Below are 230,686 nucleotides of genomic sequence, written 5' to 3'. Positions count from 1 at the left end.
AAGTCGGACGAATTCCGAGCCGAATATCTCAATGATATCTGTGCATCGTTTCAGGAGCGAGTTATCGATATGCTGGTTACGCCGTCGCTAAATTCGGCGCAAGATCACGGAATCGAACTGGTTGCCGTTGGAGGCGGGGTGGCCGCTAACTCGCGATTGAGGGAGGCGTTTGTCGAGCGAGCTGCTGAAAAGGGCATCAGAGTATTGTTTCCCGCGTTCAAGTACTGTACCGACAATGCCGCGATGATTGCTTCAGCAGGCTACTACAGGCTGGCCCGCGGCGAGCAGTCTGATCACTCGTTGGTTGCAGTGCCGTATCTACCGCTGGCGTAGAACCTCAAATCAAACGTTATAGGGGCAATAGCGGTAGTCGGCAACGCCTTTGGTGCAGTACATCAGTCGGCGCGGTTGAGACCGGCCATCCCCATTTACAGAATCAATCAACAGCCCGTGCTGACAGCGCAGGCATTTTGCCGGTTGGCCGTCGATTAGTGATCCGGTGAATTTTGCTTGGCGAAATTGACCGGTATCGATTTGTTCGTTGCCTGCGTCATGCAGCTTCTCAATAGAGCCTACCCTTTCAAAAACAAACCTGCCCCGGTCGATCTCCAACTGGCCCTTCATATCGATCTCGTCACCGATTGCGATCTCTGATCGTTCGTAGACATCAAAAGAGAGCCGGGCATAGAAGGGATCGAGGAACTTGTCGTAGCCGAAGATACCTTCGCGGAAATACAGAAGCACGCCGCGTCCGGAGATTCGCAGATTTCCATTTTCACCGTGATTGACTAAGAGTGGGTTGATTGTCTTGACCGTGCCGCGAATTTCAATGCGTTTTCCCTTGATGTCGTTTACCCAATCTTCGAACTCTGCGAATTGGCGGATAAATTTATCGTATTCGCTCTGTTCGATCCGTAGCTCGGGCTGATGAGCTTCCTTCAAGTCGTAGAAGAAAGGACATGAGAAGCAGTCCTTGCCAACGTGCTTCTTGTCGCGGTGACATTTCTGGCCGTTCTCGAATTTCTGGCAGCGCCAGCGAAACGACATACATCCTTGGGGAAAGCAGCCCTTGTTCTTGAGAATGTGCCATGCGGAAGTGCCGCTTTCGCGGTGCTTGTGAAGCCGATGCGGACAGAAGAAGATGTCGGACCGCTTGTAAAAGTTGCGCCACTCGGTCTGCATAACAAGAGTATATACGCGATATGTGAAAGTGACATAAGGACTTTCTCCCCACGATATGGGGATCTCCCCACAAAAACACCCATGCAAAATCTCCGCGCGACCGCTGTTTCCTTTTGAACAGGCACTCAAGCTCAATCCCACCAACAGCATAACACTCGTCAAAAACTTCAGAACGGCTCGGCAATGTATCTGCAAAGAGAGTAGGCAGACAAAGTGCCGAAGGAGGAAGCTCGATGCGCGTGAAGTTCACACTGACGATGGATGACCTGACGGTTGACGACCTGCATTACGATTCTGTCGTGATTGACTGGATCACTGAGGTCGAGCAGCAAGAGGTTCTGGATTTATCACAGAAGTGGATAACATCGCAGAATTTTCTCACTCGGCGCATGATCGGGCTGCAGCGCGTAGGGGAATCTTCCCTGACGATTGAGCCGATGGACGAGACAATCTCATCTGACTACGAGTAGGGGGAGTCGAAGTGTTAGCAGGGTTGAAAGCGCAGCTATCGCAAATAGCTGGAGATGTTCCGGGGAGAGTAACGGAAACGGCGGTGACGTTTCACGGCTACCTAACTGCCCAGTACGGGCCGGTGACGGCTTGGGCAGTGTACTTGGCGGCATCAGCTCTGATCGTTCTCGTTCTCTGGCGACTTGTAAAGCTCTCGTTCGATGTCGTTCGCTGTGTGGCAATACCATCGATGGCAGTGGCTCTGGTAGGAGCATGGTTATCGCCTCTCAGCTTCATGCACATCCTTCCGGTTGCAGCAGCGCTGTTTGCCGGCGTGATGTTGCTGCGCGGCTAAGCACGTTCTGGCAGATCTCTTGAGTAACATTTTTTGAGACGGGCACCATGCCTGATGGGGAGAAACTATGAGGCCATTCAAGCGCCGTAAAAGAACGAACTGTCCGCTTTGCAGCGGCAAGTTGGTTAAGGCAGACGGAACGCTGCGTTGTCCGGCCTGTCGGATTGAGGTTGTCGGCGACTCCTGTCGATTTCTCAACCTACCATCGTCCGTCCATGGCGTCGCTGACGGCGGCAAGGGATAGGGTTGTATGGACGAGAAGTCCCAGCATTGCCACATTTGCGGTAAAATGATGCGCGAGTACAAGGGCGTGTTTCTTTGCTTGCCCTGTAACGAGCGATATGGCGACTATTACGGGTTCTTTAATGCAGCCTCGCGAGATTATCACGAGGAAAAAGAGTATGTCATCATCGACTGCCCCGGAGTTACCATATACGACGAAAGCAACCAGCGCGTTGTCCAGGGGGTAAAATGGAATGATGATCGCGATCACACCAAGGGATATGAGGTCGTCGGTAAGCAGATCTTTGCTCCAAATCATACGAAGACTCGGCGGGTTCCGAAGGATAAGGCGAACAATATCAGCCGTTGCCAGTCATGCCAGGACTTTACTGTACGTATGAGAATCTATAATTCGCAGGTGGGCAAATCAGACTACCAACAAAGCTCCCCGTTGATGCCCAAAGACGGTGACAAGTACTCAAAGCCAGATATCCACGGCAAGCGTTAGTCCCCAATAGTGAGCGGGATGACCTCACATTCGCATTTCTCCTGCAATCTATCAACTTCGCTTTCGCGGTAAGTAATAACACGAAGCGATTCAACCGGTATCTCTCCCAAATCGAAGTCCCCGACGCAGCGCCACTCAGCCTCCGGTTGCCAATCTGCCGATTCTGATCCAATGTTCTGGAAAAATGGCCGGTCGGATTCCTGCAGAGCTTTGAAATCTTCAATCGTACGATAAAGCACCGGTCGGCAACCGAGATTCGCGGCTATCGAACTTTCGACTGCGATTCCATACGGTTCAAAGCTGTAATAGCCATAGCGCTTCCGCCAGCGCATCAATTTGACGGCATCGGACGGATTCAGTGCAGTGAATGAGACTACCTGGTACCCTCCACGAATGAATCGGCTTGATGCTCGAACCAGCTGTTCGGTGAGAATTCTTTCTAGAATGTGCCGTGCGGAAAAGGGATAGTCGCCTGACCTTTGTACCGAATCATAGAAGTCGAAATGATCCATCGACGCTGGCGGGCCGAAAACAGATCTTGTCCAGTGAGTCAGGAAGGTACCAAGCTCATCGAGGTGCGGGTTCAGTCGTATCTGATTCCAGTCGTAGCGGACGCGGTCGACTGGCTTGAGATATTGAACTCGAAATGAATTGTCGATTTCACGCTTGGCCGAAGGACAATAGCGATTCCAGTCTTCCGAGTGGTCGTACCGAAACAGGAACCAGCAGTTGCGCATTCTTCGTAAGAAACTCGTCGCGGAGTCGCGACCATGGGACCGTTTTTGAACAATCGGGCTCAGTCAGTACATGTAGATACGTTCGCTCAGGCGCCAGGCGGAACTCGCGTAGCAGATCGCCCGACGAATCAAACCCATACTCGTTCATGTCCGGGGGAATCGTTATAATCTGCCGACCGCCATGGATGTTTACGAAGTGAAGAGTCAATTCCCAGCTGTTCATTCCAATTGACGTAAGAAAGAGGTAGTCAAGGGACGAGTAGTGCCGGATAGCTGCATCGGTCACGGTAATCCACTCATCTGTTTGGCAAGGTCGTTTCGACTGGCGGGAGTTCAGGATAAGGCAAGACCGATCCGACCGGATCATTAACTCGAATTGCTCGCGATTTACTAGACTGCCCATTTTCGAATACCTATTCACCGAATCGGTTGGATCAATTTGGCGAATAGGGTATAAAAAATCAACCCGTGTCTTTGCAGACACGGGTTGCAAGAATTCTACCCCGCTACCAGGCTGTTCGCCCGCGCGAAGTATAAGGGTGGCAAGATTACTTCTTGCCGGCTTTCTTGGTACCCTTCTTGGCAGTCGTCTTCTTTGCAGGCGACTTCTTGGCCGTGCTCTTCTTAGCTGCTGCTTTTTTCTTCACGGGACCCTTCTTTAGGTTTAAGGTTGCGGCTTTAGCACGAACGGCGTCGATCGATCTGCCCAATCGCTTGGCGATCTCGCGTGCGGTTTTCGATTTGTAGTTCGCCTTTAGAAAAGCGACACTGACAGCCGACCACTCGTTCGCACCCTTCTTAGTTGACTTCTTATTAGTTGCTTTCTTAGTTACCTTCTTAGTAGCCTTCTTCTTCGTTGTAGCTTTCTTTGCTGCCACTACGATCTCCTCTCGCAAAAATTCGATGGTTGATCATTTGGATTTATCTTCAAACCGGGATGATCAAATGATCTACCCATTATTGATTGCAAGGAGTCAACATTAGCCGCGGGGGTCCGTGCCAATGCTGAAGAGACGATCTCGGTGCGAGCCTCATTTGTCATATTGACCTGGAAATTTTCTCTGTCGCTCATCTTTCGAACTCGTGTCTTCAGCATCTCTGCCGGTTTTAAAATCAATTGCATGTAAGAGTGAATGTCGGAGCAAACTAAATCAACAAAAACTTTTTGTTCTTCCGTGAAAAACATCACTTCCGAAATCGATTTGCTCTCTCCAAGAATCATCTTCTACATTTCTTAATCGGAATATCTGAAATCATCTTAATCACTTTGAGTGATTTTGTGCTGTAAATTTGCGGAGAGAACGTAAACATGGATAGCGAGAGCCATGTATGCGGGGGGAGCTTTGCGCCGAATTCGGAACCGAATGACGATTCTTCCGGGAGCAAAAAATATTTTATGTTTTTTGAATGTGAGCACTTGACAACAATTTGATTTCTCCCAAAAAGTAGATTCTCGCAGCGCCGCCGACAGAGATTTCTTCATCGCGAAGTCGACAGGATCATTCATTTTGAATCGAATTTTTCGGATACGACCGCAATTTCGGGCAGCTGCGTCGGAATGCTGGCAGTTACTGAAACATCTCCATACGAATTTCACGGTCGTCTGAAGGAGTCTTCAACAAAGTGATTCCGGGATGAAATGGTGAGGGTGATCCGTCAAGAATTCGCTTGACAATCAGGGGCCGGACGAATTTCTTAGGGCTGCTAATGCGCCCATAGCTCAACTGGATAGAGCGTCTGACTACGGATCAGAAGGTTGGGGGTTCAAATCCTCCTGGGCGTATTTTTTCTTTGGTATATGCGAACCTTCCCGATAACTCTGCACAGAAATTGTTCGTTAATCGTCTTCAAAGCGTCCGAATGTATTCTTGGAGGATAAATTTCATGAATAGAATAGGCATTTGTTGCTGGATAGCTCTCGTAATCGGTTTGTTCGCCGGTTGCGGAACTGATAAGTCGACGGAACCGGAGAATCCGACCTTACAGCATCTGGCTGGCGGCGGTCGCGAGAGCGATAACGATCCATTTATCGGCGGCCCCGGCATCTCTGGACCAAACGACACTCTGCCGGGTCTTCCGGGATATGATACCAGCATCGAGTACTTCCCTGTGTACTTTTCTGACAGCAGCTGCCCACAACAGCAACAATTCGAAGTCTTCATCGATCAGGCCAATTGGGAAGAGTGGTGGACTGAGGCTTACGATTGCGCCGGCGGTAATTTCAAGCGCAACTTCGTTCCTATTCCCGACTCGACGGTGTCTGATTCCGGGGTAATTGGTCCAGATAGTTTATGGCCGGGAGAAGCACCAATTGTTGATTTTAATACTCATATCATCCTGGTAATCAAGCTGGAGCAGGGAATATCCGGCAGATATATCTGGATCAGAAGTTTACAGGAATCCGAAAATGAGACCTTTGTCAATTACGAAGTCTCGTCGCCTGCAGATGACTGTTTGGGTCCGCTTGTTGATCCGAACATATTCACGAACCCGGTCGCCGCGTTTATTGTCTCGCGCCCCGAGCGATTGACATTTGCCTGGCAACGCAGCGATGTGACTTACAGCTGCTCATGGGTTCCGGATCCTACACTGCCGCTCACTCTTTACTATACCGACGCGATTTGTCCAGCATTGGGAGGTACAGAGCAGTTGATTCGGACATCCGAAGAGTTTACCGCTTGGGTTGAGGCTGCGTGGGAATGCGACATCAACCGGTGGGGAATTGCAGTCGATACGTTGTGGGGCAGCGACACGACAGTTATTGGTGATCGCCCGCTACCGACGTTTGAAGGTATGGTCGATTTCTCCACACACGCCGTGTTAATACTGCGTGCTGACGTTCAGACGTCATGGGGAGGAGGAATGTGGCTTGACAAGTTCGAGCCGGGGAGCGCAGGGACTGTCATTGAATATACAGTCATGAATCCCGGAGCGGCGTGTCCCGAAGTCGGAAATGGTGCTTCGCTGCAGCCCACGGTGGCAATTCGCCTTCCGTTACCGATTGTCGAGCCGCTTTTTATTACAAGAACAAGTGACACAATATCGTGTGGCTGGGTAAGCGACAGTACTGAGGTCGGGCCGTAAGGGAAAAGTAGTCCGATTACCCAAATACTTGCTACAGGAACTTGTTTCTCTCACTTTTCGCGATTTCGGTCGAGAGTGGGTAGATTTGTATCTCCGGAATCTGCGCATAGGCTGGTGCGTCTGCAACATCGCCAATCAGCCGAGCTACATCTGCCGTTTCCAGAAGTTGAATTCGCTTAGGATCGCCGGAAGAGATTACCTCGCCGACAGAGTTCATGTTGTTTGGAAAGATGCTCGTGACGCGAATCCTAAATGGTCTCAGTTCGATTCTGATTGAATCCGCGAGACCCTGCAGTCCGAATTTGGAAGCGCAATAGGCTGAGTTGTTAGCCTGGCCCTGTTTCCCTCCCACGGAATTTATGAAGATAATCTGACCTTGTGATTCCTTGAGCAAGGGCATCGCTGCCTTGGTCATCAAGAAGTGCGATTTTAAATTAACGCCAATAATCTGGTCCCATGATGCCTCGGGGAATTCCTCGATACTGCCACCCAGATACATTCCGGCGTTGTTAACGAGCACGTCGAGCCGGCCAAACGATTCTTGGCACGCGCGAGCGGCTTCGAAGCAGGTCGCTGCCTTGGTTATGTCGCCGGACAGGTACTTAACTTCCGGGAAATCGGTAAGAATGCGCACGGCGTTCTGTGCCAACTGTTTCTCTAAACCGACGAGGAGCAATCTAAATCCGCGTGCTTGCAGTTCCTTGGCAGTGGCCAATCCCAGCCCGCGCGAACCACCAGTAATTAGCGCTACTCTTTCCAAATCAGTTCCTCCGGTATAGTCGTTACCATTGTATCGTAGTGGATTTTGTCATCGAGAGACTTCAAATCGGTTGTTTTCCGATTCCCATAATACTACCCGTGCCAGTAAATCGTTACCAAGTGCCTTGTCGAGTATGTCGAATATCTTCCCGGCAAAGACTTCGGTTGTGGGAATCTGCCCCCTCATGAATTCAACATCGATATTCAGATTCTTATGGTCGACCTTGGAAACAACTTCTCGTTCTATAATCTGCTTGAGGGTCTTGAGATTGATGATCATTCCGTTCGCCGGGTCGATTTCGCCGGAAACGCTGACTTCAAGTACATAGTTGTGCCCGTGACCGTTTGGGTTCGAGCATTCGCCAAAGATCTTGAGGTTATCTTCATCGGACAATCCCGGCTTAAAAAGCCGATGGCCGGCGCAAAAGGTCATTCTTCTGGTAATAGTCGTCTTCATAGTTTATCTCGCTGGCGCCATTCCGGTAAGGATGATATTCTCTCCCGTCAGCGGTGCGGATTCAGCCGAAGCGAGATAAAGAACGTGTTTTCCGACATCTTCGGCAAGGAGCGAGGCATTGAGGCCGGGAGGCGCCGCTGCCCGGAACATCGCAGTATCGACAGCCGAGAGAGAAATCTGGTTTACGCGAATATTGTGCTTCATGTTCTCGATAGCCAACATTTCAGTTATTCCCCAAAGAGCATATTTGGTTGTGTCATAGGCTCCCATTCCGGCAAATTTCTGAACGCCAAAGCAACCGGAAAGAGACGATATGTTGACGATTGACCCACCGCCTCGCGCTTTCATCATGGGAATTGCCTTCTGACTGAGAACGAGCGGGGCGATGACATTAACAGCAAGCATTTTTCGGAAGTTCGCAATGGAGTACTCTTCCAGAATTCCCTTGATGAGAATCGCCGCGTTGTTGATGAGGATATCGAGCTTGATGCCACGGGTGGCAAGAGTGTCAAAAGTGACTCGATCTGAGGGATCTCAGCGAGGTCAACGGTCTCGGCGACAACCTTGACACCATTTGCAGCGCATTCTATCGCCGTCGAGCTCAATTCATCTTTTGAACGCGCGATTAATACCAGATCTGCGCCCGCCTCGGCGAATTTTAAGGCGATTGCGCGACCCACTCCGCGACCGGCGCCGGTGATAAGTGCAGTCTTGCCAATTAGAGATTTGTTCATAATCGTCTGGGACAAGTAACGAAAATCGTCCTCATTTTGCAATGGCTCTTATCCACTTTGATAGGAACCGCAGGGGCCGTATCAAGGTTGCAATGTGGAACGGTTTTGTTTATGTTTCGAGTCGTCTTACGGCTTCAGTTCAAGACAATCTTTCTCGATTACATATTTGGAATACGAAATATTATCAATATTAGAGGATATCAATGCCCAAGCTCAACAACATTCTCGAAGCAATCGGCAACACGCCAATGGTGCAGCTTAAGCGGATGATGCCGGAAGGCGCTGGAGAAGTCTATGCTAAGCTGGAATTCATGAATCCCGGCGGTTCGATAAAGGACCGAATGGCGCGGTACATCATAGAGGACGCCGAGCGCCGCGGTGAACTTAAGTCAGGCATGATCGTGGAAAATACTTCGGGAAATACCGGTGTTGGCGTTGCGATCGTAGCGGCGGTCAAGGGATATAAGGCGATTTTCACCATTCCTGACAAAATGTCTGATGAGAAGATCAACTTACTCAAGGCATTTGGCGCCAAGGTTGTCGTGACCAAGACAAACGTGCCGGCAGACAGTCCTGAATCGTACTATGAGACTGCGAAACGGATTCATCGGGAGAATCCCGGTTCGTTTTATCTGAACCAGTATCACAACCCTAAGAATATAGAAGCTCACTACAATCTAACCGGTCCGGAAATCTGGAAAGATATGGACGGGAAAATTGACTATTTCGTGGCCGGTATCGGAACCGGAGGAACGCTTTCAGGAGCAGGCAAGTTCCTGAAAGAGCAGGACAAGAATATCAAGATTGTTGCAGTCGATCCATACGGGTCGGTGTTTTATGATTTCTTCAAGACGGGAAAGCCGGGGAAACCGGAAGTCTACAAAGTTGAAGGCATCGGCGAGGACATGATAACGCAGGCGATGGATTTCTCGGTCGTGGATGACATGCTACAGGTGAATGATCGCGATTGTTTCCTCACGGGACGTGATCTGACGACCAAGGAAGGCATTTTTGCGGGAGGTTCTTCAGGCGCCGCGGTGTGGGGAGCGATTCAGGTCGCGAAGCGGGTAGGTCCGGGAAAGCGTATTGTCGTAGTGTTGCCTGATTCTGGTACACGATATCTTTCAAAGATGTTCAATGAGACATGGATGCGCGACTATGGATTCTTGGAAGAGAAACCGGAACTTGGGTCCGTACAGCGTCTTTTGGAGAGAAAGAACGGGAGCGAGATTATCTCGGTCGGGACGAGCGAAACGGTTCACAATGTCATCTCCAAGATGAAGAAGTATGACATTTCGCAGTTGCCCGTTCTTGAAAATGGCGAATTGGTCGGTTTGATCCGTGAGTCCGATCTCTTGGGTATGATGGTTTCAGGTAGATACACCCCTGCCCAGACAATTGAAGGCGCCATCGTTCGCGACTATCACATTGCAGCCCGTGAGATGCCGATTTCGCGACTGGCTGAATTGTTCTCAAAATCGAACGCGGATGTAGTTTTTGCTGTTGATAACCGCAAGTTGGTCGGTATCTTGACCAAAATAGATTTAATCGACTTTCTTGCAGGAGCTTGATTTTGAAAGACTACGATCCGACTAAACACCAGTTCGAGACCAACGCTATACACGCCGGTCAGCCGCCTGATCCTGCGACCGGAGCGATTGCGTTTCCCATCTACCAGACTTCGACCTATGTGCAAGAGGGAATCGGCGGACACAAGGGATTTGAGTACTCCCGAACTGCTAATCCGACTCGTTGTGCCTTGGAGCAGTGCCTGGCTTCGCTGGAAGGAGCCAAGTATGGTCTGTGTTTCGCATCGGGGATGGCAGCGACCTCGAACATTATGACCCTGCTAAAAGCAGGAGACCATGTCGTCTGTTCGGACGATCTTTATGGCGGCACACCAAGAGTGTTTAACCGCGTCTATGCGGACTACGGTATCGAGTTCACGTACGTCGATACCTCGTTTACCGACCGAATTGAGGCTGCGATCAAACCAAACACCAAGATGGTGTTTATTGAGACACCCACCAATCCAATGCTGAAGATTACCGAGATCCGGGCAGTTGCAACACTTACCAAGCGAAAAGACCTGATTTTGGTCGTGGATAATACATTTGCTTCGCCGTTCTTGCAGCGTCCGCTTGATCTGGGAGCTGATATCGTTGTTCACTCGACTACCAAGTACATTAATGGACATGCCGATTCAGTGGGCGGAGCAGTTCTGACCTCGCACGAAAAGGCATTCGAGAGAATGAAATATTGCCAAAACGCCGCCGGTGGAATCATGGGACCGTTCGACGCCTTCCTTACAATGCGCGGGGTGAAGACCCTGGCGCTTCGTATGGAACGTCAATGTGAGAACGCGATGAACTTGGCGGTGTACTTGGAGAGCCATCCCAAAGTCGAACGAGTTATTTATCCCGGGTTGGAGTCGTTTCCGCAGCACAAGATTGCGGAACGTCAGATGCGCCTTTTTGGAGGGATGATTTCATTCGTGATCAAGGGTGGGCTTGAATCTGCAAAGAAGATGCTCGCCAATACACCGGTATTTGGATTAGCCGAATCGCTGGGCGGTGTTGAATCGCTAATCCAGCATCCAGCGCTCATGACTCATGCTTCGGTGCCGAAAGAAGTTCGCGACGCCAACGGCATCTCTGATGGTCTAATTAGAGTCTCGGCAGGTATCGAAGCCTACGAAGATCTAAAGCGGGCGCTAGATACCGGATTCAGCCACGTCTAAATTGGTACGGCAGCTCTGGTAGCAGGGCTGCCTTGCTTACTTCACAATACGAGGTATTCCCAATGTACACGACCAGTTACGCGTTTGGCGTTGAGACCACAATGTCATTTGAAGAGGCTCGACAGCGAGTCGAGGCACTTCTCAAAGACGTAGGGTTCGGCATATTGACAGAAATCGATGTCAAAGCAACGATGAAGAAGAAACTAGGTGCTGAATTCCGCCCTTACGTAATTCTCGGCGCATGCAATCCGCAGATTGCGCACGAGGCATTCAAGCGTGAGCTTGAGATCGGGTCGCTGTTGCCATGCAATGTTATCGTTTATGAGAACGACAAAGGCGGTACCAACGTGTCATTTATGGATCCCATAGCGGCGCTTGGATTGACAGGTAACAAGGAACTGACACAACAAGCTAATCAAGTGCGTGAACTTCTCCAGCAAGTAGCGGCAAAGCTGTAGCGCTCGATTTTCTGTCGCAAAAAATCGCTCAACATGACATCATGTTCGTGTGACAGCTAAAGCCAAAATACCCGAGATCATTCAAGTCGGCGCCGTACCGCCGCCATTTGGCGGTGTTTCGATTCATACCAAGAGGCTGATGGGTCGACTTTGTGAAGCGAAACTTGCCAATAGTCTTATCGATGTTAGCGGTGTTCCCAAGACTGGTTTAGGGATTCGAAACCTGAGTTGGAAGCGGGCATTCCTGCATTTGCTCCGCTGCGAACCCGCAATTGTCCATTTCCACAACTTTGCACCACGAAACCTGTACTTGTATTCACTTCTGAGTATCCGGCATTTGACCGTCGTTTCTCTGCACAACGAGCGATTCGATGATGACATCAGGAAGTATTCACCAATCGAGCAGTGGTTGCTGGCGAGACTATTTGGCTCGATTACAGCTGTGGTTATTCATAGCGAGACATCCCGTGAACGTGCTTTGAAATTGGGTATTCCCGAGGCGAAGTTGCACGTCATTCCGCCCTTTATCCCACCAGCTCAAGGTGACATTGCGGACTTCGCACTGCTTCCCACTATTGCAGAGATTCGAAGGAAGCATCGATACTTGCTCGCTACTAATGCCTATCGATTGACATTTCACAAAGGTGAAGACCTTTATGGAATAGATCTGGTTATTGAAGCGACCGGCGACTTGGTAAACGACGCCAAACTTGATGTGGCTGCAGTAATCCTGTTGCCTGATGCGGGAGATACTGAATACTTGCAGAAGTTGAAGAATCGCGTGAGCGAGCTTGGATTGGAAGAACGCTGTCTCTTTCACGGTGAATCTTTGGAAGAAACGACGGCGCTTTGGAAGTCAGCGGACATCGTCATACGAGCGACCAACACCGATGCCGGTGATTCACTAACGGTACTTGAAGCGCTGGCCTGCGGTACGCCGGCAATTGCCAGTGACTGCGTTCTTCGAAACGAAGCTGCGCACTTATTCGTCAATCGAGACGCGAAAAGTCTCGCAGCGGTCTGCAAGCAGGTTCTTGAGGATCTACCCGCGAGCCGCGCCAAGCTGAAGTCGATTCGGCTAAGCGACAATGCTGGAAGCTTGATAGAGCTGTATCTGAAGATCGCCGGGGCTGGTACAACAATGTCACAACGCCAGGGAGTCTAGTCCAATGTCCGTGATACAGGCGGCAAAGACGGCATTGCTGAATGCTTCGGCCAAGGGCTTCTTCCATTTGCTGAGTGCTAACCTGGCAATCAGCCTTTTGTCTTTCGGCGCTCAGCTGTTGGTGATCAAATTCCTCTCGCCTGCGGAGATGGCCGATATCAAGACAATGCAGTCTTTCATAGGGATCGCAGTCGTGATCGCGAGTGTCGGGCTAAATACGGCTGTCCTTAAGCTCTGTTCCGAACAACGATCAGATGCTGAACGCGCGTTGATACTTCGTAAGAGCCTTAGGTACACTGTAATTCCAAACGCCTTGGTTCTGGCAGCAATCGCGGCTGCGGCACTCCTGGGATTGTTCTCGCCCTCGAGTCGCGTCAACGACTGGATGATGGTACTGATGTTCTCAGTCCCGGCAACGGCACTGGGCTCCGTCCTCATGATGTACTTGCAGGCGCGAAAACGAATCAAGCTGATGGCGACCGCGCAGACGATGATTCGCGTTGTCGGCCTCACGGTTATCGTGCTTGCTGCATTTTTCTACGGCTTTGGCGGTTTTGTGATAGCGAGCGCGATCGTCGCAATAGCTGCATTGGCGCCGTTGGTGAGTCTTGTCAAGGATGACTTGGTCGTGTCGAAGTCAGATGCAGAAGAGAGCTTTCCGCTGATCTGGTATTATGCTCGTTGGAGCCTGGCGGGCAACTTGGTGGCTACCACAATCGGCTTTCTTGATATCCTGATGCTCAATTATCTGATTGATGACCGTGTTGGCCTCGGATATTATAGCATTGCCACGATCTTTGTCTTGGGACTTAGTCAGGTAACATCAACCGTACAGACAATTGCGACGCCGTTCTTCTCCGAATACAGCAGTGATAGATCCCAGTTCATGAGGGTATTGAAGAAGTACCAGAAGATGCTGATGTTAACGGCATTGGCGTTGACCGTGGCGTCAATGGTCATAGTACCATGGTTGATTGTGTTGTTCTATGGTGAAAGTTACGCACCGGCGGGAGAATACTTCCAGATTCTTGCCGTGAAGTATTTCCTCTGGAGCTGCTATGCGCTGCTTGGAATTGCCATATGGGGCGTCGGCAAAATGAAACTCAGTTTCTACAATGCTCTGGCAACACTGGTAGTCTCGACGGTTATCAGTTACGTACTTATAATAAGAAATGGATTGCAGGGAGCGGCAATCGCCCAAGTGGTGTCGTACCTTTTTAGCTTGATTATTGTCGCTTTTGTTGCGAAAGTGGCACTTGAAAGTCACTTCCATTCATTAACGGTTACGTCCGGCGATACAAAGCGAAAGAGACCAGAATGAAGCTTTCGAGCCTAATCAATCCTGTTAGCTACTACCTTTACGTTCGAAAGCGATCGATACTCGGGCGGCTGAAGCGCGTCGGCAAGAATTTCGTTTTTGATCCACTCAGCACGATACTGAATCCCCAACATATCGAGATCGGCGACAATGTTTTCATCGGAGAGCGGGCGCATATTTCTGCTGAAGTGAGCATCGGTGACAATGTGATGTTTGGCCCGCGACCAATGATTATTGGCGGTGATCACTACTTTGGCGTGAGCGGCAAGAGCGTTCGATTTTTACACCCACGAGATCGTGAAAACGCCGAGCCGATTACGATCGAGGCTGAAGCCTGGTTCGGGGCGGGTGTCATAGTCCTTGGAAACGTAACGGTAGGAATGGGAAGCGTGGTCGGCGCGGGAAGTGTCGTTAGCAAGTCGATACCGCCCTACACAGTGGCGGCTGGAAATCCTTGCCGTCCGCTCAAGCGGGTCTTTTCCGACGAGGCGCTTATCAATCATGTAGCGGAGTTAACGAAAGACAACTCTCTTGCCCAGAAGGTACTGGCTAGGCGCCAACATGATCTTCGGGCTATGAATCTCTCCGAGTTACCGGTCATTGACAAGACTGACCTCTACTGGGAAACGCGGCCACACCAATAGAAAAGCAGAGATCGCCAGGCAATCTCTGCTTCATTCGCAACAGATCGAAAAATAGGACTACGGACATGCCGCACAGGGAGCGGGACCGCCTCCGAAAATGTAGGCAATAACATATACCGCGTCGGAGATGGAGAGCCCTCCGGAACAATTAGCATCACCGGCTTCAGCTGGCACGGGGGCAGGACCGCCACCAAAGATGTGAGCAATCAAGAACACAGCGTCGGAAACCGAAATCGTACCGCCGCCGTCGGCATCACCACAGATAAAGGATGGCGGATCGCAGCTGTCGGGAACGCCATTGAAGTTCGCATCTTGCACCACACCGAAGAATATCTCGCAACTATCGTCGAGATCGTTGCCATTGCAGTCAGTAATTGCGACATCGGGAACGATCTTTCGGATTTCGCCGTCTTGATACAACAAATAGAGTTCACCATAATTGTCTTCAGCGAATGATGTCAATCCAGCGGTAAAGGTGAGGTCAAGTTCAACCGTTCTGTTCTGGAAATCAGTCTTGTTGATTCCGTCGTAGCGGAACGACCAAACAGTACCTTCGCAATAGTCCCCAAAGAAGTAAGTTCCATTCAGATCCGGGATCGCACAACCGGTGTAGTTGTAGCCACCGGTTATTGAACAACCAAGACTGTGTGTATACTCATGAATTGGGTCGGTCGTAATGCCCGAAGGGTCGCAATTGACGGATGGGATGTAGCAATGAGCTCCTTCACGAAGGGGCCAACCGAAGTTGATATTGCCGGTATCGGCAGCCGGTCGGAAATTGATTTCTTCATACTGTCCCTGACCAACGTCGCCAATGTATAGATCACCGGAAAGACGATCAAAGCTATTCCGCCAGGCATTGCGCAATCCCCAATAGTAGATCTCTTCCCGTTGAGGACCACCGAAGAATGGATTGGAAGGAGGTATACCATATGGAGTACCAGAGTCGACATCTATTCGCAACATAGAACCTAAGAGAGTATTGAGGTTCTGACCATTATTATGTTCATCATTGCTTCCTCCGCCATCACCAGCAGAGATGTAAAGAAAACCATCGGGTCCAAATGCCATCCAGCCACCATTGTGATTGCTTTCCAAGGGGTGAGGTATGGTCATTAGAATGCTTGCGCTGGCAGGATTTGCGCTATCGGGGTTCGTGCCGGAGACTTGCCAACGAGTCACAACGTTATCACCGCTGGTGTTAGTATGGTATGTAAAGAAGTAGCCATTGCCAGCGTAATTGGGATGGAAGGCCAGTCCGAGTAAACCTTCTTCGCTGGATGTTCTCACCGGACTGATTGATAGAAACGGTTTGGTGTACATAGTCCGGGTGTTGATATCCATAATGCGAATATCTGCGCGATTGCTCGTGCTGGCAGAGCCTCGTTGTTCAACAACGAATAGGCGATTGAAGTCACCGACTGGCGATGTTGCAAATACGGGTCGCGTTAGGCCGCTGACCACTATTTCTGTTCGTAATGGAGTTTGCGCATTGAGCGGTACAACTGAGAGTACGAGCACCAAGGCGAAGAGGCAGCAAGAGGTGGTCAGATTTCGAAACGGCATCAGTATCCTCCAAGACAGAAATGTGAAGTAGAAGTACTTGGACCCTATTAGTTCTTCGTCGGTCTTCAACCGTGAATGCTTAGGTCACTACAGAAAGTATGTGCAAAAAATGTACGCAATATGGAGCAATTTTGATGATCTTTGATTGACAAGAAATTCAAACTGACCAAAAAAAGGCCGCCCGTTTGCCGGGCAGCCTTTTCTGTAAGTTATTATGAATAAGATTGTTATGCTATTATTTCCCAGTTCCTTCGGCAGGAGTATTCCCGGTCTCGGCTGGTGTCGGGGCTTTGGGCATTGGCGCGGCGTTCTTGGGCATAACAAAGAGCGAATCAGCAATCGGAACGTTTACACCGATTGAGTCGATGGTGATCATCTGCTGTACTGACTGCCCACCTGCTTGCATTTGAGAATTGATCTTGAACGGGTAAACAATGCCTCCCGCTGACTTGTGGTCGGAGAAACTGGTATTGCTCGAAGCCGTCTTTTCGCGAACAATGTAGTAAGTGGCGGCGTCGAAGAAATAGGTGGTTGTGTCATTCTTAGCCGAAACGTATTCGACTTTGTACGCCTTTGCACCTTTAACCAGGTCCTCTCCGAGGAATTTAGCCGTTCCGCCCTTCTTTTTGTAATCCAAGAGGGTGAACTGCTCGGCCTGAGACTCCAAGTCCGCTTTATCCTTGCCTTCGAGTATGAAAGTCTGTCCCATTTGCGTCGCCCACGCATCTTTGCCATTCGTGCCAGCGGCATACATGACCATTCCGTTGGCAGATACTTGCATAAAGCTCTTGCCCGGCAATACGATATAGGCTGTGAGGTCAAGAGGCATTCCTTGAGCGAACATGCTGCCTTTCATCGTCATGGTCTTGACATCGCCCATGGCTTTGGCGCCGCCGTAGGCTTCAATGTGTTTGGTGATGATTTCATCGGCGGTCATTTCGGCCACAGCCGGGATTGCGGATGCGATCATCAGGGCGAGGGCCAGTGCGAGAATTCTCTTCATCTTATCTTCTCCTTGAATCTACCAAAGTGTTCTAGCTAGTTAAGGGTGATTTTAAAGAATCACGGTTCTGTGTGCAACAAGTTTCCGAGACACTCCCAGCGATTTTTGTTGCCAAGGACGAAATCAGTCTCTATTTTCTTCCAACAGTTTACAAGTCTAAGAGTCGAAGGTTTCAAACCAAATGGAGGTACAATGAACCTAAAGGCTAAAGTGTTGGTAGCAATAATGTGTGTGTTGATGTTGAGCACATCCAGTTATGCATTCCGATTCTCTGTAGGCGGCTTTGGCGGCCTGAATATTCCTATCGCCCAAGAAGACACAGAATCCGGAACTGCCTTTGGAGCAAAGGCACGCATTCCGTTGATGGGCTCAATAGCCATTGAGCCAAACATCGTTTTTGCCGAAAATGGCGATGCTTCCTATGATGTCGAAGGCGGCTGGAATAAGACCATGACACATGAGGGCGGCAAGTATACGAGTTTCGGCGTTGATCTCGTAATCGGCAGTATCATGGGTTATAAAGGATTCGGAGCTTACGGAATTCTCGGGCTTTCGTCTTCTAAATTCGAGAAGAAGGGTATTCCTGATTTAACCAAGGGTACTTACTGGTTCGGATTGGGATTTGAATATGGGTTTACTGATCAAATCTCGCTTGATGTTCGGGGCAAAGCCTTCATTTTCCCCTACAAAGATGATGCCAATCCGAACGGCGACGACAAAGGGTCGCGCAAGAACGGTTTGGTTACTGTCGGCCTCAATTACTACTTTGGATTCACGGAGTAAGCGACGATGAAGAAACTTATACTTATTGGAAGCAGAACGTTAGCCGTCGCATTAATCGCATTTTTTGCAATGGGTGCAAGCTGTATCACGACCGGCAATGTGATGGTTGTTGAGTATCTTGACGACTTGAGTGCCGCCACCGGACAAACGATCACCTCCGGTGATGTGGATCTGTCTGAGAATGATGATTGGCAGGAGCACAAGGAAGACATCAACGGTATTGACGATATCGGATTCGCCTGTCGGATCACGAACAATTCAAATGCCGCCGCGTCGGGCCAACTTTATGTATCGCCTAACGACAAGGACTACACTACCGAAGCGGCCATTCGGGCAAACGGTATTTTGGTACTTGACGGCATAGTTGTACCGGCTGGTGAGACACGTGACATCGAATGGCAAGAGTCATACGATTACTTGATGAATTTCGAACTGGTCAAAGAAATCGTTTTCGGTGAGCAATTCCACTATTACTTCATTGCTGCCGAAACACCATTCGATATCGATGTAACGGATATCGTCTTGTTCATGTCGGTCAACGGCAAGCCGTAATCAATAATTAGATCGAATATTCAACTTAGTGTAATAGGGTCCCGAGAAATCGGGACCCTATTCTTTATGGGAGAAATGCTTACTTTAGCCCAGTCCGGGGAATAGCTGGAGAAGCCCAGTAGCGATAAACTCAATTGCAATTGCCGAGAGGACCATGCCCATTGCACGTGTAAAGGTATTGATCCCGATTCGTCCGAGTTTATGGCTAAGCGGTATTGAGAGCCTTAGGAGAATCCAGGTCAATAGTGCAACGAGTATCACCGAGAATATCACGAATCCCTTGGCGGACCAATCCTCGCTTCGGTGTGCAAACACGATGACAGTGCTGATTGCGGCCGGTCCTGCAAGAAGCGGTACAGCAAGAGGCACAACTGCAACATTTTCTTTGGCGACGGCTTCGATTTCTTCTTCCGGGGTTTGTTTCGTAGGGCTGACCTTGGCGTTAATCATCGAAAGCGACAGTAGCAAGATCAGGATTCCACCACCGACTTGAAACGAGGCAAGGCGAATTCCGAGGAGTTTCAAAAGAGGCTCACCTGCAAAGGCTGCACCAATCAAAACGACTGCCAGAGTGATTGATGCGATTCGAGCGGTGTTCGCTCTTTGTCTGGGGCTTTCGTCGGAGGTAATACTAATAAATATCGGGATGGCCCCAAAGGGGTCAACAATGACGAGGATAGCCGTCAAGATTTCGAGATATTGGTGCCATTCAAGCATGATGTTACAATAGTAATATGAACTGCTTTTTAGGAGGTCACAAACACAATTTCATTGGTCTCGAAGTGACTGAAGATGTACCTTTGGTGTCGATGAATTGATGCCACTCTGTTTAGGCAGCGGGATCCAAGGAGAGAATTTATGAATGTCAATATAGTCAGAGAGTTCCTGACACATATCGAGCTGTTCAAAGACCTCGATAGCGAAGAAAGGAACCTTCTTCTTGCTGAGGTAACTGAGATGACGCTTGAAGCGGGGACGCTCTTATTTGAAGAAAATACGACCCGCCAACAAATGTACATCATTTATGACGGAGAAATTGAGCTGTTCAAGCGGAGTCCCTATGATGAAGAGACTCGCTTGACAGTATTCTCCAAGTTCGATTTTCTTGGCGAAGGCGCGCTGATGGAGGACTATCCGCATAACACTTCAGCGCGGACTCTCGTCAAGTCGACACTGCTGACTATTAGCCGGGATCAATTCTACAAGTTGTCTAACGAGCGGCCGACTATTGGATTCAAACTGATCTCCCGGATCGCCCGGGTGATTTCGCGAAGGATGCGTCAGGCGAGCACGCGGGTCGTAAATGTTGCAGCACAATATGTTTCTGGACGAACTCGCACAGAACACGACTTGCTCGGCGACAGAGAAGTTCCGTCGGAATATCTATATGGTATCCAGACGATGCGTGCATTGGAGAATTTCAATATCAGCGGTATCTCTCTGGCATATTATCCAGACTTCATCCGGGCTTTAGCGGTTGTCAAGATGGGAGCGGCACGGGCAAATATGCAGTTGGGGGCACTGCCGGAGCCAATTGGAAACGCAGTTGTGCAGGCTTGCCTGGAGATCACCAATGGTCGCTGGCACACCCAATTTGTGGTGGACATGATTCAGGGCGGTGCGGGTACATCGACGAACATGAATGCAAACGAAGTCATCGCCAATCGCGCTCTAGAAATTCTCGGCTATGAGCGAGGCGAGTATAAGTACTGCCACCCCAACAACCACGTGAATCTATCACAATCTACTAACGACGCCTATCCGACGGCGCTGAAGATTGCTCTGATCAACGCCAACGGCAAGCTAATCGAAGTGCTTAAGCAGTTGATTTCGTCGTTCTATGCCAAAGCTGAAGAGTTCAAGAGCGTGATCAAAATGGGTCGAACACAGCTTCAGGACGCCGTTCCCATGACACTGGGGCAGGAGTTTGAAGCTTATGCGGTTATGCTTGAAGAAGAAATTGATCGACTGGAACAGAATGTGGCACTGTTTCTTGAGGTAAACATGGGCGGCACAGCAATCGGAACCGGGATCAACGCCGACCCTCGTTACTCAAAGCTGGTAATTAAGGAGTTGAGGGAGATCACCGGGCTCGACATAAAGCTGGCAAAGAATCTAGTCGAAGCGACACAAGATACCGGGGCATTCGTTATGTACTCCTCGGCTATTAAAAGGCTCGCAATTAAGCTATCAAAAATCGCGAATGACCTTCGGCTCTTATCATCCGGTCCACGCGCGGGATTGAACGAGATTAATCTACCGCCAATGCAGCCGGGGTCGACGATCATGCCGGGGAAAGTGAATCCCGTGATACCGGAGGTTGTAAATCAGATTGCATTTCTGGTGATCGGCAATGATCTGACTGTCACACTCGCCGCCGAGGCAGGGCAATTGCAGCTCAATGTGATGGAGCCGATTATTGCTCATAGTATATTCGAGTCAATAGAGGTTCTCAAGAATGGAATGTTCACGCTGAGGCACAGGTGTATTGATGGAATCACCGCGAATGTGGAGCACTGCCGAAAGATGGTCCAAAACTCTATCGGTTTGGTAACAGCGCTCAATCCGGTCCTTGGATACGAAGTCTCGACCGATCTGGCCAAGGAAGCGCTGCGTACTAACCGAAGTGTTTATGACTTGGTTTTGGAGAAGAAGTTGCTGTCGGTAGAACAACTTGACAAGCTCTTGACACCGGAGAACATGATCGGTCCGCGAGAGAGATAATGCTTGATTGGCTTGATATTAAGCTGTATAATTATCTCGATGTTGATTCATTTACTCCCTTTTATGACAAGCAGATAAGAAGGACAGGTTTAAATGGCGAACAACCTGCGTTATGATGTAGCTGTTCAGAGACTTAAGTATACAGGTCCGATGGTCGAATTTGGTTTCGAGCGAGATCGAGTTATCGAGTTTAACCATCGCCACCGCGCCGTGTTGGCAAACTACGAACTTGAGCTTGAGGCCTGCGCTATTCTCAACTTGTCCAATCGAGTAAATCCCAAATCCAATCTTGGGGCGCTGCGAAATCGCCAAGTGCGCCAGTCGGTCATCGTCTCCGCTGCGCTGTCGGCGATCTCAGTGGGACTTCACGGACGGGGTAGTCTAAACGCCGTACCAAAGCATCTTGTGACGAACGAAGTAAAAGACAACCTCAAACGAGCAAATGATCGCACTGCTGCTCAGGTAATGGCGGAAGTTCTGCAAACCACCGCCGAAACATTACCAGTTGGCGAAGAGATTATTATTGAGTCGGCGATCACTGAGGGTGTCCGTGTGAAACCTGGGGTCGAAGCAGGCGGCAATCCGACAATCGCGGTCGGAGCAGTTTTTGGAAAGCCGGAACACCGCGCCAAGTATGGTCTGAAGCTGCCGCAGAATGTGTCACTTTTGTCGCTGGGAAATGACGTAATCGACGGAACAACCAAGTCCGTAGAAGGCTCGCATTCCAGTTTCACGGCAATGGTAGTTACAGAGTCCGGCGTGAAAAGACACTTACCGGACACTTATGTCCAGCGGTGGATGGCTGGTGTACATTTCGAAGAATTCAATCCGCGCGAGACCAAGTTAGTCGAAATCGCCGAGATCATGGCACAGGCACACGGATATTCTTCCGTAGACAAATTGAGCACGTTCTTCCTTGATCGTCCACGCCATTCTTTTGCAATGGATACATTGAACAAAGCTGGAGTTGCAACGCCGTTCGATAAGGACGGGGATTTGATGCCTGGAATCGTTCTTGGACTGGAAGGCCTGAACTTCCCGGATAGCCGAACTTTGTCAAGTATGATTGGAGAGATTGGCGGCTCCGCCGAGTGGGCCGTCGGAGTATTGCCGCTGGTATGGCGCGGAGGACAGGCGATTGGTATGTTGACCAGTCAGTCATCTCTGACCCGGAAGGATCTGGCGCCTGAAGAACTGTGGAAAGAACGGTTTCACTTCACTGAAGAAGAGTTCATGCTGATTCAGGATGCGCGATTCCAACGTAAGCCATACTTCACTATCAAGGACATCCTTGATGATCCAATGGCGGGCGGCATAAGCGCGTTTGGTGCGATAACTGACAATTTCTTTATTCCATACTTGCAAGGTGTGCGAGCTGAACCAGAAGGCGGGCGGATAAGCGTTAATATCCTGGTAGTCAATTCGATCGGTATGGTTGATGTGTGGCAAATGGTGTTCCGCTGCCAGAATAATCTCGCTTCGACCGGCGCTCTTATGAGATCACCAAAGACAGAACTCGAGAACCTGACTGGTGCCGAGCTCGAGCAGGCGATCGGAAAAATGCTAAATGATCAACGTACTCGCGAACGCTATTTGATTTTCTTCAACAACGAGTACTATCCGGCTCTAATCCCAATTCACGACAAGATGGTGCTTCTGCAGAAGGCAGTACAGGGATTGATTGAACGCAATGCACTGACCGAGCACGATCGTGAGATAATCCAATGTACGCAGAGAGCTGCGCCGGATCTCTTCGTGAATTCGGAACTGTAATCCTCAAGTAATCAACGACTTAGGAGAGACTCCCTCCGTCGTTGAATTAATAGTAATCTAATCAAGAACTTACCAGAACCTTAGTGTTCTTCCGTTATCAGTTGAACGAATGCTTTTGACTGATGAAGGGAGAACCACATGAATTTCGAAATCGAGGAATTGACAGATTCCCCGGAGCCGATCCACACGCTAATTGTCTCCGATGTTCACCTTGGTTCGCGCGTTAGCCGCGCCAAGGAGTGCCTTGAATTGATCGAGTCTTACCGCATCGACAAGAGGCGATGGAGATTTCGTAAGTTGATCCTGCTTGGCGACATATTTGATGACCTTAATTTCAGCCGTCTCGACAAGTACGCTTGGAAGCTAGTGAGCCTGTTTCGTGAAATCACAGACGAAGAGAGCAATGCGGAGGTTGTCTGGGTTCTAGGCAATCACGACGAATTGCTGGTTCCGTTGATGGCACATCTGGTAGGAATCAGGGTGCATGAAGAATATGAATGGGAAATCGCCGGAAGACGTTACTTCGCGATGCACGGTCAACAATTCGACAAGTGGATCATCAATTATCCGAATATCTCCAAGGTTCCGTCTTGGATTTACGACCTGATTCAACAGCTCGACGGGCCAAAGCAGAGGATTAGCCGATTCGTCAAAGAGAAGAGCAAGACCTGGCTGCGCATTAACGACTCCGTGGCAAATGGAATTGTGAACTACGCATCTAGCAAAGGAAAAGGTATCGTTGCGGCATTCTGCGGTCACACTCACATCGCCGAGGAAATCGACTTCCCCGAGAATGGAATTCGATACTTCAATACGGGTTGCTGGACAGGCAAGCACGCGCCGACGTACGTAACCATTTCAATCCGTGGTAAGGTGCAACTTCGCGAACTTGAACAAAACGCTGCTCCCATCGTAGCCGCCGGCAAGCTCATCGCTGCCCACGTCTAAACCAGGGGGCGATTGTGAAGCAGTAGCTCCATCTCGATTTCATCGCGAATTTCGATGCCATTGAATCCGAGCATTGGGATGGAAGGTTTGAGTTTTCGGGATTCCAGAAGAGCGTTTTCGTGTATGGCCGCAATTCGAAATCCCAGTTTTTCATAGAGTTTCACGGCATAGGAATTGTCATTAGTGGTAATCAGCCAGACTCGATGACATCGTTTTGATGCGGCCCAGTTACAGACCGTTGTCATCAACATGGTTCCAATCCCCAGCCGTTCCCTCATGCTGTTTAGAGAGATGATTTCACACTCGTCGCGGTAGAATCGATAAGTTAACAATCCGACCGCAACATTGTTGATCAACGCCTTGAAGCCGGGGAGTTGATCGCCTTGATGTACAGCACCCCGCGTGACAATCTCTGGTCCGCCCCAATGTCCGCTAAGAATCAGCCGAACCCAATCGCGATCGTGATCGTCGAGCGCGGCAACTGAAACGGCGCTCATTTCGATTTCTGCCTTTGTTGAGCAATGTAAACACCGATCAGAACCAATGCTCCACCGATGGCAGTAAACACGCCGAACTGCTCACTAAGCATCGGCACTGCCAAAGTCGTAGTAGCGATTGGTTCAAGATAGAGAAAGATACCGGCTCTCGCCGCTCCGACTCCTCGAACGCCTTCCTGCCAGAACCAATGTGCAAGTGCCGTGGCAAATATAGCTAACACGCCAAGTGCTATGTAGACCTTCACTGACAGGAGCAAGAAACTGCCCCAATTCGAAGTCAGAAGCATATAAACGAGCATCAATACGGCAGTAGGAATAAGAACGCCGATCGTAACAATCAGAGGCGACTGAGAACGGGTCAAGTCGCGCGTAGCCACGGTATAGATTGCCCAAGTGTGGGCGGATATCAAGATAAGCCAATCACCGGTGCTTTTGAGCCACTCAAAATTCAACAAGTTACCATGCGAGACAAGCAACAAGATTCCGGTTGTTGCGACGACTATGCCAATTATGGTGAAGCGACTTATCTGCTCTTTGAGAAACACATAAGACAGAGCGACGGTCACAAGCGGCGTTATCGAGATGATCCATCCGGTGTTCGTTGCAGAGGTATACTGAAGCCCTGTAATCTGGATCAGGAAATGAGCGGTGATAATCGCCGACCCAATGGCGAGTTGTTTGTAGACGTTGGGGTTTCGAACAAGCTTTGCGCCTTTGAACCGAGCCATGGCGAAGAGAATCGGCAGAGCAATGAAGACGCGTAGGCCAAGAAGTTCGATTGGGCTCAATTCGCCGAGACAGATTTTTGTCGCGACGAAGGACCAACCCCAGACGACGACTGCAAACAATAGGAAGAATGACGACATATCAGCGGGACAAAGGATTCTCGATTAAGAATGGTGCCGTCACAACCATTTCCGCCGTTTGAAGAACCACAAGAGCCCACCAACTATCAGTAAAGAGAGGAGCCAGAATCCGATGTAGCCAAGCGGGAGTCCAAGCTCGGGCATGCTCAGAGGACCGGCATTAGTGTCAAAATTCATTCCATAGACTCCAGCGAGAAATGTCAGCGGAATGAAGATTGTCGAAATCACTGTCAGCAATCGCATGATTTCGTTGGTGCGATTGCTCAGGCTCGTTAGATAAATCTCCAGCAATCCGGAAACCATTTCACGATTGGTTTCAACGGTATCAGCTACCTGCACAACATGTTCATACAAATCACGCATATACAGCCGTGTGTAGTCGTGAATCAGCGGCGATTCGCAACGCTCAAATGCTCCGAGAACTTCTCGCAACGGCCAGATACAGCGGCGCAAGTCGATGAGTTTACGTTTCAGAGAGTATATTGTGTTCAGATTGTCTGGCTTCGGGTTCTTGATCAAGTGATCTTGAGCTGCTTCGACTTTGTCGCCGATGCTCTCCATGACAATAAAGTAGTGATCAACGACGGCATCAATCAAGGCATGCGCCAAATAGTCGGCACCGAGGAATTTCTGTCGAGGGATGGTCCTGCGAATGCGATCACGAATTGGCTCGAAGACGTCGCCTTCGACTTCCTGAAACGAGATTACATAATTCTTCCCTATAACCAAACTCACCTGTTCGGCGAGAATTTCGTCCGTGCCCGGTTTGATGTAGAGCATCTTGAGCATGGTTACCATGTATTCACCCATGTCCTCGAACTTAGGGCGTTTATTTGTATTGACGATATCCTCGAGCATCAATGGGTGGATGCCGAATTTCTGTCCAATGCCCTCGATGATACTGATGTCGTGCACGCCTTCAATGTTAATCCACGCCATGTGGGACTGATCGGCCGGTACGACAATGTCATCGATCGATGCCGCGCGGTATTCCTGGTGTTGGTCGTTGGAATATTGGAGGACATCGATTGTCACTGGATCCCGGCGTTCGACGCCAACATAGATGAGGGAGCCTGGCATCTTGCCAAGCTTGTTCGAAATGCGTGAGGAAGGTTTCTTTGTACTCATAGTTGAACGACTATATTCTTGATCGCTGCCAATGAATGGATGTTGTAGAGGGGCGGCAACAAAAATTCCGAAACAATCACAAGTGTAACGCGTATTCAGTGGAGAATTGATATCCACAATGGGAAACAAGATCGCTTACGCCCTTCGGAGTCGAAGTCGAGGCGAGTACTTTTTGAGTTAAGGAAGCGAACTTATGCATTCGGTAAGGAAATGCATATTGCCGTTCCTGCTTTTCGGGATTCTGGTCTCGGGCAGCAGTGACGCTGTAATAGCGCAGACAAATCCAAATTCTATCAGAAAAAACATTCGAGCAGTAAAAGCCAATCCGCATGCTCCCAAGATAGACGGAAAGTTGGATGATGCGATCTGGCAGCAAGCTGAGTTTCATTCGGACTTTCTGCAACGACTTCCTGACGAAGGCGCACAGCCGCTTGAGAAGACTGAAGTTGCAGTTGTGTATGACGAGCATACGCTCTATGTAGGTGCCAGATTCTATTGCGACAATCCGGAACAGTTGCGGATGCATTTGGAGCGACGGGACAATCAAGGCCCGGCTGAGCAGTTCATCGTATCGATCGACTCATACTATGACCGCCGCACCGGGTTTGGATTTGGAGTGAACACATCAGGCGTGAGATTTGATCGGTACTATCCTGAGGACTCTGAAGGGGGGGCTGACTACTCATTCAATCCGGTCTGGCATGCCCACACCAGCGTTGATGATAAGGGCTGGATTGCCGAGATCGCAGTCCCATTCTCGCAATTGCGGTTTACTGCCAAGCAGGAACAAGTTTGGGGAATCAATTTCAACCGCTGGATTCCAGAGCGCAATGAAGACAGTTATTGGGTGTATACACCCCGTGAAGAAGCCGGCTTTGTGTCTCGGTTCGGCGATTTGACTGGCATAGTGGGCATTAAGCCCTCAAAACGCATCGAAATCCTGCCTTACTTTGCGTCTGATGCGAGCTTCGTTGACGGTGATTTTACCGGCAATCCATTCGAAGATGGCAAGGACCTGGATCCGCGAATTGGCGGCGATCTCAAGATGGGGATTGGTCCGAATTTGACTCTTGACGCGACTTTCAATCCGGACTTCGGTCAGGTTGAAGCGGATCCGGCGGTAATCAATCTGAGTGCATTCGAAACAGTTTACAGCGAAAAGCGACCATTTTTCACCGAAGGCGGTTTGTTGCTCGAAGGCAATGGTCCGAGCTATTTCTATTCGCGTCGAGTTGGCGGTCCGCCTCGCGATAACGGGATAGGGGACATTGTCCACCAGCCTTCGAATTCGACCATTCTTGGAGCGTCCAAGATTACCGGGAAGTTGAAATCAGGTACCTCAATCGGCTTTCTGACAGCATTGACTCAGCGTGAATACGCGCAGAATTATGATCGTGAGACTGACTCAACCTATAAGACGCAAATAGAGCCAATGACATTGTACTCTGTTGCGCGCGTTGAGCAGCAATTTGGCAAGGAGCGTTCGACTGTTGGAATTTCGTTGACCAGTGTCGGCAGAGATCTCAACGGCGTTGGCCGATTGGAAGATAGGCTTCGCAAGAGCGCAATAACCGGCGGCGCCGACTGGCGACTCAAGTTCAAACAGGGCCTTTACGAATTGTATGGCCACAGCGGATTCAGCCACATACGCGGCTCGAAATCGGCTATCCGTCGGGCGCAGCAGTCAAGCGCGAGGTATTTCCAGCGACCGGACGCCGATTACATAGAATTTGATTCAACGCGCACATCCTTGACTGGCTATGCGTCGCAGATTGGATTGAAAAAATCTGGCGGAAAGCACTGGGTCTGGGATCTGTCGTTTAATGCCGAGTCGCCCAACTTCGAACTGAACGACGCAGGCGTACTCGGGCAGGCAGACGATCTCGATGCCAGTATGTATGTTGGTTATCAAGAGAACAAGCCCGGAAAGGTCTTTCGGAGCTACTATGTGGAAGCATTCGGCTATGCCAACTGGAACTATGGCGGGAATCGACAATTCAGCGAGGGTGGGCTTTTCTCAGAATTCACTTTACCCAACTACGTGAGCTTTGATTGGACCGTCAAGCGCCAATTTCCGGGTCAGGACGATGCTCGGACCCGCGGTGGACCATCAATGCAAAACGAAGCTGGATATTCAACCAATCTCGGGATAAACACCAATTTTACCGGGACTACTGTGTTCAGCGCGTCCTTTAACTATGGTGTTGACGAACTCGACGGTTGGCTTTGGAGTTGGGGAACCTCGATGTCAACCCGGATCGGTAATCGGATGGAGTTCGCAGTGAATCCGAGTTACACTCGCGAGGATCAACCTCGACAGTACGTAACCTCCGTGGCCGGGCACGGCGGTGGTGAAGGGACTTATGGCGTTCGCTATGTCTTGTCCCGCATCGCGCGAACGACGATTTCAGCGACCATTAGAATGAACTACTACTTCACCTCCAACTTCAGTCTTGAGGTATATGCGGAACCCTATGCCGCGAATGGCAAGTTCCATCAGCACGGCGAACTAGTCAAGGCAAGAAGTCACGATTTGAGGTATTACGAATCCTCTGAAGGCAGTTCAATCGAGCTGATTGAGGATGACGATACAGGTGATAAGTACTATCAAGTTACTGATGGCGCTGAGAGCTTTACGTTGCCGTTTCTGGATTTTGGCGCGCGCTCTTTCAGAAGTAATGTTGTGATGCGCTGGGAATTTCACCCGGGCAGTACCATATATCTGGTGTGGCAACGCAATCTCGGTGAGGACAAGGATATTGGAAAGACGGTCAGCCCCAGTGCGCTTTTCGATTCATTTGGAGCTCAGGGCGAAGATTTTGTCGCGTTCAAAATCGCGTACTGGATTCCGATTTCATAGCAAATGGAGTGTCGGACAATATTTCTTCATGCTCGTTCCCTCAGCAAGATTCGAAGGAACGAGCAAGACATCTCTATAAGAGCTTCATTCTGGTTTTGACTGCCAATCATTACCTTACGTCGTAGCGCAGGAATGCAGCAAACGCACCGCCAAATGCGACTATCGAGAATATCAAGAGTAATCCAAAATCGAGTAGAAATGTCTTCGCCGCATCGGAAAATCCATAAGATGGGGAGACGAAAGTCGGCAACTGAGAAGCATCGATTGCTGCTTGGTCTCGTGGTGTTCCGATCGATACGCCTTTTTCTGTGTCTATTTGAATCGTAAACGCTCCCGCACCGGGACCGGACTCCGCCTGTTTTGCCTGGATGAACTGCGTATACTCGGTTCGGAAGATGTCCATAGATTCTTCATTGCGTGTTTTGAGAGCTATGTCTGATCCTGCAAGATCCATGGCAGCAAGCTGGAATGCCGATGCCGGTGAAACGCGCGAAAGGGAGAATGCCAGCCGTTCTTGTGCGGCGCGACGATGACGAAGATCGTCGTTAAGCTTCCGGTCAAACTCGTCAATCTCCAGTTGGACCGCCTTTCGTGCGGCATCATCTTCTTCGAGGTATTGCCAGAGCTTTTCATCTTCGACTGGAGCATTTTCTCCGTCAGGGTTGTCTGTATGAACGCTCCTTTCTCGCCAGCGCTCTTCTTGAGCAGTGTAAAATGTTGCCCAACGATCCTTTGAGAAGCTCTGTACCTGCCCTTCGACTTCTGCCGTGCTTGGAACGGGAAGAATCTGTCCTGCGGCTATGATTCCCGCACGAGGGACAATCAGCACAAAGACAATCCATGCCACCAATGCCAATAGGAACGAGACACTGGAACGCTTGGTCAGAGACGATATCAGAACTCCGAGTATTATGAAAAAGGTGAAAAACGCAATTGCCGCGACTATCAAGGTGAAGAGTCTCAGCCAGTGATCGGCGGCGAACGGTATTCCGAATAGCTGTACCAGGAGAACGCTCAACAGAATTGGCAGGCAGATTGGAATCACTAATCCCAGCCAGCCGCCGATGCACTTGGCAAGTATGAATCGGGCGCGTGGCACCGGATTGGCAAACACCAATTTCAGCGTACCGTCCTCGCGTTCGCCATTGACAGCGTCATAGGTGAACATGATCGCAAACAACGAAAGCACGACCAGTACGATGAACGAAAAATCGACGAATCTGAAAACGGCAAAGATCGGATCATCAGAGTATGAGCTATTGCGGAGCTTGACCATACTTTGCTGATTTATTGCCGACCACCTGCCGATGTCGTAATTGAGCCCCGAGACGAAAATCTGCATCGGGTCAGGAGCACGATAAGCACGATAACGCACCGAATTCCACGAGGTGGCTTCGCGAGTACCCTCATCGATCAACTGCTTGCCGGCTTCATATTGCTTGACTGAATTCTGATACTCCTGAATCCCGATGTAGACGCTCAACAACATCAGCACCGAGCAGATAACAAATGTGGCTGTAAACTTCGGACTCAGGATAATCGCCTTGAGTTCCTTCTGTATCAACACTGAGAGCATATTTCGATTCTCCTTGCCGGTCAATCAGCGAACATCATAGCGCAGGAACGACACAAACGCTCCGGCGAAGAACAACAGGTTAAAGAAGGCCAAGAGCCCCATATCAAGCGCTGCTGAAGAAATAGACTGCGCCAAATCGGGCTGGTGATACTCAAATTGGGGAAGTTCCTGCGGATTGATAGGCTCAGGTTTCACTTCTTCACCGTCTTCAATTTTGGTGCGGAACATGAACATTCGCCCGCCGGGGTTCGTGCCGGTTTTCTCCTTCATGAAGTTCGCATAAGATGATTGGTACGCCTTTGCTTCGTCTCCATAATGATCCTTGAGCGAGATCGAAGTTCCCGCCAGGCTGGTAACGCCAAGTGAAAGCGTAGCCGCCGGAGAAATGCGGGCGAAGTTGAAGGCGAGGTCCTGCTGTTCCATCTGCTTGTTAAGGCGCTGTTCATTGAGGCGCGAAGTCAGCTCCTGCATCTTCTTGTCGCGAATATCAGCCTGCTCTTCCATGTATCGATTCAGTTCATCCATCATCGCAGCGGGATCTTCCTTGTTGGACGGTTTGAAATTTGCCCAGCTAGCGCGGTCTTCCTGCCACTGCTGTTGCTGGAACTTTGCTTTCTGTGCGGCAAGTTCGTCAACCGAAGGTACATCAACAGCGCGTCCAGCCAGCAAGACGGAGGCGCGTGGCACGATCAAGACGCAAAGAATCCAGACGACCAATAAGACAAGAAATGAGCTTGAGGATCGCACCGTACGCGCAGACACGAAGATTGACAGTGTCAGGAAGGCGGCGAAGTAGAGTATTCCAGTAAGGATAATCAAAGCGAGCCGGGTCCAATCATCACCCGAAAGCGGAACGCCTAGTATTGGGAGCAGCAAACAGCCGATGCCCAGAGCGGCAATCAATGGTATGGTCAGAGCCGCCAAGCTGCCGATGATTTTGCCGAGAATGTACTTGTCGCGAGGGACAGCGTTGGCGAATGAGAGCTTGAGTGTTCCGCGCTCTTTCTCTCCGCTAATGGCATCGTAGCCCAAAAGTACTGCGAACAACGAAAGCACCACCTGGAACATAAACTCCAAGTCGAGAAACCTAAAGACGGCATAAATCGGTTCATCACCGAACTTGCTATCTTGTGCCGACAATTCACCGCGCCCCCAAACCTCCGTGGTGCGGCCGATATCGTTGGATATTCCATTAACGAGCGAAGCCAGCGGCTGTGGCGGCAGGAAAATGCGATGCTGCTGGACATTGAACCAGTCGGTCATACCCTCGAATTGACGCAAGTTCTCGGCCTTGGCCGCTTCATATTGGGAACGGTTGGCTTGATAGGTACGTGCGCCGACATAGAAGGACGTCAATATCAAGATCGCGCAAGCGCCAAAGATAACAGCGAATTTGGCTGAGCCGACGATGTCGCGGATCTCTTTTTCTATCAGGGTCTTTAGCATGCAGTCCTCCGCCTAACCTACAAGTTCCGATGTTCGACCGGCCATATACTGCATGTATAGCTGTTCGAGGTCGAGATCGACCAAAGCTGCGGCAGGACGTTGCATGATGATTTTGCCGTCGTTCATGATCGCCACAGTGTCCGCAATTTCCTTGGCGCGGAAGATATCATGTGTCGACATTAAGATTGCCTTGCCTTCGGCGCGCAGCGATCCCAGCAGTTCTATGAAATCGTGTCCGGCTTTAGGGTCAAGTCCCGATGTTGGTTCGTCCAAAAGAATCGCCGGTGCATTTTTCAGGATGGCGATGGCAATACCGCACTTCTGTCTCATACCCTTGGAGTAACCGCGCAGGCGTTTGTTGTGAGCTTCCTTTGCCAAGCCGACCCGCAACAACACATTGTGGTAATCTTCGCGAGTGTAATGTGTTTGACCGCCAAGCCGAGCAAAGAAATCAAGATTCTGAAGTGCGGTAAAATTGGCGTACAGCATCACATTCTCAGATACGAAAGCGATGTGTTCTTTTGCCTTCAACGGGTCAAGATGCGATACGATACCATTGATGCGTGCTTCGCCTTCAGTGGGTTCGATGAAATTGAGAAACAGGTTGATGGTCGTAGTCTTGCCAGCACCGTTACCTCCGAGCATCGCAAAGATTTCGCCGGACCGGACTTGGAATGAGACATGATCAAGCGCGAGGACGCCATCCTCGTAGCGTTTTGTTAAATTGACGGCTTCAAGCATCGGTTTTGCTGATTGGAGCGGATTGTCATTCACTTGGCACCTCGCATATTTCTGCAATTTTGATTTTATCGACGTGAGAGTTTGATCCCGAATATGACAATTCCAGCTACAAGCCCGATAATTAGAACGAGAATCAGGAGTGTACCAAGGATGTTGGAATCGGGAAGTATCTCGACGGTGACGCTTTTGTCTTCACTGACGATCGGTTGCGAATTGGACATGGCAGTCGTCCGGAGACGGACCTCGTACTTGCCGGTGGACACGTCTTCGGCCGGAGTGAAGGTCAGGTTGATTCGTGTTTCGCCGCCGATCTCAAGTTTAGAGACTATCGCGGGGTCAATTTGCTTTGTCCAGTTGAGCGGCATGTCAGCCTTAACTTCGATATTGTCGATTCGGTGGCTACCTTCATTTACCAAATCTATGCTCATCGTAACCGAGCCGTCGGACTTGATGGCGTGATAGAGTTGAGTAGCACGAACAAGAAGCTTGCCTTTGCCGCGCGGCAGTATTTCCATGCGGGCGAAGCCCACGCCAAGCGCTTCGATTTCGCTTTGTGTCCATTCTTTCGAGCGCAAGTCAGGCAGATCTGCAATACGATCTCGCGGGATCACGAGCACATAGAACGCAATCGGCTTGTCCATTTCGACTGCAACAGTCGGTCGGTCAGGAAGTGTGACTTCCAGCGAAGCCTTCTTGGTGTGGGTGCTTTCCGTAAACTTGAGTTGACTCAGGCGTGCGGATCCGGACGGTTCCTTGAAGAAGCGACTGATTTGTTCAGGCAGGTTGACGACTTCAAGGCTGAATGTATTCTCGGTTCCGCTGTATAGCTCAAGGGTCAAGTCGAACGATGCAGATTTACCTAACTCGACTTCTTGCGAGAATTGCTCGGACTGAACTGCGACTTTGTTGACGGTAGCGTCCTTTTGCAGGAATATCTTCATGTTGCGCTGAGTACCGCTGCCATAGATGAGGTAGACCGTAACGGCATCAAGGTCCTGCAGTAGTGCAAAGTCAATAACTGCCGGCGAGCCAAATTTGAGCTGGTCGATTTTGGCTTCGTAAGGCTGGCTAATCGTCGCGCCATTTTCATTCAGAAGCGACACATATATGTTGTTGATTACGTCCGGTTGAAGTGAACGGAAGAGATCGTCCTCCATTTCTATTAACTTGTAGAACTCGGCGCTCCCACCGGAGGCGTTGACTAAAGTGAGCCTTACATGCTTGCGTCCGTTCTTGTCCTGGTACTTTACGGCGCCTTCCACCGTGACGTACTGCTCTTCAAACAAGACTGCCAAAAGCGACTGCTGGTAGTTGACCTCGGCATCAGAGAATATGTTCCGCGCCCGCTCGAGTTCTGATTTCGTGATAAGCTGGCGGGTGAACATCTCTTCCTGGCGTTGGTACTCCGCTCGTGCGACTTCGTACGCTTCCTTTGCGCGTTTCAATCCGAGCAGGCGGTACTTGTCGTCGCGCTGATTGAAGTTGTTGCTTTGGCTCAACGCCGTTAAGCCGCTCAAGCCAATGCAAATGCACAGCGCCAGGATGTACTTGGCAATTCGAAGGTTCATTTCGTCGTCTTAATCGTCTTGAACATAGTCGGACCATCTTGTTTGGCGGCTTTGACAGCCTTGATCGTTACAGCTTTGCCGTTTCGATCAAGCGTAACCGAGAATTCTTTGCCGACCTCGACTTTATCGTAGGCTTCCGTGAGCTCTTTGATACTCGTTACCTTTTGCGCCATTATTGACGTAATGACATCGCCCTCGAGCGCTCCGCCTGCCTCGCTTTCGTCACCTTGATTGTTTATCAGGCCGGCGACTTTGACCTTGGAGCCGGACTCGCCAACGATAAGGCCAAGTTCCATTACAATAGCAACTTCGCCATCACTGGCATGAATAGAGGCAATCTCTTCGCTGACGCCGGCCGATGCCTCTCCCGAGCCGTCGGTCGTGAAGCTCATGACTCGCTGGTTTTTCATGCTTGACTGATCCATTTTGGGAAACGAAACGATCATCATATCCTTGCCGCGCTTGATTCCGAGCTTTACATCGGAACCCACAGCGACAGAATCGTAGGCGGCCTTAAGGTCGGTCAAGATCGTGACTTTTTTGCCGTTGATCATGATGACTTCATCGTTTTGTTTGAGATCGACTGACTTGTATACTTCTGCGCGTTGTTCTGCCGGGTTCACTACATCTATCACCAAGCTCTTGTCTTTGAGCAGTATCACTGCTCCCAGTTCAGACATAAAAACGACGTCGCCGGAGGTGAACATGCGCATCTGTGGTTTGCCTTCGGTAGCTGCAAAGGCTTGTTGACCCAGAAGGGAGCTGGCGCTGCTGATCAGGATTGTCAGTGCGATTTCGAACAAAAGTTTTAGCATAACAGACCTCTTCTCAAGATTGTTTAATGTCGTTAGTCATCGTACGGCAACGATAACTTGCAGGTTGCCAATGGCATAGTTAAGGCTTGTTATGAGCTGTTAAGATATGTTAAGGACTATGGTGTCGAGCATTCAGATACGTATATTGTAGCAATGAATTTATCGCGTCGTTCAGTAAGCATAGTGATTGCGCTAATGGTAATCTCGCTCGGTGGGTTGGTTGCTTTGCAAGTATACCTGCTTCAATTGGCGCTTGAACAAAAGGAGCAGGTTTTCCGGCGCAATGTCCTAATGGCGCTAAACACAGTTTCGCAGCAGCTGGAAAACAGCGAGACTTTCACAATTGCGCTCGGAACGACTCCTCCCCAGCGTGGGACGTGGCAGTTTAATGTGGCGCGATCAACGGTTGTGGGCAACGATTCAGTTCACGTCAAGGGTCTGTTCCTTGAGACTAACGACATACTTGATGCGGCTCTGGAGAACTGCCCGTTGACGATTACCGATGGCGTGCTTCAATACGAAGTGTCCTCACCGCAGCATGTCATGATCAAGATATATGATCAATCTCAAGGTACCGATTTAGTAGTTGTGGATACGTTTCGCGCCGCCGGAAAATACAAAATTGATGTAAGCGGTATACGAGAGCCGGGCAGCAGCATGATGTACATGTTTCGCACTGACTCTACCTCGGCGATCTTCCAGACACAAGATGGCTCGCAACTGATGCCGCTGGGTCCAATGATCGGGTCAACGCGCAAAGAAGACTATCTTAAGCGAATCGTAACAGACATGACCGTTGCAGAGCTGGAACCAATAGAGCAGCGTATCACGAGGGAAGAGCTGGACTCTCTGCTCCGGTCTGCATTGGATGAGACAGGAATTCACCTCGAATATGAGTATGCAGTATTTGCCGGGAACAACGATTCGATGCGTGTTTCTTCAGCGTCATTTTCACGAGACAGATTGATGCGGACGGATTTCCGTACCCGCCTGTTTCCCAGCGACAGGTTGTCGGCACGCAGCGAACTGGCGGTATTCTTTCCGGAGCGCAGCGTCTACCTGTGGAAACAGATGAGTATGCTGGTGCTGACCAACTTGCTCTTCATCGCCGTCATTGTCGCAGTGTTCACATACACTGTTCGTGTGATGTTATCGCAGAAACGTTTCGCGGTACGGATTGTCGATTTCATCAACAATATGACACACGAATTCAAGACGCCAATTTCAACCGTTGCGCTGGCTTGCGAAGCGATAATGCGACCCGATGTCATTCAACAGCCGGAACGTATTGGCAAGTACGGTCGAATGATTCTGGATGAAAACCAGCGTATGCGCAATCAGGTAGAAAAGATTCTGCAAATGGCAGTGATCGAAGAAGGCGACTACGAGCTTAAGCTGTCCGAGGTTGACTTACATCAAATCATTCGGAAAGCAATTGACGGGATAAGTCTTCAGATTGAGAATCGCAAAGGCAAATTGGTTGGCAATTTGAATGCGTCCAACGCAATGATCTCAGGTGACAATCTGCATCTCACGAATATCATCAATAACCTTCTCGACAACGCCATCAAGTACTCTCCGGATGCCCCGGATATTGAAGTAACGACTACAAACGAAACTTCAGAGCTTGTGATAACTATCTCAGACAAGGGTATGGGCATATCAGAGGCGGATCAAGAGTTGATCTTTGAGAAATACTATCGTGTCCACTCAGGGAACGTGCACAATGTTAAGGGCTTCGGATTAGGATTGAGTTACGTTAAAATGATGGTAGGGGCGCAACACGGGACAATACGCCTTGAGAGCAGTCCAGGCGCCGGGACGAAGATCGAACTTCGATTCCCAACCTGTGAGGCAAGCGAGCAAGTATCGTGACAAAGCAACGAGTGTTATTGTTAGAGGATGATCCGAATCTTGGGTTCATTTTGCAGGAGCATCTGCAAATGCAGGGTTTTGACGTGGTCCTTTGCGTCAACGGTGAGGAAGGTCTAGACGCCTATCGCAGCGGACAGTTTGAACTCTGTTTGGTTGATGTCATGATGCCGAAGCTCGACGGGTTTGCGTTTGCCCGCCGAGTGCGCGAACGCGATGAGAACATTCCATTGATATTCCTAACGGCGAAATCTCTCAAGGAAGACAAGATCGAAGGATTCAAGATTGGCTGTGATGATTACCTGACGAAGCCTTTCAGCATGGAAGAACTAATGCTGAGAATTACGGCGGTGTTGCGGCGATCCAAAGCCACAAACAAGGCTGCAGAAATCCCAGAAATGTTTGAAATCGGCAAATTCACATTTGATCATAATCGTCAGATTCTTTCCAAGGACGGGGTTCAATTCAAGCTTACGCCCAAAGAGGCAGACTTATTGAGATTGTTGTGCATCCACAAGAATCAGACTCTGGAAAGGGAGGTCGCCTTACGAGAGATTTGGGGCGACGAAAGTTATTTTTCCGGGCGCAGTATGGATGTATTTGTTTCCAAGTTGCGGAAGTACCTGCGTGAAGATGAAAGCATCGAAATCATGGGGATTCACGGCAAGGGTTTTCGACTGATCGTGAATTGAACCGAAGAGCGAACCAATAGCGGTCTTACGCACGTAGTAAATACTGGAATTTGAAAAAGAACTGGCGGCTGTTTTGAATCATGTCGCGCGTCTCGCGCAGATTCTGATAGGAATGCGTTGAACCAAGATAGAAGATTGTAAACGGATTCAATTTGTAGCTCAAGAGCGGCTCGATTCCCATGACCCTGTCGAAGTTGTCGTACTGGACAATCAATCGCAAGAACCACTCACGCGTAAACTGGTAATTGAGCTGAGTTCGTAGAATGTACCCGGCATAGATCTTCTCATCGGTTGCCGGGTTCTTCAGTTCTTCATAATTATACTCTGGCCTCACGATGAGGCGTTGAAACAACTTCAATGTACAAAATGCATTGAGTTCCCAGCCGTGGCCCAGTACCGGTGTCTCCAACCGACGGGCAATGTACTTAATTCGCATAATCTGTCCGCCAAGACTCAGCGGCTCAGAGAAGCGACTCTCAACATACATGCGGTAGTGCCTAATTCCCGGGAAGAAATGACCTTGGAACGTCTCCCGGCTGTATAGCCAGCCGAGTTGGACTGAGGTTTGGGCAGGCAGTAGCAGACTCAGTTCCGGCGATACCCACTCGTCTTTGCGTGGACCTGAATAATTCCAGATGCGTCCGACAGAGATAGTCGGAGTAACCTCGATGAAGGTCTTAGATTTCGGTCGGAAAAACAAACCAGTCCAGAAGCTGCCTTCGCGCTGATTATTCCAGAAGATGAAGCCGTTGTCGGCGCGGAACGTCGGACTGACCTGACGATACTCAAGTTCAAAATTCCATAGTCGTGCTTCTCGAGTCAATCCAGCATAGGCAGTGTTTCCCCAGTATTTCTCGCCATCGAAGGCGGCGGTATGTCGTCCTCTGTCAAACAACGATCCATCTCCGAACAGCGAAATGTCGTTTGGCTCTTCGGTATGGCTTGCCAATAACTGTGCGCCTATGCGGTAGTTCTTGTTAAGTCGAAGATTGAAGTCTCCGCCAAAAACCGAACCCGAACCGCCATCATCAATTCTGCGATCGGTAGCGATTGCACCGATGTAGGAATCTTCGCCTACGCTTTGTTTAAGTCGAACGATATTGCTGACGCTTCTGCCGACTTCGGCGAGAGCAGTGTGCTCTTCAAATGGCAGCAATTGAGGCGAATGTTCATCGCGTGCAACGATGTAGCCTAAGGCCGTTCTACTGGCGAGGCGGCCAGTGAGTTTTCCTGCAAAGAGCGGATCGTTTATCGAACGGGTATAGACGACATTCGAATACGAGTTGAAGAGGTCCGATCCTTCCTGAAAGAAGGGTCGCTTCTCCGGGTAGAATAGGGCGAAATTGTTGTTCACATCCACCTGTGCGGCATCGGACTCTACTTGGCTGAAATCGGGATTGTAGGTGACATCCGCCGTCAGGTCCGAGCTGAGCAAATAGCGTAGATTGAGTGACACTTCGGCTTCGGGGTCACTGTTTTCGAGCGCCGAGCGCGGGTTGTTGGGATTGCGCAGCGAAGCTGATTGAAATCCGATAACCGATGGCAAGACTTCAAGTCGACTACCCGGTTTGGCATTTTCGAATCCGATGAGAGTGCCGAATTGGCATGGAAAGCAAGGTTCGTCACGATTAATCGCTGCCCAAGTCGAGCGTTCCCGATCAGATCGCGGCCGATTTCGCCAGAAGGTAGCTCGCCACTCTTGAACAGATTTTACCGGGAAACGCAGACTGCTGAAAGGTATGGCGACTTCAACTTGCCATCCTTGCTCGGTGATTTTTCCACGCGAGTGGAAGACGATATCAAATCGCATATCCTCATCGCTATTAGGTATCCAACGCAAATCGCCTTGGAGTCCAAGTGGATTGACAAATATCTCATAAGCCCAGGCGGCATCGCCATAAGTGTCGAGGAGGATACCAACATAGTCATCGCTAAAAATCTCATCGCGGTCCCGCATCGATGCGCGTACTGTACTCGGATCATCGTAGCAGATGAACGCCAAATAGAAGTTGTCATCGTCATAAGTAACGAGTACCTCGGTCTCAACTGACGGTTTTACTCGTTCGCGCGGGGTGTTCTCTGCGAAATTTTCTGCTTTGACGGCGTTGCTCCATCCGGCATCGCCAAGTTCGCCGTCAATAGTGATTTCGCCTGAGCTTCGTTGGACATTCAGAACCGGCCTGCTGTTCGGCACAAAATCGCTCTGGGCGTAAGTTGAGCTGCCAATCAGCAAAAGTACAATGGCATATAGCCATTTTGGAGCCGAAATTCTCATAATGAAAGGGGTTACGTAATTATCGTGCCAGAAGTTTCGGGAATTTTACCGAGTTGGTTGTCCATGTTGATGGTCTGAATGAAAAAAGCCCTGAGCGATTTACTCAGGGCTTTCGACCTTACATTAGCGACCAAGTCCGAGGACTACAGTCGTTCGATCTTCTTGCGATTGCGTTTTACCTTCTTGGTGGCGTTGCGCGTGTCGAATACAGCCGCGGCGTTGTCAACGATCCATTGGTAGTCATAGCTGGAATGGTCTGTGACTACTACGATGAGGTCTGCAGACTTGATTAGCGGAGCCGTTAACTTCGTTGACTTCATGTCGATCTTATGGTGTTCGTCGAAACGAATCTCCGGCACAAATGGGTCATTGTAGTAAACCTTTGCGCCTGCGCGCTGCAGCAGATTAATACAGTCAAGTGCAGGCGATTCGCGAACGTCAGCGATGTCGCGTTTATAGGCAACGCCAAGCACCACAACTTTCGAACCGTTGATTGATTTCTTACGTTGGTTGAGATTGCGAGCGATACGGTCCAACACGTATTCCGGCATGTGAGAATTGACATCGCCGGCAAGTTCAATGAAGCGTGAGTAATAGTTCAAGCTCTTGAGCTTCCACGACAAGTAATGCGGATCAATCGGAATGCAATGGCCGCCGAGTCCCGGTCCCGGGAAGAAGGGCATGAAACCAAAGGGCTTCGATGAAGCAGCATCAATGATCTCCCAGACATTCAACTTGAGCCGGTCGCACATTAGGGCGACTTCATTAACAAGGCCGATATTAACCGACCGGAAGGTATTTTCGAGCAATTTCACCATTTCGGCTGCCTGAGTCGAGCTAACCATGTGCACATGGTTGATGGCGGCTTCATAGAAGATCTTAGCCATTTGCTGACAACGCGGAGTGTGTCCACCGACAACACGCGGCGTATTCTTGGTCTGATAGATTGCATTGCCCGGGTCTACACGTTCGGGGCTGAAAGCAAGGTAGAAATCCTTGCCGCATTTCAGTCCGGTTTCTTCCAACTCGGGAAGGATCAACTCTTCAGTAGTTCCCGGGTAGGTAGTGGATTCAAGAATGACGAGCATTTCCTTGCGGAGAGACTTCTTCAATTCCATTACAGCAGTTAAGATGTAGGAGACATCCGGGTCCTTGGTTTTCGAAAGCGGCGTCGGCACGCAGATGGCGCAGACATCGCAATCTTTCATTTGTGAGAAATCACGAGTAGCCCGGAGCTTTTTAGCCGTAACCGCCTTCTTGACTTCCTTGGCAGGTACATCGCCAATGTCGGAGCCGCCAGAGTTAATCAGCTTGATTTTGCGATCGGAAATTTCAAAGCCGACGACGCGATATCCGGCATGCACATACTCGATAGCCAGTGGCAGACCAACATATCCCAGACCAATGATGCCGATAACGGCGGTACGGTCCTTCAGTTTTTGCGCCAATTGATTCTTCAATTCTTCCTCCAGAAATCCAACGTGTCGAGCAAGGTTTGCTCGATCTTATACTTGGGATTGTAACCTAATTCCTTCTTTGACTTCGCGATGCTGCCGACGAGTAGCGGCACTTCAACAGGGCGAAGCAGTTCCTTTGCTATCTTGATATCTATTTCGGCAGTTGACATATTAGTCAATAGCTTCAAATAGTGGCGAATACTGTCAGCCTTTCCGCTTGCCAAGATGTAAGCCTCGCCGGGCTTACCTTTTGCCGCCGCTTGGCGATAGCCGTTGACGATATCGCGTACATCGCTAATATCGCGTCTTGCTGATGTATCTCCAACCTTTATAGTGCCGCGCCTCCCCGAACTCTCAATTCGAGTGATCTGTGAGCAGAAATCCGGAATAACATAGCCAGTCCCTTGCCTCGGTCCGGTGTGGTTAAACGCGCGGATTCGAACAATTGGGAGCCCGTAAGCCCGAAAATATTGGTACGAAAGGATGTCAGCAGCCGCCTTAGAGGCGCCGTATGGCGATACCGGGTGCAGCGGATAGTCTGGTTTGATCGGCATTTTGGCCGGCGGCAGGGGACCGAAAATATCGGCTGAGGAGACGAAGACGATTTTCTGTACCGACTTTGAATCTCTCAATATTTCGTATAGGTTTTGAGTGCCCATTAGATTGATCGTCATGGTATCGACAGGAACCGTAAATGATCGTCCCACCGCGGCAAGTGCTGCAAGATGAAACACCACTTGCGGCTTCGCGGATGTTACTGCTTTCTTGAGGGCGCGAGCATCATTGATGTCAGCGGTGGCGATGGAAATGGCGTTTTTGATTCCGGCGACATAGTCCCGGCGTTCACCCATTAACGACGTACCGAAAACCTCGTAATTGTGATTGAGCAAGTTTTCGGCTAAGTGCGAACCGGCAAAACCCGTGATGCCGGTAATGAATGCTCTCATAGATTATGTTTTTTCTTTAATGTCGCCAAGTCTGAGTCTACCATCATTTCGACCAATTGGCGGAATGAGACCTTCGGTACCCATCCCAACTTTTTCCGAGCCTGAGTCGAATCGCCAAGGAGAATGTCAACTTCCGCCGGACGCACGAAGCGCTGGTCTATTTTGACATATTGTTTATAGTCGAGATCGAGACGCGAGAAGGCGATTTCAGCGAAATCGCGAACCGTGTGATTCTCATTGGAAGAAATCACGAAGTTCTCCGGCTTCTCTTGCTGAAGCATAAGCCACATGGCAACAACATAGTCCCCGGCGAATCCCCAATCTCGTTTGGCATCAAGATTGCCGAGATAGAGCGCGTCCGCCAATCCAAGCTTAATTCGCACAGCGCCGTCGGATATTTTGCGCGTAACAAATTCCAGCCCGCGACGCGGTGATTCGTGGTTGAACAAAATGCCTGAAGACGCATGAATATTGTAAGACTCGCGATAGTTTACCGTAATGAAGTGCCCGTACACCTTGGCGACGCCGTAAGGAGATCGCGGGTAAAACGGTGTACTTTCGGTCTGCGGCACTTGCTGGACTTTGCCAAACATCTCTGAAGATGACGCCTGATAGAATCTGATCTTCGTGTCGACCTTGCGAATGGCTTCGAGCAGTTTTGTAACGCCAATAGCGTCGAACTCGCCGGTCAATACCGGTTGTGTCCACGAGGTAGGCACAAATGACTGGGCGGCCAAGTTATAGACCTCGTTCGGTCGGACGTCTTCAATCATGTCCAGAAGTGAACCTTGATCGTAGAGATCCGCCTGAATCAGGTGCAGTTTTTCTTTGATATGATTTATTCGCTCAAAATTTTCGGTGGACGAACGCCGTACCATGCCATAAACTTCGTAGCCCTTTTCCAAGAGCAATTCGGCGAGGTACGATCCGTCTTGACCGGTAATACCGGTTATTAATGCGCGCATCATCATCTCCGCATTAGGGTTGGCTGGAATATATGATTGGCGGGTCTGAAGTCAAGCCTTGAGGCAGAAGTCACTGGATCCGCAAGAATGCGGCTTGTCGCCGCCCCATTCTATGACTATATATACACCCCTATGACCCGAACAAGTAGAAATTTGCTATTCTATAAATTGCCGCCGATTCTCTTCGCCGGTATGATCCTGCTTCTGTCTTCGTTGCCTAACGCGCATGCTCCCTCGTTTGACATTCGAAATATTGACAAGTTCTATCATGGATTGGAGTATTTTGTCTTCGGATTACTGATGTTTCGGGCATTTCCGGAGACACATTTATCGAATCGAAAGGGAGTCTATTATCTGCTCCTCTTCTTGTTCGGATTGGTTTACGCAGGGCTCGACGAGACAGTACAGTATTTCGTTCCAAACCGGGATTCATCCATTGGAGACTGGGTCGCCGATATAGTCGGCTACATGGTAGCTGGACTATCGATACTAATCTACAGGTTTCAGAAGTAGGTCCTGCAATGCTGGAGTGACCAAGGGAGCATCCTGTCAATTGAGAGTTAGATTGAATTGACATTACCTGGCTGATTTCTATCTTGAATGCACTATGAAATATCAACGAATTAAAGGCACATTTGACATCCTTCCCGAGGAATCGGCGAAATGGGTGTACCTCGAGTCGATAGTGCGCGACGCCATGCGACGATTCAACTACAAGGAAATCCGTCCGCCGATCTTCGAAATGACCGAGCTATTTGCCCGTGGCATCGGTGAAGGAACAGATATTGTTTCGAAAGAAATGTTCTCATTCACTGACATGGGAGGGCGAAATCTCACCCTGCGCCCGGAAGCTACTGCATCCGTAGTGCGGGCATTTGTGGAAGAATCGCTCGGCAAGAAGTCTCCCTTGAACAAGGTTTTCTATATCGGCCCGATGTTCAGGCAAGAGAAACCACAGAAGGGGCGTCAGCGTCAGTTTCATCAGTTTGGAGCCGAAGCAATCGGCTCAAGCGATCCCAAGATCGACGCGGAGATAATTGCCATTAGTGTTCAGATACTGAAAGACTGCGGCATCAGCCAGTTCGAGGTGGCAATCAATTCGGTGGCGACTCCTGAGATCAGAGCCAAGCACCGGTCGGAGTTGTTGAAGTTTGTTGAGCCAATTGCGGACAAATTTCCGTCGGTGGATCGCGAGAAGATTGAAAGGAATCCGCTTCGACTATTCGATAGTAAAGAACAACTTACGAAGTCCCTGTTAACAGATGCGCCGTTGTTATCCCAGTTTTATGATGAGGCAGTCAAACGCGACTTTGAACTTGTCATGGCGACATTGGAAAAACTGAACGTCCCTTATTCGGTCGATCCGCGACTTGTCCGGGGACTGGACTATTATACTCGTACAGCTTTTGAAGTCCGGTCGAGCCTCCTTGGGGCACAGGATGCCTTATCCGGCGGCGGGCGGTATGACCTGTTAATTCAGGAATTAGGCGGTGACGCTACTCCGGCAGTCGGATTTGCTGCGGGAATGGAACGGACGCTTCTCGCGATGGAAGCAACTGGAAACAAAGGATTCGCGGAGAAGCCGCTTGATATTTTCATTGTCGCTGTGAATCCCGATGAGCGTACGGAGGCCGCAAACCTTGCCGGGGCATTGCGCGAAGCTGGGCTTTCTGTGGATCTGGATTATCTTGAGCGTTCACAGAAATCGCAAATGAAGGAAGCTGCTCGACAAAACGCCCGTTTTGCGATTTTTGTGTTTTCTGACGACCTCAAAGATCGCGTCTACACGATCAAGAACATGACGACGACCGAACAGCAAAAACTGCCATACGAAGGCTTATTGAGGGCGACTCTCTCAATTTAGTCAATCGCAAGACGCCAAAAAAGAAAACTCGACCCTGCTCACGAGATGGAGCGGGGTCGAGTAATTCTGTCAATTAGGAACGCCAAATGCCATCCAGTTTCTAATACTTGACTGGCCCCAACTTTAATTCAAAGCGCGGCGTAACTGTCGTGCTATTCCAGTTAGCAGTCGTCGCGGTTCGTTCGTATACACAATTTTCCTGCATATCGTGTTCCAGATAGTAATCCAAAAACGAACTCACATGTGATTGGACAGCTTGGCCGCTCGCTTGATAGCCAACTACTCTAATTGTCTCAGTCCAAGAGTAGAAGTTGAATGGAACATTTCTAACATCGATCCGGTGCTCCCACTGGCGGTAACTCAGATCTCGTCCGTACCGATAGTTGATCATCTGAAGGCTGCGCAACGAGTCTCCGAGCGGGTTGAATTGCGCCCTCACGTATAGGGTGTCATGATATGGCCATTGGCCGTACTCCCAGGATCCCTTTATGGTCATGATATCACCACTCCAAACTGGTTTGGGTGATGTTTCCTCCCCACTCCAATTATGAACAACGAAGACGGTTGTTGGATCGTAAGTGATATCCGAGCAAGAGATGGAATACAACATCGCAGCATCGAGTCGAACCCAAAAGAAGACGGAACTCTTGAGCCTGTGCATGACTGAATAGGCAACTGTCACAGTATCGCGAGCTGTAGTGTCGGCTCGGGCGACACATTCGACACGGCACAAACCTGCAAACCAATAGCCGCCTATCACGCGGACGTAGTTGTTAGTGATTTGTGAAACCTGTCCGGGTGCAGGCGTATTGCCGTAAGGGAGGACTCGCCAATAGACAGTCGTATCGAGCGTACCGGTAACTTGCGCATGGACAAGCACGGTGTCGTTTATAGAGCGAAATAAGCTATCCTGATCCAGCACAAGACGTACAACCGCGGTTCTAAAAGGGAAGTTATTGGTCGACTTCCCGCCAACTGTTACAGTTACATTGCCCGATACGAACAATTCCGGGACAATGACCGAAATCTCAGTGTCACTCCAAGAGACTACCGTCACCGTTATGTTGCCGAACTTGACCACGCTATTGCCTTGCGATTCCCCAAATCCCATGCCTTTGACTTTGACAGTGCTTCCCGATTGTGCTTCCGGTGGGTCAATTGCGGTAATTCGCAACGCGTTCCACATTACGAGGTCGGAGTTTCCTTGATCCCAAATTGACACCCAGCGGTTGTCTTGTGCGTCCCAATAAGTATTATCGATGCGGGGTGCGTGGTCTCGCCAATCGGAGAGTTCCATCGGGCTCATTTCCGATGTGTCGCACATATCGTGATAGAGATGTTGCGCCCACATCGCGTTCCATGATGTAAAGACAGACCAATCAAAACCAACACAGGCGCCTGCGCCTGCAACTTCGACCAGTGTGTCTTGCCAGTTGCCTAACCAGCTATAGCAGAATCCGAGATAGACAAAGGTGGTGTCATCGTGAAATGAGTTGTTGTGTGCGACAAACGATGGGCTGACAAAGTACCTGTTTTCTGCATTATAAACTACGATCGGAATCCTCCCTGCTTTGATGTTACTGAAGTACTTTGTCGTCGTAGCTGCGTTGGCAATTTCTCCGGTCATCAGGAACACTTCCTTGATATTGGCCGAATTGGGCCACGCCATTCCATGCGAGTAGAAATGGACGACTCCGTATCCCGAGAGTGAGGCAAACTTCTCGACCGTACATTGGTTATTGGTTACGACTTCGAAGTTTGAATAGCCGGTCTTGGCAAAACCTGCGTTTGCCTGCGCAATCAAAGGGTTGGCATGGGCTTGGCGTTCAAAGTAGTGCGGATTAAGAAAAATGGTCTTGTTAGACACCGGGCGATGATTTTCGATTGAGGTTGCAGTAGGCGAAGCTGTATTTCTCTTTGGAGCTTGGCGCGACCGGATCAGTTCCTCCCAGATCCAGCGGGTCAAGCAGCACGCCGCCGCGCATTCCGTTTTTATACTCAACAACGACGCCTTGAGTGTTTGCGGAAGCGGAGAGCACATTTGCCGTATCTGACTCGAAGAGCTTGACCAAGGAGTCCTTGGTTGCAGTCGTATCCAATGTTGCCAGCATATCCACCAAACTCTCGCCAATATCCTGCTGAACAGAAATGATGTTCTCGATGCGCTGAAGTTCCTTTTGTTGGTCGTTGTCGTTGTTGTCAGAACCTTTATCACCGCCGGAGCAGCCTAAGGCGAGCAGAAGCATGAGTGCCAGGAGAGAAATCGGTCGAATCAGAATCATAAGGTACCTCCGAAGTTGTGTAACCTAAAATTATATATCGGAGGATTAATTCTGAATAGAGATATTTTTGGCGATTTTATGCGGAGGACAAGAGAACGGGGTCTATGTTGTCTTTTGTCAGTTAAGCATGATAGCTATGTGCAGCTAATAGTTAGGCGAGTAATGCTGACGGTCGGTTGCTTGTTTACTAATTTCCAAGTTCCTGGGATGACTTTCGAATGTTTTCTATGACTTCCCCATAGTAGGGCTTTTCCTTGAGACTGGCGTATGCGCCCGGGAAGAGCACGATGGTGATTTCGGCACCCATTTCGGAGAAATTGTTCATAATCACCGAAAAACGCTGCCCATTGGGGAGGCGGGTATTGTCGATCATAGGGAAATCATAGAAACCAGTGCTGAACGAGACGTTTTTGGACACCGGGTCGCCGTGTCCATTCTGGCTCCGGATTGTGACATCAAGCCGCAGTTCCTTAGCCTCACGATCAATGTCGGTAACATCAACAATAAGTGTCGTAAAGACGCTGTCTAGTTCGAGATCAGCTGGATCAAGAGTGGCTCCCTCAAACTCGCCTTCAAGATTTACCCCCAAATCTTTCTTAACACCGACGCCTTCAAGGACCACCATTTGCTTCTTTGTTATCTCGCGAGCAACGCGCTCGAGGCGGCGCTGAAATGCCTGATATCGTTCAAGTGAGTCGGGTCGGGACTCATTCTTGAGTCGCTCGGAGATACTCTGTCTGAGATCGGTAAAGAGCGGTTTGAGATTCAACGACTCGTGGAAGTTGTATGCGAGCAATTCGAGGTTAAGAACGGCTGCCCCAATGGTTGATTCTTGCGGACGCAAGAATGTACCTATAATTGAAACGAACATGTCTTTGCGTAGCGCACTCTCAGACTGCTCGCGGTTACTCATAAGTTCCGAGTAGAGCCGCGTGTTGGCGTCAAGTGACTGCTGGCGTTCCAGGTACTGCGAGGTAAAGAAACCAAGAAGCGTAATTGCAATTGCAGTGAACAGACCGCCGAGCGGCTGTAAGACAATCGTTAGTTTATCCCAGAAATCGCGCTTCTTTTCATCCACCGATTATTTCCTCTTAAGGGCGTACTTGCCGTCCTTGTCCTTTTCTAAGACAATGTCGTAACGCGTTGCATTGGCATAGGAAAATACTTCCAACGTCGGAGTCTGCTTCTCGATATGGACGGTCAGAACACACTTGCCTTCTTCTTTGACGTTCAACCGATATGCTCCGAATTTGTCGACAATAGCAGAATCAACAACGACTGGTGATACCGCAGGCTTTCCTGCCTCGGTGGCCTTTACCGGCGCAGATATCGTGACTTTGACGCCTTCGGCAACAGGTTTGTCACCAATTTTGAGGTCGCCGAATATCCTCCCGGCAAACAGCTGGGAAAGCGGCAGGGCGACAACAACGAGGGTAATGATGAAACGATGCATTTTGATCTCCTTCACTTTTCCCCTATTAAACAATCGAAAAATACAATTGTATCCAAGCAATTTTTTCGCGTCACGGTTTAGTTGCTGTTTGGCTCCCCAGTTCGACATTACTTTCCAATGGATAGAAAATACTGCTGAAAACGAGTGGAAGATGTCATTTCCGGGTGGAACGAGGTCGCAACAACATTACCTTGTCGGACAATAACTGTTTCGTTGCGACAACTGCCAAGGCTCAGGACGTCCGGACCTATGTTTGATAGCCGTGGTGCGCGGATGAACACCATCTCCAGCGACTCAGGTTTTGGTCCCAGCATAACTTCGCCGAAGTCGATAAATGATTCGAATTGACGACCGTAGCCGTTGCGTTCGACGGTAATGTCAAGAAGATCAAGGGGGGTGATCACTTTGTCATTGACGACGTTTTTAGCGAGCAGGATCATTCCGGCACAAGTGCCCCAGACTGGTCGTTTGGCCGCGAAGTTCTTTATTGCCTCTGCAAGATTAGTCGATTTGATAAATCGATCAATTACGGAGGACTCACCGCCGGGAATCACGAGGTAGTCGCAAGCCTCAAGCTGGCCGATCGACTTCACAAGGCGTACATCGCACTTCAGTCTGCCGAATGCCTGATGGTGTTTGGCAAAATCCCCTTGAAATGCGAGTATCCCGACTTTCGGATTGGCGATCATCTGTATTGAAGCAGTTCTTCCTTGGGAAGTTTGCTGATCTCAAGTCCGGGCATCGCCTCACCTAAGGCGCGGGAGGCTTCGAGAACAATAGCCGGATCATCAAAATGCGTTGTCGCCGTGACGACAGCCTTCGCCAAACGGGATGGATCGGATGACTTAAATATCCCCGAGCCGACGAAAACGGCTTGAGCGCCAAGCTTCATGCAAAGCACAGCATCTGCGGGTGTAGCGATACCGCCGGCGGCAAAGTTCGGAACAGTGAGATTTTGCAGGTCGGCAGTTCTCTTGACCAGATCAAGCGGCACGCGATATTCCTTGGCCATCTTTTTGAGCTTTTCTTTATCCATCTTCTTAAGAGCATGAATCTCGCCATAAATCTGGCGAAGGTGACGAACTGCCTCGACAATATTGCCGGAACCGGCTTCACCCTTGGTGCGGATCATAGCTGCGCCTTCATTAATTCGACGAAGCGCTTCGCCAAGATTTCGGCAGCCGCACACGAACGGAATCTTGAACGGATGTTTGTCTATATGGTGTTCTTCGTCAGCGGGTGTGAGCACTTCAGATTCATCGATGTAGTCGACCTTCAATTCCTGAAGTAGTTCCGCTTCCGCGAAATGGCCGATACGGCACTTGGCCATAACCGGGATTTGAACTGTAGCTTGTATCTCTTCGATCTTTTCGACTGGTGACATACGGGCAACACCGCCTGCCTTGCGGATATCAGCGGGAACGCGTTCCAGAGCCATCACAGCGACGGCACCGGCATCTTCGGCGATCTTGGCTTGTTCAGCATTAGTGACGTCCATGATGACGCCGCCTTTCAGCATTTCCGCCAGACCGACTTTCAGCACATATTCTTTGCTATCCATAACTCTCACCTCGTGTCAAAAATGCAATCCGCGTAACTCAAGATACGCTCAACCCACACCGGCCAATAATAACCGGATATAGTCACCTTATATACGAGGAGAAGGCGAAAAAGGCAAGCCGACTTAGTGATTTAGTGAATGGTAGTTGATAACTGAAATGCGACCATTTCATCGTCAAGTGGTGCATAATCACTCGACCGGACTATTTGGGTGACCAGCTTAAGTGTCACCGCTTCGTCGATATGGTAGCCGACGCCTAACTCAAAGCGGTTCAAGGGATAATCCCAGTCTTGTTTGCCGACACTGCCACCGAAATCGTACTCGGAGAAGCGGATGGTCTCCATACGACCGGCAAGATACCACTGAGGAGCGAGCTTGTAACGGGCGTCAATGTAGGCACTGTATGCATCGAGATTGTCATATACCGGATGTTCCCACCGAGCCAAGAACGCTTCACCGAACATTTCCAACATTCCATAATCGTAGTGCGCGCCAAGCCCACCGCCGAAGTTAAGATAGTCTTCGGCTTCCTTGGCACCATACGCGGCAGAGATTTTGGGGTAATACTCTTCGGCGATTTCAAAATCAGAAATGTCTGAGAGATAGGGACCGGCGAAACCGGAAAATTGGAGGCTAAAAACTGGCGAAAAATATACTCCCAGTTTAGCTGTCATTTGCGGTAGGTCTTTCTCGCGCTGAATTGTCGGTGCAGAGATCGTCCCGCTCAAAGCGCCGATGGACCAATCAATCATTCCTGCTACGCCGAATACTTCGACTCCAGTATTCCAACAAGGATCATACATCATTGGCAGGCCATACTTCAGGAACCCATTTCCGCGCGATTCCAAGAGCTGGTCATTGTTGGTTTGGTACTTTCCCGGTGCGAGGGCCGTGTGGTAGAGATACATTAAAGGTACGCCGACCAACGGATTCTTATTCGAATAGGTTCGCGGTCCCCACATTCCAACCGGGTTGGGGATGATTCCAGCGTGAACGTTGATGTCCTTACCCCCGAGTCTTGAAAGGCGGACATAAGCTCCGTATAGTTGAAACTCAGAGTTATCAACCAGCACTTGGGTGAAGACGCTGACTTTCTCAGTCGGTTGAGCATCAAAGAAGATTCGAGCACGGACAAAGTCGAAGTTCGAGAATCCTTTGAATGTTTTGTTGCTGCCATCGATTGCGGAATTGTTACGGACGACCAAATCGAGTTGACCGCTGACCTGATATTGCGCGATTGCTTTGCCATTTGGAGCAATGGCTAAAATGGCGACGAATAGAGCGATCAATCGTTTCGTCATGTCGAAACTCCTTGAAGAATGCTTCCTGCCGGGGCTTGTTCATTGATCAGCGACACTGGCAGTCGAATCAGGAAATGAGCGCCGTTTCCAGATGTCGAGGTGACTGACAATTCACCCCCGTGATCTGATATAACCTTGTGACTTATAGCCAATCCGAGTCCGGTTCCGGTGGATTTACCGTGGGTAACAAAAGGTTTGAAGATGTCTTTGATAATCTCTTCCGGTATGCCGGGACCATCATCGTTGACACCAATGTGAATGCCTGCCGAGTTTCTTTCGATAGTAACCGATACATTGTTGCCCGGCGAAAGTGCTTCAAATGCGTTATTAAGTAGATTGTCAACTACACGGCGAAATTTGTGAGGATCGATCGATGCAACAAATTCAGGGTGATCATTGACAACCAGACCAATTCGCTGTTTGTCGAAGCGCTCGCGGTGAAATTCTACTTGCTGAGTAATTGTCTGGACGAAAAGAAGAGCTTCGAGATTCAGGGACTTGTTGCCGTGTGCGTAATCGAGCAGATCTTGTGTCATGTTTGCCATACGCTGGACTTGACTCTTGATGCCCCGGCAATAGCTCTCTCGCTTGGCTTCGCCGCCAAGTCCGTGAATAATGGCTTCAACAGAGAGTGCAATCGCGGTCATCGGGCTCTTGAAGTCGTGAATAATGCCTGCAGCGAGTTGGCCGATTGTCGCAAGACGCTCAGCGTTGATTCGCTCTTCCTGCACTCGGGCAATCGTCTCACGATTGGTCAAAAGGGTCTGACGCATATTGTCGAAGCACGATGCGAGATAGCCGAGTTCATCATTATTGAGGGGCTGGATAGGATTGTCAAGTTGCCCGGATGAGATCTTTCCGGCTGCTTCGACCAAGCGGTTTACAGCTCCGGTTAACTTGGTTGATGTGAACCGGTAGATTAGAACAAGTGATACAATCGAAGCACCGATCGTCAAGAGAATAAGATACAACGAAATGTTTGCGATTGCAGGGTCGAGCTGGTCGTCGAGGGAGCGCACTTGTATCATTGACAATCCTGATACTCCGCCGAGCCGGTAGTTGCTCAAGAGGTGATCTTCGCCCCCAATGCTGATAGTCTGGACCGTGCTTGCCCGCTTGTCTGAGTTTGAGACAACAAAATCCAGGACCTCGCGCTGCTGCATGAGCGCGGGGTCAGTTGCCGAGATGATTTCGTCTTTTGCCAACAGCAGAATATCGCTGCCGGTAAGCGACTTTAGACGTCGGAGTAGCTCGAGATTGATCTGATAACCGACAAGCAGCTTGCCCATTTGATATTGCTGACCAAAACTAAGCGGAGTGGTCAGGGTCTGGTAGATGTTTCCGCCCAGAAAGCGGTACTGTTCCTTATGAGCGTGTTCATACTTGTTGACGTTTAGCTCAAGCTGATCGTGGTCGCTGATTGTGACAGAGTTATCTTCCGCAAAGACTTTTCCGGCGGTGTCGGCGATAACAAAGATGTCTGCCTGAACCAGACTGCGGAAATTAGCCACTTCGTGTTGCGCTGTCGTCGGGTCGCCCTCGGCGATTGCAGCCATGAAGCGCGGATCGGAGAGCATGATGTCAATTCCGGATTTTAGAAGTGCAAACCGACTCTGCAGATAGTTGTCGAGCACCAACTGTGCCGTTTCTATTTCCTGGGTGAAGTGGTAGGTATACTGCTGTTTGATTACGTTGCGAACGACAATGAATACCAGAATTGCGCCGACGATGATGATGCCGGTCACATAGAGCTGGAATTTTCTGCCGATTGAAATTCTCATTGTTTAGTCTACCCGCACAGATACAGAATCCGAAGCCGGAACAGTGATGTTCACTTGCTTTTCCGGGACATTTTCCTGCCAAACATTCAGCGTATAATTTCCTGCCGGTACATTAGGAATGCGAAAACTGCCGTCTTCAGAGGCGAGGGCAAAGAAGGGTTGCTCCAACACCAGAATATGGGCGCGCATGGAGGAGTGGATTTCACAAAACACCTTGACCAGCCCGGGTGTGTCGAAGGTAACAGACTTGGAATGTCCCTTGGGGTAGCGTCCCAAATCGAACTTCTTGGCCTTGGAATAGGAGAAAACGTTGTGAAAAACGGGGTCAAGATTGGGAAAGTCAACTGTTGTACCGACGAGGATCGGCAGTATCTCCGGCACAAAGGACTGGTCTTTTTGCACCATCTGTGGATGCTCGTTTGGTGGTACCGCACTCGATATCGGTCCGCCAGTCAAATAGACAACCGCAGTCGCAACTGCATCGTCGGTGTCGATATTCTTGTTAGCCACAGCATCACGTCCCGTATAGCGATTGATGGCAGTATTTGCGGGGCGAGCGGGAGTCAAGGCAACTTCGCCGACAATGGTCCCGGCAGTAATGTGAGCTGTCTGCAAGAGCAGCAATAGAATCGTGATGAAACAGTTTCGCATCATTTGTCCTCTACAAATGTTGTCGGACAGAAGTAATATTTATTGACCAATTCAGTCCAACTTAGTGGTCTGGTTGTTGTTCGTTGCTGACAAGCTCTTTGTTCGCCTGCCAGGCTGGTGTTTCGATTTGGACCAGTGGGAAACTTCAATTGAATATGCGATAGGTAGTGTTTGCAGTTACCCCGTTAACCGATTAATCTACAATATGGACAGAGGTAAGTAGCAACATGTGCGGAATCTGCGGGATTTACCATTTTAAGAACAACCGGATTGTTGAATCAGACCAAATTCAGCGAATGAACGAGCGATTGGCTCACCGCGGCCCGGATGATTCAGGGACTTATTTTTCGCCGGACAGAAAACTTGGGCTTGGCCATAGACGTCTATCGATTATCGATTTGAGTCCAGCAGGTCATCAACCGATGGAGCATTCCGCCGGAAATCTTCAGATCGTATATAATGGCGAGATCTACAATCATCAGCACCTTCGCCAGACGCTCGAGAAGCAGGGCCACAGCTATATGTCCCACAGCGATACCGAGACGATTCTCAATCTCTATCAAGAGTATGGCATAGAGGCGCTGAAGCATCTCCGGGGGATGTTCGCGCTGGCAATCTGGGATCACGAGCGTAATGAGTTGACACTTGCGCGTGACCGGGTCGGAATCAAACCGCTATACTACACAATTCAAGACGGCACGCTGATATTTGCCTCTGAAATCAAAGCAATTCTGTCGCACCCGCTTGTATCAGCCGAGATTGACCCGCAGGCACTTTACCATTACCTAACGCTTGCCGCCGCGCCGGCGCCTCTTACTATGTTTGCCGGCATCAAAAAGCTGCCAGCCGGATACTGGATGCGAGTCGATGGCAGTGGGAGAATCACTTACACTCGTTGGTGGGATGCGATTCGCAATCAACCGATGCTTGATGATGACGAAGCAACCATCTCGCGAGGTATACTCGACCATCTTCGCGACTCGGTCAAGTCTCATATGATCTCTGATGTGCCGTTTGGAGTATTCTTGTCAGGGGGGATCGATTCGACGACTAACGTGGCTCTAATGGCTGAATTGATGGATCGCCCGGTGCAGACATTTTCAGTGAGCATCACCGGTCAGGATCAGTTCAACGAGTTCGAATATGCCCGGCGAATGGCCAAGCATTTCCATTGCGATCACCATGAAGTCGAAATTGGTGACGAGCACTTCATCTCATTGTTTGAGCAGCTGGCTTATCTGCAGGATGAACCACTCGCAGATCCGGTTTGTGTCCCGCTCTACTATGTTTCACAATTAGCGCGGCAGAATGGAGTTCCCGTAATTCAAGTCGGTGAAGGCGCTGATGAGCTATTCTGTGGATACCCAAAGTTTCTGCTGGCGCTTCAACTTATCAGCAAATGGGATAAATTGCAGTTCGTACCGAAGTCGATTTGGCATGCCGGCTATCGAATGGCAGGACGAATTATGGAATCGAAGGGGCGCTACCTTGAGCGTGAGCACTTACGGAGGTTGAGTAAGAGGGAAGAGTTGTTTTGGGGCGGAGCAATTGCGTTTCTTGAGTATGAGAAGGACCTGCTACTCTCGTCGGAGATGCGCAATATCTGCCGGGATTATAACACTGCCGGACAAATAGCTGCGCTCTACGAGCCGCTCAACGGCAGCGAAGAATACTTCACTCGGATGACCTACTTGGAGTTAAAACAGCGATTGCCGGAGCTGCTACTTATGCGAGTTGATAAGATGGCAATGGCGCATTCCATCGAGACAAGAGTGCCATTTCTGGATCATTTGCTGATAGAATATGTACTGCGCATACCGTCCAAAATGCACTACAGAAACGATAGCCTGAAATACTTGTTAAAAAAAGCAGTGACGGGCATCGTTCCGGATGAGATATTGAATCGTCCAAAGGTCGGATTCTGTGGTTCTGCGAAGAACATGGTCTCACCAGGAGTCGACAAGTTCGCGTACGAGTTGCTGACGTCGAAGTCGAATATCTTGGGCGAAATCGTCAATCGCGAGTATGTTGACAGAGTCTTTGCTCGCCACCAGGGCGGAAACAATCAGGGTATGCGCATCTGGAACCTGCTCAATCTGGCGTTGTGGTATCGGCAGTGGATCAACAAGCCGGCGCTTTCAGAAGTATGAAGGTTCTTTGGTCGCACGAGATTTAGACGAATCAATCTAGGAGACTTCAGTTGGATCATATCTATCTTGACTACAACGCAACGACTCCGATACATCCCGAAGTCGCAGAGGCAATGATTCCGTACTTGCGCAGTCATTTCGGAAACCCCTCGAGTTCGCACTGGTTTGGTGTGCAAACACGCAAGGCAGTCGAAACGGCGCGCGCCCAAGTGGCCGCGTTGCTCGGATGCCAAGCCGACGAGATAATCTTTACGTCTGGCGGCAGTGAATCGGACAACTTCGCAGTAGCGGGATTCGCGCTGAAGAATCGGCAACGTGGAAATCACATTATCACTTCGCAAATTGAACACCCAGCCGTCTTGGAGATTTGCCGCTATCTCGAAGAGCAAGGCTTCGAAGTTAGCTACCTGCCGGTCGATTCGACTGGGTTGGTGAATGTCGATGATGTTCGGCGCGCTATGCGTCCTACGACAATTCTGTTGTCAATCATGCAGGCAAACAATGAAGTAGGCACAATTCAGCCCATCAAAGAGATCTCTGCACTTTGTCACGAACACAAGATAGTGGTTCACACTGATGCGGCACAAGCGGTGGGTAAGATACCTGTTACGGCCGAAGCCACTGGCGCTGACATGATCACGATTGCCGGGCACAAACTCTATGCACCAAAAGGAATAGGAGCACTGTATGTCCGGCGCGGCATCGAACTGCAGAAGATGATTCATGGGGCTGCACACGAGCAAAATTTACGCGCAGGCACAGAAAACGTACTCGAAATCGTCGGACTCGGCAAAGCCTGTGAAGTTGTCGGCCGTGAACTTCAGCGGCAAGCACCGTTGATGCAGAAATTCCGCGATCACCTCGAATCACAACTAACGGCACGCTTGCCGCAATGTCGAATCAATGGCAATCTCGATTTACGCCTGCCAAACACGGTATCGATTTCGTTTCCGGGAATAGAAGCCAACACGATCATCTCTGAGTTGGAACAGGTTGCCTGTTCGCCGGGCGCGGCTTGTCATTCCGACAAGGTGATGATGTCGCATGTGCTCGAAGCTATGCATGTTCCGGTGGAGTATGCGATGGGGACGATACGGTTTTCTACCGGATACATGACGACTGAGGCAGAAATTGACGCCGCTGTCGAAGCGATCGAATCTACGATAAACCGACTAGCTCCATCCGGTGCAGGGGAGGTTACCCTACCTTCGTCCGGCGAAGAGGTTCGGCTGACACGTTACACTCACGGTCTGGGATGTGCTTGTAAACTGCGACCTCAGGCATTGGAGAAAATACTGGCTCAACTGCCCCGGTCTACGGATATCAACGTGCTGGTCGGTGCAGAATCATCCGATGACGCCGCAGTTTATCGACTTAGCGACGAGATCGCAGTTGTGCAGACTGTCGATTTCTTCACTCCTATAGTTGACGATCCATATCACTTCGGCGCGATTGCAGCGACAAATTCGCTTAGCGACATTTATGCAATGGGTGCCAAGCCGTTGTTCGGTTTGAGTATCGTAGGTTTTCCGTCGAACAGGTTGCCGATGTCGGTGCTTCAAAGAATTCTACAGGGCGCAGCCGACAAGGCTCGCGAAGCAGGAATCAGTATCATCGGCGGTCACACAATTGATGATACAGAGCCAAAGTACGGCCTTGCCGTAACCGGTGTTGTGCATCCTTCCAAGATTCGAGCCAACAATACCGCTCGTGTTGGCGACAAGTTGATTCTGACCAAACCGATCGGGACAGGCATCATATCGACAGCAATTAAGCGCCAGTTGGCAGACGACAAGCTACGAGATCGAGTGATTGCTATCATGAGCACCCTCAATGCCACTTCCGCCGATGTTATGTCTCGTTACGATGTATCTGCCTGTACTGATGTGACCGGATTTGGACTACTTGGACATCTCAAAGAGATGACGGTTGGTAGCGGCGTAACTGCTCAAATCTACGCCGATAGTGTCCCAATCATCGATGAGGCAATTGCGCTTGCTTCGGCGGGAGTGGTACCTGGTGGAAGCGAAAACAATCTTGACTATGTGGCACCATTCGTAAGTTGGGGAGAGTCAGTTTCCAAAGTCATGAAGATCGTTCTTGCCGACGCGCAAACTTCGGGCGGACTACTCATGGCAGTAAAGCCAAGCCAAGCTGACGCAATGTTAAAGGAGTTGGGTCAAAAGGGAGTGGGAGCGTCCCAAATCGTAGGCGAGATCACCGGACAGGGTGAAGGGAGAATATTCGTCAGGTAATGGCGCTTAGCTCGCTTTACGACGATGTTTGAGGAAGTCCCAGAATACATACTCGCCGAGATTCTGCGCGGACGCAAAATAGGCACGACCGTGATTTAACTCGGTCAATTTCTGCACGAATTGCTGTAAATATGGATCTTCGGCGATCATAAATGTCGTAATCGGTATCTTCTTCTTGCGACAGATGATCGCTTCATCAAGCGTCCTATTCACCACGATCGGGTCAAGGCCAAAGGGATTCTTGTAGATACTCCCATCACTGCGATTGATCATCGATGGTTTTCCATCAGTTATCATGAATATCTGCTTATTAGTGCTTTTCCTGCGGAGCAAAATCTGCCGAGCCATTTGAAGGCCGGCCTTGGTGTTGGTGTGATAGGGACCAACTCCGACATATGGCAAGTCCTTGATTTTGATCTCCTGGGCAAAATCCCCAAATAAGACGACGCTGAGTGTATCCTTTGGAAAGCGAGTCAAGATCATCTCGGTAAATGCCATCGCTACCTGTTTGGCTGGTGTGATGCGATCCTCTCCATAGAGAATCATCGAATGTGAGATGTCGATTAACAGGACTGTCGAACAATTCGTGGCTTGCTCCGTCTCATATACTTCAAGGTCGTCCTCCTCCATATTGAGGCCAAGATCTGCCGTGCGCGAAATGTTGTTCAGCAGTGAGCTACGAAAATCAATGTTTCGCAGGTTATCGCCGTAAGAGTATTTCTTCCGCTCCGGAAGAATCTCCTCGGAGCTTCCGCCTTCTCTAGGAATTGGATGACGCCCGCCGGCAGATGACTTGAGTTGGTCAAAAATCTTGTCGAAAGAGTCCTTTCGCAGACTGCGTTCGCCTTTTCGAGTCAGAGACGTGCCGGTCGGATTAACGGAGATGATTTGGTTTTCTTCCAAGTTGCGCTTGAATTCTTCCAAGTCCGAGTCTTTTGGCAGATAGCCCATGCGTTTGAGCTGTTCCATGATTTGGAGCGCCATTTTAACATTGCCGTTGACTTGTAAGAGGAGGTAATTGAAGATCGACATCAAATCGCGCATTTGGCGCAACTGCTCGATTATCGACTCATCCCATTTGGAATAAATGAACCGCACTGCTAATCCCTCAGCATGTTTTCGAGCATGTCCACATATATGTACTTGTTGTCCGGCGATTCTTTGGCAATTAAGTTGTGCTTATGTAGTCCCTCAAGAATCAGTTCCATTGCCAGAATGACACCGCGCTCGTCATCGGTGGCATAGTGCTTCTCGGCAATTTCTTTCAGCCCCGCGATTTGCAGAAGTGATTCCCTGTATTCCTTGTAAGAGATTTCGTCGGAAAGCTCTAATCGCTTGCCGGTCGAGAAGAAATCCGTTACGGCTTCATAGACATTTTCTTGCGGTCGCTGATCGGCGCCAGCCTTTACTTTCCGCGGTTGTGGAAAATGCTGATTGAATACATTCTTCGTAGCTTCGCCGATCAAATTGATTGCAATTATGTTCGGTCCTTCCAACTCGCCTTCGTAGACCAGTTCGACTTTGCCGACAATGGACGAGACTACTGAGTAGAGGTCACAAACTCGCGGAAAGAAGTCCTTCTCGTTGTTAAGAGCGGCTCGACGCTCGACATTGGATATCAAGTTTTCGTAAGCTGAAATCGTGAGCCGAGCCGAGACACCAGATGTTTGATCCACGTGTTCACTCTTGCGAGCTTCGAACGAAATTTGCTCAATAATATCGTGAATCAGTTCTGGTACTTCGACCTTGTTCGATCGATTGCGCCATGCCTCCTGCAGTGTGATTTTTTTGGAAGTCTCAGCATCATTCGGATAGTGAGTGTTGATCTGAGAAGCAATACGATCCTTCAAGGGAGTAATGATGTTGCCGCGATTTGTATAGTCCTCGGGATTGGCTGTAAATGCCAGCATCATGTCGAGCGGAAGACGAATTGGAAATCCGCGAATCTGAAAATCGTTTTCTTCAAGGATGTTCAATAGCGCAACTTGAATTCGCGGCTGCAAATCGGGTAGCTCATTGATAGCGAATATTCCTCTATTAGTTCGCGGGATGATTCCCCAATTGATGACGTTTTCGTCGGAGAGATCGAGACGCTCCTTAACGGCCTTAATCGGATCCAGATCGCCAATCAGGTCGGCTACGGAAACATCCGGCGTGGCGAGCTTCTCATGATATCTCTCAGCCCGGGGGAGCCAGGATATTTCGAGATCATCACCGAATTGCGCCACCAGTGCCTTCGAAGCCTTTGTGATTGGCTGCAAAGGATCCTCATTGAGAGCACTGCCTTTGATGATGGGAACGAAGTCATCGAGGAAGTTGACAAGTTGGCGGAGGATGCGTGTCTTTGCTTGTCCTCTCAATCCCAAGAGAAGAACGTCGTGCTTAGACAAAATCGCATTCTCGAGTTGCGGGAGTACCGTTCGATCATATCCAATTATTCCCGGCCAGCGTTTGCGGCCGCTCTTGATTTGGTCGAGCAAATTCTCGCGCAGTTCATCCTTGGTGCTATGCGACTTGTATCCAGTGGACTTTAGCGCCCCCAAAGTCTGTGGTAATTGCATAATTCCTTTCCCATTCAATAAGACATCATTAGAGGTAATACGCAAATTGGGAACCAACACGTTAAGTATAGACCGATTATGGCGACTTAATTTTTCTTTACACAACTGATTCGGTCGATTTTGAAGCGTATGAATCTAAGTAACAACTTGGCATAGGTGTAAGCTTACATTATCTTTCAGTCAACCAAGTTTGTTCGTACCTTGATGGTAATGATTATGGCGCTGCGGTCGATAAAGACAGGGAATGCAGATGGTTAAAGCTCTTAGGTATATTCAGGTAGAGCCCGTTCTTCCGACCGGTCTCAAGCCTCTTCGCGAAATTGCCAACAATCTCTATTGGTGCTGGAATCACCCGGCAATACAGCTATTTCGCCGAATTGATAGCAAATTGTGGGAAGACTGCGGGCACAATCCTGTCCGCCTTCTTTCGATGATTCCACAGGCAAAATTGGATAAACTCGAAAAGGACGCGTCCTTCCGGGCTCATCTTGAAACAGTTTATCGTGACCTTCACGTCTATATGGACGGTGAAACCTGGTTCGGCGAGCAACACTTCAAGACAGCAAACCGTGAGATTGCCTATTTCTCCGCGGAGTATGGTTTTACCGAATCTCTCCCGATCTATTCAGGTGGTCTGGGGGTTCTGGCGGGTGATCATCTCAAATCCGCTAGTGATCTTGGTGTGCCGCTTGTCGGTGTGGGCTTGCTCTATCAGCGCGGTTATTTCCAACAATACTTAAATGCCGACGGTTGGCAGGGCGAATATTATCCCGAACTCGATTTTTCGATGTTACCTCTGACCGAAGCATTGGATCCTAAGGGTGACCCCCTGTTGGTTTCAATTGACCTTGCTGGACGTCATGTCCTAATCAAGGTTTGGAAGCTCCAGGTGGGCCGAGTGCCTCTTTATCTACTCGACACCAACAATCCCCACAATGCGGTGGAGGATAGAGATATTACCAGCGAACTCTATGGCGGCGACATTGACATGCGCATCCGTCAGGAATTGGTGCTGGGAATTGGCGGCGTCCGTGCTTTGGACGAACTCGGGTATACTCCTTCAGTCTACCATATGAACGAAGGACACAGCGCGTTTCTGGCAATAGACCGTGTTCGCCGGCGCATGCAGAATGAAGGTTTGTCGTTTAGCGAAGCTTCGATGCTAGTCAAGCAGACCACAGTATTTACCACGCACACTCCGGTACCGGCCGGTATTGACCGCTTCCCGCGTGAATTGGTTGAACGCTACTTGAGACCATACTATTCGATGCTTGGAATCGGTGCCAATGACTTCTTTGCCTTGGGCAGCCAAAATGGCGCATACGGCGCCACAGAGTTCAACATGGCTTACCTGGCGATGAACTTCTCATCATATATCAATGGAGTAAGTAAGCTCCACGCTGAAGTCTCTCGCAAAATGTGGCAGGGTTCGTGGGTAGGGGTGCCTTTGAACGAAGTCCCGATAGACTCGATCACCAATGGCATTCATGCCCGCTCTTGGATTTCTCAGGAAATGTCAGAGTTGTACAGCCGCTATCTTGGCCTTGATTGGATGGAGCAACCTGCAAATCACAGCTGTTGGTCAAATGTCGATGATATTCTTGATAGCGAGCTTTGGCGCACGCATGAATTGCGTCGCGAGAAGATGATCTCTCTTATTCGTCAGCGCCTTAAGGATCAGTATCAACGTCGTGGCGCTACCCCGCGTGAACTTAAACTTGTCAGTGAAGTCTTACATTCAGAATATCTGACCATCGGTTTTGCCCGTCGGTTCGCATCATATAAACGCGGCGCGCTTCTTTTCAGAGATGTCGAGCGGTTGAAGCGGATAGTAAACAATTCGCAGTTTCCGGTTCAGATCGTCTTTGCCGGCAAAGCCCATCCGCGCGACAATGTTGGCAAGGAACTAATTAAATCGATTATCCATAGCATTCGTGACCCCGAGTTGCGAGATCGTATCGTATTCCTCGAGAATTACGATCTGTCGATGGCACGGTATCTGGTGCAGGGTGTTGATATTTGGCTGAATACGCCGCGTCGACCTATGGAAGCTTCTGGAACCAGCGGCATGAAAGTCATCTTCAACGGCGGTCTGAATCTCAGTGTTCTTGACGGCTGGTGGGTCGAAGGCTATCGACCAGATGTTGGTTGGGCGATCGGCTCCGGTGAAGAATATGACAATCACGATTATCAAGATGAAGTAGAAGCCAATGCAATTTACGACCTTCTGGAGAAGGAAATAGCGCCGACTTTCTATGATCGCGGTCGCGACGGCATTCCACGCGAATGGGTAGCCAAGATGAAGCGTTCGATCAAACTCTTAAGCCCGGCGTTTAACTCGAATCGCATGGTGCAAGAGTATGTCGACCGCTCATACACGAGCGCATATCGCCAGTACAAGATACTTCAAAATAACAACTACGAGGAATTGCGTTCATTGGCAGGATGGTATCGCCATCTACGCGACAAATGGGCTGATATTCGGATTTTTGAAATTGAATTGGTCAACCCGCCGAAAGTGGAAGTTATCCAGGAGATCAAGGTTAATGTTAAAGTCTTCGTTGGCGAGTTCAAGGCTGAAGATCTACAGGTTGAACTTTACCTTGGTCGAATATCGCAACGCGGTGAAATTGCCGATGCACGGAGCATTGAAATGCTGCCGGTTGGCAATCCTCAGGCTGGAATCTACACTTATTCGTGCAGCGCTCCGCTTTCAGCAAGTGGTAGATTCGGCTACTCGGTCCGAGTGCTGCCAGGTCATCGCAGTTCCGTGCATCCGCATGAATTCGGCCTGATTACTTGGGCAAATGGCGATCTATAGAATTGACAATTGCCTGTACTGCAAATGAAAAAGGTCGATGCCACATGGTATCGACCTTTTCTTATGTCTATGCAATTGCGGCTCAGTTAGGGACAATGTGGGGTTGGTCCGCCTCCGAAGATGTAACTAATCAGGAATACCGCGTCTGAAATCGTGATCGCTCCTGAACCATCAGCATCGCCGTTACACGTGGGATTGGGAGCTGCACCACCCCCAAAAATGTAGCTAATAAGAAACACTGCATCGGAAATGGTAATGCTTCCCGAACCATCTGCATCGCCACAGAGACAGGAAGAAGCCGCTGTGAAATTCTGTTGGAATCCCTGATTCAGTTTATAACTAGCGGAGCTTCCTGGTCCTGCCGCAGTTTGGCCAACGGTACTTGAGAGCTTGAATCCGGCAGAAGTGCCGTTTGTAGTGCCGCCGCCGGAAACGACCTGCCATTTCATCGTCTCGCCTGCGGACGGTGACTGATTTTCTGCGAAGGCATTTGATGACATTGAAGTCAGGACAAACGAAGCTGCTAAAGGCAGTATCATTTTTCGAAAGAGATTCATCATCACTCAACCTCTCAAGTTCTAAAAGATTTGTTGTATCTCGGTACAATTCAACGAATTCGAACCGAAGTGGAAAATTCTCGATTTACTATGTAATGGCTTTGTCGAGTTGATAGGTCTAGTATATAGACTTACCTCAATTTTGTCAAGCTGGAATACTCTAAAGATGGGGTTCGATTGCCATACTAAACCGATTCCGGGTGTCGGATCTGGTGAATCTAAGGGAGTTCTTTGTGGGTCCCGTCGCAAAAAGGCGAGGTTTTGGTGTGTTTGCACTGGCAATAGGAGCGCAGTTTCTTCTCGGTTATGGTGAACTCAATTGGTTCGAAGTCACTGCCGATATGCGATCCGTCACAAAATGGCTGATCTGCAGATCGCCCGCACCGGCACCAAAGGTAGGTTCCCGGTTCAAGCTCGAGCTTGATTGACTTCTTGTCAGCGATGATAGGATCGGACATTGGTTCTCCTGAACGAGTTACGAATCATAATACGAGCAACATTGAACTTCCATAATCTTGTGAACAGGCGCAGTAATCGCAAGCGGTTTTCGATTACTAGCCCATTTAAGACAACTCCCGGCATCAAATCAAAAGGGGCATCCGTTTCCGGATGCCCCTCTTATGGTGCGTGTGTGATATTGTGTGTCTACTTACAAGCTGCGCAAGGCGATGGTCCGCCTGAGAAGACGTAAGCGATCAGGTACACTGCGTCGGAGATGCTCACCCCGCCGCTGCAGTCGGCATCGGCTGACATCAGCGGATTGGGAGCCGGACCTCCGGAGAAGACGAATGCGATCAGATAGACAGCGTCCGAGATGTTGACCACTGTGCTGTTGTCGCAATCACCGCAAGTGTACGGAGGAGGAGGAGGCGTCACGGTCAACTTCGCCGGTACTACCAGCGGGTTGTTGCCCGGCACCGGATCGTTGTTGTAGATGTTGATCTTCGACTTGTAAATGCCGGTGTCAAGATCAGCCGACGAGAAGAGCAAGTCAATCGTATCCGCTGTGCCCGGAGCGACACTGCCGCCCAGCGATGACAGATACAGCCACTGCGCCGGCTTGGTGAACTCAACGGCGAGTCCAGCATGGATGTAGGCGGCATTAAGAGCTACCTGCAAACCGTCAAGCCCGTTCTTGTTCTCCATACCGATTGTGCAGCCAAGCAGGTCCATATTGGCGCCTGCCGATTCATACTGAATCTTGATATTGCCGCTCGGCGACAAAATGATCTGCGCCGTGATGATGTTGCCGACGACGGCATTGGAGTTGTACTCCGGATACTTCTCGAACTGGATCACAAGATCGCTGCCGACAACCTGATACAGCACCTTGCCGCCCGGATTGTCAGTATCAAGAATGTTCAAGTCATCCCAGCACCAGTAAATGGCGTTGTTCGGCGTGGCGTTCGACGGCAAGCCGCCGTTGGTCAAACCGTCGTAATCGGTGGTCGGACCGAAACCGATGTAGCCGTTGCTGGCAATGTAGAACTGCGTGTAAACTGAATCATAGTATGCGAAACTGAATCCGATCGGGAACGGACCGACAAAGTTGTCATCTGCCAAACCGGTCACCTGAGTACCGGTCCCTTCGATATCGACCCAGTTGTACACCGGACCACCCGGCTGATCGGAATCAACCCAGTAATAACCGAAGTTGTCGGGACCGCCGGCGTCATAAACGACCTCAGGTCCGCGCTGATTGGAAGTCTCCTGTGCTTTCGATTCCGGAAGCAGCGGCTGTTCCATCACAACGCTGGCCGGATTGACCTGGCCGGACGCCGCAAGGTCTGAGAACAACTGCATCCGCTTGGAGAAGTCAGGCAGAAGCACCAACGAGTAGTTCAATCCGCCAAGACCTGAGTTGGAGATAATCAACTGCTCATTCGTCGAATCGCCGATAGCGACGGTCTCGTCGAAGCTGGCATGGTTGACAGCGATCTCAGGACCGAAGTCCAGACCGATGTCGTCAACAAACCAGTCGTCATCGGAGGCGCCGACACTGCGTAAACGCAGGCGGAATGCCGAATGATAGGCATCCAGCGGAGCGCCGATAGTGACTGTCGCATAGGCGGTCATGTCGGCACCGGAACCAAACTGGCGGCTCAACTCCACCCAATTGCCCTGGTCGTTGAAATACTCAATAATCAAATCGTCACCGGTCTCAGGCGAACTGCCGCCGCCGGTGCGTTCATAAGCATAGCTGAAATTGACGCCTTCAGAAACTTCCATGTCGATCGCCTGCGACATCACCGTGTCGGCAGAGCCATTGAAGCGAAGGCTGTAGAGTGCTGACGGTTCGCTGGTACCGACACCATCAATCGTAGCGCCGGTGTTGTAAACCCACTTGGCGACTTCGAGTGTCGTGGTCGGGAAGGTATCAACGAACGGCAGCGTCAAAGGCTGACCAGCCGAGGTTGTACGCACGGACGAAGTCTTGGTCACCAGTGGTTCGGCGACGGATACCGCCGTCACAAACGAAGTGTCCTGCTGGCCATAGGATGACAGCGGCACAATCACCCGCACCTTGAAGTTGAATATCGCATTCGGCGCCAGTGTGCCGGTGGAAGAGATTACTGACGTGCCGGCGTTGTCGTAGATACCAGTCGCCCAATTGACGCCGGTCAAACTCAAGTTATAGCTGTCATTGAACAAGCCGTCATTGGTCAATGTGAAGTTGTGGAACACCGTGTCATCGACCGCACCGGATGTCGACGAAGCACTCGGCGTGAGCAGCATTGCGTAATCGATCACGCGGAACGAATAGGTCGCGGTGGTGTCGGCTTTGCCGTTAATGGCATGTGCTTCAAGATAGTAGTTGATCTCGGTTCCGGGCGACTGCGCCGGAATGTAACCAACGTACTCATTCGGATTGCCCGTCGTTACCAGTGTGTCCAAGTACGGTACAAAGTTGATCGTGTACTTTAGTAATAGAGCGTTTGCAATAAGGGCCGCATCTGCAGTAATCGTTGACACGACAGGATAAGCATTAACCGAATCCTTTGTGTCATTGAGCGGAGTGTGGACAATTTGTACACCAGCGTAAGGATCCCAGGTATTCATGGATGTCGCGCCGGTGTTGTCTGGGTCGAGCCAGTCCTTCACACGAGTCGATGGCGTACCCCCGCCATTCCACGACAGCGAAAACTTGCCGTAATAGTCAGCACGCAGATCATTACAGGCTGCCCAACCCCCGTGAAGCTGGCCAACAACCTGATGCTGCTTGTTGTAGAGTGGCGATCCTGAGGAGCCGCCCTCGGTTGTACCATCTTCCCAAACGCCGATTCTCCAGTGGCTCAAGCTCGAGTTGACTGTTGACCCGAGATAGTCGGTTGATTCATAGGAATCATAATCAAACGAGATCTTCTTGATGTCACCAGCAGGGTGGTGAATCGCCACGGCAGAGTCGCCATTGGTGTTGAGGTTATTCCAACCGCCGAAGGTTACTTTATAAGAATCGGGAGGAGCTTCATTCAAAAGCAACAGACCAACATCTGACGTTGAATATGCCGCCTTCTGCGTCGTTCCTTGGACTGTCATGAAGGTCGGCCCATTGATATTGGAGCAGTTTGGGCTCTCGTAGTTGAACATGATGATCCAAGTATTTGAGCTACCGAGGCAATGATTCGCAGTGAGAAAATACGGAGTTTTGTCCTGACGAACGTTATTGATCATTGAGCCCGAGCACCACCGAGTTCCGCCAGAAAGGAGCACCATCGCAACCGAGCGCTTTTCTTTCTGCCAATTGGCGCCTTCGGGACAATTGACGTTATTATTGCAAGAACCAGAGCCGCCAAAGTCGAGTGCGTCCTTCGCCGTCTTAAAGATGTCCTTGTAAGCATGGACCACGCGCGAAATGGTGAGTTCACCTTCATAGACAACAGCAGCAGGTTCATAATACTCAACAGTCACTTCGTCGCCGAAGACTGGCTGAGTAGCCATTTCACCGTGCGGCTTGTTGTTCTTTGCGGTAAACGCACCAATGACGTGACTACGGTCGGAGTTGTAGACAAACAACTGAGCGCCTTCGGGAAGACGGTATCTACTATAAATCAGGTTAATCGAATAAGCGCCAGGCGAAGAGAAAGTAATTCTCCAGATGCGGCCACCATCGGCCAAATCTTCCCACGTGCCGGAATTCTCAAGTGAATAGTTGACATCAAAGGGAGCGCCAAATCGAAACGGCAGTGCCTTGGATTCATCGGCAGCGTCCTCGGCAAGCAAAGCTTGCACGTCCACTGGCGGCATAACGAGTCGCTCAGAGTTTGAACGCAACTGTCTGTCAAAGCTCGGCGGAGTTCCGCCGTTCGAAATCTGCGCAGCAGCGGGTATTGATGCGAACACCACCAGGGCGAGAGCCGCGAGTAGTGCTGCGACGAATCCTCGTCTGGCAGAATGTGATTTACCAGCGCTTGTAGTGCTTTCCAAGCCAAGCGCGGACATGCGTTGAACATTTTGCATTAGACCTTCTCCACAGTGAATATTAGTAACCGGTTGCTCGGTAAGAATAGTCTTAATATACCGTTGAAATCCAATTTCGCAAGCAAAACTAGCCGCGCACAGTGGATAATATTGGGCCATTTAGCCTACGCTTGATGATAAAGAGAACCGTAGTTTCTTCAAGTCTTGAATCTGGAGTTTCAACCGAAGGTGGGGTCGGGTGGGCAAAAGAAGACGGGAGCCCCGATTTCTCGGAACTCCCGTCATTGTTGACTAATCTTCGATCAGATTAGAAACAATCAGAATGGTTCGACAATTAGTTGCCGACCGCGCATGGAGCGGGTCCGCCACCAAAGATGTAGCGAATCATATGGACTGCGTCAGAGATCGAGATCGCGCCGGTACAGTCGGCATCACCAATCAACACGTTGGCCGGGCCTGAGCCGCCGCCAAAGATGTAACTGATCAAGCTGACCGCGTCGGAGATGCTCAAAGCACCGTCAACGTTGAAGTCACCCGGATAAACGACTTCGCCGCCTTCCGGAATGATGAACGTGGACGGAACCGGCGAGCTCTTACCAATGATGACGACATCATCAGTAATCGACTCGGAGGTCGCATCGTTGTAATCCCAGGCAACCGTGAAGGTCAAGTTGTTCACATCGAACAGCAAGCCGTACGGGTTGAGGAAGGTGATCAACGGAAGCGTTGCTTCAACAACGGCGCCGCCGAAACCAGGATAGCTGGGAACGACGACAGCGCTGGCCGCCGGGATACCGTTGATGGTAACCGTTGAAAGGTTAACGTCAGCAGCGGTATAACCACCATCAAACATTCCAAAGTGGAACTGGTTGGTGATCGGCGTAATCGCGAACTTGTAATAGAGATACTGCGGATTCGGAGCAATGGTAGCCGCCGGAGCATACTCGATCACATTGATCGTGTAGTCTTCAACTTCACCATATTCGGTCGAGCCGCAAGCCGGAAGAGCGCCGGTGTAGGCGATTCTGACTCTCATGCGAGTCGGACCAGCCGGAGCAGACAACGGAGCAGTGACAGTACCGGTAAATGAGGCCGGTCCGCCGCTCATCAGAACTTGTTCTGACGGTGAGAAGCAGAAGTCACCATCCCAGTCAACCCAAACGCCGCACTGGTCGCCAGTGTACGCAAGACCGTTTGTCACGGTAATTGTGTACGGAACCGTCTGAACCAGACCGGTCGAGATCGAGGTATAATCCTCGTAGCTGGCGCCGCAAGAGGTAGCGTTGTCAATTGTGCTCAACTGAACTCTGCTGATGTATTCATCGCAGAATCCGTCAGCTGCGCAGTAGGCAGTAACTGCCTGACTTACGACATTAATTGTATACGGTCCGACCGCGCCGTTAGCAGCGTCGTTCATGACCGGATAGTAATATGTACCGGCCGGGAGAGCCAACCAGGTCATCGTGACGTTTCCATCACCGCAAGTGCTGACATCAAATGAAGCACCGGTGGTGAAGCTGGCACAAGGACAACCTACGGCAAGGTTCAACCAGGCATTACCGAACGCCGGGCTGGTGCCGCAATAGTCAAGAGTAACGTCAGCACACTCGGTGATTGTGAACGCTTCCCAAGCATTCGGACCCGGGAATGAGGCACAATCCGGAGCAGCATTGGTGTTGTCACCATTGAACGTTACCGGGACGCCAGTGGTCAACGCGACAGGGGTCACGTCTTCGCAATTGTCGTTTGCCGGCGGAACGGTAGTTTCAATCGTCAAGAATCCAGCACCGTAGCTGGTGGCGCTGTAACCGGTCACCTCGATCTTGTACTGCTGTCCAGCAACTACTGCAACGACAGCCTCGGACTGGAGGCTGCATTCGTCGTCAGCGCAGGCAAGTTCGGCGCCCAGCGGCGTACAAGCACAACCGTCATAGACGGCGAGCTTGGTGTCATAGCTGGAGCCGCAAAGGCTTACGCGGGCATTACCTGTAATCGGAGCGGTAAAGCAGTACCAGATATTCTTGCCGGCAGTCGAACAGAGTCCTGTGCCGTCATGTGTAGCTGCAGAATTGTCGAATGGAAGATTCGTGACATCACCGACTGGAATAGCGCTAGCGCAATTGTCGTTCGGCGGAGGCGGAGCCGCGCCGGCGAAGGTCAGGCTAAAGTTCGGGATGCAGTTCGGGGTCGGCCAGGTGTCGACCATGATGTAATAGGTACCTGCCGCGAGATTAAGTCCAAGCAATGACTTGGAGGTTCCCGACGAAGTACCGATGAATCCAATGCACGATCCGGTTGCAGCATCAAGCGGGCAAACGTTGTCGATTGCCATGGCGCTCCAGGTCGAACCGTTCGGATTCAGGGTAATGTCAAGGAGAAGCGGCTCGGTAAGGACGAGCTTGGTGATGTGGTCTTCGCCACCATCATAGCTGCCCATACAAGTCGTGCTGTAATCGTTTGCCAAACCGCAGTTGGTCAAACCCGACGCGGTGTACGGAAGGCTACCGGCGCCAAGCGTAATTTCCAACGGGTCAGCGCAGTTAGCGCCATCCGGTGTCGGAGCGGCTTCTTCGATAATAAGATCGAAGTCGGCAATACAATCCGGGGCCGGCCAAGTGTCGACCATCAGATAGTAATCGCCGGGGGCAAGTGCCAAACCAAGAATCTTGTGGGCGGTGCCACCTGAGTTGGTTGATTTGGCGATACAATCAGCAACGCCAGCATCAAGCGGACAGGCCGCTGGAAGATCGATGGCAAAACCAGTGTAGGTCGTGCCCTTAGGATCAAGAGTAATATCAACGGTGACAGCTGCGGTTACCTTGATGAAGTAGACCATGTCTTCTCCACCATCATAGAAATCGAGGCAGGTTGCGCTGTAGTCGTTGACACGGCCGCAAGTATACTGATTGGCATCGGTATACGGCATGTCGGCCGGGAGATTGACTACATACGGGTCGCTGCAATTGTCACCCGGGGTTGCAACCGGACACGGAGTGGTACAATCGAGACCGCCATCCCAATCGCCACCAAGAGTACCGCAAGCGGCTTCGGTGACGTCGGCACAGGTGCCGCTATAGCAGCAACGGCCGACTGGGGCAGCGTTGTCATTGACTGACACGAAATCGACACCAGCCTGGGCGCCGTCAACACCATTGTAGCGCCAAGCAAGCTTGACGTTGGTTTGACCAGCGTAACCGCTGAGATCGATGGTCTCTTTCGTCCAAACAAAATTGCTGAACACGCCTTCGCCTGATTCATCCCAAAGAAGGGTCGGGAAAGTGGCTCCGCCGTCCGTCGAGATATAAAGACCAAGGTCGTAGTTATCAAACGGGCTAACGCCCCAATAGTAGCTCATCATCCAATAGAACTCGACCTTGAGGTCGCCGGTGGCGCCGGTGAAGTTCATAGCGGAAGAGACAAGCCATTCGTCCTGCGGAACCAAAGCCGGGTCGTATTCGACGTCAGCAGAGGCAGCGCCGGAGAAGAACGAAACAGTCTGCTGTTTCCAATTGAAGGAAGCATTGCTGATGGTCTCTGACCAACCAGCCGGCGGAACAGCAGTTTCAAAGTCTTCGGCAAGGAATGAAGTGGCCGGAGCGTTTCTCAGCGGCTGAGCGCTAAGGCGTTCCGGAGCTGTCTTGGCAGATTCGTTTTGATATCTGACGACAACTTCTTCATCACCAATTTGGATAACCGGTCCACCGTTTTCGGCTTGCTTCAACACGAGGTTTGGCTGGCCGGGGGTGTTACCGCTAAGAGTCTTAGGAGCGTTTACGGATGCTTGTTTTGCTTCTGCAACAGAGGTAAGTAACGCGATTGCTGCGAAAAGTGTGATTAGAATCCGCAAAGTCATTCTACATCGATTCATGGATTCACCTTTCCTGATAAAAAAGTTGAAGAACTTCTGAATTAATCCAACAGTGATCCGCCCGAGAGGACTTCAGACGGATAAGTTCATAGGCACACCCTCCAACAGATAGTAGGTTTAAATTTATGGTCTCATTCTGTCTGTCAAAGAAATCAAGAAGTAACTTGAGCATCTGACAAAAATTGTCAATGCCTTTGACGGATCGGAATCGACTCGACGTTATCTATCGAATTTATTTAGTTCGAGTGTCTAACTCGGACACGCTGTCGTAACTATTAGTTGCTCTTTACGTCGGGAACGGGATGATCATTTCATCCGCTCCTGTACCTGTTCTAAATATATTCCCCATTTTGAATTGCGCAAGCTTAACTAAGCGATTTTGCGGAATTTTTTTCAAATTGGCAAGCTATCGGGCTGTTGCCGATTTTGCCTGTTGACCCCGTTTTGTACGTCTTTGATGACGTTAAGTTACTTCTCTTATTCTCACAAACGACGGCGGGAGTTGGACTTGACTCCAAACTCCCGCCGTTTCAGGAAAGGTCTCTTTCAGACCTCTTTAGGATTTACCTGATTCAGCCCTTAGTTGCCGACCGCGCATGGAGCGGGTCCGCCACCAAAGATGTAGCGAATCATATGGACTGCGTCAGAGATCGAGATCGCGCCGGTACAGTCGGCATCACCAATCAACACGTTGGCCGGGCCTGAGCCGCCGCCAAAGATGTAGCTGATCAAGCTGACCGCGTCGGAGATGCTCAAAGCACCGTCAACGTTGAAGTCACCCGGATAAACGACTTCGCCGCCTTCCGGAATGATGAACGTGGACGGAACCGGCGAGCTCTTACCAATGATGACGACATCATCAGTAATCGACTCGGAGGTCGCATCGTTGTAATCCCAGGCAACCGTGAAGGTCAAGTTGTTCACATCGAACAGCAAGCCGTACGGGTTGAGGAAGGTGATCAACGGAAGCGTTGCTTCAACAACGGCGCCGCCGAAACCAGGATAGCTGGGAACGACGACAGCGCTGGCCGCCGGGATACCGTTGATAGTAACCGTTGAAAGGTTAACGTCAGCAGCGGTATAACCACCATCAAACATTCCAAAGTGGAACTGGTTGGTGATCGGCGTAATCGCGAACTTGTAATAGAGATACTGCGGATTCGGAGCAATGGTAGCCGCCGGAGCATACTCGATCACATTGATCGTGTAGTCTTCGACTTCACCATATTCAGCTGTGCCGCAAGCCGGAAGAGCGCCAGTGTAGGCGATTCTGACTCTCATGCGAGTCGGACCAACGGCAGCTGTCAACGGAGCAATGACTGTTCCGGTGAAGGAGGCCGGGCCACCGGTCAACGTAACTTGTTCTGACGGCGAGAAGCAGAAGTCACCATCCCAGTCAACCCAAACGCCGCACTGGTCGCCAGTGTACGCGGAGCCATTGGTGATCGTGATCGTATACGGAACCGTCTGAACGAGACCGGCAGAAATCGAGGTGTAGTCCTCGTAGCTGGCGCCGCAAGAGGTAGCGTTGTCAATTGTGCTCAACTGAACTCTGCTGATGTACTCATCGCAGAAACCGTCAGCAGCACAATAATCGGTAACACTGACACAAGACAGATGAATTGTGTACGGACCTACTGCACCTGTTTCCGTGAGGATCGGGTAGTAGTAGGTTCCGGCCGGAAGAGCCGCCCAGGTCATCGATACGTTTCCATCACCGCAAGTGGTGACATCAAATGCCGCACCGGTGGTGAAATCGGCGCACGGGCAACCGATGGCAAGGTTCAACCAGGCATTACCAAACGCCGGGCTGGTGCCGCAATAGTCAAGGGTAACGTCGGAACACTCGGTGATCGTGAAGGCTTCCCATGCATTGTTGCCCGGGAATGATTCGCAATCTGGAGATGCACCGGTGTTGTCGCCGGTAAGGGTGACTGGAGTTCCTTCAGTCAGAACGACTGGAGTTACATCTTCGCAGTCATCATTAATCGGTGCAACAGTAGTTTCGATAGTCAGGAATCCGGGACCGTAGCTCGTGGCACTGTAACCGGTCACTTCGACCAGGTACTGGTTGCCGGCAACGACAGATACGACAGCTTCAGACTGAAGGCTGCATTCGTCATCCGCACAAGCAAGCTGAGCGCCAACCGGTCCACAAGCGCAACCGTCATAGACGGCAAGCTTGGTGTCGAAGCTGGAACCGCAGAGGCTCACGCGAGCATTACCAGTGAGAGGAGCCGTGAAGCAATACCAGAGGTTCTTGCCGGCGGTCGAGCAGGTGCCCGTTCCGTCGTGCGTAGCCGCCTGGTTGTTAAACGGCAGATTCAGAACGTCACCAACCGGAATAGCGCTGGCGCAATTGTCGTTCGGCGGAGGCGGAGCCGCGCCGGCGAAGGTCAGGCTAAAGTTCGGGATGCAGTTCGGGGTCGGCCAGGTATCGACCATGATGTAATAGGTACCAGCTGCAAGGTTTAGTCCAAGGAGGGACTTGGCAGCTCCTGATGACGTACCAATGTATCCAATGCACGATCCGGTAGCGACATCAAGCGGGCAAACGTTGTCGATTGCCATGGCGCTATAGGTGGTGCCGTTCGGATTCAGGGTAATGTCAAGGACAAGCGGCTCGGTAAGGACGAGCTTGGTGATGTGGTCTTCGCCACCATCATAGCTGCCCATACAAGTATTGCTGTAGTCGTTGATCAGGCCGCAGTTGGTCAAGCCGGATGCGGTGTATGGAAGGCTACCGGCACCGATGGTAACCACAAACGGGTCAGCGCAGTTGGCGCCGACCGGTGTCGGAGCGGCTTCGGTGATCTTCAGATCGAAATCTGGGATGCAATCCGGAGCCGGCCAAGTGTCAACCATCAGGTAGTAGTCGCCGGGAGCAAGAGCCAAACCAAGGATCTTGTGCGCGGTGCTTCCAGAGTTGGTCGACTTGGCAATGCAATCAGACACGCCGGCATCAAGCGGGCAGGCTGACGGAAGATCGATGGCAAAACCAGTGTAGGTCGTGCCCTTAGGATTCAATTCGATATCAACGGTGACCGCTGCGGTTACCTTGATGAAGTAGACCATGTCTTCTCCACCATCATAGAAATCGAGGCAGGTTGCGCTGTAGTCGTTGACACGGCCGCAAGTATACTGATTGGCATCGGTATACGGCATGTCGGCCGGGAGATTGACTACATACGGATCGCTGCAATTGTCACCCGGGGTTGCAACCGGACACGGAGTCGTACAATCGAGACCGCCATCCCAATCGCCACCAAGAGTACCGCAAGCGGCTTCGGTGACATCGGCGCAGGTGCCGCTATAGCAGCAACGGCCGACTGGGGCAGCGTTGTCATTGACTGACACGAGATCGATACCGCCTTGCGCGCCGTCGACACCAGTGTAGCGCCAAGCAAGCTTGACGTTAGTCTGGCCGACATAACCGCTAAGATCGACGGTCTTCTTGTTCCATGCGAAGTTCGTGAACACGGCTTCACCGGATTCATCCCAAAGAAGGGTCGGGAAAGTAGCTCCGCCGTCCGTCGAGATATAAAGACCAAGGTCATAGTTATCAAACGGGCTGACGCCCCAGTAGTAGCTCATCATCCAATAGAACTCGACCTTGAGGTCGGCGGTAGCGCCGGTGAAGTTCATAGCGGAAGAGACAAGCCATTCGTCCTGCGGAACCAGAGCCGGGTCGTATTCGACGTCAGCAGAGGCAGCGCCGGAGAAAAATGAAACAGTCTGCTGTTTCCAATTGAAGGAAGCATTGCTGATGGTCTCTGACCAACCAGCCGGCGGAACAGCAGTTTCGAAATCTTCGGCTAAGAATGAAGTGGCCGGAGCGTTTCTCAGCGGCTGAGCGCCAATACGTGCCGGAGCTGTTTTGGCAGATTCGTCTTGATATCTGACGACAACTTCTTCATCGCCAATTTGGATAACCGGTCCACCGTTTTCGGCTTGCTTCAACACGAGGTTTGGCTGGCCGGGGGTGTTACCGCTAAGGGTCTTGGTAGCGTTTACGGATGCTTGTTTCGCTTCCACGGTAGTCGAAATTAACGCAACGACCGCGAATAGTGTGACGAGAATCCGGAAAGTCAATCTACATCGATTCATGGAGTAACCTTTCTTCCAAAAAAGTTAAAGAACTTCTGAATTAATCCAACAGTGATCCGCCCGAGAGGACTTCAGACGGATAAGTTCATAGGTCGGCCCTCCGTCGATTGTGCGTTAGTGGTGAATATTTCTTAATTCTACTGTAGAAGGAATTCGAATACGTGCGGGAGCACACAAAGCCAATTCTGTGTGTTGATGAAATTCGTGATGCAGTATGCGCATGTCGCAGACCGTGTACCGTTGACATGCCGAGAACGATTCGCATGATGTCTTCCCTACGGCAGAAAAATGGAGTATTTCATCGTCTCAAACGATGCGCTTTTAATATAGTCCGAAAATTCGTTTTGGCAAGCTAAACAAGGATAAAACGGTTAATATTTTTGCTGATTTTTGACTCCAAAATCTACAATACGGCACCAATTGAGTCCTCTCTTCCAGATGCGAAATCAAATTCAAAGTTGGACCGTTAACTTAGTAAACTCAGAATGTCAGTTCATCTAGTCTTGAATGACCTCAGTTGCGACGAAATTGAATGTTCCACTGTAAAGATAGAGTTTGAAGAGAGAGAATTCAGGGTAGACTTCAAGTCACTCAAAAAACGGGCACATTTTCCACAAAACACGCCCTCGCTGACAGGAGAGGATAACATTGACATCGAACAAGGGGAATGTTATACTTGAAATTCTCTAGAAGCCGGGTTGCGCCGGCGTGTATGATTGGGAAATTTGTCTGGGAATCTTAGAGGATATACCTTCATGAACAATCAGAAGCCTGAAGACATAGAAATCATTCTGGCAACCGACTGCGGATCAACCACCACAAAGGCAATCTTGATCGAAAAAAACGACGGTCAATATCGTCTGATGGTGCGTGGTGAGGCGCCAACAACGGTGGAAGCTCCTTTTGAAGATGTAACGATGGGTGTGCTCAACGCTGTCCAGGAAGTGGAAGAACTCTCCGGACGTAAACTGTTGGACGACAAGGGAAACATCATGCGCCCCCGCACCAAGAATGGTGAAAAGGTCGGCACAGATATTTACATCTCTACATCGTCAGCAGGCGGCGGCTTGCAAATGATGGTTGCCGGTGTTGTTCGTTCGATGACGGCAGAATCGGCAGAACGCGCGGCACTCGGTGCCGGTGCTATTGTGATGGACGTGATTGCTTCAAATGACAAACGTCAGCCATATCAACAGATTGAGCGAATTCGCCACTTGCGCCCCGACATGATTCTGCTTTCCGGCGGAATCGACGGCGGAACAACAACACACGTCGTCGAAATCGCGGAATTGATCGGTGCCGCTGACCCACGGCCAAGACTTGGTTCAAGCTATCAGCTTCCCGTAATCTACGCCGGCAACAAAGATGCAGCCGGTGCGGTCAACGAGACGTTGGGCAAGAAAGTTGACCTCAAGATTGTTGACAATCTTAGACCGGTTCTCGAAAGAGAGAATCTGCTTCCTGCGCGCGAAGCAATTCATGACTTGTTCCTTGAACACGTTATGGCGCAGGCTCCCGGTTATAAAAAGCTGATGGATATGACTGATGCTCCAATCATGCCCACCCCGGGCGCGGTTGGATTGATTATCAAGACGATTTCTGAGATTGAGAATATTGAAGTCGTTGGTGTTGATATCGGCGGTGCGACGACCGACGTTTTTTCCGTTTTCCAAGGCGTCTTCAACCGTACCGTATCGGCTAACCTGGGTATGAGCTACTCGGTGTCGAATGTATTTGCAGAAGCCGGTCTCGAAAATGTCATGCGCTGGGTGCCGTTCCACATGGACGAGCGCGATTTGCGCAACCGCGTCAAGAATAAGATGATCCGGCCAACTACCATTCCGCAGTCAATCGAAGAGTTGGTATTCGAGCAGGCCATTGCCAAAGAGGCATTGCGTCTTGCCTTCATTCAACACAAGAACTTCGCGACAGTATTGAAGGGCGTTCAACAGCAGCGTACAATCGCAGACGCTTTCGAACAGAAGGGTTCCGGACAGACGCTGGTAAACATGATGACCTTAAACATGCTGATCGGATCCGGCGGTGTTCTTTCGCACGCACCGCGTCGCCAACAGTCAGCGCTGATGATGATCGACGCATTCCTGCCCGAAGGCATTACCCGCCTATCGGTCGACTCGATTTTCATGATGCCGCAGTTGGGTGTGCTCTCTACTGTTCATCCGCAAGCAGCCACGGAAGTGTTCAACAAGGATTGTCTCATTCACCTTGGCTCTTGTATCGCTCCATCGGGCGAGTCCAAAGAAGGCAAGGAAATGATGAAATACTCGTTCACCTTCCCGGATGGTCGCAAAGAAGAAGGCAAGTTAATGTTCGGCGAAATGAAGGCATTCCCGCTTGGTTTTGACACCAGGACGAATCTGCCGCTCAAAGCCAAAGCAGTGCTCGAACCGGATGGCAAGCTTGATCTTGGCGATGGACCCGGAAAGAAGATCGAAAGGGAAGTCTCCGGTGGTGTCGTTGGAATTATCCTCGATGGCCGCGGCCGTCCATTTGTGGTTCCAACTGATGATGCCACTCGCGTCAAGAAACTTAGAGAGTGGATGGCGGTGTTGGACATTTATCCGCAGGCAGCTTTACAAAGGAATTAAAGCGCAAGGTCGCTTGACCTTGCCTTGTTATAGAGGCGGTAAGAAAACTATGGCACATACTTACACACCGGGACTTAAGGTCTCGCAAAAAGAACTGATTACCAAGAAACGCATATTGCCTTTGAAAGGCGATGTGACGGTCAAGGTCGGCGACAAGCTGACGCCCGACACCGTTGTCGCGAGGACGCACCTTCCTGGCCCAGTCGAAACTATGAACGTCGCGAACATACTTGGCGTTCCTCCGGAAGACATTTCGCAGTGCATGCTCAAAAAGGTCGGTGATCCGGTAAAGAGCGGAGAACTGATCGGTCTGAATAAGTCGTTCTTTGGAATGTTCAAGTCAGAAGCCAAAGCCAAGATCGAAGGCACAATCGAGACCATTTCGCATGTTACCGGTCAGGTGTTGCTGCGTGGACATCCGATTCCGGTCGAAGTCAAAGCGTATATCGAAGGCGAAGTAGTCGAAGTATTCCCGAAAGAAGGTGTCGCTGTTCGTTGCTGGGGATCGTTCGTTCAGGGAATTTTTGGTATAGGCGGCGAAACTCACGGCGAACTGAAGATGGTTGTGACTAAATCCGACACCAAACTCACTGAGGATCTGATCAATGAATCATGCAAAGACAAGATCATCGTTGGTGGCTCGATTGTCACTGCCGAGGCCGTCAAAAAGGCCATCAAGGTTGGGGCTCGCGGAATTGTTGCCGGCGGATTTTCTGATCGCGACTTGCGCGACTTCCTCGGGTACGATATCGGCGTAGCAATTACCGGTTCGGAGGACCTCGGTGTCACTCTCGTTGTCACTGAGGGATTCGGAGAAATCCAAATGGCGAATCGCACGTTCGATTTACTGAAGTCTCTTGAAGGGAAGCGCGCCTGCATCAACGGAGCTACTCAGATTCGTGCCGGCGTAATTCGGCCGGAAGTGATCATTCCGATAGCCGACGATATCAAGACTGGAAAGGCCGTGGAAGGATTTCAAGGCAAGGGACTTGAGATTGGTTCGCCGATTCGCGTCATCCGCTCGCCATATTTCGGCAAGCTGGGCAAAGTGACAGCGCTGCCGTCACCATTGCAGAAGCTGGAATCCGAATCGATGGCTCGCGTTCTCGAAGTTGAATTCGATGGCGAAAGCAAGCAGGTCGTCATTCCGCGCGCCAATGTTGAGATGATTGAAGATTAGGTATTATTTATCGCAAGATTAAAGCCCTGTCGATTGGCAGGGCTTTTTTTATGCTTGCGACTTAAGCGCAGCCAAACGCTTGCGCCCGTCGATCAGTTCTTTGATCTCCGGGTCGGCCTTCTTCCAGATGTCCAGGAAAGATTCGTAGTTCTTGATTGCCTCTTTATTGTTGCCAATCCCTTCGTTGGTGCGGCCAAGATAATAAGAAAGGAGATTGTTATATATCGCGGCCTCTTTGAAACGAATGTCGTCGTAGTATAGGCTGGTTTTTCGTAGCAGTTCGGCCGCTTCAGCGAAATACCCGCCGTCAACGTAAGCACGTGCCAACTCAAACTTGGAGACGAATGTTGCTTGCTTGGCATCGACCGATTTGTACAGGTCGACCGCCTTCTTATAGTCACCCTTTACCCAAGAATAGACCGCTTGCATTCGATCTGCAACAACGTCAGCGTCTGATTTAGTTTTCGTCTCCGTGCGCACCGAGTCAATTAGCTTCAAAGCTTCCTCATCACGCCCCAAGGTTGCAAGGTACCAGACGTGCGTAATCGGTGCCCGGTCATACAGACTCATTTTGTAGGTATCATTCTTGTCGTCGTAGGTGCGAATAGGCTCAAGTACTTCCCAAGCCTTCTTGACATCTCCCAAATGGAAGTGGATCCGAGACTCGGTGATAACTCGCGCCAAGGACTCGGCCCCCAGCCCTTCCAGACGATCGGCGTCAAGTGCGTTTCTGTTCGCTGCTAATGCCTCTTTCAAACGACCTTGATAAATCAACAGGTTTACCCATTGGGTGCGGGCCAGTTGTCGTTCAATGCTATTCGAAGAGCCCATCGCTTTTCGAAACAACCTGCCGGCCTCGTCGTAGTTTTGCTGCAGCATATTCGCGATGCCCAACTTCGTGACGGTTTGCATCGTAAACTCCGGCCGGATTTCCAAAGCGCGATTGTAATAGACTATCGCAGAATCGAGTTGGCCAAGATATGCGAGAATATCTCCCTTGGAATCGTATGGATTCGGCTCGTCCGGGGCGAGTTCAATGTACTTATTGACCGCCCGCAGTGCGCTGTCCGGCAATTCGTGTCGCATAAATACGTAGGCCAATTGATTCCAGCCCGTCTTGAAACCCGGATCCAATTCCAGCGCGCGATGAAGTGTTGTAATAGCCAATTGACGTTCATCGATGTTCGAGTAAGAAACGGCGAGACTATAGAGGATTTCTTTGTCGTCCGGATAGCGTGCTGCCGCTTCGCGCATCAAGTCGCCAGAGGTTTTGTTATCGCCGTTGGCCTGTGCCAGATACGCCTGGATCATTACCCGATCTCGCGGCGAGGCGAAATTCATGAAGCGCTCGGCTTTGTCTCTGGCAGCCTGCCACTCTTGCCCGCTAAGTTGTTGCGCCAGCCGCATCCAGGCAACAGCAAAAGTCGAATCGATTTGGACCGCATGTTTGAAGGCTCCGCGCGCCTCTGTATTGAAAAAACGATTCTGATATTCGATTCCTTCAAGGTAATATCGGTAAGCCTCAGGCGATGTTGTGGACGATGAAGCGAAGTCGGCATGACTCGCATCGGCACCTTCACGCGGGAAAGACCTGTCGGCGCGAATCTGCTCAGCGAGTTTCTCGGTCAATGGAAATATCTTTTCACCCGGTTCGCCATTGATTCGTTGGCTCGCAAGCACGCCACCACTGGCGACATCAATTAACTGCGATGTCATAATGATTTCGGGCTCAACTTGAAGAATCGAACCCGTGATCATCCAGCGCGCACTAGCTTTCTTTGCCACTTGAGAAGACATGTCGCGATCGATGCGGCGTTCGCCTTCCTTTCCCAGCTGTTTCAGCAAGTCGTAGAGGCGTTGGCTCGAGACAACTTTGATCGATTTAACTTCGGAGAGATCGGAAATTAGCAGATTGGTTACAATCTCGCCGAGCCGTTGCTGATCGCTCGGGTCAGTGAGATTCTCAAAGTACATGACTGCCAACCATTCGTCAGCGGCATGCGCTTGCTGATCAGCGACGATGCTTAGATTCCAAGGTTTTAGAATCAGCAGCAGCAGTACTACTGCGACTGCGCCAGTCGTCGACAGAATCAACGGTAGTTTCGATTTCTTCATTGGCTTAATGGCGCGAGTGCTTTGTGTAGAGTGCGCCCCGGAGATTCCATCGAGCGCCTTCTTTTCGCGCTTCAAATCCGCCATTAGGCCGGAAGCGGACTGGTAGCGGGTCTCTAAATCCTTGTCGAGCGCATGTTCGATCAGATTTTGGAGTCCAGTCGAAATGTCTGACCGGAAATTGCTGATTGGATCGGGCGTGTCGTAGATAATCGCTCCCAAAGTTGCCGCATCAGTTTCCCGTCCGAACGGCTGTCGTTTTGTTATCATCTCGTAAAGCATGATTCCGAGAGAGAAAATATCAGAGCGGTGATCTACAGCCTTACCTTGCGCCTGCTCCGGCGACATGTAGGCAATCGTGCCAAGTGTTGACCCGGCGCGGGTTATTGAGTCGCTTCCCTTGACTGTCGCTAGTCCAAAATCGAGCAGTTTGGGGCGACCATCATTATCGACGACTATGTTTGCCGGTTTAACATCCCTATGCACCACTCCTGCCTGGTGTGCTTTCTGCAATCCGTCGCAAAGCTGGATGGCAATTTCTATTACGCGATTCAGCGGAAGGTCTTCTTTGAGAATCTCTTTTAGTGTGCGCCCTTCAACATGCTCCATCGCTATATATGGACGTCCGCTATATTCGGTGACTTCGTAGATGGTTACAATATTGGGGTGATTGAGGGCGGCTGCCGCCTGCGCTTCGCGGACGAAGCGATTCTTGGCTTCGGAGTCGTCGCACAATTGCTGAGATAGAAACTTGATGGCGACTTTTCTATTGAGAGTGGAATCTTCGGCGAGGAATACATCACCCATTCCGCCTGAACCGAGACGAGTGATGAGCTTGTAGTGACCGATTGACAAACCGACCGCTGGAACAAAGAAAGATCGGGTATTGTCTCTTCCGTCGGCGCTTTCCATGGTCGAGCACTCCTCCAATTTCAGTTAGGGAATTTCAATCGCTTCGCTTCGGTTATTCCATTAGGTTACGAGACAATAACGACTCTCAATCAAATTCGCAATATCAAGAGACGTGGAAGTCGTAGGTTAAGATACGATTGGCTGAGTGGATTGTTTCCGATTGAGCGGTTTGGGTACTAGTCTCGTTGCATGGCGAGCAATGTAATATCGTCTGACCGAGGAGCTTCGCCGACAAACTTGCTGACATCTTGAATCAGTGTTAAAGTCGCATCAGGCAAGGATGCATTTCTAGACTCAATCAAGAATTGCTCCAGGCGCTCGTCGCTATACTGATTGGCGGAAATGTCGTGTGCCTCGGGGATTCCATCCGTGAATACCCAGATCCGATCTCCCGGAACCAGTTCGAGGGTCGTCTGAGTCCACTGAAATCCGGCAAAAATTCCAATCGGTATTCCTGTCGAATCAAGGTATTGCGAACTGCCATCGGGTTTTACCAACAATGGAGGATTATGGCCTGCATTGACGAATTGAAGCGTGTGAGTCGTGGGATCGAGAATTGCCAAGAACACTGTTGCAAAGTCCCCGCCTCTGCTGGTCCCAGCGAGTTGCTCAGAAACACGCGCTGTGGCATCGGCACAATCGAAGTTTGCCATTCCGCGCAACATGCGAAATGCCGAGAGGATGTTTGATGCCAGCAATGCTGCGCCCATACCCTTGCCGGATACGTCCGCCAGCAAGAACAGGATGCGCCCATCGGCGAGTTTCGCGACGTCATAGAGGTCGCCGCCTACCATCTTACATTGCATCTGAAATGCGTGAAACTGATAGCCGGAAACTTCGGGTAAGATTTTCGGCATCAAACCTTCTTGAATCTGAGACGCGATATTCAGTTCTGACTCCAACGCCTGTTTTTCCTGGCGCTCTTTGAGCAGATTGTGGTTGGTGATTTTTGCGGCAAGAATGTTGCCGAAAGTCGCAACGAGTTTGAGGGTGTCCTCATTGTAACGATGTGCCGGGTCCGTGGTGTCGAGATAGAGAATACCCATAACCTTGTCTTCGTCGACCATTGGAATCGCCATAACTGAGCGTATCCCGGAGACCACTATCGATTCCTGTCGTGCGAAGCGTTCATCCGAAATGAGATCAGAGAAGAACACCGCATTTTTGTTGTTCAGTACTTCTTTCACGATGGTGCGCGAAATTATGAACTGCTCAGAACTGGTCTTATTCGAAATCCGGTAATTCAACAGGGTGACGTCGCCGGTTGTTTCATCGGCTGCGAAGATTGCCGAACGGTCGGCATCAATGATATTCCCAAGCAGATCAAGCGCCTGATCGAACATCTCGCCGACGCTCTGCGGCAAGATGAGCATTTTCGCCATGTCGGCAATAGCTTTGAAAACGGCTGGGTTCGCTGTGTCCTTGGCAGGCAAGGGCGCAAGCGCTTGTTCGAGCGGTATTGACGAGATTGAGGTGTGGCTGCCTTTGTCGTCGATAATTGATACTTGCGAAATCACCGACTGTGGTCGGGTTTCCGGAATGCCTTCGTGCAACAATAAGAAGCCGACATTGCCAAAGGAGATCGTGTCGCCGACTTTCAAGTCAATCGTATCGGTGAGTTTTTTGTCATTAACCTGCGTCCCGTTTGTACTGCCGAGATCGGTGAGACGGATCGTTTGATCTTCCATAACAACGAGGCGCGCGTGCTTGCGCGAGACCGTCGAATCGTTAATTACCAGATCGGCTTGGGGGTCTCGTCCGGCAACGTATGTGCCGGGCGGAAGGCGCCAAGTGAATCGATTACCATGCTGAGGGCTAGTTAATTTGAACATTCCAGAGTCGGCGTTTCCATTATTACGGGACAGAGATACTCTACGATTGTCGGATCCCAATTAATGATTAAAAGCCGTTGCGGTCAAGTAGAAGTATGATGCAATTCAGATTCGGAATCTCGAATCTCGGAAGGACTGCTCTCCGCGGGCGTAGTCGGCGCAGGTTTTCGGCGACGTATTCGAATCATTGGAGCGATTCCAGCCCATGCCAGTACGTAGCCGATCAAGGTGCCATAAGCCCCGATCTGCAAGCGAAGATTGACGTCATCGGGACCGACGCGGATTAAGAAGATTCGTTTGCCTCCGGCAACGGTCAGGATACCATAGACAATGACTGCGGTACTGACAAAGCTAATGACGGAGACGACAGTCGGCATGAAGTTGAATCGCTTGATCCGGCGAAGGTAATAGAAGGCTCCTACGAGCAACAAACCGGCAGTAAAGAGCGTCCAATATATCCCACCAATTTGAGCACCGGAGTAAGTCGCAGTTCCCATGCACGACATCTTGATCCAAGGCAGGAAGAAGCAGATTGCTATGAGGAGTCCACCTGCAGGTGTGAGGAAAAGGCGCTTATTCATGGCGTGGAGTTACAATAATGAAAGGGAATTGTCAAACGAAAATTAGACAACGAAGTCGAATTTCAATCTTCCCGGCTAGCGTTACTCCTTATTACGCGGATGGTTCTTTGCTTTTCGCTCATTGCCCCGCTTGTAGTTGCCGGTTAGCCGTGCCATTAGCTGCTGTAGAGCGTCCTCGTCGGACGTCTCAATTCCAGAAATAAAGCTCTGCGCTTTGGTGCCGCGCAGAGTTGTTGCAAGCATCCCGTGGTGAAATATGAGAACTTCACCACGTTTTGTAACTTTGAAGGAAAAGAGGAAGTTATTCGTCATACTACCGCCGTTGCCAACATCGCGAGAAGCTCCAAGGCGACTACCCCGAGCTTCTGCGTTGTTTTCGACTACTCCTCATCTTGGCGAAGTTTTTCGAGGATTGAAAAGTCTTCCAGTGTCGTCGTATCACCAGTCACTACGTTTCCATGAGCAATTTCACGGAGCAGACGCCGCATTATTTTGCCTGAACGGGTTTTGGGAAGCGCATCGGTAAATCGAATCTCATCGAGCTTGGCGATGTGCCCAATTTCCTTTATGACGTGAGCCCGCAGTACTTCGCGATGCTGTTCAAGGAAAGTAGGCTCACTGTCAACACCGCTCTTGAGAGTAACAAACGCGACCAAGGCGCTGCCTTTTAGATCGTCAGGGCGAGCAACGACGGCGGCCTCGGCAACGGTCTTGTGTGAAACCAGAGCGCTTTCAACCTCAGCAGTTCCAAGCCGATGTCCGGAAACGTTGACGACATCATCAATTCGTCCCATAACCCAGAAGTAGCCATCTTTGTCTTTTCGAGCACCATCACCGGCTAAGTAGTATCCCGGTCGTGTCTTGGTCGGCGCAAAATCGCTCCAATAGACATCTTTATATCGCTGGGGATCGCCATAGATTGTTCGAAGCATGCCGGGCCAGGGATGCTTGACCACCAGTAGTCCACCCTCGTTGGGACCGCATGAAACTCCATCCTTGCGGACAACATCTGCAACTATCCCGGGTAACGGCATTGTACAAGAACCGGGCTTGAGTGTTGTAGCGCCGGGGACCGGCGAAATCATGATGCCGCCAGTCTCAGTCTGCCACCAGGTGTCGACGATCGGGCAGCGCTTATTACCGATAAGAGTGTGATACCAGATCCATGCTTCCGGATTGATCGGCTCTCCGACAGACCCAAGTAGCCGCAACGATGACATGTTGTGGCTGATTGGGTACTGCTCGCCAGCTCGCATGAAACTGCGGATTGCGGTTGGCGCCGTGTAAAAGACTGTAATTTTATGTCTTGAAATCATGTCCCAAATGCGGTCAGGTGCTGGGTAGTTCGGCGCGCCCTCGTACAAAAATACCGATGCGCCGTTCGCGAGCGGTCCATAGACGATGTAGCTATGACCGGTAACCCAGCCAATATCCGCCATGCAGAAATAAAGGTCTTCCTCGCGCAGGTCAAAGACCAGCTTGGTCGTATAAGCAACCTGAGTAATATATCCGCCGGTTGTATGGAGAATTCCCTTTGGCTTAGCAGTCGAGCCGGAGGTGTAGAGAATAAACAACGGATGTTCAGAATCGAGCGGTTCCGGTGTGCACGGAGCCATCGGTACCATCATGCGCTCATGCCACCAATGGTCGCGGCCGATTGTCATGTTTACGTCGTTGCCGACACGCTTGTACACGATGACGTTTTGTATGGTTGGTGTATCCGTCAGTGCAGCATCAACATTGTCCTTGAGGGGGACTATTGAACCGCGACGGTAAGAACCGTCTTGAGTAATCACGGCAACAGCTTTGGAGTCATTGATTCGTTCGCGCAATGCTTCCGCAGAAAAACCGCCAAATACGACGTTGTGAGTTGCGCCGATTCGAGCGCAGGCAAGCATCGCAATTATGGCTTCGGGCACCATCCCCATATAGATCGCAACTACATCGCCCTTCGTCACACCGAGCGATTTGAGAACGGTAGAGAACTTGCAGACCTCTGAAAGCAATGCCTGATAGGTTAGAGTGCGCTGTTCGCCGCCTTCAGCTTCCCATACAATCGCCGCCTTGTTTCGGCGCCAGGTTGCGACATGGCGGTCCAGACAATTGTATGAGATGTTAATTTTGCCGCCGACAAACCATTCTGCAAAAGGGTGCTTCCACTTGAGTGCCGTTTTCCAGGGTTTGAACCATGTGAGCGCTTTCGCTTGTTCTTCCCAGAACTTCACCGGATTCTTGGCAGCCTTCTCACGAAGGCTCTTGAGTTGTGCTTGTGAAGAGACATGTGCATTCAAGCTAAATTCCTTGGAAGGCGGAAAGAGCCGATGTTCCTGCATTAACGAGGAGATACTATCAGCCGAACTTGAAACAACAGTCGCTGACTTCGTGTTTTTCGATTTTGCAGGTGCGTTCTTTTTGACAGGTTTAGAAGCTGCTGTCTTCTTGATCGGTGCTTTCGCTTTCTTCTTAGCGGGCATCTTTATCTCCATGCGTTATCACAGCGTTTTTGCGGTTGGAATAGTTTGTATTCGAAGTAAGCGAATATAGAGTAAAGCGGCAAGTAAAAACCACTATCGAGTGTCAAAAGTGGCTCTTTATCGAACGGCGCATTTGTGCTGATTCGCGGAATCAAAAGAAAGGGCACGAGAAGTCGTGCCCTTGTGAATTGCGTTCTGTCAATAGAACTATGGTTGACCTTGCTGGTTACGGATGATCTTTGCTACCAACTCATCAGCGCGGAATATCTTCATCCAGCGGCGTTCCGACATCAACGACATCAGTAACACAAGGGGTACCGCGATGTAGATGAAGGCGAATATCAGAGCCACCATCAACTTCGTTTCTGGAGCCCATGAAGTAAACACGCAGAGGGCAACCGGGATCATTGCAAGTCCGACAGCAATCAGGGTCAACAAGAAGATCCAGACCGACAATAGCATAAACACCTTGCGGGTGCCGCCGATTGCTTTGACGATGGCAATTGCGATCTCGACCTTGACGACATCGATTGCCGTCTTGACGTATTTTCCTGCAAGGGCAAACAAAATGCCCTTAATGAAACCCATCAAAATTTACCGAACCCTTTCTGGCCGATGCCGGATTTACTTCTGCGAGCGGCCCAAAAGGTAACCAAGGATTAGTGCGCCTAACGCCGCCCCGCCAATATATGGCCAAGGGTTTTTATGCACGTTTTCGTCAACGTCGTGGGCGACTTGCTTGACCTTTTCCTTGCTAACACCGTAAATGTCGGCAGCATCGTTTTGGATTCGTGCTCCCATGCTTCCAACAACCGATTTGAGATTGCTGTACTTGTTGCCAAGCAGGTCCTGAAGTTCGCCGCGCTTGTCTTTGGCGTAGCTATTGAGCAATTCGAGAGCGTCCTTGACTCTGGTATCTTCTGCATGTTCTGCCATAATTTCCTCCTGGGTTTCTCACTTTGTTTGGTGATAGAGCACTCAAAACTCTTGTTCTATTATAACGCAAGACAAGAGCAATCGCCTAACTATTATTGCAGTAACGACTTCAGCTAATTAGTGGAAAAGTCGCAATTGTCTAAAAAATAAAGAACAATATTCGTCGCACAAGCGTATATAGAGAATGATAGGCTACTAAACTGGAGAAACATGACATGATAGACGAATTGGACCGCAAGATACTTGAAATCCTTCAATCGGATGCAAGAATCCCGAATTCCGAGATCGCCAAGCAGATAGGCATTGTCCCTTCTGCAACGGCTGAACGCATCAAGAAGCTCGTTCAACGGGGCATTATCGCAGGTTACGATTTGCGTCTAAACGCCAAGTCAGTTGAACTTGGACTCGTTGCCTTCATATTTGTCAAGGCCGACGAGCCAGTCAATGACTGCTCGACTGCGCTGGAGTTGGCAAAGATTCCTGAAGTTCTGGAGATTCACAACATTGCCGGCGAAGATTGCTACTTGCTCAAGGCGCGAGTACGCGATGCCGAAAGTCTCGGCAGATTTCTTCGCGAGAAGGTAGGCACAATTCCTACCGTCAAGAATACTCGAACAGTAATTGCGTTGGAAACTTTCAAGGAGAATGGACCATTGCCGCTCGATGAGGCGATGAAAGGGAAGTTGTATGATTGATGCTCTTTCCAAACACGATGCCGTCCCTCGTTACCGACTGATCATTGGATTCCTTGCAGTCTATTTGATATGGGGCTCGACGTATCTCGCGATACGGTTCACAATCGAGACGATTCCGCCGCTCTTCAGCGCGGGCGTACGATTCCTTATCGGCGGGACACTGCTCTATACTTATGCACGATTCTCCGGTGCAGTTGCTGCGACAAAGCTGCAGTGGCGTAACTCGGCAATCATCGGATTACTGCTGGTGGTCGGCGGCACTGGAACTGTCACATGGGCGGAGCAGTACGTTCCTTCCGGCTTAGCTGCTCTAATGGTTGCCGCAATGCCATTTTGGATGGTGTTGATTGAGTGGATGCGTCCCGCAGGTCGACGACCCGTGACAAGCGTGGTTCTGGGGCTGATACTTGGTTTTGCAGGCATCATAATACTCATCGGCCCGATTCAAGTTGCCGCTGAAGGGATCACAGGTTTACTTGGAACAGCAGCACTCTTGCTGGCGACGTTGTCGTGGGCGAGCGGTTCGATTTATTCTCGTCACATTGATCTGCCGGAATCAAAATTACTCTCAGTTGGCATTCAAATGCTTGCCGGTGGAGTTGTCTTGAGTTTGCTCGCCGGAGCGACTGGGGAATTTCCGCGAGTCGACTTTGCTGCGATGACACTCAAGTCAATCGGCGGCCTCTTCTACTTGGCGATTATTGGTTCATTGGCGTTCGTCGCGTATGTTTGGCTCCTTAAGGTCACGACGCCCGCTAAGGCGTCTACTTATGCATTCGTGAATCCGGTTGTCGCAGTGTTTCTGGGTTGGCTGCTTGGGGGCGAGGAAATCACTTCTCGTACAATTATTGCCGCGGCAGTAATCATCTCTGCTGTTGCAGTTATCACGATTTACAAAGACAAGCAGCCGATGAAGCAAGTCCCGGACTCTCCCAAGGAACCAGTGCCTGCCGTCTCGGCCTGCCAACCAGAGTAGTTGATCGTTATGAGCGATACCGAAAATACAACGATCAGAACAGTTGCTTTGAGGCGACAGGACCGAGCGGTTGTCGATGAAGCGTGGATTGAGCAAATGCTCGAAACTGCGCCGTATGCCACTATCGGGATGAACGGTGAAGATTTTCCACATCTCAACATGAATGTCTTTTACTATGACCGCGTGGAAAGAGCCATCTATTTTCATACCGCAAAAGAAGGCGCGACGCGGATGCGTGTTGGGCATGGCACAAAGGTAACTTTCACCGTCAGCTCTATGGGCCGGCTGCTTCCCGCAAAGACGGCGACGCAAATGAGTGTCGAGTACCGAAGTGTAATGGTGCAGGGCGAAATCAGTATTGTCGATGACGCTAATTTGTCGCAGGTAAAAATGTCGCGATTCGTCGGGAAGTACTTTCCGCATCTGAAGGCCGGCAGCGACTACGAGGTGATTTCAATGGAAGAAATCTCGAACATAACCGTTTATCGCATAGCAATAGCTGCCTGGGTAGGCAAACGCAAGAAAGAACGCGACGATTTCCCTGGCGCGTTCTTGTTCTCCCAGCGAAACTTGCTTAAGGAGTGACAATGTCTAAGAAAGCGTTAATCATCATGACGGACGGTTTTGAAGATATCGAAGCGGTTGCGCCGATCGACGTTCTGAATCGCGTTGGTGTCGAAGTAACGATTGCTGGACTGCAAAATCGGCCGATCAAGGCGGCATACGGAATTACTATCGTTCCACAAATGGGCATCGATGGAGTCGAAGGTCTTTTTGATTGCGTCATACTTCCTGGCGGGCGCAAAAACGCTGAAAGTCTTGCTGCTTCACCGACAGTCATTGAGAAAATCCGTCGGCATCACGATTCAGGGAAGTTAGTCGCAGCAATATGTGCCGCTCCAAGTCACGTGCTTGGCGAGGCGGCTGGAATTCTCAAGGGGAAACGAGCAACAGGTGATCCGGGATTTGATGATCGATTAGCGACTGCGGGCGCAATAGTCACAAAGGAACAAGTTACAGTCGATGGTAACATAGTCACTGGAAATGGGCCGGGCGCAGCGATGCTGTTTGCATTGATGTTGGCAGAAAGATTGGCGGGCAAGGAGATCGCGGATCAGTTTGCCGCAAAGTGGACGATTTCGCGCTAAGTTCCCGTTGATTCGGCGTGTCTAAGTTGTTAGAAGAAAAAGGGTTCACTATTTTATCGGAATATTCAAATTGGTTTGTGGTATAACAAGTAATTAGATTGAGCCAAGGTAACAATCACGAACAGGATATTTGACAGGAGTTGGTCACGCTGTGACAGGAGGATTACTATGAAATCGAAACTACTTGTATTACTCGCGATGCTCGCAATGACCTTAATGGTCGTATCGTGCAGCAAACAGAGTGCAGAGAACAAAGAAACCACGACCGATGGTCAAATGACCGAGCAGGTGGACACCACACGGAACACCGGCGGCGCGGTTGCTGATAATCAGCAATCAGCTGACGACAGGTCTGACGTTGGTTCCGAAACTACTAAGCCCAAAGCCGAAGAACCTAAGAAGAAAGACGAAACAACTACCAAGCCGGTCGTAAAGGAAGATCCGAAGATTCCCGAACCGAAGGTTGTCAGTCTTCCTGAAAGCACGATCATCGCGATTGAGCTGATTGATTCCATCGATACCGATGTGCATGTCACGGGCACCGAGTATCGCGCGCAGATTCTCGAACCGGTCGTGTATGATGGCGAGACGGTTTTTGCCAAAGGTGCTACTGCGGTTGGTGTACTCAACAAGGTAGTTGAGTCAGGTCGGATGAAGACGCCAGCCGAGTTAGTGTTTAGCCTGGTTAGTATTGAAGATCGTAGTGGAACTCAAGTACAGGTTGACACATATCCGATCGAGGAGAAGAAGGACTCGCACACCAAGAAACAAGTTGGCCTCATCGGCGGCGGAGCCTTGGTTGGTGGTATCATTGGTAAGGTAACCGGTAAGAAGGGTGGCACCGAAATAGGCGCTGCCGCCGGAGCTGCTGCAGGCGCTGCCGCGGCCGCCGCAACCGGTAAGCAGGATATAACCCTTCACTCGGGAACTCAGGTTAATTTCGTTCTGCGTTCACCGGTCAAGGTTACTGTTGCCAAAGAAGGTCCGGCTAGCTAAGAATCGAGTCGGCTTGGCGGCTCTTGAAACTGGAAGGGTAGTTCCGAATGGAACTGCCCTTTATTGTTTGTCAAAGAGATTCTCTTCAAGCAGTAAGCGCACTGCAGCCACGATCTCGCTCTTCTCAGCGGCGCCACGCCATTGCTGGACTATCATACCCTTGCGATCAACAAGGTACAGCGATGGGAGGGATTTCATCTGATAGGCAAGCCAGGTCTGACTGGTGCGGTTCTCAAACAGAATCGGATAGGTGATTTGGTGCTTTTGTAGATGAGTAGTTGTCTGCGGAGTCCCGATACTGTCGAGCGTAATTCCGATGATAGCCAGACTGTCGGCTCGAAACTCAGTGTAGATGGACTGGAGGTCCTTCATCGTTTTAACGCACGGTGCACACCACGAAGCCCAAAAGTCAACCAACACAATCTTGCCACGGTAATTTGCTAACGAGTCTCTGTGTCCATTTAAGGTCGTCAACGCGAAGTCGAGTGCTGGTCGGGGAAGAGGTGGTTCGATGTAATATTCAGGATTGATATCAAACTGCGTTTTGCAGGTGTCGGAGCAGAATCTGTATTCACGGTCTTTATACTTCGAATGGGAAATCAGCGGTTTTTCTCGCTTATCCATTCTCTGGAATCTGCACACTGGGCACTGGCCGTTTGTGTTAATCCGCGATTCATTTTGAGCGCTTGCGATCAAGCACAGAATCAGTGCAAATAGTCCAGCGAGGAGGAGGGTCGATTTTGTCATTTCACTCACAGATCAACTGATCAACATCATGGAACCAAATGCCATTGGTTCGGTTAACCTAACATACACTATTGAGACATCAAAGAGCCGAGTAGAAAAACAAAGGAGTCCGCCAATGCAGAAGTTCTTCAAGTCGATTTTTGAAACTGATACTTCCGGCATTAGAACGGATATTGGCCTTCTTGTTTTACGTATTGGGGTCGGTAGTTTCATGCTGTTTGGACACGGTTGGGGTAAGCTCTCCAGTTTTGCGGACAAGGCTGATACTTGGGCAGATCCTATTGGACTCGGCCCATCCGTGAGCCTATCGCTCGCCATATTCGCCGAATTCTTCTGCTCACTTGCGATTATACTAGGGCTCGGAACTCGCGCCGCAGCCATTCCACTTCTGATTACCATGCTTGTAGCGGCCGGAATCGTTCATGCCAACGATCCGTGGGGTAAGCAGGAGTTTGCTCTGCTGTACGGATGGGCTTTCTTGGCGTTGATATTCGCCGGTGCCGGCAAGTTCTCACTCGATGCCATGATTTCAAAGAAGCTTCTCCAGAAGTCATAGTCATTACTCGGCGACGTGTTTCTTTCGGAAAATGTTGATTAGTCCCCCGGCAAGAAGTACTTCAAGCTGTCGCTCCGACAAACTGTGCTCGACTTCGTAGTTCTGCATTTTGGTAGTGTTGTGAATCTTGAATCGCGTTTGCATTGCTACAATATTGCGTGCATCGGGCAGTGATAAGACGTCATCTTCTGATATTTGGTCCCAATCAGCATGATTTACAAAGGTCAATGGTAGAATCCCGAAATTGACCAGATTCTGCCAATGTATTCGGGCGAATGACTTCGCTAGGACAAGGAGTACACCGAGATAACGAGGCGCCAAGGCTGCATGCTCGCGGCTTGAACCCTGCCCATAGTTGAGACCACCGACAATTATTGAGCCACTTGATTGATGATTCAGTGCGCGACTCGCGTAGTTTTCATCAACTTGTATAAATGAAAAATTCGCGATAGCCGGTATGTTGCTTCGATAGGGAAGAACCTTAGCGCCTGCCGGCGAAATCGTGTCGGTCGAGATGTTGTCGTCGAGTTTTATGAGTACCGGACCTTCAATAATATTCTTCATCTCCGGGAAGATTGGCAGGCTCTTGATATTCGGACCTTTTTCGAGCTCGACAGTTTTTCCTTCAGTACTAGGGGGCACGAGCATTTGTGTATTCACGATGATTTCTTTCGGCTCCTCAAACTTGGGAAATGGCATTCCCAACGTCCGCGGGTCTGTGATTACTCCTGTCAGCGCTGATGCTGTCGCGGTCTCAGGACTGCAGAGATACACAGCGTCTTCAAGTGTGCCCGAGCGACCCGGGAAGTTGCGGGGAACCGTTCGTAAACTGATTCGTCCCGTCGCGGGTGCTTGTCCCATACCAATACAGCCGTTGCAGCCCGCCTGGTGAATCCGTCCTCCGGCTCTCAACAAGTGCTGCATTAGGCCAAGCGACATGAGATTTTCTTGAATCTGTCGTGAAGAAGGGTTGATGTCGAATGAAACGCGATCGTGTACGACGCGATCCTTCACCATCAGCGCTGCCACTGCGAAATCGCGCAAGCCCGGATTCGCTGAAGAACCAATGTAAGCCTGATAGATTTCACGACCGGCGACTTCGCGCACCGGTACAACATTGTCGGGGCTGCTGGGCAGCGCGATCAGTGGTTCCAGTTTGGACAAATCAATCTCGTCGTGCTCGTCGTAGGTTGCATCGCGGTCGGGAGACAGCGGAACGAACTGAGATTCACGACCTTGCGAGCGCATGAACTCTCTGGTTACCTCATCCGAAGGAAATACCGAAGTCGTTGCTCCCAGTTCCGCTCCCATATTTGCGATTACGTGTCTGTCCATGGCCGTCAGATTCGCCAAAGCAGGACCATAGTATTCGATGATCTTGCCGACTCCGCCAGTAACCTTATGACGTCTAAGCATCTCGAGTATGATGTCTTTTGCACTTACCCAATCAGGTAATCTGCCCGACAACTTCACTCCGAATACCTTCGGCAATTTGATATGGATCGGTTCGCCCGCCATTGCCATTGCGACTTCAAGTCCGCCAGCCCCGATTGCTAACATCCCAAGTGATCCCGCTGCGCAAGTGTGGCTGTCCGACCCGAGGAGCGTTTTTCCCGGAACTCCAAATCGCTCCATGTGGACCGGATGACTAACGCCATTGCCGGGACGTGAATACCAGATTCCAAAACGCCGGCAGGCGGATCGAAGGAAGAGGTGGTCGTCGGCATTCTTGAAATCTTCTTGAATGAGGTTATGGTCGACGTATTGCGCCGACAACTCGGTTTTCACACGAGGCAATGCCATCGCCTCGAGTTCGAGCATGACCATTGTTCCGGTTGCATCCTGAGTAAGGGTCTGGTCTATTCGCAGAGCTATTTCTTCGCCGACTTGCATGTCACCGGCGATCAGATGAGATTTTATTAGTTTCTGAGCAAGATTGAGAGCCATCGTTTTCAGTTCCTCCTTGATAGCAACAATCGTTATACGAGACAAGTTTGCTTCCCCAGAGTAATTCCAATGTCGACAAAGTGGAGCCCATAAATTGACATTTTGTCGGGAGATTCGTATGTTGAGAGGAAACCTTGAGGGGCACATTTCGTAATGTAAGCAATAACTTAATATTCACTTTTTAGGAGTACGCGACAGTATGAAACTGAACAAACGAATGCAGACCGTAACAATTCTGGCGATAGTCGCTTCTTTCCTGTTGGCCGCTGTGGCGATGGGCGCTATGCCTACCAGCAAGAAGCGCGATGAGATTGACGCCAAGTATCGCTGGAATTTCTCCGATATCTATCCCAATTGGGAAGCTTGGGATCAGGGAAAAGCTGCTATGGAGCAGAAGATGAATGAGTATGCAGCGCTAAAAGGTACTCTTGCCGGCGGTGCACAGAACATTCTCAAGGCCTATCAGCTTAATGACGAGATGAATATCATCGCTTATAAAGTATACCGCTACCCGCAACTTCAACGCGATGTTAATACTCGCGACAACGAAATTGCGGCAAAACTTCAGCAAGTCCAGATGATGTTTGCTAAGTTCGGTACCGCAACTGCCTGGTTCAGCCCTGAGTTGCTGACAATCAAGTGGGAGACGATGAAGAAATGGCTGGATGAGACTCCGGCATTGGCACCATATCGGTTCACGATTACAAATCTCTATCGACAGCAAGAGCATGTTCTTGACGAACGCGGCGAAAAGCTGCTATCGTATTTTTCTACTTTCAACGATGCACCGCAGTCTGCCTACACGGAATTGTCGACCTCCGACATAAAGTTCCGCAAGGCGACATTCTCTGATGGTCAGGAGAAGCTGTTGACGCCTGGCGAGTACAGTCAGCTCCTCACGAGCAGCCGCAACCAGCAGGATCGCAAGTTGGCATTCGAGACGATGTATGGAGTCTACGCTGACAATCAGAACACTTACGCTGCGATATATTCTGGTATCTGTCAGCGCGACTGGGCATTAGCGCAGGCGCGTAACTACAAATCGACCCTAAGTGCAGCACTAGATGCCGATAATGTTCCGATGCAGGTTTACGATAATTTGGTAAATGGTGTTAAGGCAGGATGTGCCCCAATGCAGCGTTACTACAAGCTTCGTAAGGAAGCATTGGGACTTAGTGAATACCATCTCTATGACGGTTCCGTTTCGGTCGTCGAGGGCGAGAAAGTTTACGATTACGACGAGGTTCTTCCGATGGTGGTCGAATCCGTTGCGCCGCTTGGCACCGACTATCAAGCGAAACTTAAGAAAGCGACCTCATCCGGCTGGATTGACGTGTTCGAGAATGAGGGGAAGCGTTCAGGAGCATATTCAGCGGGCGTCTATGGTGTTCATCCTTATATGTTGATGAACTATAACGGGACTTTGGATGGCGTGTTCACGTTAGCCCATGAATTGGGCCACACAATTCACACACAGCTCTCGCACGAGAACCAGCCGTTTGCAACTTCGGGATACACGATCTTCGTTGCTGAAGTAGCGTCCACGCTGAATGAAGCGCTGTTCCTTGACTACATGCTCAAGAAGATCACCGATCCGAAAGAACGCATCAAGCTTCTTGAACAACAGATCGACAACATTCTCGGTACTTTCTATACGCAGGTTATGTTCGCAGACTTCGAACACCAGGCGCACATGATGGTCGAACAAGGGCAGCCGATCACTGCCGAAGTTCTCAAAGGTATTTACAGCAAGATCATGACTGACTACTTCGGCGACGCTGTAGTTCGTGATGAGCTCTATGACGTTCTTTGGTCGCGTATCTCGCACTTCTACAACAGCCCATACTATGTTTACCAGTATGCGACCTGTTTTGCATCCTCTGCCAAGTTGGTGCAGGGAATCCAGAGCAAGGACGCCAAGGTACGCAAAGAAGCCACAGAGAAGTATCTGACCCTGCTTAAGTCGGGCGGAAATGACTATCCGATGGAACAACTGAAGAAAGCGGGAGTTGATCTGACACAACCGGAGACAATCAAAGCGGTTGTGGATCAGCTTGACGCATTGGTCGATCAGTACGAACTGGAGTTGAAGAAGCTCAAGACTTGATGAACTTGTCGTGACCAACAGGCTTCGGCCTGCGACAATTTCCGTAGTGGGTGGTCAATCAGTGGAGCCGGAGTGGGCCGCAAGGCAGACTCCGGCTACTTTTTTGTTTTGCTTGCGAACTAACTTGTTTCGCCAGGGCGTTTACGATTAACGGTGAGACTAAAGACATCTGGTCGGGAGTAATGACCCGTCGTATCAAGCGTCATTTGTTCGCGCCTGATTTGACTTAGGTCGAGCTCGGCAAGGAGGATCGTTTCTTGGTCGAAGATTGGCCCTGCCAGGTAGCTTGCGTCAGGGGCAATGATCGCGCTTCCTCCTCGCAGAATCAACCTGTTCGGCTCAGCAGCAAGCTCGATCGGCAACTCAAACTGCTTTGGCAAATCTGAGACCTTCATTACAATGCCGGCAGCCAAAACGAAACACCGCCCCTCAAATGCATACTGTCGACTTGCAAGTTGGTGAAGATCGTGGACTGTTGGCCAAACCGCAGCATGTATCTGTTCCGCGCTTTCGTGCATGACCTGTCGCGCAAGTGGCATCCAGTGTTCCCAACAGATCAATCCGCCGACACGACCAATACCGGTTTCGACTGCGCCAATATCTTTACCGTCGCCGTGACCCCAGATCATGCGCTCCGTGTAAGTCGGCACAAGTTTGCGTCGATGATTCACGAGAGTGCCATCACTATCGAATGTCAGTAATGAATTGTAGATCGTACCGTTTCCGGGACCGACTTCGACTCGCTCATTTACGCCAATGACTATTACAAATTTGAGTTCGCGTGCCAGTTTACTCAGCAGAGTACACTCTTCGCCGGGAACTGTGATGCTGTTACGGTACAATTCTGCGAAGACATCTTTGGATGGTCCATGCCCCCACAGCGCAACGTTGGGCAAATAGTCCAACCACGCTGGATATCCGGGCAACCAGGTCTCACCGCAAACTACGACTTGGGCGCCGGAAGCTGCCGCTTCGCGGATTAGCGAGATGATTTTTTCAAGGCTCTTTGGAGTGTCGAGGGTCACCGCGCTTGCCTGAATGATAGCAGCAACGACTTTGTCTAATCTGAGTTTGGACATTTATAACCTCGTGGTTTACGAGACAGTCGAACTCTGCAAAATGCTGTTCAGTTTCTTCCAAGACCTGCTGCGTTCATCAACCTTACAACTGCGTCGCAACTCGGCGAGCATATCTTCTACGTACGATTTCTGCCGCATACCGACTAGAACGGACGTAACTCCTTGAGAACTGCGCAAACATCGAACCGCCATCTGACTGAGAGTGTCGGCGATTCCCCATTCAGCATCAACCGATAGAACTATCTCTTTCAACGGACCACTCTGAGGATTCTCTTCAGACAAGCGGACCAGCCCATTCTTGTATATAGCATTCAATGGGCGATTCGCTAACAGGGCGATGTTGTGCCGCCGCGCAAGTTCGAGTACTGTCAATTCCCCGGTCTGCGAGCCAATAACGGCACAGCCATTCTCAATCAAGTTGAACGGCATTTGGATGACTTTGAAGTGGTGCAGGGGCGAGATTTCACCGGCAATACCAATAACACGCTCGAACGATGTGAACTCGTATTCGTCTGCCGAAACTGGAAACGTATTCGAGCTAATGCCATAGCAACGAATTCGTCCGCGACTGCGCTCCTTCTCCAAATGTTCAAAAGCGAGTCTGATGCGGCGATAGTATTCTTCGCGAGCTTTCTCTACATCGATGTCATTGCGTTTCGCCCAACTGAGGTAGTACTCCGGATTGTGTAACAAATAGACATCGATCGAACCGCAATTGAGCCGACTCAACGAAGCAGTCAATTGGTCTTCTATGAATGTTGGGTGAATGCAGTGTTCGAGACCGACGGAGTAATTCACAAGGTCGGGGTAGCCGCGATCATCATTCTTGAGATTTTGGCTGAGTCGATAGACCCTTCCCTGAAGATACCCTACTTTTGAGACGATCACGAATTCGTCCCGACCAATCGTACCTGAATTCTCGATATCCTCAATCACGCTGCCGATCAGCAGCTCAGAACCGCCATCAGTGTAGTTGGTGCTTGTGTCGATGAGATTGACGCCTGATCGCAAAGCAAAGTGTAGAGCTTCGCGGTGTTCGGGGAAACTCGTATCAATGCGGTATGAGCCAAACGCAATGGGGCTGACTCTCAGACCGGTATCAGATAGCAAGTTGAAAGCAACTTCCGGAAATCGGCGAGAATATGATTCGGTTGCTGCTACTGTGGCGTGGGTGGTATTCACTCTTGCCCTTTGGGAGTCTCGGTGGAAGTCGATGGTGTGTCGATTGCGTCAAGCTTGGCTTTCCATTCAGCCTCAAGGTGCTTTGGCACTCGAAAGCCCAACATTGATGACTTGAGTCGGTAACCCCATGATTGCTTCTTCAGGTACTCCTTCTGGAGCTTTTTGAAGAGCTTCTCCTTGCGCGAAGCAATTGCGTCGAAGTGTTCGATTCGTAGAAGCAATGCTTCCACACTTTCGCGCCGCTCAAGCATACCGCGGAAAGTATCGTAGTCCTTCAGATTGAGCAGAGTCTGGACAATCGGCTCGAAGAAGATCATCGCCTGAGCGCCAATGAAATTCAACGGCTTCACCGACTCAAGTGTCATGATCGCCGGAATAGCCATTTTCCACTCAACAACCTTTTTGGCGACTTTGTCGAGCAGTGCTCGTTCATCTTCGGTGTATTCGATCTTTGCTGCGTTATCACTGCCGGAGTTTAGGGGAAACATCAGATTGGATCCTCCGGCATGACTATCTTTGATTTCACGATTTTCATAACGTCTTCCCGGTTGCCTGCGAAACGAATGTAGATGCCACGAAAATTCTCCAGCCGCGAGGAACGCACAAAGGGCGAAAGCAGGACACCATTCTTATCCTCATAGAAAGTCCGATACTGCGACCAGTCCTTTTCGACTTTGTTGATAAGGTACTTCACCCGGATCATCTTCTCTGTGAATTCAAACGTGGTCTTCAGATAGAACTGCGATAGCGAGCCCCACAAGATCAACGCTGCAGCAACGGTAAAGAGCGGGGAATAAGTCAAGAGGTAAACAATTACCACGAGCATCACCAAGAACGCGGCGACGATTACAGCTGTCCGCTGACGTGTTTTGGCGGGCTGGCTTTCCCAACGCAAAAGCAATTTGTCCGGTTCAGCGGCCGGGAGCGTGTTATCAGTCGGAGGATTCTTGTCCATTGATTCGTTCATTATTCGAGACTACGGCTTCTGTTCCGGTTCAGTCTTGTATCGATCCTGTCGGATGCGCGAAATCTCGTCGAGCAGCTCTTGGCCTTCGATGATCTTTTTCCGGATTAGCAAGCTTACCAGTGCTTCCTGTGCCAGGTTGTTGCTTAAGGTCAATTCATCGAACGTGATGAAGTGTTCTTTGCCATCGACTACCATGCGCATCGCGATGTTCGGTTTCACCGATTCGCTGTCACTCATTTGTATCGCCTTTCAACATTATGTTCATGCTTCCCGATTTGAAACCGCCCAGATCTATCGTCGTGAACAGAAATCCCAATTCCCGGAACTTCGCCGCGATAGTGTCGCGCGTACCATTGCCAATTATGCGAATCATCTCCTCAACAGGCAATTCAATTCGTGCCAATTGGTCATGGTGTCGAACACGCAATTGACGAAAACCGAGCGACTTCAAGTAGGCTTCAGCATCCTCAATCTGTCGGAGTTTCTCAACGGTCACCGGCGAACCGTAGGGAATTCGTGAGGACAGGCACGCCGACTGTGGTTTATCCCAAAATCTCAGCCCAAACTCTTTCGCAAGTTCACGAATTTCATCTTTGTTGAGTCCGACCTCAAGCAACGGCGAACGCACTTTGTTTTCAGCCGCTGCTTTCATGCCGGGACGATGGTCGCCGATATCTGAAGCATTGGCGCCGTCACAAATGACTTCGTGATTCCGTTCGGTGGCCAAGGCGTTAAGTTTATGATATAGCTCAGACTTGCAGAAGAAACATCGATTTGGAGGATTCGAACTGTAGTTGACGTCTCCGATTTCCTCAGTGGAAATGAGCATGATCTGCTCACTGCGGAGTCCGCAATCCAACGCAACTGATTTTGCATCTTCCAACTCAGTACTTGCTAAGGAGGGAGAGACGCCGATAGCTGCCAGAGTGTTTTCGGCGCCGATGCCTTTCACTACGGAGCAAAGAAGAAAGGAAGAATCAAGTCCGCCTGAAAGCGCAACGATGACGCGCTTAAAACTCGCCACAAGAGCAAGAAGCTGATGGTACTTATCGAGTATCAATGCGGAGGTCAAGCGTTACGAATCCTCTCAAACAAGAACGGGCTCCGCGTTGCTGCCGTCTCAAACGGATCAGACAAGGAACCCGAGCAAATTGTTCTCGCCGCAGCGTTTTTGATCAAAGAGAATACTTGCCAAAATCCTCAGGGCTGATATTCCGCAGCCGCTCTTTGAGAGACTGCGGATCATTGATCTTTTCCGGGAGCCCTTCTTCTTTCTTAATATTGAAAAGCTCGGCATTAACAAAGATCGGCGCCTCAGTTTTCAACGCCAATGCGATCGAATCTGAAGGCCGCGCGTCGATCTCTTTGATGCCATCGGCGGTTTCAATCGAGATACGGGCATAGAAAGTCTGCTCACGCAATTCGGTAATCTCGACTTTGGTGATTGTACCGGAAAGCTCTCCGATAATAATAGCCATCAAGTCGTGACTAAGAGGGCGTTTTGATTTGAGCTGCGAAAGCTCCATGGCAATTGCCCACGCCTCGAAATGGCCGATCCAGATCGGCAATACGCGATCCGAATCCTCGGCCTCCAGAATCACAACAGGTGACTTGGAGGCGATATCGAGTGCCAGTCCGTGGATCTTTGCCCGGATCATTTCAGTGGTCATTCAGCCTTTTTGACGACCCAAACTTTCAAATTTGCGACAACATCGGCTGCGATTTTGATCGGCACTGTGTAGACGCCAAGAGCCTTCAAAGGTTCATCAAGCTGGATCTTCTTGCGATCCACTTCGATACCTTGAGCTGCCAGCAGCTCAGCAATGTTCAAGGACGTAACCGAACCAAAGACTTTGTCTTCTTCACCGACCAAGACTTCCGCTGTGCAGGAAGCTTTTTCGATTCGCGACTTAATGGTCTCGGCAACGCGACGGACCTTTGCCATACGCATTTCTTGCTGCTGCTTCAGTTCGTTGATAGCGCGCAGATTTCCCTTTGTGGCCGGGATGGCAAGATTGCGCGGAAACAGGAAATTGCGGCCATATCCGGCCTTGACATCGATAACGTCACCACACTTGCCGAGGGTGTCGATATCATCTCTGAGAATGATTTTCATCTCATTTACTCCTATACTACTAATAATATGTACGTACTAACCAAGCTGTTTCGCCCGAATTTTGCGAAAATCAAACTTCGCATCGAAAAGGGCGATCAGCGGCAGAATCACCGCCGCAATTATCTGCGTCAAGAATAGAACCAGGTAAATGACAATCTTAACCGGTATGGGAAACTTTCGTATGCGCATATGATACTCGATAAACGACAAACCGAACACGGAAAATATCATAAACAGCACAACCAACGCATTCCAACCAATTACCTCGAACATCTGCTCTGTCGTCAGAACCATGACTACTGCAACTCCAACAACCAGTACCATCCACTCATCAAGCTTCCACAAGATGAACGACGGTACTCGGTAGCTGAATATGCCCGTGCGCGACAAAGTTACTTCGCCTAACAATGCTCCAAACGCATAGAAGAACACAAGTGTTGAAACAAGCACACCGGGCAAATAATATGGTGCATTCTTCGCCCAAGTATTTACGATCTCTACAGCTTCCTGATATCTTTCAGGCGGGTAGAGAGCGGCAAACTGCGGCGATGCAATGGTATTCTGCAGTTGAACTCCAAATGCGGTAATAAACTGCGCGAGCACCTCATGATACAGCGCAACTACTGCCGCAGGAACAAGGCAGGCCGCGACTAATGCAGCCGCGAGGCCCCATCCGTGACGTCTTGTCATTGCTAAAACCATGCCTGGAACCAGCCATCCTACGCAGAAGTAAGCCAGATGTCCGGTATCGCCTATGAACCAGAAGATCGCTCCTGCCGCAATGATTGACACAATCAACCAAATTGGCGAACGAGCGAACCAGAGGTAGTAAAGCGCCGCCAGACCGACCGCTACAAGTGGTACAAATAGCGGTATCAGAATCGAGAGTGGGAATGCGAATGCAACCGCACCTGCACAAGCAAACGTAAGTCGCTGCCTGTTCGACTCTGTCATCGGCTCGATTCCGTCTTACCGATACGTTTCCGCCGTAAACGGCAACAGTGCGATGTGACGGGCGCGCTTGATTGCGGTTGTCAGCAGTCGCTGATGTTTGGCGCAGTTGCCGGTCACGCGACGCGGGACGATTTTGCCACGCTCGAGAATGAATCGACGCAGCAACTTCTCGTCCTTGTAGTCGATGATCATGATCTTATTCTCGCACAGACGGCAAGGTTTGCGTCTCTTTCTGTCAAATCCTTCAGCCATTGTTAGTTGTCCTCCTGTTCAGATCTGCGATCGCGTCTTCCATGTCCACCGAAGCGTGGCTCATCAGGAAGTACCGCACGGTACGGGGCGATTCCTTCGGCAATTTGACGGGCGCGTTCTTCGAGGTTTATCTCGGAAACCACGGTCAAGTGACGCATGATCTTCTCGTTAACCTTGAATGAAGCATCCAGCAAAGCAGGAACTGCCGGCAATGCCTGATACAGGAAATGGGCGTAATAACCCTGGCGGCGTTTTTCGATCTCATACGCCAGACGACGTAGACCCCAACGCTGGGTTTCGACGATCTCACCGCCGTTTGACTTAATCAAGTCCTCGACGCGTTTGATCTCTGCCTCAATTTCAATCTCGGGCAGTTGTGAATCAGTAATAAAGGTGGTTTCGTAGAGTCTCAAGATTGGACCTCCCTCCGGACTACGTTTGTGAAACCAAAACCATAGGTCCTCAGACCGAGCCTGAGGACAGGGTAGAGTAGATTATTTATTATATTTACTCATTGCCAGAGTCAGACCATCATAGAAGACTGACTCCAAACAATCGGTGCCCAATTTAAGGAAATTGTCGAGCTGGTCAAGCTCTTCTTTGGAAAACTGTTCCAATACGAAGTCTTCTGCGGGTTTAAACTCAGGAATCGGGCCGATTCCCAGTCTCAAACGAGGAAAGTCCTCTGTACCAAGATGTTCGACGACGGAAGAGAGCCCATTGTGGCCACCGTCAGATCCGGCGAGCCGTAAGCGCATCTTTCCAAACGGCAACGCAAAGTCGTCGCTGATGATGAGAATTTCTGATGGCAGTACGTCATAAGCGGTCATTACGGCTTTCACCGCCTTGCCGGATAAATTCATGAATGTCATCGGCTTAATGACTCGAACGTGAGCGCTGGCAATACGAAGTGTTGCCAAATGGTAGTCCGCCTTCTGTTCAGTGAATTTGCCCTTTCGTTTCTCAGCGAACCGATCTAACAACAGAAATCCGAGGTTATGTCGGGTCAAAACATAACCTTTGCCCGGGTTGCCGAGTCCGGCGACTAATTTGATCATGGGGCGAATAAATCTAAGTTCATGTTAACGGTCAACACAAAATCCAACTAATCACAACAATCCTAAAGCAGCTCAACAAGGCGAGTTGGCTGCCAGTTTTGGAGATCAAATCGCATCCAGCGTGTAACTCCCTTGTAGTCGAGCAGGAGTTCGGCGTAGTTGGCTCGTGGTGGAATCAAGAGACTAATGATGTTGTCGCCATGCTCGGAGGGATTGACTCGCCCAGTTTCTCTAAATGTATCAGGGTTAATCATCACGACGTCGGTCTTGCCTTCAACATATACTACCGTGTTGGTCAATACCTCAATCTGAACAAGTCTCGGCGCATTCAGTTTGTACTTCTCCGCCATTACCTTTCCGGTTCCAAATTCAACCCGGAACATTGCACCCTGTTGAGTGTCACAGCTAAAGGATGAATTGCCATCAAACGAAAACACCGCATTGTCAATCTTGCGGGCGTTATGAATTACCACAGTCTGGTGCATGAAGTTATGTTCAGTGAACACTTGTGTGACTGAAGGATGCGCAGAATTGGTCGTAATCAGTTTTCCTAGCGGTCCGGGACTAATTGATGTCGGGCCGATTGGCGCACGCTCCTGCAAGTGAAGCGGGATCGTCAGAGTGAATTTCATCGAGTCGGGATCAAATCGCCGGAAATTCGTGGAGTCTTGCGAGACGACATAGAGCTTGCGTTGAATCGGGTGATAAAGAAGCCCTGATGGGGCTCCGGGGAACCGATACTTTTGTACGTAGCTTTCATTGGCAGCGTCGTAAACGTCTATTCCCGAATTGGGCTCACCGATGGCCTCGAAGACCCAATCTCGCTCTGCGTCGTATTGAATTGCGACTACTTCGTTCGTTCGCAATAGTCGTCTGAAGACTTTGTTGCTGTTGAGGTCGATTCCGAAAATAGTATTGGTACGGGAGTCCAGAACATAGTAGCTGTCCGACCTTGGCGGCATTACATCTACCCGCGTCGAATTTGTGTCGCCCGAGATAACGCTTGTTGTTGTCTTTCCTGAACTCGGTGGAACTTGTTGTACTGGTTGAGGAGTCTCCTCCTTCTTCCCGCAGGAAATCATCAGAGTGCAAGCTATCATCAGTGCGGCAAAGAGCGATTTCTGAAACTGTCTCGTTGGCAAGAGCATCATAGTCCAATTCCTAAGGTCAATCCGGCGAAAATGCCGAAAGCTTGAATGTCGATCTCGACTTCTTGTTGTTTGTCCGTCATTTTACAATTGGGGAAAGTCAGCCAAGTGGCGCCGGCTTCAAGCCCCACCTTTGGTGCAAGGGTGAATTTTAGCCCAGCATTTACCTGATAGCCAATTTTCGTGCGTGACTTCAGTTCAGATCCGCCGAGTCCACTCTCATAGTCTTGCTCGATCGAAGCCAGCCTGACCAAAGCTTCGCCAAACGGCCGGATAGCCATTGAAGGCGGTTCAAACCGCAGACCAACGCCTCCGCCGGTTATGGCTGTCTTCGATTCTTGAGTTACGGTAACATCCTCGGGTTGCCACGAGGATTCCTTCTTGCCAAAATCAGCAACGTTAAAAGCGATGACTGTAGAAAGGAAAGGCATACTGAACATATTTACATCTGCCGTGATCTCGGCGCGCCAACCTGACTTGGCAAAATCCTTATAATCCCCACGCGGATACATGACACCGCCACGGATGCCGATATCAGCGAGTGCCGCCTGCGTCAGGCACAAACAAAGTAGGCACAAGGCAACGAATGGAAATCTCTTTGAATACATCCCAATTCTCCTTCTGTCAGAGTGGAATTTGCGACCCAATAAAATAGTCGCTTCGAGATTTTACAATCTGAATCTCAAAGCTGCGCCAATGATTTCTTACGTGACAAATTTTGTCCATAATGACCACATTGCAAATATTATTGCTTGAATTCGCAGAGGGCTTCGTATAGTATGAAGTTTCGTCAGACGTAAACTATATTTAACCTTCGGAGTGGAGCAACTAAGATTTGTCTGAATCGTCAATCGCAAAGAGCAGAGTAAATCAACCCATATTGACGGTCGCCGATAATCGCGGTAGCTTGACTTTGGTTGTCCGCGCATACATTCAGTTAACCAAGCCGACTATTATGTTGTTGGTGCTAATTACCGGTGCAACGGCTCTGGTGATAGAGGGTAGTTTTCTTTCGCAGCCATTCGACTTTCTACTGGTGATGCTGGGACTTTACCTAACCGGTGGCTGCGCAAATGCACTCAACCAGTATTTTGAGCGGGAAGTTGATGCTCGGATGAAGCGGACGGCCAAGCGTCGCCCGTTACCTCAAGGAATAATCAGCCCTGTCAGTGCTTTGATTTTCTCTGTGAGTATTGGCTTAGTCGGAGTAGCTACATTTTGGTACTTCTTCAATGCTTTGACGGCATTGCTTTCCCTTGGAACGATTCTCTTTTACAGCTTGTTTTATACCCTTTATCTTAAGCCGAATACCTATCAAAACATTGTCATTGGTGGGGCAGCGGGTGCAATGGCGCCCGTGGGCGCATGGACCGCAGCGACAGGGGACATGGCTTTGATGCCATGGTCAATTTTCTTAATCGTCTTTCTCTGGACACCGCCACATTTCTGGGCTTTGGCGCTTTTCTGCAAAGATGATTATCGAGAGGTCGGATATCCGATGCTTCCTGTCCTGAAGGGTGATCGCGCAACACACAATCAGATTCTCGCCTATTCAGTAGCCTTAGTCGCTGTGAGTTTCCTGCCAATTGCGGCAGGTGCGGGCTGGCTCTACGCTGTCGCGGCAGGCTTGCTTGGTGGCGTCTTTATACTTCGCGCATGGCGTGCGCGGAAGTCTTGTGAGATTAGTGACGTCAAGAGGCTGTTCGGTTTCTCGATCATCTACTTATTTGCAATTTGTGCGGCTTTGATGATAGATAATTTTGTTGCTTGAGTAATGAACTCGAGTAAGTTCCTTGTGAGCGAACTGCTTTTTGTCAGTTCGAACTTTGAAATTGTGGAGTGACGATTCGGGGACGCGAAAGAGAAGAGTCTCTTGGTTTTCAATGTTTAGGGTTTGTGCCTAAAACTTCTTGACACCATTGGGTGATTTTTTTATCATCCCCGCCAACACGCCATGGAACGTAGAGAAAGTCACGTAACAATACCGATGTTAGGCGTGGCTAGGGCTACAGTGAGCTTTGTGAAAAAAGTAACTAATTAAGGATTCTTTTTGTCGCAGATATTTCCACAGTGGACAAACAAGTTACCGGCAGCACTCTTGGCGGCTACGATCTTGTTAGTAGTAGGTGGAGTCGGATTTCTCTGGTACTATGGTTCACCCAAGTACACCGATGTTGGTTATCGTCCGACACAACCAGTGCCATTTAGCCACAAACTTCATGCCGGCGATTTGGGCATGGACTGTCGCTACTGCCACAGCAACATCGAGAGGTCGGCAGTTGCTAATGTGCCTGCTACTCAGACTTGTATGAATTGTCATACACTTGTTCTGCCGCAAAGCGAAAAGTTGCTCGCAGTTCGTGAAAGCTGGGCGACGGGCAAGCCGATTGAATGGGTGAATGTCCACTTGTTACCGCAGTATGCTTATTTCAATCACTCGCTCCACTTAAATGCGGGAATTGGTTGTATTAGTTGTCACGGCAATATTGCCGAAATGGAGAAGGTTCAGCAGATGCAACCTTTGAGTATGTCTTGGTGTCTCGACTGCCACCGAAATCCCGATCCGCATTTACGGCCCGTGGACCAAATTACCAATATGAACTACGCGCCGCCGGCGGACCAAGAAGCGTTTGCTGAGCGGGTCAAGGAAGAGAAGAAACTGAATCCTACACAGGATTGCTCGGGTTGTCATAGATGAGCGACAATAAATTGAACGGCAAGCTTACCGGCAAAGACTACTGGCGCAGCCTGGATCAACTGGCTGATACGCCTGAATTCAAGGAATTCCTGCACCGAGAATTCCCTGAAGGCGCCTCCGAAATGCGCGATTCTGTTAATCGACGGACGTTTTTGAGTCTGATGGGCGCTTCGATTGCTCTGGCAGGAGTAGCTGGATGCCGCAAGCCGGTTGAAAAGATCCTGCCCTATGTTACCGCGCCGGAAAATGTCATTCCCGGTATTCCACAGCACTATGCTACGACAATGCCGCTTGGCACGACTGCATATGGAATTCTCGTCGAAAATCACGAGGGACGCCCCACCAAAATAGAAGGCAATGAACTTCACCCGTCAACTCGCGGCGCCTCAAATACATTTATGCAAGCTTCGCTTCTCGGTCTGTACGATCCTGATCGTTCACAGCGGATAATGGAGAAGAACGCCGAGCGCACTTGGGCTGACTTTGTATCATTCTGGCGCACACAATTTGATCAGTATTCTGCTAGTCAAGGTGCGGGTCTTGCGATACTGAGTGAATCATTCAATTCGCCAACTATGGCGCGATTGATGAGAGAATTCAAGGCGAAGTTCCCGCTTGCGGTTTGGGCGACTTATGACGCTGTCAGTAATGAAAATGTCACTTCTGGAATGAGAATCGCATACGGTGCCTCGCTTCAACCTGTTTACTCATTTGAAAATGCCGAAGTCGTCCTTTCATTGGATTGCGACTTCCTCAAAACTGAACTTGATAACGTCTCTGCTTCGCGCGGATTCGGCAGCGGTCGACGACTTACGACCGAAAATGACTCAATGAATCGCCTCTATGTAGTAGAGAGCACATTTAGTCTGACCGGCTCCTCTGCCGATCACCGACTGCGCATTCCTTCCTCGCAGATTCCAGCGTTTGCAATGGCCTTGGCCAACGAACTCCGGAATCAAGGTCTCTCTCTGGCCATTAGTACTTCGAGTGGCGGCGGATTTGACGCCAAGTGGCTGAAAGTGGTTGCATCGGACCTTCTCAAGGCACGTGGCAAGTCACTTGTCTGTGCCGGCTACCGGCAGGCGCCGGCAGTTCACGCCTTGGTGGCGGCCATCAACGAATCGCTTGGCAATGTTGGCACTAGCGTATCTTATGTAGAACCTGCCGATGTTGCGCAACCTAGTCGCAGTGAGCTAATTGCGTTGCTTTCAAAAGCATCAGCAGGGCAGTTGAAGACATTAGTAGTACTCGGCGGCAATCCGCTTATGAATGCCCCAGCCGATCTCAGTTTTGACGCAGCTATTTCGAAGATAGAAAATACGATTCATCTTTCTGCATATCGCGATGAGACCTCCCATGCAGTGAAGTGGCATGTGCCGATGACCCACTATCTCGAGGCATGGGGTGATGCACGCTCCTCTGATGGTACCGCATCAATCATTCAGCCGATGATTGAGCCGCTCTTTGGCGGACATAGTGGTATCGAGATGTTAAGTTTGGTCGTGTCAGGAGAGGACCTCCGTGGTTACGATATCGTTCGCAAGACGTGGGAATCGATTTTGCCTGGTGCTTTTGAGAAGTCGTGGCGCAAAGTCCTGCACGACGGATTACTCGAGAATTCGGCGTTGACCCCAGTAACGGCATCAGTCGATGTGGGTCGTATCTCTGCGGCAATGAGCGAATTGTCTGCCGCAGATTCCGGGCTTGAAGTTGTATTTGCTGTCTCTCCTCAAGTTCATGATGGCCGATTTGCCAACAATGGCTGGTTGATGGAGATGCCGCACCCGATTACTAAGATCACTTGGGATAATGTTGCGATGATAAGCATCGCCACTGCAAAGCAGCTTGGCCTCAAGAGCGGCGACTTAGTGCAGTTAACAGTCGGTGGCCGTTCGATTGAGCTGCCCGTATGGCATGTTCCAGGTCACGCCGACAACTCAGTGACTGTTGAATTGGGATATGGTCGGACAAGCTCCGGTCGCGTCGGCGACAAGGTCGGCTTTGACCTTTATCCGATTCGTCCATCCGATACGCCGGACATCGCTCCGGGGCGCTTCAATCACCAAGTTAAATCGCGAGTATTTTATTTCCTGTGCACAGGATCACTGGTCGATGGAAGGCCGTCCGTTGGTGCGTGAAGCGACTCTTGAAGAATATCGCAAAGAACCGAAGTTTGCTCAGGAAATGGTCGAGCATCCGCCGTTGGAATCGCTTTGGGAAGAGCATAGTTACAAGGAAGGCTACCAGTGGGGAATGGCAGTAGACCTCAATAGTTGCACCGGTTGTGGCGCTTGTACCTTGGCATGCCAAAGTGAGAATAACATTCCGATCGTTGGTAAACAGCAGGTTTCCAAAGGTCGCGAAATGCATTGGATTCGCGTTGATCGGTATTTCTCGGGCTCAGTTGAAGACGCCGAAATGGTGCATCAGCCCGTCATGTGTCAGCATTGCGAAAATGCCCCGTGCGAGCAGGTTTGCCCAGTTGCTGCGACAGTTCATGATAAAGAAGGTCTCAATGTTATGGTTTACAACCGTTGCATCGGGACGAGATACTGTTCAAACAACTGTCCCTATAAGGTTCGCCGTTTCAACTACTTCAACTTTACGAAAGATACTCCGGAAATCGTCAAGATGGCGATGAATCCGGATGTAACGGTTCGCTTCCGAGGCGTGATGGAAAAATGTACGTTCTGCGTCCAGCGCATCAGCGAAGCACGAATCAAGTCGAAGCTCGAGAATCGCGACATTCGCGATGGCGATATTACCACGGCGTGTCAGCAGGCATGCCCCACCTCAGCTTTGACTTTTGGAAATATCAATGACGCAAATAGTAGGGTAAATAAGATGAAATCCCAGAATCGCAACTACGCGATGCTGGCGGAGTTAAACGTGAAGCCTCGCTTAACCTATTTGGCTCGAATTCGCAATCCGCATCCGGATCTTGTGACAAGCGCCCCGGTTGAGCATCACGGATAATAGGATCGATAAGGAAATTCTGATTTGAGTACCAAGGTCGAACATCATCCCGAAATCCTGATTCAGGGCAATCCGAATTTTTCTTCGGTGACCCAGCATATCAGTCAGATCGTCGAGGACAAGACCAAAATGGGCTGGATACTGCTTTTTGGCTTATCTGCTTCCATTTTGATGATGTTGCTCGGAGCTGTCGGGTATTTGCTATTCGAAGGTATTGGTATTTGGGGTAACAATCAGCCTGTTTCGTGGGCATTTGATATTGTCAATTTCGTGTTTTGGGTTGGTATCGGCCACGCAGGTACTCTTATCTCGGCAATTCTTTTCCTTTTCCGGCAGAAATGGCGGACGTCGATCAACCGCTTTGCGGAAGCGATGACTATTTTTGCGGTAATATGTGCGCTCTTATTTCCATCGATTCACGTTGGTCGCGCCTGGCTGCTTTACTGGGTAATGCCGCTTCCGAATCAGATGTCAATGTGGCCCAACTTCCGCAGCCCATTGTTGTGGGACATGTTTGCAGTAGGTACTTATTTCACATGTTCGCTCTTATTTTGGTACGTGGGATTGATTCCCGACTTGGCAACGCTCCGTGATCGAGCGACAACAAAGATTCGCAAGATCGCTTACGGTATATTTGCATTAGGCTGGCACGGCGGTAATACTCAATGGAAGCACTATGAGCTTGCCTATTTGATTCTTGCTGGCATTTCGACTCCGTTGGTATTGTCAGTACACTCGATCGTATCGACAGACTTTGCGACTTCAGTCCTTCCAGGCTGGCACACGACGATCTTCCCGCCATACTTTGTTGCAGGCGCAATTTTCTCCGGTTTTGCAATGGTAATGACGCTCGCGCTGATTGCCCGCAAGATTTATAAGCTGGAAAACTACATTACCATGAATCATCTCGAGAAGATGAATAAGATCATGTTGGTAACCGGCATGATGGTCGGGTACTCATACGGTTGCGAGTTCTTCGTTGCATGGTATTCCGGCAATCCATATGAACAATTCGCATTTATCAATCGCGCCTTCGGACCGTACTGGTGGGCATACTGGACGATGATCACGTGCAACGTAGTTGTGCCGCAATTGTTCTGGTCTAAGAAGTTGCGCACTAATCTTGCAGTCATGTTTGTAGTTTCGATCCTCATCAACGTTGGTATGTGGTTTGAACGATTTGTGATTTTGTTGACGTTGACACGAGACTTTCTGCCGTCGTCGTGGGGTTGGTATTGGCCGACGATTTGGGATGGCATGACGATGGTTGGTTCATTCGGTCTGTTCTTCACTCTGTTCCTTCTGTTCTTGCGATTCCTGCCAATGATCTCGATGGCAGAAGTTAAGGGTGTACTGCCGCAGGCAGACCCACACTACCATCCTACGGGTGACCACGGAGCCGCAAAATCAGGGAAACACCATCCCAATCCTGGAATCGAGCCGGGACCGACAATGGGAGGAGCCGGGTTATGACAGTAGCAGCTGACCATGTCAAAGCAGTAATTGCCGAATTCGATTCGCCTGCCGATCTGATGCACGCTGCGGAGCGAGTCCGTGACGGTGGCTTCCAGAAGTTCGACTGTCACTCGCCATTCCCGATTCATGGAATGGACAAAGCGATGGGACTCAAACGTTCGCCAATCGGTTTTATCGTAGGCGGGGCAGCACTATGCGGTTTCCTCGGCATTTCCGGTTTCATCTACTGGGTTTCGGCTGTCGACTATCCGATGGTGATATCAGGTAAGCCGTTTTTCAGCTTCCAGGCTTTCGTGCCGGTAGCATTTGCCGTGACGGTCTTGACCTCGGCAATCACGGCTACATTCGGAATGATGGTCATCAACCGTCTTCCACAATTGTTTCACCCGCTGTTTGAGTCAAAGAACTTCCGGCGCTTCTCCGATGACGGCTTCTTCGTCAGTATCGATTCAGCCGACCCGAAGTTTGATGCTGGTCGCACCGGTGATTTTCTCAAGAGCATCGGCGGTAAGAACATCGAGGTTATTGAGGTGAAAGAATGAAGCTGTCAGCAAGATATATCCTAAATCTTGCAGGAACAGCCGTCCTTGCGATTGCTATTTCTCTTGGCTGTACTCGCGGACGTCCTTCTGAGAATACTCCGATTCATCTCAATCCTAATATGGACAGACAGCAGAAGTATCTGCCTCAGTCCGAAGGGCACTTCTTCGAGGATGGCATGACGATGCGAACGCCGGTGGCCGGGACAGTAGCGCGTGGCGAGTTGCGAGAAGACGACGCTTATTGGCGCGGTCGAGATGAGATTGATAGTGTTATTGCCAAGATCCCGGTGCCTATAACCACACAGCTCATTGAGCGCGGACACGAAAGATTCAACATTTATTGTGCGCCATGTCACGGACGAACCGGTGATGGGCGCGGAATCGTTGTGCAGCGTGGAATGCTGCCACCGCCCTCTTTCCACGATGATCGCCTTCGAAAAGTAGGAGACGGTCACATTTTTGATGTCATTTCAAATGGTATTCGCAATATGCCTTCCTACAAAGCCCAGATTCCGGTTGAAGATCGCTGGGCAATCGTGTCTTTCTTCCGTGCACTGCAGCGAAGCCAGAATGCGACGCTTGAAGACGTACCAGTCGAGATGCGTGGCTCCATTAAATAGGGATAGTGAATTCGAAAATGAGATTTGACGCACAAACATATAGACTCAGCGAAGCCGGTAAGCTCGGGACAATTGCACTCGGTATCGGAATTGTAGGTATCGCGGGCTGTGTCGGCGCTTACTTTGTCGATCCGAAGCAGTTTTTCTATTCTTACTTGACTGCCTTCGTGTTTTGGACGAGCATCGGATTGGGCGGACTCTTTTTCTCGATGATACATCACTTGGTTGATGCGACATGGAGCGTCGTCGTGCGCCGCATTATTGAAACAATCGCATATTCCTTGCCCATCTTGCTGATCTTCTTCATTCCTGTCGCATTGGGAATGAGCAATCTCTTCCAGTGGAGCGATTCGACACAAGTAGCATCGGATCATTTGTTAAAGAGCAAGAGCGGCTATCTCAATACCGGTTTCTTCTTGATCAGAACACTCGTTTACTTTGCGATTTGGACTTTCCTTGCGGTTCGCCTTTATCGTTTGTCACGCAAGCAGGATGGCGGCCACGACTTGAGCATCACAACCACTTGGCGCAAGATTAGCGCCCCGGGAATGATTCTGTTTGCATTGACCACGACTTTCGCTGCGATCGACTGGATCATGTCACTTGATGCGCACTGGTACTCGACAATTTTCGGGGCATACTATTTCGCTGGCGCGGCGATGTCGCTGATGGCAGTCACTCTGATACTTGTGATCTACCTGCACAAGAACAACATCTTGCGCGGAACTGTAACAGAGGAGCACTATCATGACCTCTCCAAGCTCATGTTTGCGTTCATCGTTTTCTGGGCATATATGGCTTTCTCACAGTACTTCTTGATATGGTACGCCAATATTCCAGAAGAGACGATATGGTTCAAGCACCGCTGGGAAGGCTCATGGAAGACAATCACTTTGATAATCGTAATCGGACATTTCTGTCTGCCGTTCCTGATGTTGATTACTCGTGCGGCCAAACGCTCAGCTAATTTCCTGCTTTTTGTCACATTCTTTATGTTAACAATTCACTACATCGATATGTACTGGCTGATCTTCCCGAATCTGCATCATCATGGTCCGCACTTCTCGTGGGTGGATCTGACTTCGATTCTGGCGATTGGCGGACCGTTCATATGGTATTTTTGGTCAAAATTCACTTCAGGTCCGATAGTTCCGGTTGGTGATCCGAAACTTCCGGCTTCGATCAAATTCGTGAATCAATAGGAACCGATCATGAGTCATTCGCACGATAAGAATCATCAGCCGGATACCTCAGCTGGGTACGAAAAGAAAGACATCAATGTCAAAAAGATCCTGATCGCGACCGTCATAATCGTGATATTTTTGGTCGTTAGTGTCCTGTTTGTCGACGAGATTTTTGTCCACGAGAAGGAACAGCTCATCACAGATGTTGTTCTGAAACCTGTATCAATTACTCTGCGTGAACTACGTGCCAAGGAAGACGTAGTACTTAGCACTTACAAACTGCTCGATTCGCAGAAGGGAATCTATCAGATTCCGCTGGAGCGCGCGATGAAAGTCTACGCCGAGGAAGCATTTGTGAACAGACCGACGGGAACGAATTAGGAAATGAAGCAGACAATAAGCCGTTTCTTTGGCATCGCTTTCATCCTTATATTCATGTCGATTCTTCAGTCGCATCTTTTCGCGCAAGTGGTTCGCGATAGTGTGCCTGAGCTTCAGAAGATTGATATCGTCGAGCATCTTGGTCAGACAATTCCACTCGATCTAACTTTCATAAACGATGTCGGCGACACTGTTCAACTCTCCAAGTATTTTCATCAGGGCAAACCGGTGATCGTTACATTAGCATATTATAATTGCCCGATGTTGTGTACGATGGTCCTCAACGGGCTGAGCGATGGAATTCGTGGCATGAGCCTCACCCCGGAGAAAGACTTCACGGTTTTGACGATTAGCATCAATCCTACTGAAACCGCGAATCTTGCCGGAGCCAAACGCTCGCGTTATATGGAAAATCTTGGTGACAAGGGAAAGAACGACGGTTGGCGATTTTTTGTTGGCGAAGAGAGTCAATCGCGAGCGCTCGCCAACGCCATTGGCTTCCAATACTATTATGACGAAGAACGCAAAGAATACGCGCACGCTGCCGGAGCTTTCGTGATTACTGAAGAAGGCGTTATTTCGCGATATCTTTATGGACTTGAATTCAAAGAGCGCGATCTCAAGCTGGCGCTCTTGGAAGCTTCAGAGGGTAAGATTGGCTCCACACTTGACCGCTTGATCCTTTATTGTTTTCACTACGATCCGTCAGCCAAAGGCTATGTCATGATGGCCGGTAACATCATGAAGCTTGGCGGACTTCTGACACTGATAATCGTAACAATTTTCTTAAGCATATTCTGGGCTCGCGAACGTGCTCAGCGGACCGTCGGCTCGACGGCCTAATTTCAACAAATTCTGATGACGGATTCGTACTAGAGGATTATGGACAATACGGGCAGCTTATTTCTACCTTCTCCACATTCGACGATGGCCGGCGACGTTGATGCGCTGTTCAATTTCATTTACATCTCCTCGGCCATTTTGTTGGCGCTTGTCACTGCCGCCATCATTTTCTTCATTGTGCGCTACCGTCGCCGTGGGGCTGCAACTACGACCTCGGGAGTTGATCATAACCTCACCGTTGAAATCGTCTGGACTGTCATCCCGACCATTGTGGTGTTTATCATCTTTGCGTGGGGATTCAAAGACTTCATCAGACTTCATGTCGCACCGGGGCAGTCGATGCAAGTCAAGGTCACAGGCCAGAAGTGGTTCTGGTCCTTTGATTATCTTGAAGGTGTGAGCAGTGTCAATGAACTTGTTGTCCCAGTTGACAAGCCGGTAAAGCTTTTGATGTCATCGCGTGATGTGATTCATAGCTTCTATGTACCGAACTTCCGCATCAAGAACGATGTGCTTCCGAACCGCTACTCGTCAGTGTGGTTTGAGGCGACTGATACCGGCAGTTACAATCTCTTCTGTACTGAGTATTGCGGCACCAAGCACTCCGAGATGATCGGAAAGGTACGAGTCGTTACGACGGCTCAATATACAGAGTGGATTGAGAAGGCGTCCGGTCCAGCTCCGGGCGAGTCGATTGCCGACTACGGCGCCAAGCTGTACCAACAAAAAGCGTGTATCACTTGTCATTCAGTCGATGGCAAGGCAGGTACGGGTCCCAGCTTTAAGGGAATATTCGGACACAACGCCGAGCTTGAGGCTGGCGGTTCAGTTCTTGTGGATGAGAACTACATTCGTGAATCAATCTTGGAGCCGAAAGCTAAGGTCGTCAAGGGATATCAACCTGTGATGCCAACCTATCAGGGGCTTCTGAAAGACAAACAAATCGACGCGCTCGTCGAGTATATCAAGTCGTTGGAGTAAGAAAGCAAACCATGACAAGTAACGCCATTCCTGCCGTAAACTATCTCAATACGCCCAAGGGACTGAAGTCTTGGCTGCTGACGCGCGATCACAAGCGCATCGGGCTGATGTACCTGTTTGCGATAATGTTCTTCTTCCTTGTTGGAGGAATCTTCGCTCTCTTGATTCGCTGGGAACTGCTGACGCCTGCACAGGACTTGATGGCTCATGATACGTATAACAAGATGTTCACGCTGCACGGCGCGATAATGATCTTCTTGTTTATCATTCCTTCGATCCCGGCAGCATTGGGCAATTTTGTGTTACCGCTAATGCTCGGCACAAAGGACGTGGCTTTCCCTCGTCTTAACCTGGCAAGCTGGTATGTCTATGTCTTCGGTGCGCTATTCGTTTTGTATTCGACAATTACCAACGCTGTAGATACCGGGTGGACTTTCTATACACCGTATTCGACGACCACAAACACGGCAGTAATATCGATGGTACTTGGAGTGTTCATTCTTGGCTTCTCGTCTATTTTTACCGGAATGAACTTCATTGTTACAATTCACAAGATGCGTGCACCCGGCATGACCTGGTTCAGTATGCCATTGTTCTGTTGGGGTATCTACGCTACTGCCATCTTGCAGATTCTGGCAACGCCAGTCCTTGCAATTACGCTGGTGCTTCTGATTCTCGAGCGTCTCCTCGGTATCGGTATATTCGATCCGGCGCTAGGTGGCGACCCCGTTCTCTTCCAGCACTTCTTCTGGTTCTATTCGCATCCCGCGGTATACATCATGATTCTTCCGGGAATGGCGATTATCTCCGAAACGATTGCGACTTTTTCACATAAGAAGATCTTCGGGTACAAGGCTATCGCGTTTTCGAGCCTTGGCATCGCGCTTGTCAGCTTCCTGGTATGGGGACACCACATGTTCACATCCGGCCAGTCGGAACTCGCAGCCGTGATCTTCTCGTTCTTAACCTTCCTTGTTGGAATACCTTCCGGTATCAAGGTTTTCAATTGGCTCGCTACGATGTACAAAGGTCAGATCTCGCTCGACTCGCCGATGCTTTACACGTTAAGCTTCCTGTTTCTGTTCACCATAGGTGGCGTAACAGGTATCATGCTTGGAGCGCTATCGGTGGATATCCATCTTCACGACACGTATTTCGTCGTCGCGCACTTTCACTATGTGATGATGGGCGGCACAGTTATGGCGTTCTTGGCGGGACTGCATTACTGGTGGCCGAAAATCTGGGGGCGCATGTACAGCGAGTTTTGGGCTCGTATTGCCTGCGCGCTGATTTTCATCGGATTCAATATGACATTCTTCACCCAGTTCATAATGGGCTCGCAAGGTATGCCGCGTCGCTACTTCACTTATGTCGAGCAGTATCAGGGACTGCATGGTTTCTCCTCAATTGGAGCTTTTGTCATCGGAGCCGGTTTTGTCGTGATGGCGTTCTATTTGATACAGGCGATTTTCAAGGGCAAACCTGCCGGTGATAACCCCTGGGGTTCGTTGACAATGGAATGGGCTACCAGTTCACCGCCTCCGACTGAGAACTTCCACCACGATCCGGTTGCATCTCACGGCCCGTATGATTACGACAAGATTGTCGTCAAGGAAACAAGGTAGGTAGCGCGATGTCGACTCATCAGTCAACCCACGGCCACCCGGCACATCTTCAGCACCATTTTCACGATTCCGCGCAGCAGGCGGACGCCGCAAAGCTCGGGACATGGCTGTTTCTATTGACAGAAATCTTGCTCTTCGGCGGCTTGTTCTGCGCTTATGCAATATTCAGAGCGTGGTATCCCGATATGTTCTGGGAAGCACACAAGCAGCTCGATGTAGTGCTTGGATCGATCAACACAGTTGTTCTGATTACCAGTTCTGTCACGATGGCGCTGGCAATTCGCTCAATGCAGTTGAACAATCGCACGCATACTCTGTGGTTCTTGGCTGCGACCTTGATGTTTGCGGCAACCTTCTTGGTGATTAAGTACTTCGAATATGAACACAAAATTCACCTCGGCCAGCTTCCCGGCAAATACTACACCTATACCGGCCTCGAGGGCAACAACCCGCACGTGTTTTTCAGCATTTACTTTGCGATGACGGGACTTCACGGATTCCACGTTCTCGGCGGAATGGGGCTGATTGTTTGGATGATGATTCGAACGGTACGGGGAACTATCTCGGCCGAGTATTATACACCAATTGAGATGACGGGCCTCTACTGGCACTTGGTCGACTTAATCTGGATTTTCCTGTTCCCATTATTGTATTTGATAGGGTAGAAGCATGAGTTCAAGCGCAGCCAGTCATACACAAAATCACGTTTTGCCGCTCAAGATTTATCTTGGAATCGGTGCGGCACTCCTGTTTTTGACATTTGTCACTGTAGAGGTTTCTTTTTACGACTTTGGCGGTCTCAATATTGTCATAGCGCTTGCAATTGCTTCCATCAAAGCGCTGCTTGTGGCATTCTTCTTCATGCACCTCTGGTATGACAATAAGTTGTTCTTTATTGCATTCACAGTTTGTCTCCTGTGCTTGACTGTTTTCATCGTCCTGACGATGTTTGACACTACTCGACGTGGTGATATTGATGAGCTTCGCGTGAAGCCGATCAATACGCGCGCCGAGATGTACAACTCAGCCGCTTTCAATAAGGGCGCAGCCGGCCATGACAGCTCGGGAGCAAAGATTGATTCCACGATCGTCGATACCACCAAGGTCATTTCCGATTCCATGTCTGCCACACCTGCTACGGTACCGGCCGCGACCAACTCTGGCCATTAATGGTTGCTTTGTTTATAAGCAACTTCTATAATTGTCCTTAGAGTGGACAAATCATGCGATATTGCGGTAAGATAAGATGACTCTGTTCCGACGTTTTGCGCTCCTTTCCACAATCGGCACTTACATCGTTATCTTCGCTGGCGGCCTTGTCCGAGTATCAGGGGCTGGACTCGGATGCCCCGACTGGCCAAAATGCTTCGGCGGGTGGATTCCCCCGCTAAGCGCAGCCGACTTGCCCGCTTCGATAAACCCAGCCACATTCAATTTCACGCTTGCCTGGATCGAGTACTTGAATCGGCTTTCAGGGATGATTCTGGGGCTATTCATCGCAGCGACTGCAGTACTTGCGATTGTGCATTATCGGCGTACGCTTCGGATCTTGTTTCCTTCTATTGGTGCAGCTTTGTTGGTCGCATTCCAAGGATGGCAAGGTGGGCAGGTCGTCTTATCGGAATTACACTCACTGACTGTTTCGATTCATCTGGTGATTGCGCTCATGATAGTCAGTCTGTTGATTTACGTTGCCCAACAGGCGTACTACCTGGAAGAGACAAGTTCAATAACAGAGGTGGCGTATCCAAAGTCAGTACCCATATCCATTGGTCTTCTGTGGCTAATCACTGTCATACAAATTGTCATCGGTGCTAATGTCCGTGCGGATATCGAAGCCTTGATTGTGACAAGCCCGCTTGCGACTGATCACGAGCTAATGGCGCTTGTCGGTGGAATCAAGTACGTTCACGTGTTTCTGGGAGTTATTGTCGCGGCAATGGCATTCACGATCGGCATCATGGTGTATCGAACAACACCCCGACCTGACCCTATAGTTAAGCTTGGCGTGTGGACAATGATACTGTTCGTAGCTGTGCAGATGTCGCTTGGGACAGGCTTGATTGCGGTGGCATTGCCGCCACTGCTTCAGCTGTTTCATGTTTGGGTAGCGTCGCTCTTCATTGGCGTTTTGTTGGTGCTCTACACAGCGACCAAGAGGCTAGGGAATAGATGACTAAGCAAAGCAAACCGTCACTGCTGATATGGGGTGTGCCTCTGGTCGTAATTCTTGCTGTGGTGGCCGCATTTGTGGTCAATTCGGCCGAACAATCGCGTAGTCAACTGCCAATCCTCGGCGAGGTGCCGAGCTTCAGACTAACGGCCAGTAACGGCGAAGAGTTTACGCGGACGGACTTGAATGGACGATTGCACGTCGTGAATTTCATGTTTACTCGCTGTCAGGGCGTTTGTCCGACGATGTCTGCGAATATCAAGAAGATGTACGACCTGTATCGCGGGTCTGACAAAGGTTCGATTCTTATCTATTACCGTTGATCCGGACTACGACACGCTTGAAGTGCTTCGCACTTATGCCGATGGCTTTGGAGTCAATGATGGTCGTTGGATTTTTGCTCGCGGCCCGCTGGTCGATGTAGCAGTACTTTTGGAACATGGCTTCATGCTTGATGCAAGCGATTTACCGTCGAATCATCCTTCGTATCTAATACTCGTCGACGATAAGGGACAGATACGCGGATTTTATTCATACAACGACGATGACGAATTGACTGCGCTACGAGACAATGTCCGCAATCTGGCGAGGTCAATGTGATTGACTACTCTATTCTCCCGTCAGTTAATGCCACCTTTAACGCAATTAGTGCGATCCTTCTGGCGCTCGGGTACATCAACATCAAGCGCGGACGCCGCGAAACACACCGCAAGATCATGATAGCCGCACTGATTTCGTCGGCTCTGTTTTTGACGACGTACCTGATTTACCACTACGGTGTCGGCTCCGTACCGTATCCACATCATGATTGGACGCGACCGGTATACTTTGCGATTCTGATACCGCATGTCATACTTGCAGCTCTGATGACCCCTTTCATAATTGTCGCTGTAACTCACGCACTGAAGGGGCGATTCGAAAAGCATCAACGCATAGTACGCTGGCTCTGGCCGGTGTGGATGTTTGTCTCGATTAGCGGCATCGCAGTCTATGCGATGCTTTACCATCTGTAGCGATTAGTGATTCTCACTCTCTCATGCTTACCAAGAGAGAGTGAGAACAATCTTACCCTTCAACAGCTTCCTGCAATTCACTACGAGAGTACAATTCGCGATAAGAATCCGAACGCACAAGCAGTTCATCGTGCGTGCCGCGGTCAATGATCTTGCCTTCTTCAAAGAGCAGGATCTTGTTAGCCTTGCGCAGAGTCTTGGCGCGATGCGTCACAACGAAGCAAGTCATGTCCGGCATAACTTCGTGCAACGCCGACCACAGGCGCTCCTCTGTTCGGGCATCGAGCGCAGAAGTGCAATCATCGAGAATCAGTATCTTCGGATTGCGCGCCAATGCTCGCGCGATCGCGACGCGCTGTTTCTCGCCGCCCGAGATCGTCAACCCGCGTGTGCCGATTCGCGTTTGCAGACCGCTCGGGAAACGCTCCAGCTGTGAATCGAGTTGCGCGAGTTTGATTACCTCGGTGACCTTCTCGGCAGTGATCGAATTGTCGCCGAATCGGACATTGCCTTCGATCGTGTCCGAAAACAGCACCGGTTCCTGCGGAACATAGCCGATGATATCGCGATAGTCATCTAAAGAGAGCGATTTCAAAGGACGACTATCTAACATGATCATCCCTTCGTTCGGATCGACCAGGCGCGTCAGCAGGTTGATCACCGTGCTCTTGCCGGATCCGACGCGACCCACCAAGGCAACCGTTTCGCCCTTGTTGACTTCGAATTCGACGTCTCTCAGCGAGTAGTGCTCGCTGTTGGCAAATCGGAATGACACATTCGCGAAACGAATCTTCTCGAAATCAATCGCGCTGTGGTCACCGTTGTGATTGGACACCATAGCCGGGAAATTCTGAATCTCCATCAGGCGCCCAATGCTGACCGCCGACTGACGACCTTTCACGATGAATTGGCCGATGTCAAACATCGGGAAGACCAGCAGGAAGATATAGCTCGTGAAAGCCACGAAGTCACCGATCGTTATCGAACCTTTCGCCGCCATGATACCGCCAATCAATACTACCAAGGCGATTCCGAACTGCCAGATGTACATGTACAGCGAATCAATAGCTGCCCAGGCGCGAACGGTTGAAATTTCCGCCTTGCGACGCGCTCCGATTGTGGCGGCGAATTTCTCCTTCCATGCTTCTTCGCGATTGTACGCTTTGACCACACGCGTGCCTGAAAAGCACGACTCCATCGCATTGTTGAGGTCGGAGATACGCGCTTGGAGATTGTCGAAGCGCTTGTCCAGCGAACTCGATGTAAACATGAAAATGATGATCAGTATCGGTAACGGTGTAACCGTGTAAACGGTCAATCGTACATCCAAAGTCAACATCATTGCTACACCGATCACGACTATCAGCACAGCTTCGTAGAACCGGAAGATTCCCGAGCAGGCAAACCACGCCAACTTCTCCGCGACGTCGTCGGTCATACGAGTCACCAAATCGCCTGTGCGAAAGGCGTTATAAAAGTCAGGACCTTTTTCAGTCGTCGAAGCGAACGCCCGCTGACGGAACTCCCACTCCAGTCGCTGATTCATGTAGGCGCGTGTGCCTTGAAGCGCGTTGTAAACGACCAATACGACTACAGCAAGAATCAGCTGGATTGTCAGAGCTTCCGCGAGGGGTGACAGCTCGTATCTCTGCAACATTGCACCAATCGGCTGGAGCAAAGTCGGGAGTTCACCCTTGCCGTACTTGACGACATCAAAAAGATACTTCAGCACCATTGGCTGCAGCATCGCTATGGCGGCGATGGCCGGTGTTCCCACCACAAGCCAGGTCAATGCCAGCTTGTGATTGGAATATCCGCTCATCAACCACTTAAACTTTTTCCACATTTGCTACCTTCACTGTTTCTGGTCCCTGGAACTGCAGGCGATAGAGCTTCTCATAGTAACCGCCTTGAGCCAGTAGCTCCCGATGTGTTCCGCGCTCGATAATCTGACCCTCGCGGATGACCAGTATTTTGTCGGCATCCAGAATCGTCGAAAGTCGATGCGCGATTATCAACGACGTCCTGCCGGCCAAGAGCCGGTCAAGTGCCAGTTGTATCTGCTTCTCGGTATCGGGATCCACCGAGCTGGTGGCCTCGTCGAGAAGCAAGATCTGCGGATCGAAAACCATCGCCCGTGCAAAAGACAGCAATTGTCTTTCACCGCGGCTGAGATTGGCGCCGCGTTCGGAAATCTCAGTTTCGTATTTCTTCGGCATCCGCTCGATAAACCGGTCAGCTGTTACCAACTGCGATGCCGATTCCAGTGCTTCCGCACTGATGCGACTCTGTTCAAGCGTGATATTGTCGCGGACATTTCCCGGGAAGAGGAAGATATCCTGCAATACCAAACCAAACTTTGACCGCAAATCGGTTGTATGCAAGTCGCGGATGTCGATTCCGTCGACTGTGATTCGGCCTTCAGTCGCATCGTAGAAACGAAGCAGCAAGTTTACGATTGTGCTCTTGCCGCCACCGGTAACTCCAACCAGCGCGACCTTCTCGCCCTTGGCGATCTCAAAGGAAGCGTTGCGCAGTGCAAAGCGATCATCGCCATTATAGGAAAGCCCGACATTCTCGAAGCGAATGACTTCGTTGAAGCTCGGCCACACAAGCGGCTTAGGCGCTTCAGGAATCCGCTCTTCATTGTTCATTAAGGCAAACACGCGTCTGGCTCCTGCTATGGCGCGCTGCAATACGTGCAGTTCTTCAGCCGCACGGTGTATTGGTTCGAAGAACATCCTCATGAACATGATGAACAACAGTATTGTACCGACTGTCATTGATTCAGCGCCGGTTCCTGAAACCTGTCCAACCAGAACGGTCGCACCGAAAAACGTCACTGCCGCGATACCGACGTTCTCCACGAAGAAGACCAGGTTGAAGAACGTGGTGTGCGAGAGGTGCGCTTCGGCATCGAGCTTGAACTTGCTCCGATTAGCTTCGTTCATGCGGTCCCGCACCAGCTGCTGGCGATTGAATACCTGCACGACGCTCATGCCTTGCAGGAATTCCGTCATTGTCGCGATAACGTCGGCCATCTTCTTGCGGATGCCCAGAAACCGCGGGGTCGTATAGCGCTGATAGAAGTAGATCAGCACGATAACGATCGGCGCCAATGCCAGCACCGCAAGCGTCAGCCGCCAGCTGTAGTAGAACAGAATCGCAAAAATGCCAATCAACTTCAGCGCATCGCCGATAATAAGCACAACGACACTTGAAAAGAACTGACGCAACGCCTCGCCATCCGATTCAACTCGCGACAACAGCCGTCCGACAGGATTGCGATCAAAAAACGATACTGAAAGTCCGACGACGTGGTTGAAGCAGCGTTGCTTCAAATCGGTAATAACATCCTGACCTATTACTTCCAAATGAACTCGTTGAGCGTAGTTCGCAACCAGGAACGCCAACAGCACGACCACATAAATAAGGGACATCCACATGATCTGCGGGATCAGTGCCTCAACCGTAGCAGTCGGCAGACCGATGCCGGCAGTCGTCGAGGCAGGGGATGTAACCAGATCGACAGTCTTCTGGATCACCACTGGGCTAAGCAACGAGAGCCCGTTGGCGACAATGAGCAGCACAAGGTTGATGTACAACCTGTGTCGGTGCGGTGACAGGAGCGGCAACAAGCCGCGCAACGCTTCTTTGGCGCTGACTGAAGTCTCCTGTTCCTCTTGATAATATGCTGAATCCATAATTTGCTAACCAATCCTCTAATCGTCTAAACAACTCTTGTCAGAGTCCGGTGGCAATCACAAAAAACCGGACTCGATCGGGTCCAGCTCGAATTATCCGTGTAATGTCGTATTTAGAGATTAGGGCGGATAGGCCGAGGCGGAACCTTGTCACGGAGCAGGCAGACTACTCCCCGACATTGTGCGGGTGTTTGTTGCCAGTTCATCATCAAGGTTTTCTCCTCGTTAAGTTTGACTGTTATTATCGCAAAAGTTTACGAAAACATGAGTCAGTTTTGTCAAAATAGGATTGATTAAACAACTGTCAAGAAAAATCTTCCAGACAGTACCGGGCATTGCCGGCAATCTCGTTGTAGCGCAATGAATTAATCGATGAAAAAAATCAGTTCTGGAACTTCCCAAAATGTGACAAAAAATCGTCTTGGGAGAATTGAAGCAATACTCTATTATATCTTACTATGAAATTTGCTGACATTCTCAAAGAGGCATTCGTAATCGCTTGGCGTTTCAAGTGGTTTTGGCTTGCAGGATTTATCATTTACCCGCAACTCATTGGCGGGTATCCAACCAACTTCCACTATCAGCCCGGTGATGAGTTTCCGATAAAGGAATTCGCCATACTGATGGGCGTTGCAATGGCGTTCGGTGTATTGGTTTTGTTGGCCGGCGCGATTCTACAGCCGGCGTTGATTCTTGCAACCTCGCATGCCCGTGCCGGAACACCGTTGCGAGCAGGAGAGGCCTTGCGCGCAGGTTTCGATTTCTTTGGCCGCAGTTTGTTGGTCGCATTGCTTTCGATCGGTTGCGGTATGCTGCTTGTCATAATGCTCGGGCTTCCATTGATCATCGCATTTATCAGTTCGGTTGTTCTCGGTATTGTGATTGCGTTGCTCTTTGTGCCGGTCGCTATTGCGGCGACACTATTCCTGACGACTGCTATGAACTACACATACCGAAACATCGTCTTGTACAACTTGAGTATCGGCGATGGGGTCTCGAAGTCGCTTGCGCAGCTTTCTTCGGCAAAGTTGCCATCGCTCGGACTATGCCTTTCCGCCCTTGTCATCCCGGGCATTGCCCTGTTTCCCGTGTCGATGATCTTTGCAGTGTCTCAGGCCGCGATGCTTTTTACCGGCCAAGAATCCGGCATATTGATGGGGTTGTACTACTTTTTCTCGATTGCCCTCTCAATTCCATTGGCAGGCTATTTCGGAGCTTTTGGAAGCGTTCTGTTTACAATAGCGCATTATGAGTGGTTTGTGCGAGAGCGCTCAAGTGATAGCCAGGTACCGTTTTGAAACCACGCGACACGATACTCACTGCCAATTCCCCTGACATTCACAGTTTCATTGGCAATTGAAGTGACTCTTTGAAGACAATTTGTATTAGCTTTATCTTAAACATTTACGTAGATTTAATGGTCCACGGTGGTAACCAACCGCTGTAGTATTCACTTCTATCCGGCCTCAAGGAACATTCGCTTAGATGACGTCCAGAAGTATCCGCCCCTTTCAATCGGTGATATCAGCGCTCGAATTCCAATAGTTCAAGGCGGAATGGGTGTCGGAGTCTCGCTTTCCGGTCTCGCAAGCGCTGTCGCCAATGAGGGCTGTATCGGTGTGATCGCTTCTGCGGGTATCGGTATGAACGAACCGGACTTCTACTCCAACTTCCTCGAAGCCAACACACGTGCGCTACGTCGCGAAATTCGCAACGCCAAATCACTGTCAAAAGGCCTAATTGGGCTCAATATCATGGTTGCTTTCTCTAACTTTGGCGACTTGGTACAGACTGCTATTGAGGAAGAGATAGACATTATCTTCTCCGGAGCCGGACTCCCGCTAAATCTGCCCCAATACCGCAAGCACGATACCAAGACCAAACTCGTACCCATAGTATCATCGTCGAGGGCCGTCGGGTTGATCTGTAAGCGATGGTTGAGCAAGTTCGACTATCTTCCGGATGCTTTTGTTGTCGAAGGACCTCGAGCTGGCGGACATCTTGGATTTCGAATCGAGCAGATAGCGGATCCGGAGTTTGCACTCGAGAAATTGATCCCGCCAATTCTTGACGAGGTCGCCATTTTCGAAAAACAAACTGGCAAGAAGATTCCGGTCATTGCCGCCGGCGGAATCTACACTGGCAGCGATATTCACCGATTTATTGACATGGGTGCGGCTGGTGTTCAAATGGGTACCCGCTTCGTCGCAACATTCGAGTGCGATGCAAATGAAGCATTCAAGCAGGCCTATGTTGATTCAGTCGCGGACGATATCGTGATTATCAAGAGCCCAGTTGGTATGCCGGGCAGGGCGATCCGCAATAAATATCTGGACGATGTCGTTTCCGGAATGAAAAAACCTTACAAGTGTCCGTACCATTGCATCATCACTTGCGACTATCAGAATTCGCCTATTGTATTGCCCACGCTTTGATAAGCGCTCAAAAGGCTATCTCCATAACGGATTTGCCTTCGCTGGTGCCAACGCATATCGCGTCGATGAGATCATCTCAGTGAAGGAACTCGTGTCGGCGTTGATCGCTGAGTACGAGAACGCCGACATTGAGTTCACACGAACCGTTGGGAACTAACAGACAGTTCTCCCTCCCATTACTAACCTAAGTCCGCCAAACAGCAGCAGCATTGCACCGAATGTGCATACGATTGTCGCGCCCGGCGGTGTGTCGATCCAGAATGAAAGCAGCAGTCCCAGCACTGAACCAACCAAACCGAACATCCAACCCAAAATCAAATGCTTGGCTATGCCGTTGGTTGTCAATGCGGCGAAAACTGATGGTACCACCAAGAAGATGAATACTAGCAACACACCGCAGATCTTGACCGAACTGGTTACAACAACGCCGAAAGATGCATAAAACAAGAAATCCCACAGGCGTCGGTTCTTCGGCAAGTCTCCACCTCCGAATGTCAGCGCAGCGAACTTCCGGAAGTAGATCCAGTGAAAAGCGCCAACGAGCGTGTAGACGACTGCAGTTTTGAGAACAACGAGCGGCGTCACAGTCAGAATGCTCCCGATCAGAAGATACTTGATATGCTCAGCGCCTTCTGGAGAATGGCTCACTGCCATGATTGCCGCCGCAGCACTCACGGCATATGCGATACCAATGATCGCCTCTTGGGGGATCTTGCCTTCTATCTCACGGGTGAATGCGAAAATCACGGCGCCCAAGAGCGCAAAGGCGAGAGAAAAGAAGTACGCGACACTACTGTCAAGCTCGAAACCCAAAAGAAAGGCGAGTGTGCTCCCCAGCGCAGCTACCTGCGCCAGGGAGAGGTCTACGAAAATGATTCCGCGTTTGATCACATGCAGGCCAAAGTAGACATGGATGCCAACTAAGACGACGCAGATCAGAAGCGGCCAAACCAGTAAATCAAACATCTCCGCTACCTAATCTCTTCGAGTAGGGCATTGATGTTGCCGCGAAGCCAGTCAATGTACGACTCGTCCTTGTCACGCCCGCCAATAGAGGGATACAGTACCACTACCTTTGCTCCCGATGACTCGGCAATTCGCTGCGGAACGCGTTTCTCAAAGTATGGCTCAATCGCGATTATTTTGATCTGCTGTTTCTTAACCAGTTCTATCATGTCTCCCATATGAGACGGTGACGGCGCAACCCCAGAGAACTTCTCAATGAATCCTGCCAGTTTGATTTCGAAATAGTCTGCGAAGTACGGCCATGAATTGTGGTAAGTGACGATTTCGATTCCTGCCAATGGCGCGGCGAGCGCCTTGATGGCCGGGAGCTCGGAATTCAGATTCTTGAGGAACTTATCGCGATTTTGTGCGAAAACTCCAGAATTCGCAGGGTCAACACTTGATAGACCATCGAGAATTGCGTGCGTTATCGGTTCTACATTGGCGGGCGAAAGCCAATAGTGAGGATTGCCGAATCGGTGTAAGTCGCCATGTGAAGCATCAGCGTGGAAAGTAGGCACTTCCACTGGCGTAATATACATCGAGCAGTCAATCTTTTTGAGTTTGCTATTTCGTGAACCGTCAATGATTTTGTCGATCCAAGTGTCGAGTTCAAGGCCAATCTTGAAGACAATGTCCGCGTCGCGCATCTTGACCATATAGCTCGGACGTACCTCGACATAATGCAAGTCTGCGGTTGGAGCTGCAATACTTGCAACCTCGACCAAATCCCCCCCGATGACAGTAGCGAAGTATGCCAAGTCACTTGTGGATGTCACGATTTTGACGGCAGCATTCGCGCTTACAGAAACGAAGAATGCAAGCGCGATCAGAGTGTTTATGAATAGTTTCAACTTAATCTCCTAAAAGTTGTGCGGTTGGTGTGGTCCCAGCGAAAACACGAATTGCGGTGTTGCTGTCCAAAATCCATCGCCTTCGTTTGGTGTAGTCCAGTCTCCGACTATTCGGATCAATGTCGTTTCTTCGATCGGAGCAAACCCGATAAACCCGGTCACTCGCGTGACATTCGCGTCGTTATCGTTCGCATCCTGTGCATACTCGAACATTGTTCCCACGTTGTATTTCTGGCGGAATCGATAATCCAAATAGGCATAAGCTCCAGACGAGCTGACTGCTTCTCCTTCCAAAACCTCGCGGCGGTTGTTCAAGTATTCGCCTTCGACAGTGAGGGCACTGTTTCGATTTGGTTTCCACTTGTATTTTGCGTCAATTCCGAAGACTCGTGCACGCAGCCGCTCATCGCGATCGTACTCCGAAGTCACGACTGAGACCCCGGCCGTCAGTTCCGCAGACTCAGACAGCGAGCCGGATGTCGTAATTCTACCGAAAAACCCAGGCTTAATCCGCGGTTCTTCACCCTCTAGTGCAGCAACTGATTTTGTAATCTCAAGCGGCTCTTCCGTAATTTCTTCTTCCTCGCCGGCAAGAACCTCTCCTCTCAGCACAGCTGCCATGACTTCCGTATTTAGCTTACCAGTCGGGAGTGCGAACGAGGCACGAATCGCCATATCGTTAAGACCTTCTTCCCCGAAATACATTTCATGGGGCAGAGGTTGGTGAACAAACAGTACGCATGCGGATGAACTGGATTTAACCGGCCAAATTCCAAACGGTATTTGCCGGCGCGCAGGTTCATTCCCAGCGGCAGGCCACGCAATATTGTCGCGTACAATTCCTCGATTTCCGCCTTTTCGCCACCCTCCCATGCAAGGACAAGGTCTGCGCGTGAGTAGGGATTGAGATACCCTGCCACTACGATTTCCATATCAGGTGACGTGAGGTTGAATTCGCTTTCCTCTGACGGTCGTGATTTGTCGTTATGAGTAAAAGTCCGGATGTCTCCAACCACGGATAGGTCGGGATTCAATGTCGTCTGACCAAAAGCAGTAGACAGAGCGACAATGCTCGCGCAAGCGAGCAGAAATACTCTTGCAAACATTAGATTTCTCCTGTGACCAACTCAAGTCGGCGCACGATTACCCAGCTGAGGAAAAAGTGGAGGCCGAGATTGGCAAATTGTTCTTAGTTAGATTTGTTTGAGACTGGCGGACTAAGACGATGCAGGAGGTGCCCGATTTGGAGTTGAAGCGCAAATGAGAAGATTCGAAGGCTTGAAATCCGCCAAGACTTCAACATAGCGGATTGGTGGGATTACGATCAGTGCCAGAATCAGAATCGCAGGAAGAGCAATGTCGATTCCAAAGTGGCAAATCGGACATTCTTTTGCTGCAGTTCGTGACTATGGTGATGCTCAATAGTGTGAAAGACAAAGAAGCTGAAAGCCAGCAATAGGCTAGCAGCAATCCAGTATTGAAGATTCCGTCGACTTAGCATCATCTCATGATACGAAAAGACTACTGGTTCTTCAAGTTGAAATTCACTTGGAAATCCCAAGCGCGAGAACGAAACACTAATCAATAGAGTTGGTTCGGTGAGAACGGCCCACAGCCGAATCTCGACTACAGGCCGTCAAACTTATGTGAGCGAGGCTAGGAGTTTACTTTGAATCGCCCAACAATCTGCTGCAAGTTTTCAGCTTGTTGACTCAAGGAAACTGCTACATGCGCTGATTGCTCAGAGTTGACGGCGGTTTCCCTTGTGACTTTCGAGATGTGTTCGATGTTTCTAGCAATCTGTTCGGCCGCTGAAGATTGTTCCTTTGATGCCGCGGCAATCTGGGTGATCCGATTGGTGACTTGTTGTGCCATTGTCACGATTTCACGCAGACTGTCGCCAGCTTGCTCAGCTAACTCGCGCCCGCTATTCACATGAAGCGTCCCTTGCTCCATGCCGCTGACTGCCGTCAACGTATCTTGCTGGATACCTTTGATCATGTTTGTGACTTCACTTGTTGCTTTGGCGGTGCGTTCCGCGAGCTTTCTTACTTCATCTGCTACAACCGCAAAGCCGCGACCTTGTTCACCAGCGCGAGCTGCTTCAATTGCGGCATTGAGTGCGAGAAGATTCGTCTGGTCTGCAATGTCATCTATGACAGCGACTATTTGTCCAATTTCGTCAGCTGAAGCTGCCAACTTCTTAATTGACACGGCAGCATGCGTAACGACTTCAGCTACCTTCTGCATCCCCTGATGAGTATTCTCGACTATTCGACTGCCGTCGGTTGCAGTCGTCGCAGCACTATCCGACACAGTTTTGGCATCAATCGCGTTTTGTGATGATTCGAAGATAGTTGCTGACATCTGTTCAATCGCTGCCGATACCTGATTCACTTCATCAGATTGCGCCTTTGACCTCGGGAAATCTGATCGGACGATTCGGCTATGCCACTTGCCGCCTGCACGAGTTGATTTGCGTTATCTCCTAACTGATGGATCAAAGCGCTCAAATTGCTGATCATTGATTTGAATGAAGCACTCAGAACATCTCGGGCTGACCGAACTTCGACTTGTACCGTGAAATCGCCTTGCGCCATCTTCTGAGTCACATCAGCGAATCCACGAATGTAGTCGATTAAGCGTTGAATTGATTGCAGCAGACTTCCAATCTCATCGTTTGACTTTATTTGCAGGGTTTGGTCTATGTCGCCTTCAGCGGCCATTTCCAATTTTGACTTCACAGACTTCAGAGGGTCGAAGATCAACTTCTTCTGGACAACAAGAATGCTCGCTACAAGTATCAGAATACCCATGATAGATAGAACGGCGTTAGTGAAGTAACTGGATGTGGTTGCCGCCGAGAGCGCCTTCATCGACTGAGCCATCTTTAGTCCACCAAGGACTTTTTCTGCATCTGCATCATGGCACTGTACGCATGCGGGTTTATTCTCCAAGACATGATAAGTGACCTTGACCGGTACCCCGTCGACTTCGGTATTGAAGACCGTGTCTGATAGCGACTCAAATAGTGCCTTCCACATCGGATCAGCCGCCGGCTTATCGACGAGACTCTTGTCCGAAGAGCGTTTCACTTTCAAATCCGCATCTACTACGGTGATTTCTTCGAGCAACCCTTTTGACACAATTTCCTCGGTGAGCGGTTGAAGGTTCTCATTCTCTCCGTGGATCATGATTTGTTCAAGTTGTTGCGTAATAGTCCAACTGAGATTACGACCTGTCTCGGTACACATTTCCCCGATTGTACTGCTTTGAAGGTGGCTGTTGATTGTGGACATTGCTCCAAGTACAAGAAACAGGCATGCACAAATTACGATTGTTACTTTGGCTTTGATCGACAATTTCTTCATTGTGATTCCCCAGTTTTTCGGCCCAAAAGATCACTGTCTAGCGCAGTAGTCGATTTCCTTTACTTATATCGGCACTAGAGCGAAAAGTGATATGTACTAGACCTTGGAATTGTGTTGATTCTGAGACTAGTCTAGTCCAGCATTGATATCAGATTGGTTCACACTGAAAAGGCGACACGAGAAGTCTCAATTGCGATTTCTTCCTGCCCGGCTTTCCCATTTATGTCAGCTTTTTAGCGATCCCGTTGGGGTGTATTGTGCGCTATGATGGTGTCGAGAATGGTATTGGTCTATTTTTGAAGCTGCATAAAGAATGCTATTGCGAATCTACTTCATCAGGGCTTGCGATTTAAGGAACTTGACGCGGCAATTTCCGATATATATACTGGATGACTTGTTAGTCCTTTGGGGGTGACCTGGTTTCGACGGGGTAAGCGAGGGTTAACTTGCGCGCCGAGATTGCGCCGGTCTCGTTAAACAGGCGTAAACCAATTGAATGGCAACAACTACGCCATTGCTGCTTAACTAAACTAAGCATGCCGTTTTGCACGAGGCCCGCCATCAGACGTTGTGCAAAGCGCCGTTAATTGATGGATAGCCTTACGACTCGGTCGGGCGGACGCGAGGCGAAATTAACAGCACGACTGGCTGATTGGTAGCTTTAGCCTTGCGGCGATCTGATCAGCGAGATTAAATGCAAAGGACACGCGCGTAGACGGTTAATTGGCGTTCATCTCGGACGGGGTTCGATTCCCCCCACCTCCAATTTATTAGATCTATGTTCTCTATGTGTGGGTGATGGTCTATAATCTTCAGTGCCTTCTGTCAGTTGCTCTTATTCAACTGCCAGATCGTGTAGTTCAAAACTGCGGCGAAAGACACCCAGGCAAGATAAGGCACGAAGAGAACGCCAGCGGTGACGCTCACTCGCCAAAAGGCCAGCAAGGTTAGAAGGATCATTCCCCACAGTACCACAATCTCAGCGAACGCCAGACCAGTCCTATGCAAGCCGAAGAAGATCCATGACCACGCCCCGTTAAGGATCAATTGAACTATGAACAAGCTCAGAGCAAGCTTCGCTCCCGATATTCCTGCGCGTCTCCAGACTAGCCATGCGGCTACCCCCATGCTCAAGTAGAGCACTGACCATACCGGCCCGAAGAGATACCCCGGTGGTGTCCAGGATGGCTTCTGGAGTTGAAGATACGACTCACCGGGCGTAAATCTCGAACCAACCCAAGCCGTAAGAAAACAGAGCCCTACCCATGCTATCAGGACGATGACCTGACCTGCAGGGCTTACTCGAGTCGCTTCAGAGAACTTGATCATGGTCTTCTTCCTTCGATCGTCAGGAATTGCGGATATTTTATGGACACACCGAAGTCCGTGACTTCATCATTGCCTGTCAGATTCTCCAAGCCGCGCCTAGCACAAGGTAATTCACTAGTGCAAACGTGTAAACTTCATCGTTGTCAGCTCCCCCTTCAAGCAGGCGATAGCCGATCTTGAATTGCAAGCTCTCGGAGGCCCTTGCAGTGAGCACCACGAGAACATCTTCTGCTCGCCCTTGTGGAGCGGCCAAGGCGTCGCCATCGAGTATTAGTCCAAAATGTGGACTAATCGTCCATTGGGCTCGAAAGTTGATCAAGGGCACGAACCCGGTATTCGTCTTCTCAAATCTCTGGTCCCCGTCTTCGACGCTGATCGCAGCATCTCGAATCTTGCCGGTGAAACCAATGCCAAAGCGTAGTTTCTCGCGACGATAGAAATCGTAGCGGTACGTCACTCGATACGAATCGAATCTGTACTTCGCTCGAACAAAAGTGTTGGCGGCAAATTCACCGCCTGCGAATTTGAGAACTTTCTCCAGTCGGCCTTCCGCATTGAAGGTCAGGGGAGCGATCAATAAGGACAGACTGTGTTTATCGCCAAACATGCGGGAAAATCGCGCCCGCCAGAATACCGTTTGATCGATCTCAAGATCACGGGAGAGCGAAAACTTCGTACCGGTATTCCCGGGGATTCGCACATTGTTGTAACCACTGATAGCCAGCCCAGACTCAAGGTCAATACTCCATCTTGTCTTAGCCGCTACGGGAGAGACTAGTCCAATTAGTAGCGCCACCACGAGGATTACTGGCGTTCTCTTTATTACGCTGCTTATTAGACGTTCCATTACCTTCTTGTCTTACCAACTGCGATTTTCAAACCAACGGCCTTCTATGGACATTAACGGCCCCTCTTCGGCTTCTTGACTGAGGACGTTGTTCTGCCTGATCGCAACAGCTCCAGCTGAAGTCGAAACGTATCAATATCTGTCACTCGGAAGGCGTGGATTGAGGCGATTGTATCCTTATATGCCTCAGCTGTCCGTCCGCCAATCATTATTGAGACGCTCTCGGGAAGAATACGCCTGAGTCGACTTAGCTCTGCCGGGAGTTTGGAATCATCGAACGGGAACACCACGCTCAAGGCGATAGCACGGGCGCCGGATTTTTGGACGGCACCAGCAATCTCATCAGCTGGCAAATTCGATCCGAGAAAGACGGGGCGCCATCCTTCTAAGGCGGCAGCAACCGCGACTACCAATGCACCCAGTTCGTGCAGTTGTCCAGCTGGCGTCGCAACTACGATTGAAGGTCGGTTGATTGGGTACCGCATGGAAGCCAGCAATGCGCCGACATGATTCCGGATTATTGCGGTAGCCATATGTTCGTGGGCAATTCGAATCTTTCCTTCTTTCCACAACTCGCCGATTTATTCCATCAATGGCATGACTACTTGGTCAAGCGCCTGCGTTTGCCCCAGATCTACATCAGCGTGTGACAGAATTGCACCCAGTTCTTGCGAAGTCAAATTTTGTAATCGCATTTAGCGCAAGCTCGATGAAATTCGGGCTCACGCCCTTGTCTTTGAATCTGGTTACTGCAGGATTTGGGAAGTCCTTTCCGACTAGCTGCTCGAGCTTGGGAGTAGGAAGTGTCGCGATATCACTGATTCGGTGCCCTGCGTGGACAGCTCGATTGAGGAGTGCGAGCCTCACCACATCGGCTTCGGTGTAGAGCCTTCGGTTGGATGCGGTTCGAATAGGTCTCACCACAGAATAGCGCCGTTCCCAGATGCGAATTATATGCTGACTCAATCCGGAACGCCGTGCGACTGCTTCGATTCCCAATTCGGCGTTGGTCAAACTCTTTGTCATCGTTAATGGCTCAATTCTGGGTTTCGATCATTATCTAGACAAATGATAATCAAATTCTCAACTTAGACAACAAGAATTTAATGTGCCGGTTCCCTGCTTGGCGTTTCGTTGTTCGTTGGCTGCACGTAAGATGTTGACAGAACAATATAGTTACAATGTTTCTTCAAATTTCCTTAATTTTTCGAGAACAATTTTGTGTGATTGAGGTTAAATTAGTCAAGAGTTAGACAAATAGTAAACATGTGACTCGATGAAGTAGTTAACATCTAATGCAAAGGAAACGAAAATGAAATCACTCGACATTCTTGCCGCAATCCTGCTGGTCGTCGGTGGACTGAATTGGGGGTTGGTTGGAGTCCTGAACTTCAATCTGGTAGCCACTCTACTCGGTGACGGAACTGTCCTTGCCAAGGCAGTATATGTCCTGGTTGGAATCGCAGCTATCTATCAAGCAGCCGGCTTTAAGTCGATCCAGAGCCGCTGGGGAGTCGCGACTCGCAGTTACTAGTGTCGCAAACTGAATCAGAATTGAAGCATTCTAAACAGGAGAGAGTAAATGAACAAGAAACTCACAACCATTGTAGCCGCTATCGCGCTGCTTTTCACCGGAATCGGAAACCTCAACGCTGGTAGCTACGGTAAAGATGCCGCTTCTACCGCACAAAAAACAGGAGATTCAAAAATGGAAGCCAAGACTACTCAGAAGCCGATGGACATAGTCGAAACCGCTGTCGCCGCCGGTTCGTTCAACACGCTCGTCGCAGCCGTAAAGGCTGCGGGTCTCGTGGAGACTCTCAAGAGTGCCGGACCTTTTACGGTGTTCGCTCCGACAGATGAAGCGTTCGCCAAGTTACCGAAAGGTACTGTTGAAGCCTTGCTCGCTGACAAGGCGAAACTCACTTCGATTCTTACCTATCACGTCGTTTCCGGTAAGGTCATGGCAGCTGATGTTGTGAAACTGACCGAAGCCAAGACCGTCAATGGACAAATGGCCAAGGTTACCGCCAGCAAAGATGGCGTTATGATCGACGGCGCCAAAGTGATCACGACTGATATCGTGACCTCCAATGGCGTAATCCATGTCATCGATTCGGTAATCCTGCCGAAGGACGACGCGAAGAAGTAACCTCATTTTGGATAGGGCGCTGCGCACATTCAGACTCCTGGAATGACACGTTCCGCGCGGTGTCCTTCCAAAATGGGAAAGTGTATTAGGAAAACAGAGAGTACCGTTGTGTCCATCACTCCTGTTACCCGCCCGGATGAGCGGGAGAAATATCTCTCGCTCATCTTCGAACAGAAGAGTATGGCCTTAAGGAGATAGTTTTGCCTGCTCTTTCGGAGCAGTTCATGAGACGACTTAACGAAAAGATAACCTGAATTAGGAGACAGAGATGTTTAGGAAAACAGTATTAACTTGTATGCTACTGGCTGCAGTATCAATGGTAATGATCTCGTGTAGTGATGATGACAATCCAGTAGTTCCTACCGACAAGGCGACAGTAATGGTTGTTCACGCGTCGCCGAATGCGCCGGCCGTTGATCTGTTGGTGGACAATAACGTTGCGGGCAGCGGTTTGGCCTTTCCCAACAACACAGCTTACCTGTCTGTCGACGCCGGTACGCGCAACGTGAAAGTAAATGTCGCGGGGACTTCAACTACCGTGATCAACGCTGACCTAAGTTTGACGGCCAACGAAAGTTACACTGTGTTTGCGGTTGATTCTGTCAGCAAGATATCAACAGTCGTGTTAAATGACAATCTGGCGGCGCCAGCAGCAGGGAAGGCGCATGTTCGATTCGTACATCTGTCACCAAATGCGCCAGCCGTTAACATAACTTTGACGAATGGCACTATTGTCTTCGGTAACAATGCGTTCAAGCAGGCAACCGATTTCACCCCGCTTGATGCTGGGACCTATGATCTTCAGGTCCGTGATGCCGCCACAAACAATACGGTGGTGCTGGATTTGCCCGGGATAGCACTGACAAATGGCAAGATCTATACCGTCTTCGCCAAAGGATTCCTGGGAGGAACAGGCGCTCAGGCTCTTGGTGCCCAGATCATCGTAAACAAATAGTCCATCTTGATCTGAGACTCGGCCGATGTCGGCCGAGTCTCGGCTACCTGAAGCTTCGGTTCAACTACACCTTAGCACCAGTCAGCAAAGCGCTACGTAACAACAAAGGTGCTTTCACTACCGTGCTTGACTATATTCCTATGTAAGTCACCTTCGATTGTGAACAAGCGGTGGAACTCCTAAATGCCAAGACCCTCTGACGTACAGAGAAGTCTTCGCTCGAACCAACCAAGTCACGGTGAGCTACAAAGGAGAAGAGATTGCCAAGCCAATCAAATGTGAAGAGCAGGTGCGTACTGGTTGTCGGCTCGAATGGGTATATAGGCTCAAAGTTGGTGCCCAGGCTCCTTGAGCAGGGCTATCGCGTCAGATGTCTCGTTCGAGACCGAAATCGAGTTGCAGCGCATGCTTGGTCTGGCTCGGTCGAAGTGATGGAAGGTGATGTCCTCGACGCTTCGTCTCTGAACTTTGCGTTTCAGCATGTGAGTACTACGTACTACCTCGTCCACTCGATGACCAACCCGGCGGGCGACTTTGACGAACTTGATCGACAGGCAGCTCGGAATGTTGGTGATGTTGCCAAGCGTTTCGGAGTCGATCGTATAATCTACTTGGGTGGCTTGGGAAAAAGACGACAAGAGCAGTCTCTGCATCTAAGAAGTAGGCACGAGGTTGGTGATATCTTGCGAGCGTCCGGGATTCCAGTAACTGAATTCCGGGCAGCAGTCGTAGTAGGAGCAGGCAGCCTTTCGTTCGAAATGATACACCACTTAGCCAACAGGTTGCCCGTAATGATATGCCCGCGTTGGGTAGTTACCCAAACACAGCCTATATCAATCGATGATGTGCTGGCCTACCTCGTTGCTGCCCTCAAATTGCCACAATCAACTGGAAGGATAGTAGATATTGGAGGTCCCGAGATCTTAACGTATCGAGACATGATGTTACGAGTGGCTCGCGCACTCGGATTGAGGCGATGGCTAATTCAGGTGCCGGTCCTAACACCCAGGCTTTCGTCCTACTGGGTTGGCCTAGTCACACCTGTACCGGTCAAGCCCGCCCGTGCGCTCATTGAGGGACTTCGGCACGAGACGATTTGTGAAAACGATGACGCCAAAACTATCTTCGAAATCGTTCCGATTGGTTTTGATCAGGCTGTGGAAAGGGCGCTTTCAGCGGTACTTTCCGGACAATCCGATGCTCGAGCGCGTGGACGCGAATCGGTCATTTCACATCTCGAGCCATCACACCTTTTGATAGACCGGAGACAACTTGCAGTTAAGGCATCTTCCGACAAGTTGTTCCATGTGGTCAGCTCGATTGGTGGAGAAAATGGGTGGTATGCGGCGAACCTGCTGTGGAAAATACGTGGCCTCATTGATGAAATGGTTGGAGGAGTGGGACTGCGCCGAGGCAGAAGTGACTCTAACAACTTAGCCGTGGGGGATGCTCTGGACTTCTGGCGAGTCGAAGAACTGGATCAGGGCAAGAGGATATTGCTCCGAGCTGAGATGAAGCTTCCCGGCAAGGCGTGGTTGGAATTCGAAGTGGATGGTACAAGTCAAAGCAACAGTAGTCTCACGCAGACTGCCCGCTTCTATCCGAGAGGTTTGCTTGGGATTGTCTATTGGTACGGAATCTATCCAGTTCACGTTTTGGTATTTCGACGCCTCGCGGCAGCAATTGGAAAGAGGGCCGAATCTTAGCTTTATCTTTACGAAGACTGAGGCAAAGACTAAGGGACTTTCGGCATCACCATTGAAGAGCGGGATCTGCGTCGCCGAGAAAAAGCGGTCACAGTTTGGTCACAAAGCCACTTAACTTCTTGTGCCACAACCCGAGTCGGGGGTTCGATTCACCCCGCCTCCATTAATTGAAACTAAGGTTTCCCATTTAGTCGTTCGATTTGTCGAGTGGACTGCCACCGACGAGGCATTTCGCTCACCACTCTGCCTGCCAGGAGCATACTTCAATAGTTGTCGTCGCGCACACCCTGCCATTTCGTCTCAAGTTTATGCTTGCGCATGTGACGCACACATCCTATCAATGTCGTAGCCGGACGCGTACCGGCATCATGAACTCAATTGCATAAATCTAAAAGAAGAAGTCATAGGAGATATCGACTATGGAATTTATCACAGTACTGTGGGCGCCGATTTTGCTCTCAGCGGTCTTTGTTTTCGTGGTAAGCTCGATCATTCACATGGTCCTAAAATACCACGCAAACGATTTCAAGAAGGTGCCAGATCAAGATTCAGTTCAAGCTGCATTGAGGCCATTCAACATTCCAGCCGGCGACTTTATGCTGCCAAGGGCTGATTCGATGAAGGACTGCAGTACGCCTGAGTTTGTTGAGAAACTCAACAAGGGGCCGATTGTGATAATGACGGTTCTCAAAAACAGTCAGATGAACATGGGCAAAAGTCTGGTCCTCTGGTTCTTGTACAGCGTCTTGGTCAGCATATTCTCCGCCTATATCGCGTGGCATGCGGTGCAGCCGGGTAGCTCATACCTCGCTGTTTTTCGCTTTATCGGATGCTCGGCGTTTATGGGATATTCGCTTGCATTGCTTCAAGGCGGAATTTGGTATGGTCGAAATTGGGGGACTGTCCTGAAGACAGTTTTTGATGGTCTTCTATTTGCGGTGGTTACAGCTGGCACATTCGGCTGGTTGTGGCCAAAGATGTAACGATTGTTCGAAGCTGTTCGTCAAATTGCAGATTAGACCGTTTCGTGATGTCGATCATCATGACTGACGCACGGTGACATCCGTAATTGGTACTAAATGCGACGGACTCATAGAAATCAGTGAAGAGAAATTGAGTTAGAGTAGGACCATGGGCAAGAAAAAGAACAATGGGAAACAGCTGTCATCAAAACAACGCGATGAACTCCTGGGGGTATTAAAGTCCCGCTTTGAGAAAAACATGAAACGGCACAAGGGCTCCGAGTGGCAAGAAGTCGAGGCAAGACTGAAAGCCGACGCCGAAAAAATGTGGTCACTCTATGAGATGGAGAATTCAGGCGGTGAACCTGATGTCGTCGGCCATGACAAGAAAACCGGCGAATACATCTTTGTCGATTGTTCCGCCGAAAGTCCGAAGGGCCGCAGAAGTGTGTGTTACGATCGCGATGCACTTGAATCGAGGAAGGAGCATAAACCGAAAAACAGCGCCACTGATATGGCGTCCGCGATGGGAATTGAGATTCTAACCGAAGACGAGTATCGAAACCTACAGAGTCTTGGACAATTCGATACCAAGACGTCGAGCTGGATCAAGACGCCTTCTGACATCAGGGATCTCGGCGGCGCCATTTTCGCCGATTACCGCTACGGCAAGGTCTTCCTGTATCATAACGGCGCCGAATCTTATTATGCCGCAAGAGGATTTCGCGGCTCATTGAGGGTGTAGATTCTCACAAAGCGTTGAAGTGTGATGTATTCCGCTAACCGAAGCAGGAAGGGTCAAGTCTTCGGGCGTACTTTCTATTGCCGTTCGAACATTGCCCACTTTCTCGCATTGAAGTGAATATTCTGATGACGAACACATAATCACCCCAGAATCACGCCACTTAGTGAGACTGATTCTATTGTGGCTCCAGCGCCAGTTAAGTCACTCTGCTGCAACGTGAAAGGTCCACCCTTTCGGCTTTCATATTCTTAAGTCTCGCCACTAGATGAATAAACCGAAACAAAAAATTGAAACCTGAGATTGACGAAGCCGTAGAATAGTATATATTGCTTTGAAAATCAAAGTGCTTTGGAATGAGGAGTAGCATGCAAGATCCGGATCAGCCAGTAGATCAAATTGAACAGATTCACTCTATAATGACACGGTCCGCGACTTTTGTGTCACTGTCCGGACTCTCTGGGGTTTCGGCTGGTATTATCGGACTAGTTGCATTTCGTTTCATTTGTCGAATCCTCGATACGGTTTGGCTTTCCGAAGAGGTTTTTATCGCATTGCGGCAGTCGCCAGATCTCGTTCGTCCCGTGACCGGCGTGTTCTTTCTTACGCTTGTCTCAGCATTGGCTGTCGCCTTCATCTTCACACTCCGTAGGGCGAAGCGCCACGGCAAAGAGTTATGGAATATGGCGTCGCGTCGATTCGCAATCCATCTTGCATTGCCTCTACTTGCCGGAGGTGTTTTTGTAGCTGCTCTTGCCCGTCTTGGAATGTATGAGCTTGTCTGTTCGGCGATGTTGGTGTTTTTCGGACTGGCGCTCATCAGCGCAGGCAAGTATAGCTTTTCTGAAACCATTGTGTTCGGAGTAGTCGAGTTAGTGCTGGGGCTGTTAGCTGCGTTTTGGGTCGGGGCGGGATTGATACTTTGGGGCGTAGGTTTTGGTGTAGTCACAGCTGCGTATGGTGTGATCATGTACTTGCAGTACGAGCGATGAAACAAATCATTGATCACATAAACAAGTGCTTCGAGAATCGGACGAGGTTGGGAATCATGGCCTCTCTTATGGTGAACGACAGCATTGACTTCAAAGCGCTCAAATTGCTACTGGGCTCTTCCGATGGGAATCTCTCCAGCAATATCTCAACCCTCGAGCAACTCGGATATGTCAAGGTGAAGAAGCGATTTATCGGCAAGTCATCGAACACCTCCTACTCAATTACAAATGTAGGTCGAAAGGCATTTCAAAACCATCTGGCCGCTCTTGAAGAACTAATCAGGGGGTTGCTCCCGATGATCAGAAAACGATATAAGGCGAGGTGTTGTCCTCGCGGAACAAGACAATAAGAGGTAACTATGGAATTACGACTCCGCAAACAGGTCATACTCATAGCGATTGTGACCGCGCTCATTTTGATGGTGCCACTGGTGGCAATGCAGTTTAGCAACGAAGTTGACTGGGATCCAGGCGATTTCATAATCATGGGGGCTCTCATTTTCAGCACTGGTCTTTCGTACGTACTGATCTCACGAATGTCAGACAACGTCGCATATCGTGCCGCAGTCGGCATTGCGGTGGTAGCAGGATTATTGCTCGTATGGGTGAACCTCGCTGTCGGTATCATCGGTGAACCGGGCGGCCTCAACATGTTGTATTTCGCTGTGCTCCAGATTGGCATCATTGGTGCAGCTATAGCGCGACTCAAACCGCACGGTATGGCGAAAGCACTGTATGCCACTGCAATTGCCCAGGTGATAGTCCCATTGATTGCGTTGATGGTTGACCGTGCCACACTGAACGAACCGCCCGGAATAGTTGGATTGTTTGTTCTCAACGGATTCTTCGTGGTCATGTTCGTAGTATCGGCAGCACTGTTTCGTCAGGCCGGCGCCACAACAGAAGGCATGGAGAAGTGAGCGACAGGGTTCTAACAAGCGACAAGATTGCGACATCCAACATCTTCAGTTGGACCTTCTGCAGTATCTTCATTGTCATTGGCATCGCGAATCTGCTTTTTGTGCATCCAGTTCCGGGGATGTTCTATCTCATTCTATCTCTAATCTATCTGCCGCGTACGAATCATCTGCTTAAGAAGAAACTCGGGTTTTCGATACCGCTTGCTCTCAAAATTGTCTTGGGTCTTGTTGTCCTTTGGGCAACACTGGCCGTGGGCGAACTTGCCGAAATGGTTGGCATTTGAAGCGCAATTCGATTATTCGCATGTGCTATATACTTGATCTCAGTCCTTTGAGTTAAGGACAACCTGTGTTTGAACCGGAGCTAGAATTCGAGAAGGAGGACTTGGAGTGGTTGAATTGAAAACAAAACTAACTGCTAATAGTGTCGCCAAGTTCTTAGCAGCGATACCAGACGCCGATCGCCGCGCAGATTGCCAGGCGATTGCCGATCTGATGGCTAAAGTCACGAAACAACAACCCAGGATGTGGGGATCGAGCATCGTCGGGTTCGGCGAATATCACTATGTCGGTGCAAGCGGGCGTGAAGGTGATTGGTTTATGGTTGGATTTTCACCCCGCAAAGGTGCAATTTCCATCTATCTGATGGGCGGGCTGGAACACCAAACTGATCTACTAGCCAAGTTGGGCAAGCACAAGAGGGGCAAAGGTTGTTTGTACATTAGCAAACTCAAAGACGTGGAACTGGCAGTACTTGCCAAAATGGTCAAGGCTTCGGTACAAAAATTGAAGAAGGCGTAAGGCGATCTTCTCTATTCTGGTTGCAACTGACCGAGGACATGGGTGGGAGTCGATACTGTAAAGAAAGGTCGGGAACTACCCGACCTTACTCTTGTCAATCATGTCTAATCAGATCAGGCGAGATCAAAACGATCAAGATTCATGACCTTGTTCCAAGCCGCAACGAAGTCATTTACAAACTTCTCTTTCGAGTCATCACAGGCGTAGACTTCTGCGAGGGCTCGCAGCTGGGAATGCGAACCAAATACAAGATCCACACGTGTGCCGGTCCACTTAACTTCACCGGTCTTCCGGTCTCGCCCCTCGAAGATTTCCTTCGACTCGGTTGAGGTACGCCATTCTACGCTCATGTCGAGCAGATGTACGAAAAAGTCGTTAGTCAGAGCGCCGGGCTTCTTGGTGAAGACACCGTGCTTTGACTGTCCAGTATTTGTGTTGAGAACTCGCAATCCTCCGACGAGAACTGTCATCTCAGGAGCGGTCAGAGTCAGCAAATTCGCTCTGTCCAGTAACAACTCTTCCGCACGCAATCCGCGATCCTCGCGTACATAGTTTCGGAAACCGTCTGCCTTTGGTTCAAGGACGGCAAGTGCTTCCACATCGGTTTGTTCCTGAGAAGCATCCATGCGTCCGGGTGTGAAGGGTACTGACACATTTATGCCCGCATCCTTCGCAGCCTTTTCAACAGCGGCACAACCAGCGAGTACAATCAAGTCTGCAAGTGAGACTTTCTTGGTCCCAGTCTGCGCACGATTGAATTCTTCCTGAATGACTTCCAACGCCTTCAGAACCTTTGCCAATTGATCCGGTTGGTTAACATTCCAGTCCTTTTGAGGTGCAATGCGAATTCGTGCACCGTTTGCTCCACCACGCATATCGGAGCCGCGAAACGTCGAAGCTGATGCCCAAGCAGTGGAGATTAACTCTGAAGCCGAGAGCCCGGAAGCGAGAACCTTGCCTTTGAGAGTCGCAACATCTTGCGGAGAAACCAACTCGTGGTTGACAGCCGGTATCGGATCTTGCCAAATCAGCTCCTCTGCGGGAACTTCCGGTCCCAGATAGCGGGGACGCGGACCCATGTCACGGTGCGTAAGCTTAAACCATGCTCGTGCGAATGCGTCGGCAAATTCTTTGGGATTCTCATGGAAGCGCTTGGAGATCGGCTTATAGATTGGGTCCATACGCAAAGCCATGTCAGCGGTCGTCATGATTGGTGCCGTCTTTTTCGAAGGATCATGAGCATGGGGTACTGTGCTCGCAGCGGCCGGATCAGCCGGAACCCATTGATTTGCGCCTGCCGGGCTCTTAACCAGGTTCCAATCATAGCCGAAGAGAGTATCAAAGTAGCTGTTATCCCACTTTGTTGGAGTTGGAGTCCACGCTCCTTCGATTCCGCTTGTAATCGTGTCTCCACCCTTGCCGCTGCCGAATCGACTCTTCCAGCCCAATCCTTGCTCTTCAATACTCGCGCCCTCGGGTTCGGCGCCAACAAGAGCCGCATCACCTGCGCCATGACACTTACCGAAAGTATGTCCTCCGGCAACTAACGCGACGGTTTCTTCATCGTTCATTGCCATGCGTGCAAAAGTCTCACGAATATCGCGCCCCGAAGCGATTGCATCCGGTACTCCGTTTGGTCCCTCCGGATTCACATAGATTAACCCCATCTGCACGGCAGCAAGGGGATTCTCCAGGTCGCGCTCGCCCGTATAACGCTTGTCGCCCAACCATTCGGATTCTGCGCCCCAATATATGTCCTCTTCTGGTTCCCACACATCGGCGCGGCCGCCACCGAACCCAAAAGTCTTGAATCCCATCGATTCCAGCGCGCAGTTGCCGGCGAGTATCATCAGGTCAGCCCAGGAAAGTTTCCGACCATATTTCTGTTTAATCGGCCAAAGCAGTCTTCGTGCTTTGTCAAGGTTTGCATTGTCTGGCCAGCTATTGAGGGGTGCAAAGCGTTGTGTCCCTGTACCAGCTCCGCCGCGCCCATCACCCACGCGATAAGTCCCGGCGCTGTGCCACGCCATTCGAATGAACAATGGCCCATAGTGACCGAAATCAGCGGGCCACCAATCTTGTGATGAAGTCATCAGTTCGTAGAGGTCCTTCTTCACAGCCTTCAAATCAAGGCTTTTGAACTCTTCTGAGTAGTTGAACTTCTCGCCCATTGGATTCGATAAAGGGGAATGCTGATGTAGGATGTTAAGGTTCAGTTGATTTGGCCACCAGTCTCGATTTGAAGTTCCTGGTCCGTTCTTTTTCATTGCGCCCGTTATCGGACATTTGGCTGCACTATCGTCATGCTTTTCTGCCATTACCACTCCTCAATTCATTTTGTGTAAGACACGTGATTATTAAATAGTAAGTTTTCGCTTTGATGCCCATATCCTGTTCCATGAATGATGCATGCCGATCTACTTTTTGCTCTGACAGCTCGCACATAGACCCTCGATCACAACGTGCTTGACCGCGATATTGCTCCAGTGGGAAATAGACTTCGGTGTCTTCATCTGGTCAAAGTCAGACCAATAGAAATCCTCAATTTTGTTGCATTTCGAGCAGACAAGATGGTGATGGTCTTCGGTGTTAGTGTCGAATCGGGTCGCATTGTCGATGTGGTGGACTCTTTTAATCAGACCATATTCTTCAAATGTCGCAATCGTCCTATAGACTGTATCAAGGGAAATCGACTTCAGATGCTTCCTGACCTGATTGAATACATTCTCCGCTGTTGGGTGATCTGCATGTTTCAAAAGCGCTTTGAAGATTTCTGTCCTCTGGTGAGTAATCCTCAAGCCCTTAGCGCGCAACACCTTTTCGAATTCAACCATCACTGGCGATATGTCGATGTTCTTCTCCATAGTACCTGCAACCAGCCTTTATGGCAATAGTTCCTAAATAGGAATATATACACAATAAGAAATTTGTTCAACAACATGATTTGTTGGTTCTTGGGTAGCAACACTGCCGCCCTTTTTGGTTCAGTATGATCCTTCGCGGGCGACGAACGAAGACAATGTCAGTCTCGGAAAGCTGAGCACAACTCTGTCCAGGTCATGTTTGGCTCGTTGGTGGGTGCTTTTTCGGCACGATGTAAGTCATTGTACTACATTACGATAGCTGGCGTTTCGGCAATCTGTATCACGAAGCTTCTCACTTCAACGAGTTTAGTGTATCTTTCCCACTATATGGCAAACATGAAAGGAATCATCGATGACTGCTGATCAATGGACAAGCCACGTTGCGATCGCGATTACTGTCACTGACGAAAGCGGTACTATCACAGAAATGAATCCCACCTCGATCTCGACGTTTTCTGCTGACGGTGGTGCCAAGCTCATCGGAAGTGATGTCTTGGCATGTCATCCGGAACCGTCGAGGTCGAAGTTGGCGGCAATGTATGAGTCACACCAACCAAATCACTATACAATTCAGAAGAATGGACAGAAGAAGATCATTCACCAGATACCTCTATTTGAAGGTACAGTCTTTATGGGCTATGTCGAGATTTCCATTCCGATCCCGGATCAACTTCCACATTTTGATCGCGGCTAAGTTGGTGCACTTGTCTAATTGAATGGCGTCCAAAGAGTCGAAGGTTAGACTAGAAACTCAAACTGAATACTGTACTTTCACCGGGGATGGAAGTAACCGCGATGTTACCGTTATGCAAGCGCATTATCTGACGTGACACTGCAAGTCCAATGCCGCTGCCGCCTTTTCTTGTTGTGAAGAATGGAATGAAAATCTTATCGATGACAGCGGGCAGAATGCCGGGGCCATTGTCTTTCACTTCCATAACTACACGACCCTCCCAGTTGATTCGTGCGCTGACCTCAAGGCATGGTTGCTCGGTACCTCGAAGCGCCCACACTGCATTGCTATAGAGATTGATAAGGACTTGCTCAATGAGATCCGGGTCGCAAGCCAGGGTTAGACTGTCTGGGACTATTGATGTTCTCCGTGAAGCACCAATCTCTGCAAGCGGTTTCTCCATTAATCGGTCTACTCGGGAAAGCAACTCAGCGACGGCGACAATTCTGATATCAGGGATCGGGATACGGGTCAGATCCCGGTATGACTCGACAAAATGCATTAATCCCTGACTTCTTCTTTCAATTGTACCAAGTGCGTCATATATATCCTGATCGGCGCCGGCGTTTACTTTATTGCCGGCGCCATTTGGGTCCAGTCTTGACCTAACCACGCCACTAATCGAGCCTGCAAGCGAAGCTATCGGCGTCATCGAATTCATTATCTCGTGAGTCAGAACGCGGATCAGATTCTGCCAGGCGATCATCTCTTGTTCGGCAAGCTCGCTGCCAATGTTTTGCAGGGAGACCAGAGTCAATGGGCGATTGCCAAGCCTGATTTTCGTAGCATGAATAGATATTTGCAGCGTTTCGTAGCCCGATGAGAACTTGATCAGTGCCTTCTCCCCGGGACCGATCTTGGCGAGAGTGTCCCTCAAACTCATCGGAAACACCTGCCAAATTCGACAGGTTGCGTAGTTGTGATATCTGTAGCAGTCGCCGCGCAGCAGGATTCATCAATTCAACGTCGCCATTGTCGCTGTAGGCAAGCAGGCCGATACCGACGTGATGTATTATCGTCTGCAGGTAGCGAAAATTCTCTTCCTTTTCGGCACGTGCAGACTGAAATGCATCAGAGACCTGGTCCATGGCGCGCGTCAGTTCCTCAAAACTACCGCTTACTTTTCCCGTTTGATTTGTCTGCAGAAAGTCGGCATATCGGATCGAATCAAAGAATCGTGAGAGGCTCAGGTTTGTGCGATCAACGAAATTCATGAGCGACCAGACTTGGTAGGCTGTGATAAAGGCGACGAGAATACTTGTTGCATACAATGTAGTTTCCATTGCCAAGTAAACCAATGTGGCAATGGTGGCGGCCAAGAAGAGTACCCGAAGAACAATTTGTGTGTGGAAACTCTTAAATACCATGTTTCTGCATCCTTCGGTAGAGGGCTGCGCGCGTTAACCCTAATTCTCTTGCTGCGTGACTGATATTGCCGTCATGCTTCTTGAGGACTTTTTGTATTACTGTGCGCTCTATCTCATCAAGGTCGTATTCGTTCACAGTCAGTGATTCACCCGAGCTGCTAACCTCTCTCAAGATTGGAAAATCTGTTGGCCTGAGGACTTTGCCGTCTGCTAGGATTACCGCTCTCTCAACCGCATGTTGGAGTTCGCGCACATTACCCGGCCACGAATAATCTTGCAGCTTTCTGGCAGTCGTTTCCTGTATCTGCATCTGCGTCTTCTTGTAGCGACGTCGATAGATCTCGAGATAATACTCAGCAAGTGGAAGAATGTCTTCGGGGCGTTCTCTCAATGGCGGTAGCGAGATTTGCACGGTATTGATGCGATAAAGCAGATCCTGACGGAAGCGCTGTTCGGTCATCAATTGAGAAAGTGGTATATTTGTCGCGCAGATCAGGCGGATGTCTATTGGAATTGGCTTGTTCGATCCAAGTCGGATAACTTCGCGCTGTTCGATGACAGTGAGAATTCGCGCCTGCAGCCTCAAAGGCAGATTGCCAATTTCATCAAGAAATAGTGTACCTCCGGATGCGGTCTCAAATCGACCGGCGCGATCTGTCTTGGCGTCCGTAAACGCCCCCTTTACATGCCCAAACAACTCACTTTCAAACAGAGTATCGCTGAGTGCACCCATGTCAACTGAAACAAAAGGTTGGTCGGCGCGAGCCGATTGGCGATGAACCGCGCGCGCAACAACCTCTTTGCCGGTTCCGTTTTCACCGAGGATCAGTACATTGGCTTCAGTCGGAGCAACTCGCCTAATCGTTTCGCTTACTCCCTGCATTGCCTTGCTGGTGGCGATAAAACCCTGAAATGGATGATCGATATCGCTGGCCAGTTGCTTGTGGCGCTGCATCAGAGTTGTTGCATCCCGCCTTGATTGCCGAAGTTGTGATCCGGCATTGACCGTGGCAAGCAGTTTCTCGTTTTGCCAAGGTTTGACCACAAAGTCCGTCGCACCAAGTTTGATTGCACGCACAGCCAAGTCGACATCTGCGAAAGCGGTGATCGTGATGACGACCGAGTCAGGGTCAATTTCAAGAATCCGTTGCAGCCAGTGAAGGCCCTCGTTGCCGCTTGCGACGTCTCGCGAGAAATTCATATCGAGGAGAACTACGTCATAGCTGTTGCCTTCAATGCGAGACGGTATCGACTCCGGATTGGAACTGGTGTCAATCAAATCAAAGCTGTCGCGCAGGAGAAACTTTGCCGCCGCAAGAACATCTTCATCGTCATCAACGATTAGTATTCGGCCCTTGTTTCTCTTGATGTTTGAATCCAGATTTGTCGTCACGTTTGCTGTTCCTCCAGCGATCCTACCCCGAGAGTAATGCCATTGATACCCGAACTGATGTCCGACTATGAACATCTAGTGTACGATTTCGGACACTATAAGTTAGTGGTTTTTTGACAATACTCGCATAACTCGTTGCACGACAACGTTGGCATGGTTTTTGCTATAGTTTACACTGGCATCGCAATCGAGATTCGAAAGCTGACCAGAATATGAGCATGGACAAGAAAATTGAGAGGAAGAAGTGGCCGCGTAAGCGAGTTGCCATTTACGCAAGCACCGGAATGATCGGGTTGATCTTGTCGTATACGCTCATTTTTGGTGATACCAGTTCATCGCTCAATGTCGAGGCGCAGAAGGTGACTATATCCACGGTTGAACAAGGCCCATTTCAAGAGCTGATTCCGGTCACTGGTACTGTACTCCCGATCAAATCAGTTTATATGGATGCGATGGATGGCGGCAGAGTCGACCAGATATTCGTCGAAGAAGGAGCAATGGTGAAACAGGGAGATTCGATTCTTCGTATGACAAATACCAATCTCCAGATGGAAATGATGTTTCGTGAGGCTGACCTTTTCGAACAGATGAATAATCTTCGCGCCGTCCGCTTGGCGATGGAGCAAAATCGACTCAATCTGATGCAACAAATGGCGGAAATCGACTATCAAAACAGCCTGCAGACCCGCAACTTTGAACGCGCAAAGATACTTCACGAAAGAGAAGTCATATCTCAAGAAGAGTATGAGCGGACACGCGATGACTACGAGTATTGGAAGACGCGAAAGTTGTTGGTGACGGAGAGCCAACGCCAGGATTCGGTGATGCGTGAGCTGCAAGTCGAACAGCTTGAACAATCGATACAGCGGATGCAGCAGAATTTCCGGATTGTGAAAGAAAACTACGAGAACCTTGTACAGAGAGCGCCGATCAGCGGACAGCTTTCGCAGTTAAACGCCGAAATCGGCGAATTGAAGTCACCCGGCGAGCGACTCGGTCAAGTCGACGTCTTGGATGGATACAAGGTTCGCGCAGATGTGGATGAATACTACATCAATCGCGTAGCACAGGGGCAGACAGGAGAAGCCGAAATCTCCGGTAAGACTGCACGGATGGAAGTATCGCGAGTGTATCCTGAAGTTCGCGATGGAAGATTCGAGATTGATCTGCTTTTTACCGGCGAGCGTCCAGAAGGTATTCGACGGGGGCAGTCCATTCAGGTCCGATTGGCACTCGGCGACCTCACCGAAGCATTGATGATCGCTCGCGGTAGTTTCTATCAGACAACAGGCGGGAACTGGATTTATGTCGTCGACGAGTCGGGCGACTTCGCTCGCAAACGGAAGATTCGATTGGGTCGGCAGAATCCGCGCATGTACGAAGTCCTGGAAGGGCTGTCGCCGGGCGAAAAAGTAGTCACCTCGAGTTATGACAACTACGCAGATTTCGAGAAGCTCAATTTGAACTAGTCGTCTTTCAAAATAGGAGTCAGTGCATGATTAGAACACAAAGTCTCAGCAAGGTTTATGCGACAGAGGAGGTCGAAACATCGGCCCTCAACGAAGTCTCAATCGTGATTGAGGCCGGAGAATTTGTGTCTATCATGGGACCTTCGGGTTGCGGCAAATCCACACTGCTCAATGTACTCGGTCTCTTGGACAATCCGAGCTCGGGCGAGTACCACTTTTTGGATCAGGAAGTATCAAAATATACCGAGCGTCAGCGCGCCCAACTTCGCAAAAGAAACATCGGTTTCGTGTTTCAGAGTTTCAATCTGATAGATGAACTGACAGTTTTCGAGAATGTCGAATTGCCGCTGCTTTATCTCGATGTACCGGGAGCCGAAAGAAAGCGACGGGTCGAGCAAGTGCTTGAGCGGATGAATATTATGGCGCGTCGAAATCACTTTCCTCAACAACTATCGGGAGGTCAACAGCAGCGAGTTGCAGTCTCAAGGGCTATAGTTGCAAATCCAAAGTTGATTTTTGCTGATGAACCAACCGGAAACCTCGATACCACTCACGGTGATGAAGTGATGAAAATGTTGACCGACTTGCACAATGCAGGCACAACAATCGTGATGGTCACGCACTCACCGGCTTACTCCGAATATGGCACTCGTACGATTCACTTGTTGGACGGCAAAGTCGTTACCGAAAACATCTTGAGAGCACACCAACGCGTATGAGCGCTAAACTTGGCATAGGCGATTTCGCAGCGATAATAGAGGGCACAATCGGATCAAAAATGGAGACGATATGCTGAAGAACTATTTCAAAGTTGCTGTGCGCAAACTTCTTCGTGAAAAATCCTACGCGCTCATCAATGTACTTGGACTTGCGATTGGCCTGACGATTTGTCTTCTAGTGATGGCATACATCTTCGACGAATACTCATTTGACGAATTCCATGCAGATGGCGACCGAATCTATCGACTCATTCAATTGCCGTCGCAGGAGAATGATCGCTTCTATGCCGGAACGCCGTTTCCAGTGCGACCGATGCTGCTCGAAAATGTCCCCGCTATCGAAGCATTGGCGCAGTTCACGTCAAGTGAAGACGTCATTGTTACTGTTGATGGGCAGAATTTTCGCGAGTCAGTCAACTTTGCAGATCCAGAGTTCTTCCAACTGTTTTCTTTTGAGTTACTCAAAGGAAGTCCACGGACCGCACTTTCAACACCGAATGGAATTGTATTGGACGTGTCAGGCGCCGAGCGCCTTTTCGGGAGTATCGATGTTGTCGGAAAGGAACTGGTTGTCACCACATCAGGAGAAAAGTACCCGTACGTTGTCTCCGCCGTCGTTGCAGATGCCCCAAAGAATTCGAGTCTCCAATACAGATTGGTTCTTCCGGTTTCAGAAATCTCGAAGTTCCTTCCTTTCAAGCTTGGGTGGAATCTCACGTGTGCCGAGACCTTTGTAAGGCTGCGTTCCGACGCTGATATAAACAACGTTACAAACGACATTCAAGCTGCCGCCAATATTGTCCCTAAGAAAGCGGGCTCGGAAGCGGAATGGAAATTTTCGCTGCAACCATTGTCTGACATTCATCTAAATACAGCGGTTACCGGTGATACAATAACATCGTCTCCAACCTACTCCTACCTGCTCGGAGGAATCGGGCTTGTCGTCCTGATTCTCGCCTGCATCAACTTCACAACGTTGGCAATCGGACGCTCCCAGCGCCGAATTCGCGAAATCGGAGTGCGCAAAGTGATGGGAGCATCTGAAACACAACTCTACGGTCAGCTCTTGTCTGAAGCTATCATTGTCTCCTTGACTGCTCTGATCTTCGCATTTGCACTCGCCGAAATCGCTCTTCCAACATTCAATAACCTCTCAGGTAAATCGATTTCGTCCATACTAATGACCAATGGCCTGTCAACAATCGGAATTGTCGCACTGGTTTTACTGACGGCCTTGATTGCAGGTGGATATCCTGCATACATTCTGACTCGCACCACGACCGTCAGGGCGGTTCGAGGGCAGGCTGAGATGCTTTCGGGCGGAGTGCTTACACGAGTTCTTGTGGCATTGCAGTTCACTCTATCAGCAGCCCTAATTGTGATTACTCTCACGATGTCGAGTCAACTTGACTACATGACATCTGCCCCGTTGGGCTTCGATCGCGAGGAACTTGTCATGCTGCAACTTCGCGGCGCGTCGGGTACCGAGAAGTTGACAATCATTGACCGGCTGCGGAACTCTCTAAATCAAGGTGATGGCGTTGTCTCTGTTTGTGCTTCCGGCACGTCCTTTACTGGAGGCGGCATTCGCAACGGCACACCTGTTGGTCCCGACTCGATTCCGTTTACAGTGTTCCTAAATGCGGTCGATCACGAGTATCTAAAGACTATGGGACTCGAATTGGTCCGTGGCCAAGCCTTCCGGCCCGGAGAGGTCAAATCGCGCGACGAAATAATCGTTAATGAGACGTTTGCCAATGCACTGGATTGGGATGATCCCATTGGAAGAGCAATCCCCGGCCTTGATAGCTCAGAGATCATTGGAGTTGTCAGGGACTATCATATTCAATCACTGGCTGAGAAAATCGAGCCTATAGCTCTCCTGCGGGCGGGAATCGGTGGTGAATGGGCAGGCGCAGTTCGATTCGCTTTCATTCGCTTTGCTCCAGGCAATATTCCTGCGACAATGTCAAAGATTCAGCAAGTATGGCAGGAGATTGCTCCGAATCTTCCTTTCAGCTATGAGTTCATGAATGAGCATATCGAAGCGCAGTATCGTGCTTACAAGCGTTGGGAGACAATCATGAATCATGCTGCACTTCTGGCGGTGACCGTCGCGTGTTTTGGTGTGTTTGGTCTTACGGCGTTGGCGATAGCACGCCGGCGCAAAGAACTTGGCATTCGTAAAGTCTTGGGTGCCAAGTCATCCCAGCTTGTGTCACTACTGAATCGCGAATTCGTTTTGCTCGCTGTTGTGGGCAATCTCATCGCCTGGCCGCTCGCATACTATGCTGCGAATCAGTGGATGGCAGATTTTGCGTATCGAATCGATTTTCCGATCTGGCCGTTTATTGCAGGCATCGTCATGCTCACTGGCATCGTTGTGGCAACGGCATCCGTTCAGGCTGTTCGCGCATCTCTGGCAAATCCGACAGACGTGATTCGAACCGAATAGGAATTTTGGAGTTGAAGAATGCTCGGCCACTATCTTAGACTATACTTCAGGCAGATTTCCCGGCAGAAAGTGTTTCAGTCCATTGGTGTTGTTGGTTTGGCAATCGGGGTCGGAGCAGTCATTATCATTACTGCCTGGATTAGATTTGAAACGAGCTACGACTCTTTTCATGCAAACTCAGATCGACTCTACCGCATTTACAATGTCCAGGAGTATCCAACCGGAAATTTGGATGTCGCTGTCACGCCATTTCCGCTTGGACCGGCTTTGGAGAGAGAATTTGCCGAAGTTGAAGCGACTGCACGCATTTGGTATGGTCCCGGAGTAGTACTTAGCCGCGGTGCTGACCTTGCCTTTGAATCGAGCCTGGTTTATGCCGACAGCACATTCTTCGATCTTTTTAGTTTCACACTCGTCTCTGGCGATTCCGCAAACGCTTTGGACAGGAAGAACTCGGCAGTTATCTCAAGCGACCTCGCGAAGCGTTTTTTCCACGAAGAGGATCCCGTAGGGAAAACACTTAAGGTCAATAGCGTGGATCAGGTGTTAATTACTGGAGTGTTGCGTCCAGTCCCGGGCAACAGCCACCTGAGGATGTCAATGGTCGTTTCTATGCCAACTGTGAGTGAGGGCTGGTCAGCTCAGCGACGTGAAAGCTGGGGATCTAACGGATATTCAACTTATGTACTGCTCCAAAAAGGCGCCGACTTTGCCGGGTTTGCGGAGCGACTTGAGACGAGTCTTACGAAGTTTCGTGGACGTGAAAGCACAACGCGACTTTATGCACAGTTGGTAACCGACATTCATCTTGGTCCCACCCTTGTCGCAGACAATTCGAGTACTTCCGATCCAAGAAGACTCGGTGTCTTCGCTGCAGTCGCGCTTCTTGTCTTGCTCATCGCCTGTATCAACTATGTAAACCTTGCGACGGCAAGGGCAGGGTTACGTTTCCGTGAATTCGGAGTTCGCGCTTGCCTCGGCGCCGCTGTGACCCAAATTCGGCGCCAAATCATTGCCGAAGCGCTCGCCGCATCCGGTATTGCAGTGATGTTGGCGTTAGTCTTAGTAGAGATTTCATTTCCATATTTGCGCAACATCCTTAGCCCCGAACTTACGAGAGATTCTCTGCGTGATATTCTGTTGCTCGCCTTTCTTCCAATCGTGTGGCTAACTACCGGATTGGCAGCGGGAGTCTATCCCGCCATTTCATTGATTCAAGATTCTCCATCTCGAATGCTGAAAGATCGGAGCCTACAAGGCAATCGCCTTCGACGTGCATTGGTTGTGCTGCAATTTGCCGCTTCGGTTGTTCTAATAGTGCTTACAGTTGTGATCCTGCGTCAGCAGAATTTTATGCTCTCAAGCTCTCTAGCCGCAAATGCCGAAGAGCTACTGGTAATACCAATGCGAGGTGAGGAAGCAAGAGCTCATCGGAAACTCCTTCGCGAACAACTACTGCAGATCAACGGAGTTACAACGATTTCTGCGGTAACACAGTTGCCGCACCAGATTGTGTGGTCCTCAACTTACAATTGGGAAGGTCAAACGCCCGGAGAAGAGGTCTTGTTCAATACGGATCCTGTCGATGAGAATTTTCTCGAAACATTTAACCTGCCACTGGTAAGCGGGCGCAACTTTCGTCAGGGCGAGTCGGGCGTTTGCATGATCAATGAATCCGCACTCAAGCAGATTGGCTGGACCGACGCTGTCGGAAAGATGATGTTTCTCAATGATAGCGTTCCGGCCGAGATTGTCGGAGTCATAGGGGATTTTCACTTCAATTCTATGCGTGAATCGATCGCGCCTCTGGTGTTGTATCCCGATTCGAGCAGCTACTCCAATCTCGTATTGCGAATTGCCACGGATGATTTACAGACGCTGATGAGTAGCATAGAACAAGTTGCGACCAAGGTTCTACCAAATACGCCGTATCGTTCGTTCTTCATGAATCAGGCATTTGACCGACTATACAGTTCGGAGATTCGCATGCAGCAAACCATCTCATTCTTTGCAGCGCTGGCAGTGATTCTTGCTTGTCTCGGATTGTTTGGATTGGCGACGTTTAGCATTGAACGGCGCACCAAGGAGGTCGGTGTACGAAAGGTCCTCGGTGCAACAGTTACCAGCATCATCTCGCTTCACCTGCGACAATACTTGCTGTGGCTTCTGGCTGCAAATCTCATCGCTTGGCCCATCGCTTATCTAATTGCCAAGAAATGGCTTGATGGATTTGCTTACAGCACCGATCTGCCATGGTGGATCTTCGCTTTGGCAGCTGCAACGACGCTGACGTTGGCGCTCTCCACGGTGGTAATCCAAACTGTACGCGCCGCGTCGGCAAACCCGGTGAAATCACTGCGATATGAGTAAAACCACAACCAGCAGAAAAGTATGATCAAACACTTTCTAATTGGAATACTCCGACAAGCGGCGAGACAGAAGACCTATACCACCATCACAACAATTGGGTTGGCAATCGGTCTGGCGAGTTTTCTTGTCACGGCAAGCTGGATCCGCTTTGAAACCGGCTTCGATTCCAATTGGCGTAACCACGACCGTATAGCCCGCGTCATTGGAAGCCAACAATTTGCTGCAGACGGTCAGCGGCTTGCGGCTTTGCCGTTCAATCTAGCTCCAGTCTTGGCACAGGAATTTCCGGAATTCGAACAAGTCGCGCGAGTTCAATCGCCTGCTTCATTGTTGTTTGCTGTTGACGACAGGCGATTCTATGAATCGTCAGTCTTTTACGCTGATTCAAATATTCTCGAGATATTTGACCTGCCGCTTCGCTTTGGTCAGCGCGCATCCGCACTCAACGGACCGAACCAGGCAATTCTCAGTGCGGAGGCCGCAGAGAAGTATTTTGGAAGCAGTGATCCGATAGGGAAGTCAATTCGAATTGACAATCGCGATGATCTTGCCGTCACCGGTGTTATGGAGCCGCTGCCGTTTAACATCAGCTTCCGTCCAAATATCCTCGTGACAATGAATACACACGCGGCTGTTGCAGCTGGTACTTATCTGCACGACTGGCGCACAAACGCCTACGGCACGTTCGTACTCATTGCCGATGGTGCAAATGCGACAACCATCAACTCGAAGATTAGGGACGTGCTTAGCCGCTATCGACCTGACGGAACTCCACCGCAGCTCTCAATTCAACCGATTCGCGAAGTTCATCTCACACCAAACTTGCAGGGTGACTTTGCAGTGCGAAGTTCGAAACTGCTCCTTTGGGTCTTCGGGGCCACTGCTTTGGCGGTGTTAATCATCGCGTGCGTCAACTATACGAACTTGGCGACAGCGCGTGCAATCAGCCGCGAACGCGAAATTGGCGTTAGAAAGGCTCTTGGCGCAGACCGCATGCGACTTATGATGCAATTCTTCGGCGAATCACTAGTTGCTTCAGGTCTTGCAATGATCGTGGCAATTGTCATATCAGAGTTCATAGTGATTGGTGCAAACCGTTGGTTTGACTCGAATCTGCGTCAATATTTCCGTTTCGATTGGCCGGCGTTGGTCACCATAGTCGGGACATGGCTGGTGACTTCAATCGGCGCCGGACTTTACCCTGCACTACATCTCTCTTCGCTTCGCTCGGCTTTGGCTATCAGATCTTCCGGTAATGTGAGCACTCATTCATCAGCTTTGCGCGCTTCCTTGGTAATCCTACAATTCGTGGCTTCGATCTCATTGATAATCGGTACTGTGACGATTTATCGGCAACTGGACTACTTCAGTTCTCGCGACATCGGCTTCGATAAAGACCAGATAGTTACCGTTGCGTTGCCAGGTCAAGAACTGAAGGAAAAGGTCCCGGCTCTCAAGGCTGCACTTGGCTCTCATTCAGCAGTCAAATCGGTTACTGCAATAGGTGCTCTTCCGAGCTCGCAACAGCAGTCTTCCGCTTCGTTCAACTGGGAAGGAGGTCCGCCCGACAAGCAGCTCTTGTTCAATCTAAACGTCGTCGATGAGGACTATCTCGAGACATTCGGACTCGAACTGGCTTCCGGCCGCAATTTTAGCGGTGCTGTATCAGAATCTGAAACCTCAATGCCATGCATAATAAATGAGACAGCTGCCAAAAGTATGGGGTGGGACGAAGCCGTTGGACGCAACATCATCCAACCGCCTGAGCTGAAGATCAATGTTATCGGTGTCGTGAAGGATTACAATTATGCGTCACTGCATTTGCCGATTCGCCCTTTGATGCTCTACATGGATCCGTCGCGTCCGACTAATATGGCGATAAAGATCTCGACAGCCGACCTGTCGGCTACTCTCGTCGAGTTGGAGAAACTTTGGTCAGAAGTCGTTCCCGAACGACCCTTCAATTACTCGTTTCTCGACGTGTCCTTTGCCAGTGCCTATCAGGCTGAGCAACAAGCAGGCAGAATACTGCTACTGTATACGGTGATTGCAATCGCCATCGCCTGCCTCGGACTCATCAGTCTGGCGTCATATCGGATAGCCCGACGAACCAAGGAGACAGGAATCCGCAAAGTGCTCGGCGCATCAATCGCGTCGATTGTAGTGCTTCACACTAAGGAATTTGTGCTCTGGATACTCGTTGCCAATGTCATCGCATGGCCGATTGGCTATCTGGCAATCGAGCAATGGCTGCAAAACTTCGCATACCGAGTTGATGTCTCCTGGTGGTCGTTAGCATTCGCAGGTTTCGGTGCGCTACTGATTGCTCTACTGACGGTGGCAATTCAGACATTGAAATCTGCAACCAGCAACCCAGTCAAGAGCCTTCGTTATGAATAGTCGCAACTTGAGAAGTCGAGGATTTTCCACATGACAATTTCACAACCAGACGGAGTAAGAAACTCAGATTCATTCACGACCACTTTGTTCGAAATACGCAACTGCTCAAAGTGGTATCCATCTGGTTCCGGCAGGTCGTATGTCCTCAGGGATGTTTCTCTTGCGGTCGAAAGGGGAGAGTTTGTCTCGATCATGGGTCCCTCCGGCGCAGGAAAGTCGACATTACTTCATATCCTCGGACTTCTCGATTCTCCTTCCGATGGAAGCTACATCTTCATGGGTCAGGACGTCACCGTACTTAAAGAAAAACAGCGAGCCCAGCTTTACAAGCAGCACATAGGATTCGTGTTTCAGAGCTACCATCTACTTGACGAACTCACTGTCTACGAGAATCTCGAGACTCCGCTATTGTACAAGAACGTACCGACCCCTGAACGCAAAGCGCTCATCGCAGACGTTCTCGATCGATTCAACATTGTCGGCAAGAAGGACCTGTTCCCGTCACAATTGTCCGGTGGGCAGCAGCAACTCGTTGGAATTGCGCGTGCCGTAATCTATAACCCGGATCTGATCCTCGCTGACGAGCCGACTGGAAATCTGAATTCCGGACAAGGCGAAGAAATCATGTCCCTGTTCAGGACTTTGAACAAGGAAGGAACAACAATTGTCCCAGTCACCCACTCGGAGAAGAATGCAAGTTTTGGATCGCGTGTTATCAATCTGCTTGATGGGCGGGTTGAGAAATCATGATTAAGCATTACATCGGGATCGCCGTACGCAATCTGCGCAAGCACGTTGGTTATACATTCATTCATCTTGCCGGACTCGCCTGTGGATTTGCAGTTACGATGCTGATCTTGATATTTATCCGAGACGAATTGTCGTTTGACGGATTTCACGAAAAATCAGACTACATCGCCCAGATGGTGGCTTTTCGCGAATCTGGAGAAGGTGATCTGACTCCAATAAGCCACATGCCGCTGCCGCTTGGCCCGGCAATTCTTGAAGAGACACCGTCCGCAAAGAGATTCGTTCGAATAAGTGGCGCGGACCAGGTGCATATGATCGCCGGTGGGCATCAAGACACCGAGCGTATTACATTTGCTGATCCAGCTCTGTTTACAGTATTCACCTTTCCATTGATAAACGGCGATACAACGAAGCTATTCCAGACTCCGAACGAGACCATTCTCACCGAACGCCTGGCTATCAAGTACTTCGGTACAACGGACATTATCAATCAGACCATTGAATTGTTCTTACAGGGCGAGCGGCGTTCCTTTACTATTGTTGGTGTTGCACAGAATGTACCGTCAAACTCAACTATTCAATTCACCATCGTAGTGCCAATGACGGCCGTCTTTCGCTATGAAGTAGCGTCCAACCGATGGAATTGGTGGCGAGTCAGAACTTTCGTCGAGTTTGACAGGCCGGTCTCGGAAGTTGACACCACGATATTGACGGGGATCATTGCGCGGCGCTGGTCAGACCGCAAAAGTGACGAGACCGTCCCACTCACATTGCGAGCCCTTCCGGACGTCCATCCCGATCCTCAAACGGGTGGTTCGAATCCGTTGTATTCCTACATTCTTTCAGGAATAGCACTGGTAATCCTACTCATTGCCGGCATCAACTATGTTTCGCTCGGTATCGCGCGTGGAACCATTCGGTGCAGGGAAGTCGCTGTACGCAAACTTTTTGGCGCAGTACGCCAACAAATCATCTGGCAGTTTCTGGCGGAATCAGTGCTACTCGCAATCCTTGCAGCTATAATCGGATTCGCAATGGCTGAAATGGCATTACCAGCTTTTTCCGCTTTCCTTGGCCGGGAGTTGGAGTCATCATGGATCACCAACTATGCGCTGCTTTCGTTTGGGCTTGCAGTTGCAGTCCTCAGCGGACTGTGCGCCGGACTGGTTCCTGCAATAGTGCTTTCGCGACCACAGCCTGCGGAAATATTCCGGCGTGCCGCAACAATGGCGCGATCCGGTCTCTTGATGCGCGGAATGACCGTTATCCAACTCGGGCTGTCAGTATTCTTGTTCATCGGGACCGTCGTAATGCAAAAGCAGAGTCGTCATCTTGAGTCATTGCCTTTGGGCTACTCCCCCAGTGCCGTGATGGTTATCGAGCGTCCGGCAGACAACAGCATCAACGATCAGGACTTCTTGAAGCGCTTAAGAAACGAATTGTCGGGCGAATCCAAGATTCTCAGTGTCACCGCTACGTCAGCGTCCTTCAACCGCGGTTACGACGCCACCGGCTGGAATGCAGAAGGTAAGCACTTCACTGCCTATCTCTATCGTGTTGACCCCGCGTACATATCCACGCTGGGGATGAACATTGTCGACGGCCGCGATTTTGCGGCTAATGCATCGGCTGATGCCGCCAACCCGATAATTGTGAATGAGTCTCTCATGGAGCAATTGGGACAGCGCTATACCGTCGGTTCAATAGTGCCGGCTCTTGATACGGTCTTCGAAGGACTTGGAACGCCGACAATCGTCGGAGTTGTAAAGGACTATCATTTCCTGTCGCTTCACGAGGAAATCGGCCCTGCACTTCTGTTTACCCGCGAGCTTTACCCATATTTCCAGTTGCTTGTGCGAGTTGACGATCAGGAGATTCCCGCCGCAACGGCGGCAGTCGAGAAGGCCTATGAGAAAGTATCTAATGGACTCAAGTGCAACTGGACATTTCTGGATGACGATCTGGCGCAACAATACGTCAGCGAGTCACGCTGGACGAAAATAGTTACCGCAGCCGCGTTCTTTGCGATCACCATTGCCGCTCTTGGTATTTTCGGTCTGGCAGGAATTACCGCTGTGCGTCGCAGTAAGGAAGTTGGAATTCGCAAGGTTCTCGGAGCATCAGTACCGCAGGTTCTCGCCAGCATTAATCGCGAATTCGTAGTGATGGTTCTGATTGCCAATGTCATCATCTGGCCGCTGGCATGGTATGCAGCGCGCAAGTGGCTGGAGAACTTTGCCTATCATATCGAATTGTCTCTTTGGAGCTTTCTTCTTGCCGCGGCAATCACCGGATTAGTCGCACTTGCTGCTGTCAGCGCGCATACCTTGCGGGCAGCAATAGCGGATCCCGTCAAAGCGCTAAGGCAAGAATAGCCGGAAGAAAGAAAGCAGGTAGGCGTGACCACCGACCTGCTTTCTTTACCGTTGCTTCGACCTAATGGAACAGCCGATTCGCCCGCAGCCGTTCGCGTGGCATTCCCGGGCCGGTGACATGAACGTCTAGCTCGCGACCTCCCTTGCATTGGAACATCGGGATATACAGCCGATGATATCCCGGCTTCAACGCGATCTGACCAACCACGTCGCCACCGCCATGTAATCCATCGTTGTCGACGACCAGTGAATCGCCTACGAACACCTTGCTGCCATCATCGGAACTGATAGCAAATTCGTACAGACCCTCTGCCGGTGCGAGGAAGTAGCCGGCAAACGTCAACCCAAAGTCTTCCGCTCGTGCGATCACGGGAAGAGCAATCGAATCGGCGATGAAGCTCTCTTTAGCTTTCAGTGAGTCAAACGCCGGCAGTTTCTGCCATTCGCCTTCGTAATACGCTGCAGCCAACCCAGGTTTGAGATCAGTAACCGGTGTGGCTTCATGCGGGACGAGTTGGCGATAGGTAACGGCGGTGACAAAATGATCGCTTTTTCCATCGAGAATCGCACGCGCTTTGACCGTCGTGGTGGCTGCCAGAGTGATTGGTTCTTGATATCGCGATGAACTAAGCGTCGGACTTGTGCCGTCCAAGCTGTAATATACCATAGCGCCGGGGTTAGGGGAACTCATACTTACCGTGCACTGACCGACAAAACTGCTGCTATCTGCAGAAACACGAGCAAGAGTGCTGCTAAGTTCATCGTACAATGGCTGGACTCTTGTCAGATTCTCGGCAAATGGCGTCTGTGCAACGCTGATTGCGAAAATCTTCATGTTCGGGTTTTGCGGCAGTGTAAGTTCTCTTGATCCCTTCTCGATTATGTAATTCACTGCGAAAAGATATGTGAAGCGATACGCTTCGTTTTCTCCGCTGGCGAGATGTCGATGCGATCCGTACCACGCGACTGGCTGGCGATTGATGTAGCCGGGTGCAATCCCATCCGGTTCCTCATTCAACTGACCTGCCACAAGGCGATTATTCCATTGTCCAAGTGGTTCAACATAGTCCTGCAGCCAGATCTTGAACTCCTCATATCGGTCAATTGCAAAAGTGCTTCCGATCGCGCCGCCAACCGAGCAACCTATGATATGCAGCTCGTTATAGTCTCCATTGGGCAGTTTGAGCGTTTGCCCGTTGCAGGAAACTGCATTCAGTTCACCCGCCTTCTTCGGTCCCATCACAAAAGACACGCCATTGTATAAAAGTGTATCGGGAACTAGTTCTCCTGCCAGACTATTCCCCTTGCCGTCGATATTGCCGTCCTTGCGATCACTGTCGAGGCTGATGGCGTCGAGATTGTAAGGAAGCACCACCGGCTGCCACTTGACTGGAGGCAGGTCGTCCGCCGGGTCGGTCTTTAGCTTCACCGCGAACGCTTTCGGCTGGTACGGTGTCAACGAGAATTCCAGCGAGCTATCATGAAACAATGTGGTGCCGACCGGGTCTTCAAAACCGTTGACTTCGCGTGCCGACTCAATCGGAAATGCGAAATTGATCTTAGTGGAATTTGCCGCTTTGCCTTTGGTTTCTTTGACTCGAACAATCAGTTCATCACCCGTTTCTGACATTTTGACTGCATTGACGAACACATTATCGCCTGAAGATTTGGCATCGACATTCAGCAGTGAAAACTCTCGACCAAGCGTCCCGCGATGCTTGTCGGTTGCGAACGCTACCAAAGGCTGATTAAGCCGTGCCGCCTGTTCAGGAATGTCGGAATCACTCCAGTCGCCACTGTGAGAGCAGATCGCAAACGTAAACTCGTGATGTCCCATGTCCTGCGACTTCTCGTCACCAACCCAATTCCAGCTTTCGAATACGCCCGGTGTGTGAATCAAGGTCAAGCGCAGTACTCCCGCTTCTGGATGATCCCAGCCGTACTTGCAGTCGTTCAATATTGCCACGCCGTACTCGCCCGACGGGTCGGTCATATCCGCCCACTGGTGACCGGGCACTTCGTACTTCTGCTTTGTATTAAGTCCGCGCTTGATTGCTCCCAGTCCGAGGTCGTAAGTCACGCTATCGTTGGCACAGGTCAACGGGAAAGCGACCTTAAGCAGCGTCTCCTTTTCGTACCAGTCGATCTCGTTCTTGAATTCAATGCGATCGCTGTTGGCGACGAGGCTGATAGTGGTTTTAAAAGTCGAAGCATCGGTCTTGCGAAGAATCTCGATTGACGCACGTACCGGACCGCTTTCGATGACTTTGATTTCCACTGGATCTTTGAGGACGGCGCGCGGAGGTATGATAATATCCTCATATTGAATCTCCCAAGCTGGCCACTGACGCGGTTTGTCGAAGAGTAGTTGATATTGTACAGGTGCCGATAACAGTTCTCGTTTGAGTTTCTTATCAAATATTGAAGCGACATTTCCGTCCGGATCGATTGCGATTTTGTATCGGGAATTTTCAATCGAATTTTCAGATACCTTCAAGTCGGAATCGACGGACTTCGGATCGTGATTCATTAAATTTGTCAGCTGGATAAATCCAATCGGCGAAACTCCTACCTGAAGAATCTGACTTTTGCCATTGGCTGTAGTCTGGGTAGGAATTTCGAGTCCGTCGGGACCATAGAAGTGGTAGAACCAAGACCTCATCTCGGGGAATGCGAGCTCAACCACGTCAGAACGATGGATTGCCAACGGATTAAATACGGTTAGGTAGTGCTCCTTATTTTCGGATGATCCAGAGAAGACTGCTCCGATGGCACTCTCCAGTGCCGCCGCAAACCGATTCTGACACAATATCTCATCATTCCACGAAAACTCGTACGCCTCCGGAATACTCGTACCTGTGAGATCGTCGTGGAATTGATGCCATAAGAATCTCTCCCAGGTTTCACGCAGATACTCCGTTGGATAGGGAACACCGGCCGTCAGATGCGCTATCACCGAAGCGCGCTCGGCCGCATCCGCCAATAGCTCATTCTTGCGGTTCCAGCGTTTCATCGCTGCCTGCGAGGTGTAACATCCCACGCCATGTCGCGTCATCAACAGCTCGCCGTCGTAGGTCGGCAGCTTACTTTGATCGACAGTATTCACCAAATCCACCAGATCGTCAGCGCCGACAGAAGAGACCTTGATCGGCCCATCACTCTTGATAGATCTCTGCAGCCAATCGACCGACAACGATTCAGGTGATCCGCCTGTGTCGCCTGTGCCAAAATAGGTGTAGCCCGCGTGTATTCCGGTCGTCTCGCCCGAGGTCGCAATCTTGCGTTGCCATGTCGTGTCGCGGCTAAGATCGCCTTTGATCTTGCCCGTATAGTCCCCGGCATTCAATCCTGCGATGATCTTCGAACCGTCTACTCCCTGCCAGAGCCCGATATCAAACGGCACACCAACTGCCGAGCCCCAGGTGAGCTTCTGTGTGGTGAAGCTCTTCAACCCGCAATGCGCAGCTATCGAGGGCAATGCGTAACCGAACCCGAAGCAATCGGGAAGAAAGATATCGCGGCTCGTCTTGCCGAACTCCTTCTTGTAGAATCCGTTGCCGTACAGGTTATGTCGCACCAGCGACTCGAACGAAGGAATGTTGACATCCACCGCATCAACCCAGCTTCCGGTAACGCGCCACTGTCCCGAATCGACATACTTCTTCAGCTTCGCATATTCATCCGGGTAGTATTCGCGAAAGAGCTTGTAACGGAACGAACCCTCAAAGCTAAAGACGTAATCCGGATAGATATCCATCAGCTTGAAATTCTCGCGAAATGTCAGCGGCACAAATTCATTGATCGTATTCTGAATCGTCCAGCGCCACTGCGTGTCGAGATGCGCCGTTGCAACAACCTTCAACTCGGGCTGTTTGGAATCTGTTGCCTGCGCGAAAGTCGTGGTGAACAGCAAAAGCGTCAATGTGACAGCTTGCAAAAGTTTGTGATTGGTCATAATTCCATCCCTATCAGTAAAGCAAAAATCTAAAACATCAAGTTAATCACGACTCAAGTCCGCACCGATGCCATCCGCCGCTGTTTCAGCCTGTCCAATAATACCGCCCCGAGAATGACGAGTCCAAGCACAACCTTCTGGGTGTAGCTCTCGACATTCACGAGATTCATACCATTCTGGATCACGCCGATTATCAATGCCCCGATCAACGTTCCCAAGAATTCGTCCCTCGCCGCCGGAAAGGCTTGTCCCGCCGACAACGACAGCGGCGATGACATACAATTCGTACGACAATCCATATGTCGGCGCACCACTCTTGAGTTGGGAAGCCATTAAAACCCCGCCAAGTCCGGCAAGCATTGCACAAACCGTGTATGCGAAAAGCAGAATTGCATTCACCCTGATTCCCGCCAGCCTGGCAGCCTCGGGATTACCGCCAACCGCATAGATATAGCGCCCCAGCGTCGTTCGCGACATCATTACATGGGCGATAGCATATAACACAACCATCAGAATTACCGCGGTTGGTATCCCGAATAGTGGATCCACGCCTCGTCCGAGCCAGATGAAACTGTCTGGGATTTGATAAATAGGCCGCCCTTGTGATATGATGTAGCCGATTCCTGCCGCGACTTGCATCATCGCGAGCGTCGCAATAAACGGAGGAATCTTGAAACGTGTAATCATCACTCCGCTGAACGCTCCAACCACTCCGCAAAGAACAATTCCTATCAATGCCGCAACAAGCATTGCACTTGCTCCCGCCGACTCAGCCCCCCATTGCCCGATCAGCCAGGTTACGATCACAGCGCACAACGCAATTAGGCTCCCGACCGAGAGATCGATTCCTGCGGTGATAATCACAATCGTCATGCCGATGGCAATTATCGCGATGACCGTGATCTGATTGGCAACATTGCGAATATTCTCGGCCAAAAGGAATGTCGGCCAGCGTCGCGATAGGGGAGATACGATTTCAGCAGATTGAAGCGACGGCACTTGCGATTTGATTGCCAACACGACAGGGGCTACCGCATTAGTTGTCGCAATCACCAACTTGGTACCCGAAGTATCTACTGAGTTTTCTAAGAATGCCCGTATCTCTTGGGGGCTGCCGTTAAAGATGCCAAGCTTTGCGCTGGGCAGCCGTTTTGACAACTCCAGTGTGAAACTGCTGTCCTGCACAGTACCCGCGCCGACAGCAATGATGAATGTCGATGACCCTGCGGGTGAAAGATGTGACTCATAGACTGATTCTGCGGCCGCAGCTCCGACCGGAAATTGTTCGTCGAGCGTGAGCAAAGAGAATAAAACACACAGCAGCAAAAGGACACCGAGCATGCCATAGTCTGAAATCAATCTCTTGATTCGCGACCGACGGGTTGTTCTATCATTGCTCATTGATTTGTGCTCGAATCGCTCTCTTCATCTCAAACAGCCAATGCCATAACATCATCCTGTTTCGCTGTCCTTACGTCTGTAATCTCGCCGGCAACACGACCCCTTCTCATCACAAGTATTCGGTCGCAAATGCCGAGCAACTCCGGCAGCTCCGAAGACACCACAATCACAACCTTCCCCTGTAGCGCCAACTCGCCAATGAGCAAATACATCTCATATTTCGCGCCAACATCGATGCCGCGTGTTGGCTCATCAAATATCACGACTTGCGAATTCGTCTCCAGCCACCTCGCAACCAGCAATTTCTGCTGATTGCCTCCGGAAAGATTCTCGGCAAGTTGTTCCGCATCAGAAATGCGAATTTTGAGATTCGCCACGTGTTTTTGAAAGCGGCTCAACTCTTTGGCTTTGTCGATGAAGCCAAGGACCGACCATAACTTGAGATTGGGAAGTGCAAAATTGTCTTTTGCAGCCGCTCGCAGTATCAATCCCTGTGCTTTGCGGTCTTCGGTCAGAAGACATATTCCTTGGGCGATCGCTTCGCGGGGCGAACTTGCTTTAATTTTCTTGCCATCGAGCGAAATCGTTCCATTCTCAAGTTTGTCTGCGCCAAAAATCATTCGTACGACTTCCGTTCGTCCTGCACCCATCAATCCCGCAATTCCTACAATCTCGCCTCGATTTGCCGTGAACGATACATCTTGGACAATGCTGCCTTTCAAATTGCGAACTTCAAGGCCTTCTGTCTTTGGTTCGGTCTTCACTTTGGGATATTCTTCCTCGATGTTGCGCCCGACCATAAGTTCAATTAGCTGACGCCGGGTGAAATTTGAAGCCGCCCGTGTTTCGATGGTTGCTCCATCGCGCAGAACCGTAATCCGGTCTGCAATCTCGAATATTTCGTCCAAGCGGTGGCTAATAAAGATCATTCCGATGCCTTGTTCCGCCAATTCTCGCAAGACGACGAACAACGCTCTCACTTCGGTTGGTGTAAGTGCTGCTGTTGGTTCATCCATGACCAGTATCTTGGCATCGCTCGCTAACGCGCGACCGATTTCAACCAGCTGCTGCTGTGCAATTGTCAGTTCTGAAACGGAAGTCTCAACATCAATCGCGAGTCCCAGTTTCGCCAGGATCCTTTTTGCCTTCGAGGCTTCTTCTCGCTCGTTGAGAAAGCCTGCCCGAGATTTCTCTCGTCCGAGGAACAAATTTGCACGAACACTCAAGGAAGGAACTAAAGTGAATTCTTGATAGATGGTGGCAAGCAGAGCTTGTTGTGCATCCAGTGGTGAATTGAAGGTTACATGAGAGCCATACAGCTCGATTGTGCCGCTGTCTTGATGCTGCACTCCAGTGAGAATCTTTATAAGCGTGCTTTTGCCGGCACCATTTTCTCCAACCAGAGCATGCACTTCGCCGCTCTCGAGGTCAAATGTTGCACTTTCGAGCGCGATGACGCCGGGGAATGTCTTACGTATCCCCGACATGCGCAAGAGACAAGAATCGCTATTGAGCATCGGCTTGCGTAAACAGTGCGCAAGGGATCAGTATCATCGCTTCAACGGTTCCGCCGGCAGAATACGTCTTGACTGCTTCTATTGTCCTCAATCCGATTTCATGCGGTCGTTGTATGACATCAGCAAAGATTTTGCCGTCCTTGATAGCCGCCCGTGCTTCCGGAACTGCATCGAATCCGATGATCTTGACACTGCTTTGCTTGCCAGCTTTCTCAATCGCCGCCAGGGCACCAAGAGCCGAGTCATCGTTGATTCCGAACACCGCAGCCAAGTCGGGATGCGACTGCAATATGTCTTCTGTTGTTTTAAAGGCCTGATCCTTCATGCCTCGGCCAGAAAGCTTCGCAGCAACAACGATATCTGGATAATTAGCAATTTCTTCTTCGAATCCCTTGACCCGCTGGATCACGGACTCAACTTCGGGATGGTCGATAATCGCAACCTTACCGCGGCCATTGATTGCCTGTGCCACAGCTTGTGCCGCCAATCGCCCGCCTTCAATATTGTCGGAAGCTACATGTGTGATAATCTTGGCATCCTCGGCGAGGCAGGCAATATCTGCCGTAAACACCGGAATACCTGCATCGTTAGCTGCTTTGATTGATGTGCCAATCGATTTCGAGTCACACGGCGAAACAATAATTGCATTCACCTTGCGTACAATGAAATCTTGTATTTGATCCTTCTGCTTGGCGACATCAAATTCTCCGGCATTAATCAGCAGTTCAAAGCCCGCTGCCTTCGCAGCTTCCTGAAGTCCCGCCTCAAGATCTTGATAGAACGGATGAGTCCGCGTCAGCAACGAAACGCCAATAGTGAACTTCGCCCCCGGCCCTTGCTGCTGCGTTCCTTCGTTCTCTTTCTTGCCGCAACTGAATAAGAACACCAATGCCGCCACGGCGACCAGCCCAGCCATTAAATCTCTTCTAATTCCCATGTTGACCTCTATTGACGTGCTCCGGGTGTGCCGGCGCGATTTTATGTGCAATCACCTTAAATCAACTTACCGAATCGTGGACATTCGCGCAAACGATTTGGCAGCTGCAGGCGGTTCAAATGCGATTGACAAATACGCAAATTGCCGCCATAGTACGGGAGGATAACTGATTACAAAGGAGTTACTAATGCTTACAGCTTGGAAAACAACTCTCTGGCAGCAGTCCGGCGCCAGTATCGACATGCTCGAGAACGCCATTCGCGCGTGTCCTCCCGAAGTTTGGGGCGAGCGCTCCGAACCATCCGAATTCTGGTACATTGCTTCGCATACGCTCTTTTGGCTCGATTTCTACTTTACAGAAGACGGCAAGGAGTTCGCACCGCCTGCTCCCTTCGGTTTGGAAGAGCTTGACCCTGCCGGTGTCATACCCGCTCGAGCATATACTCCAGCAGAGTTGCTGACTTACCTGGAATACGGTCGCAACAAGTGTCGCATTGCCGTTCAAGGATTGACCGATGAGAATCTTCATCAACCCTGCGGATCAAAACGTCCAGGCTTATCCAATGTCGAGTTGATGCTCTACAGCATGCGGCACGTTCAGCACCATACGGCGCAACTGAACTTGTTGCTCAGGCAGCGAATTGATTCCGCACCGGATTGGGTAGGGAAGACTAAGAAACCTCTCGATTGAGAAATTAGGCGGAATGACGAATCTTGTCGATCGCTTCCGAGTAGACCTGCTTCATTCTGTTTGGATCATCCAATGACACCTCCAGATCGCGCAGTAGTCCGTCCTGCAGATCATAGATCCAACCGTGAATGTCGAGTTGTTGTCCGCGGCTCCAAGCATCTCGAGCTATTGACGTCTGACAGATGTTCACGACCTGCTCTATGACGTTGAGTTCGCAAAGACGGTTCCATCGTTTCTCTGTACTCGGGTATTGGCTCAGTGTCGCGGTGTGCTTAACCTGAATATCTCGGATATGCACCAGCCAATCGTCTACGATGCCGTGACTCTCACCAAGTAGCGCCGACTTTACGCCGCCGCAGCCATAGTGCCCGCACACGATAATGTGCTTGACCTTCAGTACGTCAACTGCGAATTGGATAACCGCCAGGCAATTTGTGTCATCCGCTACTACAATATTGGCAATGTTGCGATGGACGAATACTTCTCCCGGATTGAGCCCCGTAATCTGATTTGCCGGAACGCGGCTGTCCGAGCAGCCAATCCAAAGATACTCCGGAGATTGAATCGCTGCCAATCGACGAAAGAACTCGGGATCCTGCGCCGTCATTCTCTTAGCCCATTCTCGGTTATTGGCAAACAACTGCGGTAGATATTTCATCAAATCACCTCCTGCATCAGCGATCCTTAGAGCAAAGTGCCCAAAATCTGTTCGCAAATCTACCTGTTGGTACGCGGGATTCCAAGAAATTACTTCGCAGGTAACTTCGCCATTCAATCAGCAAGTTGACAGACGATTGCGTAGGCTCGAGTGTCAGGTCCCATGCGGTTTTCTCTTGAGCGCAGGACTCTCGCAAATGAGGTCATCTTCACAAGTAACAACTGGCATACTGTTGCCTCTCATCTCCGCCAGTTGGCTTTTAAGTTGTTCAATGGCCATTCACCTCGCTGCTTGCGCACGTTTCACCATGAAATGCGCGCGATTGTGCCACATCGTATCTTGCTGATTGCAGTCACACAGTGGCAGGTGTCAATAGACTCTGTGCGTGTAGCTTACAAATCACTCAAACGAATTGGGAACCCGAAGCATATACCTAATAGAGCAATACTAATCGCCAACTTTGACTGCGACTTATTTCAAGCGCGCTGGCGAAATCGAAGTTACAAAGTGAATTCTCTTCTTGAAACTGTAATCGCACCACTCTGAAGTGTGTGCATTGCTCGACCTACAAGCACTTTGATAGTAAAGTCTGTTTACGGACGACATCCGAAGAAACTCCGGCAACGCGAAACGCTCAAGCGTTGGCGATTGTCATTTGCTGAGGAGGCTCGGCATGAGAAACACAGACGACGACAGAAACTCACCACTCGACTTGATCGAGATTCCGGAGCGAATCGAGTCTAGCCGCATTGGCTCGGAGCACCACAACACTCTGGTCGACTCATCGTCACTGGCGAGAATAATCCGCGACGTGGCCGACGGATCGAAGTTGGTAGTCGTTTCCAACCGGGAACCGATAATCCACGAATCATTCGGCACCGGCTACCGGGAGATTCGTCCGGCAAGCGGCATGGTTACTGGGCTCGAGCCAATCCTGGGCGCTGTCAACGGGACCTGGATTGCCCACGGTTCTGGTTCTGCCGATCGACGAGTCGTCGATAGATACGATCGGGTGGTTGTACCTAAACATGATCCTAAGTACACCCTTCGCCGGGTTTGGTTAACGAGTCAGGATGAACTCGGGTACTATGACGGCGTAGCCAACAATGCAATTTGGCCCCTCTGTCACATCGCCTATGCACGACCGACCTTTTCTCGTGCCGATTGGGAAACTTACCGTAGAGTAAATGAGAAATTCTGCGCTGCTGTCCTTGAGGAAGTTGGACCCGATCCGGCCATCGTCTTCATACAGGATTATCACCTTGCCTTGCTCCCGCGCATGTTGAAGAATCACCGTCCCGATCTTACGCTGGTGCATTTTTGGCACATACCATGGCCAAACTCTGAAGCTTTCAGAATAATGCCGTGGGGTGAAGAACTGTTGGATGGACTCTTGGGTAATGATCTTCTCGGGTTCCACATCCAATACCACTGCAACAATTTTCTCGATACTGTTGATTCTGTCATTGAATCGCGAGTCGATCGCGAACACTTCAGAATATTCCGAGGCGGAAAGATGACATTCGTGCGACCGTTTCCTATCAGCGTTGATATCAGTCAAATCGCCATCGATTCCGGAAGTGAAGCGATCTCGCGCCGAGCTCAAGAAATTCTTCACGAAATTGAATCTGCAGAAGCTGGCCAGACGCTCTTTGTCGGAGTCGATCGCCTCGATTATACCAAGGGTATCCCGGAGCGACTTCGAGCCTTCGACCAGCTACTTGGCGAGAACTCCGATTTGCACGGTAAAGTGACACTTTTGCAGCTCGCCGCTCCCAGCCGATCTGGTGTGGACAAATATCGTCGTTTGGATTCCAAGGTTGAAACGCTTGTCGACGAAATCAATCAGAAGTACCAAACTGCTCGCTGGATACCGATTAGATTTCTTCGTGGTCATCACGACTACATTACAGTCCTTGCAGCATATCAGTTGGCGCACACGCTCCTCGTGACTTCGGTCCACGACGGAATGAATCTTGTCGCAAAAGAGTTCATCGCCTCGCGCATAGACGGTGATGGAGTGTTATTGCTTTCGCGATACACCGGAGCGGCACGCGAGCTAATCGATGCAATCCAAGTAAATCCTTACGACGTGGATGAGGTTGCTTCTTCATTTTATGCGGCGCTGGTAATGAATGAGACCGAACGACGTGAACGAATGACTCGTATGCGCCGACTTGTGACCGCCAACAACATCTATGGATGGGGGAGCAGCATTTTCGAAGAGATTCGACGGATTCAACCAATTCTGGCGGCTGAACGGGAGAATATGAAATGAGACAACTTTGGGTATTCGATTTCGATGGCACGCTGGCTGAATTGGTGCCAAATCGGGCACTTGCAGCCATTCTTCCGGAATCTCAACTCATGTTGCAAGAGTTGTCACTTCGCCCCGAAACGTCAGTTGCAATTCTCACGAGTCGCACGGTTGAGGATGTTCGACTCAGAGTCGATTGTCAAGATCTCTATCTCGGCGGTACAAGCGGATTGTTTTGGCAGGATCCTCAACAGACGGTCGTTGTCGCCAACCCAATCGCGAAGGATCGTGCTGTGAAACTTCGCGAGTTAGTACTCCCACCTCTCCGAGAAGTGATTGCACCGTTTGAAGTCGACTTGGAAGACAAGTTCGTGTCTGTGACTGTTCACTACCGAAACCTCGATGCTGACCTCCACTCCAAATTGGTATGGAGCTTGCAATTGTTCACGGCCGCGCACAATCTGAATCTGTTCCAAGGTCCATTTGCACATGAGATCCCGCTCGATTCCGCTATCAACAAAACCGAAGGGCTCCGCTCGCTCTTTAGGTTGTTTCCCGAAAAGTTTGACGCGCAAACGACCACTTTTGCCGGCGACGATGCCAATGACGCACAAGCGATGTCGTGGCTCATCGAAAATGGCGGTCAGGCTATCGTTGTCGATAGTCGCATTTCCGTGTTTGGATCTTACAAGGTCGCGAGTCCAATGGAACTTGTCCACCTGATACGTCTTGAGTTCGCGCAAACTGCGCGCTGAGGAGGCAAACGAAATGGCGAAAATGGCCGCTTTCAAGATTATGGACTGCGCCTTATTGACACGAATGAGCGGTTTGCCGCCTGTGGTTAATCTGCGCGAACTCCGCGACCGCATCAGCGTTTGCGCTGAAGACGTCATTTACCACCACTTCTGCGAAACCTGGCTTCGACCGACATTCGACAATCCCGACTATCGTAACGATCTGGCAGTCTGGGCCAAGAACGGACTGCTCGACCGGGTACTCGCCGAGCGGCTTGCCATTATTGATCCTTACGAGTACGATTCGATTGAAATGCTTCGAACGCATCTGATCGAAATATTCGAAGACCGCTTGGGCGAGCTTCAGCCCTGGGTACCGATGGTTCGCTCAGGAAACGAGTTCTACTTCATGCAAGCCATGACTGTCGTCTTTGATACCGGCGAGCAAGTTAACCGTGCGAAGGATCTTGCCGCTGCCGTAGAACGAATGACAATCGGAAGCATCTACTTTCATTTTTTGGAGGCCCGTCGCCGTTCGAATGAACACCTCGATGACTTCAGCGCTTGGTTGAGCGAGTCGAATTCGGGACTTCAAGACGCGATCAATGATTTGCAAGGTATTGACTTCTACTTCAGCGACCTTGACGAAATTCGGAGAGAGATCGTGGGAGTGCTGAAGAGAATTGGGGGCCGCAAGTGACGAGAACATTGTCCGCATATGAGAGTATCGTTGGTGCAAGCACGATTCGACAGCTTCTCAGGCTCGGAGAGCGCCTGGAAAACGTCAGGGTCGTACATGTAAACTCAACTCGACAGGGAGGAGGAGTGGCGGAGATTTTGGATTGGCTCGTGCCCTTAATGCGCGACGTCGGCCTTGATGCGTCTTGGGAAGTCATTGATGGCAACACTCGGTTTTTCGAGATCACCAAGTCAATTCACAATGGACTCCAAGGCCAGCCAGTAAACTTGAGCAAACGAGACTGGGAGCACTATTGGGAGACCAACAGTTCCAGTGCTGCCCGACTTCGACCGATCTTGGAAGATGCCGACATAGTCATTATCCACGACCCGCAACCTGCCGCATTGTTGGGATTGTGCCCGAATCGGCGCGGCAAATGGATTTGGCGCGCCCACATCGATATCAGTCGACCGTATCGCCCTGTATGGCGCACGCTCCGCAGTCATGTCGAGAATTATGACGCCAGCATTTTCTCAATTGCTGAATTTGCGCAACCTCTGCGACACCCTCAGGTACTCGTGGCGCCTAGTATTGATCCTCTCAGCGAGAAGAACCGGGAACTCACGCAGGAAGAAATCGAACTCGTGAGAATTGAGTTCGGTTTGGATAATTCTCGACCAATTCTCACTCAGATCTCCCGATTTGATCGCTTCAAAGACCCGCTCGGTGTCATCCAGGCATTCCAACTGGTGAAGCACGCAGTTCCAGCACAACTCGTATTGGCTGGTGGAGGCGCTAGCGACGACCCTGAAGGTCAGGCTGTACTCGACGAGGTTCTCGCCGCAGCAAACAACGACCCGGATATTCACGTCTTGTTGCTTCCGCCAGATGCCAATCGGACTATCAATGCGCTCCAGCGCTTATCTGATATTATCATTCAGAAGTCGACTCGCGAAGGCTTTGGTTTGACAGTTACAGAGGGTATGTGGAAAGGTAAGCCGGTGATTGGCGGTGACACTGGCGGTATCCGCCTTCAAGTCATTAACTTCCATACTGGATTTCTCGTGAATTCTCCTGAAGGCGCAGCCCATCGTATTCGTTACTTGTTGCACCATCGCAAACGCCTGGCGGAGATGGGAGAGATCGCCCGTGACTATACCCGTAGAAGCTTCCTTCTGACACGTCATTTGCGCGAGTATCTTACACTCATTCTGGCGCTTCGGAGCGGGGACGGAGCCAGAGTGATGTACGTTTAGCCTTCCACATTCTCTAAGCTAGGTTGACGCCAAGTTTCCCGTTTGCTGAAAGCCATAAAATCCTCGCTTGCCCAAACTTATTGCATTGATATAATAACCAGCAAACACCTTTCATTAATTGTGTCGGGTTCAAGGCAATATTGTCTTCTGAACCGCGGCTATTGCAAATCGACCATAGATATGTCGACTTATAAAACAGACCTTATTCGAACTGAAAGGAGAATTCCATGGCTCACAAACCCGGAAGAGTAAAGTGGGGAGACATTGTTCTCAAGAGAGGTTACACGAACAATCCAGAGACCCCAGCACAACTTGCGACTTTTCTAATGGACACTTTGAACAAAGAATCGGACGGGGAAGCGTTGACACTAAGAACCATCAACGAAATTGCCGATTCGGGTCCCGAAGGATTGCAACTACTAGAAGACACTCGTCGCCGCGACGACTACTGGTTTGCCGGCCGTTCCGCTGCATCACTGGCTCATTCGGTGGCCCGAATTCGTGCCATGATTGCCGGTCGCCTGGGACGCTAAGATAGTCGTCAGATACCTCCAACACTGTTGCTTGTGCCTCTAACTTGCGGAGTCCATAACTTTTCCAAGTGAGACGCACATTCAATTGGAGAATTCGTCGCGAGTTCGCTACTTTGCTAATCAGATTCTTTTCTGAGGAGGAATGAGCGATGAACAACTTGGCGCCTGTCAATCCCGCGACCTTAACCGAGAATGTCTTCAGCCTCATTGCCGAAGATTGGATGCTCGTTACGGCCGGGGACATGGCATCCTACAACACGATGACAGCCTCCTGGGGAGCCATGGGGGAACTCTGGAATAAGAAGATTTGTATCTGCTTTGTCCGTCCCACCCGATACACCTTCGAATTTATGGAACGAACCGCTGCCTTCACACTCTCTGTTTTTTCCGAAGAGAGTCGTCCCGTCCTGAACCACTGCGGCAATGTCTCCGGTCGCGATGTCGACAAGATGCATATTGCCGGTTTGACTCCCCATCAATCTCACGCTGGCTCCGTTTACTTCGAAGAAGCGCGACTCGTCTTTGATTGTCGCAAGATCTACACGCACGATCTCGATCCGACCAAATTCCTCCTACAACCGATTCACGATTGTTATCCAAAGAAGGACTACCATCGCATGTACATCGGCGAGATTGTTACTTGTCTGAGCAGAGATTGATATTGATTCGGAGCCGGTTGTAGAAAAAAAAGAGCCGGGTCAATTTGAACCGGCTCGAAAAAATCACCTAAACTGAGTTATTATGCCGGTGGCGGTGCAGTCGCAATGTTGGCGCTTCGGTAGATTCCGGTCTGCGCCTTCTGTGCCTTCTTGCGGATTTCCGAATCAAGTATCGCTTTGCGCATTCGCACCGATTTTGGAGTAACTTCTACCAATTCGTCCGGTCCAATCCATTCCATCGCTTGTTCGAGAGTCAACTTGCGCGCCACGTCAAGTGCCACGCCGATATCCTTTGTCGAAGACCGGTGATTCGTCAGGGCCTTCTTTTTCGTTGGATTGCACGGAAGATCATCTGGACGCGAATTTTCGCCTATAATCTGCCCATTGTACACGCGATCCGTCGGCTCTACGAATATTACCGCGCGTTCTTGTAAACCCTCGATTGAGTATGCTGTCGCAATGCCAGTCTCCATGCTGATAACCGAACCGCGACTGCGTGCAGTGATTTCTCCGCGCCATGGACCGTACCCGACAAAGCGAGAGGCCATAATCCCCATGCCGCGGGTGTCGGTCATGAATTCGTTCCGATATCCAATCAAACCGCGGGTAGAAATCTCAAATTCGATGCGCACGACGTTGGTGCCGGCGTTCTCGACTGCACGAAGTTCACCTTTGCGACGAGCGAGCTTCTCGATTACAATCCCTTGATATTCTTCAGGGACATCGATAATCAATTGCTCGATTGGCTCCAGCGTATTGCCATTCTTGTCTTCGTGCGTAATAACTTCCGGTCGGGAAATACAGAACTCCAACCCTTCACGGCGCATCTCTTCGATCAGTATCGCCAAATGCAATTCGCCGCGACCGGATACCTTTACGCCGTCTGAGCGGCCGAGGTCTTCCATGCGCAATGCCACGTTTACGCGCAGTTCACGTGTCAGGCGCTCCTTCAATTGGCGAAGCATGATCGCCGTGCCTTCTAATCCGGAAAACGGTCCGGTGTTCACAAGGAAGAACATCGATACTGTCGGCTCTTCAATCTCCAGCGGCTTCAAAGCAGCTGATGCTTCTTCCACTTCGGAGAATGTGTCTCCGATTCCGATTTCGCCCGGTCCAGCTAACCAAACAATATCGCCGGCGCCGATTTTGTCCGCTTCAATTCGAGAAAGTCCGCGTGTTACCCACAAGTGGACACACTTCTCTTTAGTCGTCTTCACCAGATCCCAGCCCTCATCTTGATTGCCTGGATCCTTCCATCGTTGCACAAATTGCGTGAATTCATCGCCTCGGCTGATTGAACCGCGAAGCACGCGACCACAACCAATCTGGCCGATGTAATCGTTCCATGCCAATGTCGAGACTTGCATCAGGAAAGGTCCGTCCTGATCCACGTGCGGCTTCGGCACATGCTTGACAATCGTCTCAAAGAGCGAATCCATGCCAGTGTGTTCTTCTTTGTCGAGGTCGTTGACGAACCAGCCGTCCAGTCCCGAACCATAAAGTACAGGGAAGTGTGCTTGCTCATCCGTTGCACCCAAATCGAGGAATAAGTCAAATGTCTTGTTGAGAGCGTAGTCAGGGCGTGCGTTTGGACGATCAACTTTGTTAATAATGACAATCGGTTTAAGTCCCAGACGAAGCGCGCGCATCAATACGTACCGGGTTTGCGGCATCGGACCTTCGTTGGCATCGACCAACAGCAGGACTGAATCAACCATCGAAAGTACCCGCTCAACCTCGCCGGAGAAATCGGCATGGCCCGGCGTATCAATAATATTGATCAAATAGTCGTTCCATTCGACCGTGCAGTGCTTGGCACGAATCGTAATCCCGCGTTCACGTTCGAGCGCATTGTTGTCCATCAGGCGTTCGGCCATCTGCTGATTGTCGCGAAACGTGTGAGCTGCGCGAAAAACCGAATCAATCAGTGTTGTCTTGCCGTGATCAATGTGTGCAACAATAGCCAAATTGCGAATGCGTTCAACTGGGATCATACGATGAATAAACCTCTCAAAGTTCGGGAGTTCACCCGGCTCGGTATCTGGATTGCACGAAGGCCCGCTGGTCTGTCTGGCAAATAGGGGTCATGCAAGAAAAAACCCGCATCGGCGATGTGCCGACCGGGTCAGAACATAGTCCATTATTATACTGCGGAAATTACGATTTTGCAAGTAAATAATGAGCCAACTCTTGCTTCAAGCTGTTGCTAATCTGCCTTTTGTTCTCTGCTCACCAGCCGAAGGCATTTTCAATTACTGTTTCAAGAGCAATCCAACCATGGCCTCATTGCGCTCTAAGTGTATTTCTTGCAACGACTTAACTTGCGTAGTGCTCGATTGAATCGCTCTTACCGCTTCAACTGCTGCGGCCGCACCAGACAGTGTCGTTATACAGGGAACGCTGTGTTGAATTGCCGCGGTTCTGATCGCCCATCCATCACGAAATGACGATTCACCCAATGGCGTATTAATTATCAGGCCAACCTGTCCGCTCTTGATGACATCCACAAAATTCGGTCGCCCTTCGCTTACCTTGGCGACGGTTTCGACCTCCACGCCCATGTCGCGCAAAAAAGTCGCAGTCCCTGAAGTTGCCAGAATCGAGAATCCCATTGATGCAAATTTCCGGGCGACATTCAGAGCATTGCGCTTATCAAGATCGTTCACACTAAACAGAATGCTTCCGGAGCTCGGAAGCCGCAAACCTGCCGCAAGCTGCGCTTTGTAGAACGCCGTCCCGAAATCCTCACCGATTCCCATGACTTCGCCGGTAGAGCGCATCTCCGGCGATAACTTTGGGTCAACTCCGGGAAACTTCACGAATGGAAACACCGGCGTCTTCACGTAGTACTGCGACACCTGCAAGTCATCAATGATTCCGAGCTCTCTGAGTTTCTTGCCAAGCATTACCCTCGTTGCGATCTTAACCAACGGTACTCCGGTAGCCTTCGCAACATATGGCACAGTCCGTGAGGCACGCGGATTGACTTCAAGAACGTAGATTTCGCCTCTGGCTATCGCGAATTGGACATTCATCATTCCAACGACGCCGAGTTCAATCGCCATTCTTCGCGTCAAAGCCCGAATTTCTGCGAGGTGTCCTTCGCTAATCATGTACGTGGGAAGTACCGAACTCGAATCGCCGCTGTGTACTCCAGCCTCTTCGATATGTTGCATTATTCCGGCGATGATGCACTCATGTCCATCACAGATCGCATCGACATCAACTTCAAAAGCGTCCTCGAGAAATTCATCTACCAACACAGCTTGACCGGGAGCCGAATCAAAAGCTTCAGTCAAATACTTGTGCAGTCGTTCTTTGCCATAGACGATCGCCATTCCGCGTCCACCCAATACGTAGGACGGCCGCAGCAGCAACGGGTAGCCAAGATCTTTTGCTATGTCATCGGCTTCATCCAACGAACGCACCGATGCGTGCGCAGGTTGACGAATTCCCAGTCGCATCAAGAACTTCCCAAATCGCTCTCGGTCTTCGGCGAGATCGACAGATTCAGGCGGCGTCCCCAGTATCGGCACCCCGGCTTGCGCCAAGGGCACCGTCAATTTCAGCGGAGTCTGTCCGCCGAATTGGACTATTACGCCCGCGGGTTTCTCCCGATCGTAGATCTCCAAAATATCTTCCATCGTCAGTGGCTCGAAGTACAACCGGTCGCTTGTATCGTAGTCAGTTGAAACCGTCTCGGGATTGCAGTTCACCATTATGCTCTGCACGGACTCTTCCCGAAGCGTAAACGCGGCGTGACAGCAGCAGTAGTCGAATTCAATCCCTTGCCCTATTCGATTTGGACCGCTCCCCAATATCATCACCTTCTTAACATCATCAACTTGCGATTCGTCTTCCTGCTCATAGGTCGAGTACATATAGGGCGTGAATGATTCGAATTCCCCAGCGCAGGTGTCAACCCGCTTGAAAACCGGCCGAATGTTACGTTCCAATCGCAGAGTGCGGACTTCGGATTCGTCACTATTGGTAAGGTAGGCAATTCGTCTGTCTGAGAAGCCAAACTCCTTTGCCAGCCGCAAGTCTTCTTCATCAACTTGGGTCAGCGTCTTGTCACGCATATCACGTTGCAGCGAAGCAAACTGTTCGATCTGATCGAGAAACCACGGATCGATGTGCGTCAATCGGCCAACTTCCGCTATTGTCCAACCGAGTTCCAGCGCATGAACGATAAAGTGGATACGATTCTCACTCGGAGTCGCCAGTGCAGATGACAGCTGCTCTTTGCTCAGATCGGCGGGGCGGAACGGCTTCACTGCCTCAAGTGAACGAAGCGCCTTAAACAGAATGCCGCAGGCGTCTTCTTCGTAATGTCATTTCGAATCTCATCCAGTGTATAGCCAATCGCAAGCTTCGCCGCGATTTTTGCAATAGGGAATCCGGTCGCTTTTGAGGCCAACGCCGAAGACCGCGACACACGCGGATTCATTTCGATGATAACCAGCCTGCCATCGCTGGGGTTCACTGCGAATTGAACGTTCGATCCGCCGGTTTCAACTTTCACTCGCCGCATTATCGCAGCCGCCGCGTCGCGCATGCGCTGATATTCTCTGTCTGTCAAAGTCTGAGCCGGTGCCACCGTCAGCGAATCGCCGGTATGCACGCCGATGGAATCAAAATTCTCTATCGAGCACACGACCACGAAATTGTCTTTGCGGTCGCGCATTACTTCTAATTCGTACTCTTTCCAACCGATCAGTGACTCTTCAATCAGTACCTGTCCAACCGGTGACAGCCCCAGTCCGCGCTGTACTATTGTATTGAATTCATCAGCGTTGTAGGCAATCCCACCGCCGGATCCGCCAAGTGTGAACGACGGTCGAACGATTACTGGATATCCGTTGCGCTTCGAGAAGGCCTGTGCTTCGCCGAGATTCGAAACAAGTACACTTCGCGGAACATCCAAACCGATTTCCAGCATCGCCTGCTTGAATTGTTCGCGGTCCTCGGCAATCGCGATTGCCTCGGCACTGGCGCCAATCATCTCCACGCCGTATTTCTCAAGCACACCAGCCTCAGTCAAAGCCAAGGCCAGATTCAGCGCTGTCTGTCCACCGACCGTCGGCAATACCGCGTCCGGGCGGTCACGGGCAATGATTCGTTCAAGAAAATCTACGGTCAACGGCTCAATGTAAGTGCTATCAGCGATCTCCGGATCGGTCATGATTGTTGCAGGATTTGAGTTAACCAGTATGACTTCAAATCCTTCAGATCTCAGCGCTTTCACCGCTTGTGTACCGGAGTAATCAAACTCGCACGCTTGTCCGATGACAATCGGTCCCGAACCAATCACGAGGATCTTCTTCAAATCACTACGCTTTGGCATCGCCTGCTCCCACGCCTTTGTGTTCTTTGATCATCTCAACAAATTGAGCGAATAGGTAATGGGCGTCATGTGGTCCCGGCGCAGACTCCGGATGATACTGCACTGAAAATGCCGGAAGATCGCGCATTCGGAGCCCTTCGACCGTATTGTCATTCAGGTTGATGTGTGTGACTTCGACCTTGCCGCCCGCCAGACTGTCCGCATCGACCGAAAATCCGTGATTGTGCGATGTGATTTCCACTTCCTGCGAAGCAATATCAAGCACTGGATGATTACTGCCGCGATGACCAAATTTCATCTTGTAAGTCTTGCCGCCTGCTGCCAATGCGAGCAGTTGATGTCCAAGGCAGATCCCAAAAGTAGGTACTCGTCCAAGTATTCCTTGAATTGTCTTCACAGCGTCTTCAAGCGGTTCAGGGTCGCCCGGACCATTCGATAACAACAAACCATCCGGTGAAAGCGCCAATAGTTCATCTGCTCTAATTGTCGCCGGTACGACTGTCACCCTACAACCGACATTTACGAGACTCCTGAGGATGTTCCACTTCACGCCAAAATCCATTACTGCAACATGAAATAGGGAATGGTCTTTCCCAAAAAGATCCTGTTGCTGCCATTGGCGGTTTAAAGGAGCGAAGTTGGTATCCCAACCGTAACTCTGTCCTTTAGTCACTCCGATTGCAAGATTCCTTCCCGCCATCGACGGGATCGCCTTGGCGCGATTTATCAAGAACATCGTCGCTGATACCGCTGTCACCGATTACCCCGCGCATTGCACCTTGTGTTCTCAATTTGCGAACCAGGAGCCGCGTATCGATACCTTCTAACCCCGGCACTCCTTTTTGTGCCAAATAATCACTCAGAGGTTTTGCCGACCTCCAATTGCTTGCGATTCGGCTGATCTCCTTGACGACCAGGGCGCTTAAGAATGGCTGGCGCGACTCGAAATCGTCAAGGGCAATTCCATAGTTGCCGATCTGCGGATAAGTCATCACGATAATCTGTCCGGCATACGAAGGATCGGTGATTATCTCTTGATAACCGCTCATCGCCGTGTTGAAAACGACTTCGCCTCCGGTATCGCTTACAGCGCCAAATCGTCTGCCTCGAAAGATAGTACCGTCTTCGAGGGCAAGCTTGGCGTTATTGCTAAGTCTGAACATCTCTCTGTTTCTGGGAATTATTTGATACCTGGGACATCAGGCGTTTCGACCGCCTGAGTCAGTAACGGGGCGAAGCTATTCAAAAAAGAAGCCAATGTCAAGAGAAGGCTGAGAGGCGACTGCTATCAACCCGCGTCTTTTGGTTTGCGATCAAATTAGAAGCGGCTAATTGCAGGCGATCTCGCGAGTATTGCAGACACATCCAACAAGTCCGAGTCGACTCAAACCTTGACTGTGACTACTTGGGAGAGATTCAAGATTTGGTCATATTCATACTGATCAACCAATTCTGTCAACGCGCGCAATTGACGGGTCGTTCTTGGCAATCTCGTCAATAACCTGAGTGAGTCGTGCCACATCTCCATTTAGCGTCGCTTCTCGTAACTCTCCAAGGATTGACACCGAAAGGCGACTCATGGTTTCGACTGACAACCGTGTAAGTGATTGACTAGCTTCCGTGCTATCGTCGGCAATCTCTTCGTTTTCATAGGTATATTCGATTCCAAGGTTTGTCCGGATTAGTTCAAATAGCTCTTCCAGCCTCACCGGTTTACTCAAGAACGCGTTCATCCCAGCAGCAAGAGCCGATTTGACATCCTCCGCAAACGCGCTTGCAGAAACGCCGATTATAACTGATTCATTCCCGCCGGCAGTCGATCGAATCTTCGCAGTTGCTTCTTTACCGTCGACTGGACTCATGTGAACATCCATCAGAATCAACTGGGGTTTCCAGTCGTTCCAAACTTGAATTGCCTCTTCTCCGTCACTTGCTTCACGGACCTTGAAGCCGACCTCTACGAGTGCGTCACGGATCCAACCGCGATTTAGTCTATGATCGTCCACGACAAGGACTCTTATGGAACCATTGTGGTTGTGGTTTGGAGAAAGTCCAGTGATTCTACGAGACTCTCGAATTCGCGTCACCGCAACTTTTTCGCCGGCTTCGATAGGAATTTCGAGTCTAAAGGTAGAGCCAATTCCAGCCTCGCTCTTTACGGTTATGTCGCCGCCAAGCAAGCGAGCATACTCTCGGCTGATCGCCAAACCGAGTCCGGTTCCAGCTTGTGATCGCCGTCCGCTTTCGGTTTGCTCAAAGTGTTTGAAGAGTTTGTTGAGCTCTTCGGGTGAAATTCCGACTCCGGTGTCTTCGACCGATACAGCCAGTCGCCCCTTTCCGACAATCGGAACCTCTACGTCCACTTTCAGGGCAATTCGGCCATTCTTCGTGAACTTTATGGCGTTTCCCAACAGGTTGATTAGTATCTGGCGCAGCTTTCCTTCATCTGTACTTATCCATGGCTGCGTTGTGCCAGTCTTCAAAACCTCAAATTCCAGTTGCTTCGATTCGGCGCGGATCTGGAACATCGCGGCAATATCATTCACCATACTGTTCAAGCTAAAACTCGAACGCTCGATGGTGATGCGCCCCGACTCGATCTTCGACATCTCCAACACATCATTAATGAGCTCGAGCAGATGCTCGCCGCTGCGGTTGACAATCTCCACATACTGCCGTGATTGTTGGTTAAGTGAGGTGTCACGAGCAAGTAGCTGTGTGTAGCCCAAGATGGAGTTCATTGGTGTCCGTATCTCATGGGACATGCTTGCAAGGAAGGCGCTTTTTGCGCGATTTGCCGATTCAGCCAGTTCCTTTGCCTCTTTGATTTCTTTATCAGCTTTCTTCCGATCGGTAATATCCTCTTTGACCGCAACAAAGTGCGTCACGTCACCCATCATGTTACGTACCGGCGCAATCGCCGATGACTCCCAATACAGCTCGCCGTTCTTCTTGCGATTGCAAAAATCACCGTGCCAAACTTTACCAGCGTGCAATGTCTCCCACAATTCGCGATAGAATTCGTCGGAGTGCACGCCTGACTTGAGAATCCGCGGATTGTTGCCAATTACTTCTTCGGCGGTGTAACCGGTAACTTCGAAGAACTTTGGATTGGCGTTTTCGATTTTTCCTTCAGTATCCGTAATCAAGATTGAAGATGGTGATTGCTCCAATGCCAACCAAAGTTTGCCAAGCTGCTCTTCCGCCTTCTTCTGAGCCGTCAGGTCGCGAAACACGACCACTGCGCCGATCGACGATCCTTCTTCAAGTATCGGTGCGCTCACAAATTCTACCGGAAAATGAGAGCCGTCTTTTCGCCAGTAGGTTTCATCAGATGCGCGTTTGAACTTGCCGGCCGAGGCGGACGCAAATACTGGACACTCTTCACGCGGGTAGGGCGCACCGTGGGCACGCGTATGGTGCGTAGTGTCGTGCATGTTCTTTCCTAATAGCTCCCCGGGTGCCCAGCCAAGCATTTGCTCTGCCGCCGAGTTGATAAACGTGATTCGCCCGACTCGATCCACACCGCAGATACCCTCACCCGCCGACTGCAATACCAGTTCGGTTTTGCGTACTTCAAGATGTTGTAACCGCTCTACTGCCTTCAAGGCTGCCTCAACATCTCGAGAGACCGCCAATTGATGCTCTAATTCGATCTTTTGGTCGAAGAATTCCTTTACCATGAGCCCAATTCGTTGAAAGTCCGACCCCGCCGATCTTAGCGACTTCAATTGTCTGATGTCCTGTTTCTCAAGGCCCCGCATGATCTGATCAAGTGGTCGGTTGACCCAGCGGGAAAGTGCCAATATCAGCAGAATCACAACGCCAGCTGTAAGTACCCAGACCCCGAGAATCAGACGCTTGTCGTATGATAGAATTTCGGTATACGCAGGCGGCGACGTAATGCACACTACTTCAGCGATGGGCTTATTGTCGACGCCTCGCAATGTGACAAAACACGCAAACTCCAACTGGGCAGCCGGAATTGTTGAATTGGCAATGGCATTGGCACCGGATTCGTTCATAAACGGTCTTAGCGAAACTTCAGCGCGCATAAGCGTCGCTAGTTTTGCGAGCGCTAACTCATTCCAGTGGTCGGCAACTACCAGATAACCAACTGGCTCGGATTTTCTCTCTGTATCCGCCTGATATTGAATTGGTGCCGAATAGAGCGAGACAACTCCTCTTTGCGACGAGTGATAGGTCTGAATGAACATCCCCTTTGCTATCAACATCCGAATCGCGCCTTGTACTTCCGGATCCGTCGCCAACTCAGAAAAATCTGCCTTGGAGGTCGAGAAAACCAGGTTGGTGTCAGCGTCGAATATCCAGGCGCCTTCTGCCTCAAATGCTTCCAGACCTGTGTACATATTTGCGGCGGCCCAATCGGTGGTCGGCGATTTCACGTAGTGAACCATCTCGTCCCACCACGAATAGTCTTCAGCTAACGTCCGCAATTGTTGACCATACATGTCTATTGCGAACATCAATTGATCGGTCTTTTCGTCCCGGTTGATTCGAAGGAAGGCCTTGTTGAGTTTGTCATTGAGGTGGGAAACGTAAAGTTGCGCAATAGGAAAGATTAACAGCAGAGCTCCGACGAGAATCAGAAGCCTTGTGCGAGTCCTCATTGCCATTGTTAGAATTCGCTACTTTGAAATTGACAGGGGAAGTGTAAACCAGAATTCACTGCCGTTGTCTGGTTCACTGTCGACTCCGATTGTCCCGCCATGAGCTTCAACAACCAACCGGCAAAACGTGAGGCCGAGCCCGGAAGAATTCTTCTTGTCGCCGACTTGGTAGAACTTGTCGAAAATTCTGTTGCGATGCTCAACAGGAATCCCCGGACCTTGATCTCGCACAATAACTCGGATAGACTCTGAGCGTTGCTCAAGGCGCAATGTTACATCGGTGCAATTCGGTGAGTACTTCGTCGCGTTGCCGATCAGATTCTGCAATACTCGTGAGATCATTCCCCGATCGCAAGACGCAACAACTGGTCCTTCCAGAACTTCTGCGTGTACCTTGTGTCCGGTCGGTGAATCCGAAAATGCGCCAACCACCTCTTGAACCAAGTCTGCAATGTCTACGGGCTTCGGATGTATTGTTTCTGTTCCTGACTCGAGCTTGGAGATGTCAAGGAGCGAGTTAACCATTTCAATCAACTTGTTGGTTCCAAGTTTTGCCTTGTCCATGCGCGACAGCGCCTTTTCCGACATCTGCTTGCCTTCAGTCTGAAGCAGCAGCTCAAGCGATCCGCTAATGATCGTAAGCGGTGTTCGCATGTCGTGGACAATCATATGTACCAAGCTATCACGGAGCCGCTCCAGTTCCTTAAGCTTATCATAGCTTTGTTGCAAGAGGAGGGTGCTTCGCCGTAACGCCAAGTGTGTTTCAATTCTTGCGCGGACTTCTTCGAGCTGAAACGGCTTCGTTATGTAATCGACGCCGCCGACCTCAAATGCCTTGATTTTGTCTCCGGTATCGTTGAGTGCGCTCAGGAATATCACCGGAATGGCAGCTAAATGCGGATCTGATTTCAATTGCCGGCAGACTTCGTAACCATCCATCTCAGGCATGTTAATGTCGAGTAAGAACAATTCCGGGGGATTGGCAGCAGCCGATACGAGCGCCATCTTTCCCCGAGGAAACAGGCGGACACGAAAGCCGCAATCATAAAGCATTCGTTCGAGGAGTTTGAGATTCTTAGGATTGTCGTCGACAACCATCAAGTCTGATGATCGTTGTATTTTGGATGTCACGATCTGTTCGGTTTGAATCGGCTGTTCCGTAGAAATCATGTCCAGCAACTCCCTTAACTCAAATGCCTGTCTTCTTATAATCGACAGTCGCAATCGACGCTTTAGGAAATGAGACAAATGCGGAGAGAATTATCCACGCCGTGTCAAAGTGAAACAACTGCAATTAGACAATTTGGTTCGTACGGACGACCACGGGATCAAAACTGTTTTGATCCCGTCATCGATTTCTTAAGAGGCAATTAGGCTAGTTAGAGTCGACTATTCGTGCTGATTCTCGAACGCGGTGTTGGGATTCTCGTACTTCTTACGATTACCAAGATAGTACAACACCGGCACAGCTACGCGGCTGATCAATAGGGAAGCCACTTCGCCCGCCATTAGCGCTATTGCCAAGCCTTGGAAAATCGGGTCGAAGAGAATGATCCCTGCGCCGACGATCACCGCTCCGGCTGTCAGCAACATCGGTCTGAATCGTACTGCGCCTGCATCAATCACTGCTTCATCAAGCGGCATTCCTTCGCGAAGTCGCAATTCAATGAAATCCACTAAGATGATGGAATTTCGTATCACGATTCCCGCACCCGCCATGAATCCGATCATAGAAGTCGCCGTGAAGAACGCTCCCATCGCGCCGTGAGCCGGCATAATACCGATCAACGAGAAGGGAATCGCCGCCATCACGACTAACGGCGTCAACAACGACTGGAACCAGCCGACCATCAGGATATAAATCAGTAATAACACTGCCGCAAATGCCATTCCAAGATCGCGGAACACTTCAATGGTAATATGCCACTCGCCGTCCCACTTAAGGGATGGCTCCAGAGTCGTAGTTGGCATCGAAGCATTGAGCACTTGCAGTTTTTGTTCGCTTCCGCCAAATCTGGTCATGTCGATTTCATCCAGCGCCTTGTTCATGTCCAATATGGCGTAGACAGGGCTTTCGACCTCGCCGGCGACATCACCAATGACATAGCTCACCGGCATCAGGTTCTTCCGGTATCGCGTCTTTTCCTCAGTTTTATCCTCGACACGAACTAGTTCTGACAGAGGAATCAAGCTAGATCGTCCAGCCGACTGCATCCCCGACGCTGGCGGTCGAATCATGATTCCCAGGATATCGTGGACGCTTGTCTTCTGAGAGCGGGGAAGTTCTACAAGGAGTTGCACATCTTCGCGCTCATTGGGTTGATGAGCGATATCAACCTGCATTCCTGTGACAGCCAGACGTAGAGTCTGTGATATCATATCAGCAGTGACACCATGAATTGCCGCTTTCTGGTGATCGATATCGAAGGTCAACTTGCGTCTCGTGTCTTCACCGTACACATCGACATCCACAACACCAGTGGTGCTTTTGAATACTCGAACCACTTCTTGAACCAAGGACGTTCTGCTCAAATCGGTCGGACCGTAGATTTCTGCCACCAGAGTCTGCAATACCGGCGGTCCCGGCGGAACCTCGGCCACTGCGACGCGCGCATTAAATCGTGCCGCAATTTCCGCGACCTTTGGGCGAACCCGAGTGGCGATATCATGACTCTGATCCGATCGTTCGCCCTTCGGCAACAGGTTGACCTGTATGTCCGCAACATGAGCGCCGCGCCGCAGGAAGTAATGCCGCACCAGACCATTGAAATTGAATGGTGCCGAAGTGCCTGCATAGATCTGGTAGTCAACAACCTCCGGCTCACCGCTCACAGCATGAGCGATCTCTCGCGAAGCTTGCACAGTCTGTTCAAGTGAACTTCCTTCAGGCATGTTGATAATGATCTGGAATTCGTTCTTGTTATCAAAGGGCAGCATCTTGACCTGCACCCAACCAATAGCTACCAATCCCATGGCTCCTGCAAGTAACAAGCCGTTGACTATCATGAATAGATGACGCGCCTTCTTCTCGTGAATGAGGCGTCCCATCAGTCGCCGATATATTCGTGTGCTCCATCCCTCCTTATCGGAAGCATGTGCTGACGCATGACTCTTGCCCTTTCCCCAGGCCAAAACTCGAACGGCTGCCCACGGTGTGACAATGAAAGCCACCACCAGCGAGAACAACATTGCCGCCGTTGCTCCGATTGGTATCGGTCGCATGTACGGTCCCATCAATCCGCCGACGAATGCCATCGGAAACACCGCCGCGATCACAGCCCACGTCGCCAAGATTGTCGGGTTGCCAACTTCGGAGACTGCTTCAATCGCCACCTTGGCCCAGGTGCGATTGCGATTTTCCGGCAGGTGCAGGTGACGTGTAATATTCTCTACCACCACAATCGCGTCATCAACCAGGATTCCAATCGAGAATATCAGCGCGAACAAAGTGATTCGATTGAGTGTGAATCCGGTCAAGTAAAACACAAGTAGTGTGAGCGCCAGAGTCGAGGGAATTGCCAACGCAACAATGATCGACTCGCGCCAACCAAGGCTGATCAAAATCAAGAGCGCAACGCTCACCACCGCTATCAACATGTGAAACAGCAGTTCGTTAGACTTTTCGGCGGCTGTCTCTCCATAATGACGCGTGATTGTCATCTCAACATCGCTGGGTATCAGCTTCCCGCGCAACGCTTCAATTTTCTCAAGTACGTGATCGGCAATTTGAATTGCGTTTGTGCCGGCACGCTTAGCCACTGCCAACGTTATCGCTGCATCTTCTTCTTGCGAACCGCCATCAGGTTGTCCGGTACCAAACAGTACGACTTGTGACAGCTCTTCGGGACCATCAATTACATTTGCGACGTCACGAAGATAAATTGGACTTCCATTGTGGATTCCCAGCACAACGCTGCCTACGTCGTCCGCATCCTTTAGAAAACCGCCTGTTTCAACGATTATCTCCTGATTGTCGCGAATCAGCGTTCCGGCTTTTGACTGTCGGTTCGCCATTTGAATACTTGGTATGACACTCAGCGGGTCAAGCTGTCTTGCCGCCAAAGCATCCGGATCAAGCTGAATGCGCAATTGTCGGCGCAGTCCGCCAATAATCGTCGTTTCCGAAACATCTTTAACTTGCTTGACTTCGTTCTCAAGCTCTCCCACAATTCTTCTCAGTGCAAAATGATCAAGCTTGGAACTGTGGAATGTTACCGCCAGAATCGGCACGTCATCAATCGATCGTGGTTTCAGTAGCGGGAACGAAACGCCTGGTGGAATGCGATCAAAGTTTGACTGCAACTTCTGATTCAGTTTGACCAAGCTCCGCTCGACATCTTCGCCCACAAGATATCGCACGATTACCAGTGCCTGTCCCGGCTGAGTGATTGAGTAAACATATTCAACACCGGGAATTTCCCAGATCAGCCGCTCCATCGGTGCTGTCACCCGGTTTTCAATCTCTGCGGCAGTGAACCCGGGCACTGCTACCATCACATCGATCATCGGCACCTTGATTTGAGGCTCTTCCTCTCGTGGCAGAAGTGCCACTGCCAGAACTCCGAGCAGTACCGAGGCAATGATTAGCAGCGGAGTTAATTTAGACTTGATGAAGCCCTTAGCCAGTGCTCCAGCAATTCCTTGGTGTTTTGGAGGATTACTTTGATGCTCTGTCATGGCAGCCGCTCGATTTGATCGCCATCGCTAAGCTCCGACAATCCTGAAGTAACAACATTTTCACCCGGATTCAATCCAGAGAGAACTTCCGTCCATCCCGACATCACCCGACCGGTTCTCACCATGCGCAATGAGACTCGCCCATCGCTCATTGCCACATAGACCAACTCCATCTGACCTCGCTTAACAACGGCGCTGCTCGGCACAAACAAGGCGCTTGCTTCACCGGTCGGCAGGAGTAAACGTCCGAACTGCCCGGGTCGAAGTTTCGACGTTGAAGGCAGATCCGCCTTGAGTTGGTAGGACCGCGTCATCGGATCGGCGCTTGGCGACAGCTCGGTCACGATACCAGTCAATGTCGTATCAGACGCTGGTATCTCGATCTGCACAGAATCTCCTCTGGAGATCCTTCCAGCATTTGATTCTGGAATCGTCAATACAAAGCGCGGGGTGCCGTCTTGCTCCAAAGTGAATAAGGGGCGACCGGGGACAGCTAAGTCACCGCGATCGATCATCTTCTCTGTTACCACTCCCGAAAATGGTGCTACTATGCGCGCATAGCTCAGCATCGCCTCTGCTTCCTGTTTACTTGCTTCTGCAACCGCTACGCGCATTTTGATTCCGTCAAACTCTTGTTGTGTCGCTGCCTGTTGGCTCAACAACGTCTCGAAACGCCGGAGATCCTGTGCCGCTTGCTCGTAGACGGCCTGCGCCTGTCGATACCGGGCAGTGATGTCGCGCGTATCAAGTTCCGCCAACACATCGCCTGCTTCGACTCGACTTCCCAGAACGACTGCAATTCGTTCCACGCGGGATTGGACCTTTGTCTCTATCTGAGCACGACTGCGAGCTTCGACCGTGCCCATTATCTTTTGGACATCTCTAAGCGCGCGTTGCTCTGCGGCTGCAACCGAAACCTTCTTGATGCTTCCGCTCTTCGCCGCACCTTGCTCTTTTGCTGAGCCGCCGCATCCGGCTATCAGCAATAGCAAGGCAACCAGCGTAAATGAACGTCTTAGTATTCTCATTTTATTCTCCAACTATAGGCAAGTTAAGTGCGCGTCGAAGCGACGCTATCGCAAAGAGCCTGTCGGCTTTCGCTTGGGCAAGCCCGACCTCGGCCTGTACCAGAGCATTTTCTGCGTCTATCACTTGTGAGGTCAACATCAAACCTTGATCGAATCTCTGGCGCGTCAACGTTGCGCTTTCTGAAGCCAGCTCTGTTGCCTGAGTCATCACCGCAACTCTCTTGGTAGCTTCCAGCATCGAAGATCGCGCCGATTCGAGCTCAAGGGAAGTCCTCAGCTTTGTCATTCTTGCTTCTTCTTCAGCAATATTCAACGCGGCACGCTTCTCACGAACTTTGGATCGGGTGAGAAATCCGTCAAATATCGACCACTGTGCATTGACACCAATGGTCCAGTTGTCGTTTGTGCCGTCAAACTCCCAGCCCTGATAGCGGTCTATAGAAGCGAACGCATTGATGCTTGGCAGATACGATCCTTTTGCAGCCTTTAATTGTGCACGCGCGGCTTGTGCGAAGGCATCACTCGCTGTAAGCTCTGGACGCAATCCCTTAGACTCAGATGGTGCCTCCTTGATGCCAACCCGCTCTAAACTCGAGAACTCGGTATAGGGAAGTGTCTCTACTCCGAGTGCGAACTTCAACCCTTCTTTCGCAAGCAATAGCGCGTTTCCTGCGCGAAGTTTCTGTTCCTCTGCCTGAATTCGCTGCACTTGTATGTTGAGTAAATCGGTCTTTAGGGCCGTACCAGCCGCCACTCGGGAAGAGATAACACCTTCGGCGGTTTCAAATGCCTTAACCGCAGTTTCAGCCGCGCGAACAAACTGCTCCGCGGTAAGAACTGACAGATAGGCTTGCAACACCTGAAGGCTCACTTCGTTGCGCGTCGCCAGTTCCATATTCTCCAAACCGATTCGCGCCGAATTGGCTGCCTGCCGATTTGCCATGTCGCTGCCGCCGCTAAACACTCGAAGTCCGACCTGTCCCGATAGCAGCCAATTGTCGGCTCGTGGCGGGTTGTTGACGTCCGCTTGCATCGAAAACTTCCCCTGATTCAACGCAAACATGAATGCTTGAACCGGGTTGTCGCTTGAGACATAGGACGATGAGATCCCAAGCTGCGGGTAGAATGCAGACTCCGCCATTCGGACTCGCGCAGCGCTTTGCGCCGACCGCTCCTGTGCAATTCGTGCCGTCGGAGCGTTCTCCTGTGCTATTCGCAGCGCTTCTTCAAGTGTTAGTGTCTGCGACAAGACACGTTGAGGCAAGAGCGCTCCCAATACAAGCACTGCGCTTAACACCCACAGGTAAATTTGTTTCATGCTTTGCTTTTCCCCATTACCCGCTTTAGAATCATTTCTGCGGGACAGAAATGCGTGAACGCCGATTGGATCAGATTCAAACCGACAAATGCCGTCAGCGCCAGCCACCACGGATGTACCAGGATCGAAAGACATACTCCAACAAGCACCAGCGTTCCGGCCATCACCCGGATTCCATTTTCTACTGTCATCTTATTTCTCCTTTCGTCAAAAAAACCATTGACAATCATATAAATATATAGTTATATACTCACATGGCAAGAGAAAAAACAAATGATTTTTCAGAACTTTCTGATCCGGCACTCGATTTGGTTGCAGAGTGTTTTCAGGCGTTGAGTGACCCGACTCGCCTTAAGATATTGCGTGCGTTGAAGAAAGACAACAAAACTGTCCAGGATTTGGTCGAGTTGTTCACTTGTACCCAGCCAAACATTTCGCGGCATCTCTCAATTTTGACCAAGGCTGGGTTGGTTAAGAAATCTAAACAAGGATCATTCGTTGTTTACAGCGTCGCCAATCCGCGTATCTTCAATCTGTGCGACAATGTGTGTTCGCATGTACGCTCAATGCTGGCGCTATACAACGAAATCAGTCTGAAAAAGTAGAAAAAAATACGGCAAGAGTGGTTCACTATTGCCGTTTAGTTGGCGCGCTTCAAAATCTTCCATGGCGCGCTTGCATTTCTGTGTGGTATCTTTACAAAATCTGTCTGCTTTGCTTGGAGCTGACAACTTCCGCAACCGCAACTCGTTTGACACCGTCCTCGGTATTGCCACGTGCCTCGCTCACGACCATCTCATGTCCGTGCATATCGCGACCCGACATCCCCTTGATGGCAGCCCTTGCTTCGATTTCGTTGGTCATTTCGATGAATCCAAACCCCTTCGATACCTTGGTCGTCTTATCCGAAATGATGTTCGTCTTGGCGACCGTTCCATAATCTGCGAAAGCCAGCCCGAGTTCCTTCTCCGTGGTCTCGCGCGATAAATTACTCACATGAATATTCATTATAAACTCCTTGTCCTTGTCTTCAGATCAGCGCCGCGATTGCTAGGCAGTCATTTCTTTACTATTGGATTCATCAACAACTCGCCGCGTCTTGCGAATCTCAAGCAGCCTGCCGTGAATCGTCTTGCCGGCCATGCCCGTTAGCGCTGCATCGAATGCTGCTTCGTTGGCCATGCGCACGAATCCAAAACCGGCAGGTTTCTTTCTATCGACACCTGTTACGATAGCAGCCTTTGTGACCTCACCAAATGCTTCGAATTCGCGGCGCAGGTCGTTTCCCGCTGTTTGCGTTGACAAGTTCCCAACATAAATGTACACGGAATGGCTCCTGACGCGAAACGACGGCACAGTCACTGCCGTTACACTCGCTGATCGGGTTTATCATGAGGCGTACAACACGCCGTTCTCCGAAATTTCGATTTTGCCGGGATTGAGTGCCTGATTGAAACAGTCTACAGCAAAGGACCAGGGGGAGATTCGATGATCTTATTGAATATACGCGATAATCGCCCAAAAACTCAAACAATATGCCATTGAAGGCAAAGTGACGTCAATTTGCTTTGGCAGCAAACCAGCTAAGTCACGACTGGCAAGGCACTAAGGAGATGAACCGAAACACCATATTCAGTAGCTCTTCTGACTAGGATTCTGATCCTTACCTCGAATCTAGGGAGCCGCCAGATTTTGATTGTGGTTTCCCAAAGCGGTGATGAGTTCACCTCGACACGATAGTCGTACCCGTTGAATCTCGAACACTCTTTGCCCTCCACCGACAAAAAACGCCCGGAGCTGCTTGAGCTCCGGGCGTGTCGAGACTATGTGAGGTCGTCTATCCTACTGGAACGCAGGGAGCAGGCCCGCCTCCAAAAACGTAGCTAATCAGATAAACAGCGTCAGAAATGTTGCAGGCTGTACTGCAATCTACATCTGCTGCTTGAATCGGATCCGGTGCCGGCCCGCCGGAGAACACGTAGTTGATGATGTAGACAGCATCACTGATGTTCACAGTTTGGTCATTGTTCGCATCACCGATCATGTATACCTGACCAACACGCAAAGTGACGGGGATACCGCAGAGCGGGAAACTCGGATCATTGGAGCTGATTCCAACGGCGCCGCCGCAAGTTGTATCCAGCATATCTAACGCGTCGAAATAGACCCAGAACGAACTGCTGCTGTGCGGTGCAACACTGCCACCAGCTGAACTGACTTCCATCCACGTTGGCTCGGGCGGACCCATATAGATCGCCAGTCCATTGTGTAAGTAGTTGGCATTGTATACAACATTCAGGCCGGCGGTTCCGGTGATGTTCTCCATACCAACCGTACAACCAAGAATGTCAAATCCAGTAGCAATGGTCTGATACTGAATCTTGACGCTGCCGTCCGGTGACAGAATCACTTGAGCGGTGATTACTTCGCCCGGATTCGTGTCCGATTGATACTCCGGATAAGCAATAAAGGAAATCACTAGGGCGCCGTTCACTACTTGGTACACTGCCTTGCCGCCAGGGCTATCCACATCATTGATGTTGAGGTCATCCCAGCACCACGCAATGATGTTATTCGGAACGCCTGCCGCCGGCAACGCGACGTTGCTAAGACTGCTCAGCTCGGTCGTTGTGCCAAATCCAATAATCCCGTTCGATCCAAGATAGAATTCAGTGTAGGTCAAACCGTAGTACGGGAATGTAAATCCAATCGGGAATGGTCCAACATAGTTGTCATCGCTGAGGCCGGCAACGACGTTACCGGTTGCCGCGATGTCTATCCACTCAAATGCCGGTCCGTTTGGATCATCAGAATCGATCCAAACATTGCCGAAAGCATCCGGTCCGCCCAAGCCCTTAGTCATGTCGGCGAAATACGGTTCGCTAATTCCGCCCTTGTCAGGATCACCGATAACATAACCGATCGGCTCATTGGTCATCAAGGCATCTGCCTTGGCAAAGGCGAATTTGTCGTAGGTACTGCAATCAATAGCATAGTTCAGTTTGCCGTCGCCATTGTTACTGACAAGTACGGAAACTGAATCACGTCCACTAACCGGAATCGCCTTGTTAATCGTTGCAGGCGTGACCACCATCAACGGTGCATAAATGTGAAGACTGGCATTCAGATTCCCAGTCGCATGTATCGGATCATTCGAGGTATATCCCAGCAATCCCGGGTAAGTACCTGGGTTCATGCCGGCGCCTTTGAAAGTTACCGGAAGAACCAAGCTGTCGCCGATCTGAACATAGTTCATAATCGTTGAACACTCAAGCCAGGTCACCGTCGGTACAAACCGAATTCGAAGCGTTGCTTCGCCCGTGTTGCGAACGATCACATTTTGAATTGCTTGCTCGCCTTCGACCAGACTGTCGGCAATCGAAGATGTTGCAAAGTCTGCGAATGAACTACCGCCGGAACCAGATACATATCCTCTCAAGGAAATGTCATCAATATTCCAGCCGCCATACACCTGCGAACCGTCTGTTGGTCCAAATCCAAAACGAATCTGGAATTCCGGATTGTTGTCCGCACTGGCAGAAAGATCATACACTGACTCGGTCCAACCCGTTTCGTTCAGCGTTGCACTGTTGGCGTAAAGCTGAATCCAAGCCGAACCATCGTAAACTTCAAGATAGGCGTGGTCATATGACGATGACTCTACACCCAACTGATGGTAGTAAGTCATGAAGATGCTGGTCGCATTGCTGCAATCAATGATCGGTGACAATATCCAATTGGTGGAACCAATACTGTTGGCGTATGTCCCCACAGATGTCAAATCATTTCCCATGACCATCTTGTCGGTGCTCGGAGAGTGGTCATCCGCCGGATCGCCGCCGCCGCCTACTGCTGGGCCAATCTGCCATTCAGCTGTTCCACCCAATCCAGTCCAACCTTGTTCTGCCGAGAAATCTTCCAAGAAGAACACTACGCGATCGCCGACTGTCAGCGTGAAGTACTGCGTTGCGGCATAACCGCCGTTTGCAGTGATAGCAAGCTTGCAGTTGACTCCGTGACCCATCGGTGTTGATGCCGACGCGGTTACGGTGTAGACATTTCCAGCATTTGTTGCTGTGCCGCCGCCTCCGGCGATATCGCCGTAAGTGCCGTCAGCATCAGTAATATCAAGATACGTATCCAGCTCGCTCAGGAGCGCGGCAACATTGTATGAGGTACCCGTGCCGATGTTTTGCAGCGTTACGGTGATATTCGCTGTCTCTCCCGGATCGATCATGCCGTTGTTGTTGCCGGTCGCGTCATTAACTGAGAATGACACAAAGGCGACTGCCGGTGCATGTGCGGTGACGTTGAATGTACTTTCCCAAGTATCCTTCGCATTGCCGTTCACGGTGACAGTGAAAGTCACTCTGTGGCCGTCAGGAATCAGCGGGCTGAAGGTAATCGCGAACGCGTCTGCAATCGTCGCATTGCCGAAATTGCCGGCTATCGTGCCGTAATTCTCGGTCGCGTCGGTGATGGTGACGAATTCATCGTCGGTGCTCAGCGTCGCGACAACATTGTTCGCCGCATCCGGTCCGACATTCTGAATTTGCATCCCCAATACAATCGCTTCACCAAAATCGATCTGACCGTTGTTGTTGCCAGCCGCATCATTGATTGTGTGGCTCTGGTAAATCACGTACGGTCCGCTCGGGGCGATTACCTGTACAGTGGAATTGTATGGGATCTTATTCTGCGCCGTAACCACGATATTCGCAGTCGCTGGCTGACTGAACGGAGCAAGTGAAATCTGCACACTGCCGGTTGCGTCGACATAGCCTGCGCCATGAAGCACACCATTTACGGTGATACCGACATACGAGCCCGGATCGGCACTCACGTTGAATGTCGAAGCGGTCATCAGCACGGAAGCCGAATGACTCACAGCATTCATTGCCGGGAGTTTCATATACGGTACGACTGACGGGTCGCCCATCAGGTGATAGATTTCCCAATAATATTGCTTGCGACTGCTTGTGGATTGCTCAACCGCAAGATTTCCAATCATGTTGATTCCATAAGCGGTGATATAGTGATTCGTGACTGCTTCACCGTGATCGTGAAATACACCGTCGTATGCGCCGAGTTTGGTCGCATCGTAGGCCGGTCCGGCTGCTACAATCGCCTTGCCGCCGCCGACTCCCCACCAATAGTCTTCGTCCCAGTACGAGTTGTTGCTCGCGCCGATGTATCCAATTCCACCTTTGTTGGCGGCCTGCATCCAGGCTTCGCCAAAGCACGGTGTGCTTTCTGCGAAGGTGTTTGTTACGCAGCAATTGCCAACCGCAAATCCGTACTCATGAATATTGGTCAGACCATTGATGTCTGATACCGAGAACGACGGATCAGCCCAACTGTCATGGCTGCCGTGCGCGGTGTAGTTGATATAGGCAATACCGGTATTAACTGTCTGAATGATCGCTGCCGAGGCGCCTGCCCCGTCAGAGGCGGGATAGAGCCATACATGCGGCGTGATACCGTGGGCGGCATTAAAATAAAGATTCGTGCCGTAGTTGATCTGGCCGTTGCCGTAGGTCGGAGCATAACTGCCATCGACTCCGGCGATAAGCGTAGTCTCGCCCAAATAAGCCGGATTCGGCATCAGGTACTGCTCATACTCCAGCGTCTTGTCAATCTGCGGCTGCAGTTGTGCGGTTGTCTGCGCCGAGAAACGGCCGTAGTAGATTTCCGGAAGATTGTCGCCGGTGAATTCGCAGTAGCGCAAGTCTGTCACATGCGAACCCGAAGAGCCGGTGAACGAAGGAATTTGCGGTGTGTCACCAACCAAGAGCACAAAAGATGGTGCCGGATCAGCCAGGGTTCCCGCATTGTACAAACCCTGTATGTAAGCTTTAATTGCCGTTGTCGTCGTTCCAATAACGTCAGTGTAAGCGACGATAACTTTGAAACCTTTCTTTACCTTCCAGGCGATAAACGGCTGCAATTGGGATTCAAACATCCGCGCCGAAATGATGACGTACTTGATCGGATACTTGACGAGGTCCGCTTTGTCCTGAAGGTTCATCATCTCGTAGTTGCTGAGTTGGGCATAGGCTGGCTCAAAAACTGGAGAGTAAGTATTGTCAAAATTCTTCTGCGTCGCCAACCAGTCAGGGTTGTCGAAATTGACGCGTATCGTTATCTCGCTCTGCACCCGAACCTTGTTGGAAATTGGATCATACTCCACCGGAGCTACAGAAACATGACCCACGCGCAGTCCGCGCATGGTTCCTGAAATCTCTGAAGTCGCTGTTGGAAGAGAGTAGTACCCTGCATTCTTGTAGAGTCCCTCGTTGTATTCGAATGGCACCTTCGCCGGATCGTCCGATTTGGACAACGATGGCTGTGCCGGCATCAGCAGGGATGTTACTCCAAACTGGGAAAGATCATACTCCGTCGACTGCGAACCAAGAACCTCGATTCTCAACTCTGCAGATTCCGGGATTGCGATCAACTGAGTGGCCACCGGTAATGCCGGCTCGCCAACCCGTGATGACAACGAAAATCCCTTGGCTGACAGCATTGTGAATGCACCAGCCTTGGTCGCGACTGGAACTGCTTCCAACTCGCCGACATTGATTCTCAACGTGATTCCACTCGGATCCTGACCGAGGATCGTCACTCCATTCTCGACATCACTGACCTTGATGGTCGTGACTGCCATCGCCGTTGCGCTCATAATGAAGAGCAACAGCAGACTGACTCTGATAACGAGTTTGCTCAAAGGTACCTCCAGAGAGTTGCAGGAATTTTGTTTCGAGGGTTCCCGAAAAGGTTAACTAAAATTGTCTCAATCATCTGTTCGATAGATGTAGTAATAATAGACCGTACGCAATATATTAATTCGAGTCTTTTATCCAAGAACGAAATGCGACTAAATGTCAATTTGTGTAAGATTGAAGGGGACAGAAAGCGATAGGAGCTAAAGGAATTGGATCGCAATCGCGACTAAGAGAACTCGCTTGAAGGTCTAGAGCGGCTTTGCATGTTCGGGGCGAAGTAGGCGATCGACCATCGTACCCAATTGGCAAATTAAGGCGGGAAACATCTTCATATCGTCTTCACTCGTTCGGAAGTTTACAACACAGACTCGAAGTACAAAGACTCCGTCGATGATTGCATGCGAAACAAAGGCCTCGCCGCTCCTCTCAAGCGCCAACATGATCTCTTCATTGAGTTTGTTGAGGTATTTGTCGGTATCCGCGTGACCGACCTTCGTTCTTAAGTCCATCGGGACGAACCGGAATGTTGTTATACTTAGCCCCTGAGTGAATCTCTCCAGCTCAGGCTGCTCGTCGACGAGTCGATACAACATCTCTGCTAACCGAATATCATCCCCGATCATATTCACATATCCGTCACTGCCGACCTGCTGCAATGCCAACCATACCTTGAGCGCACGAAATCCACGGGAATTCTGCATTCCGTAGTCTACATAGTTCGTAACTGAGTCATCGAAATGATAGTAGGGAGGATGATAAGAAAAGGCGTCAGTCATATGTGCAGGAGTGCGTACCAGGGCGCATCCGACTTCTATGGGAGCATATAGCCATTTGTGTGGGTCCACAGCTACCGAATCTGCAAGCTCCATCCCTTTCAAATCGTGGGGTGTTCCCGGAACTTTCGCAGCGAATCCGCCATAGGCACCGTCCACGTGAAACCACAACTTGTACTTTCGACAGATCTTGTCTATTTCGAACAGAGGATCCACGGCACCAGTGCTGACCGTTCCAGCCGTACCAACGACCATAATCGGCAATAGACCTGCCTCCAAATCGCTCCGAATCTGATTCTCTAAGATGTTTGTATTCATACGCTTCTGCTTGTCCGTCGGAATCCAACGGACGCCGGCGGTGCCCAGTCCAAAAAGGTCAGCCGCCTTTTGAATCCAGGTATGGGTTTCGGCAGATGTGTAGACCACCATCTTCTTTGTTCCAGCTGGCGTTGCTCCCAACTCTCGGATGTCCCATTCTGCCTTAGCGCGACGAGCAGCAAGAAATCCGACAAAATTTGCCATATTACCGCCACTCACGAGTATCCCACCGCAATCCGTCGGATACCCAATCAGCTCCGCAATCCACCGGATTGTCTGCGATTCGATCTCCGTCGCCATCGGACCGAGTTTCCACGAACCAAGATTGGAGTTTGCTGCCGAAGCCAACAAATCTCCGAGCATTCCGATTGGTGTCGGTGAAGCAGTGATATAGCCCCAAAATCGCGGGTGTCCATTAAAGAGCGAGTGATTGAACATCAACTCCGCCGCTCGATCAAGGAGAGCTCCGGCATCGGTGCCGACTTTCGGTAGGGGAGTAGAGCGGCCAATCAGTGCCCCGACGTCCGTTGGCTCTTCTGACGGTGTCACCGGCTTTTTCGGAAGCTCCCTCAAAAACTCTGCGATTTGGTCGATCAATCGATGCCCGAGTTTACGGAATTCCTCAGGCGACATATCAACTGGAGCGGAACGTCCTGACGTCATTTGTGTTTGCCTTCTTGGTTAGTTGTTTTCGGCTGAGTTGGACATCGTTGAATCTGAATCAGACTTCGTTATCTCAGCCCTTCAAACAGGTCTGATTCCTTCGCTCTACCGCCATTGACGGTAGAGAAAACGCGATAGAATTCCTGCGTTCCCCATAATTCGCGTTGGCCATCGTCCGATAAACCAGCCAGTTTACTATAAATTGTCAGTTGCGTCTTGTGACACTGTACCGCCCGCCAGACTCGTTCCCAGTATTGCCTGGTATCAATAATGGATGTGACTTCCCAGTCTGGCCACGGTATCGCACGGCGATCAACACCGTCGACTGTAATTTTCAAGTCGCGGAATGCCTCTGTATACGCTTTCCACTTGCCGTATGTCCACGCCAAATGATAGAACTTGTTGACACAATGATGCTTTGCCGGGTTTCCCTCGATACGGTACTCGGGATCGGCAGCACATACAATAGCCGCGCCGCAGAATTGCGAGATTGCAATATGGTCCGGATGGCCATACCCGCCGTCAGCACCAAACGAAGCAATCACGTGCGGCCGGAGATTGCGAATATGCCCGGCGATCTTTCTGATTGCTTCAATAGGATCCGCCTTGTCAAGGTCGGCATCGAGATAATCAAGCAGGTGGACCTCGCGGACACCAAGCTCTTTAGCTGCGGCTCGCAATTCAGCTTCGCGTGCCTTACCGACAATCTCCGGCGCTGGACGCTCAACGGCATCGCCGTATCGTCCTCGTTCACCTCGGGTAGCGCACACAACGAAGGTCTCGACTCCTTCTGCGGCGTAACGCGCAAGCGTTCCGCCGAAACCGAGCGATTCATCATCGGGATGAGCCAGCACGCACATCAAACGCAGCGGATTGTTCATGTCGCCGAGTCCTTGTGCTCATTCTTGATTGCTGATGTCTTTACTGGAGTAAGTGTATCCATCATTAACAAATATTAACACTGAATCGTCGCTTTGGCAAGCCGGTTTTGTATTTGAGGCACCAGTTGCGGGAACATCCATTGTTTGCTTCACGTTTCCCTTGTACAGACCGGCATGTATGCCGGGCGACGAGCTTTCTCAGCAAGGAGATGACTAATATGAAACCAACCACAGGGAAGATACTCCGTACATTAATCGGCGGGGCAGTTCTCGCGGCGCTTATCTTCGTAGTTATGCCGACGAACATGATGTCTAAAGACAAGAACAAGGAGACTAACTTGACACGAAATAAACTCACTCCTGAAGAAGAACAAGTCATTCTTTTTAAAGGTACCGAAGTACCTTTTACCGGCGAGCTTTACAAGACTAATGCTGCGGGCACATACATCTGCAAGCAGTGTGATTCTCCTCTCTATCGCTCCTCCGATAAATTCGATTCCGGCTGCGGATGGCCAAGCTTCGATGACGAAATCAAAGGCGCAGTTAAACGCACCGTCGATGCCGATGGTCGGCGCACAGAAATCACCTGTGCGAACTGCGGCGGTCATCTCGGTCACGTCTTTGAGGGCGAAGGCTTCACCGACAAAAACGTTCGTCACTGTGTCAATTCGATTTCGATGAAGTTCATTCCGGCATCAGAATCGGCCTCGGTGATATCCGCAACTGAGAAGGCATACTTTGCCGGCGGGTGCTTCTGGGGTACAGAGCACTTGCTTCAGCAATCCCCCGGTGTAATTTCTGTGCAATCCGGTTACATGAACGGGCACACCAAGAATCCGACATACCGCGAAGTTTGTGATGGAAACACCGGCCACGCGGAGACCGTGGAGGTTGTCTATGATCCAAGCAAGACCAACTTTGAAACCCTAGCGCGCCTTTTCTTTGAGATTCACGATCCGACACAGCTCAATCGTCAAGGTCCGGATGTCGGAAATCAATATCGGTCAGCTGTCTTCTATGTTAGCGATGAACAAAAGCAGGTCACCGAGAAATTGGTCGGGCTTTTGAAGGACAAAGGTTACAAAGTCGTTACCGAGATCGCCAAAGCCGACGTCTTTTATCCTGCAGAAAAGTATCATCAAGATTACTACGAGTCGAATGGCAAAGAGCCGTATTGCCACTTCTATCAGAAACGGTTCTAAGCCGGATTCGAGCATCGTTCAACCTCTGTTGACAAGACGGGATGAACCTGATAGTTCTTGGAAGGCCGGCACCACGTGATGTGTCTGCGGCCAACTTTGGCATCGCTTCTACTTTGTGAATTGGTAGTCGGATGACGAACGTCGTTCCTTTGCCGGTCTCGGTCTCAAAGTCTATCGTACCGCCGTGTTTGTCAACGACGACAGATCGCGCAATCGCCAGACCTTGCCCGGTTCCTTTGCCAACTCCCTTTGTCGTAAAGAACGGATCGAAAATTCTACCGCGGGCCTCTTCGGGGATACCGGCGCCGGTATCGCTAATTCGAACGACATTTCTATCGCCTTCACTGCGAGTCTGAATCGAAATTCTGCCTCGACCGTTGGCGCCGTCATTTGTTGCTTCACCAATTGCATGAGCAGCATTTACGATAATATTCAGAAACACCTGATTGAGTTCGCTTGGAAGACAGAGAGTAGCTGGCAAATCCGGCTCAAGGTCGATGTCCATTTCCGCGACATACTTCCATTCACTTCTGCAAACCGTGATTGTACTCTGTATCGCTCGGTTCAAGTCAGTGGCGACCTTTTCCGTCGTCCCCGGATGTGAGAAGTCTTTCATTGCTCTCACGATCGTGGTAACCCGTTCGACTCCCTCAAGCGCTTGATCAATTGCCTTCGGAATCTCTGCTCTGAGAAACTCCATATCAGCTGCCTTTGTCGCCTTTAATACTTCCGCCACCAGGTCCGGAGCAAATAGCTCCTCGTTTGCCGCTGCCAATAACTTATCCTGCGACTCAAGAACGCGCTCCAAATCGCGAAACGTTTCGCTTACGAAACGAGTATTGTCGCCGATATACTGCGCCGGCGTATTGATCTCGTGCGCTATCCCTGCGGCAAGATTGCCGATCGCTTCAAGCTTTTGAGAGTGCAATAGCTGCACCTCCATCAATTCCCGTTCGTGTTGAAGTTGTTTCCTCTCGCTGATGTCGCGTAAGAACGCACTGAAGAAGACGACATTGTTGAGTCTTATCGGTGAAATCGCCAACTCGACTGAAAGCTCACGGCCATCCTTGTGCAGCGCCTGAATTTCTACTGACTTCCCCAAAATCGGGAATTTTCCGTCAAGCTGAAAGTCCTTCATCTGCGCAGAGTATTTCTGCCGTTCACGCTCCTGCAAGATTGTTTCCGCGAAGTTCCTTCCGATCGCTTCAGATTCGGTCCAGCCGAAAGTCCTTTCAGCCTGCGGATTCCAGACTATGATTTTGCCCGAAGCGTCCATTCCCACAATCGCGTCAAACGCATTCTCTACAATCAACCGCAATCGCGCTTCACCCTCTCGTAATGCAATCTCAGCATTCTTGCGCTCGGTGATGTCCCGCACCACGGTAACCAGCTGCGTATTTGCCATTGGTAGGATTCGCGCTTCGTAGTACGCTTCACGGTTGTCGGAGTTCAGCGAGTACTCGAGACTCACCATCGACTTCGTCACGCGCACCGTCGCCAGTGCTTCGCCAAACTTGCGACCAACTTCTGGTACCGGAATATCCTGAATGTACTTGCCGATCAAAGACCGATGAGAAGTAAACAACTCCGTGCCTGCGCCGGACTTGCAATCGAGAATCCTGCCATCATTGTCTAATCGGAAGAAGAGATCCGGCAATACATCGAAGATCGCTCGCAGGTCGGCGTTCAGTTGCAGCAATTCGTCTGAACTCAGGTCAAGCGATCGCTCCAGCATCGACCGATCGTGATCGAATTGCGTATATGCAGCGCTAATGCCCGAAAGGAACGACTTGAGCTCGTCCGGAACATTCTCAAGACTTCCGAATGTCTTCAACAACTGTCTGCGGAGCAGGCTGTGCATCGAGTCCACGAATTACACCTCGGCAAGCGTCGTAATTGTCATTGTTTGGTTGTGCAATTCACAAAAGGCGTTTGGCGCAAAAGGTGAAATCTCACCGTAAGAATAGAATCCAGTCAATACACTGCCGCGTCCCAACACATCTTGGACAGCTTCAACTTCCTCTTCAATTCTTTGGCCAAGCACCATTTTCCTGCCAACGCAGCTTATCAAGATTGCCAACTCGGCAGAAGTCTCACCGATTGCGTCATTCGAAACTTGGGCTGCACTTCCAGCGCCATCAATCAATCGATCGAAGTTGGCTTTCATCAACCGCGCAAAGGATCCTTCCGGTATGTCGCCCGCAAATGTCATGCTCTTTGAAGCTTCATCAATTGCAAGAACTGTCCGCACGATTCCGCGCTCGCCATTTTGTCCGCGCAAACTCAGCGGAAACAACAAACCCGTTCCCGGCAGACCGTCTGCATGCTCGCCAAGATACTTGCGGTATAAATCCAATACCGACGTCCCATCGAGTTCGTACAGCACGTTGCCGTCTGATTTTGTCACCAGTCGTTCCGGACCAAACGAATCCCATCCACCTTCCGATCCGAAGCCAACTCGCAGCCGATCACCGTACAGACCGAGCGCGACCACCGAATTCGGAACTTGTGGTGTGTCCATCACCACTACTGTGCGCTTGAATCTGTCTCCATCACCGGACAATCCGCCCGTAACAGTTGTATCTTTGCGAAGGTTGCTTGTAAGTCCCTTGACCAGCTCGCTGCCATTGACGCCCAATCCATCGGAAAGCACGATCACATGGCGCAACTCGTCGCTATTAAGAGCTGCTGCCAATTTGCGCCCGGCCTCGTAACTGCTCACCTGTTCATCGACTGCGACCTGTGTCAATTGCAACGTTGTGTGGTCAAAGTGTACCGCCGATGCGACGAGTGTCTCATCGGAAACTTCTGTCCCTTTGATTTCGCCGGCGGTGGAGCAACCAAAGATATGCGACAGAGGATAACTCTTCCGAAGTTCGGTGAGTATTCTCTCGTCGTCCAGAAGGGCACCTTCACCGAAGAGCAAGACCAACTGCGGTTCACCGCTCATTTTGCCGGTTGTAGACTTGGTCCATCCGGTCGTTTTCTGCCACTTTTGTTGTTCGATTTGCATAACAAAGACTCCTCGGAGATTTGAAGTTGCCCTAACACCTTTAGACTTTGGTACTGCCCGCCATTGGATTTCGCGCTCCCATTACCGAAGGAAGCAGACTGTCCAGGCTGCGACTAACTCGTAGCAATCCTTTATCTAATGTCGGCATTGCAAAAGCAAAGATTAGTAGAGGAAATCGGCGGAGAATGAAAGGCAGAATTGCTTGAATATGGTGATGGTCCACAAGAGCTTAACGACTGTCACCTTACGCAGTGGTACTTGACTTCCTGCTCATTCAAAAACTTCTCGGCATCCTTACCCGAAAGCATCGCCAACGTTGCGAGAAAACCTGCTGCCATGCAGTACTCTGCGATTACCGTCACGCTTCTTGGCATATTCGTCACCGGCCAGCCAGTTCTTGGATTAAGAATGTGTCCGAGCCGCTTCCCCTTATATGTACAGAAGCGCCTTGCATCGCCACTCGTTGCGATTGCGCCATCCGTCAACTGAATTTCTCCAACAGAGTAGTTTTCTTCATCCGGTTTCTCGATGCCTATGGTCCACGGTGCAGATCCCACGCGGTGCCCAATGGTTCTCAGGTCTCCGCCAAAATTGACCATCACCGGTACTTGACGATTCCGAAAAAGAGTATCCGCGACGCGGTCTACAGCATACTCTTTGCCCAGACCACCAAGGTCTATTTCCATTCCATGACGCATTCGAATCTGTTTACCGTCGAATCGCACTTTCTCCCATCCAACACGATTGAGCAGCTTCTTGATCAATTCTTTGTCAGGATTGGCAGGTTGGCCATCGAACTTCCAAGCCTTCCGTAATAGCCCAGATGTGATATCAAACAACCCCTCGCTCAAGTGAAACGACTCGGCGGCATAGTTCAGAAGCTTCGAAGTCTCCTCATCAACACTGATCGGCTCGCCGTGGGCGTTGTTGATTTTGAAGATTACATTGTCATCACGATAGCGACTGAATTTGCGTTCAATGCGCATTGCTTCCGCAAAAGCAAGCGAAGCCAGTTCCCGGGCTTCGCTTTCAAGTTCGCATTCGATCAAGACTTCACAAGGGCTCGCCATCGCCGTGAATTCCGCCGCCCAATGCTGGGCTCGTCTTTCCAGACTGAATGGCTGTGCAACATCAAAAGTCACGGACGAATCCTGCTCTTAACATAAATGCATCCAGTTTTGGAAATAAATCATACTGGCGCAATTCGCCAAAGGCCTCCGGCGGGCTATTGTCGCTCATTTGTGTATAGTACTCTCCTGTCAATCGCAGTCGAGTAACCTCATTAAAGGGCAGCGTATATTCTAACCCAAGTGTTACTGCGTCAAATTTGGCGAGGCGGCTATCCGCAGAGGCATTTTCGGGTAGGGGAGCACCCTGAACTATAAAGTACCTGTGAAAATCCGCTTCCGATTGAGTATACCAGCGTACATGCGGCTGGATCGCGTGTCCGTTTTTCAACTGCCACGTGAAGAACATATCTGCCGTATGAGAGCTCACGCCCCAATCATCCCAGAAATACCGGTAGGCAAGGTCAATGGCATGGCCTCCAAGGTATCGTCGAACTTCACCAAAAACAGCGTGTTTGTTGCGCCCGGTTGGTCGTTTCTCATAAACGTAATGGTCGGGAACTCCCGGAGCAGTCGAATTTGCATCTTGCACTACGCTCAGTATCTTGTATGGATCGGTCAGATAGCCGGAAGAATGGCTGAACGAGTAGTTCATGCGTACAATCGTCTTTGGATCAACAATCTGGTTAACGCTGACCACTGCATCAAAGACGTCCTTGGCATGACTGATTCCGTCGTCTTCACCTTCGTGCTCGTCATCGCCACCATCACCGCTTGGAAGCGGCATTACTGAAAAACCGAGCGGTGCTCCACCTTCTGGATTGATCGCGTCTCGCGAATATGATCCCGATAATCCGATAGTCGTATTGCGTTGGAAGAGATCATGAGTGAGGCCGGCACTAAACCCAAGTGATGAGTAGTCATGTTCCGCCGAGAAATGAAAACCCGTCGAAACTTGCGTCATTCTGCCAATCGGACGGCCGAGACTGGCATCAACGGCAAACCGCGTGTCCTTGAAGGTATCATCAAGAGGGGTCTTGCCAACTTGCGTGTCATAGGAGCCACTGCCAGAGGGTCGAGTGAAAGTCTGAATTTTGCTCGACGGTGTCGCCCCATTCGGCGAAGGACCTGTCAAGCCGTCGTAGGTAAGTCGCAAACCCAACAAGTAATCGCCCCGAATGTGCTTGCTGATGCCAACAATTCCTTCCGCTGCGCTGACCCGGCTCTTCTCTGAGTAGATAAGCAGGGATGACTCAATTTGATCCTGATCTGCAGCATAGACTGTTGTGCTTCCTATTAGCGCCGCAGTCAAAGCCGTAATCGCGAACTTTACCGATTCGCGCTTCTTTAATTGCATCCGCAGCCTCCACCGCCAAATCCACGGCCGCCGCTTGAGGCTTCCTTGCTGAAGTAAATATGGTCATCCATCGACCTGTCAATTGCTTGTGCATCCATTTGCATCTGCGGCTTAGCCAATATGTCGCGCTCCCACACCTTCACGCCCATCGACGCACAGCCAATAACTGCGTTTGCTGCCACCAGCAACAAACAGATGGCGCTGATCCTTGAGGCTGTCATGACTCTCTTCACTTCTTTGGACCTTCCATTAACAACTTGCTTATCAGCGAGTCCATTTCTGGACCTTTGGCTGGATTAAATCCACGATGCTCAGACTTAAGTATACCGTCTCGTCCATAAAGATAAGACGAAGGAATAGCTTCGATTCCGAACTTCTCGGCAATAGCACCGGTGGAGTCATAGAACACTTCGAACGGCAACTTCATCTCTTCAATGAACTTTTTTGCCGCCGAACGATCTCGATCGAGGTTAATCGTCACGACCTTGAAGCCTTTGGCCTCATAGCGCGCGCTGATATCCTTTAGCCAAGGAAACGATCTGCGGCAGGGTCCGCACCACGATGCCCAAAAATCAACGTACACGACCTTACCCTTGAGTGATGATGCATCCTTGACCACGCCCGTGATCACGTTGATTGAATCTGGCTTGTTCTTAGCGAAGAGCTCACCAGTCGACGATACCAGGCAAATACAGAAGACGGCGATTAATGCAAGTGCTGTTCTTTGAATCACGAAAATCACCTCGACAATTAAATAAGTCTATCTATGCTTCTTATCGGCTGAAGCAAACCGATTTCCCAACATTTCATCAAGTAACTTAGAACTATACCCACGGCAGTGACTGCAGTTCCTAAGATAATCGAAGAAATCACTATTTCTCTCCATTTTATTTGATTCGTGAAGTTTTTGTCAATTCGGCGCCTTTTTCGTACCTTTACGTGATGACTACAGGACAATTGCACCATGTCGAAATCTATGTCAGTGATCTTGCCAAATCGACTGAATTCTGGGGTTGGCTGCTCGAGGAACTTGGCTATCGAATTTTTCAATCATGGAACAAGGGCCAAAGTTGGATTCTTGGGTCGACCTATATCGTGCTTGTCCAAACGGAGGATCGTTTCCTTGACGTTCCGTACCACCGTTGCCGGACTGGCTTGAATCACCTCGCGTTCCATGCACGTTCACGGGAGCATGTTGATGAACTGATTTGCAAGCTCACATCACGAGGCGTTAACTTCCTCTATCAAGACAAGCACCCTTTTGCCGGCGGAAGCTATGGTGTTTTCTTTGAAGACCCCGACCGCATCAAAATCGAATTGGTTTCGCCTGATTAGTCAGACATTCTCTGTATAGATTCAGGCTCCGTGGGATTATGAGAAATCACTTGCCGCCTCACGTCAACCCGATTAATGTGTGAATGTAGCTCACAACAATAACAATTGGCTTACTCTGTGGAGGGTTTGGCTTATGAAGAAAACACTGGTACTTGTCTTGATCTTTGCGGCTGCATTGCTTACCGCCGGATGCTTTGACTATGCGGAGCGGATGGAACTAAATGCCGACGGCTCTGGAATTCTGCATCAGCATATGGTGCTGAGCAAGAGTGCTCTGGACGGAATGATGCAGATGTTTGGCGAGCCCGCTTCTGACAGTTCGGTCAGCGAAGAAGTTGATAGCACAATGAAGTCCATATATAGTCGCGAAGATATCGAGAGCAGAATCGCAAATCTCAAAGGTGTAAAATTGATCGACTTCGTTGAGACTCAGAATGACTCCGAGTCAATTTTCGATATTAAGTATTCCTTCACCACCCTCGACGAGATTATGAAGGTGACCTCCGACATGAATGGCGGCGGTGGTGAAATGATGGAAGGTATGGCTCCCAAGAAAGAAGCCTCTTTTGTCAAAGAGAAATCCGGAAATTGGAAATTCACCCGTGACTTTTCCGACTCTTCAATGGACAATATGTTTGGTGCTCCTGCCGAGCCAGTGGCAGATACCGAAACTTCGGACTCACTAGCAGCCGAAGACCCCATGGCCGATATGGCAAAGATGATGCAGGCTATGATGCTCCAGGCTTTTGGCAATCATTCGGTCAAGCTTACGGTGAAGTTCCCAGGGACGATCACGGAATCGAATGCCACCAAGGTGGAAGGTTCTGAAGCAACTTGGGAATACAGGTTCGTCGATCTGGGCAAAGCTCCTCGTAATATCGAAGCGGTGATCAAGCCTTAGTTTTCGACGTCAATCTTCGTTGACATGACTTGGGCCGGCGCATCTTTGTGCCGGTCCTTTTTTCTCACTGCATAAGTATTCTATCAATTCGTTCTATTCTGAAACGAAAGTCTATAAACCGCTAATCTCACTCTCATTCATTCTGTTTCTCTGCCGATACAATATTGGACAAATATCCTTTGACCCCGTGTCGCCACCTTGCTCAACTCTCACTTTGGACGGACTCGGCGGGGCAGTTTTGAACATTGATTGGTGAAAAAGTGCAAGATTCGAAACAGTCCAAATCACTCGCGCTAAGAATTGCCCTGGGATACCTTCTTGTCGGCACTCTCTATATTCTGTTCTCCGATCAAATTGTCTCGGGAATGATGATCAACTCGGACGCAGTCTCGTCAATCACGTTTCTGCAGACGATCAAAGGGTGGTTGTTTATCACCGTTACGGCGACGATCTTGTATTTCCTGATTCATCGACACTTCAAAGCAATCCATAGATCGCGGCACGAACTACAGCTCCAGAAGGACCGCTACTTAAGTCTCTTCCAAAACGCACCGGTTCCGATTTGGGTCGTAGATTTTTCAAATCTCAAGAAGTATCTGACGAGTTTCGAATCTGAAGGCCGTTCAATTCGCGATGCTAAATGGGCTTCTGAGTCTGAGAAGCTTCGTGCCATGATTCATCAAGCTCGAGTTACAGATGTCAATTTTGCCACCTTGAGACTCTTCGAATCTGATGATCGCGATCAATTAGACCGTGAGATTGCAGCAACTCTTACCGATGAATCATGCGCCGTTGTTTTCACCATATTGACAGAATTAGGCACCGGCAGTCAACGCAGCGTCTGGGAAATGCCAATCCGGTCGCTTTCGGGAAGAGAATTGACAGTACTACTTTCGATTGCAATACCTCCGGGTAACCAAGAGACATGGGGCGAGGTTCATCTGATGATAAAAATTTCCGGCAAAGATTTGACTTCCAATGAGACAACCATCGAAACGTTCCTTGACACAGTTCATCCGGATGACCGCCAGGCGGTTCGTGATCGCCTGAACGCTCAGGGTGAGTATGCGACGTTCAGGGATGCTCCTTATCGGATCATTCGACCCGATGGTGAAGTGCGCTACATTCTCAGTCGCGGTGAAAAGATTCGAGACAAGTCCGGCCACGCGATTGGAATGATCGGTCTCGCACATGATGTTACCGACCGACGTCGAGAAGAAGAAGAACGTCGTCAACTTGAGGCGCAGCTTCGGCAGGCGCAGAAGCTAGAGTCGCTCGGCGCTCTGGCAGGTGGTATCGCTCACGACTTCAACAATATTCTGACACCGCTCTATGGTTACACCGAATTGGTGATGCAAGACTTGGATGAGAAGAGCCAAACGTACGAGGATCTCAGCCACGTGATGAAGGCAGCTGTTCGCGGCAAGGAACTAGTCCAACAGATTCTTGCTTTCAGCCGCCAGATTGAACAGGAGCGCAAGCCGCTGTTGTTGCACCATATTGTCAATGAGGTCATCAAACTCCTGCGCGCAAGCGTCTCGCCGACTATCGAAATAGTGAAGGAAAGTGATGCCGAAGTTGACGCCGTCATTGCTGACCCCGTTCAGATGCATCAAGTGATTATGAACCTCTGCGTCAATGCCTGCCATGCAATGCGAGAAACTGGAGGTCGGCTGACTCTCAAAATCGACTCCCAAGAAATCAGCGAGCAGTCAGCGGTCTCTGTTTCTGACCTAAAGGCGGGACACTATGTTCGGCTTCGCGTTATTGACACCGGCACCGGAATGGACGAGACTACCCGCCAACGCGTTTTCGAACCATTCTTCACTACCAAACCCGCCGGCGAAGGCACGGGTCTCGGCTTGTCTGTCTCTCGCCAAATCATCGTCGGTCACAAAGGCAACATTACTGTGGAAAGCAGGATGGGCGAAGGCACAGTCTTTACAGTATTGTTACCTTTGGCAAAGCTCGAACCTCAAATCAGCGAGCAGACCCGCTCTGGTCCTGCCCGAGGTCATGGCCGTATTCTGTTTGTTGACGATGAATCAGAGATTGCCGACTTAGCGAATCAAATGTTACGTCGATTGGGATATCATGTTGAGACAGCCCTCGATTGCAATGCTGCAAAGGCGAAGATCGAAAATCAACCGGCATTTGACGTCTTGATAACCGACCACGTTCTTCCCGAGCAAAGCGGATTGCAACTCGCCATAGAATTGCGTTCTCAAGGCTATCAGGCGCCAATCATTCTCCTTACCGGAGATGGCATTGGACTGTCTGACGAAGTAATTCGCCGTAGCGGCATTAACGCCTTCCTCAGCAAACCATTTAGCGCCTTCGAGCTATCGCAATCTATCCAGCGCGTCCTCGCAAAGAAGCTGGATACTGTCTCTCAAGTGTCGTAGCTGTCTAGCCAATATCAAACCCTTCCAATATCGCTCCACTTTAGTCAAGAAATCACTTGTCGTCAGATGTTGAGTTCTGCTACTTGTAGTCACTCACTCACCAATTCTATGGAGGATGTCGTGACTAGTCGTTCTCTCTTTCCGGAAATTGAGCCGTTTAAGATTTCGAGTCTCAAAGTCTCGAATTTGCATACGGTGGTATTCGAAGAAGTTGGCCGCCCGGATGGTGTACCTGCTGTGTTTCTCCACGGCGGTCCCGGAGTAGGAATCCTACCCGGATATCGCAGGTTCTTCGATCCGAAGTTCTACCGAGTGATCTTGCTGAACCAGCGGGGCGCCGGCAAGAGCACGCCGCACGCCGAACTTCATCAAAACACGACCTGGGATCTTGTTGACGACTTGGAGAAAGTGCGTTCGCATTGCAAGATTGACCGCTGGATTGTTTTTGGCGGGAGCTGGGGAAGTACTCTTGCTCTGGCATATGCTCAAACTTATCCGCGAAGTGTTGCGGGACTGATCCTGCGCGGGGTATTCCTCGGCCGTCCTGCTGAGATCGACTGGCTGCACAAGTTTGGGGCTTCCGAGATTTGGCCCGATGTCTGGGCAAAATTCAGCGGGTACATTCCCGAAGCCGAAAGGGGTGACTTGGTCGCAGCGTACAACAAAAGACTTACATCCAGCGACCCTGAACTTCAACGAACCGCAGCGAAGAGCTGGGCTTTGTGGGAGTCTTCCACTATGTGTCTTGTTCAAGACCATTCAGCGATTTCTGAAATGGCTGATTCCGCGTCTGCGCTCTCAATCGGCAGGATCGAGTGCCACTATACCCATAACCGGTTTTTCTTCAAATCTCCTGACCAGTTACTCGAGAACTGTGATCTGATTCAGGATATTCCGTGTCGGATTGTGCAAGGTCGCTATGACGTCATCTGTCCCGTCAAGTCTGCCTGGGACTTGCACAAAGTTCTGCCAAAATCCGAATTGCGAATTGTCGCCACTGGCGCGCATTCGCCAATGGAACAGCCAATGGCGCAGGAACTGGTTCGCGCGACTGAGGACTTCAAGACGCTACCCTGAAAATAAATATTGGTAGTCGCTCTCAACCTCGCTATCTTTCCAACGACTAATTGTTCGAGGACTCATACTATGCTCAGATTCATTCTCATTCGACTTATTATCAATGCCATCGCACTCTGGGCGGCAGCGACCTGGATTGAAGGCATTCACTTCGAGGGTACACCGTGGCAGATGGTGCTCGTTGCTCTTATTTTTGGCATAGTAAACGCGATAATCAAACCGATAGTAAAATTCTTTACATTCCCCTTTATCATTCTCACGTTAGGATTGTTGACATTGGTCATCAACGCCTTGATGTTGATGTTAACCGCAGCTATGACACCGATACTGCGCGTCGACGGTTTCTGGCCGGCATTCTTGGGAAGTATCGTTATTAGCCTGGTATCGATGATTCTAAGCTGGATTCTCGACAAGAAGAACGACTAATCAACCCTTTGCGTCGGTATAGTCTAGTTCGGAGCCCAATACGCTGTGGGGGATCAGATAGACCAGCAGATGCACCAACGTCGCGCTGACGTACCACCACCGCCCCTTTCCTGTCCTTGAATCGCGCCAGATTGCGATTATCCACATCAGCATTGCCAGAGCAGTCTTGTTGTCAGTTAAGTCGTGCCCGAAAGGCCATCCTGTCCAGAATGCGCCAAAAGCGTATTTTTGTACAATCGGCCCAAGTATCAATCCGCCAACAAAGAGCAAGATTGCTGTCAGCATAGCGAGCCGTTTAGTTTCATTCGGTCGGGCAAGTGCCTGGAGGCCAGTTCGCGTTGCCAAAAGCATTGAACAAAACATGAACAAGACATGCGGCGCCAGGATTCCAACGGGCACGGGTCCTTTAAACCGAATCACCACCGGCTCACTGGCCATGCGAATGTCGCCGCCGGATTGGAGACTCAAGATTACATTATACTCCAACTTTCCTGCCGGAGGCTGCATTGGAAGGGACGCCATCAGAGTATCGCCGATTCTGCTCAAAGGAGTGATAGACCATTCGTCACGGCTGTTAAGTCGCCGCCACTCCAGCCTTCCGGAATAGTCGTGATTTGTGATAACAACTCGAACCGGCGCATCGGATACAGACTCGTAAGTCGTACGGAATTTGGATTTAACAGTTTCGCCGGTTGGCAGTGTCTTGTTTACTCGGACTGGATAGGAAGGCCCCGTCATGCGTTGGTACACAACCGAGCCAAGCGTGATTACGGCGGCAAAAATCCACAAAAGGTATGTCTTGTTCAGTCGATCCATCTAAGTCGTTCCCGTTGTCATGAGTCAATATGCACAATTCAATCCATGGAACGCAAGCTACTTAGGTGTTGCAAATGGTCATCATGATTTATTAGAATAGTGTCCGATAACTGGTCAATGATCTATTCCTGAATACTTAGAGTGAAATGGCAAAAGAATGACAAGTCGCGTTCTAATCACAATTCTCAGCATAGTAGCTTTCTCACTGCAATCTCATTTCCAATCGTCGGCGCGAGCGGACAATTCAGCCAATACCATCACTGAAATTTCCGGTGTTGCGCGGCTTGGCGGAAGATTGCTTCTGGTAAGTGATGACCAACCCGGCTGCTACTTCGAATTGAAAATCGAAGACCCGTCAGCGTCCGTGATTCCGATCGATCCCGCGAAGCTCAAGCGTGTCACAATGAAAGGCTGCGAAGCTGCCAGTGATTTTGAAAGCATTACCGTGCTCGGTGACGGACGAATCGCAGTCCTCTCCGAGGACCTGCACTCTCTCTTCTCGGCAACCAAAGTTGGCGGCAAAAACTGGGGTGTACTCGCTCAATTCAATCAGACTGTGACTGAATTTGGCAATCGAGGACTTGAAGGTGCGGCGGCGTTTCCGCTGCCCAGTGGCGCTTCTAAAGTAGCTGTGGTTTGGGAAGGCGGCTACCCGGCAATGACTTCGTTGCCAGAACAAATTCAAAATTCCCTTGGGCACAGTCCGCTGCAGCCTATTCTCATCGTCTTTGACGTGCCCCGAAATGTCACTGGGCTGTTCGTAGACGATTCCACAAGCTATCGAGTGCTGCAAACACCGAAGTTGAAGGACGCAGGAAATAAGGACTCGGCGCCAATCCCGCTTGACTCAGAGTTGCCGAAGTCGATCGAAATCTCACCGCAAAACGCACCGCCTTTCGCCCAGCGCTATCGTGCTCCAGATCTGGTTTGGCACTTTTGGCAAGAAGATGATGTTGTCGACACCGGTCTAATCGTACTGCTCTCATCCGAGAATGCACCCCTTCGGGGATCTGGGACCAAGCGCGAGTACAAGTTCAAGGACTTGCAGCGTTATAACCTGCAGGGTAAACCCGTCGGTAGCTCTATCGAAATCAATGCCTTGGTCAAACCGATCTTCGAGTCAATTACACCAACCCAGATGGCCTATTGGTCGAATCTGATGAAGGACCACTTTGGCAAGATCAAGGTTGCACTCGAAGAAAAGAACTGGGAAAACGTGAATTGGGAAGGACTCGACTGGTTTGTACGCGGCCAAAGTCTGGTGCTCGTCTATGATGGCGTGCCGGCCGATCCACCATTTGCTGTCGTAATACCGATTCCTGACAGTTGGAAGTAGACCGTGGCATCGGACCAGACTTCTCTCCTTCGATATCTATCCATTGGATTGCTCGCGTTAGTTTGGATATATGGGATATACGACCTTGCCCAAGGGGAGAAGCAGTGGGACTTCAAAGCCTATTACTTCGCCGCAGTCGCGCACGAGCGAGGCCTTGATGCCTATGACACTCGGGTTACCGAACAGATTGCCGGAACCCCGATCAAACTTTCCTATGTCTACCCGCCCTTAACATTGTGGTTCTTCCGACTGTTTACAATCCTCGATTTCGAATCTGCGTACTTTGCCTTCTTGATTCTCAAATTGATTTCGCTGGTGGCTCTGTGCTTGCTGTGGAGGCGGAACCTATTTGAGGGCGAGGATGACCTTCTCTTCCTTTGGTTCGTGACTCTTGCCTACGCTTCAACCGCATATTGGGACTTCGTTGCCGGAAACATCGGTGTCTTTGAACAAACGCTGTTTTGGATAGCTATGGTGGCACTCTTGCGAAAGAAGATGATCATATTCACCGGCGCAATAGTTGCGATTTCGTTCTTCAAACTGACTTTCATCGTATTCTTGGTTTTGCCTCTTCTTTGGCGGGACAGGAATGCTCTCAAGTACGTCGCCATGGGAATTGCCGTATTCGGCGCTTACTTGCTTGCGAACTACTTGGTCGCCGAGCGCGAATTCAAGATGCTCTTGTCGGTACTTGGTGTCATAGATGAACGTGGGGAAGTCTACAACCACTCATTGCTTGCAATGGTGCGCGACTTTTTCGACAAGTCCGAAGTTGCGAAGTATTTCAGTTCCATTCCTTCAGTCGTTCCCAATGCAATCTATATCGCTGTTGTGATTGTCATTCTGGTCATTAGCTGGCGTGCTTTAATGAACCGCCGTACCCGAATTGGTGAATCATTCACTATTGAGTCAATCTACCTTGCCTGTCTGGTGTACGCTTTGGCAATGCCGCGAATGAAAAGTTACTCGTTCATCCTGTTGATCCCGGCAAGCTACTATGTTATTCGAAAGTGCGTCAAACCCGAGGCGTTCATCTACCTGTTCATGATCCTTGCACTCACCAAGTGGACGCCGCTGCCAATGCCCGATTTCATTCGCTTTCTTTGGTGGTACTTCCCTTGGTTATCGGCCCTGCTAATTTGGATTCTCTTTGTCAGGCACTTGACTCAATCGAAGGATACTGCGCAGTTGATTCAGCGCTGATCGGCAATTTGGAGAAGATCGGTCACAAAAAAAAGCAGGGGCCCCCGGCTTACACCGAAAGGTCCCATGCACCGATGTAGAATGACGAGACGAATCTTTTCGTCCCCTCCTAAGACAGAGTATCGACAGGACATGTTCGTACATTGATACTGAATTCAGAAATAGTAGATAGTCTTTTGAAATCGCGGTCAGACCTAACGAAAACGGGCTGAAAAACAAAAGGAGCTCCTCCCTCACAAAGGAGCTCCTCTATCCCCTCCTCTTCAGTACCCTTCACCGCCAAAGTGTTTCTCAAGAGTAACTGACTTCGGAGTTTGTTATTGCAAGGTCTGTGCCGATTCAACTCAAATTTGTCCAGCGACCGTTACTCTCTGATTGACAACACGTTACGTAGATGCGGATAGTGTCGTGTCCTGCGCTGTCTCTTGGTGATTCGCAGAACCTGCGCTAACCTGCAGAAGCCTATCGATTCGCTAGTCTCGTAAGATTATGTGTAACAGGATGTTGCGTAACCGCAAACTATGCGTAGTGTGGCCGCCTGAGCCTTCGCTTTTGGCGGCCACTGAATGGGGATAGAGTCTGAAAGACTACTTGTTCTCGGCAAACATCGTTTTGTGTACGAAACCTGCCAAGATACCGCCGATAATCGGCGCCAACCAAAAGACCCAAAGCTGTGAAATCGCCCAATCGCCAACGAAAATTGCCGGTCCGGTACTGCGGGCCGGATTTACTGAAGTGTTGGAGACTGGGATACTGATGAGATGAATAAGCGTGAGCATCAGCCCAATTGCAATTGGGGCAAACCCTGCCGGTGCGCGCCTATCGGTCGAGCCAAGAATCACCATCAGGAACATGAATGTCATCACTATCTCGCAAACCATCACGGCCATCAGGGAATATCCGCCGGGCGAGTGCTCTGCAAACCCGTTGGACGCAAACCCGCCCGCTGTCGAGAATCCAGCCTGACCGCCGGCAATTACGAACAAAATTCCAGCTCCCGCGATACCGCCGAGCACTTGAGCAATGATGTAGGGGAGCAGCTCTTTACCGTCGAATCTTCCGCCAGCCCAAAGGCCGAATGACACTGCCGGATTGAGATGACAACCCGAGATGTGACCAATGGCAAACGCCATCGTCAACACCGTCAATCCGAATGCCAGTGAGACCCCCAACAACCCGATACCAACATTTGGGAAGGCAGCAGCCAGGACTGCGCTGCCGCAACCGCCGAGCACCAACCACAACGTTCCTATGAACTCGGCGCTAAGCTTCTTTGTTAGTGACATGTGAATCCTTTCTTTGTCACGTTATTTTTCCTCTTCACCGTGTTAACCGTGAGTAATCTGCTTCGCCCGGCAATCGGTTACGAAGCAGGATCTATTGCTGTCATAGTTTGACGGCAAATTAGTTTAGTGTTTGAAACTGTGCAAGATTGAAATCGACAGAGAAATGCTCGTTCGAATCGCTTATTCCGATTCTTTGTAGCGAGGTTACGAAAACGGCCGGTGGAACTTCAACCGGCCGCTACACTGCGGGAATTACTTCGTTTTTTTCGCTGTATGCACCGAAAGCCCGTGCACATCGTGAGCGGCTTCCATGACCGCTTCGGCAAGTACCGGATGGGCATGGAACACGTCGCCAAGCTGTTCGGCAGTCATTTTCTGACTCATCGCAACCGCGACTTCGTGGATGAGATCCGTTGCGTGGGCGCCGACGATATGCGCTCCCAATATCTTGTCGGTCTTCTTGTCGGCAATGATCTTCACGCCGCCGACAATCTCCCGCTCGGCTTTCGACTTGCCCAGAACGCGGAACTGGAATTGTCCGATGCGAATCTCGTGCCCTTCCGATTCAGCCTTCTGTTGCGACAAACCAATCGAACCGACTTCCGGGTCGGTGAAAATCGTTATTGGTACGGCGTTATAGTCCACCTTCTTGTTCTTGCCCAGTGCATTTGCAACGGCAATCTGTCCCTCGTACGAGGCAGTATAAGCCAGCAGATAGACACCGGCGCAGTCGCCGATAGCGTAAACTCCCTTTGCCGAGGTCTCCATCTTGTCGTTGACCTTGATCGAGCCGTTCTTGTTCATCTCAAGTTTCGCTGCATCGACGTTGATGTCGTCGGTATTGAATGACCGCCCGATCGCTACCAGCACTCTTTCCGAAGTCAGCGCTTTGCCCGACTGGAGTTTGCAAACAACACCTGCCGGAGTCTCTTCCACGGAAAGTACTTTTCTCTCCAGTGAAGATTTCCGCCCCGTGTTTCTTGAGTTCGCGTTCAATCATCTTGGACGAATCAACATCCTCAAGCGGCAGAAGGTTCGGAAGCATTTCCACAACATTGACCTTTGTACCGAGCTGCGCCAACAGGCAGGCAAACTCGCAGCCAATAACGCCGCCGCCGATGATCGTCATCGTCGCCGGTATCGATTTGGGATAGATCAACTCGTCGGAAGAAACAATCGTATTGCCGTTGAACGGAAATGCCGGAATATTCATCGGCCGACTTCCCGTCGCGACAATGATCTTGTCGGCTTCAATAACCTTGGTTGTGCCGTCCTGCATATCCACCGCAAGTTTGTTCTTGGCGTCGAAATAGCCGAATCCGTTGTAGGTTGTCACGCCATACGACTTGAACAAGAACCCGATGCCCGAAACCAGCTCGTTGACGACCTTGTTTTTGCGTTCAACCATTTTCGCCAGATTGATTTGCGGTGTGCCGGCGATGTCAATACCGAACTCGGCGGCGTCCTGAATCTTTCGATACAGGTGTGCTGTCGCGATGAATGTCTTGGTGGGAATACAGCCCCAATTCAAACAGATTCCACCCAGCTTGTCTTCCTCGATACAGGCGACTTTGGCACCCATCTGAGCGGCACGAATCGCGGCGACATATCCGCCCGGACCGCCTCCCAATACTGCTATATCATATTTTTCAGCCATATCAGATCCTTTGTATGAACCGACTAATAATTACATATCAATACGCCCCGAATCGGATTTTAGGTAACACGAATAGCATCAAAAGTAAAGGGATTTTGCGCTCGCCGGGAAACGGCGAAATCCGCTTATGGGGTATGCAGAATAGGGGAGCGATATGATATTTAACCCGATAGATTGGTCCCGATGGATCGACGTTACTTCATTCAATCACTGGGCTTGATAGCAACTGCGGCTGCCGTCAACGCCGAATCATTGTTCGGCACAGAAGCTGGACCACGGCTCGCCGTTACTATGGACGATCCGAACAGCTATCCTTCACCTTTGATGAGTCCAGCAGAGCGTGACGAAAACATCAGGCGCGCCCTCAGGAACTCCGGTCTGAAAGCCGCTCTATTCGTTTGCGGCGAGCGGGTCGACAATCCGGCAGGGAAGACCCTGCTCAAGAATTGGGACGTGGAGAGCAATCTCATCTGCAACCACTCCTACTCGCACTGGTACCTGCCCTCAAAGAAGATCAATCTCGAAGATTACACCGCTGACATCACTAAGTGCGAGAAGCTCATTTCACATCATGGCAACTTCACCAAGCTGTTTCGCTTTCCATATCTGAAAGAGGGCGACACAATCGAGAAACGCGATGGCGTCCGCGGCTATCTGAATGCTCATGGCTATCGCAACGGCTATGTCACAATTGATGCTTCGGATTGGTACTACAACCAGCGGCTCGAATCAGCACTCAAGAAAAATCCCAAGACCGACCTTGCGCCGTACCGCGATGCCTACTGTGCGCACATACTCGATCGTGCCAACTACTATCGCAATCTGTCACTTGATGTGCTTGATCGCGAGATTCCTCACACGTTGCTGATTCATCACAATTTGTTGAACGCGCTCTTCCTTGGCGACCTCATCGCTATGTTCAATTCTGAAGGCTGGGAACTGATCGATGCCTCCGGAGCTTATGTCGACCCCATATTCGCTTCAAACCCCGACATCGTTCCCGCCGGTGAAGGCATTGTCTGGGCGCTGGCAAAAGAAACCGGCCGATTTGAGAATCGACTGCGCTACCCAGCGGAGGACTCGGTGTACGAGGAAGCGGCGTTGGATAGTCTCGGGTTATGATCGAATTTGTGGTTCCGTGTCGCGTTTTTTGAACGTCCCAAGAGGACGTGACCTCTTAGTCTTTCTTCTCTAAATTCTCCTTTCTCAAATAAGTCGTTCGACCCGGGTCAAACTGAAGGGATCACCTGGACAACCGGCGGTGGAGCGGCTTCTGGGAGAGAAGCCTCCAAACCTGGCGAGTGAAGCTCGCGGTGGTACTCTCGGGTCGGAGCCGAGACGAACGGAACCGCAATCCTAGGATATTCCGGCTCTTCCGGACAAGTGTACACTCCGGAATAGCCGCTTGCGGAAGCCGTGTTCGGGCGCCCTCTGAGTTCGCGGCGGAACATTAGTCCCTCTACTAATACCAGCGCACAATAATGTGCGCATAGTCACTACAGATTTTCTTGAGGCGTGTTTGGCGCAATATCAAGATGCAGAAGGGTTTGGGTTGTTACCTCGGCGGTACACTCGAAACGCCATCGGGATCAGGAGTGCGTCAGGTCACAATCCCGTCCACGCTGACGCTTGGCCGGGCTCAAGAGCCTGACGCAACGGCGCAAGAAAGCGGTCGATTTGAGGTTCGCCTGCGCTACTCGCGGAGGATTCGGTTTAGAGAGCACGGAAGTGGATTGTTCCCCCGACGAGTAAGTGCCCAGCGTCAAATGGGCGTTGAGGTGCTGCCACCCCCCTATGATCGACGCCCGCCCCTCCACGGTTGATGATTGTCCCCCCGGTGCCCACCCCCAGCAGAAGCAAACACACCTCTTACTCCTCCCACTTCGGCGGCATGCAACGCACCGGATGGTCCGTCCGATATCCTAAGTAATAGTCCGCCTGCATTAGCTTGTGGATTTCGCGCGTACCCTCGTAAATCGCCGCGCCTTTCGAGTTGCGGAAAAATCTCTCCACCGGATACTCATCGCTGAATCCATAAGCACCGTGAATCTGTACGGCATTGTAGGCGGCTTTTTCGGCTTGGTCGGTGCAGAACCATTTTGCCAACGAAGTCTCCCGCGTTGACCGCAGCCCTTTGTTGCGCAGCCAGCCGACTTTCATCCAGAGATATTGACCCGCTTCGTACCCGTAAATCATCTCCGCGAACATCTCCTTGACCAATTGATTCCGCGTAAGCGCGTAATCCTTGCAGGCATCCATGCAGGCGCGAATCAGCCCGGTCGACCCGGCAGCGACGGTGTAGCGACCGCCATCGAGACATGACATGGCAATCTTGAATCCTTCACCCTCGTTGCCAAGAAGATTCTCAGCCGGAACTTCGACATCGGAAAGTGCAATCCATCCGGTCTTGCCTGCGCGTACGCCAAGTTTGCCCGTGATCGACCCCGTAGATACGCCTTTGAATGTGCGCTCAACAATGAATGCCGACAATCCTGTGTGATCGCGTTTCTTCTGTTTGCCGGTATCGGTCCACGCGAAGATTAAAAACATATCGGCGACTTCCGAAAGCGAAATCCACATTTTCTCGCCGTTGAGGATGTACTTTCCGCCCGCCTTCTTTGCCGTGGTGAGAATACCAACTGCGTCCGATCCGGCCGAAGGTTCGGTCAGTCCAAACGTCCCGATCTTCTCGCCCTTGGCTTGTGGAATCAGATACTTTTCCTTCTGAAATTCATTGCCCCAGGTAAGCAGCGTCAGCGAGTTGAGTCCGATATGTACTGAAAAAGCCACTCGCGCCGAGGTGTCGACATATTCCATCTCTTCACAGACGAGACCGAGTGAAATGTAGTCGAGGCCCATACCACCATACTTCTGCGGAATACACACGCCGAGAAGTTCTGCGTCTTTGAGCCGCTTGATAAACTCCGGGTCGTTCTTATTCTCGCGGTCGAGATCGGCGATTTTCGGCTTAAGGTACTTGTGGGCGACATCACGCGCGATCTGCTGCGCGGACTTGTGGTCGTCGGTGAGTTCGAAGTCGATCATCGTTTATCTCCAATTAGATTAATTTCTTTCTGAAATTTCCACCACATTTTACCCTGAATAGTCCCGTTATGCAATACGTATCACGCCCCGGATTCCAAAACCATTTGTATAATCAGGCTATGATTCTGATCATACGACAATGTTGATTCGCATCCTGACATCACTCGCGCTACTGTTAACGGCGCCGTCGCTTCATGCCATTGACCTGGATTCCAACTACGTCGCGCAACTGCGGCGCGGCATAGCTTTCACGATGGTCGAGCAGTTCGATTCAGCGCGAAGTGTGTTTGCCGCCATGGTCGCTCGCGATAGTCTCGATCACGCTGCAATGCTATATCTCGCCGGTGTCGATCATGCCGAAATGATGGATAGGGAAGACTTCACCAATAAAAGGCAATTCGAGATGCTGGTGGAGAAAGCCATCGATCTCGCCGAGAAGGCGAAATCTAATTCCGACAAAGCGGCCTGGGCTTACCTGACAATTGGCAATGGCCACGCCTATGCGGCATCAATCGAAGCCAAAGCCGGAAGCTGGTGGACCGCGATGAGACGCGGATTGAAAGCCAAAAGCGCGTATCTCGAGGCGCTCGAACTTGACCCGACTTTGTATGATGCTTATCTCGGTCTTGGTACTTATCACTATTGGAAATCCGCCAAGACAGAATTCATCAACTGGCT

General features: G+C 50.3%; 194 protein-coding genes, 1 tRNA gene, 1 other RNA gene and 4 pseudogenes (1 of these 200 cut by a window edge). 92 read left to right on the top strand and 108 right to left on the bottom strand.

Annotation, left to right across the window (positions count from 1 at the left end):
* A protein-coding gene (gene tsaD, locus IPH59_13295) for a tRNA (adenosine(37)-N6)-threonylcarbamoyltransferase complex transferase subunit TsaD (GenBank protein ID MBK7092673.1) crosses the window boundary here: on the top strand, positions 1 to 333 show its 3' end. Its footprint begins 669 nt before the window's first position; only the last 333 of its 1,002 coding nucleotides appear in the window; the start codon falls outside the window, past its left edge; it ends in the stop codon at positions 331 to 333.
* 9 nt (positions 334 to 342) lie between these two features.
* Here the strand turns inward: tsaD and IPH59_13290 are convergent, their stop codons facing one another.
* Positions 343 to 1,182: a hypothetical protein gene (locus IPH59_13290; protein MBK7092672.1), complete on the bottom strand. Its 840-nt coding sequence runs from the start codon at positions 1,180 to 1,182 to the stop codon at positions 343 to 345.
* 233 nt (positions 1,183 to 1,415) lie between these two features.
* Between IPH59_13290 and IPH59_13285 the strand changes: the two genes are divergently transcribed.
* From IPH59_13285 to IPH59_13270, 4 genes are all read left to right on the top strand, one after another.
* A complete protein-coding gene (locus IPH59_13285; protein ID MBK7092671.1) occupies positions 1,416 to 1,652 on the top strand; it encodes a hypothetical protein in 237 nt (78 codons plus the stop codon).
* 11 nt (positions 1,653 to 1,663) lie between these two features.
* A complete protein-coding gene (locus IPH59_13280) occupies positions 1,664 to 1,987 on the top strand; it encodes a hypothetical protein (GenBank protein MBK7092670.1) in 324 nt (107 codons plus the stop codon).
* A 67-nt stretch (positions 1,988 to 2,054) separates the two neighbouring features.
* Entirely contained in the window at positions 2,055 to 2,231 is a 177-nt protein-coding gene (locus tag IPH59_13275) for a hypothetical protein (protein ID MBK7092669.1), read from the top strand.
* A gap of 6 nt (positions 2,232 to 2,237) precedes the next feature.
* Positions 2,238 to 2,717 (top strand): hypothetical protein, encoded by a 480-nt coding sequence (locus IPH59_13270; protein MBK7092668.1) that lies wholly within the window; start codon positions 2,238 to 2,240, stop codon positions 2,715 to 2,717.
* Here IPH59_13270 and IPH59_13265 read toward each other — a convergent pair.
* On the bottom strand, positions 2,714 to 3,454 hold the full coding sequence (locus tag IPH59_13265; protein MBK7092667.1) for a hypothetical protein: 741 nt from the start codon (positions 3,452 to 3,454) through the stop codon (positions 2,714 to 2,716). The genes IPH59_13270 and IPH59_13265 overlap by 4 nt on opposite strands.
* A gap of 548 nt (positions 3,455 to 4,002) precedes the next feature.
* Positions 4,003 to 4,332: a hypothetical protein gene (locus IPH59_13260; protein MBK7092666.1), complete on the bottom strand. Its 330-nt coding sequence runs from the start codon at positions 4,330 to 4,332 to the stop codon at positions 4,003 to 4,005.
* Positions 4,333 to 5,163: 831 nt separating this feature from the next.
* Here IPH59_13260 and IPH59_13255 point away from each other — a divergent pair.
* Together IPH59_13255 and IPH59_13250 are read left to right on the top strand one after the other, a co-directional pair.
* Positions 5,164 to 5,237, top strand: a tRNA-Arg gene (locus tag IPH59_13255).
* Positions 5,238 to 5,338: 101 nt separating this feature from the next.
* Complete coding sequence (locus IPH59_13250; GenBank protein MBK7092665.1) at positions 5,339 to 6,538, top strand: hypothetical protein; 1,200 nt, start codon at positions 5,339 to 5,341, stop codon at positions 6,536 to 6,538.
* A gap of 31 nt (positions 6,539 to 6,569) precedes the next feature.
* On the opposite strand, the gene IPH59_13245 is transcribed toward IPH59_13250, so the two are convergent.
* From IPH59_13245 to IPH59_13230, 4 genes are read right to left on the bottom strand one after another with little or no spacing between them, the layout of a single operon-like run.
* Complete coding sequence (locus tag IPH59_13245; GenBank protein MBK7092664.1) at positions 6,570 to 7,298, bottom strand: SDR family oxidoreductase; 729 nt, start codon at positions 7,296 to 7,298, stop codon at positions 6,570 to 6,572.
* Positions 7,299 to 7,346: 48 nt separating this feature from the next.
* The gene (locus IPH59_13240) at positions 7,347 to 7,754 is read right to left on the bottom strand and encodes a 6-carboxytetrahydropterin synthase (protein ID MBK7092663.1); all 408 of its coding nucleotides are present in this window, start codon (positions 7,752 to 7,754) and stop codon (positions 7,347 to 7,349) included.
* Positions 7,755 to 7,757: 3 nt separating this feature from the next.
* Positions 7,758 to 8,210 (bottom strand): SDR family oxidoreductase, encoded by a 453-nt coding sequence (locus IPH59_13235; protein MBK7092662.1) that lies wholly within the window; start codon positions 8,208 to 8,210, stop codon positions 7,758 to 7,760.
* Positions 8,102 to 8,488 carry an SDR family NAD(P)-dependent oxidoreductase gene (locus tag IPH59_13230; protein ID MBK7092661.1) on the bottom strand — a complete coding sequence of 129 codons (387 nt, stop codon included), beginning with the start codon at positions 8,486 to 8,488 and terminating at the stop codon, positions 8,102 to 8,104. The genes IPH59_13235 and IPH59_13230 overlap by 109 nt, the downstream gene beginning before the upstream one ends.
* 203 nt (positions 8,489 to 8,691) lie before the next feature.
* Here IPH59_13230 and IPH59_13225 point away from each other — a divergent pair, with 203 nt between their 5' ends.
* From IPH59_13225 to IPH59_13200, 6 genes are all read left to right on the top strand, one after another.
* Positions 8,692 to 10,059, top strand: coding sequence for a pyridoxal-phosphate dependent enzyme (locus IPH59_13225; GenBank protein MBK7092660.1), 1,368 nt, complete (start codon positions 8,692 to 8,694; stop codon positions 10,057 to 10,059).
* 2 nt (positions 10,060 to 10,061) lie between these two features.
* A complete protein-coding gene (locus tag IPH59_13220; protein ID MBK7092659.1) occupies positions 10,062 to 11,228 on the top strand; it encodes a cystathionine gamma-synthase in 1,167 nt (388 codons plus the stop codon).
* Positions 11,229 to 11,290: 62 nt separating this feature from the next.
* Positions 11,291 to 11,686 (top strand): DUF302 domain-containing protein, encoded by a 396-nt coding sequence (locus tag IPH59_13215; GenBank protein ID MBK7092658.1) that lies wholly within the window; start codon positions 11,291 to 11,293, stop codon positions 11,684 to 11,686.
* A gap of 49 nt (positions 11,687 to 11,735) precedes the next feature.
* The gene (locus tag IPH59_13210) at positions 11,736 to 12,851 is read left to right on the top strand and encodes a glycosyltransferase family 4 protein (protein ID MBK7092657.1); all 1,116 of its coding nucleotides are present in this window, start codon (positions 11,736 to 11,738) and stop codon (positions 12,849 to 12,851) included.
* 4 nt (positions 12,852 to 12,855) lie between these two features.
* Positions 12,856 to 14,172, top strand: a complete 1,317-nt coding sequence (locus tag IPH59_13205; protein MBK7092656.1) for an oligosaccharide flippase family protein — start codon at positions 12,856 to 12,858, stop codon at positions 14,170 to 14,172.
* Positions 14,169 to 14,813 (top strand): hypothetical protein, encoded by a 645-nt coding sequence (locus IPH59_13200; GenBank protein MBK7092655.1) that lies wholly within the window; start codon positions 14,169 to 14,171, stop codon positions 14,811 to 14,813. The genes IPH59_13205 and IPH59_13200 overlap by 4 nt, the downstream gene beginning before the upstream one ends.
* A 57-nt stretch (positions 14,814 to 14,870) precedes the next feature.
* Here IPH59_13200 and IPH59_13195 read toward each other — a convergent pair whose 3' ends face one another.
* Together IPH59_13195 and IPH59_13190 are read right to left on the bottom strand one after the other, a co-directional pair.
* On the bottom strand, positions 14,871 to 16,379 hold the full coding sequence (locus tag IPH59_13195) for a PQQ-dependent sugar dehydrogenase (protein MBK7092654.1): 1,509 nt from the start codon (positions 16,377 to 16,379) through the stop codon (positions 14,871 to 14,873).
* Positions 16,380 to 16,614: 235 nt separating this feature from the next.
* Complete coding sequence (locus IPH59_13190) at positions 16,615 to 17,382, bottom strand: hypothetical protein (protein ID MBK7092653.1); 768 nt, start codon at positions 17,380 to 17,382, stop codon at positions 16,615 to 16,617.
* A gap of 192 nt (positions 17,383 to 17,574) precedes the next feature.
* On the opposite strand from IPH59_13190, the gene IPH59_13185 reads away from it, so the two are divergent.
* On the top strand, positions 17,575 to 18,165 hold the full coding sequence (locus IPH59_13185) for an outer membrane beta-barrel protein (protein ID MBK7092652.1): 591 nt from the start codon (positions 17,575 to 17,577) through the stop codon (positions 18,163 to 18,165).
* 6 nt (positions 18,166 to 18,171) lie between these two features.
* Entirely contained in the window at positions 18,172 to 18,717 is a 546-nt protein-coding gene (locus IPH59_13180; GenBank protein MBK7092651.1) for a hypothetical protein, read from the top strand.
* Between the two features lie 84 nt (positions 18,718 to 18,801).
* Here the strand turns inward: IPH59_13180 and IPH59_13175 are convergent, their stop codons facing one another.
* Entirely contained in the window at positions 18,802 to 19,434 is a 633-nt protein-coding gene (locus IPH59_13175; GenBank protein ID MBK7092650.1) for an NAAT family transporter, read from the bottom strand.
* A gap of 141 nt (positions 19,435 to 19,575) precedes the next feature.
* Between IPH59_13175 and aspA the strand changes: the two genes are divergently transcribed.
* The 3 genes from aspA (at position 19,576) to IPH59_13160 (ending at position 24,162) form a co-directional block, all read left to right on the top strand.
* Positions 19,576 to 21,441: an aspartate ammonia-lyase gene (gene aspA / locus IPH59_13170; protein MBK7092649.1), complete on the top strand. Its 1,866-nt coding sequence runs from the start codon at positions 19,576 to 19,578 to the stop codon at positions 21,439 to 21,441.
* Positions 21,442 to 21,534: 93 nt separating this feature from the next.
* A complete protein-coding gene (locus IPH59_13165; protein ID MBK7092648.1) occupies positions 21,535 to 23,214 on the top strand; it encodes a fructose-bisphosphatase class II in 1,680 nt (559 codons plus the stop codon).
* A 138-nt stretch (positions 23,215 to 23,352) separates the two neighbouring features.
* Positions 23,353 to 24,162: a UDP-2,3-diacylglucosamine diphosphatase gene (locus IPH59_13160; GenBank protein ID MBK7092647.1), complete on the top strand. Its 810-nt coding sequence runs from the start codon at positions 23,353 to 23,355 to the stop codon at positions 24,160 to 24,162.
* On the opposite strand, the gene IPH59_13155 is transcribed toward IPH59_13160, so the two are convergent.
* The 3 genes from IPH59_13155 to corA are packed head-to-tail and all read right to left on the bottom strand — an operon-like array spanning position 24,159 to position 26,653.
* A complete protein-coding gene (locus tag IPH59_13155) occupies positions 24,159 to 24,659 on the bottom strand; it encodes a GNAT family N-acetyltransferase (protein ID MBK7092646.1) in 501 nt (166 codons plus the stop codon). The genes IPH59_13160 and IPH59_13155 overlap by 4 nt on opposite strands.
* Positions 24,656 to 25,525, bottom strand: a complete 870-nt coding sequence (locus IPH59_13150) for a DMT family transporter (GenBank protein MBK7092645.1) — start codon at positions 25,523 to 25,525, stop codon at positions 24,656 to 24,658. Before IPH59_13150 ends, IPH59_13155 begins: the two co-directional genes overlap by 4 nt.
* A gap of 39 nt (positions 25,526 to 25,564) precedes the next feature.
* A complete protein-coding gene (gene corA, locus IPH59_13145) occupies positions 25,565 to 26,653 on the bottom strand; it encodes a magnesium/cobalt transporter CorA (protein MBK7092644.1) in 1,089 nt (362 codons plus the stop codon).
* Between the two features lie 217 nt (positions 26,654 to 26,870).
* Here corA and IPH59_13140 point away from each other — a divergent pair, with 217 nt between their 5' ends.
* Complete coding sequence (locus IPH59_13140) at positions 26,871 to 29,513, top strand: carbohydrate binding family 9 domain-containing protein (protein MBK7092643.1); 2,643 nt, start codon at positions 26,871 to 26,873, stop codon at positions 29,511 to 29,513.
* A gap of 109 nt (positions 29,514 to 29,622) precedes the next feature.
* Here IPH59_13140 and IPH59_13135 read toward each other — a convergent pair whose 3' ends face one another.
* The 5 genes from IPH59_13135 to IPH59_13115 form a co-directional block, all read right to left on the bottom strand.
* The gene (locus IPH59_13135) at positions 29,623 to 31,089 is read right to left on the bottom strand and encodes an ABC transporter permease subunit (GenBank protein MBK7092642.1); all 1,467 of its coding nucleotides are present in this window, start codon (positions 31,087 to 31,089) and stop codon (positions 29,623 to 29,625) included.
* A 24-nt stretch (positions 31,090 to 31,113) separates the two neighbouring features.
* Entirely contained in the window at positions 31,114 to 32,535 is a 1,422-nt protein-coding gene (locus IPH59_13130) for an ABC transporter permease (GenBank protein ID MBK7092641.1), read from the bottom strand.
* A 12-nt stretch (positions 32,536 to 32,547) separates the two neighbouring features.
* Complete coding sequence (locus IPH59_13125; protein ID MBK7092640.1) at positions 32,548 to 33,276, bottom strand: ABC transporter ATP-binding protein; 729 nt, start codon at positions 33,274 to 33,276, stop codon at positions 32,548 to 32,550.
* A 65-nt stretch (positions 33,277 to 33,341) separates the two neighbouring features.
* Entirely contained in the window at positions 33,342 to 34,844 is a 1,503-nt protein-coding gene (locus IPH59_13120; GenBank protein ID MBK7092639.1) for a hypothetical protein, read from the bottom strand.
* Positions 34,841 to 35,659, bottom strand: coding sequence for a PDZ domain-containing protein (locus IPH59_13115; GenBank protein ID MBK7092638.1), 819 nt, complete (start codon positions 35,657 to 35,659; stop codon positions 34,841 to 34,843). Before IPH59_13115 ends, IPH59_13120 begins: the two co-directional genes overlap by 4 nt.
* 153 nt (positions 35,660 to 35,812) lie before the next feature.
* On the opposite strand from IPH59_13115, the gene IPH59_13110 reads away from it, so the two are divergent.
* Together IPH59_13110 and IPH59_13105 are read left to right on the top strand one after the other, a co-directional pair.
* Positions 35,813 to 37,534: a HAMP domain-containing histidine kinase gene (locus IPH59_13110; GenBank protein MBK7092637.1), complete on the top strand. Its 1,722-nt coding sequence runs from the start codon at positions 35,813 to 35,815 to the stop codon at positions 37,532 to 37,534.
* Positions 37,528 to 38,223, top strand: coding sequence for a response regulator transcription factor (locus IPH59_13105; protein MBK7092636.1), 696 nt, complete (start codon positions 37,528 to 37,530; stop codon positions 38,221 to 38,223). Before IPH59_13110 ends, IPH59_13105 begins: the two co-directional genes overlap by 7 nt.
* Before the next feature lie 25 nt (positions 38,224 to 38,248).
* Here IPH59_13105 and IPH59_13100 read toward each other — a convergent pair whose 3' ends face one another.
* The 4 genes from IPH59_13100 to gmd form a co-directional block, all read right to left on the bottom strand.
* Positions 38,249 to 40,498: a carbohydrate binding family 9 domain-containing protein gene (locus tag IPH59_13100; GenBank protein ID MBK7092635.1), complete on the bottom strand. Its 2,250-nt coding sequence runs from the start codon at positions 40,496 to 40,498 to the stop codon at positions 38,249 to 38,251.
* A 143-nt stretch (positions 40,499 to 40,641) separates the two neighbouring features.
* Complete coding sequence (locus IPH59_13095; protein ID MBK7092634.1) at positions 40,642 to 41,970, bottom strand: nucleotide sugar dehydrogenase; 1,329 nt, start codon at positions 41,968 to 41,970, stop codon at positions 40,642 to 40,644.
* The gene (locus IPH59_13090; protein ID MBK7092633.1) at positions 41,955 to 42,902 is read right to left on the bottom strand and encodes a GDP-mannose 4,6-dehydratase; all 948 of its coding nucleotides are present in this window, start codon (positions 42,900 to 42,902) and stop codon (positions 41,955 to 41,957) included. Before IPH59_13090 ends, IPH59_13095 begins: the two co-directional genes overlap by 16 nt.
* Positions 42,899 to 43,870, bottom strand: a complete 972-nt coding sequence (gmd, locus tag IPH59_13085) for a GDP-mannose 4,6-dehydratase (GenBank protein MBK7092632.1) — start codon at positions 43,868 to 43,870, stop codon at positions 42,899 to 42,901. The genes IPH59_13090 and gmd overlap by 4 nt, the downstream gene beginning before the upstream one ends.
* 150 nt (positions 43,871 to 44,020) lie before the next feature.
* Here gmd and vanZ point away from each other — a divergent pair, with 150 nt between their 5' ends.
* Both vanZ and IPH59_13075 read left to right on the top strand, forming a co-directional pair.
* Entirely contained in the window at positions 44,021 to 44,380 is a 360-nt protein-coding gene (vanZ, locus tag IPH59_13080; GenBank protein ID MBK7092631.1) for a VanZ family protein, read from the top strand.
* 94 nt (positions 44,381 to 44,474) lie between these two features.
* Complete coding sequence (locus IPH59_13075) at positions 44,475 to 45,731, top strand: histidine--tRNA ligase (protein ID MBK7092630.1); 1,257 nt, start codon at positions 44,475 to 44,477, stop codon at positions 45,729 to 45,731.
* A gap of 100 nt (positions 45,732 to 45,831) precedes the next feature.
* On the opposite strand, the gene IPH59_13070 is transcribed toward IPH59_13075, so the two are convergent.
* From IPH59_13070 to IPH59_13030, 9 genes are all read right to left on the bottom strand, one after another.
* Positions 45,832 to 47,598, bottom strand: a complete 1,767-nt coding sequence (locus tag IPH59_13070; protein ID MBK7092629.1) for an IPT/TIG domain-containing protein — start codon at positions 47,596 to 47,598, stop codon at positions 45,832 to 45,834.
* On the bottom strand, positions 47,591 to 48,013 hold the full coding sequence (locus IPH59_13065; GenBank protein MBK7092628.1) for a hypothetical protein: 423 nt from the start codon (positions 48,011 to 48,013) through the stop codon (positions 47,591 to 47,593). Before IPH59_13065 ends, IPH59_13070 begins: the two co-directional genes overlap by 8 nt.
* Positions 48,014 to 48,200: 187 nt before the next feature.
* Positions 48,201 to 49,091 carry a hypothetical protein gene (locus IPH59_13060; protein MBK7092627.1) on the bottom strand — a complete coding sequence of 297 codons (891 nt, stop codon included), beginning with the start codon at positions 49,089 to 49,091 and terminating at the stop codon, positions 48,201 to 48,203.
* 3 nt (positions 49,092 to 49,094) lie between these two features.
* The gene (locus tag IPH59_13055; GenBank protein ID MBK7092626.1) at positions 49,095 to 49,466 is read right to left on the bottom strand and encodes a hypothetical protein; all 372 of its coding nucleotides are present in this window, start codon (positions 49,464 to 49,466) and stop codon (positions 49,095 to 49,097) included.
* 107 nt (positions 49,467 to 49,573) lie between these two features.
* Positions 49,574 to 50,155 carry a pyridoxal 5'-phosphate synthase glutaminase subunit PdxT gene (gene pdxT / locus IPH59_13050; protein ID MBK7092625.1) on the bottom strand — a complete coding sequence of 194 codons (582 nt, stop codon included), beginning with the start codon at positions 50,153 to 50,155 and terminating at the stop codon, positions 49,574 to 49,576.
* Entirely contained in the window at positions 50,152 to 51,027 is an 876-nt protein-coding gene (pdxS, locus tag IPH59_13045; GenBank protein ID MBK7092624.1) for a pyridoxal 5'-phosphate synthase lyase subunit PdxS, read from the bottom strand. Before pdxS ends, pdxT begins: the two co-directional genes overlap by 4 nt.
* A 131-nt stretch (positions 51,028 to 51,158) precedes the next feature.
* Positions 51,159 to 52,328, bottom strand: coding sequence for a hypothetical protein (locus tag IPH59_13040; GenBank protein ID MBK7092623.1), 1,170 nt, complete (start codon positions 52,326 to 52,328; stop codon positions 51,159 to 51,161).
* On the bottom strand, positions 52,325 to 54,109 hold the full coding sequence (locus IPH59_13035) for a HAMP domain-containing histidine kinase (protein ID MBK7092622.1): 1,785 nt from the start codon (positions 54,107 to 54,109) through the stop codon (positions 52,325 to 52,327). Before IPH59_13035 ends, IPH59_13040 begins: the two co-directional genes overlap by 4 nt.
* A gap of 3 nt (positions 54,110 to 54,112) precedes the next feature.
* Complete coding sequence (locus tag IPH59_13030) at positions 54,113 to 54,763, bottom strand: hypothetical protein (GenBank protein MBK7092621.1); 651 nt, start codon at positions 54,761 to 54,763, stop codon at positions 54,113 to 54,115.
* A gap of 224 nt (positions 54,764 to 54,987) precedes the next feature.
* On the opposite strand from IPH59_13030, the gene asnB reads away from it, so the two are divergent.
* On the top strand, positions 54,988 to 56,910 hold the full coding sequence (asnB, locus tag IPH59_13025; GenBank protein ID MBK7092620.1) for an asparagine synthase (glutamine-hydrolyzing): 1,923 nt from the start codon (positions 54,988 to 54,990) through the stop codon (positions 56,908 to 56,910).
* A 50-nt stretch (positions 56,911 to 56,960) separates the two neighbouring features.
* Positions 56,961 to 59,165 (top strand): selenide, water dikinase SelD, encoded by a 2,205-nt coding sequence (selD, locus tag IPH59_13020; protein ID MBK7092619.1) that lies wholly within the window; start codon positions 56,961 to 56,963, stop codon positions 59,163 to 59,165.
* Between the two features lie 6 nt (positions 59,166 to 59,171).
* Here selD and IPH59_13015 read toward each other — a convergent pair whose 3' ends face one another.
* Entirely contained in the window at positions 59,172 to 60,263 is a 1,092-nt protein-coding gene (locus IPH59_13015; protein ID MBK7092618.1) for a VWA domain-containing protein, read from the bottom strand.
* 2 nt (positions 60,264 to 60,265) lie between these two features.
* The gene (locus tag IPH59_13010; GenBank protein MBK7092617.1) at positions 60,266 to 61,726 is read right to left on the bottom strand and encodes a magnesium chelatase; all 1,461 of its coding nucleotides are present in this window, start codon (positions 61,724 to 61,726) and stop codon (positions 60,266 to 60,268) included.
* Positions 61,727 to 61,976: 250 nt separating this feature from the next.
* Here IPH59_13010 and glgP point away from each other — a divergent pair, with 250 nt between their 5' ends.
* The gene (gene glgP / locus IPH59_13005) at positions 61,977 to 64,547 is read left to right on the top strand and encodes an alpha-glucan family phosphorylase (GenBank protein ID MBK7092616.1); all 2,571 of its coding nucleotides are present in this window, start codon (positions 61,977 to 61,979) and stop codon (positions 64,545 to 64,547) included.
* Positions 64,548 to 64,633: 86 nt separating this feature from the next.
* Here the strand turns inward: glgP and IPH59_13000 are convergent, their stop codons facing one another.
* The 5 genes from IPH59_13000 to IPH59_12980 form a co-directional block, all read right to left on the bottom strand.
* Positions 64,634 to 65,107 (bottom strand): dockerin type I repeat-containing protein, encoded by a 474-nt coding sequence (locus tag IPH59_13000; protein MBK7092615.1) that lies wholly within the window; start codon positions 65,105 to 65,107, stop codon positions 64,634 to 64,636.
* 215 nt (positions 65,108 to 65,322) lie between these two features.
* A complete protein-coding gene (locus IPH59_12995) occupies positions 65,323 to 65,562 on the bottom strand; it encodes a CDGSH iron-sulfur domain-containing protein (GenBank protein MBK7092614.1) in 240 nt (79 codons plus the stop codon).
* Between the two features lie 187 nt (positions 65,563 to 65,749).
* Positions 65,750 to 69,562 carry a trypsin-like peptidase domain-containing protein gene (locus IPH59_12990; GenBank protein MBK7092613.1) on the bottom strand — a complete coding sequence of 1,271 codons (3,813 nt, stop codon included), beginning with the start codon at positions 69,560 to 69,562 and terminating at the stop codon, positions 65,750 to 65,752.
* A 295-nt stretch (positions 69,563 to 69,857) separates the two neighbouring features.
* On the bottom strand, positions 69,858 to 73,391 hold the full coding sequence (locus tag IPH59_12985; protein MBK7092612.1) for a choice-of-anchor J domain-containing protein: 3,534 nt from the start codon (positions 73,389 to 73,391) through the stop codon (positions 69,858 to 69,860).
* 579 nt (positions 73,392 to 73,970) lie between these two features.
* Positions 73,971 to 77,498 (bottom strand): choice-of-anchor J domain-containing protein, encoded by a 3,528-nt coding sequence (locus tag IPH59_12980; protein ID MBK7092611.1) that lies wholly within the window; start codon positions 77,496 to 77,498, stop codon positions 73,971 to 73,973.
* A 755-nt stretch (positions 77,499 to 78,253) separates the two neighbouring features.
* On the opposite strand from IPH59_12980, the gene IPH59_12975 reads away from it, so the two are divergent.
* Positions 78,254 to 80,107: a glutamate mutase L gene (locus IPH59_12975; protein MBK7092610.1), complete on the top strand. Its 1,854-nt coding sequence runs from the start codon at positions 78,254 to 78,256 to the stop codon at positions 80,105 to 80,107.
* A 49-nt stretch (positions 80,108 to 80,156) separates the two neighbouring features.
* Positions 80,157 to 81,287 (top strand): hypothetical protein, encoded by a 1,131-nt coding sequence (locus IPH59_12970; protein MBK7092609.1) that lies wholly within the window; start codon positions 80,157 to 80,159, stop codon positions 81,285 to 81,287.
* A gap of 48 nt (positions 81,288 to 81,335) precedes the next feature.
* On the opposite strand, the gene IPH59_12965 is transcribed toward IPH59_12970, so the two are convergent.
* From IPH59_12965 to IPH59_12935, 7 genes are all read right to left on the bottom strand, one after another.
* Positions 81,336 to 84,311 (bottom strand): protein kinase, encoded by a 2,976-nt coding sequence (locus IPH59_12965; GenBank protein ID MBK7092608.1) that lies wholly within the window; start codon positions 84,309 to 84,311, stop codon positions 81,336 to 81,338.
* A 176-nt stretch (positions 84,312 to 84,487) separates the two neighbouring features.
* Positions 84,488 to 86,143, bottom strand: coding sequence for a SpoIIE family protein phosphatase (locus tag IPH59_12960; protein ID MBK7092607.1), 1,656 nt, complete (start codon positions 86,141 to 86,143; stop codon positions 84,488 to 84,490).
* Between the two features lie 83 nt (positions 86,144 to 86,226).
* Positions 86,227 to 86,724 (bottom strand): hypothetical protein, encoded by a 498-nt coding sequence (locus IPH59_12955; GenBank protein ID MBK7092606.1) that lies wholly within the window; start codon positions 86,722 to 86,724, stop codon positions 86,227 to 86,229.
* An 81-nt stretch (positions 86,725 to 86,805) separates the two neighbouring features.
* Positions 86,806 to 87,036 (bottom strand): hypothetical protein, encoded by a 231-nt coding sequence (locus IPH59_12950; GenBank protein MBK7092605.1) that lies wholly within the window; start codon positions 87,034 to 87,036, stop codon positions 86,806 to 86,808.
* A gap of 68 nt (positions 87,037 to 87,104) precedes the next feature.
* Complete coding sequence (acs, locus tag IPH59_12945; GenBank protein MBK7092604.1) at positions 87,105 to 89,198, bottom strand: acetate--CoA ligase; 2,094 nt, start codon at positions 89,196 to 89,198, stop codon at positions 87,105 to 87,107.
* Positions 89,199 to 89,405: 207 nt separating this feature from the next.
* The gene (locus tag IPH59_12940) at positions 89,406 to 89,786 is read right to left on the bottom strand and encodes a hypothetical protein (GenBank protein ID MBK7092603.1); all 381 of its coding nucleotides are present in this window, start codon (positions 89,784 to 89,786) and stop codon (positions 89,406 to 89,408) included.
* 36 nt (positions 89,787 to 89,822) lie between these two features.
* Complete coding sequence (locus IPH59_12935; protein MBK7092602.1) at positions 89,823 to 90,134, bottom strand: DUF883 family protein; 312 nt, start codon at positions 90,132 to 90,134, stop codon at positions 89,823 to 89,825.
* Between the two features lie 215 nt (positions 90,135 to 90,349).
* On the opposite strand from IPH59_12935, the gene IPH59_12930 reads away from it, so the two are divergent.
* The 5 genes from IPH59_12930 to IPH59_12910 all read left to right on the top strand — a co-directional run bounded on the left by IPH59_12930 (position 90,350) and on the right by IPH59_12910 (position 93,949).
* Positions 90,350 to 90,829, top strand: a complete 480-nt coding sequence (locus tag IPH59_12930; protein MBK7092601.1) for an Lrp/AsnC family transcriptional regulator — start codon at positions 90,350 to 90,352, stop codon at positions 90,827 to 90,829.
* Positions 90,822 to 91,805, top strand: a complete 984-nt coding sequence (locus IPH59_12925; GenBank protein ID MBK7092600.1) for an EamA family transporter — start codon at positions 90,822 to 90,824, stop codon at positions 91,803 to 91,805. Before IPH59_12930 ends, IPH59_12925 begins: the two co-directional genes overlap by 8 nt.
* Positions 91,806 to 91,814: 9 nt before the next feature.
* On the top strand, positions 91,815 to 92,390 hold the full coding sequence (locus tag IPH59_12920) for a pyridoxamine 5'-phosphate oxidase family protein (protein MBK7092599.1): 576 nt from the start codon (positions 91,815 to 91,817) through the stop codon (positions 92,388 to 92,390).
* 2 nt (positions 92,391 to 92,392) lie between these two features.
* Positions 92,393 to 92,953, top strand: a complete 561-nt coding sequence (locus tag IPH59_12915; protein ID MBK7092598.1) for a DJ-1/PfpI family protein — start codon at positions 92,393 to 92,395, stop codon at positions 92,951 to 92,953.
* A gap of 168 nt (positions 92,954 to 93,121) precedes the next feature.
* Positions 93,122 to 93,949 (top strand): hypothetical protein, encoded by an 828-nt coding sequence (locus tag IPH59_12910; protein MBK7092597.1) that lies wholly within the window; start codon positions 93,122 to 93,124, stop codon positions 93,947 to 93,949.
* A 60-nt stretch (positions 93,950 to 94,009) separates the two neighbouring features.
* On the opposite strand, the gene IPH59_12905 is transcribed toward IPH59_12910, so the two are convergent.
* Complete coding sequence (locus IPH59_12905; GenBank protein ID MBK7092596.1) at positions 94,010 to 94,573, bottom strand: redoxin domain-containing protein; 564 nt, start codon at positions 94,571 to 94,573, stop codon at positions 94,010 to 94,012.
* A 238-nt stretch (positions 94,574 to 94,811) separates the two neighbouring features.
* On the opposite strand from IPH59_12905, the gene IPH59_12900 reads away from it, so the two are divergent.
* On the top strand, positions 94,812 to 95,252 hold the full coding sequence (locus IPH59_12900; protein ID MBK7092595.1) for a DoxX family protein: 441 nt from the start codon (positions 94,812 to 94,814) through the stop codon (positions 95,250 to 95,252).
* A gap of 3 nt (positions 95,253 to 95,255) precedes the next feature.
* On the opposite strand, the gene IPH59_12895 is transcribed toward IPH59_12900, so the two are convergent.
* Positions 95,256 to 97,199: an aconitate hydratase gene (locus tag IPH59_12895; protein ID MBK7092594.1), complete on the bottom strand. Its 1,944-nt coding sequence runs from the start codon at positions 97,197 to 97,199 to the stop codon at positions 95,256 to 95,258.
* 274 nt (positions 97,200 to 97,473) lie between these two features.
* On the opposite strand from IPH59_12895, the gene pepF reads away from it, so the two are divergent.
* Positions 97,474 to 99,306 carry an oligoendopeptidase F gene (pepF, locus tag IPH59_12890; GenBank protein ID MBK7092593.1) on the top strand — a complete coding sequence of 611 codons (1,833 nt, stop codon included), beginning with the start codon at positions 97,474 to 97,476 and terminating at the stop codon, positions 99,304 to 99,306.
* Between the two features lie 119 nt (positions 99,307 to 99,425).
* Here pepF and IPH59_12885 read toward each other — a convergent pair whose 3' ends face one another.
* The 14 genes from IPH59_12885 to IPH59_12820 form a co-directional block, all read right to left on the bottom strand.
* A complete protein-coding gene (locus tag IPH59_12885) occupies positions 99,426 to 100,385 on the bottom strand; it encodes a carbon-nitrogen hydrolase family protein (protein MBK7092592.1) in 960 nt (319 codons plus the stop codon).
* Between the two features lie 15 nt (positions 100,386 to 100,400).
* Positions 100,401 to 101,567 carry an aldo/keto reductase gene (locus IPH59_12880; protein ID MBK7092591.1) on the bottom strand — a complete coding sequence of 389 codons (1,167 nt, stop codon included), beginning with the start codon at positions 101,565 to 101,567 and terminating at the stop codon, positions 100,401 to 100,403.
* On the bottom strand, positions 101,564 to 102,055 hold the full coding sequence (locus IPH59_12875; GenBank protein MBK7092590.1) for a hypothetical protein: 492 nt from the start codon (positions 102,053 to 102,055) through the stop codon (positions 101,564 to 101,566). Before IPH59_12875 ends, IPH59_12880 begins: the two co-directional genes overlap by 4 nt.
* Positions 102,055 to 102,534, bottom strand: a complete 480-nt coding sequence (locus IPH59_12870; protein MBK7092589.1) for a hypothetical protein — start codon at positions 102,532 to 102,534, stop codon at positions 102,055 to 102,057. Before IPH59_12870 ends, IPH59_12875 begins: the two co-directional genes overlap by 1 nt.
* Before the next feature lie 9 nt (positions 102,535 to 102,543).
* Positions 102,544 to 102,729 carry a hypothetical protein gene (locus tag IPH59_12865; protein ID MBK7092588.1) on the bottom strand — a complete coding sequence of 62 codons (186 nt, stop codon included), beginning with the start codon at positions 102,727 to 102,729 and terminating at the stop codon, positions 102,544 to 102,546.
* A 34-nt stretch (positions 102,730 to 102,763) separates the two neighbouring features.
* Complete coding sequence (gene larE / locus IPH59_12860; protein MBK7092587.1) at positions 102,764 to 103,594, bottom strand: ATP-dependent sacrificial sulfur transferase LarE; 831 nt, start codon at positions 103,592 to 103,594, stop codon at positions 102,764 to 102,766.
* Between the two features lie 115 nt (positions 103,595 to 103,709).
* The gene (locus IPH59_12855) at positions 103,710 to 104,204 is read right to left on the bottom strand and encodes a bifunctional nuclease family protein (GenBank protein MBK7092586.1); all 495 of its coding nucleotides are present in this window, start codon (positions 104,202 to 104,204) and stop codon (positions 103,710 to 103,712) included.
* Positions 104,201 to 104,650 carry a 50S ribosomal protein L9 gene (locus IPH59_12850; GenBank protein MBK7092585.1) on the bottom strand — a complete coding sequence of 150 codons (450 nt, stop codon included), beginning with the start codon at positions 104,648 to 104,650 and terminating at the stop codon, positions 104,201 to 104,203. Before IPH59_12850 ends, IPH59_12855 begins: the two co-directional genes overlap by 4 nt.
* Positions 104,651 to 104,686: 36 nt before the next feature.
* Entirely contained in the window at positions 104,687 to 105,604 is a 918-nt protein-coding gene (locus IPH59_12845; protein ID MBK7092584.1) for a DUF2232 domain-containing protein, read from the bottom strand.
* A gap of 15 nt (positions 105,605 to 105,619) precedes the next feature.
* Positions 105,620 to 105,856 (bottom strand): 30S ribosomal protein S18, encoded by a 237-nt coding sequence (locus IPH59_12840; protein ID MBK7092583.1) that lies wholly within the window; start codon positions 105,854 to 105,856, stop codon positions 105,620 to 105,622.
* Between the two features lie 2 nt (positions 105,857 to 105,858).
* A complete protein-coding gene (gene rpsF, locus IPH59_12835; GenBank protein MBK7092582.1) occupies positions 105,859 to 106,269 on the bottom strand; it encodes a 30S ribosomal protein S6 in 411 nt (136 codons plus the stop codon).
* 81 nt (positions 106,270 to 106,350) lie between these two features.
* Positions 106,351 to 106,914 (bottom strand): aminoacyl-tRNA hydrolase, encoded by a 564-nt coding sequence (locus tag IPH59_12830; protein MBK7092581.1) that lies wholly within the window; start codon positions 106,912 to 106,914, stop codon positions 106,351 to 106,353.
* Between the two features lie 62 nt (positions 106,915 to 106,976).
* A complete protein-coding gene (locus tag IPH59_12825) occupies positions 106,977 to 108,065 on the bottom strand; it encodes a hypothetical protein (protein ID MBK7092580.1) in 1,089 nt (362 codons plus the stop codon).
* On the bottom strand, positions 108,062 to 108,670 hold the full coding sequence (locus IPH59_12820; GenBank protein ID MBK7092579.1) for an outer membrane beta-barrel protein: 609 nt from the start codon (positions 108,668 to 108,670) through the stop codon (positions 108,062 to 108,064). The genes IPH59_12825 and IPH59_12820 overlap by 4 nt, the downstream gene beginning before the upstream one ends.
* A gap of 227 nt (positions 108,671 to 108,897) precedes the next feature.
* Between IPH59_12820 and IPH59_12815 the strand changes: the two genes are divergently transcribed.
* The 17 genes from IPH59_12815 (at position 108,898) to IPH59_12735 (ending at position 124,574) form a co-directional block, all read left to right on the top strand.
* Complete coding sequence (locus tag IPH59_12815; protein ID MBK7092578.1) at positions 108,898 to 109,833, top strand: protoheme IX farnesyltransferase; 936 nt, start codon at positions 108,898 to 108,900, stop codon at positions 109,831 to 109,833.
* Positions 109,834 to 110,112: 279 nt separating this feature from the next.
* Positions 110,113 to 110,760 (top strand): cytochrome c3 family protein, encoded by a 648-nt coding sequence (locus IPH59_12810; GenBank protein MBK7092577.1) that lies wholly within the window; start codon positions 110,113 to 110,115, stop codon positions 110,758 to 110,760.
* A 1,959-nt stretch (positions 110,761 to 112,719) separates the two neighbouring features.
* A complete protein-coding gene (locus IPH59_12805) occupies positions 112,720 to 113,736 on the top strand; it encodes a 4Fe-4S dicluster domain-containing protein (protein MBK7092576.1) in 1,017 nt (338 codons plus the stop codon).
* A 129-nt stretch (positions 113,737 to 113,865) separates the two neighbouring features.
* Positions 113,866 to 115,209: a polysulfide reductase NrfD gene (gene nrfD / locus IPH59_12800; protein ID MBK7092575.1), complete on the top strand. Its 1,344-nt coding sequence runs from the start codon at positions 113,866 to 113,868 to the stop codon at positions 115,207 to 115,209.
* Positions 115,206 to 115,754 (top strand): DUF3341 domain-containing protein, encoded by a 549-nt coding sequence (locus IPH59_12795; protein MBK7092574.1) that lies wholly within the window; start codon positions 115,206 to 115,208, stop codon positions 115,752 to 115,754. The genes nrfD and IPH59_12795 overlap by 4 nt, the downstream gene beginning before the upstream one ends.
* The gene (locus tag IPH59_12790) at positions 115,751 to 116,374 is read left to right on the top strand and encodes a cytochrome c (protein MBK7092573.1); all 624 of its coding nucleotides are present in this window, start codon (positions 115,751 to 115,753) and stop codon (positions 116,372 to 116,374) included. Before IPH59_12795 ends, IPH59_12790 begins: the two co-directional genes overlap by 4 nt.
* 17 nt (positions 116,375 to 116,391) lie before the next feature.
* Entirely contained in the window at positions 116,392 to 117,576 is a 1,185-nt protein-coding gene (locus IPH59_12785) for a hypothetical protein (protein MBK7092572.1), read from the top strand.
* A gap of 9 nt (positions 117,577 to 117,585) precedes the next feature.
* Complete coding sequence (locus IPH59_12780) at positions 117,586 to 117,939, top strand: hypothetical protein (GenBank protein ID MBK7092571.1); 354 nt, start codon at positions 117,586 to 117,588, stop codon at positions 117,937 to 117,939.
* A gap of 3 nt (positions 117,940 to 117,942) precedes the next feature.
* Positions 117,943 to 118,782, top strand: a complete 840-nt coding sequence (locus tag IPH59_12775) for an SCO family protein (protein MBK7092570.1) — start codon at positions 117,943 to 117,945, stop codon at positions 118,780 to 118,782.
* Between the two features lie 39 nt (positions 118,783 to 118,821).
* A complete protein-coding gene (gene coxB, locus IPH59_12770; protein ID MBK7092569.1) occupies positions 118,822 to 119,763 on the top strand; it encodes a cytochrome c oxidase subunit II in 942 nt (313 codons plus the stop codon).
* An 11-nt stretch (positions 119,764 to 119,774) separates the two neighbouring features.
* Positions 119,775 to 121,388, top strand: coding sequence for a cytochrome c oxidase subunit I (gene ctaD / locus IPH59_12765; GenBank protein ID MBK7092568.1), 1,614 nt, complete (start codon positions 119,775 to 119,777; stop codon positions 121,386 to 121,388).
* An 8-nt stretch (positions 121,389 to 121,396) separates the two neighbouring features.
* Positions 121,397 to 122,053: a cytochrome c oxidase subunit 3 family protein gene (locus tag IPH59_12760; protein ID MBK7092567.1), complete on the top strand. Its 657-nt coding sequence runs from the start codon at positions 121,397 to 121,399 to the stop codon at positions 122,051 to 122,053.
* A gap of 4 nt (positions 122,054 to 122,057) precedes the next feature.
* Positions 122,058 to 122,558 carry a cytochrome C oxidase subunit IV family protein gene (locus IPH59_12755; protein MBK7092566.1) on the top strand — a complete coding sequence of 167 codons (501 nt, stop codon included), beginning with the start codon at positions 122,058 to 122,060 and terminating at the stop codon, positions 122,556 to 122,558.
* A gap of 76 nt (positions 122,559 to 122,634) precedes the next feature.
* Positions 122,635 to 123,564, top strand: a complete 930-nt coding sequence (locus IPH59_12750; protein ID MBK7092565.1) for a COX15/CtaA family protein — start codon at positions 122,635 to 122,637, stop codon at positions 123,562 to 123,564.
* Entirely contained in the window at positions 123,561 to 123,884 is a 324-nt protein-coding gene (locus tag IPH59_12745) for an SCO family protein (protein ID MBK7092564.1), read from the top strand. The genes IPH59_12750 and IPH59_12745 overlap by 4 nt, the downstream gene beginning before the upstream one ends.
* Positions 123,769 to 124,161: an SCO family protein gene (locus IPH59_12740; protein ID MBK7092563.1), complete on the top strand. Its 393-nt coding sequence runs from the start codon at positions 123,769 to 123,771 to the stop codon at positions 124,159 to 124,161. Before IPH59_12745 ends, IPH59_12740 begins: the two co-directional genes overlap by 116 nt.
* Entirely contained in the window at positions 124,161 to 124,574 is a 414-nt protein-coding gene (locus IPH59_12735) for a DUF420 domain-containing protein (protein MBK7092562.1), read from the top strand. Before IPH59_12740 ends, IPH59_12735 begins: the two co-directional genes overlap by 1 nt.
* A 52-nt stretch (positions 124,575 to 124,626) precedes the next feature.
* Here the strand turns inward: IPH59_12735 and IPH59_12730 are convergent, their stop codons facing one another.
* The gene (locus IPH59_12730; protein ID MBK7092561.1) at positions 124,627 to 126,420 is read right to left on the bottom strand and encodes an ABC transporter ATP-binding protein; all 1,794 of its coding nucleotides are present in this window, start codon (positions 126,418 to 126,420) and stop codon (positions 124,627 to 124,629) included.
* On the bottom strand, positions 126,404 to 128,278 hold the full coding sequence (locus IPH59_12725; protein ID MBK7092560.1) for an ABC transporter ATP-binding protein: 1,875 nt from the start codon (positions 128,276 to 128,278) through the stop codon (positions 126,404 to 126,406). The genes IPH59_12730 and IPH59_12725 overlap by 17 nt, the downstream gene beginning before the upstream one ends.
* A 458-nt stretch (positions 128,279 to 128,736) precedes the next feature.
* On the opposite strand from IPH59_12725, the gene IPH59_12720 reads away from it, so the two are divergent.
* Both IPH59_12720 and IPH59_12715 read left to right on the top strand, forming a co-directional pair.
* Positions 128,737 to 129,576, top strand: coding sequence for a hypothetical protein (locus tag IPH59_12720; GenBank protein MBK7092559.1), 840 nt, complete (start codon positions 128,737 to 128,739; stop codon positions 129,574 to 129,576).
* Between the two features lie 258 nt (positions 129,577 to 129,834).
* Positions 129,835 to 130,870 (top strand): annotated as a pseudogene (locus tag IPH59_12715) (nitronate monooxygenase).
* Here the strand turns inward: IPH59_12715 and IPH59_12710 are convergent.
* The 6 genes from IPH59_12710 to IPH59_12685 all read right to left on the bottom strand — a co-directional run bounded on the left by IPH59_12710 (position 130,867) and on the right by IPH59_12685 (position 135,943).
* Complete coding sequence (locus tag IPH59_12710) at positions 130,867 to 131,679, bottom strand: metal ABC transporter permease (protein MBK7092558.1); 813 nt, start codon at positions 131,677 to 131,679, stop codon at positions 130,867 to 130,869. The pseudogene IPH59_12715 and the gene IPH59_12710 sit on opposite strands and share 4 nt — an antisense overlap.
* Positions 131,680 to 131,684: 5 nt before the next feature.
* Entirely contained in the window at positions 131,685 to 132,572 is an 888-nt protein-coding gene (locus IPH59_12705) for a zinc ABC transporter substrate-binding protein (GenBank protein MBK7092557.1), read from the bottom strand.
* Between the two features lie 9 nt (positions 132,573 to 132,581).
* Positions 132,582 to 133,247 (bottom strand): hypothetical protein, encoded by a 666-nt coding sequence (locus IPH59_12700; GenBank protein ID MBK7092556.1) that lies wholly within the window; start codon positions 133,245 to 133,247, stop codon positions 132,582 to 132,584.
* The gene (locus tag IPH59_12695; GenBank protein ID MBK7092555.1) at positions 133,205 to 133,678 is read right to left on the bottom strand and encodes a hypothetical protein; all 474 of its coding nucleotides are present in this window, start codon (positions 133,676 to 133,678) and stop codon (positions 133,205 to 133,207) included. The genes IPH59_12700 and IPH59_12695 overlap by 43 nt, the downstream gene beginning before the upstream one ends.
* 550 nt (positions 133,679 to 134,228) lie before the next feature.
* Positions 134,229 to 134,939 carry a methyl-accepting chemotaxis protein gene (locus IPH59_12690; GenBank protein ID MBK7092554.1) on the bottom strand — a complete coding sequence of 237 codons (711 nt, stop codon included), beginning with the start codon at positions 134,937 to 134,939 and terminating at the stop codon, positions 134,229 to 134,231.
* Between the two features lie 26 nt (positions 134,940 to 134,965).
* Entirely contained in the window at positions 134,966 to 135,943 is a 978-nt protein-coding gene (locus tag IPH59_12685) for a HAMP domain-containing protein (GenBank protein ID MBK7092553.1), read from the bottom strand.
* A gap of 407 nt (positions 135,944 to 136,350) precedes the next feature.
* On the opposite strand from IPH59_12685, the gene ssrA reads away from it, so the two are divergent.
* Positions 136,351 to 136,711: a transfer-messenger RNA gene (gene ssrA / locus IPH59_12680) on the top strand.
* A 57-nt stretch (positions 136,712 to 136,768) separates the two neighbouring features.
* On the opposite strand, the gene IPH59_12675 is transcribed toward ssrA, so the two are convergent.
* The 4 genes from IPH59_12675 to IPH59_12660 all read right to left on the bottom strand — a co-directional run bounded on the left by IPH59_12675 (position 136,769) and on the right by IPH59_12660 (position 139,145).
* Complete coding sequence (locus IPH59_12675; protein ID MBK7092552.1) at positions 136,769 to 137,272, bottom strand: tryptophan-rich sensory protein; 504 nt, start codon at positions 137,270 to 137,272, stop codon at positions 136,769 to 136,771.
* 76 nt (positions 137,273 to 137,348) lie between these two features.
* Positions 137,349 to 138,119: a hypothetical protein gene (locus IPH59_12670; protein ID MBK7092551.1), complete on the bottom strand. Its 771-nt coding sequence runs from the start codon at positions 138,117 to 138,119 to the stop codon at positions 137,349 to 137,351.
* Between the two features lie 53 nt (positions 138,120 to 138,172).
* Complete coding sequence (locus IPH59_12665) at positions 138,173 to 138,652, bottom strand: cobalamin-dependent protein (protein MBK7092550.1); 480 nt, start codon at positions 138,650 to 138,652, stop codon at positions 138,173 to 138,175.
* Positions 138,653 to 138,758: 106 nt separating this feature from the next.
* A complete protein-coding gene (locus tag IPH59_12660) occupies positions 138,759 to 139,145 on the bottom strand; it encodes a MerR family transcriptional regulator (protein MBK7092549.1) in 387 nt (128 codons plus the stop codon).
* Between the two features lie 286 nt (positions 139,146 to 139,431).
* Between IPH59_12660 and IPH59_12655 the strand changes: the two genes are divergently transcribed.
* The 11 genes from IPH59_12655 (at position 139,432) to IPH59_12605 (ending at position 147,349) form a co-directional block, all read left to right on the top strand.
* The gene (locus tag IPH59_12655; protein MBK7092548.1) at positions 139,432 to 139,653 is read left to right on the top strand and encodes a DUF378 domain-containing protein; all 222 of its coding nucleotides are present in this window, start codon (positions 139,432 to 139,434) and stop codon (positions 139,651 to 139,653) included.
* 174 nt (positions 139,654 to 139,827) lie between these two features.
* On the top strand, positions 139,828 to 140,271 hold the full coding sequence (locus IPH59_12650) for a fasciclin domain-containing protein (GenBank protein MBK7092547.1): 444 nt from the start codon (positions 139,828 to 139,830) through the stop codon (positions 140,269 to 140,271).
* A 268-nt stretch (positions 140,272 to 140,539) separates the two neighbouring features.
* Positions 140,540 to 141,226: a DUF4397 domain-containing protein gene (locus IPH59_12645; protein ID MBK7092546.1), complete on the top strand. Its 687-nt coding sequence runs from the start codon at positions 140,540 to 140,542 to the stop codon at positions 141,224 to 141,226.
* A gap of 278 nt (positions 141,227 to 141,504) precedes the next feature.
* Positions 141,505 to 142,932, top strand: coding sequence for an SDR family oxidoreductase (locus IPH59_12640; protein MBK7092545.1), 1,428 nt, complete (start codon positions 141,505 to 141,507; stop codon positions 142,930 to 142,932).
* Positions 142,933 to 143,351: 419 nt separating this feature from the next.
* Positions 143,352 to 143,915 carry a hypothetical protein gene (locus tag IPH59_12635; GenBank protein MBK7092544.1) on the top strand — a complete coding sequence of 188 codons (564 nt, stop codon included), beginning with the start codon at positions 143,352 to 143,354 and terminating at the stop codon, positions 143,913 to 143,915.
* Positions 143,916 to 144,063: 148 nt separating this feature from the next.
* Positions 144,064 to 144,639, top strand: a complete 576-nt coding sequence (locus tag IPH59_12630; GenBank protein ID MBK7092543.1) for a DUF4256 domain-containing protein — start codon at positions 144,064 to 144,066, stop codon at positions 144,637 to 144,639.
* Positions 144,640 to 145,004: 365 nt separating this feature from the next.
* Entirely contained in the window at positions 145,005 to 145,628 is a 624-nt protein-coding gene (locus IPH59_12625; GenBank protein ID MBK7092542.1) for a hypothetical protein, read from the top strand.
* The gene (locus IPH59_12620; protein ID MBK7092541.1) at positions 145,625 to 145,978 is read left to right on the top strand and encodes a transcriptional regulator; all 354 of its coding nucleotides are present in this window, start codon (positions 145,625 to 145,627) and stop codon (positions 145,976 to 145,978) included. The genes IPH59_12625 and IPH59_12620 overlap by 4 nt, the downstream gene beginning before the upstream one ends.
* A 78-nt stretch (positions 145,979 to 146,056) precedes the next feature.
* Positions 146,057 to 146,548 carry a hypothetical protein gene (locus IPH59_12615; GenBank protein ID MBK7092540.1) on the top strand — a complete coding sequence of 164 codons (492 nt, stop codon included), beginning with the start codon at positions 146,057 to 146,059 and terminating at the stop codon, positions 146,546 to 146,548.
* Between the two features lie 26 nt (positions 146,549 to 146,574).
* The gene (locus IPH59_12610; GenBank protein MBK7092539.1) at positions 146,575 to 146,832 is read left to right on the top strand and encodes a hypothetical protein; all 258 of its coding nucleotides are present in this window, start codon (positions 146,575 to 146,577) and stop codon (positions 146,830 to 146,832) included.
* A gap of 106 nt (positions 146,833 to 146,938) precedes the next feature.
* Positions 146,939 to 147,349 (top strand): DUF1801 domain-containing protein, encoded by a 411-nt coding sequence (locus IPH59_12605; protein MBK7092538.1) that lies wholly within the window; start codon positions 146,939 to 146,941, stop codon positions 147,347 to 147,349.
* 113 nt (positions 147,350 to 147,462) lie between these two features.
* On the opposite strand, the gene katG is transcribed toward IPH59_12605, so the two are convergent.
* Both katG and IPH59_12595 read right to left on the bottom strand, forming a co-directional pair.
* On the bottom strand, positions 147,463 to 149,667 hold the full coding sequence (gene katG, locus IPH59_12600; protein MBK7092537.1) for a catalase/peroxidase HPI: 2,205 nt from the start codon (positions 149,665 to 149,667) through the stop codon (positions 147,463 to 147,465).
* Positions 149,668 to 149,766: 99 nt separating this feature from the next.
* A complete protein-coding gene (locus tag IPH59_12595; GenBank protein MBK7092536.1) occupies positions 149,767 to 150,213 on the bottom strand; it encodes a transcriptional repressor in 447 nt (148 codons plus the stop codon).
* Positions 150,214 to 150,565: 352 nt separating this feature from the next.
* Between IPH59_12595 and IPH59_12590 the strand changes: the two genes are divergently transcribed.
* Positions 150,566 to 150,907: a diguanylate cyclase gene (locus tag IPH59_12590; protein ID MBK7092535.1), complete on the top strand. Its 342-nt coding sequence runs from the start codon at positions 150,566 to 150,568 to the stop codon at positions 150,905 to 150,907.
* Positions 150,908 to 150,956: 49 nt separating this feature from the next.
* Here the strand turns inward: IPH59_12590 and IPH59_12585 are convergent, their stop codons facing one another.
* Genes IPH59_12585 through IPH59_12575 form a run of 3 tightly spaced genes read right to left on the bottom strand, consistent with a single transcriptional unit; the run spans position 150,957 to position 153,781 of the window.
* Positions 150,957 to 151,607, bottom strand: a complete 651-nt coding sequence (locus IPH59_12585) for a HAMP domain-containing histidine kinase (GenBank protein ID MBK7092534.1) — start codon at positions 151,605 to 151,607, stop codon at positions 150,957 to 150,959.
* A complete protein-coding gene (locus tag IPH59_12580) occupies positions 151,564 to 152,313 on the bottom strand; it encodes a hypothetical protein (GenBank protein ID MBK7092533.1) in 750 nt (249 codons plus the stop codon). Before IPH59_12580 ends, IPH59_12585 begins: the two co-directional genes overlap by 44 nt.
* Positions 152,303 to 153,781 carry a sigma-54-dependent Fis family transcriptional regulator gene (locus IPH59_12575; protein MBK7092532.1) on the bottom strand — a complete coding sequence of 493 codons (1,479 nt, stop codon included), beginning with the start codon at positions 153,779 to 153,781 and terminating at the stop codon, positions 152,303 to 152,305. The genes IPH59_12580 and IPH59_12575 overlap by 11 nt, the downstream gene beginning before the upstream one ends.
* A gap of 143 nt (positions 153,782 to 153,924) precedes the next feature.
* Here IPH59_12575 and IPH59_12570 point away from each other — a divergent pair, with 143 nt between their 5' ends.
* The 7 genes from IPH59_12570 (at position 153,925) to IPH59_12540 (ending at position 166,244) form a co-directional block, all read left to right on the top strand.
* Positions 153,925 to 155,175, top strand: a complete 1,251-nt coding sequence (locus IPH59_12570; protein ID MBK7092531.1) for an HlyD family efflux transporter periplasmic adaptor subunit — start codon at positions 153,925 to 153,927, stop codon at positions 155,173 to 155,175.
* Between the two features lie 26 nt (positions 155,176 to 155,201).
* A complete protein-coding gene (locus IPH59_12565) occupies positions 155,202 to 155,894 on the top strand; it encodes an ABC transporter ATP-binding protein (protein MBK7092530.1) in 693 nt (230 codons plus the stop codon).
* Positions 155,895 to 155,964: 70 nt separating this feature from the next.
* On the top strand, positions 155,965 to 158,349 hold the full coding sequence (locus IPH59_12560; protein ID MBK7092529.1) for an ABC transporter permease: 2,385 nt from the start codon (positions 155,965 to 155,967) through the stop codon (positions 158,347 to 158,349).
* Between the two features lie 18 nt (positions 158,350 to 158,367).
* Complete coding sequence (locus IPH59_12555; GenBank protein ID MBK7092528.1) at positions 158,368 to 160,719, top strand: ABC transporter permease; 2,352 nt, start codon at positions 158,368 to 158,370, stop codon at positions 160,717 to 160,719.
* Between the two features lie 21 nt (positions 160,720 to 160,740).
* Positions 160,741 to 163,119: an ABC transporter permease gene (locus IPH59_12550; GenBank protein MBK7092527.1), complete on the top strand. Its 2,379-nt coding sequence runs from the start codon at positions 160,741 to 160,743 to the stop codon at positions 163,117 to 163,119.
* Between the two features lie 84 nt (positions 163,120 to 163,203).
* On the top strand, positions 163,204 to 163,869 hold the full coding sequence (locus IPH59_12545; GenBank protein ID MBK7092526.1) for an ABC transporter ATP-binding protein: 666 nt from the start codon (positions 163,204 to 163,206) through the stop codon (positions 163,867 to 163,869).
* On the top strand, positions 163,866 to 166,244 hold the full coding sequence (locus tag IPH59_12540) for an ABC transporter permease (GenBank protein ID MBK7092525.1): 2,379 nt from the start codon (positions 163,866 to 163,868) through the stop codon (positions 166,242 to 166,244). Before IPH59_12545 ends, IPH59_12540 begins: the two co-directional genes overlap by 4 nt.
* A gap of 61 nt (positions 166,245 to 166,305) precedes the next feature.
* On the opposite strand, the gene IPH59_12535 is transcribed toward IPH59_12540, so the two are convergent.
* The 4 genes and pseudogenes from IPH59_12535 to IPH59_12520 all read right to left on the bottom strand — a co-directional run bounded on the left by IPH59_12535 (position 166,306) and on the right by IPH59_12520 (position 174,054).
* On the bottom strand, positions 166,306 to 170,199 hold the full coding sequence (locus tag IPH59_12535) for a chitobiase/beta-hexosaminidase C-terminal domain-containing protein (protein ID MBK7092524.1): 3,894 nt from the start codon (positions 170,197 to 170,199) through the stop codon (positions 166,306 to 166,308).
* A gap of 53 nt (positions 170,200 to 170,252) precedes the next feature.
* Positions 170,253 to 171,600: pseudogene (locus tag IPH59_12530) on the bottom strand (ABC transporter permease).
* A gap of 29 nt (positions 171,601 to 171,629) precedes the next feature.
* Complete coding sequence (locus IPH59_12525) at positions 171,630 to 173,087, bottom strand: sugar ABC transporter ATP-binding protein (protein ID MBK7092523.1); 1,458 nt, start codon at positions 173,085 to 173,087, stop codon at positions 171,630 to 171,632.
* 19 nt (positions 173,088 to 173,106) lie between these two features.
* The gene (locus IPH59_12520; GenBank protein ID MBK7092522.1) at positions 173,107 to 174,054 is read right to left on the bottom strand and encodes a substrate-binding domain-containing protein; all 948 of its coding nucleotides are present in this window, start codon (positions 174,052 to 174,054) and stop codon (positions 173,107 to 173,109) included.
* A 187-nt stretch (positions 174,055 to 174,241) separates the two neighbouring features.
* Between IPH59_12520 and IPH59_12515 the strand changes: the two genes are divergently transcribed.
* Entirely contained in the window at positions 174,242 to 174,745 is a 504-nt protein-coding gene (locus IPH59_12515) for a DinB family protein (protein MBK7092521.1), read from the top strand.
* A 4-nt stretch (positions 174,746 to 174,749) separates the two neighbouring features.
* On the opposite strand, the gene can is transcribed toward IPH59_12515, so the two are convergent.
* Positions 174,750 to 175,403: a carbonate dehydratase gene (gene can, locus IPH59_12510; GenBank protein ID MBK7092520.1), complete on the bottom strand. Its 654-nt coding sequence runs from the start codon at positions 175,401 to 175,403 to the stop codon at positions 174,750 to 174,752.
* 673 nt (positions 175,404 to 176,076) lie between these two features.
* Between can and IPH59_12505 the strand changes: the two genes are divergently transcribed.
* The 6 genes from IPH59_12505 (at position 176,077) to IPH59_12480 (ending at position 181,521) form a co-directional block, all read left to right on the top strand.
* Entirely contained in the window at positions 176,077 to 177,681 is a 1,605-nt protein-coding gene (locus tag IPH59_12505; GenBank protein ID MBK7092519.1) for a trehalose-6-phosphate synthase, read from the top strand.
* A complete protein-coding gene (gene otsB, locus IPH59_12500) occupies positions 177,678 to 178,415 on the top strand; it encodes a trehalose-phosphatase (GenBank protein MBK7092518.1) in 738 nt (245 codons plus the stop codon). The genes IPH59_12505 and otsB overlap by 4 nt, the downstream gene beginning before the upstream one ends.
* A gap of 13 nt (positions 178,416 to 178,428) precedes the next feature.
* Positions 178,429 to 179,094 (top strand): hypothetical protein, encoded by a 666-nt coding sequence (locus IPH59_12495; protein MBK7092517.1) that lies wholly within the window; start codon positions 178,429 to 178,431, stop codon positions 179,092 to 179,094.
* The gene (locus tag IPH59_12490) at positions 179,091 to 180,329 is read left to right on the top strand and encodes a glycosyltransferase (protein MBK7092516.1); all 1,239 of its coding nucleotides are present in this window, start codon (positions 179,091 to 179,093) and stop codon (positions 180,327 to 180,329) included. Before IPH59_12495 ends, IPH59_12490 begins: the two co-directional genes overlap by 4 nt.
* A 227-nt stretch (positions 180,330 to 180,556) precedes the next feature.
* A complete protein-coding gene (locus tag IPH59_12485; GenBank protein ID MBK7092515.1) occupies positions 180,557 to 180,862 on the top strand; it encodes a hypothetical protein in 306 nt (101 codons plus the stop codon).
* 149 nt (positions 180,863 to 181,011) lie between these two features.
* On the top strand, positions 181,012 to 181,521 hold the full coding sequence (locus IPH59_12480; protein MBK7092514.1) for a flavin reductase family protein: 510 nt from the start codon (positions 181,012 to 181,014) through the stop codon (positions 181,519 to 181,521).
* 80 nt (positions 181,522 to 181,601) lie between these two features.
* On the opposite strand, the gene typA is transcribed toward IPH59_12480, so the two are convergent.
* From typA to IPH59_12435, 9 genes and pseudogenes are all read right to left on the bottom strand, one after another.
* Positions 181,602 to 183,515 (bottom strand): translational GTPase TypA, encoded by a 1,914-nt coding sequence (typA, locus tag IPH59_12475; protein MBK7092513.1) that lies wholly within the window; start codon positions 183,513 to 183,515, stop codon positions 181,602 to 181,604.
* Between the two features lie 258 nt (positions 183,516 to 183,773).
* Positions 183,774 to 186,868 (bottom strand): annotated as a pseudogene (gene carB / locus IPH59_12470) (carbamoyl-phosphate synthase large subunit).
* Positions 186,855 to 188,031, bottom strand: a pseudogene (gene carA, locus IPH59_12465) (glutamine-hydrolyzing carbamoyl-phosphate synthase small subunit). Before carA ends, carB begins: the two co-directional pseudogenes overlap by 14 nt.
* Before the next feature lie 279 nt (positions 188,032 to 188,310).
* Positions 188,311 to 191,505 (bottom strand): PAS domain S-box protein, encoded by a 3,195-nt coding sequence (locus IPH59_12460; GenBank protein ID MBK7092512.1) that lies wholly within the window; start codon positions 191,503 to 191,505, stop codon positions 188,311 to 188,313.
* 12 nt (positions 191,506 to 191,517) lie between these two features.
* Positions 191,518 to 192,669 (bottom strand): response regulator, encoded by a 1,152-nt coding sequence (locus IPH59_12455; protein MBK7092511.1) that lies wholly within the window; start codon positions 192,667 to 192,669, stop codon positions 191,518 to 191,520.
* A 219-nt stretch (positions 192,670 to 192,888) separates the two neighbouring features.
* Positions 192,889 to 196,176, bottom strand: a complete 3,288-nt coding sequence (locus IPH59_12450; protein MBK7092510.1) for an efflux RND transporter permease subunit — start codon at positions 196,174 to 196,176, stop codon at positions 192,889 to 192,891.
* The gene (locus IPH59_12445; protein MBK7092509.1) at positions 196,173 to 197,204 is read right to left on the bottom strand and encodes an efflux RND transporter periplasmic adaptor subunit; all 1,032 of its coding nucleotides are present in this window, start codon (positions 197,202 to 197,204) and stop codon (positions 196,173 to 196,175) included. The genes IPH59_12450 and IPH59_12445 overlap by 4 nt, the downstream gene beginning before the upstream one ends.
* A gap of 1 nt (position 197,205) precedes the next feature.
* A complete protein-coding gene (locus IPH59_12440) occupies positions 197,206 to 198,522 on the bottom strand; it encodes a TolC family protein (protein MBK7092508.1) in 1,317 nt (438 codons plus the stop codon).
* Complete coding sequence (locus IPH59_12435; protein MBK7092507.1) at positions 198,519 to 198,713, bottom strand: DUF2892 domain-containing protein; 195 nt, start codon at positions 198,711 to 198,713, stop codon at positions 198,519 to 198,521. Before IPH59_12435 ends, IPH59_12440 begins: the two co-directional genes overlap by 4 nt.
* A 63-nt stretch (positions 198,714 to 198,776) precedes the next feature.
* Here IPH59_12435 and IPH59_12430 point away from each other — a divergent pair, with 63 nt between their 5' ends.
* Complete coding sequence (locus tag IPH59_12430) at positions 198,777 to 199,127, top strand: winged helix-turn-helix transcriptional regulator (GenBank protein MBK7092506.1); 351 nt, start codon at positions 198,777 to 198,779, stop codon at positions 199,125 to 199,127.
* A gap of 91 nt (positions 199,128 to 199,218) precedes the next feature.
* On the opposite strand, the gene IPH59_12425 is transcribed toward IPH59_12430, so the two are convergent.
* From IPH59_12425 to IPH59_12405, 5 genes are all read right to left on the bottom strand, one after another.
* Positions 199,219 to 199,530, bottom strand: a complete 312-nt coding sequence (locus tag IPH59_12425) for an RNA-binding protein (GenBank protein MBK7092505.1) — start codon at positions 199,528 to 199,530, stop codon at positions 199,219 to 199,221.
* 42 nt (positions 199,531 to 199,572) lie between these two features.
* The gene (locus IPH59_12420) at positions 199,573 to 199,848 is read right to left on the bottom strand and encodes an RNA-binding protein (protein ID MBK7092504.1); all 276 of its coding nucleotides are present in this window, start codon (positions 199,846 to 199,848) and stop codon (positions 199,573 to 199,575) included.
* 511 nt (positions 199,849 to 200,359) lie between these two features.
* A complete protein-coding gene (locus tag IPH59_12415) occupies positions 200,360 to 205,249 on the bottom strand; it encodes a hypothetical protein (protein MBK7092503.1) in 4,890 nt (1,629 codons plus the stop codon).
* A gap of 246 nt (positions 205,250 to 205,495) precedes the next feature.
* On the bottom strand, positions 205,496 to 207,001 hold the full coding sequence (locus IPH59_12410) for an aminotransferase class V-fold PLP-dependent enzyme (protein MBK7092502.1): 1,506 nt from the start codon (positions 206,999 to 207,001) through the stop codon (positions 205,496 to 205,498).
* 68 nt (positions 207,002 to 207,069) lie between these two features.
* On the bottom strand, positions 207,070 to 207,882 hold the full coding sequence (locus IPH59_12405) for a PIG-L family deacetylase (protein ID MBK7092501.1): 813 nt from the start codon (positions 207,880 to 207,882) through the stop codon (positions 207,070 to 207,072).
* A gap of 293 nt (positions 207,883 to 208,175) precedes the next feature.
* Between IPH59_12405 and IPH59_12400 the strand changes: the two genes are divergently transcribed.
* Entirely contained in the window at positions 208,176 to 209,084 is a 909-nt protein-coding gene (locus IPH59_12400; protein MBK7092500.1) for a bifunctional methionine sulfoxide reductase B/A protein, read from the top strand.
* Here the strand turns inward: IPH59_12400 and IPH59_12395 are convergent.
* The 6 genes from IPH59_12395 to IPH59_12370 all read right to left on the bottom strand — a co-directional run bounded on the left by IPH59_12395 (position 208,972) and on the right by IPH59_12370 (position 215,254).
* Positions 208,972 to 210,945 carry a PAS domain S-box protein gene (locus IPH59_12395; GenBank protein MBK7092499.1) on the bottom strand — a complete coding sequence of 658 codons (1,974 nt, stop codon included), beginning with the start codon at positions 210,943 to 210,945 and terminating at the stop codon, positions 208,972 to 208,974. The two genes, IPH59_12400 and IPH59_12395, sit on opposite strands and share 113 nt — an antisense overlap.
* 12 nt (positions 210,946 to 210,957) lie before the next feature.
* Positions 210,958 to 212,097, bottom strand: coding sequence for an FIST C-terminal domain-containing protein (locus IPH59_12390; GenBank protein MBK7092498.1), 1,140 nt, complete (start codon positions 212,095 to 212,097; stop codon positions 210,958 to 210,960).
* Between the two features lie 239 nt (positions 212,098 to 212,336).
* Positions 212,337 to 213,167 (bottom strand): FAD:protein FMN transferase, encoded by an 831-nt coding sequence (locus tag IPH59_12385; GenBank protein MBK7092497.1) that lies wholly within the window; start codon positions 213,165 to 213,167, stop codon positions 212,337 to 212,339.
* Positions 213,168 to 213,228: 61 nt separating this feature from the next.
* Positions 213,229 to 214,521 (bottom strand): DUF3570 domain-containing protein, encoded by a 1,293-nt coding sequence (locus tag IPH59_12380; GenBank protein ID MBK7092496.1) that lies wholly within the window; start codon positions 214,519 to 214,521, stop codon positions 213,229 to 213,231.
* Positions 214,512 to 214,742, bottom strand: a complete 231-nt coding sequence (locus tag IPH59_12375) for a DUF4266 domain-containing protein (protein ID MBK7092495.1) — start codon at positions 214,740 to 214,742, stop codon at positions 214,512 to 214,514. Before IPH59_12375 ends, IPH59_12380 begins: the two co-directional genes overlap by 10 nt.
* Before the next feature lie 8 nt (positions 214,743 to 214,750).
* Positions 214,751 to 215,254 carry a TlpA family protein disulfide reductase gene (locus IPH59_12370; GenBank protein MBK7092494.1) on the bottom strand — a complete coding sequence of 168 codons (504 nt, stop codon included), beginning with the start codon at positions 215,252 to 215,254 and terminating at the stop codon, positions 214,751 to 214,753.
* Between the two features lie 209 nt (positions 215,255 to 215,463).
* Here IPH59_12370 and IPH59_12365 point away from each other — a divergent pair, with 209 nt between their 5' ends.
* The 5 genes from IPH59_12365 (at position 215,464) to IPH59_12345 (ending at position 220,665) form a co-directional block, all read left to right on the top strand.
* Positions 215,464 to 215,856, top strand: a complete 393-nt coding sequence (locus tag IPH59_12365; GenBank protein ID MBK7092493.1) for a VOC family protein — start codon at positions 215,464 to 215,466, stop codon at positions 215,854 to 215,856.
* Positions 215,857 to 215,989: 133 nt separating this feature from the next.
* Positions 215,990 to 216,757, top strand: a complete 768-nt coding sequence (locus tag IPH59_12360) for a hypothetical protein (GenBank protein ID MBK7092492.1) — start codon at positions 215,990 to 215,992, stop codon at positions 216,755 to 216,757.
* Between the two features lie 260 nt (positions 216,758 to 217,017).
* Positions 217,018 to 219,162, top strand: coding sequence for a response regulator (locus IPH59_12355; GenBank protein ID MBK7092491.1), 2,145 nt, complete (start codon positions 217,018 to 217,020; stop codon positions 219,160 to 219,162).
* Positions 219,163 to 219,270: 108 nt separating this feature from the next.
* Positions 219,271 to 220,239, top strand: a complete 969-nt coding sequence (gene pip, locus IPH59_12350) for a prolyl aminopeptidase (protein MBK7092490.1) — start codon at positions 219,271 to 219,273, stop codon at positions 220,237 to 220,239.
* 69 nt (positions 220,240 to 220,308) lie between these two features.
* Positions 220,309 to 220,665: a phage holin family protein gene (locus tag IPH59_12345; protein MBK7092489.1), complete on the top strand. Its 357-nt coding sequence runs from the start codon at positions 220,309 to 220,311 to the stop codon at positions 220,663 to 220,665.
* On the opposite strand, the gene IPH59_12340 is transcribed toward IPH59_12345, so the two are convergent.
* Positions 220,666 to 221,481: a hypothetical protein gene (locus IPH59_12340; GenBank protein MBK7092488.1), complete on the bottom strand. Its 816-nt coding sequence runs from the start codon at positions 221,479 to 221,481 to the stop codon at positions 220,666 to 220,668.
* 157 nt (positions 221,482 to 221,638) lie between these two features.
* Between IPH59_12340 and IPH59_12335 the strand changes: the two genes are divergently transcribed.
* Both IPH59_12335 and IPH59_12330 read left to right on the top strand, forming a co-directional pair.
* Positions 221,639 to 222,817, top strand: a complete 1,179-nt coding sequence (locus IPH59_12335) for a hypothetical protein (GenBank protein MBK7092487.1) — start codon at positions 221,639 to 221,641, stop codon at positions 222,815 to 222,817.
* A 3-nt stretch (positions 222,818 to 222,820) separates the two neighbouring features.
* Positions 222,821 to 224,020: a DUF2029 domain-containing protein gene (locus IPH59_12330; GenBank protein MBK7092486.1), complete on the top strand. Its 1,200-nt coding sequence runs from the start codon at positions 222,821 to 222,823 to the stop codon at positions 224,018 to 224,020.
* Between the two features lie 587 nt (positions 224,021 to 224,607).
* Here IPH59_12330 and aqpZ read toward each other — a convergent pair.
* From aqpZ to IPH59_12315, 3 genes are all read right to left on the bottom strand, one after another.
* Positions 224,608 to 225,306 carry an aquaporin Z gene (aqpZ, locus tag IPH59_12325; protein ID MBK7092485.1) on the bottom strand — a complete coding sequence of 233 codons (699 nt, stop codon included), beginning with the start codon at positions 225,304 to 225,306 and terminating at the stop codon, positions 224,608 to 224,610.
* Positions 225,307 to 225,558: 252 nt separating this feature from the next.
* The gene (locus tag IPH59_12320) at positions 225,559 to 226,176 is read right to left on the bottom strand and encodes an NAD(P)/FAD-dependent oxidoreductase (GenBank protein ID MBK7092484.1); all 618 of its coding nucleotides are present in this window, start codon (positions 226,174 to 226,176) and stop codon (positions 225,559 to 225,561) included.
* Entirely contained in the window at positions 226,112 to 226,963 is an 852-nt protein-coding gene (locus tag IPH59_12315) for an FAD-dependent oxidoreductase (protein ID MBK7092483.1), read from the bottom strand. Before IPH59_12315 ends, IPH59_12320 begins: the two co-directional genes overlap by 65 nt.
* A gap of 183 nt (positions 226,964 to 227,146) precedes the next feature.
* On the opposite strand from IPH59_12315, the gene IPH59_12310 reads away from it, so the two are divergent.
* Positions 227,147 to 228,085, top strand: a complete 939-nt coding sequence (locus IPH59_12310) for a polysaccharide deacetylase family protein (protein ID MBK7092482.1) — start codon at positions 227,147 to 227,149, stop codon at positions 228,083 to 228,085.
* Positions 228,086 to 228,832: 747 nt separating this feature from the next.
* Here the strand turns inward: IPH59_12310 and IPH59_12305 are convergent.
* Positions 228,833 to 230,008, bottom strand: a complete 1,176-nt coding sequence (locus tag IPH59_12305; GenBank protein ID MBK7092481.1) for an acyl-CoA dehydrogenase family protein — start codon at positions 230,006 to 230,008, stop codon at positions 228,833 to 228,835.
* 139 nt (positions 230,009 to 230,147) lie between these two features.
* On the opposite strand from IPH59_12305, the gene IPH59_12300 reads away from it, so the two are divergent.
* Positions 230,148 to 230,686: hypothetical protein (locus IPH59_12300; protein ID MBK7092480.1), on the top strand; the 539-nt coding region annotated here is incomplete at its 3' end.

This window comes from bacterium (assembly GCA_016708315.1).
Classification (GTDB): Bacteria; Zixibacteria; MSB-5A5; order CAIYYT01; family CAIYYT01; genus JADJGC01.
This window is presented reverse-complemented; position numbering and strand designations above follow the sequence as displayed.

Bases quoted from the DNA above. Each gene is read 5' to 3' on its own strand.
- IPH59_13290 (MBK7092672.1), bottom strand. From the start codon at position 1,182: ATGCAGACCGAGTGGCGCAACTTTTACAAGCGGTCCGACATCTTCTTC.
- IPH59_13285 (MBK7092671.1), top strand. From the start codon at position 1,416: ATGCGCGTGAAGTTCACACTGACGATGGATGACCTGACGGTTGACGAC.
- IPH59_13275 (MBK7092669.1), top strand. From the start codon at position 2,055: ATGAGGCCATTCAAGCGCCGTAAAAGAACGAACTGTCCGCTTTGCAGC.
- IPH59_13270 (MBK7092668.1), top strand. From the start codon at position 2,238: ATGGACGAGAAGTCCCAGCATTGCCACATTTGCGGTAAAATGATGCGC.
- IPH59_13265 (MBK7092667.1), bottom strand. From the start codon at position 3,454: ATGCGCAACTGCTGGTTCCTGTTTCGGTACGACCACTCGGAAGACTGG.
- IPH59_13250 (MBK7092665.1), top strand. From the start codon at position 5,339: ATGAATAGAATAGGCATTTGTTGCTGGATAGCTCTCGTAATCGGTTTG.
- IPH59_13240 (MBK7092663.1), bottom strand. From the start codon at position 7,754: ATGAAGACGACTATTACCAGAAGAATGACCTTTTGCGCCGGCCATCGG.
- IPH59_13230 (MBK7092661.1), bottom strand. From the start codon at position 8,488: ATGAACAAATCTCTAATTGGCAAGACTGCACTTATCACCGGCGCCGGT.
- IPH59_13225 (MBK7092660.1), top strand. From the start codon at position 8,692: ATGCCCAAGCTCAACAACATTCTCGAAGCAATCGGCAACACGCCAATG.
- IPH59_13215 (MBK7092658.1), top strand. From the start codon at position 11,291: ATGTACACGACCAGTTACGCGTTTGGCGTTGAGACCACAATGTCATTT.
- IPH59_13205 (MBK7092656.1), top strand. From the start codon at position 12,856: ATGTCCGTGATACAGGCGGCAAAGACGGCATTGCTGAATGCTTCGGCC.
- IPH59_13200 (MBK7092655.1), top strand. From the start codon at position 14,169: ATGAAGCTTTCGAGCCTAATCAATCCTGTTAGCTACTACCTTTACGTT.
- IPH59_13195 (MBK7092654.1), bottom strand. From the start codon at position 16,379: ATGCCGTTTCGAAATCTGACCACCTCTTGCTGCCTCTTCGCCTTGGTG.
- IPH59_13190 (MBK7092653.1), bottom strand. From the start codon at position 17,382: ATGAAGAGAATTCTCGCACTGGCCCTCGCCCTGATGATCGCATCCGCA.
- IPH59_13185 (MBK7092652.1), top strand. From the start codon at position 17,575: ATGAACCTAAAGGCTAAAGTGTTGGTAGCAATAATGTGTGTGTTGATG.
- IPH59_13180 (MBK7092651.1), top strand. From the start codon at position 18,172: ATGAAGAAACTTATACTTATTGGAAGCAGAACGTTAGCCGTCGCATTA.
- IPH59_13175 (MBK7092650.1), bottom strand. From the start codon at position 19,434: ATGCTTGAATGGCACCAATATCTCGAAATCTTGACGGCTATCCTCGTC.
- aspA (MBK7092649.1), top strand. From the start codon at position 19,576: ATGAATGTCAATATAGTCAGAGAGTTCCTGACACATATCGAGCTGTTC.
- IPH59_13165 (MBK7092648.1), top strand. From the start codon at position 21,535: ATGGCGAACAACCTGCGTTATGATGTAGCTGTTCAGAGACTTAAGTAT.
- IPH59_13160 (MBK7092647.1), top strand. From the start codon at position 23,353: ATGAATTTCGAAATCGAGGAATTGACAGATTCCCCGGAGCCGATCCAC.
- IPH59_13155 (MBK7092646.1), bottom strand. From the start codon at position 24,659: ATGAGCGCCGTTTCAGTTGCCGCGCTCGACGATCACGATCGCGATTGG.
- IPH59_13150 (MBK7092645.1), bottom strand. From the start codon at position 25,525: ATGTCGTCATTCTTCCTATTGTTTGCAGTCGTCGTCTGGGGTTGGTCC.
- corA (MBK7092644.1), bottom strand. From the start codon at position 26,653: ATGAGTACAAAGAAACCTTCCTCACGCATTTCGAACAAGCTTGGCAAG.
- IPH59_13135 (MBK7092642.1), bottom strand. From the start codon at position 31,089: ATGCTCTCAGTGTTGATACAGAAGGAACTCAAGGCGATTATCCTGAGT.
- IPH59_13130 (MBK7092641.1), bottom strand. From the start codon at position 32,535: ATGCTAAAGACCCTGATAGAAAAAGAGATCCGCGACATCGTCGGCTCA.
- IPH59_13125 (MBK7092640.1), bottom strand. From the start codon at position 33,276: ATGCTTGAAGCCGTCAATTTAACAAAACGCTACGAGGATGGCGTCCTC.
- IPH59_13120 (MBK7092639.1), bottom strand. From the start codon at position 34,844: ATGAACCTTCGAATTGCCAAGTACATCCTGGCGCTGTGCATTTGCATT.
- IPH59_13115 (MBK7092638.1), bottom strand. From the start codon at position 35,659: ATGCTAAAACTTTTGTTCGAAATCGCACTGACAATCCTGATCAGCAGC.
- IPH59_13110 (MBK7092637.1), top strand. From the start codon at position 35,813: ATGAATTTATCGCGTCGTTCAGTAAGCATAGTGATTGCGCTAATGGTA.
- IPH59_13100 (MBK7092635.1), bottom strand. From the start codon at position 40,498: ATGAGAATTTCGGCTCCAAAATGGCTATATGCCATTGTACTTTTGCTG.
- IPH59_13090 (MBK7092633.1), bottom strand. From the start codon at position 42,902: ATGAGAGCATTCATTACCGGCATCACGGGTTTTGCCGGTTCGCACTTA.
- gmd (MBK7092632.1), bottom strand. From the start codon at position 43,870: ATGATGCGCGCATTAATAACCGGTATTACCGGTCAAGACGGATCGTAC.
- IPH59_13075 (MBK7092630.1), top strand. From the start codon at position 44,475: ATGAAATATCAACGAATTAAAGGCACATTTGACATCCTTCCCGAGGAA.
- IPH59_13065 (MBK7092628.1), bottom strand. From the start codon at position 48,013: ATGATTCTGATTCGACCGATTTCTCTCCTGGCACTCATGCTTCTGCTC.
- IPH59_13055 (MBK7092626.1), bottom strand. From the start codon at position 49,466: ATGCATCGTTTCATCATTACCCTCGTTGTTGTCGCCCTGCCGCTTTCC.
- pdxT (MBK7092625.1), bottom strand. From the start codon at position 50,155: ATGATCGCCAATCCGAAAGTCGGGATACTCGCATTTCAAGGGGATTTT.
- pdxS (MBK7092624.1), bottom strand. From the start codon at position 51,027: ATGGATAGCAAAGAATATGTGCTGAAAGTCGGTCTGGCGGAAATGCTG.
- IPH59_13040 (MBK7092623.1), bottom strand. From the start codon at position 52,328: ATGACGAAACGATTGATCGCTCTATTCGTCGCCATTTTAGCCATTGCT.
- IPH59_13035 (MBK7092622.1), bottom strand. From the start codon at position 54,109: ATGAGAATTTCAATCGGCAGAAAATTCCAGCTCTATGTGACCGGCATC.
- IPH59_13030 (MBK7092621.1), bottom strand. From the start codon at position 54,763: ATGATGCGAAACTGTTTCATCACGATTCTATTGCTGCTCTTGCAGACA.
- asnB (MBK7092620.1), top strand. From the start codon at position 54,988: ATGTGCGGAATCTGCGGGATTTACCATTTTAAGAACAACCGGATTGTT.
- IPH59_13010 (MBK7092617.1), bottom strand. From the start codon at position 61,726: ATGCAATTACCACAGACTTTGGGGGCGCTAAAGTCCACTGGATACAAG.
- glgP (MBK7092616.1), top strand. From the start codon at position 61,977: ATGGTTAAAGCTCTTAGGTATATTCAGGTAGAGCCCGTTCTTCCGACC.
- IPH59_13000 (MBK7092615.1), bottom strand. From the start codon at position 65,107: ATGATGAATCTCTTTCGAAAAATGATACTGCCTTTAGCAGCTTCGTTT.
- IPH59_12995 (MBK7092614.1), bottom strand. From the start codon at position 65,562: ATGTCCGATCCTATCATCGCTGACAAGAAGTCAATCAAGCTCGAGCTT.
- IPH59_12990 (MBK7092613.1), bottom strand. From the start codon at position 69,562: ATGCAAAATGTTCAACGCATGTCCGCGCTTGGCTTGGAAAGCACTACA.
- IPH59_12985 (MBK7092612.1), bottom strand. From the start codon at position 73,391: ATGAATCGATGTAGAATGACTTTGCGGATTCTAATCACACTTTTCGCA.
- IPH59_12980 (MBK7092611.1), bottom strand. From the start codon at position 77,498: ATGAATCGATGTAGATTGACTTTCCGGATTCTCGTCACACTATTCGCG.
- IPH59_12975 (MBK7092610.1), top strand. From the start codon at position 78,254: ATGAACAATCAGAAGCCTGAAGACATAGAAATCATTCTGGCAACCGAC.
- IPH59_12970 (MBK7092609.1), top strand. From the start codon at position 80,157: ATGGCACATACTTACACACCGGGACTTAAGGTCTCGCAAAAAGAACTG.
- IPH59_12965 (MBK7092608.1), bottom strand. From the start codon at position 84,311: ATGGAAAGCGCCGACGGAAGAGACAATACCCGATCTTTCTTTGTTCCA.
- IPH59_12960 (MBK7092607.1), bottom strand. From the start codon at position 86,143: ATGTTCAAATTAACTAGCCCTCAGCATGGTAATCGATTCACTTGGCGC.
- IPH59_12955 (MBK7092606.1), bottom strand. From the start codon at position 86,724: ATGAATAAGCGCCTTTTCCTCACACCTGCAGGTGGACTCCTCATAGCA.
- IPH59_12950 (MBK7092605.1), bottom strand. From the start codon at position 87,036: ATGACGAATAACTTCCTCTTTTCCTTCAAAGTTACAAAACGTGGTGAA.
- acs (MBK7092604.1), bottom strand. From the start codon at position 89,198: ATGCCCGCTAAGAAGAAAGCGAAAGCACCGATCAAGAAGACAGCAGCT.
- IPH59_12940 (MBK7092603.1), bottom strand. From the start codon at position 89,786: ATGGGTTTCATTAAGGGCATTTTGTTTGCCCTTGCAGGAAAATACGTC.
- IPH59_12935 (MBK7092602.1), bottom strand. From the start codon at position 90,134: ATGGCAGAACATGCAGAAGATACCAGAGTCAAGGACGCTCTCGAATTG.
- IPH59_12930 (MBK7092601.1), top strand. From the start codon at position 90,350: ATGATAGACGAATTGGACCGCAAGATACTTGAAATCCTTCAATCGGAT.
- IPH59_12925 (MBK7092600.1), top strand. From the start codon at position 90,822: ATGATTGATGCTCTTTCCAAACACGATGCCGTCCCTCGTTACCGACTG.
- IPH59_12920 (MBK7092599.1), top strand. From the start codon at position 91,815: ATGAGCGATACCGAAAATACAACGATCAGAACAGTTGCTTTGAGGCGA.
- IPH59_12915 (MBK7092598.1), top strand. From the start codon at position 92,393: ATGTCTAAGAAAGCGTTAATCATCATGACGGACGGTTTTGAAGATATC.
- IPH59_12910 (MBK7092597.1), top strand. From the start codon at position 93,122: ATGAAATCGAAACTACTTGTATTACTCGCGATGCTCGCAATGACCTTA.
- IPH59_12905 (MBK7092596.1), bottom strand. From the start codon at position 94,573: ATGGATAAGCGAGAAAAACCGCTGATTTCCCATTCGAAGTATAAAGAC.
- IPH59_12900 (MBK7092595.1), top strand. From the start codon at position 94,812: ATGCAGAAGTTCTTCAAGTCGATTTTTGAAACTGATACTTCCGGCATT.
- IPH59_12895 (MBK7092594.1), bottom strand. From the start codon at position 97,199: ATGGCTCTCAATCTTGCTCAGAAACTAATAAAATCTCATCTGATCGCC.
- pepF (MBK7092593.1), top strand. From the start codon at position 97,474: ATGGGCGCTATGCCTACCAGCAAGAAGCGCGATGAGATTGACGCCAAG.
- IPH59_12885 (MBK7092592.1), bottom strand. From the start codon at position 100,385: ATGTCCAAACTCAGATTAGACAAAGTCGTTGCTGCTATCATTCAGGCA.
- IPH59_12875 (MBK7092590.1), bottom strand. From the start codon at position 102,055: ATGTTTCCCCTAAACTCCGGCAGTGATAACGCAGCAAAGATCGAATAC.
- IPH59_12870 (MBK7092589.1), bottom strand. From the start codon at position 102,534: ATGAACGAATCAATGGACAAGAATCCTCCGACTGATAACACGCTCCCG.
- IPH59_12865 (MBK7092588.1), bottom strand. From the start codon at position 102,729: ATGGTAGTCGATGGCAAAGAACACTTCATCACGTTCGATGAATTGACC.
- IPH59_12855 (MBK7092586.1), bottom strand. From the start codon at position 104,204: ATGACCACTGAAATGATCCGGGCAAAGATCCACGGACTGGCACTCGAT.
- IPH59_12850 (MBK7092585.1), bottom strand. From the start codon at position 104,650: ATGAAAATCATTCTCAGAGATGATATCGACACCCTCGGCAAGTGTGGT.
- IPH59_12845 (MBK7092584.1), bottom strand. From the start codon at position 105,604: ATGACAGAGTCGAACAGGCAGCGACTTACGTTTGCTTGTGCAGGTGCG.
- IPH59_12840 (MBK7092583.1), bottom strand. From the start codon at position 105,856: ATGGCTGAAGGATTTGACAGAAAGAGACGCAAACCTTGCCGTCTGTGC.
- IPH59_12830 (MBK7092581.1), bottom strand. From the start codon at position 106,914: ATGATCAAATTAGTCGCCGGACTCGGCAACCCGGGCAAAGGTTATGTT.
- IPH59_12825 (MBK7092580.1), bottom strand. From the start codon at position 108,065: ATGATGCTCTTGCCAACGAGACAGTTTCAGAAATCGCTCTTTGCCGCA.
- IPH59_12820 (MBK7092579.1), bottom strand. From the start codon at position 108,670: ATGTATTCAAAGAGATTTCCATTCGTTGCCTTGTGCCTACTTTGTTTG.
- IPH59_12805 (MBK7092576.1), top strand. From the start codon at position 112,720: ATGGTCGGACAAGCTCCGGTCGCGTCGGCGACAAGGTCGGCTTTGACC.
- nrfD (MBK7092575.1), top strand. From the start codon at position 113,866: ATGGGCTGGATACTGCTTTTTGGCTTATCTGCTTCCATTTTGATGATG.
- IPH59_12795 (MBK7092574.1), top strand. From the start codon at position 115,206: ATGACAGTAGCAGCTGACCATGTCAAAGCAGTAATTGCCGAATTCGAT.
- IPH59_12790 (MBK7092573.1), top strand. From the start codon at position 115,751: ATGAAGCTGTCAGCAAGATATATCCTAAATCTTGCAGGAACAGCCGTC.
- IPH59_12785 (MBK7092572.1), top strand. From the start codon at position 116,392: ATGAGATTTGACGCACAAACATATAGACTCAGCGAAGCCGGTAAGCTC.
- IPH59_12780 (MBK7092571.1), top strand. From the start codon at position 117,586: ATGAGTCATTCGCACGATAAGAATCATCAGCCGGATACCTCAGCTGGG.
- IPH59_12775 (MBK7092570.1), top strand. From the start codon at position 117,943: ATGAAGCAGACAATAAGCCGTTTCTTTGGCATCGCTTTCATCCTTATA.
- coxB (MBK7092569.1), top strand. From the start codon at position 118,822: ATGGACAATACGGGCAGCTTATTTCTACCTTCTCCACATTCGACGATG.
- ctaD (MBK7092568.1), top strand. From the start codon at position 119,775: ATGACAAGTAACGCCATTCCTGCCGTAAACTATCTCAATACGCCCAAG.
- IPH59_12760 (MBK7092567.1), top strand. From the start codon at position 121,397: ATGTCGACTCATCAGTCAACCCACGGCCACCCGGCACATCTTCAGCAC.
- IPH59_12755 (MBK7092566.1), top strand. From the start codon at position 122,058: ATGAGTTCAAGCGCAGCCAGTCATACACAAAATCACGTTTTGCCGCTC.
- IPH59_12750 (MBK7092565.1), top strand. From the start codon at position 122,635: ATGACTCTGTTCCGACGTTTTGCGCTCCTTTCCACAATCGGCACTTAC.
- IPH59_12745 (MBK7092564.1), top strand. From the start codon at position 123,561: ATGACTAAGCAAAGCAAACCGTCACTGCTGATATGGGGTGTGCCTCTG.
- IPH59_12730 (MBK7092561.1), bottom strand. From the start codon at position 126,420: ATGTGGAAAAAGTTTAAGTGGTTGATGAGCGGATATTCCAATCACAAG.
- IPH59_12725 (MBK7092560.1), bottom strand. From the start codon at position 128,278: ATGGATTCAGCATATTATCAAGAGGAACAGGAGACTTCAGTCAGCGCC.
- IPH59_12720 (MBK7092559.1), top strand. From the start codon at position 128,737: ATGAAATTTGCTGACATTCTCAAAGAGGCATTCGTAATCGCTTGGCGT.
- IPH59_12710 (MBK7092558.1), bottom strand. From the start codon at position 131,679: ATGTTTGATTTACTGGTTTGGCCGCTTCTGATCTGCGTCGTCTTAGTT.
- IPH59_12700 (MBK7092556.1), bottom strand. From the start codon at position 133,247: ATGGCGATTCGTGCCTCGTTCGCACTCCCGACTGGTAAGCTAAATACG.
- IPH59_12695 (MBK7092555.1), bottom strand. From the start codon at position 133,678: ATGTTTGCAAGAGTATTTCTGCTCGCTTGCGCGAGCATTGTCGCTCTG.
- IPH59_12690 (MBK7092554.1), bottom strand. From the start codon at position 134,939: ATGTCAGCAACTATCTTCGAATCATCACAAAACGCGATTGATGCCAAA.
- IPH59_12685 (MBK7092553.1), bottom strand. From the start codon at position 135,943: ATGAAGAAATTGTCGATCAAAGCCAAAGTAACAATCGTAATTTGTGCA.
- IPH59_12675 (MBK7092552.1), bottom strand. From the start codon at position 137,272: ATGATCAAGTTCTCTGAAGCGACTCGAGTAAGCCCTGCAGGTCAGGTC.
- IPH59_12670 (MBK7092551.1), bottom strand. From the start codon at position 138,119: ATGGAACGTCTAATAAGCAGCGTAATAAAGAGAACGCCAGTAATCCTC.
- IPH59_12665 (MBK7092550.1), bottom strand. From the start codon at position 138,652: ATGGCTACCGCAATAATCCGGAATCATGTCGGCGCATTGCTGGCTTCC.
- IPH59_12660 (MBK7092549.1), bottom strand. From the start codon at position 139,145: ATGACAAAGAGTTTGACCAACGCCGAATTGGGAATCGAAGCAGTCGCA.
- IPH59_12655 (MBK7092548.1), top strand. From the start codon at position 139,432: ATGAAATCACTCGACATTCTTGCCGCAATCCTGCTGGTCGTCGGTGGA.
- IPH59_12650 (MBK7092547.1), top strand. From the start codon at position 139,828: ATGGAAGCCAAGACTACTCAGAAGCCGATGGACATAGTCGAAACCGCT.
- IPH59_12645 (MBK7092546.1), top strand. From the start codon at position 140,540: ATGTTTAGGAAAACAGTATTAACTTGTATGCTACTGGCTGCAGTATCA.
- IPH59_12635 (MBK7092544.1), top strand. From the start codon at position 143,352: ATGGAATTTATCACAGTACTGTGGGCGCCGATTTTGCTCTCAGCGGTC.
- IPH59_12630 (MBK7092543.1), top strand. From the start codon at position 144,064: ATGGGCAAGAAAAAGAACAATGGGAAACAGCTGTCATCAAAACAACGC.
- IPH59_12625 (MBK7092542.1), top strand. From the start codon at position 145,005: ATGCAAGATCCGGATCAGCCAGTAGATCAAATTGAACAGATTCACTCT.
- IPH59_12620 (MBK7092541.1), top strand. From the start codon at position 145,625: ATGAAACAAATCATTGATCACATAAACAAGTGCTTCGAGAATCGGACG.
- katG (MBK7092537.1), bottom strand. From the start codon at position 149,667: ATGGCAGAAAAGCATGACGATAGTGCAGCCAAATGTCCGATAACGGGC.
- IPH59_12595 (MBK7092536.1), bottom strand. From the start codon at position 150,213: ATGGAGAAGAACATCGACATATCGCCAGTGATGGTTGAATTCGAAAAG.
- IPH59_12590 (MBK7092535.1), top strand. From the start codon at position 150,566: ATGACTGCTGATCAATGGACAAGCCACGTTGCGATCGCGATTACTGTC.
- IPH59_12585 (MBK7092534.1), bottom strand. From the start codon at position 151,607: ATGAATTCGATGACGCCGATAGCTTCGCTTGCAGGCTCGATTAGTGGC.
- IPH59_12580 (MBK7092533.1), bottom strand. From the start codon at position 152,313: ATGGTATTTAAGAGTTTCCACACACAAATTGTTCTTCGGGTACTCTTC.
- IPH59_12575 (MBK7092532.1), bottom strand. From the start codon at position 153,781: ATGTTCATAGTCGGACATCAGTTCGGGTATCAATGGCATTACTCTCGG.
- IPH59_12570 (MBK7092531.1), top strand. From the start codon at position 153,925: ATGGACAAGAAAATTGAGAGGAAGAAGTGGCCGCGTAAGCGAGTTGCC.
- IPH59_12565 (MBK7092530.1), top strand. From the start codon at position 155,202: ATGATTAGAACACAAAGTCTCAGCAAGGTTTATGCGACAGAGGAGGTC.
- IPH59_12560 (MBK7092529.1), top strand. From the start codon at position 155,965: ATGCTGAAGAACTATTTCAAAGTTGCTGTGCGCAAACTTCTTCGTGAA.
- IPH59_12555 (MBK7092528.1), top strand. From the start codon at position 158,368: ATGCTCGGCCACTATCTTAGACTATACTTCAGGCAGATTTCCCGGCAG.
- IPH59_12550 (MBK7092527.1), top strand. From the start codon at position 160,741: ATGATCAAACACTTTCTAATTGGAATACTCCGACAAGCGGCGAGACAG.
- IPH59_12540 (MBK7092525.1), top strand. From the start codon at position 163,866: ATGATTAAGCATTACATCGGGATCGCCGTACGCAATCTGCGCAAGCAC.
- IPH59_12535 (MBK7092524.1), bottom strand. From the start codon at position 170,199: ATGACCAATCACAAACTTTTGCAAGCTGTCACATTGACGCTTTTGCTG.
- IPH59_12525 (MBK7092523.1), bottom strand. From the start codon at position 173,087: ATGTCGGGGATACGTAAGACATTCCCCGGCGTCATCGCGCTCGAAAGT.
- IPH59_12520 (MBK7092522.1), bottom strand. From the start codon at position 174,054: ATGGGAATTAGAAGAGATTTAATGGCTGGGCTGGTCGCCGTGGCGGCA.
- IPH59_12515 (MBK7092521.1), top strand. From the start codon at position 174,242: ATGCTTACAGCTTGGAAAACAACTCTCTGGCAGCAGTCCGGCGCCAGT.
- can (MBK7092520.1), bottom strand. From the start codon at position 175,403: ATGAAATATCTACCGCAGTTGTTTGCCAATAACCGAGAATGGGCTAAG.
- IPH59_12505 (MBK7092519.1), top strand. From the start codon at position 176,077: ATGAGAAACACAGACGACGACAGAAACTCACCACTCGACTTGATCGAG.
- otsB (MBK7092518.1), top strand. From the start codon at position 177,678: ATGAGACAACTTTGGGTATTCGATTTCGATGGCACGCTGGCTGAATTG.
- IPH59_12495 (MBK7092517.1), top strand. From the start codon at position 178,429: ATGGCGAAAATGGCCGCTTTCAAGATTATGGACTGCGCCTTATTGACA.
- IPH59_12485 (MBK7092515.1), top strand. From the start codon at position 180,557: ATGGCTCACAAACCCGGAAGAGTAAAGTGGGGAGACATTGTTCTCAAG.
- IPH59_12480 (MBK7092514.1), top strand. From the start codon at position 181,012: ATGAACAACTTGGCGCCTGTCAATCCCGCGACCTTAACCGAGAATGTC.
- typA (MBK7092513.1), bottom strand. From the start codon at position 183,515: ATGATCCCAGTTGAACGCATTCGCAATTTGGCTATTGTTGCACACATT.
- IPH59_12460 (MBK7092512.1), bottom strand. From the start codon at position 191,505: ATGGCAATGAGGACTCGCACAAGGCTTCTGATTCTCGTCGGAGCTCTG.
- IPH59_12455 (MBK7092511.1), bottom strand. From the start codon at position 192,669: ATGATTTCTACGGAACAGCCGATTCAAACCGAACAGATCGTGACATCC.
- IPH59_12450 (MBK7092510.1), bottom strand. From the start codon at position 196,176: ATGACAGAGCATCAAAGTAATCCTCCAAAACACCAAGGAATTGCTGGA.
- IPH59_12445 (MBK7092509.1), bottom strand. From the start codon at position 197,204: ATGAGAATACTAAGACGTTCATTTACGCTGGTTGCCTTGCTATTGCTG.
- IPH59_12440 (MBK7092508.1), bottom strand. From the start codon at position 198,522: ATGAAACAAATTTACCTGTGGGTGTTAAGCGCAGTGCTTGTATTGGGA.
- IPH59_12435 (MBK7092507.1), bottom strand. From the start codon at position 198,713: ATGACAGTAGAAAATGGAATCCGGGTGATGGCCGGAACGCTGGTGCTT.
- IPH59_12430 (MBK7092506.1), top strand. From the start codon at position 198,777: ATGGCAAGAGAAAAAACAAATGATTTTTCAGAACTTTCTGATCCGGCA.
- IPH59_12425 (MBK7092505.1), bottom strand. From the start codon at position 199,530: ATGAATATTCATGTGAGTAATTTATCGCGCGAGACCACGGAGAAGGAA.
- IPH59_12410 (MBK7092502.1), bottom strand. From the start codon at position 207,001: ATGACGTCAGGACGTTCCGCTCCAGTTGATATGTCGCCTGAGGAATTC.
- IPH59_12405 (MBK7092501.1), bottom strand. From the start codon at position 207,882: ATGAACAATCCGCTGCGTTTGATGTGCGTGCTGGCTCATCCCGATGAT.
- IPH59_12400 (MBK7092500.1), top strand. From the start codon at position 208,176: ATGCCGACGAACATGATGTCTAAAGACAAGAACAAGGAGACTAACTTG.
- IPH59_12395 (MBK7092499.1), bottom strand. From the start codon at position 210,945: ATGCACAGCCTGCTCCGCAGACAGTTGTTGAAGACATTCGGAAGTCTT.
- IPH59_12390 (MBK7092498.1), bottom strand. From the start codon at position 212,097: ATGCAAATCGAACAACAAAAGTGGCAGAAAACGACCGGATGGACCAAG.
- IPH59_12385 (MBK7092497.1), bottom strand. From the start codon at position 213,167: ATGGCGAGCCCTTGTGAAGTCTTGATCGAATGCGAACTTGAAAGCGAA.
- IPH59_12380 (MBK7092496.1), bottom strand. From the start codon at position 214,521: ATGCAATTAAAGAAGCGCGAATCGGTAAAGTTCGCGATTACGGCTTTG.
- IPH59_12375 (MBK7092495.1), bottom strand. From the start codon at position 214,742: ATGACAGCCTCAAGGATCAGCGCCATCTGTTTGTTGCTGGTGGCAGCA.
- IPH59_12365 (MBK7092493.1), top strand. From the start codon at position 215,464: ATGACTACAGGACAATTGCACCATGTCGAAATCTATGTCAGTGATCTT.
- IPH59_12360 (MBK7092492.1), top strand. From the start codon at position 215,990: ATGAAGAAAACACTGGTACTTGTCTTGATCTTTGCGGCTGCATTGCTT.
- pip (MBK7092490.1), top strand. From the start codon at position 219,271: ATGGAGGATGTCGTGACTAGTCGTTCTCTCTTTCCGGAAATTGAGCCG.
- IPH59_12345 (MBK7092489.1), top strand. From the start codon at position 220,309: ATGCTCAGATTCATTCTCATTCGACTTATTATCAATGCCATCGCACTC.
- IPH59_12340 (MBK7092488.1), bottom strand. From the start codon at position 221,481: ATGGATCGACTGAACAAGACATACCTTTTGTGGATTTTTGCCGCCGTA.
- IPH59_12335 (MBK7092487.1), top strand. From the start codon at position 221,639: ATGACAAGTCGCGTTCTAATCACAATTCTCAGCATAGTAGCTTTCTCA.
- aqpZ (MBK7092485.1), bottom strand. From the start codon at position 225,306: ATGTCACTAACAAAGAAGCTTAGCGCCGAGTTCATAGGAACGTTGTGG.
- IPH59_12315 (MBK7092483.1), bottom strand. From the start codon at position 226,963: ATGGCTGAAAAATATGATATAGCAGTATTGGGAGGCGGTCCGGGCGGA.
- IPH59_12310 (MBK7092482.1), top strand. From the start codon at position 227,147: ATGGATCGACGTTACTTCATTCAATCACTGGGCTTGATAGCAACTGCG.
- IPH59_12305 (MBK7092481.1), bottom strand. From the start codon at position 230,008: ATGATCGACTTCGAACTCACCGACGACCACAAGTCCGCGCAGCAGATC.